Here is a 230686-nt window from a genome sequence, read left to right on the forward strand (position 1 = left end):
GAATCAGATCGTCTGCACGATCGATTCGGTCCTGCTCGGCTACAACATCGGCCGGGGGAGTCCCTTTGCCGCGGAACAGGTTCACATCGGCTTCGGCGAATCGGGGATCGAAATTCTCGGCATGTAGGTCCGCGAAGTCGACGTCGCCGCCCAGGTCGCGGATCGCGTCGGCGGTAGAACGGGCGACATGCTGGGTAAGTGACTGGGGATCGGAGTGGGAGACTACGACGAGTGTGGTCATGAGCGTCCTTCGGTAGATGGTGCGCTTATGTACTAAGAGTAGGTTACTATTGGTATATAACGCAAGGAGGTGTCCGATGGCACGTACGAGACTGTCGCGAGCCGGCAGGTACGAACAACTCGTGGAGGTGTCGTGGGCGTTGGTGCGAGAGGAGGGTGCGGACGCGCTGACCCTTGGTCGGTTGGCTGAACGTGCCGGCGTTGCAAAGCCAGTTGTGTACAGCCATTTCGCCTCTCGCGCCGCGTTGTTGGCAGCGCTCTTCAAGGAATTCGACGATCGTCAGACGGTGATGCTCGAGGAGTATCTCGATGCCGCGGATGAGTCTCTGAACGGACGCGCGAATGCCATCGCCGACTCCTACGTCGGATGTTCGCTGGCGCAGGGGCGTGAACTGACGGGTGTGCTTGCAGCGCTGGAGGGTTCGCCCGAGCTGGAGCGGGTCAAGCGTGAATCGGAACACGCCTATTCCGAACGATGTCGGGAGGTGCTGACTCCCTTTGGTGCGGGCGGAGGACTTGCGCAACCTTCGATGACCGCAATATTCGGTGCTGCAGAGGCACTCTCGCATGCGGCGGTAGCGGGAGCGCTCTCGCCCGACGATGCTCGAAGCGAACTTGCCGCACTGATAGTCGCGGTGGTCGGCCGGACCTGAGGTCACCGGTTATCTTGGTGCCCATCCAATTCGACGCGCTCACGCATGGATTCGGATATCGCTGTCAGAGTTCTGACGAACGCGTCGATCGCGGGAGCAAGTGGAGGTTTGCCGTAGGTTGCGACGGAGACAGTGCGTCGCTCGCCGGGAATGCGGTGTGCGCGGATACTCGGGTTCTGATGTGCCTGGAGGGCGAGGGCCGGAAGTGTGCTTACCCCGCTTCCGGAGGCGACCAGGGCTTGGACGGCGACGTAGTCGTCGGTCTCGAACTCGATCCGCGGAATGAATCCAGCTCGATTGCAAGCGGTGAGGAGGTGGGCTCGGCAGCTCGGGCAGCCGGCAATCCAGGTCTCACCGGCGTAGTCCGTGATCTCGTTGGCGGCATCTGCATTCCGCGCAGAGGTGATCAGGTACAACGGATCTTCCAGTAAAGCCGTCTGCGCGACATGCTTGAGCCCGACTTCAGGGGTGTCCTCGTGCGCGAAGACAACAGCTACGTCGACATCGTTGTTACGAAGCAGTGCAAGTGCTTTGGGTGGTTCTGCATCAACGAGGCTGATGGACACATCGGGGTACTGGGACGTGAACGCTGCCATCGCCTGCGGAATCAAACTCGCCAGGGCTGACGGGAATGCGGCCAGTCGTACCCGCCCGGCCCTCAGTCCTGCGTACGTCTGGACTTCGGCTACCGCTGCGTCGACGTGGCCGAGGATCTCGGTGGCTCGCCGAACCAGCACTGCGCCGGCGTCCGTCAGGCGCAGTCCACGACCCGCTCGCTGGAACAGTGGAACCCCGACTTCCGATTCGAGCTGTCGAAGGTGGTGACTGATGGAGGGCTGCGCGTAACCGAGAGAATCGGCGGCGGCTGTCACCGATCCTTCCTGTGCAACAGCTACCAGGACCCTCAGCCGAATTAGATCGAGCATGCCAAAATCATAGAAGATTTCGATGCTTTGGACGAAAACACGTATTGGACCTATGAATCGGTGTTTGGCAGGGTGAATCACATGGCACCGGCATCTGATCTCACGGCATCAAACCAGCTACATCCACCCGTATGGGCAGACATCGAGCGTGCCAGTCAGGTCGTCCGACGGCATCTACCGGTCACGCCCCTGATATCGCACCCGACGTTGGGTGCGGGCTCGTGCAGCCAATTGTTCGTCAAACACGAGAATGTGCACCCCACGGGTGCGTTCAAGGTTCGCGGCGGACTGAACCTGGTGGCAGGACTGGATGAGGCGACGCGGGCGCGGGGGATTGTCGGCTACTCGACCGGAAACCATGCTCAATCCTTGGCGTATGCCGCGGCGGGTGCGGGCGTGCGGTGTGTGATCGTCATGCCGGTTGGGGCGAATCCAGTCAAGGCTCACGCTGTCCGCATGCTCGGAGCCGAGCTCATCGAGCACGGTGTGAACTTCGACGAGGCACGTGCTCATGCCGATTTCATCAGCGAACGTGACGGCCTGCGTCTCGTGAGCGCCGCCAATGAGCCGGCAATCCTCGCCGGTGTTGCAACGGCCTACGTCGAACTCCTCGAACAACAACCTGATCTGGACGCGGTGGTGGTCCCAGTCGGTGGCGGCAGCGGTGCGGCGGCGGCGTGTCTCGTCGCCAGTGCGCTTGCACCGCACCTCGAGGTGTTCGCAGTGCAGTCTGAGGCCGCACGAGCCGCACATGACTCGTGGAGTTCCGGCACGTGCGTCGAGCGCCCGAACACCACCCGTGTCGAAGGGCTTGCGACCGGTGCCGGGTTCGCACTCACTCAACGTGTCTTGCGTGAACGCCTCGGGGGATTCCTGCTCGTCACGGACGACGACATCACCCTCGCGCAGCGGGCGTTGCTCTACGACGCTCACACTTTGAGCGAAGGCGCCGGTGCGGCCGCACTTGCTGCGGTCTATGCGCATCCGAACACCTTCGCTGGCGAGCGCGTTGCTGTTGTCTGCACGGGCGCCAATGCCTCCGAGAATGAGATCCGCAGGGTCGTCGGCTGACCGATGGCATGATCGGAACCATGGGCCAGTTTGGTAGGGCGGCACCAATTTTGCATCGCGTATGTGTGTCTGGAACAAGATTTCGCTTCCACGATTCAGCAAAGTGAACAGGGTCGCATCTCGCGACAGCAAGGCCACCGTGGAGGAGACGTGATGCTGCCGACAATCGTCGTTCGGGACGGGACTGTGCTCGATGGTAGAGGGAGCCCGCCCAGGAAAGCGGATGTTGCGATCTCCGGTGACACGATCGTGGAAGTCGGAACGATCGGTGCTGTGCCGGGGGCGATCGACATCGATGCTCGCGGTTGCATGGTGGCTCCCGGTTTTGTGAATGTGCTCAGCCATAGTTACCTCACGCTGCAGCAAGACCCACGAGGATTGTCGGACTTGTATCAGGGGGTCACAACCCAGGTCTTCGGTGAAGGCGTGTCTCTCGGACCGGTCACGGGTTCGATGACTCCGGCGATGCTCGGATTGGGCGCGATTCCAACTGGGGTGCAATCACATTGGCCGAGGTTGCATGATTTTCTCGAATCCTTGGAGACGAACGGCGTCGGTTTCAACGTGGCGAGCTTCGTCGGCGCGGCGAATCTGCGCATGGTGGTTGCGGGTGTGGACAATCGCCTGTTGAGTGAACAAGAGCTGGCCGAAGCGTGTGCCCTGCTCGACGAGGAGCTTGAAAATGGAGCTCTCGGAGTGGGTTCGGCTCTGATCTATCCACCCGGAAGCTATGCGGATTCCGGCGAGTTGCGAGCATTTTCGCAGGTGCTCGCCAGACACGATGCCGTCCATATCTGCCATCTCCGAAGCGAAGGGCAGAGGTTTCTCGAAAGCATCGAGGAACTGGTCGATATCGCTCGAACGACAGGAGCGCGCGGGGAGATCTACCACCTCAAGGTTGCTGGTAAGTCGCACTGGCACAAAATGTCCGAGGCCTTGCAATTGGTTGAGTCGGCTCGCGAGGACGGTGTGCGAATCACCGCGGACGTATATCCGTACGAGGCGGGGAACACGCTGCTCAGTGCCGCGTTGCCACCGGAGTTTCGGTGTCGTGACACGACGGCCGGGCGCACGCACCTGAACTCGACCGGTGTCCGAGAGCAGATCCGCGAGAGGATCCATCGTGAGGACGAGGACTGGGAGAATCTCTACGCTGCGTCCGGAGGCGCCGATGGGGTGACGATCTTGTCCGAGGTACCGGCACTCGGGATCCGAGCGGGGGAAGCTCTGGGATCTATTGCTCGGAGGATGGGGCATCACGACCCGGTAGACACCATACTGGCTGTTCTCGACGCTCTCCCCACAGCCGAGGCTGCCTATTTCATTGCGTCGGAGGACAACACGCGAACTGCCTTCGAGCGTCCCTGGGTTTCGGTTGGTTCCGATGCCGATGCTCAAAGCACGGAGACCCTTTTCGCGGGGCAACCCGTCCACCCCCGTTCATTCGGAACTTTCGCCCGTATTCTGAGCCGCTACACCCGCGGCATTGGCGGGCAATCAGTCGAGGAATGCGTTCGCCGAATGACCAGCCTTCCTGCTGAAAACTTCGGTTTGGCGAAGCGGGGCTACATTGCGCCAGGGGGATACGCCGATCTGGCGATCTTCGACCCCTCGCAGGTAGAGGATCTCGCGACATACGACAACCCAAGAGTGTATGCGACCGGAATGCGGCACGTTGTGGTCAATGGGCAACCGGCACTGTCGGACGGGGTGCCGACGGGGATGCTTGCAGGGCGCGCACTTCGGCGCTCGCGCAACGGGTTCGATGCAGTGAGGTGACGAGCTGGCACCGGGGTCAGCTCCGGATCGGCGAAGCGGCCACTGCCGGGAACGACCCTTCAGCGGCCACTTCGCCGGACCACCTGAGAGCCCTCAGAATTTCGCCGGGGTTTGCGGAACGATCATGGCCACCAGAGCCGCCGCAGCCGTCGCGCCGACCAGGACTCCGAACGCGGCCATGTACGAGAACTGGTCCACCATCCATCCCATCACGAGGGGGGTGATGAAACCGGCGAGCTGTCCACAACCGTTGATCAAACCCATTCCGGAACCGAGGAATTCGGCAGGCAATGCCCGCAACGGGAGGGCGAAGATCGACATCGAGCACAGTCCGCTGACGCCCATCGCGAGGGTTTGATAGAACGTGAACATCGCGACGGTATCGGTGGTAGTCATCAAGAACAGCAGAATGGCGGAGGTGGCCATGCACGGAACGAGCAGAATGCGCGCGCTGTCGTGAAAGTACTTGTCCACCAGACGTCCACCGACGACGATGGCCAATGCCGTGACGATGAACGGGATCGCCGCGAAGATTCCCGTATCGATCAGCGAGAGCCCCTTTTCGTTGAGGAGGTAGCTCGGCACCCAGGTCAACAGCCCATATCCGGCCATGTTAGCCAGGCAGAACAGAAGTGCGAACTTCCAGACCGAAACGGACTTGAATACCGCGGCGCGTGAGTGTTCACGGGCGAGCGGTTGCAGTGCGGCCTCCGGATCTTCCGTGATCTCTGTGTCCAGCGGCGCCGGGAGCACCAACCAGACGACTGTGCCGATCACGGCGCCGACTATGGCCACCAGCCAAAATGCGTCCCGCCAACCGACGGCCATGAGAACTGGGGCGATGATCAATGGTGCGATGCCGGGGCCCAGGTTGTTTGCACCGATCATGAAGACCATGGCCGTGGCGCGAGTTTTCGGACGGGTTCGCTCAGCCAGAGCTTTGAACGACGCTGCTGGGAAGAGACCCTGGCTGAGCCCGAACATCGCACGCATGACCATCAGCGAGACGAGTCCCCAGGCGAATCCTGTCAGTGCGGTGAACGCCGACCACAGGATCAACGCAACGATCAACAGTGGCCGGGGTCCGAATCGGTCGGCCAGCATGCCGCCGGGGACCTGCCCGAGCATGTAAAAGATGGCGAAGATCGACACGACTCCGCCCAATTGCGTATTACTGAGGGAGAATTCGTCTCCGATCATCGGCAGTGCAAGCCCGATCATCACGCGATCTATCATGTCGATCATCCAGATCGTACTGAGCAGCCCAACAGTCATAGTCGCTGTTCGACGAATTGACTTGTTGTCCAATATGTTTTGTATCGACTTGCCGCCGCTATGCGAGGGTTCCTCAACTGTGGCGCGTTCCGACTTCATCATGCCTCCTGAATTGCGTTGTGCCGCATGGACTGATGAAGTGTGGCAGCGGACACGTAGGCCGCATTGGTCCGTTCGGCCAATAACCGACCGAATGTTTCGTCGGGCGGTACAGCGTCACTCGGGTGAGATTCCGGGTGACGCTGTCACCAGAGCTTTAACTGCACAAAGCTCTGTCCACGGTGTCTGCGACGTGTTGCGTGGCGGACGCAGTCGTGGGAAGAGCAGTCACCGCAAGGTTTACGGCGCGCCCGTTGTCGGTGATGCCGCCGCGGGTCTCGTAACCGACTATGTCGCCGCCATGGCCCCAGTAGACCCCGCCGCACGAGAGAGTCCTGCTGGTGAGGCCGAGGCCGTACTCGAGTCCGGTGGGCCCGCCGACGTGGACGGTGGTACGCATCTGGTCGAGTTCGGCTGCGGGGAGCAGTCGTCCGTCGAGTAGCGCGTAGAGGAACTGGTTGAGGTCCGAGGTGGTGGAGATCAGCTGCCCTGCGGCCCATCCCCACGACGGGTCCATCTCTGTGACGTCACTCAGTGGGCTGTCTGGTGCGGTGCGGTGGTATCCCTTGGGATGGGGACCCCGGATGGTCATGTCTCCCGGGGGTGGGAAGTAGGTGTCGCGCAGGCCGATCGGCGCGAAGATACGTCGATTCATCTCCTCGGCGAGGGGTTTTTCAGTGATCTTCTGTACGAGTAGGCCGGCCAGAATGTAGTTGGTGTTGCTGTACCCCCAACTCGTTCCGGGCGGTGCGTCGGCGGGGTGTTGGAACGCGACGTCGAGCAAATCGTGGGGGTCGGCGTAGCGGTATCTGATCTCTTCGTCATTGACGTGTATTCCGTAATCGGGGAGTCCGCTGGTGTGTTGGAGGAGTTGGCGGATGGTGATGTTGTGGCCGTCGATCCCGTCTCCGCGGACGAGTCCGGGTAGGTAGGTCTCGATGGGGGTGTCGAGTTCGATCTTTCCTTCGGCGACCAGTTGCAGGACCACTACTGCGGTGAAGGTTTTGGTGTTGCTGCCGATTCGTATCTGGCCGTTGGGGGGTACCTCTGATCCGGTGGTCAGGTCACCGACTCCTGCGGTGTAGTTGTGGGAGTTGCCGTTTCGGTCTTGGATGCTTGCGAGGGCGGCGGGTAGTCCGTCCTCGCTCACCAGCGCGTCGAGGGAGCGTTGAACCGCGTCGGACTCGGTGGAGGAAGAACCGACGGTATCGGGACTGAGGGCGGATGACGGCGAGCAGGACGCCAGCGTCATGGCACCGAGGGCCGCCGCGGCAACGACCGAAAAGGTCCGGTGCCGTTTGCGGTCCTGCCGGCGATCTGAGGAAGGGAAGCCCTTTCGAATATTGTTACGCATCAGTAGAACTCCTGAGGATTGGTAGGTTCGGGACATCGTTCGCTCGGGAAGAATTGTTGTTCGATGTTGCGTGCGAAGTCGTGCACGAACATGTTTCCTTCACTTCTCGCACATCGCTGCGTCGACAACTCGCTGTGCTGCTACGAAGGCGTCCTCGCTCATCGGGATGTGATTGAGGGTGAGAGTCACAGCGCGTCCTGTGGTATCGACTCCGCCCGAGGTGCCGAAGCCGGGAATTCCGCCGCCGTGACCCCAGATCTCCTTCCCGCAGGAGCTGTTCACGCGGACTAGTCCGAGTCCGTAGCTGTCCTGCGGGCTCCTGTCGAACGGCACGGTGTGTTTCATCTCGGCGAGCCTGTCATTCGAGACGAGATCGCCGCGTAGCAAAGCCGTGAAGAAAGTGTTGAGGTCGGCGCCCGTTGCGACCATCGCACCTGCGGTGTCGGCCCACGACACGTCGCCATCGGTGACATCGACCTGAATGCCGTCAATCGGGTGATAGCCCTGTGCATGAGAACCGCGGATCTGTGTCTCGCGGGAGGCGGGAAAATAGGTGTCCATCAGTCCGAGCGGATCGATTATGCGGGTGGTGATCTCCTGCGCGGCAGGGCGTCCTGTGACCTTCTCGATGAGCATCCCGAGCAGAATGTAGTTCGTGTTCGAATAGACAGCCTTGTCTTTGGCTGCCGGGCCGGGTGGAAGAGACATCGCGATATCGACCAGTTCAGTGGGGGAGAAGTGCTCCGGTGGTTGTGCGCTTGTCCCCACCAGCAGCTGGCCGGGCTTGATGTCTTCCGGCCGTGCTCCGCCGGCGGCGAGGTAGTCCGTCAGTCCACTGGTGTGCTGCAAGAGATCTCGAATGGTGACTCGGTTGCCGTCGTTCCCGTTGCCTACGACCGTTCCGGGCAGGTAGTGCTCGATGCTCATATCGAGGTCGAGCAGTCCGTCGTCGACGAGTTGCATGACGACGGTCGAGACGAAGGCCTTTGTGTTGCTGCCGATTCGGACCCGCGCATCATCGGGGATAGGCTCGCCGGTGGCGGTGTTTCCCATTCCTGCACGAATGATGCGAGTGCCCCGCGACGGGTCGGAGATCACGAGTTGTGCGCCGGGGATCCCCTGCTCGATGACGCCGTCGAGCGCCTGTTGCACGGCAGCGTCGCTTTGCCGAGTGGAATCAGTGGAGTCAGTGGTGTCACCACATCCGCTCACGCCCAATATGAGGGCTGCAGCGGTGACTGCCGGAAGCACGGTGAGCAGGGGGCGACGTCGAAGGGTGGTCATTGGTTGTGGTCTCCTGTTCGTCGAATCTCGTGGTGAGTTCCACATGCAGAGAACAGTATTGACGTGCATACGCGTCCTCCATGGTGCGAAGTGCAGTCTCTCGGTGGTGCGTGCCGGAGCGTACGGGGTGTAACTGGCTGCACCTCGGAGTCCCGCGTCTCGCGGCCGATACTGTCGGTTTGACGAGCTATTTCGGAGTAGGCGCCCTTTGGTGATTGACAGGAGGCCTCAGCGACAAAGGGCGATATCCACCGCGTGTTCGAGTTTTCTCCGGGTGGCGTCGTCGACTACTTGCATGCTGACCGCGATGTTCGCTTCGCGTCCGTCGTCGGTAGCGCCCCCGCGTGTCTCGTATCCAGGGAAACTGCCGCCGTGGCTCCAGGACAGGCCGCCACACGGTAGCGGACGGCTGACCAATCCAAGTCCGTAGCGGGCATCGGGTCCGAAGGTTTCCTCCGCGTGGACGGTTGTGCGCATCTGGTCGAGTTGGGCTGCGGGGAGCAGTCGTCCGTCGAGGAGTGCGTGGAGAAACTGGTTGAGGTCCGAGGTGGTGGAGATCAATTGCCCTGCGGCCCATCCCCACGAGGGGTCTATCTCTGTGATGTCGACGGGAGGCGCGTCCGATGACTCCCGGTAGTAGCCGCGGGGGTGAAGTTCCGAGATCTTCTCGTCGTATGGTTCAGGAAAGTATGTGTGCTGCAGATCGATCGGCGCGAAGATTCGCCGGTTCATCTCCTCGGCGAGGGGTTTTTCAGTGATCTTCTGTACGAGTAGGCCGGCGAGGACGTAGTTGGTGTTGCTGTACTTCCAACTCGTTCCGGGGGCGAAGTCGGCAGGATGTTCGAGCGCGATGTCGAGAAGTTCGCGTGGGTCGTAATATCGGACTTCGTCTTCCAGGTAGTTGCTGTAGTTGGGGAGTCCGCTGGTGTGTTGGAGGAGTTGGCGGATGGTGATGTTGTGGCCGTCGATCCCGTCTCCGCGGACGAGTCCGGGTAGGTAGGTCTCGATGGGGGTGTCGAGTTCGATCTTTCCTTCGGCGACCAGTTGCAGGACCACTACTGCGGTGAAGGTTTTGGTGTTGCTGCCGATCCGTATCTGGCCGTTGTGCGGTACCTCTGATCCGGTGGTCAGGTCACCGACTCCTGCGGTGTAGTTGTGGGAGTTGCCGTTTCGGTCTTGGATGCTTGCGAGGGCGGCGGGTAGTCCGTCCTCGCTCACCAGTGCGTCGAGTGAGTGTTGAACCGCATCGTGCCGCGCAGCGACGGTATCGGCGGACGACGAGCACGCACCGAGGGTGACCACGCTGAGAGTCATTGCGACGGAACAGAGGGCGCGGTGCCGTTTCCGGCTTTGTCTTTGGGGTGAGGGAGGTTGGCCCTGTCGACTGTGGCGGCGCATCAGTAGAACTCCTTGGAGAGATTGATCGGTCTGGACACGATCCTGTCTGCTGGAGGATTGGTCGCGCATCGCTCCGACGCGGGAAAACCATCTCCCTCGATCGGGGGAGGCCATCGCCGAGCGGCCCAGTCATACTTGTCGAATCATGATCACAGGACTACGACCGCTGATGCGAGGCTCTACATACTCAGCTGTACTTTTCGCCTTTTGTGGTGTGTTGGCAAGCCTGCCACTTCTGGTGGTTGCGATGTTGCCTGCTCTCGCGTGGCAATCCGCACCCGAGTTCGTCCGGGTGCTTTCGGTCCTGCTCATATGGGTGACTTTGGTAGGAGCACTCGGCCTGGTGCATCCTGTGCGACGCGCGCTCATCGTTTCTGCCCGCCGACTGCTGCAGGTGTCGCTGCCGAGTCCAGCGCTCGGACACCGTACTCCTAACCTCTCGGACATTGATCGCTGGCGGGCCCCGCTCTGGATTGTCCTGCATGTCATGGTGGGTTGGCTGGCGGCGCTCGCGACCAGCGTCCTTTTCATCATGGGTATTTCGCTCCCGGGGAACTGGCTCGGCGGCACGGCGCGAATCAGTCTGTTCGATACGTCGGTTGACGTGACGGGTGGATGGACCTGGGTCGTGGCGGCCGGCTGCCTCCTGCTTGCGGTAGGAATTTGTGTCCTGGTGGCAACACTGCTGAGATGGCTGGCGCCACGACTGTTGGGGCCGTCCACGGCCGAACGGCTCGCGCTGGCGGAAGAACGTGAACTGCAACTGGCCGAACGTAATCGGGTCGCTCACGAGTTGCACGACTCGATCGGACACACGCTCACCGCCGCCACGATCCAGGCGGCGGTGGCCGGCGAGGTGCTTGCCTCCGATCCTGCCGCAGCGAGGGCCGCCATGCGTAGCATCGAGGAGTCGACACGGGCAGCGCTCGAGGACCTGGACTACGTACTGGGTGTACTTCGCGAGGAGAGGCCTGGGGCTGTACCTTCTCGGACGCTGTCGGACTTGCCTGCGTTAATTGATCGGTTGCGGCATGCGGGGGCGGTTGTGGAGGTGAACCTGTCGGGAGACCTTTCACAGATCCAGGGGACACTCTCTCGCGCGGCGTACCGGATCCTGCAAGAGGGGACGACCAATGCTCTGCGGCACGGGGACAGCGGGCCGATCGAAATCACGGTGGCAGTCGGCTCGGAGAGCGTCGAGCTCAGAGTGGTCAACAGCATCGGGGCAGTGACCGGGGGAAAGGCAGACGTAGTTCGAAGATCAGGGCGCGGCCTGGCAGGTTTGGCCGAGCGCGTGCGACTCTTGAACGGTGAGTTCAAGGCTGGACCGGACGGAGCCCAGGGCTGGCGATTGAGTGTTCAGTTGCCGGTACGGGTGGCACGATGACCGAAGCCAATTGGAGTGAGGACGCCGCCAACCCTGCAAGCATGCCAGTCACCCTGCTGATTGCGGATGACGACGACGTTACCCGCAGCGGCCTGCGTATGCTGCTCGCAGCTCAGCCCGGGATTGTGGTCGTCGGCGAGGCTTCCGACGGTATCGAAGCAGTGGAGCTTTCGCGGCAACTTCGTCCGGATGTGGTGCTGATGGACGTGCGGATGCCGCTGCGCAACGGAATAGAGGCAACTCGGCACCTCCAGGCCGAGTGCACCGAACCGCCGAAAGTCTTGGTAATCACCACTTTCGAAAACGATGGCTACGTCACGGCCGCACTCAGTGCGGGCGCGAGTGGCTTCGTGCTGAAGCGGCTCCCAGTCCCGCAGATCGCAGCGGCAGTACGTGTGGTGGCGGCGGGCGAAGTGATCCTGTTCCCTGCCGCGCTACGCCGGATGGTTACGCCCCGCCCGTTGGTCTCCGCTGAGGCGTTCCCGAATGCAGCGCTGACAGCAAAGGAGGAAGAGGTATTGCGGTTGATGGCCACCGGGCTGTCCAACTCGGATATTGCTCAGGTTCTGGTTGTGAGCCTGGAGACAGTGAAAACGCATGTCGGGAACGTGCTGGCAAAGCTCGGTGCTCAGAATCGGACGCACGCTGTCGTCATCGCCTACGAGTCTGGTCTGGTGGTCCCGGGGTCAGGCACCGATACGGAACCCTGTGCAACTGGCGGTTGATTGATTTTGTCAGCGTGACCCGGTGAGGATTCGCCGACTGAACCTACAGATCCGTTCCTCTTGCCGAAACGCTCCGAGACGAAGTCACACCACCGGTCACCAGTGCGTACCCGGAACGAGTCGGGCGGCACGACGGCCGAGTTTGCGGATGCGCGAGCGCGAGTGGTGCTGTCGCGTCGGTGTTGCCGGAGCGTCTGCCGGAGTTTCCTTGTCTACCTGACCCTTTGCCGCCGGAGAATCGGGGAAGGCCTGGTACATCTGGTTGAGAATTCGGTCCTTGGTGTGCGGTGCGAACAGGGTTCCCAGATCACCCAGGGTTCCCAGTGGTACGTCGATGCGTTTGGGGCGGTCGATCAGCGCGCGGATCACCATTGCCGCAGCCTTTTCCGGGCTGGTGATCGGGCCGTTGTTGTATTCGCCGGTCGGAGCGATCATCGGTGTTTCGACCAGCGGCATGTGGATGGTCGTGAAAGTGATTCCGTCCGCCAGGGTTTCAGAGGCGGCTACGTCCGAGAAACCGTCGAGGGCGGCCTTGCTCGCCACGTAGGCCGAGAATCTAGGCGTTGCCGCCTGGACTCCCGCGCTGCTGATGTTCACGATGTGGCCGAAGCGGCGAGAACGCATGGTCGGTAACAAGGCGAGCACCAATCGCACAGCGCCGAAGTAGTTCACGGCCATCGTTCGTTCGTAGTCGTGGAAACGATCAGTGGAGTGGTAAATGCCGCGCCGGATGGATCGGCCGGCGTTGTTTACCAACATGTCTACGTGATCGTGTTCTGTCAGAATGCTTTTGATCGTGTGCTGGACCGACTCGTCGTCGGTGATGTCGCAGGGGTAACCGAACGCCTTGCCTCCGGCTGATCGAATCTGCTGTACTGCGGCATCGAGTTCGTCGGTGCGGCGTGCGATCAGGAGAACGGTGGCGCCCTTCTGAGCGGCGGCAATGGCCGATGCCTTGCCGATTCCGGAAGAGCCTCCGGTGATCAGAACGATCCGACCCACGAGTGGTCCTTCGGGACTGTTACGTCGTGCGCGATTGGGATCGAGGTTTGCGCGCCAGTACTTCCACAACACAGTGGAGTACGACCCGAACTCGGGGACCGCCAGTCCTGATCCGGCCAGGGCGGCAACGGTTCTCGCGGAGGTGAAGGTCGGCGCCATCGTCATGTTGTCGAGTAATGCTGCAGGCATGCCGATGCGATCGAGGAAGACCTTCCGCGCCGATTCTGCCGAATCCATCGGCAATGGCGAGACAAAGGGTTTGGCGATCACGCCCGGCAGGCTGAGTGCGGGCCGGGGCGCTCCGGCGGCCTTGGCGAGTCCGGCATAGATTTCGCGTACCGGTTGAGGTTTCGGATTCACGAGATGGAATGCTTCGCCGTCATGGCCGGGCACATGCATCAATTCGACGAGGGCGGCGGCCACATAATCGACGGGCACCACGTTGGTTGCGCCGAGGTTGGGGATCGGGACGGGGAGTGCTGCAGGTAATTTCGCGAGTAGCGCCAGTCCTGGGAACAAGTAGTACGGACCGTCGATCTTGTCCATCTCGCCGGTGACGGAGTTACCGACCACGGCAGACGGCCGATAAACACGCCAGGTGAGGCCTTCTCGTTCTCGAACGATTTTCTCCGCCTCGAACTTGGTTCGGTGGTACGGAGTGGGAAAGCCTTGACCGCAATCGAAATCGGTTTCGCTGAAGGTTCCCGGGTAGTCGCCCGCAACTGCGACTGATGACACGTGATGAAGGGTGGCTCCCAGCTGTGCGGCAAGGTCGGCCACGGAGCGTGTGCCCTCGACATTCGTCGAAGCCTGCTCGTCTCCGGCGGTGATGTCGTAGATCGCGCCGAGGTGAAGGACGTGGTCGGCAGGCGGGGGAGAGTCGATGCCCAGTCCCGGCTCGGTCAGATCTCCAATGAGTGGATGCACGCGATCGCCGCCGGGAATTGCCGACACCTGTTCTTCGAGTTTGGCTACAGAACCGGCTCTGACCAGCACATGGATCTGAGCAGTTTGATCACGCTCGAGCAGGAGTGGCAGTGCAGCTCGTCCGAGGAATCCGCTACCGCCAGTGACGATGTAAGTGGCCATAGTCCGTAACTTACTCCAAAGTAAGATCAGCGGCTAGAGGGAAACGAACATCAGTGCGTCATGACACCGTCCTCGGCGTCGAAGTCGATGCCCGCGGAGATGATTCCGGAGAACAAGAACGCGACGGCAAGCGCAAGAGCGGGGATTGCAAGGATCCATTCGAAAATTGTCATGCTCCAAGTCTGACGAAATCAGCTACGGAGAACATCGCCCTGCGGAGCGATTTAGACGATCGGGCAGTCATCCTCGAGGACGACTGCCCGATCAGGGAAATCCACTAGGTCTGTTGCTGAAGAGTTTCGGGCGCAGTGGGGTGCGCGCTCGTCCTTGCGTCGCGTGACGTGATTTCGGATGAGATGTGGGCGGCCGTTGTTCCGAGGGTGTGAAGGCCATGCGCCGTCCGCCAGTAGACCGGCGCACCATCGTCGAGGCGATGGCGTGGACAGGCCGGCAAACCCTAGGCCGGTTCAGCGCCCGACAAGTCCTCGACCGCATACGGAGTCGTTCCTTCGAACAGAACACCGATCCCGAAAGGATCGGCCATCTCGAGCTTTGACTCAGCGAACCGCAGCAGCCAGGTTCCGTCAGCCCAGATCACCGCCTCAGGTTCGCCGAACAGTGACTCCGTGGCGTCCAACTCCACGAGTTCGGAGTGGCGGAGGCCGAACTGTGGCCCACGCAGCTGTTGACGCAGGTAATCGGCGGCGACTTCGGCAAACTCACCGAACCGGGCCATCACGGTCGCAGCGAGCTCACACACCGCAGACTCCGGCACGGTGGCCGGCTCGATAACCAGACTCACCGGCCTGGAGTCACCGACCCCCTGGACATCGATGATCGATGTCCAGCACGCCAACGAATCGTCCGAGTCGACACGCGAAAACACTGCCGAGCCGACCACAACACTCTCAGGTAAGTCATCCACGACCCCTAGTCAAACACGGCTCTCCGCAGGATCCCAGGGACTCTTCAGCGACATGATCCAGTCGCGATCAGTGGCCGATGCCGACCTTCGCGTGAACCTTTTTCATCCACACAGGAGCCCACCAGTTCGCTTCGCCCATCAACTTCACGAGCGAGGGCACGAGCAACATGCGGATGATGGTCGCGTCGACGATCAGCGCGACGATCATGCCGACGCCCAGGAACTTCATCACTGACAGCCCTGACATTGCGAAGGCCCCCGTCACCACTATCAGGAGTAAGGCGGCAGCCGTCACGATGCGGCCGGTGCGCTCGGTTCCGAACTTGACCGCTTCCTCTGTCGTCGCTCCCGCGTTCTTGGCCTCGACCATCCGTGACATCAGGAAAACCTCGTAGTCCGTGGACAATCCGAAGACCACCGCCAGGATGAGCACGACGAACGTCGCCTCCAGCGGAGTTTGACTGACCCCGAGGAGTTCGACGCCGTGTCCGTCCTGGAAGACGAAGGTGAGGACACCGAAGGTGGTCGCGAGACTCAGGGCTGCCATCAGCACCGCCTTGATCGGCAGCACCACCGAACCGAACGCGAGGAACAACAGGATCAGGGTGGATCCGACCATGATGAGGATCATCACCGGTAGCCAGTGCAGGACGGCGTTGTTGCCGTCGTCGACCATGGCTTGACCGCCGCCGACAAGCAGCACCGTTCCGTCGGGAGCGGAGATCGCACGCAGATCTGTCACTGCGGCGCTCTGTGATTGGGGTGTAGAGCCCTCGCTGTAGAGAGCCTGAACCGCGACGAGTTGATTGGTGCTCGCGACGACGGTCGCCTGACCGATGCCCTCGACTTGACCGGCGGACTCGGCGATCGCTGCACCTTCGGCCGGGGTGAGAGTGTTCCCGTCCTCGGCCTGAAGGATCATCGTTGCGCCGTTTCCGGTTTGCGGGAAGTCGTTGACCAACGTGTCCATTGCAACGCGAGCGGGGTCGTTGTCCGGTAGTGCGGTGTACGAGAGTTCTCCCAGCCGGGCGCCGAGCAGCGGCGAGGCCATCACGAGCAGCACGGCCACGATCGTCACCGAGACTGCGACCGGACGCTTCATCACCCACGTGACGACGCGGCCCCAGAACTTGCGCGAGCGTTCCTCGCCGCGTTGCGCCGCATCCTTGCGCCACGTCAGGGCGTTGATGCGATGCCCCAGAATGGCAAGCAGCGCAGGCACAGCGGTCAGCGACAGGACGGCCGCGCTCAATACCGCAGCGATCGCGCCGAAGCCCAGAGACCGGATGACGGCCTGGGGGAATACGAGCATGCCGCTGAACGCACAGATCAGCAGTAGACCCGAGAACATGACGGTGCGACCCGCCGTCAGAACTGTCCGCTGAGCAGCCGCTCCCGGGTCCGAGCCCGAATTCAGTTCTTCACGGAACCGACCGACCACGAACAGTCCGTAGTCGATGGCCAGTCCCAACCCGAGAAGAGAAGCGACGTTGATCGAGAACGAGGACACATCGGTGATCAGCGTGAGGATTCGCAGAACCGCCAAAGCGCTCAGGACACTGAGTACACCCACGAACACGGGCACGGCAGCAGCGACGATGCCGCCGAAGATGAAGACCAACAGCACCAGAGTGATCGGAATGGCGATGGCTTCGGCGACCACCAGGTCCTTCTCGAGCTTGGTGTTGAATGCGACGCCGACGACGGTGTTACCCGCGAATTGTGCCTCGGCACCTTCGACTTCGAGCTTCGGCAGGAGATCGGCGAAAGTGGCCGGTGTGACGCCCGAGTCCGGTGCCAACGTGATCGCAACGGCCGCCATGGATCCGTCGTTCGAGAGCAGGCTGGCCTTGGCCGCGGCGTCTGTTCCCCAATACGACTTCACCGACGCGGTCGGCACTTCCGTTTTGAACTGGTCGACGGCGGCCGTTACTGCCGGCCCGATGTCGTCGAGGGTCTTACCGTCGGTGGGTGAGTAGATCGCGATGATGTCCGGGGTCTGCGGTCCGAGATTGTCTTCGATGATGTCGGCGACCTTCGCGGAGTCGCTGCCCGGATCTATGAAGCCGCCCTGGCTGAGCTTGCCGAACACTCCGAGTCCCCACACCCCACCGATGAGAACTATCAGAACCGCGAGGCTCAGTACCCACCATTTCCGGGCGACGACGGTTTGGGCCCAGCGTGTCATGTATCAACTCCGGTGTGTGGGGGCGTCTGGCCAGATCGACTGTAGTGGGCGTTTGGTCTTGAATCGGAAACGTCATGCATACTGCTCGAAGCACTTGCAAGCCACGCGTGTGGGGGAAGCCGGTCCGAATCCGGCGCTGACCCGCAACGGTAGGTCGATTCTCGGTAGTCACCGAGTGTCGGCAAGCCCGATTACCCGCCGCGCGGTGTGCGACATCCATTCGTCGTGGTCTACGAAAAGGAAGTCCAGCAGGAGCTCTGGCCGAGGATCAGCGTGCGGGCGGAGTTGTCTGTCGGATTCTCATTCGTGGCTCAGAGCCCTTACGAGGTCCCCGTGTCACTTCAGTTCTCCCCGTCCCGCGCCGCCGCTGTTCTCATCGCGGTCGCCTTGGTTTCGGCAGGTTGTTCCAAAGGTCAGGAATCAGAGTCGGCGTCTGCTGCGGAATCCTTCGCACAGCCGGTGTCCGTGACCAACTGCGATCGCGAGATGACCTTCGATTCGCCGCCGCAGCGCATCGTGTCTTTGAACGGACACGTCACCGAAGCCCTCATCGAGATCGGCGCGGGTGATCGGATTGTCGGGCGGGCGTACAGCGACAACCCGCCAACTGCCGAGACCGCCGATGTATTCAACAAGATTCCCAGCCTTTCCGATACGTTCCCCAGCATGGAGCAGGTCCTCGACGTCGATCCGGACTTCGTGGTCGGAGGAATGACCAGTGCCTTCAACGAGAAGCAGGGCCGTTCCCGAGACGCCTTCGGCGAGCGCGGAATCAACACCTTCTTGTTCTCCGAATACTGTGGCACCGGTTTCCCCGACATCGGATTGCTCGAGAACGACTACACGCAACTCGGTCGAGTCCTGGGCGTCGAAGATTCCGCCCGCGAGGTCGCAGAGGAGATCAGCGATGGTCTCGATTCCGTCCGCGCTTCGGTCGGAGACGCGGCGCCGGTACCGACCTTCTTCTACGACAGCGGTGACCAGGTTCCGACGACCATCGGCGGAGTCGGCGTCGGTCAATTGGTCGCGGAATACTCCGGCGTCTCGAACATCTTCGCCGAAGGGACAAAGCCCTACATCGACGCATCGTGGGAAGCTGTTGCCGAGCGTGCACCCCAGGCGATCGTGGTCATCGACTACGGCGACAAGACAGCCGAGCAGAAGATCGACTTCCTCCGTGCCCAGCCGTTGATGGCGACCACCCCTGCTGTGCAGCAGAACCGGTTCGTCGTGGTTCCTCTCGCTGACCTGTTCGAGAGTTCACGGTTGGTGCGTTCGGCACAGACCATCGCAACAGCCTTCCATTCAGGCGCTGACGCGGCGAAGTGACCCGCACGCGTTACGGGTACGGCGCCCTGCTTGTCGGCTTGGCGGTCGCCTTGGCGATCGTCCTGGGGTTGGCCGTCTCCTTGGGATCGGTTCGCATTCCCGTCGGTGACGTCTGGGCGATAGTCGGAGCCCGTTTGGCGCCAGGGACTTTCGAGACGTGGTGGACCGCGGCGCGGGAGTCGATCGTGATCGACTCCCGCCTGCCACGTGCACTCACTGCCGCGGTGGTGGGTGCTTCGTTGGCGATGTCGGGTGCTGTTGCTCAGGCTGTCACACGGAATCCTCTTGCCGACCCGTATCTGCTCGGAGTCTCGTCGGGCGCGGGATTCATGGTGGTGCTCGTGTCGGTGCTGGGTTTCGGCGCCGGCCTCCTCGGGGTTTTCACGATTCCGGTCGCAGCATTCGTCGGGGCGATGATCCCGTTGTTTCTCGCACTGCTGATCGGCGGCCGGTATCCGCAGCCGACCGCGATCATTTTGGTGGGTGTCGCGCTCGCCCAGATATTCTCGGCGCTCATCACCTTTTGCATCCTGGTATTGGCCGATGATCGGCACGTGACGTCGGTGATGCACTGGATTGCCGGCGGATTCGGTGATGCACGATGGTCGACGCTGATCTTCCCGACGATCACACTGGCCGTCGTCGGCACAGCCCTTCTGTTCAGTTCGCGATGGATGGACGTTTTGCAGACCGGTGACGACGGGGCTGCTGCACTCGGTATGAACGTCCGACGGTTCCGTGTGTTGTCCTTGCTCGCGGTCTCCGTACTGGCGGGCGCAGCAGTCAGCGTTGCCGGTGGAATCGGTTTCATCGGTCTGCTGATCCCGCATCTGGCCGGCTTCATCGTCGGCACCAGAGCAATTCGACTGCTCCCTGCTGCAGCCCTGCTGGGCGCCGTCGCGATGGTTGCCGCGGATACCGCTGCGCGCTCGGTGGCACAATCCACTGAAGTTCCGGTCGGAGTGATCACGGCCCTCGTGGGTGCACCGATCTTCGTCTGGATGCTCTACCGGCAGTATCGGAGGCTCGAACAGTGACACAGGCCAGAACAGTGACACAGGCCAGAACAGTGACACTCCCGAAAGACTCCGAAACTGCGCCCCTGCTCGAACTCGTCGAGACCCGGGCGCGGCTCGGAAATCGCGAAGTGTTGCGCGGCATCACTTTCGCAGTCAAGTCCGGTGAAATATTGGGCTTGGTCGGGCCGAACGGGAGTGGCAAGACGACGGCGCTGCGCTGCTGCTACAACGCTTTGACGCCGACAGGTGGCGCAGTTCTGATCGATCAAGTCGACTCGACGACGCTCTCGCGTAAGGACATCGCCCGAACTGTCTCGGCAAGTGTCCAAGAACCCACTGTCTCGGCAGGACTTTCGGTTCGTGAATCGATCGCGCTCGGACGAACTCCGCACCGCAGCTGGTTGGACCGAAGCACGGAGCGCGATACCACCATCGTGGACCGGTGCATCGAGCAGGTCGGTTTGGTCGAGCTTGCCGGACGAGACGTATCGACCCTGTCGGGTGGTGAGCGGCAACGTGTCTCGATAACTCGCGCATTGGCTCAGGAGCCCAAGGTTCTGTTGTTGGACGAGCCGACCAATCATCTCGATCTTCGTCACCAGTTGATCGTGATGGAACTGCTTACCGAACTTGCGTCGGCGGGGCTCGCAGTTGTGGTCACGATGCACGATCTACGGTTGGCAGTCGAGTACTGCGACAACCTTGCCGTGCTCACCGAAGGTGAACTCCGCGCGTGTGGGTCTACGGTCGAGGTGTTGGACGAGCCGTTGTTGGCCGAGGTTTTCGGCATCAGGGCGCGAGTCGAACGCGGAGTACGTCCGCGGATGGAGATATTGGGGCTGGCATGACGGAATCGGTGGCCGGGATCTACGCCCGTATGGCAGTAGCTGTGCCGTTCTTCGACAACCTGAGCGCGTATCCGGATACGGTGCCCGCGGTGTTGATGACCGACCCCCAGTGGTTGGCAGCACGTGTCGCCGATACGGCAGAGCGATGGGGGAGTGCGGACAGTCGAGTGAACGGCACGTTGTGGTGGTACTCGGCCAGCTCGACGCTGACCGGCATTCCGATCGGAACCGGGATGGTCACCGGGTTCGCGGCCGATCCATCGTTGGACGGTGGGCGGATCTTCTTGCGTGACAACGGCTATCTGGGCGGTTTTGCTGCCGGATCGGTCATTCCGATCTCGCGGAGTGTGGCGGAGTTGGGCCACGCGATGTTCCGCTCGCTCAATCCCGTGATCGAGGTACTCGCCGAGGTGTCCGGCGTTCGGCAGCAGGCGCTGTGGGCGATCACGACGGACTCCATCGCCAATCGCAGCCTCGATGCCGCCGGTAATGCGCGGGAGCGCGGAAGTGCATTTGCGGCTGGCCTGATCGAAGTTCTCCGCGGTGAGAACCCGGGCATTCCGGTCCCGCGTTTCGTGGACGTGGATCGCAGAGAATCTGCTGTGCGCGTGGGTAATCCATTGACGCCGGTGGCATTCGGGCGACGCAGATTCACGCAGCGGGCGTCGTGCTGCCTGATCTACGAGGTACCCGGTGAAGGCAAATGCACCAGTTGCCCGAAGCGCGCACCCGAAGATCGGGTGCGCGCCTTGGCCGCTCTGGTGTGACTGTGGGTGGGCGGATTCAGGTGTTATCGGATCAGTGAGCTGCGACCTTGGAACGGTCGAGTCCCAGCGCGTCGGTCATCGTGAAGAACAGGTCCGTCTGGTCCGTGAGACCGCTGACGTTGGCCGCATGCGGGCCGAAAGCTGCTACGCGCAACTGAGTTCCGGTGTGTCCTTCGGACTCGACGGCCGGATCCTCGGACGTTCCGTAGCTGATCGTCATCTCCGAGCCGTCCTTCGTGGTCAGCTTGCGGGTCAGTCCGGGGTAGACGATTTCCTGGGCGCGCTCGACCGGGATGTTCTGGTCCTTGGCGATGGTGGCGATGTCGTCGGCGCTGACATTGGTGACGATCTGGCTGGTGTGAGCGTGGTCGGCTGTGACGATGACCAGGGTTTCTCCGTCGGTCTTCGCAAATTCGAGTGCCTTCTGCACAGCTTCGTCGAGGTCGACGGTTTCACCGATCTGACCGCATGCGTTGGCTGCGTGATCCTGCTTGTCGATCGAGGCACCTTCGACCTGGAGGAAGAATCCGTTGTCGTTGACCTTCAGTAGGTCGATGGCCTTCTGAGTCATGTCCGCGAGCTTGGGCACGTCGGAGGTTCGCTTGGGGTTGTCGACGCAGGTTTCGGCGGGCTGCAGGTAACCGTCGCGGGTGGCGACGGATCCTTCCCAGCGGACGGGCATGTTGCCGTCGGCGAACAAGCCGAGCACGGGTGCATCCTGATCGGCCTTGCCGACCTCGTTCATCTCGGCGGCGTTCTTCACCAGCTGGTAGCCACGGGCGGCGGCCTGCTCATTGAGTGTCTTGCCCTGCCAGTCACCGGCTTTCGCGGTCTCAGCGAAGGACTTGGCGCCGCCGGCGAAGGTGACGTCGGCGCGGGTGTCGAGGAGTTGTTCGCTGATCGACCCTTTGCCGCCGTTCTCGAGGGCGTTCTCCGGGCAGGACTTGGACGTTGCCTCCGGTCCGTAGCACTTGCGGCCACTGACGTGCGCGACCTGCACTGCGGGGGTGGCGTCCTGCACCTCGGCGGTGGAGACGTTGCCGGTGGCCTTGCCGTTCGCCTTGGCGATCTCGAGGACGGTCGACTGGGCCTGACCCTTGATGTCGACGGAAATCGCGCCGTTGTAGGTCTTGGTGCCGGTGGACCATGCCGATCCGCTGGCTGCGGAGTCGGTGACGTAGTCGGGCTTGCCGTCCTTGGTCAGTGCGTAGTGCGTGTACTGGCCGGTGATCGGCAGGGCGTCGAGGCCGGGGAAGCTGCCCGCAGCGCCTTCGGCGTAGTTGCGTGCGGCGGTGATCTCCGAGTCGCCCATGCCGTCCCCGATCAGGAGGATGACGTTCTTCGCGCCGGAGGCATTGACGGCGTCGCGCACTGCGGCCGACTGATCACCGTCGATGCGACGAGCGCCACCGTTCGAGGACAGTTCGCCGGTCGCGGCGCGATCGACGGTCGCGCCGTTCGAGCCGGTGGCCTCGTCGGCGCTGCTGCTGCAGCCGGCAGCGGCCAGAACGGCGACGGCGCCGGCGACGGCCGTCAACCTACGTGTGTTGCGCGAGAACGACATACGAGTAGTACTCCTGGAAACAGTATGGATGGAGATTATGAACGCCGCTAATGATCTGGGGCGAAAGTGAACGGAGTGCAGACATGCGTACATCTGAATGTGACGAGACGGTGAGGGTTGAGATTCGCTCTGTTGACTGTGGGTGAGTGACCTGTCAGACTGAATCTGCATCGAACATCAGTTCGATGCATGTGGTGCGTCTTCCCTTTCGGCATCCTCGAGCAGTCGGTCGTCCCTGACGGCCGACTCGATCAGGTGCGAGGTCAGTGTGGGTTGGGGAAATGGGCCGCCGACGTGGTCCGAGATGGAACGGGTGCTTTCCGGACGACCCGGCCGTGTGGAACATGAGGATTTGTTTCCGGGCGATGGAAGCGACAGCCCCGCCTGGTCAAGAAAGCGCGGCGAGTACCACGCGGGCGAGCTCACCCGTGGTGCCGGTGTAGTTCCTTACGCAGAACTGCACGCTCACTCGGCCTTCAGTTTCCTCGACGGTGCATCGCCGCCGGAAGAGCTGGTCGAGGAAGCAGTGCGTCTCGGGCTCGAAGCTATCGCCGTCACCGATCACGACGGCTTCTACGGCGTGGTGAGGTTTGCGGAAGCCGCACGTGAATGGGGAATGCGCACCGTGTTCGGGGCCGAGTTGTCTCTGGATTCGGTACCCAGAACCGGCACGGCAGATCCCGGTGGAACACACCTCCTGGTGCTTGCCCGTGGGCAGGAAGGGTATCGCCGGCTTTCGCGGGAGATCGCTGCCGCGCATCTGGCGGGCGGCGAGAAGGGCAAACTGCAGTACGACTACGACGTGCTGACCGAAGCGGCCGGTGGGCACTGGCAGATCCTGACCGGGTGCCGGAAAGGTCATGTGCGGCAAGCCTTGACGTCGGGTGGTCGCGAAGCAGCGGCGGATGCCTTGGGGGATCTGGTCGAGCGTTTCGGGGCGGAGCGAGTGTCGGTGGAACTCACTCATCATGGGTTGGCGGAGGACGACGAGCGCAATGCCGTTCTGGCCGAATTGGCGAGAGAGCATGGACTACGTACGGTGGCGACCACCGCCGCGCACTTCGCCGCTCCTCCGCGTCGACGCCTCGCCATGGCAATGGCGGCTGTGCGGTCGCGTCAAAGCTTGGACGAGGCAGCAGGATGGCTGGCCCCTACCGGCGGAGCGCACCTGCGGTCCGGCGCGGAGATGGCGGCACTGTTCTCGCTCTATCCCGAGGCTGTCAGTGGTGCCGCCGATCTTGGTCGTGAGTGCGCTTTCGATCTCAAGCTCATCGCGCCCAAATTGCCACCGTTCGACGTTCCCGCCGGGCATACCGAGGCGTCGTGGTTGCGTGAGCTCACCATGGTGGGGGCGCTGGAACGCTACGGACCGCCGGAAGGTGCACCGAAGGCATACAAACAGCTCGAACATGAACTTGCCATCATCGAGGGATTGAACTTTCCCGGATATTTCCTGGTGGTGCATGACATCGTGTCGTTCTGCAAGAACAACGACATCCTCTGTCAGGGAAGAGGTTCCGCTGCGAACTCGGCGGTGTGTTACGCGATCGGCATCACCAATGTCGATCCGGTTCGCAACAAACTGCTGTTCGAGAGGTTTCTTGCGCCTGAACGTGACGGCCCGCCGGACATCGACGTGGACATCGAGTCCGACCGCCGGGAAGAGGCGATCCAGCACGTGTACGCGAAGTACGGGCGTACGTATGCCGCGCAGGTAGCCAATGTCATCACCTATCGAGGAAAGTCGTCGGTGCGGGACATGGCTCGGGCGCTGGGCTTTTCGCAGGGCCAGCAAGATGCGTGGAGTAAGCAGGTCGGCCGGTGGGGCGGTATCGACAAGAATGCGGATACCGATATTCCGCGTCCGGTACTCGAACTGGCGGCGCAGATCGAAGGCTATCCGCGGCACCTCGGTATCCACTCGGGCGGCATGGTCATCTGCGATCGTCCCATCGCCGACGTCTGTCCGGTGGAGTGGGCGCGAATGGCCAATCGTAGTGTCCTGCAGTGGGACAAGGACGACTGTGCTGCCGCTGGGCTGGTCAAATTCGACCTGCTCGGCCTCGGCATGCTTTCTGCTTTGCACTACATGATGGATCTGGTGGCCGAACACAAAGGCATCACAGTCGATCTGGCGCAACTCGATCTGTCGGAAACGGCGGTGTACGAGATGCTGCAGCGGGCAGATTCGGTGGGGGTGTTCCAAGTGGAATCACGTGCGCAGATGGCGACACTGCCGCGTCTGAAGCCTCGAAACTTCTACGACCTGGTAGTCGAGGTCGCGCTCATCCGTCCGGGGCCGATTCAAGGCGGATCAGTGCATCCGTACATTCGTCGGCGCAACAAACTCGAACCTGTGTCCTACGACCATCCGTCGCTCGAGAAGGCACTCGAACGCACGTTGGGGGTTCCGCTGTTCCAGGAACAGTTGATGCAGATGGCCGTCGACGTTGCGGGCTTCACGCCGTCCGAGGCCGATCAATTGCGTCGGGCAATGGGATCGAAACGCTCCACCGAGAAGATGGAACAACTGCGCGCGAGGTTCTATCAGGGCATGCGAGACCTACACGGCATCGGTGACGAGGTTGCCGACCGGATCTACGAAAAGCTGTATGCATTCGCTAATTTCGGTTTCCCGGAAAGCCATTCACAGAGTTTTGCCGCGCTGGTCTTCTACTCCTCGTGGTTCAAACTTCATCATCCCGCTGCGTTCTGCGCCGGACTTCTGCGCGCGCAGCCCATGGGTTTCTACTCGCCGCAGTCCTTGGTTGCCGATGCGCGCCGGCACGGAGTGCAGGTACACGGTGCAGACATCAATGTCAGCCTCGCGCATGCCACCGTCGAGGCAGGTGGATTCGAGGTTCGGCTGGGGCTGGGGGAAGTGCGCAACATCGGCGATGCACTCGCCGAGAAAATTGTCGAACAGCGCGACCTCGGTGGACCGTTCACGTCGTTTCTCGATCTGACCGGGCGGGTGGAACTGACTACCGCACAAGCTGAATCGCTGGCGACCGCCGGTGCGCTAGCCAGCTTCGGTATCTCGCGTAGAGAAGCGCTGTGGGCAGCGGGCGCTGCGGCGGGGGAGCGCCCCGACCGCTTGCCCGGTATCGGTGCGTCGGTCACAGCTCCCACCCTGCCCGGCATGAGCGACGTCGAATTGGCGGCGGCGGATGTCTGGGCGACAGGAGTATCTCCCGACACGTACCCGACACAATTCCTCCGCCCACAGCTCGACGCGCTCGGCGTGGTGCCGGCGTCGAGACTTCTCGACATCCCGGACGGTGACCGTGTGCTGGTGGGGGGAGCAGTCACACACCGGCAGCGTCCGGCCACAGCTGCGGGCGTCACGTTCATCAACCTCGAGGACGAAACCGGCATGGTCAACGTCGTGTGTTCGGTGGGGTTGTGGGCAAAGTACCGAAAATTGGCAAATACGGCGCCGGCGTTGCTTATTCGAGGGAAGGTGCAGAATGCAGAAGGCGCTGTCACCGTCGTGGCAGACCGGATGCAGCTGATGGATCTGCGAGTCACGGCCAAATCGCGAGACTTCCGTTAACGCCTGATTCTGGCCACCGTGTTAGTACCGAGAGACAGTTTTGTGCCGAGAGGACAAATGTGGAGCTCAACTCTGACCTCCGAGCATATGGTGCGGGTCACATTTGCTCCCTAGGGTTGTCGCTTGAGCGCGATCGATTCACCACACGCAGCCGCGGTCAGTTGCCTTGCGCGTGAATATCGTCGCCTTCCAAACGCGCTGAACCAAAAGCACTTCGAGTCGAAGAGGAACTTCATGAGCACAGCGATTCTCGTCGCACACGTACACCCCGCCGATCCGTCTTCGGAGGATGCGTTCAACCGCTGGTACGACGACGTGCATATTCCGCAGGTCGTCGAACGAGTGCCCGGAGTTGTCTCCGCCTCCAGATTCTTCCTGGCGGATGTGCAGTTGCTGCCCGAGGATGCATTGCCCGCGCGCCGCTACCTGAGCATCTATCAACTCGACACGGAAGATCTCGCGGGCACCGCGCAGGCGTTGGGAAGTGCTTTGGGCGACGGAACTCTCGACATGTCCGAGGCCATCGCGACCACCGGCGACACCGGACCCGAATTGCTTTTCTACGTCCCGACCGAGAACTGAAGGGGAACGCTGACATGTCCGATCTTCTCGCGAACAAAGTTGCAATTGTCACCGGCGCAGGTGCCGGAATCGGCGCCGCCATTGCCCAGGCATTCGGGGCGGAGGGCGCGAGGGTCGTGGTCTCCGACATCAACGGTGGCGCAGCACAGGCAGTGGCGGACTCGATCGACGGAGCCATTGCTGTCACCACTGATGTCACCGACGAACAGCAGGTCAAGGATCTCGTCGCCAGAGCGGTCGAAGAGTTCGGCGGACTGAACGTCGTAGTACCCAACGCCGGTATCGCCACCACGACCCCGCTGATCGAGACCTCGTTCGAGGACTGGCGGAAAGTCATGTCGGTCAACCTCGATGGAGTGTTCTTGACAGTGCGTCATTCGCTGCCCGCTCTCGTCGCATCCGGTGGCGGTTCGATCGTGAACATCTCGTCGATCTCGTCGACCACCGGCTCGCCTTTGATCGGCAGCTATGCCGCCGCCAAAGCAGCAGTCCGCAATCTCACCGAAACCCTGTCAGCCGAACTTCGCTTCCATGGAATCCGCGCGAATGCATTGCTGCCCGGATTCATCGACACAGACCTGGTCAAGAGTCACCAGCAGGATTTCGAGAATGCCCTCGGCCTCGAGTCCGGGGGATTCGACGACCTGATGGTCACTAAGCAGACGCGCTACGGCCGGACCGAGGAAGTTGCCGCCGCCGCAGTGTTCTTTGCGAGCGACCAGTCGTCGTGGTGCAACGGCAGCAGCCTGGTTCTCGACGGAGGGTTCACCGCTTCTCTCCTCTGAGCAGCAGAACCCTTTCCGAACGTCACCCGATCACCATTCGTGCGAGGATCCACAACATGACCAACCGCGCCGTGTACGTACTCCCGCCTGGAGGATTGAACAACCTCGAATCGAGGACGATCGAGACCCCGGGCCCGGGTGCGGGTGAGGTGACGATCGCGATCCACGCTAATTCGCTCAACCACCATGACTACCTCGTGGCGACCGGAGAGATAGCAACCGACGGTCCGCGGATCCTGTTGTCCGATGCTGCCGGGGAGGTCGTTGCGGTCGGAGACGGCGTAACGCAGTTCAGCGTCGGAGATCGCGTGATGAACACCTATTTGCCGCATTGGCGGAGCGGCACACCGGATTTCGACGGATTCGGAAATTCGCCGGGTGACGGTGTCGACGGGTTCGCCCGCGACACCGTCACCGTGCCGGTATCTGCTGTGACAGTGATGCCGCGAAACTACACCTACGAGGAAGCCGCTACCTTGCCCACCGCAGGTTTGTCAGCGTGGCGCGCACTATTTGCCGGAGTCCCGATCATCCCAGGGTCGTCGGTGTTGATCCCTGGGACCAGCACGGTAGCGTTGTTTGCCGTCCAGCTGGCCAAAGCTGTTGGAGCCCAGGTGATCGCAACCTCGTCGGCCCCCGACAAGATGGCTCGATTGACCGAACTCGGTGCCGATCACGTGGTCAACTACCGCGAGCGCCCGGACTGGGGATCGGAGGCGATGCGGCTCAGCGGCGGAATCGATCTCGTCCTCGACGTCGGCGGGCCTTCCACGCTCGGTCAATCTCTCGCGGCAGTCCGACCCGGCGGGCGGATCTGTGCGCTGGGAATCATGAACGGCCCGTCGTCGTCGATCGACCTGACTTCGCTACTGACCAAACAGGTCACCATCGAAGGTGTTCTGGTGGGCAGTCGTGCACATCAGGAGGAGATGGTCGCCGGGCTGGAGAGCCTGGCGCTTCGTCCCGTCATAGATTCTTCCTACAGCCTCGACCACCTCGCTGACGCTTTCGAGCAGCAGAAATCCGGGCAGGCCTACGGCAAGATCGTCATCACAAACCCTTGATCGCTTGCCGGTCCCAACGGGGATCGGTGAGGATTTCCGCCGAGTCGCCGACAAATGCACGTGCGGCAGTCTGGTCGCCGCTGAGGGTGAATCTCAGCCATGCGGTGAGGTAGCCCCGGAATCCTTCGCCATCTGCGGCCCAATTGTGGCCGACGCCAAGCAGTCTGCCGCGGACCGCCGGTCCGGCGGTTTTGTCGAAGTACTCAGCTTGCGGATCGGCGGTGGAGACCGGGTCGTCGGCGCCGGTCATGAAGAACGTCGGTCCGGTCAACTGGGCCACGTCGATCACGTCGACAGGTCGCGAGGCCCACCACGGGTCCGGCAAATCGAGCACCGCTGTGGCGGTGATCAGATTCGCCGACTGAGTTGCAGCGTTGATCGCGCCGCCTGCCCCCTGGGAGTGGCCGACCGAGGCAATGTTTTCGGTGTCGATCCTCTGGTGAAAAATGCTGTCAGCGTTGGTGTTCTGATCGACGATGTAATGGGCGGCACCCAGAATCTCGGTACCGTCGCCGGTCACGCTGCTGTCGGCCACCACCACGACAAAACCCCAAGAAGCGAGATGTTGCAGGAGCGCTTCGTACTCCTCGTAAGTCGCGTAGCTGCCGTTGCCGAAGGTGATGACGGGATGCCGATTGCCATCAGACGACAAGTCGGCTGGGTAGAACAGTTGGTACCCGGGAACTGAATCGGCAGCCACTTCGTGCGCGCCCTGGGCTGCATAAAGATCGCTGTTCGATTCCGACGCGATGGATTCGGTGGTCGCGACTTCGGGAGTTGTCGGAACCCCCGCGGTGGCATGGGTGACGGCACCGGAGAGTGCCAGCACACACGATGCAGTCACGACGGCGAACGAGTACTTGGTTCGAGAAGGCATGGGCACAAGTATGTCTTGTACGGTCGCGGTCGGTCAGGCCGAGACGGGTGTGTGCCGTTCTTCGCCGATTCGATCTCGGATGAGGAAGACGGCGATCACCCCGAAGACGACCAAGAGGACCGTCAGTAGAGAGGTGATGGCGGCGGCGCCGCTCACTTCCGTGGTCACCGAAGTGTCCAGCCCGCCGGTCGAGAGAATTGTGGTGGGGTCGGTGAGGCCGTGTAACACGATTGCGGCCCAGATCGTGCCCGTCACACGCATTGTCAGGTACATGCACATACCGAAACCGAAGGTGTAGACCACGGTGACAAGGACGGTCGACGGCTTCATCCCGGCGATCAGGTTGACCGTGTGCATGAGTGCAAACACCAGGGAAGACACGACGGCGACAAAGCGCTCGCGGTGGCCGGCGTCGCGCAGCATCTTCACTGCCAGGCCACGGGTGGCCAATTCCTCGGTCAGGCCGACGCACGCACCGAGCACCAGCAGGGCGATTACCTCGCCGGTGGTCCAGGCGCTCCAATCGGTTCCCGCCAGATGCGCAACAATGGCGGCGACCACGATGATCGGACCGATCCACATCCAACCGCGCCCACGAATGGGTTGTGGGCCGAAGACGCCGCGCAGCCAGCCGACCTTTGTCGTGAAAACCAGCAGGGCGATCCCGCCGATCGCGATGGGCAATGCGACGCCGAGGAGGATGCTGGAGGCGCTTGCCACGACATTGTCCGTGTCGATCTGGTCTGCAAAAACCCTGGAGGTAACCTGCCCGACAGCAAGATAGAACGCCAGGTAGACGACGATCAGCAGGAGCACTTTCCATACGGTGGGGCGACTCCAAAAACCGGACTTTTCGGGAACCGTATTGGTCATTGTCAGATCGTAAAGGGAGCTGCACGAAAACGCGCGGGTACCGTCTATTCGGACAGCAGCGAACACGAAGGCAGGCGCAGAAGAAATGTTGGAAGTCGATTTGAATGCACTGGACACGGCTTTGGCAGCGGGTGAGCCGTTGATCGACGTCCGTGAGGCCGACGAGTTCGCTCAGGTCCGAGTTCCCGGTGCGACGCTCATTCCGCTCAGCGAATTCGTCTCTCGCGTGGGTGAAATTCCGGACGCGGAAACGGTGTACATCATCTGCGCCGTCGGTGGTCGGAGCTTGCAAGCCGCTGAGTATCTGCAGGCTCGCGGCATCAATGCCGTTTCGGTGGCCGGTGGAACGATGGCGTGGTACCAGTCGGGGCGCCAGGTCGAGACCGGCGAATAGTGCGTAACTGTTGGGGCAGCTCCCGTTTACGGAGCTGCCCCAACACGTCACTTCCGCCAGAACAGGTGGTGCGTCACGCCGCTCGGGCTCGGCACAACGTCGAGGTTGAAGCGGTCGAGTAACTCGTCAGGTGTCTCCCACAGTCGTAGACCGGATCCGAATTCGATCGGGGAGACAGCGATGTGCATCGTGTCGACCAGATCGGCGTCGAGGAATTCACGGATAGTGCTGACTCCGCCGCCGAGTCGAACGTCCTTGCCCTGCGCTGCCTCACGTGCCTGCGCGAGGGCCGTCGCGGGGTCGGCGTCGACGAAGTGGAATGTCGTGTCCGATAGCGTGAACGACGGCCGCACGTGGTGGGTCAAGACAAAAACCGGGGTGTGGAACGGTGGCTCGTCGCCCCACCAGCCCTGCCACTCGAGATTCTCCCAAGGGCCGCGGTAGGGTGAGAATTTGTTGCGGCCCATGATTTCGGCGCCGATGTTGTTGGAGAAGTCCCGCGTGAAATAGTCGTCGAGGCCTCGGCTGCCGCCGGGATCGGTGCGATTGGGCCAGCTGGCCGTAGCTCCTGCCCACGCAAACATTTCACCGTGGTCCAGGCCGAACGGGCTCTCGAAGCTCTGGTCCGGACCGCAGGCTATTCCGTCACTCGAAACGCCGAAATTCTGCACTCGCAATAACTGACTCACCGTGTACTCCTGCTCTCGACAATGGTCTACGTGAGTACAGACCGTACGGCGAGCCAAAACTCATCGGTGCGAATTCATGCAGCCGCCGGTAGAACTCCACTGCGGATCGACCGGACGGTCCTGACCGCGACGGTTGCCCAGATGGGGATCAGTACGGTCAGCAGGGCAAGTGCGATTCCCAGGATCAGGGTGGAACCGGTGGCGACTCCGAAGGCATTCGCTCCGACGGCACATGCTCCGATGGGGAAGGTGAAGCTCCACCAGCCGAGCGAGAAGTCCAAGCCGCGGCGCAGTGCGTGGATGGTGACGACGGTGACGGTGACAAACGCGATCACGCCGATGATTCCGACGACGGTTCCGTAGGCGATCCCGAATTCGTGCAGGGTGTCGGCATGCTCGGGGCTGAGTGCATGCCGTGAGGCGGCGGCCAACAGGTTGGATGCCGCGATCGACTGTCCGATCACGCCCAACGGAATCCACAGTGAGGGAATGGCATTGAACGGGATCACGTCGACGCCGGCCGAACGGTTGCGTGCGAACTGCCTGGCGACGGCTACCAGAATGCCGATGGCGGCGGTCAGCGCCAGAGCGAACAGGATGTAGCAGAAAACCAGTACCGCGATGCGTGGAGCGCCTTCGGGCATGTGGGTGCTGACCGCTGCGCCGGTGGTGGCCGAGACCATCGGAGGTACGACGGGCATGAGCCAGAACGGCATTGCCGTCGCCATCCCGGCATCTCGAACGAGTCGAATCATCATCACGACGTAGGTGACCAGGCCGAGTGCCGTGCCGAGTGTCCACAGTGTCAGCGACACGGTGATCGCCACGTCGTGGCCGAGGAAGTCCGGGCCGGTGATGCCGGTTGCGGATCCCACGGTCAGCAGTGCCATTGCGACGGCGCCGTAGAAGGGGAACATCGCGGGGCTGTGCAGGTAGGCGAGGGCCTGACATCGATGTTGTGACCAATGGGTGGCAAATGCTCCGATCAAGGCGCACAGTACGAGAACCGCCAGAACCCAGAAGATCTCGGAGACCAGTTTCAAGCCCTCGATCTCCGGTTCGAGCGAAGCGGCGGCCACCGACACGATTCCCGTTCCCATCGCTGCCGCGAACCAGTTCGGAGTGATGTGGGCGAAGGTGGAACTCGTTGTGGTGGTCATGTATTTCACTGTCGTCTCATCCGGTCCGTACCGGTAGACCGGTTGTTCTTGAATGCCCACAAACTCGCCTTGTGGGTCTAATCTTGGGACTATGTCGTTGTCTCCTCGGGTGCCGGAACTCAGTGCCCTCGACGTCCTCCTTTCCGTAGGGCGTCTGGGCAGCATGGGTGCTGCCGGCCGGGAGCACGGACTCAGTCAGCAGGCGGTCAGCGCCCGGGTGCGTTCGGTCGAACGCCAACTCGGAATCAAGGTGTTCGATCGAGCGGCGACCGGTGTTCGTCCCACCGCCGAGGGCGGTCTGATTCTCGAGTGGGCAAGTCACATCCTCGTCAGTGCCGAGGAAATGGCATCGGGAGTTGCCGCACTTCGCGGTGAACGCGATGCTGCCGTCACGGTTGCCGCCAGCATGACCATCGCCGAGTATCTGGTTCCCGGATGGACGGTCGCGATGCGGCACAAGTTCCCCAACGTCGTGGCGTCGGTGAGCTTGCACAATTCCTCGGACGTCTCTGCTCAAGTTCAGGCCGGCCAGGCCGATATCGGATTTGTCGAAGGGCCGGATGTGCCGTCGGCGCTCGCGTCGTGCGAAGTAGCGCGTGATCACCTCGTCGTGGTTGTGCCGCCGGGACACGACTGGGCGAATGGTGTGCCCGTTCCGGTCGAGGAACTCGCACGCACACCGCTGATTCAGCGCGAGTCAGGGTCCGGTACGCGCCTGACGCTCGAGAATGCTGTTCCCGATTGTGTGCCGCCGCTGCTCGAGCTCACCTCGTGTACCGCTGTCAAGGCTGCGGTGGTGGCAGGCAACGCCCCGGCTGTTCTGTCGTCGCTGGCAGTTGCCGCCGACCTGACGGACGGCCGACTGGTCGCGGTCAACGTCGACGGCTTGCGGATGCCGCGTCGACTCCAAGCCGTCTGGGATCCCGATCGCGGATTGCGCGGTGCGGCAAGAGATTTCCTCGACATAGCGCTCGGATCCAACACTGCTGTTCATTCACGCTGACGGCTACGGCCGCTATCGGACGGTGTCGATCCCCGCGAGGATGAGCTCGATGCCTGCCAGAAACTGTTCTCGGTCGTCGTGGTCGCGCAACTGCGCCGTCACCTGATTGAGGAACGGGTACTTCGCAGAGTCGAGTTCTTCCCATCGCGTGGCGACGCCCGCGAGGAAAGCGGACCGATCTGTCTCACGGGGGAGCAGACGGGCGCCCGCGGCGTACTGTCCGGCGAGACCGAGCACGTAGTTCAGGAGCGCGGACGCGCAGTCGAACTGTGCCGATTCGGGAACGCCGAGCGCCTGGAGTTGCTCGCCGAGACTTTCGAAGATCTGCATCACCGCTGATTGCCATGGCTCGCGAGAGAGTTGGGTGCCGACCCACGGGTGCGCGTCGATCGCGTCGAACACGCCGAGGGTGATGGTCCGGATCGCCTCCCGTGGGGCTGCGCCTTCGGTTGCACCGGTTGTCACGCGGGCGATGACGTCGTCGGTCGCCGCGGCGAGCAGTTCGCTCTTGTTGGCAACGTGCCAGTAAATCGCCCCGCTACCTGTTGCCAGGCGTGCGGAGAGTGCGCGAAATGTCAGCGCGGCTTCGCCCTCGTCGTCGAGGATCTCGATCGCAGCCTCGACGATTCGCTCCTTCGAGAGCGCATCCGTACGTCGTTCGGTCCGCTGATTCCTGGTCGCCATGCGAACCATCTTGACATATCTGGAACGCCGTTCCAAGATGTCATTGGAACGACGTTCCAATTGAAGCCTGAAAGGAAACAAACATGAGCAACTCGATAACGATCATCGGGGCGGGCCTCGGCGGTCTGACCTTCGCACGTGTCCTTCACGTTCATGGAATTCGGTCGAAGATCTACGAGGCGGAACTGTCGGCAGAAGCTCGCACGCAGGGCGGTCAACTCGACATCCACGAACACAACGGTCAGGCCGCGCTCGACGCCGCCGGCCTCACCGACGAGTTCCGCGCGATCATCCACGCGGGCGGCGCCGCGTCGCGCGTACTCGATCAACACGCCGCCGTGCTCCTCGACGAACCCGACGACGGCACGGGAACACGTCCCGAGGTGCTGCGCGGCGACCTCCGTCGAATCCTGATTGATTCCCTTCCGGACTACACGATCGAATGGGGACGCAAAGTCGACACTGTGCGCTCGCTCGGAGATGATCGCCACGAGTTGACCTTCGTCGACGGTTCGACAGTGACCACCGACCTTCTCGTCGGTGCAGACGGTGCCTGGTCGAAGATCCGGCCGCTGCTCTCCGATGCGAAGCCGGAATACGTCGGCACCACGTTCGTCGAGACCTACCTCTACGACGTCGACGAGAAGCATTCGGCTGCAGCCGAAGCCGTCGGGGACGGGGCGATGTACGCGCCCGCACCAGGAAAAGCGATCGCCGCGCATCGAGAGGCGGGAGACATCGTGCACACCTACGTTCAGCTGAACCGTCCGGCGGAGTGGTTTGCCGGTATCGATTTCACCGACGCCGCCGCTGCGACAGCGCGGGTCGCGGCCGAGTTCGACTGTTGGGCACCGGAACTCACGGCGCTGATCACCGATGGCGAAACCGCTCCGATTCCGCGCGCGATCCATGCACTTCCCGACGAGCACCGATGGGATCGAGTGCCTGGGGTGACGCTCCTCGGTGACGCGGCGCACCTGATGGCCCCGTCCGGTCAGGGTGCGAACTTGGCCATGTTCGACGGCGCCGAACTGGGAAAGGCGATCGCCGCGCACCCCGACGACATCGAAGGGGCACTCGCCGAGTACGAAGAAGCGATGTTCGTGCGCAGCGCATCCGAGTCCGCGGACTCGCACGTGATCCTTGATCTCTGCCTCGGTGAAGGCGCACCGTATTCACTGGTCGATTTCTTCACCGGCGCTGCTTCCATATCCGGATAATGGGCGAATGCCTGTTGATTCCACTCCTTGGTCTGCCGCGATTGCGCACGTGAGCGGTCTCTCGAAGGGCGGCCCGTTGGATCGAAATCACCGGGTGACGTTGCACTTTCATCCGGACCTCCCGTCTGAACGTGGTCTGACACTGGCCTCGATCGCACGTCAAGGCACCTATGTGACCCAGTTCGAGACTCGAACGAGCAACGGCGGACTGACGGCGCATCACGGCGGCGATCGTTGGCGTTGGGAGAGTCGGATATTCGGCGGAGCTTACGACGAGCGAGAGCCCTCGGAACGGCCGAAGTACGGATCGTTGAACTTCTCCGCCGATCCCTACGGGGCATCCCCTCGGTTCGGCTCGTCCTACTTCCGGCTTGCCGAGCACACGCTCGACCGCACCACTTTCTGCTTTCCCGACAGCGTCTTCGAGCCTGATCATTTCGGAACGGCCGAAGCGATGAGCTTGGTCGGCGCCGCACGGGCTGCCGAGCTCGACGATCCGCTCGACCACTACATCGAGGCGCACGTTCACGGCGTCGTCGACATCGGGACGGACGTCGAGGCGCTCGTTCTGGATCCGAGTTACCGGGGCACACGGATCGAAGAGATCGCCCACTCGCTCACGTGCCCGGTGCTGTGGCACGAGGGATACGCGGTCGATGTCGACGAGATAGCCGAACATCCCGAATACCGGGGAGCGGCCGTGATCGACCTTGCCCGAGAAATTGCGCACGGCAGGCGGCTGACGCCTGCCGTCCTGGGGCTCGCACGGGGTGCATCCTTCGATCCGCAGGACGTCAAGAAGGTTTGGCACTACATCGCTCGATTCGGCGGCAGAGCGTAGAACTGGGCATTCGCGTACAGCTGCACGTCGACGACCGCTGGTCCCGGGACCGCACATCGGTCCGAAGGTCGCGGTGAGGAAAGAGTGATTGATACGCAACATCGGGCATGAACTCCCGAAACAACTGCATCCGAAGATAGAAGTCGACCTTGATCCTCGGTCGAAGGGATGCATGAATCGATGGGCGCTCAACTCACCACCACCAGTGTCGACACACTCTGCGCATACTGCGGGGTGGGCTGTGGTCTTGTCCTCGACATCATCACCGATCCCGAGACGGGGTGTCGGAAGGCTGCGAAGTCTTCCGGTCTGAAGACACATCCCACCAACTTCGGGCGTCTGTGCACCAAAGGCACCACGACCGCAGACATGCTCGCCGGCCCGGGGCGCATGGAATCTGCATATCGCCGTCCGCGCCGAGGTGATGCGATCGAAGCGGCGGACATGGCCGCAGTCATCACTGACACCGCCCAGCGCCTGCGGGCAATAATCGACGAGCACGGTCCCGACGCGTTTGCGTTGTACGTGTCCGGGCAGATGTCACTCGAAGCTCAGTACCTGTCGAACAAACTGGCCAAGGGCTTCATCGGGACCAATCAGATCGAATCGAATTCCCGACTGTGCATGGCAAGTGCCGGCACCGGATACAAGCAATCGCTCGGGGCCGACGGACCGCCCGGTTCCTATCAGGACTTCGAACATGCCGACGTGTTCTTCGTGACCGGCGCGAACATGGCGGACTGCCATCCGATCCTCTTCCTTCGAATGCAGGAGCGGGTCAAGGCGGGCGCGAAGTTGATCGTCGTCGATCCTCGACGCACCGCCACCGCCGACAAGGCGAACTTGTTCCTGCAGATCGCTCCCGGCACCGATCTCGCGCTACTCAACGGACTACTCCACCTGCTCGTCGTGAACGGCCACACAGATCCGGACTTCATCGCCGACTTCACCGAAGGCTGGGAGGTGATGCCCAGTTTCCTCGCGGAGTACACGCCTGCGAAGGTCAGCGAGATCACCGGTATCCCCGAGGCCGACATCCACACTGCAGCGCAGTGGATCGGTGAGGCTGCAAACTGGATGAGCTGTTGGACAATGGGTTTGAACCAGAGCACCCACGGCACGTGGAACACCAACGCCATCTGCAACCTTCACCTTGCGACCGGTGCGATCTGCAAGCCCGGCAGCGGTCCGTTCTCGTTGACCGGTCAGCCGAACGCCATGGGTGGGCGTGAAATGGGCTACATGGGGCCAGGTTTGCCAGGTCAGCGCGCCGTGATGGTCGACGCCGATCGCGACTTCGCCGAGGAGCGATGGGGGATCCCGCAGGGCTCGCTGCGCACCGACATCGGCGGTGGCACCATCGACATGTTCTCCCGAATGGCAGCGGGCGACATCAAAGCGTGCTGGATCATCTGCACCAATCCCGTTGCGACGGTAGCCAACCGCAAGACCGTCATCGACGGCTTGGAGAAGGCCCACCTCGTCATCACCCAGGATGCTTTCCTGGGCACCGAGACCAACGAATACGCCGATGTTCTGCTGCCCGCGTCGCTGTGGACAGAGTCCGACGGAGTGATGATCAATTCCGAACGCAACCTGACGCTCTTTCAGCAGGCACTGGATCCGGTTGGGCAGGCGCTGCCTGATTGGCAGATCATCGCCCGGATCGCCTGCGAGATGGGGTACGCCGAAGCGTTCACCTACACCTGTGCCGAAGAGGTGTTCGAAGAGATCAAGCAGTTCTGGAATCCGAAGACCGGCTACGACTTACGCGGCGTCACCTACGAGCGCCTCCGCAAGACATCGATTCAGTGGCCATGCCCGCCAGACAGTGATCAGGACCGTCATCCCATCCGATACGTCAATGACGGTGTCAGTCAAAGGCTCCTGATCCGCGAGGACGGCAGCACTCCGCGGCTCGCATTTCCCACCGCCACTGGCCGTGCGATGTTCTTCGCACGGCCGCACATGCTTCCCGCCGAAATGCCCGACGACGACTACCCCTTCCTGCTCAACACCGGTCGTCTCGCGCACCAGTGGCACACCATGACCAAGACCGGCAAGGTGGCCAAGTTGAACAAGCTCAACCCAGGTCCCTTCGTCGAGATCCATCCCGACGACGCCGCCAGGCTCGGTATCGTCGACCAGGATGCGATCGAGGTTGCCTCACGCCGCGGTCGCGCTGTGCTTCCGGCTGTTGTCACCGACCGAGTGCGTCCGGGGAACTGCTTTGCCCCATTTCACTGGAACGACGCCTTCGGTGAATATCTGTCCATCAACGCCGTCACCAACGACGCCATCGACCCTGCCTCGCAGCAACCGGAGTTCAAAGCCTGCGCTGTCACGATGACGAAGGTCGCCGTGAACACACCTGAAACAGTGCTCGCCGAGGCGGCGCTGGAGGCTCCCGCGCCAGCTGATCAGGCTTTGTCGCGAACCGATGTCCTCGCGGATGTCCTCGGTCAAACAGGAACACCTGCAGTGGTATTCGATGCGCTCCAGCAGAGCTACCTGGCCGGCCTTCTCGCTGCGTTGCGTGCGGACGCCGATCGCACTGCCGGGGTACCTACCTTGCCGTCGACGGCACCCTTCGATGCCGAAAAGCGGATGTGGGTCGACGGTGTTCTGGCCGGCCTGTACTCGCGGATCTCACTTCCTGACACCGACGGGCCTGCGTTGTCATCGAGTCCGAGTATTGGATCCGAGCGCGCGCCGATCGTGGTGCTCTGGGCATCGCAGACCGGAAACGCGGAAGAATTCGCTGCTGAGTGCGCCACTCGTCTCGGGGGAATCGGCTTGCCCGTCGTGATGCACGCGATGGACGAATTCCCGGCCGCCGACCTGGCAGCTACCAGAGAGGTCCTGCTGATCACCAGTACCTCCGGTGACGGCGAATCCCCGGACAACGGCAGCGGTTTCTGGGATGCGTTGTCTGCTGACACGGCGCCCCGCATGTCCGAGACACGTTATGCAGTCATCGCTTTCGGCGACTCGAACTATGCCGACTTCTGTGGACACGGACGAAAGCTCGACGCCCGCCTTGCCGAACTGGGAGCCAGTCGTATCGTCGATCGCGCCGACTGCGAGCCCGATTTCGAGGACACCGCTGCTGGATGGCTGGAGGCGGTCACGGCTGAGCTTCGGAGCTCGGTGGCCGGCGAGACGACCGACGTCCTCGTTGCAAAGAAGAATTCTGGGACAACCGTTGCAGCCGCGCCGATTTCACCGGCGATGTCGCCGCCGCTGCGATACAACAAGAAGGCGCCGCTGACCACAGCCTTGACGCGCAATGTCGTGCTCAACCGTCCGGGTTCTTCCAAAGACGTGCGGCAGTTGGGCTTTCACCTTCCAGGTGACACGGTCAGTTACGAAGCCGGTGACGCTCTCGGAGTCTGGCCCCGAAACAGCTCTCCGTTTGTCGACGAGTGGCTCACCCTTACCGGCCTCGACGGTGACGAGACCGTCGAACTGGGGCAGTACGGGGAAATGACGCTGCGTACCGCGCTCACCGAGCGCTTGGAGATCACTCGAATCTCGACCGACATGATTCGATTCGTGCATCAACGAACCCGCGATTCGGACCTGGCCGAGTTGTTGAAGCCGGAGAATGTCTCCACGTTCAAAGACTGGTCGTGGGGACGACAGTCCGTCGACATTCTCGCACAGTCGCCCGTTCGTGCCTCGACAGACGAATGGCTCTCGCTGCTCAAACCGCTTCAGCCGCGGCTGTATTCGATATCTTCCAGTCCGAAAGAGAACCCGCGCGAAGTGCAGTTGACGGTGTCCGCGGTGCGCTACAACGTTGCGGGTGTCCCACGGCGTGGAGTGTGCTCGACTTACCTCGCCGACCACGCTCACGATGACGACATCGGCATCTACGTGCAGAAGTCGACCCACTTCCGGCCACCTTCCGATCCCGAGACCCCGATGATCATGGTCGGTCCGGGGACCGGCATTGCACCGTTCCGTGCCTTCCTGCATGAGCGGCGGGCATTGGGGCACACGGGTCCGAACTGGCTGTTCTTCGGAGAACAACACGCCGCGACCGACTTCTACTACCGCGAAGAAATCGAAGAATTGCGGAAAGACGGATTCCTCACCGAACTCGACCTCGCGTTTTCCCGGGATCAAGCCGACAAGGTCTACGTGCAGGACCGGATGCGTGAGCGGGGTGCACTGCTGTGGGAGTGGTTGCAGAAGGGAGCGCACTTCTACGTCTGCGGCGATGCCAACCGGATGGCCAAGGACGTCGACAGTGCCCTCAACGGGGTGGTCGCTCAGCACGGAAAACTGGCACCTCGCAGTGCCGAGGCGTACGTGAAGGCTCTTTCGGCGGAGAAGCGCTATGTCCGGGACGTCTACTGACGTCGATCAGACAGCGCCCTTGAACCCGTGCTGACGCCAGGCCTCGTACGTCACGAGGGCGGCAGCGTTGGACAGGTTGAGGGACCGGCGTCCGGGCAGCATCGGGATACGCAGGCGCTCGGTGACGTGTTCATCCGCCAATACTTCTTCGGACAGTCCGGTGGGTTCGGGCCCGAACAGCAGGACGTCGCCGGGTTGGTAGGCGATATCGGCATACGACGTGGTCGCGTGCGCGGTGAAGGCGAACACGCGAGCGGGGGTGACGGCTTCCCAGGCAGCGGTCAGGTTTTCGTGGACCGTGACAGTCGCCAGGTCGTGGTAGTCCAAGCCTGCGCGCTTGAGCTTCGGCTCCGACAAGTCGAACCCGAGAGGGCCGACCAGGTGGAGTTCGCAACCGGTGCCTGCGACCATGCGGATCGCGTTTCCGGTGTTGGGTGGGATGCGGGGCTCGTGGAACATCACTCGGAACACTCGAGGAACTGTACCGGGCGGCATATCGGTGCCCGCGTCTGCGAGAAGAGCGGTGGAGAAGTGTGGGCGAATTGGTAACAAACCGGCCAGTCCGTGCGAACCTATTTCCGGCACTCTTCTCAGAACGGACATTTCATGAACCCTCCCGCCGGTTGGAACCCCGACCCCTTCGACCCCACGATCGACCGTTACTGGGACGGTCAGCAGTGGACCGCGCAGACACGGCCCAAGGGCGTCGACGCACCCACTCAGGCTTTCGGCACTCCCACGCAGGTCTTCGGCGCACCCGGATCGGCGGTGCCGGACACTAACGCCGAGGAAGGCAAGACGCGGCGTAAGTGGCCGTGGATCGCCGGCGCGGCAGTCGTGGGGCTGGTTGCCATCGCCGCGGCGACGGGAGCGGGCAAGTCGGAAGAATCGACGACGCCTGCTGCGACCTCTTCGACGACAGCTGCAGCGACGACAACCAAGAGCACTGTCCCGTCGACGACAAAGACCACGACTTCGTCCCTCTTGCCGACGACGACAACGATCGTGCCGCCACCGACGACAACCACCGTGGCAATAGTGCCGCTGGTTCCGCAGGTCCCGGAGACCACGACTACGCCGTATGTTCCGCCCGCTCCGGCGTACACACCGCCGAAGACAACGGAACCGGCGTACGTTCCGCCGCCGGCCAAGGTGCCTGACGCGGGGGTGTATTACGCCAACTGTGCAGCCGTGCGAGCGGCCGGTGCTGCCCCGATCTACCGCGGCGATCCCGGCTATTCGTCCAAGCTTGATCGTGACGGTGACGGCGTGGCCTGCGAGACCTAGGCGATCGAACCGGTGTCGGTGCGGCGGGGCAGTATGGACGGCATGCTCCCCGAAGAATCCGACGATGTCGTCGGCGAAGATTATTCAGACGCGCGGCTGGCCGGGCAGAAGTGGCGTCAGCGCACTTTCACCAATTGCAATTTCCGAGATGCCGATCTCACGGGACTCACGACGGAGTCGGTGGTGTTCACGGACTGTGATTTCACCGGCACCGATCTGGGGGAGTCCGTGCACACGGGAACTGCGTTCCGCTCGTGCAATTTTGCCCGGACCAGCCTGTGGCACAGCACGTTCCGAAACTGCAGTCTGCTCGGGTCGACGTTCGACGGTTGCCGCATCCGGCCGTTGACGCTCGACGAAGTCGACTTCTCGTTGACCTCACTCGGTGGGGCGGACCTGAGGAAGATCGACTTCACCTCATGCCGATTCCGTGAAGCGAACCTGGTTCGGGCCGACATGCGGGGCGCGGTGCTGGCGTCGGCGGATCTGTCCGGTGCTCGTACGGGTGGACTCAAACTCGAAGGTGCAGATCTGCGCGGTGCGCGGATCGATCCGAGCCTGTGGACGTCCGCGTCCGTCGGAAACGCGCAGATCGAGTTGATGCAGGCGGTGGCGTACGCGTCGGCGCACGGTCTTGTCGTCGACATGAAGTAGCAGCGCCTAGCTCTCCAAGCGCTCCTCGAGGCGCACCGTCACCAGCTCGCCGGTCTCCTTGCCGATGGCTTTGCGAAGATCGGCTTTGACCGGCAGCTTGTGGTTACCGTCTCCCAACGCCATGAACGAACTCTGGAACGGATGTCCGTCGATCGTCCCGCGTACCTTGACCAGGCCGCGGGTGCCGAAGAACTCGGCGGACTCCGGCCAGATCACATAAGTCCACCCGCCCTTGGCGTCGCTCTTCTGCAGGGTGGCCGTGAATTCCTTGTCCAGCAACATGATGTCGGTCCTTTCGAACTCGTCCCAGTCGATCAGCGGATGAATTCCCGTGCGAGCAGATCCATCAGCAGTCCGTCCTTCCACACACCATGGCGATCTCGCGAATACTCGCGCATCACCCCGACGTCTTTGAACCCCACCGATCGGTAGCACGCGATGGCGACGGAGTTGTCGACCTCCGGGTCGATGACCAGACGGTGGAATGCGAGGTCGTCGATCAGGTGGGCACACAGCACGCGAATCGATTCGCGACCGAACCCTCGGCCGTGGAAGTCGGGATCGAGGAACAAGTCGAGCCCGGCGTGGCGGAAGTCGGGGTTGTCCTCCGCCTCATACCACTGGATGAAGCCGATCAGGTGGTCGCCGTGGAAGATGCTGTAGCGCGTGGTGCCAGCCTCCGGCGCTGCAGGCCAGTCGTCGTCGGGATTTTGCCACCAGTGCACGACGTCCGGGTGCAGGTGAATTGCCCGCAGACGGGCGTGATGATCGGGCGCGACGGGGGAGAGGAGCACCCTCGGGCCGCGTAGTTCCGGAGCCGTTGTCACTCATCGACCCTAACCTGGAACAATGGTCGCCGTGACTGCAACGATCCTCGACGGCAAAGCTACCCGCGACGAAATCTTCGAAGACCTGAAGGTGCGGGTGAGCGCTCTGAAGGCAGAGGGCATCACACCCGGCTTGGGCACCATCCTGGTGGGCGACGACCCCGGATCCGCGGCTTACGTGCGCGGCAAGCACAACGACTGCGCCAAGGTCGGTATCAATTCTTTGCGACGCGACCTGCCTGCCGACATCACGCAGGAGCAGCTCAACGCGACGATCGACGAGCTCAATGCCAATCCCGAGTGCACCGGCTACATCGTGCAGTTGCCGCTTCCCAAGCACCTTGACGAGAACGCAGCCCTCGAGCGCATCGACCCCGACAAGGACGCCGACGGCTTGCACCCGGTCAACCTCGGTCGACTGGTGTTGGGCAAGGAAGCCCCGCTGCCGTGCACCCCGCGTGGAATCCTGCATCTCCTGCGCCGCTACGAGGTCCCTATTGCAGGCGCACACGTGGTGGTAGTCGGACGAGGCGTCACAGTCGGTCGCCCGATCGGATTGCTGCTGACGCGTCGTAGCGAGAACGCGACGGTCACGCTCTGCCACACCGGTACCCGCGATCTCGCGGCCGAGGTTCGCCGCGCCGACATCATCGTCGCTGCCGCAGGCGTTCCCGGCCTCATCACCGCAGACATGGTCAAGCCCGGGGCAGCGGTCCTCGACGTCGGCGTCAGTCGCACCGACGACGGCCTGCGCGGCGACGTCGCAGCCGACGTCAACGGTGCCGCCGGCTTCGTCTCACCCAATCCCGGTGGTGTCGGACCGCTGACCCGCGCGTTCCTGATCACCAACGTGGTCGAGCGCGCCGAGCGGGTTCTGGCCGGAGTCTGAGTCCGATGTCCTCACTGGTCGGCCTCGCGAAGAAGAATCTGCCCATGCTCGCGGTCCTCGCCGTGATTGCGGCGGCCGTGGTTCTCGTGCTGGCCGACCGGTGGCGTCGCGGCGCCCTCGTCTTCGGTGTTGCCGTCATCATCGGAGCTGCCGCTCGGTGGTTCGTTCCCGAGAACCGTGTGGGGTTGCTCGCGGTGCGTGGAAGGGTCTTCGACACCGCGGCGATGGGCGTTATGGGTGTGCTGATCGCGACGCTCGCCCTGACCATCGATCCGCTCGGTACCGACTGAGAAGATCAGCCCCCGTAGAACGAGCGAATATCGATATCACTCAAAGGGATCCACTCCGGTGAATGTGCGGATGTCGACTTCTTTCCAGCCTTGACCGGTGCACTCCGTAACGTCACCGCAAGTGCAGGTTCCTCGTCGATTCGCCCGGCGAGGGCGTAGATCGCGGCGAGATGGTGAACGCACGGCGAGCGTCTACCTGAGCAGTCGCAGCTGGCAGTGCACTCCGAAAGATCAACGGCTACTGCGATATTTCGAGCCTGCAGTTCGGTGACGATGCTGTCCGGCAGTTCGCCGGTGGAGACGGATCTGTTCGCCTTTCCAGCCGAACGGAGAAGGCTCTTCACTGCAGCGATCTCGGATTTGGTCCAGAGCGGGACACCAATCGTCACTGACGAAGTTTTTGCCTTGGTGCTCACCTCGGCGACGACGGTCCCCGACGAGACGACGGAGAACTCCACGGAACCGTTGCGTGCCAGGGTGCGAGCCGTCGGCAGGGACGGGTTCGGACCGGACGCCGCGGTCCGCTCCACCGTGCGCAGCCACGCTCGACCCCAAGCGGTGACGCCGAATTCGTTGGCCATCAGATGATCACCGCGCCGTCGAGTTCGAGAAGTTCACGCAGTTCGGTGTCGGGGAGATCGGCCAGCGCGGCCTCGACGTTCCCGGAGACAGCATCGGCCACAACTCGTTTGGACTCGTGCATCGCTGCTATGTGATCCTCCACGGTACCGCCCGTCACCAAGGTGTGGACGTTGACGGTGCGTTTCTGGCCGATGCGGTGTGCCCGGTCGGTTGCTTGATCCTCGACGGCTGGGTTCCACCACCGGTCGTAGTGCACGACATGACTTGCGCGCGTGAGGTTGAGGCCGAAGCCGGCGGCGCGCAAGCTCAGAATCAGAACCGGTGGTGAATCCGTCTCGTTCTGGAACGCGTCGACCATCGCGTCTCGTTTGTCGGTGTTCAGGCCGCCGTGGAGGAAAGGCACGGCGCCGATTCCCAGTTCGGCTCCCAGGTGTCGCGAGAGCATCTCGCCCATCGTCCGGTATTGCGTGAATATCAGCGCGCGATCGCCGTCGTCGACGATCTCGGCGATCATTTCCGTTGCGCGGTCGAGCTTTCCGGATCTTCCGTAGAGGTCGTCCGTATCGCCGGTGACCTGCGCCGGGTGATTGCATACCTGCTTGAGAGTGGTCAGAAGCGCAAGGATGTTGCCACGCCGGGCAATTCCCGTGCCCAATCCGGAGTCGAACGCATCGGCAACTGCCGACCGGTAGATGCGCGCCTGTTCCGACGTCAGAGTGCACGAGACCGTGGAGAACTGTTTGGGCGGAAGATCCTTGGCCACTATGTCTTTGGTTCTGCGCAGAATGAAAGGATCGATCACCGCGGCAAGTCTGGTCGCCGCGGTGGCCGATCGACCGGATTCGATCGGGACGGCAAAGCGTTGACGAAACCGTGCGCGAGTTCCGAGGACGTCGGGGTTGGCGACGCGAAAGAGTGACCACAATTCTTCGAGGCGGTTCTCCACCGGCGTGCCGGTCATCGCTACCTTGACGTCCGCCGACAACTGCATTGCTGCTTTCGCGGCGAGGGAAGCGGGGTTCTTGATCTGTTGCGCCTCGTCGAAGACCACTGAACTCCAATGAACCGGGGCCAATTGGGCTGCGTCGGAACGCAAGACGCTGTAGCTGGTCAGAACCGTAGTGCCGGCGGGGATACGAGTGGGAAGTGCACGGGCGGCCCCGTGATGAACGTGCAGTGGCAGATGCGGAGCGAATCGCTCGATCTCGCGGCGCCAGTTTCCTATCACCGAGGTGGGACACACAACCAGATGCGGACCGTCGTCGGCGCGGATCGCGATCATCGAAATCGCTTGCAGTGTCTTACCCAAACCCATCTCGTCGGCCAAGATCCCACCGCCCGAACCCGACAGAGCCGTCAGCCAGGCAACTCCCTGCATTTGATACGGGCGCAGAGTCGCCTGAATCTTTGCTCGGCGAAGACTCTCGATGGCCGCGCGCGCTTCCGTGAACAACCGCACCGTGGACGCGGCGCTTCGGATCTTCGTGTCGTCGCGATCGATCGCGGCATGCGCTGCGGTCGGAATGTCATGTGCGCCGGTGTCGATGACGCGCTTCCATGCGAGCAGCGACGATCCGAGGTCGCCGCGACCAGCATCGAGGTTGTGGAAGGCGTCGATCGCGGTGGTGAGGTCGAGCAGTTGCGCTTCGACGTCGGTTGCTGTGATCGACTCGTCGACCGGGATCGCAAGCCTGCACACGCCCGGCGACCCGGTCGGCATCCCCAGTGCCGACAGCCGCGTTGCCGGGTCTGCGTCACCCCAGAACGCGAAGGACATGTGCTCGGGAATGTACGTAGCCTGCAGGCGCGTCGAGCATGGCTGATTCACGTTCGCCGATGCTAGCCGCGCCGGCTCACGTTCGCCAATGAGAATGTCGGGAAAACCCGCAGATCAGCTGTGGTTTTCCCGACATTGACGAATCCTGAAAACGTGGCTCTGTGCCGAATCAGCGAGCCGTACGCGCGAACTCCATCGTTCGGCGAAGCAGTCCGGCGACGGCGTCCGCCTCCGTCAGGAAGCCGTCGTGGCCGTCCTTGGACTTGAGAATCTCGAGGCCGCTGCACGTGGAAATTCCGTCGGCGATCTCCTCCTGCAAGCGAAGGGGATACAGCCGATCCGAGTCGACGCCGCCCACCACGACCGGTGCCGTGATCGATGCCAACGCCGCCGCAACACCGCCGCGTCCACGACCGATGTCGTGCCGGTTCATGGCCTCGGTCAGGAGGACGTACGTGCTCGGGTCGAAGCGGTCGACCAGCTTGTCTGCCTGATGTTCCAGGTAACTCTGTACGGCGTATCGTCCACCGTTCCAAGGATTTTCGTCGTTCTGAGCGGAGTTCTCGAAGCGTGCGTCAAGTTCGGCCTCGGTGCGGTACGTGAGGTGCGCGATGCGACGGGCGATGCCGAGTCCGGCGCGAGGTGCCCGCCCCGTTCCGTGGTAGTCACCGCCCTGCCAATCCGGATCGGAGACGATGGCAGCGATCTGCGTCGTCTGGGTGCCGATCTGATCTGCAGTGGCCCGTGAACCGGTTGCGAGAACCAACGCGGAGCGAATGCCGTCCGGGTAGGTAACTGCCCATTCGAGGGTGCGCATGCCCCCCATGGATCCGCCGACTACCGAGGCCAACTGGTCGATCCCGAGGAGATCGACGAGCTTCTTCTCCGCCGCGATCTGATCCCGGATGGAGATCTCCGGGAACCTGCTGCCCCACGGCTTGCCGTCGTCGGCCGGCGAACTGGGACCGGTCGTGCCGCGACAACCACCGAGGACATTGGTTGCGATGACGCACCATTCGCCGGTGTCGATCGGTTCGCCGGGGCCGACCATCCCGTTCCACCAGCCGGGGGAGGGCTGATTCGCGGAGATCGGTCCGGTGACGTGTGAGTCTCCGGTCAGTGCGTGCTCGACGAGTACGACGTTGTCGCGGTTCGGGGAAAGCTCACCCCACCGCTGAACGGCGAGCGAAACCGATGGGATTGCCGCGCCGCTCTCGAGTTCCAAGGCACCGATGTCGACGAACCCCACCTGGCCGTCGGGTGGGGGCAGGAGGTCGATCCTGGGCTCCAATTCGTTCACGGTCACGAGTTTGCCACCGCTGCCAGGCCGACGGTGAGATCGGCGAGGATGTCGTCGATTCCTTCGATGCCGACCGCGAGGCGGACGAGCCCGGGGGTGACACCGGAGGCGAGCTGCTCTTCGGGGGTGAGCTGCGAGTGTGTCGTCGAGGCGGGGTGGATGACGAGTGAGCGAACGTCACCGATGTTGGCGACGTGGCTGTGCAGCGTCAGGGCGTTGACGAACGTCTTGCCCGCATCGATACCGCCGGGCAGCTCGAAGGTGACGATTGCGCCGGTTCCCTTGGGCGTCAGCTGCTTTCCACGTTCGAACCATGGCGAGGAGGGAAGTCCCGCGTAGGAAACGGAGGCGACCTCGACGTGACCGTCGAGGAATTCGGCGACCTTCTGTGCATTGGATACGTGGCGCTCGATGCGCAGGCTCAAGGTTTCGATACCCTGCGCGATGAGGAACGCGTTGAACGGCGCCACGGCGGAACCGAGATCGCGCAGCAGTTGGACGCGGGCCTTGAGTGCGAACGCCGGCGCGCCGAGGTCCGCGAAGGTGACGCCGTGGTAGCTGGGATCAGGCGTCGTGAAGTTCGTGTGGCGACCCTGCGTCCAGTCGAAAGTGCCACCGTCGACGATGACGCCGGCGATCGCGGTGCCGTGTCCACCAAGGTATTTGGTGGCGGAGTGAACGACGATGTCGGCGCCGTGTTCGAGTGGGCGAAGCAGGTACGGCGTCGCGACTGTGTTGTCCACGATCAACGGAAGACCGTTCTCGTGGGCCAGTGACGAGATACCGGGTAGGTCGAGGATGTGGTTCTTCGGATTGGCGATCGTTTCGCCGTAGAACGCCTTCGTGTTCGGGCGAATGGCTTCGCGCCACTGCTCGAGATTGTCGGGATCCTCGACGAACGTGACTTCGATGCCCAGCTTACGAAGGGTGTAATGCAGGAGGTTGTACGTGCCGCCGTACAGGTACGGGCTGGAGACGATGTGGTCGCCGGCCTCGGCGATGTTGAGGATCGCGATGGTCTCGGCGGCCTGACCCGAGGAGAGGAGGAGTGCGGCGACTCCGCCTTCGAGGGCAGCGATGCGCTGCTCGACGGCGTCCTGTGTGGGATTCATGATCCGCGTGTAGATGTTGCCCGGCTCGGCGAGGCCGAACAGTGCCGCAGCGTGATCGGTGCTGTCGAAGACGTAGCTGGTGGTCTGGTAGATCGGCAGAGCGCGCGCGTTGGTGGCGGTGTCCGCTGTTTGTCCGGCGTGCACCTGCTTGGTCTCGAACGACCAGTTCGCGGTCGGATCCGAAGTTGCTGCGGCGTCGGCTGTGTTGTCGGTCATGATTTGTTCACTCCAGTGGTCTGACGGATAGATGTCGGACGGGGGCGAATGATCGCCGCCCCGTGCTGGGGTCTATCTACAAGTGCGACACATACTGAAATACCTCCGTGGGGCTCGGCCCGGTCTGGGGTCCGTCCCTGTCGGACCCGCGCTTGTCACCCGAATTGCGGTGGAACTGCGCGAGCAGATCCACGTCGGGAAACCTGGTCATCACCCGGGGCACCCCACCGCGGTTGGAGGGTTGCCGTCCAGCGAGCCGGGGCTTGACGCTGGCACTCATGACCAAGTCGGATTCTACCGGGAAGTGAGCGCAGTCCTGACACGGGGCGAAATGTGAGCCGCAACCGCACGCGAGGCAGGGCGACGCAGCCCACTAGCAGGCAAAAGTTACTCGCGAGTAGAGACCGATGAGTGGACCTGCCGGTTGCGGCCTCACGGGTTAGCAGTACGCTTGTCTTGTTTGGGACTCATCTCCCGAGATCAGTCCACACCGTCTAGGTTTGATAATCGAACCGTTCGCGGACCCACTCACAAAGTGTGACCGCAACCGTGTAACCAGGGAAACTTCCTAGGAGGACGCGAAGCACCCATGTCCAAAATCAAGGTTGAGGGCACCGTCGTCGAACTCGACGGCGATGAGATGACGCGCATTATCTGGCAGTTCATCAAAGACAAGTTGATCCATCCGTATCTCGATGTGAACCTCGAGTACTACGACCTCGGTATCGAGTACCGCGACGAGACCGACGACCAGGTCACCATCGACGCAGCGCACGCGATCCAGAAGCACGGCGTCGGCGTCAAATGCGCCACGATCACGCCGGACGAGGCACGTGTCGAGGAATTCGGTCTCAAGAAGATGTGGCGTTCCCCGAACGGAACGATCCGCAACATTCTCGGCGGCACGATCTTCCGCGCACCGATCATCATCTCCAACGTTCCGCGACTCGTTCCGGGCTGGACCAAGCCGATCATCATCGGCCGTCACGCATTCGGCGACCAGTACCGCGCCACAGACTTCAAGGTCCCCGGCCCCGGCAAGGTGATGATCACCTACACGCCTGAGGACGGCAGCGCACCGATCGAGCACGAACTGGTCAACTTCCCCGAAGAGGGCGGCGTCGTCCAGGGGCAGTACAACTTCACCACGTCCATCCGTGACTTCGCTCGCGCGTCGCTCACCTACGGACTGCAGCAGAACTACCCGGTGTACCTGTCCACCAAGAACACCATTCTCAAGGCGTACGACGGTGCCTTCAAGGACATCTTCCAGCACGTCTACGAGACCGAGTTCAAGGCTGAGTTCGATGCTGCAGGTCTGACCTACGAGCACCGCCTCATCGACGACATGGTCGCTTCCGCACTCAAGTGGGAGGGCGGATACGTCTGGGCATGCAAGAACTACGACGGCGACGTCCAGTCCGACACCGTGGCCCAGGGCTTCGGCTCGCTCGGCCTCATGACGTCGGTTCTGCTGACACCGGACGGAAAGACCTGTGAGGCAGAGGCTGCTCACGGCACCGTGACGCGTCACTACCGTCAGCACCAGCAGGGCAAGCCCACCTCGACCAACCCGATCGCGTCCATCTTCGCGTGGACCCGCGGGCTCGAGCATCGTGGCAAGCTCGACAGCACCCCTGAGGTCATCGGCTTCGCGCAGGCGCTCGAAGACGTTGTCATCAAGACCGTCGAAAGCGGCCAGATGACCAAGGACCTCTCGATGCTGGTCGGCGGCGATCAGGGCTACCTGACCACCGAGGAGTTCCTCGGCGCGCTCGACGTGAACCTGCAGAAGGCCATGGCCGCGAAGTAGATTCACCGCTTCACCTGTCAAATGGGACGTCTGGGAAACCGGGCGTCCCATTTGTGTTCGCGGTCTCACGTGAGTGAACTCACCCGCTCTCACTTGGAAGTTCAACCAGGTGTGAGACCACAATTGATCAGTGACTTCGTCTACCCTCTCCCGTTCTGACACCTCGACACCCGGGGTTCGTTCCGCCAGAGGTCCGGCGATGCTCGCTCTCGCTCTCGGCGGTTTCGGTATCGGCACAACCGAGTTCGTCGCCATGGGGTTGCTCCCGGAAATGGCATCCGGACTCGGCGTCTCGGAACCCGTCGCGGGTCACGTGATCTCGGCGTACGCGCTCGGGGTTGTCGTCGGCGCTCCGCTGATCGCTGCACTCACCGCACGAGTACCGCGCCGCACCCTGTTGATCGCACTCATGGTCGCGTTCACCGTCGGCAATGCCGCCTCGGTTTTCGCGCCCTCGTACACGACGCTGATGATGGCCCGCTTCGTCGCCGGATTGCCGCACGGCGCGTATTTCGGAGTCGCCGCTCTGGTCGCAGCTCACCTGGCCGAACCGGGAAAACGCGCGAAGGCCGTCGCCATGGTGATGATGGGTCTTTCCGTGGCCAACGTGATCGGGGTACCGGTCGCGGCCTGGATCGGCCAGGCACTCGGCTGGCGCAGCGCCTTCGCCTTGGTTGCGGTGATCGGAGTGGCAACCGTTGCTTCGCTCTTCGTCTGGATTCCGCGTTTGGACGGCATGCCGGTGACGAATCCGATCACCGAACTCGGGGCGCTGGGCCGCGTTCAGGTGTGGATGACCCTGATCGTGGGCATGGTCGGATTCGGCGGGATGTTTGCCGTCTACACCTACATCAGTACGACTCTCACCGACGTGTCCGGGCTTGGCGCTTCGTTCATTCCCCTCGCACTCATGCTGTACGGACTGGGCATGGTGGCCGGCAACTTCGTCGGTGGATACCTCGCGGATCGCGCACTGATGAAGGGCTTGTTCCTGTCGATGGGATCCCTCGTGGTCATCCTCGCGGTCTTCGTGATCGCCGTGCGCAATCCGTACACGGCGCTCGTCTTCGTCTTCCTCATCGGGCTCGCCGGGTCGTCGATGGTGCCTGGCCTCCAGACACGGTTGATGGATGTCGCCGAGGATGCTCAGACCTTGGCCGCGTCTCTCAATCACGCCGCACTCAACATCGCCAACGCCTTCGGAGCGTGGATCGGCGGCGTCGTCATCGCAGCCGGTTACGGGTACACCGCGCCGGCAGCGGTGGGGTCGTTGCTGGCCGTCGCGGGTCTCGTCGTGCTGGCGGTAGCGGTGATTCTGCAGCGTAGGGCCGCGCGCTGACCTGGGCGCCCATCCGCGTCGGTGGAATCGGCTACGGTGCTTGCCGTGCCACAAACTGCTGACTCCCACATTCTTGCGCCCCACACCATCACGTCCGTGAACGTCAACGGCGTTCGCGCAGCTGCCCGCAAGGGCATGCTCGACTGGCTGGAGAAGACGTCGGCGGATTTCATCTGCCTTCAGGAAACGCGTGCGTCGGACGATCAGCTTCGCGAGACTCTCGAGCCGGCACTCGGCAACGGATGGTTCCTGGTCTCCGCCGAGCCGTCCGCGAAGGGACGCAACGGAGTCGCGGTGCTCTCACGCACGGAACCGGACGCGGTGCGGATCGGTCACGGGGACGACGAGTTTCTCGACGCCGGTCGATACATCGAAGCCGACTTCGCGGATCTGACCGTCGCGAGCCTGTACCTGCCCTCCGGTGAGGCGCTCACGCCGAAGCAGGAGGAGAAGGAGCGGTTCATGGCATCCTTCGCAGTTCACCTCGCTACCACCGCTGCGGCGGCCGAGGCTGCCGATCGTCACGTGGTGGTCAGCGGCGATTGGAACATCGCGCACACCGAACTCGACCTCAAGAACTGGAAGACCAACAAGAAGTCTTCGGGATTCCTCCCCGAGGAGCGCGCCTGGATGGATCTGCTGTTCGCCGAAGATTCCGCGTGGGTGGACGTCTTCCGCACCCTCCATCCGGGTGTCGAGGGCCCGTACTCGTGGTGGTCGTACCGCGGAAAGGCATTCGACAACGATTCGGGTTGGCGTATCGATTACCAGGTTGCCACTCGCGGATACGCCGAGCGGGCCAAGGTCGCGCTCGTGGAACGCGCTGAGTCCTACGACCTCCGTTGGTCGGATCATGCGCCTGTCACCGTCTCGTACCGATAGAGACGCGTATGTCTGAAGGTCTGAAAATGCCGAGCGCAAAGACGCGCAACGCCATCATCACCGTCGTGGTGGCGGTGGTTGCGCTCGTACTGGCGGTCACCCTTTCTTCACGTGACTCCGACAGTTCGGCGTCGTCGGTGACGAAGTCCTCGAGTGCCCAGTCCTCGACTGTTCAAGCCAAGCCGGGTGCTACCACCAAGGCTGCGCCGTCGAGTTCCGTGCCCTCGAGCTCCGCTGTCAAGACAACGCAGCAGACGAACAGCGATGTGCCGGCGCGGGTTCTCGCCACGCTGGTGGAGATCGACGCCGGGCGGTGGCCGGATTCCGCCAATGCGCCGGGCACCAAGGGCGGCATCACCTTCCGCAACAGCGAAGGCCGTCTGCCCGCTGTCGGTGCCGGTGGCGGACGTGTCGTCTATCAGGAATGGGACGTCAACGCGAAGAAGAACGGCCAAGGACGCGACGCCGAGCGAATCGTCACCGGCAACGACGGTTCGGCGTGGTACACCCTCGATCACTACGACACGTTTGTGAGGATTCGCTGATGTCCGATTCGTCTACGGTCAGCGTGGCGCAGTGGCTGGATCCGTCTTCGGATGTGGTTTCGGTGGCGCTGCAGAGCGACCCGGCCGTTGCAGATGATCTTGCACGTCAACTCCGTGCCGAGAATTTTATCGTTCGGGTGGTTCGCGGAGAGAACATGCGGACAACGGCGCAGGTCTTCGACGAGTTTGCGGCAGCCTTCCAGTTTCCGTCCCACTTCGGGCGAAACAAAGACGCTTTCGACGATGTCATGCGCGATCTCGACGACGTCCTCGGACTCGGCGCCGGATATGTAGTTGTGGTCCGAGGTGCGGGTTCTCTACTGTCCGAGCAACAGGATCAGTTGGAGTGGTTCCGCGAAACGATGGACTTCTACGCCGAAGAATGGGAACCCGTCGTTTTCCGGACCGTCTACCAGTTCGGTGCGGAGGACCTCACCGCCCACGGTGAAGACCTCGTCGAACTCGACTACCCGGGCACCACGCCACTGCACTGATTTCCACTCGTGAAAAGATCGGAACCATGTCGACCCCTGCAGAACAGAAGCCCACCGCAAAGCCTCGCGTGCTTTCCGGAATCCAGCCGACGTCGGATTCTTTCCACCTCGGCAACTACCTGGGTGCGCTGCAGCAGTGGGTTCCGTTGCAGGACGATTTCGACGCTTTCTACTTCATTCCGGATCTTCACGCCATCACGGTGACGCAGGACCCGAAGGAATTGCGTCGTCGCACCAAGGTTGCGGTGGCTCAGCTCCTTGCGGTGGGGATCGATCCGGATCGGGCGACGCTGTTCGTACAGAGTCAGGTTCCCGAGCACGCACAGTTGGCGTGGGTCCTGAACTGCATCACCGGTTTCGGTGAAGCCAGCCGTATGACGCAGTTCAAGGACAAGTCCGCCAAGCAAGGCAGCGACAACGCCAGTGTCGGTTTGTTCACGTATCCGGTTCTGATGGCCGCGGACATCCTTCTGTACCGCCCGCAGCGCGTCCCCGTGGGTGAGGATCAGCGTCAGCACCTCGAACTCGCACGCGATCTGGCCGGCCGGTTCAACACCCGCTACGGCAAGGCGTTCGTCGTTCCCGAGCCGCAGATCATCAAGGGCACGGCAAAGATCTACGACCTGCAGGATCCGACCGCCAAGATGAGCAAGTCCGCCGCCAGTGCGGCCGGACTGATCAATCTGCTCGACGATCCGAAGGTGTCGGCAAAAAAGATCAAGTCGGCCGTCACCGACAACGAGCGCGAGATTCGTTTCGACCCGCAGGCCAAGCCGGGCGTCAGCAACCTGCTCACCATTCAGTCGGCTCTCTCGGGAGTACCGATCGAGACTCTGGTGGCCGGTTACGAGGGCAAGGGGTACGGCGACCTCAAGACCGATACCGCTGACGTGCTGACCGAGTTCGTCACCCCACTCAAGGCGAAGGTCGACGGTTACCTTGCCGACGAGGCAGAGCTGGATCGCATCATCGCGGCCGGAGCGCACCGCGCCCGTGAGGTGTCTTCACGCACTCTCGCCGCCGTCTATGACAAGGTCGGATTCCTGGCACCAAAGGGCTGACATACGCGAATTCGGACTCACGACGCCTGACCGAACATGAGGGGGACGGCAATGGCTGACACGGACGACGACGCACCGAGCTTTCTCGAGAAGCAACGGGCAGCGCGACCCTGGCTCGATCATCTGGTTCGCGCGGCCGGACGGTTTCAAGAGCAAAAAGGCGACTATTACGCTGCTGGTATCACGTACTTCAGCGTTCTCGCGTTGATTCCGATCATGATGGTCGCGTTTGCAGTGGCCGGTTTCGTATTGGCCGGGCATCCCGAGTACCTGGAGTCGATTCAGGAGCAGATCACCAAGAGCATTCCGGGCAGCTTGGGTGACACCATCAACACGCTGATCGATTCGGCCATCGACTCGCGCGCGAGCGTCGGAATCTTCGGCCTCCTGGGTGCTGCGTACGCGGGTCTCGGTTGGATGGCAAATGTTCGCGACGCGCTGACGGCGATGTGGGAGAGCAAGCGCGAGCCCAAGGGGTTCGTACGTACCAAACTTGGTGACGCAGGGGCCCTCGTCGGTCTGGCTCTCGCCATGGTCGTCTCACTGGGAATGTCGGCGCTGAGCAGTGGGCCGGTTGCGACTCAGATCGTGAAATGGCTCAACCTCGAGAACATCACCGGTGTCGGCGTGGGGCTCAGAGTTGTTTCACTGTTGCTCTCACTCCTGGCGACGTGGGCGGTGTTCCTGTGGGTGATCGCCCGGCTGCCGCGCGAGCCTGTCACGCTGCGTAGCGCTGCGCAGGCAGCGGTTATCGCCGCGATTGTGTTCGAGATCTTCAAGCAGGTGGGTGCGATCTACCTCGCTGCCGTCACCAACGGACCAGCGGGCGTGGCATTCGGTCCGATCATCGGTTTGCTCGTGTTCGTGTTCACGGCGTCACGGATGCTGCTGTTCTGCACGGCGTGGGCGGCGACGACCAAGGAAAGTATGGCCCTGGCGTTCGTTCCGCCGCCGGATCCCGCAGTGATCTCGCCGCGAATCGTTGTCAGTGACGGTGCTTCACCGTCTCGCGTGGCTGCGCTGATCGCCACGGGTGCGGTTGCCGGCCTGGGTCTTTCGGGCTTCATGCGTCGTCGGCCGCGCTAGCGCCTCCGACGGTTGAGGGCAACGGCTCCCGCCACCAGCGCGATCACCACTACTCCACCGACAGCACCGATGAGTATGCGGTCAGTGGTGTCGGATTCGGCGTCGGTAGCGGTGGGTGCAGCCGAGATCGAGCCTGGTGCAGCGGCAGACGGTGTGCGAGTGACATCGGGCGAGGCATCGTCGGTGGATCGGTCCGTCAACGAGCCGACGGTTGTGCTCGCGGGGAGTGCATATCCGTAGTCGAGTAGACGGGCAGCTTGTTCCCACGGACGGATCGGCTTGGCTTCGCCGCCCATCAATGTCACCAGTAGTTTCCGGCCGTTACGCTCCGCGCCACCCACATACGTGTGGCGGGCGTCGTCGGTGAAGCCGGTCTTGCCGCCCAATGCGCCGTCGTAGTTGTAGAGCAGTTGATTGTCGTTGGCGAGAGTGAATCCGGGGCGGTCCTGATCGTCGGGAATCGTCGGATCTTTGGGGAAGCCGGGAAATTCGACGGTCTCGGTATGGATCAGACCGGCAAACGTCGGATTCTGCAGGGCGGTATGGAAAATCACGGCCAGGTCGTACGGCGAGCTGCTCATCCCCGGGCCGTCGAGTCCGGATGGAGTTGCCGTGCGGGTGTCGAGGGCGCCGAGTTCGGCCGCGAGCGCGTTCATTTTCGACACGGCTGCAGCGTCACCGCCGAGTTGGCGGGCAAGAGCGTGCGCGGCATCATTTCCCGATGCCATGACCAGGCCCTGCATCAGTTGCCGGTTGGTGTACTTGCCGCCCTTGCCGATGCCGACAGCGCTACCTTCAGCGTCCGCGTCTTCGGCCGTTGCGGTGATTTCGGTGTCGAGATCGAGTTCGTCGAGCGCGACAAGAGCCAAGAGCATCTTGATGGTGCTGGCCGGTCGGTAGCGACCGTGCGGATCTTTCGCGGCGAGGACCTCACCGGTTTCGGCGTCCGCGAGTACCCATCCGGATGCCGCGATATCCGCCGGGAGCGGGGGAGCGCCGTCAGGGAGTACAACACCGCACTCGCCGAGCTTGTCTCCACCGACAGGGCTTTCCGGAATCGGGACAGCAGTCGGGGCCGTAGATCCGGGCGCGGGTGCTTCGGAGAGATCGATCGCCGGTGCCGGGCTACTCGTGAAAGGGCAGCTGTCGGTGTTGGGTGTTGTGAACGGCGCTTCGGTGGTGGTGGGCGGCGGGGCCGGTTGGGCGCCGGCCACTCCCGAGGTCCCTACGACACCGGTAAACGCAATGCTCCCTGAGAGCACTGTTCCGGCTACTGCCACTGCACACTTTCGACGCCACATCATCGATATACGAGGGTATGCGAACGTGAGGGAACGTCCGAATCGCCACGCAAGCAGAGGGATCGAAAACAGGCGATTCGGTTTGTACATCGGTCATAGTGGACGATCGCCGCCGATGAGTTCCACCACCACGCAGAGTCTGTAACAGTGGGGTAGTCGGCTACTCGAATGGCGCACACGCACTGACGACAGGGGATCGGTATGGGCAAGATCGTGGTGACAGAATTCGTGTCCTTGGACATGGTGATGGAAGCTCCCGGTGGCGAACCGGGTTATGCGCACACTGGATGGGTCTTTCCGTACCAGGAGGGCGATCAGATGAAGTTCAAACTCGACGAAACCCTCGCCGCGGACGTCCTTCTGCTCGGGCGGCGGACCTACGAGAGCTTCGCCGGTGCCTGGCCCGAGCGCGAGGACGACCAAGGCTTTGCGGACAAGATGAACGAGATGCCCAAGTACGTCGTCACGAGTTCGACCGAACCGCTCGAATGGAACAACTCGACGGCGCTCGACGGTCCCATCGAGGAATCTGTCCCGAAGCTCAAGGAGCAGATCGACGGCGAGATCCTGGTCGCGGGAAGTCGGACGCTCGTCCACGCGTTGTTGCTGGCCGGTCTGGTCGACGAGTTGCGCCTGATGGTCTTCCCGGTCATTCTCGGGTCCGGCGGGAGAGTGTTCCCCGAATCGGCCGACAAGATCGTCCTCGAGTTGAAGGACGATCGTCGGTACGAATCCGGAGTTCAAGTACTGACGTACCACCCCACGGTCACGTAGACCTTTCGAAAACATCTGTGGCCGAGACTCTTCGAGAGTCTCGGCCACAGATGTCTTGCCGGCTAACTGTTCTCGGGGAAGCCGAGGTTGATTCCGCCGTGGCTGGGGTCGAGCCAGCGACTGGTGACGGCTTTACCTCGCGTGAAGAAATGAACACCTTCTGTCCCGTGAGCGTGGGTGTCACCGAAGAGGCTGTTCTTCCAGCCGCCGAAGCTGTAGTAGGCCATGGGAACCGGGATGGGGACGTTGATGCCGATCATTCCGACCTCCACCTCGTTCTGGAAGCGTCGGGCAGCGCCGCCGTCGTTGGTGAAGATGGCGGTGCCGTTTCCGTACGGGTTGTTGTTGATCAGTTCGAGGGCTTGGTCGTAGGTATCGACACGCACGACGGACAGGACAGGTCCGAAGATTTCGTCGGTGTAGATCGACATGTCGGTGGTGACGTGGTCGATGAGGGTGGGCCCGAGCCAGAAGCCGTCCGGTCCACCATCGGCCTGAACTGTGCGTCCGTCGACCACGATCGTGGCACCGTCCTTCTCGCCGGCATCGACATAGGACGCGACCTTGTCGCGATGGGCCTTGGTGACGAGCGGACCCATGTCGGAGTTCTTGGTGCCGTCACCGGTGACGAGGGGAGTGGTGCGTTCGACGATCTTGGCAACCAGTTCGTCGGCGATGTCGCCGACTGCAACCAGGGCGGAGATCGCCATGCATCGTTCACCCGCGGAGCCGAATCCCGCGTTGACCATTGCGTCGGCGGCGAGGTCGAGGTCGGCGTCCGGCAGAACGATGGCGTGGTTCTTGGCGCCGCCGAGTGCTTGCACGCGTTTGCCGTTGGCGGTGCCGGTGGCATAGACGTATTGGGCGATGGGGGTGGATCCGACAAACGAAATCGCTTTGACTGCTTTGTTTTCCAGGAGTTCGTCGACGGCGAGCTTGTCACCTTGGAGGACGTTGAAGACACCAGGAGGCAGACCGGCTTCGGCCCAGAGTTCGGCGAGCCAGATCGCGGCGGTGGGGTCCTTCTCCGAGGGCTTGAGAATCACGGTGTTCCCGGCGGCAATGGCGACCGGGAAGAACCACATCGGGACCATCGCGGGAAAGTTGAAGGGGGAGATGATGCCGACGGGGCCGAGGGGTTGGCGGATGGAGTAGACGTCGACCTTGGTCGATGCATTCTCGGTGTATCCGCCCTTGAGGAGATGCGGTATTCCGCAAGCGAATTCGACAACTTCCTGCCCGCGGCTGATTTCGCCGAGGGCGTCGGAGAGAACCTTGCCGTGCTCGGCTGTGATGATCTCGGCGAGTTCACCTTTGCGAGCATTGAGGAGTTCGCGGAAGCTGAACAGTACCTGTGTGCGCCGGGCCAGTGAGGTGTCACGCCAGGCGGGGAAGGCCGCCGCAGCCGCGTCGATGACAGCGCGGGCGTCCTCGAGGTTCGCCAGGGCCAGTCGGCCGGTGATCTGTCCGGTGGCGGGGTTGGTGACGGGGGCGGTGTCCTCGGACGTTCCGGCGAACGGCTTGCCGTCCAGCCAGTGCGCGATGACACGAGTATCAGTGCTGGTCATGGTATTTCCTAGTGGTCTGGTGACTCAGGAGTTCGGGGAGGTGTACTTGGCGACGTAGTCGTTCATCGTCTCGCGCTGGTACCGGGAAACCTCGTGCGCGTTTTCGTTCTCGGCGAAGACGCTCGACACCATCACGGTGTTCTCACGTTCGTAGAAGCCGAGTTTGCCGAGACCGCCGAAGAATTCGTCCCAGTTGACGTCTCCGTCACCGATTTTGAGATGCTGATGCACTCGAACGGCATTGCCTGGCGGGTTGGTGATGTAGCGCAGTCCGTGGGAACGGTGATGATCCATGGTGTCCGCCACGTGAACGAGTCGGACCATGTCGCCGGCGGCCTCCATGATGGCGGGAAGGTCCCCACCCATGTGGAATTGGTGGCACGCCACGATCACCATGCCGAGGTTCTTGGAGTTCACACCACGGATCGTGCGGATCGCGGCTAGTCCGTCTTCGACAAAATCGTCCGGGTGGGGGTCGATCAGGACGTCGATTCCCTCGCGTTCGATGATCGGAACCAGTTCCTCCATCGAACGATAGAACGCACGCTCGGACTCTTCGGCCTTTTCGGGGCGGCCGGAGAATTCGGTGTTCATGACGTTGACACCGAGATCGACCGTGATCTGGATGGCCCGCTTCCAGTAACGCACGGCTGCTTCGCGGGCGTCCTCGTCCGGGCCGGACCAGCGAAGGACCGGGAGTACCGACGCGATGCCGACTCCAGCACTCGCGCAAGCTTTCCGAAATTTGGCGACGAGCGCGTCGTCGGCTTTCGGGTGATTGAAGAACGGGATCATGTCGACGTGCGGTGTGAGCTGCAGGTACTCGTACCCGAGATCGGCAACAACCTGAGGAAGCTCGAGTAGTGAGTAATCGTGATGGAAAGGTGTGGGGTCGAGTGCGACCTTCATCGCTAAGCTCCGGCCACAGAGTCGCGCGCAACCATGTCCACGGCGACGCGCTGACCCGTCTCCAGAGACATCACGCCGGCGGCGCAGACAGCGGCCGCGGCGTACCCGTCCCAGGCACCTGGTCCGTCGATGTAGTTGCCGGTGCCGGCGCCCGTCTTCACTGCCTTGATCCACCGGGCGAACTCGGTGTCGTAGGCCTGCCCGAAGCGTTCGCGGAATCCTGGGGTGATCTGCCCACCCCAGTTGCCGGGCTTGGTCTTTCGGATCAGTCCCACGTCGAGTCCGATCATCGCGCTTCCGAGTTCGCCGACAACTTCGGTGCGCACCTCGTAGGCAACTCCGGTGGTGACAAATACCTCGGCGTCGACGTGTCTACCGGACTCGGTCTCGAATATTGCGATCTGTGGGTCTTGAATGCCCTCGGGAGCAAGCGAATTCGCGGCCGGTCGGATGATCTGCACCGAGGTGATCTCTTCGTCGAGCAGGAATCGTGTCACGTCGACCTCGTGGACGAGTGAGTCCTTGACGATCATCGCGCTGTCGAAGCCGTTCGGAACCGCAGGATTGCGGTGCGCGCAGTGCACAACGAGAGGGCGACCGAGATCGCCGCTGTCGATCAAATCCTTGAGCTGGGTGTATTCGTGGTCGAACCGGCGCATGAAACCAACCTGGATCAGTCTTTTTCCCAGCGCTGCTTCGGCTTTGACGATCGTGAGCGAACTGTCCGCGTCGGTGGTCAGCGGCTTTTCGCAGAGAACAGGCTTGCCCGCTTCGAGGCAGGCAAGAACCTGCTTCTCATGGGTCGGGCCCGGGGTTGCGAGAACAACGGCGTCGACGTCCTCGGCTGCGATGGCATCGAACGGATCGACGACGACGCGCGCCCCTGGCGTCAGTGCTGCGATTTCCTCGGCGCGGGCGAGAGAGTAGTCGTTGACGACGGTGACGCGGGCACCGCCGATTTTGTTGGTGATGCGGTCGACGTGATCGGCCCCCATGATGCCGACGCCGAGCACTGCGATCCGGAGATCCTGGTTGTCAGACATGCGGTGGTACTCCTCGATTGTGTTGCTCAGTTGAAACGGACGGCGGGGACGCCACAGGTGGACAGGTATTTCTGAGTGCGCGCTGCGATGGGCAGCGGTGTGTCGGGATGGCAGGGATACATGTCCTGCTCGACGATCGCGAACACGTCGATGCCGAGCTTCTCGATGGCCTCCAGAAGCGGCGGCATGTCGGGGATTCCGCGCGGCGGTTCGATCATGGCACCGAGTTTGACGGCCTCACCGAACGGCAGGTCCTCCGCCTCAACCTTGGCGACTATCGCCGGATCCACCTGTTTGAGGTGTAGGTACCCGATGCGCTCCGGATGTTTGTTGATAATTGCGAGATTGTCGCCGCCGCAGTAGCTGATGTGGCCGGTGTCGAGACACAGATTCACGAAACGCTCGTCGGTCCCTTCGAGGAACTTGTAGACGTTGTCTTCGATGTCGACGTGACTGTCGGCATGAGGATGGTACTGCGCCATGACGCCGTACTCCTCGAGCATTGCCTTCCCGAGAGCGTTCATGCCGTCGGTTTTCTTACGCCACTGCTCGGGCGTCAGATTGCGGTCTTCGAGTACCGCTCCGGTGGAAGGGTCGCGCCACATCTCAGGGATGACCACCACGTGCTTGCCGCCGACGGCTGCGGTCAACTTGGCGACGTCCTTGATCTGATTCCAGACGGCATCCCAGGAATCGTCCTGGTGCAGGTGTTCGAAAACGGTACCGGCCGAAAGCTTCAGGCCGCGGGCGCCGAGTTCGTCCGTCAACTTGGCTGGATCGGTCGGAAGGTATCCGAACGGGCCGAGTTCGATCCATTCGTATCCCGACGCGGATACCTCGTCGAGGAATCGTGTGTAAGGGGTCTGCTGTGGATCGTCCGGAAACCACACGCCCCAGGAGTCGGGGGCTGATCCGACGCGAATCGCGCTCATGTCTAGATTCCTTTCGCGGGCAAGCTTTATGGGGTGTGGTTGTGCGGAATTTTCATTCGGATGGACGGAGGTACGGTCGCTGGATCTTCTTCCAGGACTCGTAAGTTGTCCGTGCCTTCTTGGTGGACTCCAGTTCGGAGGTGGCCGATACCGGTACATCCCACCAGGATTCGCTGTCCGGGGCGCCGATCAGCGGATCGGTTTCGACGTGGATGACGGTGCTGGTGTCGCTTGCTTTGGCAACCTTGATCGCGTCGGCGAACTCGGCAGCGGTGTTGGCGCGGATGACGTCGACACCGAGGCTGGCAGCGTTCGCGGCCAGATCGACCGGGAGAACCCCTCCGTCGAGACGTCCGTCATTCGAGCGGTAGCGGTACTGCGTGCCGAAGCGCTGGGAACCCAGCGACTCGGACAGTGAACCGATGGAGGCAAATCCGTGATTCTGCACCAGGACGACGATGACCTTGAGGCGTTCCTGTACGGCGGTGACCAATTCGGTGGCCATCATCAGATAGGAACCGTCGCCGACCATCACGAACACGTCGCGATCGGGGCACGCCATGCGGACGCCTAGACCGCCGGCAACTTCGTATCCCATGCACGAGTACCCGTATTCGACGTGATACCCCTTGGAATCACGGGTTCGCCACAGCTTGTGGAGGTCACCCGGCATGGACCCGGCAGCGCACACCACGACGTCACGTGGATCGGACAGTGTGTTGACCAGGCCGATCACCTGATTCTGATTCAGTGACCCGTCGGCAGCGGGTTCGGCTGGGTTGTAGACGGATTCGACGATCGCATCCCAATCGCGAGCGAGGTCACCGATCCTGGACGCGTATTCGTCGTCCACCCGGTAGTCGTTCAGTGCAAGTGCCAGCGCGTCGAGTGCCTCACGTGCGTCGGCGACAACGCTGACTCCGCCCTGCTTCACGGAGTCCAGTGATGCGACGTTGATGTTGACGAAGCGAACGTCGGGATTGGTGAACGCGGTGCGGGACGCGCTCGTGAAATCGCTGTACCGCGTGCCGATACCGATGACGACGTCAGCCTCGGTGGCCAGTGCGTTTGCAGCCGTAGTGCCGGTGGACCCCACCGCCCCGACGGATTGTGGATGGTCGTAGACCAATGAACCCTTCCCCGCCTGGCTCTGCCCCACGGGGATTCCGGTTTGCGCACAGAACGCTGATAGAGAGTCGCTGGCCTGGCTGTAGATCACGCCGCCGCCGGCGACGATCAGTGGCTTGCGAGCCGAGCGGATGATCGCGGCGGCGCGTTCGATCACCGATCGTTCGGGGAGCGGGCGGGCCACGTGCCAGACTCGCTCGGCGAAGAAGGACTCGGGCCAGTCGAAAGCCTCGGCCTGCACGTCCTGCGGGATGGCGATGGTGACTGCGCCGGTCTCGACGGGATCAGTGAGAACGCGCATCCCGGCGAGCAGAGCGCTCGGCAACTGCTCCGGGCGCCATACCCGATCGAAGTATCGTGAGACCGGTTTGAAAGCGTCGTTGACTGTGACGTCGCCGCTCGACGGGAGTTCGAGTTCCTGTAAGACGGGGGCGCTGGCGCGGGTCGCGAAAGTGTCTGCGGGAAGGAGTAATACAGGTAGACGATTGATGGTGGCCAGTGCCGCGCCGGTGATCATATTGGTGGCACCGGGGCCGACGCTGGACGAGACCGCCCACGTCTGCAGGCGGTCCTTCATGCGGGCGTGCGCGACAGCCGAGTGCACCATCGCCTGTTCATTGCGGCCGAGCACGTAGGGGAGTGTCGGCTCACGGCCGGCGTCGAGATCCTGGATCTCGGCCTGCAAGAGTGCCTGTCCCAGTCCGGCGACGTTGCCGTGCCCGAAGATTCCGAAGCAGCCGGCGAACAGCTTGGTGCGCTGGCCGTCGCGTTCGGTGTACTGGTTGGCGAGGAAGCGGACGACAGCTTGAGAAACAGTGAGGTATACGGTCGGCTCGTCGCGAGGTGGACGATTGCCGGTTGCGTTGTTGGTGGGTGCCACAGCTTTCACTTCCGTCAGTTGTGGGACTGCAACGGCAGTCGAGGGTCGATGTCCTGGTGATCCCAGCTTCCACGTAGCCAGGTGTGTTGCGGATCGTCACAGATGTTCCACGCCCGGATCTCGCCCGAACCTGCCATGACATTGAGGTAGTACATGTGGTGGCCCGGCGCTGCGATGGACGGGCCGTGATAGCCGTGCGGCACGAGGACGACGTCGCCCGAGCGGACTTCCTCGAGCACCTCGATAGGTCTCTCGGCGGTTCCGTACACGCGGTGGTAGCCGAAACCTTCGGTCCCGGTGGGGCTTCTGTCGATCTCGAAGTAGTAGATCTCTTCCAGGGCCGATTCGACGTCGCTGTTCTCGTCGTGTTTGTGGCTGGGATACGACGACCAGTTCCCGCCGGGGGTGATGACCTCACACGCGATGATGGAGTCGGCCTCGAAGGTGTCTGCAGTGGCGAAGTTGTGAACCTGTCGGCTGCAGTTCCCGGCACCGCGGAGCTCGACCGCAACTCCTGAAGCCGGACCGTAGCGATGGGGGAGCTTTGCGCCGGCGCGTGCTCCGCACAGAGCGAAGCGGCCCCAGTCAGCGCTGCTGACCGAGTAGTCGGCGTCGCGTCCTACGTACGCGAAATCGCTCGGGCCGTCGAAAACCGATGCGCGGCCGGTCAGGGGAATCTCCGTCCCCTCGGCAACAACCACGGCCGAACCCGCCAGTGGAACGACGATGATCTCGTTCTCGCCGGACCGCAGGTGGACGTTCGCACCCGGGGCGAGTTCGAGTATCCACAAGCTGGATTCGGTCCACCCGGCAGACTCCGGCGTGACCACTGTCGTGAAATCACCGTCGGAGGACGATCCGGCGGGGACGTAGTACTTGCTGAACATCTTGCTCCTGCCAGGTCGGTTCTAGTGGACGAGCTTGACTGCGGTGTCGACGGCCGCGGTCACGTCGCCGTCGGGTGGGTAGAGCAGCGCGCGCCCGACTATCAATCCGCGCACGGACGGCAACTGAAGGGCGGCATCCCACTTTGCGTACGTCTCTTCCGGCGCGATCTGCGGATCGCCGCCCAGGAGGAGCGTCGGGAGAGTCGTCGCATCCATGACCCGTTCCATCTCGTCGACGACTGGCAACTTCATCCACGTATACGCCGAGGTGGAGCCGAGGCCCTGGGAGATGTGGATGGACTTGATGACGGCGTCGGGGCTGAGATCGTTGACCACCTTGCCGTTTACGCGACTGGAGAGGAACGGCTCGAGCATCGCGATCAGTCCGGCCGCGGCCAGTTCGTCCACGGCTTCCGCACATGCCGTCATGGTGGGCAGAGTGCCCGCGTCGTCGAGTGCGATGCGCAGCAGCATCTTTCCGCCGTTCATACCGAACTTTGCGGTACCGGCCGCGGTGTAACCCGTCATGCGGTCGTCGAGTTCGAAGCTGGCGCCTGCCAGGCCGCCGCGGTTCATCGACGAGAAGACGACCTTGTCGTCGAGGGCGCCGAGGAGGAGCAGATCGTCGAGAATGTCCGCAGTACCGAGAACGCCGTCGACTCCGGGATTGTCGAGAGCAGTGCGCAACCGGTCCAGCAGATCGGTACGACTGTTCATCGCTGTCGGCTTGCCGCCGACAGACAGCGCCCCACGCGCCGGATGATCGGCCGCGACGATCATGAGCCGGCCATTGCCTCGAACAGTGGCGCGAGGAGTTCGCGCTGCCCAGGCCTTTTCGATGATCTGCGGATCGCTCGCACGCAGTTCCGTCACTTCGGCGTAGGTGGTGGCGAGGGGGCGGGCGGCGAGCTTGTCAGACATTGACTGCCTCCGTGGCTGTGGCTTCGGCGAGATCGTGGACTTCTTCGGCGGTCGGCATCGCAGTGGAGCATTCGAGCCGAGATGCGACTATCGCGCCGGCCGCGTTGGCGTAGCGCAGTACCTTCTCCAGCGGCCACCCGGCCAACAGTCCGTGGCACAGTGATCCGCCGAAGCTGTCGCCTGCTCCCAGCCCGTTGACCACGTCGACGGTGTTGGGAGGCACGGTGATCGACTGCTTTCGCGTTTTACCGAGTACACCCTTCGGGCCCTGCTTCACGATGGCCAGTTCGACTCCGAGGTCGAGAAGCGCGTCCGCGGCCTTGTTCGGGTTGGTCTCACCGACAGCGATTTCGCACTCTTCACGATTCCCCACGGCTACCGTCACGTGTGCGAGGGCGCGCTGTACCTGCGTGGTCGCGTCCTGCGGCGTCGACCAGAACATCGGGCGGTAGTCCAGGTCTAGAACGGTCAGCGGGCGGCGTTCGCGGGCTTCCCAAGCGGCGAAGTGTGCCCTGCGGCTCGGTTCTTCGGACAGCCCCGTCACAGTCGACCAGTAGAGGGACGATGTTCGAACGGCGTCGAGGTCGATGTCTTGGGGGGTGATCCGAAGATCAGGCGCATGCGGCTTGCGATAGAAGTACAGAGGAAAGTCGTCCGGGGGGAAGATCTCGCAGAACGTCACCGGTGTCGGATACTCCGAATTGGTCACGACAAACCTGTTGTCGACCCCGAGACGTGCCAATTCGCGTGTGACGAACTTCCCGAAGGGATCGTTGCCGACGCCGGAGATCAGTGCTGCTCGCCGACCGAGGCGCGCGGCCGCCACCGAGACATTGGCTGCGCTGCCGCCGAGGAACTTGCCGAACGTCTCGACGTCCTCGAGTCCGACACCGGTCTGAAGTGGGTAGATGTCCACACCCGATCGGCCGATGGCAAGCACGTCGAAGGGTGTGTCAGGGATGTGTGACCCGCTCTGGTGAGTGTTGATGCTTGTCAAAACTGACTCCCGAGAGTTCGTGGTGGGTTGCCCACGCAGGGCACCGATGTATGACTGAAACTGTGCGCCGCGACACAGCGATTGTCAATAGTTTGTCTGGACATTATGACTTGCGGTCAAGTGAATGTTAGTGTTCGCATACACTGCCGAGAGAAGTAGCGTCGATACGGCGCCTTCCCAAGACAGATCGGAGTTGGCCGTGGTCGCAGCACTCGCCGTCGAGTTGGACCGCTCGAGCCCGGTGCCGCTGTATTTTCAGCTGGCACAGGCAATCGAGGGCGCTATTCTCGGTGGCGAACTTGCCCCAGGTGATCGCTTCGAGAATGAACTGGCGTTGGCCAAACGGCTCAATCTCTCACGACCGACCACTCGACGCGCGATCCAGGAGCTGGTGGACAAGGGACTACTTGTTCGTAAGCGGGGAGTCGGAACTCAGGTGGTGCAAAGTCCGGTGCACCGCCCGGTCGAGCTCACCAGCCTGTTCGACGACCTTGCGAGGGCCGGCCAGGCGCCGACGACCAAGCTGCTCGAGTTCACGGTGGGAGTTCCCGCCGAGGACGTTGCCGCGGAACTCAACCTCGAACCTGACGCCGAAGTGGCCACCATCAGGCGTCTGCGAAGCACCAACGGCGAACCGCTTGCCGTGATGACCAATTACATTCCGGTGGACATCGCACCCGATCCCGAGGAGTTGGAGACGCAGGGGCTGTACCAAACCTTGCGAACTCGCGGCGTTCACATCCGTGTGGCGCGGCAGCGAATCGGCGCTCGGGCGGCGACTCGCGAAGAAGCAGGATTGCTCGACGAGAAAGTGGGTGCTGCCCTCTTGACCATGAGCCGCACTGCATTTGACGATTCAGGTAGCGCCGTCGAGTACGGCAGCCACTGCTACCGAGCGTCGCGTTACTACTTCGACACCACCGTGGTCGACCGCTAGATCTCGATCCCGGTGACACGAGTACCCGCCTGACCGAGTCAGTGGGGGTGATTTGTGATCCCAGCATTTCTGCGATCCTTCGATCATTTGACCCGAACGGAGCCTCATGACAGGCATTTCAGTAGCAGTTGCCGGATTCGGATGGATGGGCCGCGTCCACACGCAGGCGTATCTGCGTCTGCGGCAGCACTATCCGCAGCTTCCCGTGATCCGCCTGGCCGCCGTCGCCGACGAGGTGCCTGGCAGAGGGGAGGAAGCAGCGGACCAGTTCGGTTTCGAAGCTTTCACCCAGGATTGGCGCGATATCGCAGCCGATCCGGCCATCGACGCGGTGAGCATCACGGCCCCGAACTTCTTGCACCGTGAAATCGGCGTCGCAATGGCAGAGGCCGGCAAACACATCTGGATCGAGAAGCCCGTCGGCTTGTCCACGGAAGACGCCAAAGCTGTTGCCGTAGCAGTCTCGAAGGCCGGTGTGCAGTCGACCGTCGGCTTCAACTACCGAAACGCGCCGGCTGTGGCCCTGGCAAAGAGCCTGATCGACTCAGGGGAGTTGGGCACGATCACGCACTCGCGTTTTCGTTTCCTCAGCGACTATGCGGCCCACCCTGAAGGTGCTTTGAGTTGGCGATACGAGCGTGAGCGCGGCGGCGCCGGCGTCCTGGGCGACTTGGCTTCGCACGGCATCGATCTGATTCGTCATCTTCTCGGTGACGTCGACGCTCTCGTTGCGGATACTGCGATCTTCATCCCGGAGCGTGCGCGTCCGTCCGCCGCTACCAGTGGACATGCGCGGGCCAGCGGTGGGGAGATGGGGGCTGTCGAGAACGAAGACTTCGTCAGCGCACTGCTGCGCCTCGGGTCGGGTGGCCGGTGCACCCTCGAAGCATGCCGCGTCGCCGTGGGAGAGCAGAACAATTACGGATTCGAGATTCACGGCACGAAAGGTGCCGTGTTCTGGGACTACCGCCGGATGGGTGAACTGGGCACCAGCCTCGGCTCGAAGTACCAGGACCAATCCGTCACGACGGTTCTGGTCGGCCCCGAGTCCGGTGAGTTCGGCCGCTTCCAGCCTGGCGCGGCCAACGCGATGGGCTACGACGACCTGAAAGTGATCGAGGCCCGCAATTTCATCGCCTCGATCGTGGACGGAGCGCCGCAGGGCGCGACCATCGCTGATGCAGTCGCGTCCGCACAGGCTCTGGACGCGATGGTCGCCTCGGTGACCTCCGGCAGCTGGATTTCTCTCGGCTGATCGACAGCTCCTCCGAAAGGCTCTGGTGCAGTGACATTTCCCCGCGGACTGGCGCTGCTCGTGGCAGCAGCGCTGTTCATGGAGATGCTGGACGCGACGATTCTCGCAACGGCACTGCCGTCGATCGCCCAATCTTTCGGAGTTGATGCCGTCGACGTCAATGTCGCCGTTTCTTCGTACCTCCTGGTGTTGGCCGTCCTGATCCCGGCGAGCGGATGGATAGCCGGCAGATTTGGAACGCGACGTGTCTTCATCTCTGCCATAGCCGTTTTCACGGTGGCGTCGGTGGGATGTGCACTGAGCACCTCCCTCCCGATGCTGGTGGGAATGCGCGCACTACAAGGGGTAGGCGGCGCCATGATGGTGCCGGTAGGGCGGCTCGCAGTATTGCGGGTGACGTCGAAGGCGGAACTCGTACGGGCTATCGCTTACTTGACGTGGCCGGCGCTCACAGCGCCGGTTCTTGCGCCCGCTGTGGGTGGAGCCATCGTGTCGATCGCTTCGTGGCGCTGGATCTTTCTGATCAACGTTCCGATCGGGATCGTCGGGTTTCTGCTGGCATTGCGCACGGTGCCCGACATTCGGCAAACGCAGAAACGGAGCCTCGACTGGCTGGGATTGGTGGTGATCGGAGCAGGCGTCACAGTGCTTGTCGTGGCGCTCGACAGCGTGCACGGTGCCGGAACCGACTGGCTACGAGTGGGCCTCGGGATCGTTGCGGCTCTGATCTTGTTGAGCTTGGCCGTCATTCACCTCATCCGGTCGGATCACCCGCTCATCGCGCTCGGCGTCCTCCGACTTCGATCGTTTCGGGTCGTCGCGTCGAGCGGCTCGCTGTACCGGCTCGTGATCATGGGCATGCCGTTTGTGCTGCCGTTGTTGTTCCAAGTGGGATTCGAAATGTCGGCGTTCAAGGCCGGTCTGCTGGTGATGGCTCTGTTCGCGGGGAATATCGCGATCAAACCGCTCACCACTCCGCTCATGCGCAGGTTCGGGATCAGACTAGTTCTGGTGGGAAACGGAGTTCTGTCGGTGGTGTGCTTCGGTGCGCTGGTACTGATCTCGTCGACGACACCGGACGTCGTAATCGCTGTCGCACTGTTTGTCAGTGGCGCGTTGCGATCCATCGGGTTCACCGCGTACAACAGCTTGGCGTTCGCCGAAGTCGACTCGGGTGAGCTGACCGATGCCAATACTCTGCATGCAACGCTGCAAGAGTTGGCATCCGGTCTGGGTATTGCACTGTCCGCGTTGGTGATCACGCTCTGCACACCGTTGGCGGAGTCGGGGGATCTGAGCGGCGGAGTGCCGTTTTCTCTGACGCTGGGTGTTCTCGGGGCCATGCTGGTGCCGACGGTGATCGAGAGTTGGCGGCTCCCACGCGATGCAGGTGCTGTGGTGTTGGTGCGCCGATGATGAAGCGTCTTCCGCCACCTTCATCATAACGCGGGACCCGGGGCTTGCGGCAAGGCCCCGGTGATGGTGCACACTCGTCTGCTGCGAGCAAGCAAAAGCCTTGCCCGAAGGAGGGGATCGCATGAGTGACGTCATCATTGTCGGTGCTGGACCAACTGGATTGATGCTGGCAGGTGAGCTCCGGCTGCAGGGCGTCGATGTCGTCGTCGTGGACAAGGACGAGGAGCCGACCCAGTTCGTCCGTGCCCTCGGCATCCATGTGCGCAGCATCGAAATCATGGAGCAGCGCGGGTTGCTGGACAAGTTCCTCGCGCACGGCCGCAAGTATCCGCTCGGTGGATTCTTCGCGGGGATCAGCAAACCGGCACCCGCGCACCTCGATACTGCGCACGGGTACGTACTGGGCATATCTCAGCCCGAGATCGACAGGATTCTTGCCGAACATGCCACCGAAGTCGGCGCGGACATTCAGCGAGGGAAGCGCGTCGTCGCGATCCGTCAAGATACCGATAGCGTCACAGCGGAATTGTCCGACGGCACAACACTTCACGCGCGTTATCTCGTGGGCTGCGACGGCGGCCGCAGCACTGTTCGGAAGCTGATCGACGTCGGGTTTCCCGGCGAGCCGTCGAGCGCCGACACGTTGATCGGCGAAATGGACGTGACCATGCCGGCTGATGAACTGGCCGTCGTTGTCGCCGAAATCCGGGAAACGCACAAACGATTCGGAGTCGGTCCCGCCGGCAACGGTGCTTTTCGTGTCGTGGTCCCTGCGGCCGAAGTTGCCGACGGTCGCGCAACACCGACCACCCTCGACGACATCAAACAACAGCTTCTGGCCATTGCGGGTACCGACTTCGGTGTGCACTCACCGCGGTGGCTATCGCGCTTCGGCGACGCCACCCGTCTGGCGGAGCACTACCGGCGTGACCGGGTGTTCCTCGCCGGCGATGCCGCACACATCCACCCACCGATGGGCGGTCAAGGTCTCAATCTCGGTGTGCAAGATGCCTTCAACCTCGGCTGGAAGCTCGCCGCCGAGATCAACGGCTGGGCACCGGACGGCCTGCTCGACACGTACGAATTGGAACGGCGTCCGGTGGCTGCCGACGTTCTCGACAACACGCGCGCGCAGGCGGAGCTGATCTCCACCGCTGCCGGTCCACAAGCCGTGCGGCGCTTGATCTCCGAGCTGATGGAATTCGAAGACGTCAAGCGCTATCTGACCGAGAAGATCACTGCGATCTCGATTCGCTACGATTTCGGCGAAGGCGACGACTTACTCGGTCGGCGGCTGCGGAACATCGCGTTGACGCGCGGCAACCTGTACGACCTGATGCGATCCGGCCGCGGACTTCTTCTCGACCAGGGTAGCCAACTGGCGGTAGATGGTTGGAGCGATCGAGTCGACCACGTAGTCGACACCAGCACCGAATTGGACTCACCGGCTGTCCTGCTTCGACCGGACGGTCACGTGGCATGGGTGGGGGATTCGCAGGCGGAGTTGGATACTCAGCTGTCCACATGGTTCGGCCGGTCGGCGAGGGACCGCGCGTGACGCTTCGATTTCGGTAACCGAGCACCGTGACACCTCGGGTGCACTACCGTTGCCGTTTATGGGACAAGGATTGGGGCAGATCGCGCCCGCGGCCTTGATCGCCGTCGGAGTGCTGATACTCACGGGCTGCACGACCAATGTCGATGTGCCGAAGACATTTGCTGCCACATTGACGGTGACCGGTCAGGCAGAGCAAGTCGAGGCCGGCTCTGGAGAGTGCGTGATCGACTCGATCCGTGTCGCTCCGAACGACCAGATTCAAATTTTCGGGGGCAGTGGCGCTGCGTCCGTCAGGTCGACCCTCGAGGTCGAGGCAATCGATCAACTTCCTGACGGAATGAGCACGTGCTCCTACACCGCACATTTTGATACCGTCCCCGCAAACCAGAAAAACTACGAGGTGAGCTTGGGCCGCTTTTCCCCGAAGTCGTTCAGCTCGGACGAGTTGGAAAACGGTGTCACCTATCAACTGCGCCGGCCCTGACCGAACCAGTTCTCCCTCACCCGAATTCTCGAACAGTAGCGATCCCTGTACTGCACGTCGAAAAAACCCCATACAGAATGTTGGATCTGGTGCAACTTTCAGTCAGCCCGCTTGGCGGTCCCTTCGCCTCCACGCTGTCGAGCCTTACCGGGATTGATGTGGAGCCGAACGCCCTCATAGGTGACTGTGTACGGCACATCGTCATCGTTGTCCGGGTCGCCGGAGTCCGCAGGATCCGGCAGTTCCGCGATCTGTTCGATGACCGTCTGTGCTCGCGCCGCACCAGGATCGAACATTTCCTGAAACGGCCCACGAACGAGCCACCGAGTCCGCGGCGCTTCGCCCGAACAGCCGCCCACCCGAACGTCGCCAACGGGCCGATCATGGCGAACAGCACTAACAAGTCCCACCCCATGCTTCGAGCGTACCGACCGATCGGCATTAAGCGGCCCAAGTCTCTTCAGTGCTGCCGTCCCTCAGCTCATTCGTCTCGCTGACTGTGCCTTCAGTAGATCGGCCAGTCGATCAGGTGAAATCCGCTCACGAACTGCCTCCGTCACAAGTTCGGCCTGCGTCTGAGGCGCGAGGCCGTCGATCGGTTGGTCTCGGTCCAGATTGGTCGGGAAGGCGTAGCCCTCGGCCGAGGCGGCGACGGCACACCGAACTGCCTCGTCGGACCCCGCCTCGCTGAGAGCGAGCAGTGCCGGATAGATCGTGTTGACGAGTGCCTCCCGGTCGATGGTTCCGAGGGCTCGACCGAAGGCCGACGACACCTGGAGAAGATTTGCCATACGCAGGACGTCGGCGGACTTGTTGTGGCCTGCCGCGTGGAACAGCGCTGGGTTGAAGAAGACGGCATCTCCCTTCTTCAAAGGTAATTGGACGTAGTTGGCTTCGAAGAACTCCTTGAACTCGGGACGCTCGAACGCGAGGTATCCGGATTCGAATTGCTGGGAGTACGGCAGATACTTGGTCGGGCCCGTCTCGGCCGGCATATCCACGTGGGCGACCGCACCTTGCAAGGTGAGGGCAGGGGTCAAGCGGTGAACATGCGCCCGAAACTTCGCGGCTACGTCGCTCGACATGAAGCCGAGGTGGTAGTCGCGATGTGGATTCTGTGCGGCGCCACCGGGATTGACGACGTTGACGTCCGACGTCACCTGATACATGGGGCCGAGCCACGCTTCCGAAGCCAAAGCGACAATGCTGTTTGCGTAGTAGTCGACGTAAGCCTTGGGATCTTCGAGCGCCAACTTCAGTTGTGCGCCCCAGATTCGGTCATTGGCACCAGGTTTGGCGAAGTGATCTCCGGACGCTGCACCGGATTCGTGTTGGCGTGCAATGAGTTCACGGAAGACCGCGCTGGCGCGATCCAGTATCTCCGCGTCGAACGCGCCTTGAAAGACTGTGATGCCGGGGCCGGTGAGTAACGCCCGGGCGATCTCGTCTTGGATCTCGGCCCGGGTTTCAGGATTCGACGATTGCTCTACCAATGCTTCGGAGCGGTACAGAAGAACCCCGTCGGCCACTGAATCGGCGTACGGGTAATCGGCAAGGTCGGTGTCGTGCGCGACCAAAGCGGCGAAGTCGTCGATGTTGCAGTCCTCTCGGTGCAACCTACCTGCGGACGGCACGGTGTGGTTGGTCAGTGATGGAGTCATTCGGGGCCTTTCCTGCGGTGTTCAAGATGCGCTGTACCTCAAAGACTGCCAAGGAGAACCCATCGAAACTACCCCTGAAATCCATCAAAAAGACCTCAGAAACTTTCCCCCACGGGCTCGACCGAGACAGTTGTCCCCGCGGAGTGCATCGACTTGATCACGGCAGCTGCCACGAGATTTGCCCGCAGGCCGTCCGCGGCTGTGGCCAAGGTCGACGGTCTTCCGGTGCTCAATGCGTCGATCCACTCTTGAAATTGGCGCCGATACGACTCGGCAAAACGCGGAATCCAATCCGCCGCATAGCCGTACGAGTGGGATCGATCCGCGTCGGTGTGGATGACCACCGGTTCGGCGAGACGAGCGGCGCCGATTTCGCCCACGACCTCGCACCGAGTGTCGTAGCCGTACCGCGCGTTGAGAAAGACCTCGACCGTGGTGAGAACGCCGTCGGCGGTGCGCAGCATGATTATCTGCGGATCCTGGCGATCGGTCACCAGCGAACTCGAGCGCCCGCAGTGCCAGCTGGCTGCGACGACGGGAGAGTTCAAGATCCACGGCACGATGTCGAGTTCGTGAATCGCGGAGTTGGTCACCGTGGATTCCGAGCTGCCACCCGGGTAGGCGCTGACAGTGCGACTCGAGCAGTGCACGATCAGTGGGTCACCGATACGACCGGAATGTGTTTCGGCCTTCAGCGCCACGTATCCCGGATCGAAGCGGCGCATGAATCCGACGCTCACAAGGGGGCTTTCGGGGTTCTCGGCCGCAGCGACGCGTCGGCAGTCCTCTGCTGTCACTGCGAGGGGCTTTTCACACAGAACCGGTTTTCCGGCTTCGACAGCAGCAAGCGTGAGGTCGGCATGCGTTGAATCATGGGAAGCGATGACTACGGCGTCCACACCGGCGTCGTTGATCAGTTTCAACGGATCGGTCACCCACCGTGCGCCGACTGCTGACGCTACGGACTTTGCTCGCTCTTGATCGAGGTCTGCAACCACAGAGACCGTTGCCCCGGAGACCGTGGAGTGGAGATTGCGGACGTGGTCGGCGCCCATGACGCCGGTTCCGATCACACCGACACGAATCGACATGAGGTTCCTACTTCCAGAGGATTGAAATGGACAACCTAATGTCCTTACATAATTCGAGGTTCGACTCTACAGTTCGAGGCATGACATCTTCTACAGTTCTGGAACTCCCTCGCACCCGGGTCCCTGATCCGGTCGACGCTCCGACTTTGCGCTGGGGGATCCTCGGGCCTGGCTGGATCGCACAGCGCTTCGTGGAGTCACTCCAGAGTAATACAGCGCAGGAAGTCACGGCCGTCGCTTCGCGCGGACTCACCCGCGCTCAGGCCTTCGCGGACAATTGGGGGATCCGACGCGCTCACGGTAGCTACGACGCTTTGCTTGCCTCCGAGGATGTGGACGTCGTCTATGTCGCAACACCGCACACTGCTCATTTCGATTGCGCGATGGCGGCATTGGATCACGGCAAGCATGTCGTGATCGAAAAGCCGCTGGCTTTGAACGGAGCGCAGGGACGGGCGATTCAGGAGCGGGCGGCTGCGCTCGGACTGTTTTGCATGGAGGCGATGTGGACGTCGTTCCTGCCCAAGTTCGACGTGATCGACCAGATCCTCGAGGCTGGACTGCTGGGAACCATACGTACGGTTCTGGCCGATCACGGCGAACGGTTCGAGACCGATCATCGTATCTACGATCCAGCGCTGGCGGGCGGGCCACTTCTCGACCTCGGGACCTATCCGGTCAGTCTGGCGCACCGGCTACTAGGTGTTCCGAGTACGGTGGTCGCGCTCGGTCAACCGGCGAATGACATGGTGAACGGCCAGATCTCAGCGGTTCTGTCCTGGGCAGGCATTGCTCAGGCCAGTCTGAACACCACGATCCTTGCTGACACGCCCAACATGGCCTCGATCTGCGGCGACAAGGGGATGATCGTTCTGGACTCGACGTTCTACCGGCCCGGGGCCTTCACTGTTCGGCTAGGTGACGGAAGATCTGCGCGCTACGACGATCCGGTCGACGGATACGTCGGAGGTCTCGCGTTCGAGGCAGCCGAGGCGGCGCGGCGGATCACCGCCGGGGATATCGAGTCGCCGGTCCATCCGCTCGGCGCGGCCATTGCGACGCTCGACATCCTCGACGAGATCCGCCGTCAGGTGGGGATCACGTTCCCGGGTGAGGGCTAGAGCGTGAAGGCCTTCCGGAAAGCAGTGAGTGCGGTGTCACTGTCTCCGGATGCCCAGCCCTCCAAACCGATCGTGCCGGTGTAACCCTGCTCGGCGAGAACGCGTGCGATGGCTGGGTAGTTGATCTCGCCGGTTCCGGGTTCGCATCGACCGGGTACGTCGGCCACCTGAATCTCGCCGATGTTGTCACCACAACGCCGCACGAGTTCGATGAGGTTTCCCTCGCCGATCTGTGCGTGGTAGAGGTCGAGCATCATCTTGAGGTTGGGGTGTGAGACGGATTCCACCAGTGCCAGAGTGTCTTTGGCGCGGGCCATCGGTACGCCAGGGTGATCGACTATCGTATTGAGATTCTCGAGGCAGAAGACGACTCCGGCGTCTTCACCCAGTCGCGCGATCTTCTCGAGAGCGCGTTGGGCCGTCAGCCACATCGCTCCCGTAGTTCGATACTGCGGGCGCGCGGCCTGTCCGTCGATCAGCTCGCCGGTATGGAAGTTCAGCCGAGGAACGCCGAGTTTCGCTGCCGGCGCGAGGCATAGCGCCGCTGTACGTACCAGTTCGGCGCTGCCCGCTTCGTCGAACAAATCGCCGTGAAGATAGCCGGTCATCGAGGAGAACCGAGCCCCGGTGGCGACCAGAGCATCGAGGTCTTTGTCTTGCCAACTCCAGATCTCAGCTGCGAACCCCGCCTCCGAGATCCGCCGAACGCGCTCGACGACAGGGAGTTCGGTGAACGTCATCTCGGAAGAGACCGCCAAATCGAAGGGGCTCACTGCGGCACCGCCAGCAACGAGACGGGCAGTCCGGTTTCCACGGATTCTTTTGCAGCCAGTGCGATTTCCAGGGCGTTGCGAGCATCGAGACCGTCGACCGACGGCGCGCTGCCGGAGCGGATGCAGTCTGCGAAGTGCGCCAGCTGGGCAACATAGGCGTCGTGAAACAGTTCGATGTTCACCCGAGGTGTGTCGGCCAGAACGCCCGGTGAGCTGTAATGACGCATCGCGGTCCGCGTGACCTCGCCTGCACTCACCATTCCACCGGAACCGAAAACCTCGCCGCGAACGTCGTAACCGTAGGTGGCCTGGAAGTTGGCCTCGGCCGACGCGAAGGCGCCGTTGTCGAACCGCAACTGAACCATCGACGTATCGAGGTACCCCTGCTCCTTGTACTGCGGATGGACGAGAGCATCGGCCTGCGCGAACACCTCGACGACGCGTGCCCCCGGGTTGAGCCATAGCAGAGCGTCGAAGTCGTGAATCAGCGTCTCGTTGAAGATGGTCCACGGCTTGACCCGAGCAGCGACGTCGGCGGTGATGCCCGGATCGCGGGTCAGGGAACGCAGTAGCTGTGGGGTCCCGATCCCGCCGGTGGCGATCACGTCGTGGGCTGCCGCGAAATCAGCGGCGAAGCGCCGATTGAAACCGACCTGCAGCGCAACGTTGTTCGCAGCGCACGCGCCGATTGCGCGATCGGCGTCTTCGAGCGTCAAGGCCATCGGCTTTTCACAGAAGACATGTTTGCCGGCCTCCGCTGCGGCCACCACGAGATCGGTGTGAGTTGATGCGGGCGTACTGATGAGCACCGCTTCGACGGTCGGATCGGCAATCAGCTCAAGGGCGTCGGTGTACGCGCGGGCGTCGGGACTGACACGTTCGATCAACGACGCCGCAGCGCCGGGCGCAGGATCGGCGACGGCGACGAGACGGGTGCCGGGGATACGCAGCGCGACGGACTCGCCGTGGAAGCGGCCGATCCATCCGGCGCCGATGAGACCGACTGCAACAGAGGCAGACATGGGGGCTCCGTTCGGAGTGAGAATGAGGAACTAGATCGTTCTAGTCCATGCCAGTAAAGCGCCGGATGCGGCGCGCGTCAATGCTTCGGTGCTTATTCGCTGGAACGATCTAGTCTGTGGAGGTGAACAGTCGACGCCCCACCTTGCAAGACGTAGCAGACCTGGCCGGAGTGTCACGCGCTCTGGTGTCCATCGTCATTCGTGATGTCCCAGGTGCCAGCGATGCGACGCGGGTACGGGTCAAGGCGGCCGCGGACGAACTCGGCTATCGACCCGACAACGCGGCGCGACTGCTGCGCCAACATCGCAGCCGCCTGATCGGTGTCAGTTACGTTGCGGCGCAAACATTTCACGCGGAGCTGCTCGACGAAATCTATGTGGCCGCCGAACGGTCGCGCTACGACGTCGTCCTCAGTGCGGTCTCGGAGCGACGGCCGGATTCTCGTGCAACGCGGACCCTGCTCGACGACCGGTGTGAGGCGATCTTGCTGTTGGGTTCACAGGCGCCGGAAGCAGAGATCGTCGACCTGGCCGACAAGGTTCCCGTTGTCGTAATCGCGCGGAAGATGTCGTCAGTGCACGTGGATGTTGTCCGAACAGATGACGAGGCGGGCGCGGTGATGGCCGTGAATCACCTTGTCGAACTCGGGCACCGCTCGATCGCCCACGTCGACGGCGGGCGAGGCCCGGGCGCCCAGGAACGGCGTCAGGGCTACCGCAAGGCCATGCGAGCGGCAGGTCTGAAGCCGAGAATTCTTCCCGGCGGTCTCACGGAGGAGTTCGGCGCAGCTGCCGCCAGGTCGATGGTCGAGGGTGGGTTACCCGGGGCGGTCTTCGCTTTCAACGATCGCTGCGCGCTCGGAGTTCTCGACGTCTTCCTGCGTGCCGGGATCTCGGTGCCTGGCGACGTTTCCGTGATCGGATTCGACAACAGTGCATTGGCAGGTTTGGCGCACATCGATCTGACCAGTGTCGGGCAGGACACGACGTTTCTGGGCGGCGCCGCGGTGGAGCGGATCTCCGAACGCCTCGACGGCGGAAGTGGACTCTTGGGCAAGGACATAGTCGCGCAGCCACAACTAGTAGTTCGAGGTTCAACTGGACCTTCAGCGCGTTGACCTGGCGTTTCCACGGGACCCGGTTCGTCCCGTCTTTGATAAGCAGTCCTAATGTCAGAACAAACTATTGACATTCGACTGTGACGGGTATTACATCTTTCACATACAACCGAGCACCATCCGTTCGCGGGCCGTTGGTTGATGTCGAGAGGGAGTTCACATGTCGTTTCTCACGGGGCGCAAGAGCGTTGCCGTACTGGCCGGAGCCTCAGTCGTGGTCTTGGGTCTGGCCGCCTGTTCCAGCACCGGCGGTAAGCCGGATTCATCCGGATCCGGAATGGGCGCGGGTACGGCGGACACGCCCCGCGCCACCATTGCGATGATCACCCACGAAGTTCCCGGTGACACGTTCTGGGATCTGGTGCGCAAGGGAGCCGAAACCGCAGCGGCGAAGGACAACATCGAACTTCGGTACTCCGCCGATCCCGAGGCACCGAATCAGGCCAACTTGGTTCAGAGCGCGATCGACAGCAAGGTCGACGGGATTGCCGTTACCCTCGCGAAGCCCGACGCCATGGTTGCCGCGGTCCAAAGTGCCACCGCCGCGGGCATTCCGGTGGTCGCCCTCAACTCGGGCCTCGAAACTTGGAAGGACATGGGCGTCAAGGAGTACTTCGGTCAGGACGAGTCGATTGCCGGTGAAGCTGCCGGCGAGCGACTCAACACCGAAGGTGCGACCAAGGTGCTGTGCGTGATTCAGGAGCAGGGCAACGTGAGCCTCGAATCACGGTGCGCCGGTGTGAAGAAGTCGTTCAAGGGAACGACGGAGATTCTCAACGTCAACGGCAAGGACATGCCGTCGGTGGAGTCGACCATCACCGCGAAACTTCAACAGGACCCGGCAATCGATCGAGTTCTCGCGCTCGGTGCGCCGTTTGCATTGACGTCCGTGACGTCGGTCGGCAATGCGGGCAGCAAGGCGAAGGTCGTCACCTTCGACACCAACGCGGCGCTCGTCGACGCCATCAAATCCGGTGACGTGCAGTGGGCAGTGGACCAGCAACCCTTCCTGCAGGGCTACCTCGCCATCGATTCGCTGTGGCTTTACCTCAACAACGGCAACGTGATCGGTGGTGGCTTGCCCACCCTGACCGGACCCGCGTTCATCGACAACACCAACATCGACTCGGTCGCCGAGTACGCCAAGAACGGAACTCGCTGATCCGGGCGCGCGGAGGGCTGAGAGTCCGCCCTCCGTGCGCCTGTCCAGCACGGAAGGGAAATCATGTCCACTCAGGCAGATCTCGACCTTGCCGCCCATAAAGTCGTGACCGATGAACGGGTGAAGGAGCAAAAGCGCATTCAGCGTCTGCTGCTCCGCCCGGAGATGGGTTCACTTGTCGGCGCCATCGCCATCTTCATCTTCTTCTGTATCGTCGCGGCACCGTTCCGTACGCCGGAAGCGCTTGCGACAGTGCTCTACTCCAGCTCCACGATCGGCATCATGGCTTGCGCGGTCGCCCTGCTCATGATCGGCGGCGAGTTCGACCTCTCCGCCGGCGTCGCAGTCACCACGTCCTCTCTCGCCGCGTCGATGATCGCCTACAACCTGCACCTCAACCTGTGGGTGGGCGCGATTCTGGCGCTGGTCGTCTCGCTCGCCGTCGGATTCTTCAACGGCTACCTCGTCATGAAGACGAAGATTCCCAGCTTTCTCATCACCTTGAGTTCTTTCCTGATGTTGACCGGTATCAACCTGGCCGTCACCAAGCTCGTGAGTGGTCAGGTGGCCACACCCAGCGTCTCCGACATGGCTGGATTCGATTCCGCCAAAAAGGTATTCGCGTCGTCGTTCTCGGTCTTCGGGGTGTCCGTCAAGATCACGGTCGTGTGGTGGCTGCTGTTCACCGCGATTGCAACATTTGTTTTGTTCAAGACCAAGATCGGCAACTGGATCTTCGCGGTCGGCGGCAATCAGGACAGTGCCCGCGCGATCGGTGTGCCCGTGACCGCAGTCAAGATCGGCTTGTTCATGACCGTCGGCTTTGCTGCCTGGTTCGTGGGCATGCATCTGCTGTTCTCGTTCAACACCGTTCAGTCCGGTCAGGGTGTCGGTAACGAGTTCCTGTACATCATCGCCGCAGTCATCGGCGGTTGCCTGCTCACCGGTGGTTACGGAACCGCGATCGGCGCTGCGATCGGTGCATTCATCTTCGGTATGACCAACCAGGGCATCGTCTACGCAGGCTGGAACCCGGACTGGTTCAAGTTCTTCCTCGGCGCCATGCTGCTCTTCGCGGTCATCGCCAACAACGCATTCCGCAACTACGCTGCGAAAAGGTGACACATGAGTACCACAGCTGAAGTTCCCGCTCTCTCGAACTCGGGCGGCAACGTGCCACTGATCGAGCTCAAGGACGTCGGTAAGCAATACGGAAACATCATCGCGCTCAAGGGAATCAACCTGCGCGTCGGTGCGGGTGAAGTAACAGGCGTGCTCGGTGACAACGGCGCAGGCAAGTCCACGCTGATCAAGATCATCGCCGGTCTGCACCAACAGAGCGAAGGTGAACTACTCGTCGACGGTGAACCGACAACGTTCCACTCGCCGAAAGAAGCTCTCGGCAAAGGCATCGCGACGGTCTATCAGGACCTCGCCGTCGTTGCGTTGATGCCGGTGTGGCGCAACTTCTTCCTCGGGCAGGAACTGCGCAAGGGCGGTCTGATCAAGTCGCTCGACGCCAACGCCATGCGCGCGACGACTCTTTCGGAACTGTCGAAGATGGGCATCGAACTACCTGACGTCGACGCACCGATCGGTAGTCTCTCGGGCGGTCAGCGTCAGTGTGTTGCCATCGCCCGCGCCATCTTCTTCGGCGCGCGCGTGCTGATTCTCGACGAGCCGACAGCAGCGCTCGGCGTCAAGCAGTCGGGAATGGTGTTGCGCTACATCACCGCTGCCAAGGAACAGGGATTCGGCGTCATCTTCATCACGCACAATCCGCACCACGCGTACATGGTCGGCGATCACTTCGTGCTCCTCAACCGAGGCAGGCAGAAGCTCGACGCCAAGTACGACGACATCTCACTCGAAGAACTGACCAAGGAGATGGCGGGCGGTGACGAGCTCGAGACGCTGACCCACGAGCTTCGCCGCTAGATCAAAACCTCGCGACTACAGCCTCGGTTCGAATCGAACCGAGGCTGTAGTCGTTTCGTCACAGGATGGTCGTCGGCCGAACCCCGAGGCCGGAATGCATGTACGCCTCGTCGATCATCGTCATGTTGGCTACCGCGTCGCCCGGCCCGATCGGCAGCGCCGAGACCCCGGACAGATGATCGGCGAACGCTTCGAGTTGATAGGTGTACGACGACTTCGTGCCCAGATGCTCGACGCTCGTGCGCCCACCGGCCGTGACGGAGACACGGTCGTCGATGTCCGGCTGCAGGAAGTTGTGTACCAGGACGTCTCCTTCAGTGCCGAATACTCGGAAGGTGAAGTGATACCGCTCGTCCAACATCGTGGTCACCACGGATGCCGTGGCGCCGCTGGGGTATTCGAGTTCGATGTCGAACCACGAATCAACCCTCGGAGCATATTCCTCGTGGCGGGTCTCGGTCACCACTGGCGCACCACCACAGACGTCACTCAGCGTCCGGGAAGCATGTAACCCGTAGCAGCCCAGGTCCATCAGTGACCCGCCTGCCAAGGCGAGCTCCCACCGCGGGTCGTTCTCGGATGGTGTGGGCATCCGCAGTACGGTTTCCACCCGAGTGACCGCGCCGACGGCGCCGCTTCGAACCAGATCCAGCAGGCGCCGGTTCACCGGATGAAAGAGGTAGTGGAACCCCTCGAGCAGCGTCACGCCGCTCACGCGTGCTGCCTCGGCTACAGCACGCGCTTCCACCGCGTTGCTCGAAAACGGTTTCTCCGTCAGCACGTGCTTGCCGGCCTGAACGGCGGCGAGATTCCACGGTCCGTGCAGGCTGTTGGGCAGCGCGTTGTAGACGACCTCCACCTCCGGATCCGAGATCAGCTCGGCGTACGAACCGACCACCCGTTCGATCCCATGCTGGGCCGCATAGGCTCTGGCCCGCTCGGGGTCGCGTGCGGCAACGGCCACCAGGCGGTGCCCGGTGGCCGTTGCAGGTTTGATCATCGCGTTCTCGGCGATGCGTGAGGCTCCCAGAATGCCTATCCGCAGCGGGGTAGGAGGTGTCACAGAACCGACCGCAGATACTCGACGCTCGCTCGCACATCGCGCACCGGTCCCTCGTCCGACGGCGCTTCGGCCAGAATGGTGTCCTGCTCGAGCACGTACCACCCGTCGAAACCGTGGCGCTGCAATATGGCTGTGACACCGGCGATGTCGACGTCGCCGCCACCGAGTGGACGGTACATTCCCGCCTTCACGCCGTCGGTGTAGGTGAGCTCACCTCTGCGAACGCGTGATGCGAGGGCATCGTCGACGTCCTTGAGATGCACGTGGGTGATGCGCTCGGGAGCTTGACGCGCCAGGTCGACCGGATCGGTGCCGCCGATCAACAGGTGGCCGGTGTCCAGGCACAGGGGGATGGCCGAGCCGTCGAGCACTCGCAGGACCTCGTCGCGCTGCTCGATCATCGTTCCGACGTGAGGGTGGACAACTGCCCTGATTCCGCGCTCGGCCGCGGCGTCGGTGAGGCGATCGAGATTGTGCAGCAGGGTTTTCCAACTCTGCTCGTCCAGTTCCGGGCGTGAATCGTAGCCGTCGGAACCCGTCGCGGCGGCCAGGACCAAAACCTCGGCACCCGAGGCGACGAAACCGTCGAGGATGGGGGAGATGCCGGGAACCGGATCATGATCGCGATCATGCAGCAGTACCGGTGCGAACCCGCCGACTGCGCTCAGATCGTGATCCGCGAGCACCTTGGCCATTTCGGCGGGTGCAGTCGGCAGAAAGCCCTCCGGTCCGATTTCCGTTGCCGCCAGACCGACTTCGCGCATTTCCCGGAGGACTTGCGCAGGGTCGAGCTGGTAGCCCCAGCCCGGGACTTCGCACACGCCCCAGGAGATCGGTGCGCCGGCGATGCGAGGAGTGCTCATGTGTGTGCCTCATTCTTGTCGTGAAGGAACAGATCTTTGACTTCGGTGATCGTGACGGGCCGACCCTCGCGCAGAGAGTGCGTTGCAGCTTCGGAGATCCAGGCCGACTCGACCGCATCTGCGGGCGTGCACGGTGATTCCCGACGCCCGGCGACAACGCCGAGGAATGCTTCGAGTTCCGCACGGTAGGCGGACGTGAAGCGGTCCATGAAGAACGTGTACGGCTCCTTCGAGGGGAACGATGTTTCGGGGTCGAGGGAGCGGAGTGGCAAGCGGTCGTCCAGCCCGGCAACGACGGAGTCCGCCGAGCCGAGTACCTCGAGTCGGCAGTCGTAGCCGCGGCCGTTGTAGCGGGTATTCGACACGACCGCGATGGTTCCGCCTTCGAAAGTGAGAACCGTTGCGGCGGTGTCGACGTCACCGGCATCGGCGATCCCGCGATCACCCTGATTCGAGCCGGTGGCAAAAACAGTGGTGACTTCGCGGCCGCTGATCCACCGTACGATGTCGAAGTCGTGGATCGAGCAGTCGCGGAAGATGCCGCCTGAGTGTTCGATGTACGAGATCGGCGGGGGAGCGGGATCGAGGGTGGTCGATCGGAGAGTGTGGATCCAACCGAGTTCTCCAGATCGAACCGCGTCGTACGCCGCCACAAATGACGGGTCGAATCGGCGCTGAAATCCGATCTGGACTGGTACCGACGTCTGCTCGGCAGTCGCGAGTACACGAACGGAGGATTCGATGGAGTCGGCTACCGGCTTTTCGCAGAACGTCGGGATGTCTAGGCGAACAGCGGCTTCGATCAATTCGGCATGTGAACTCGACGGCGCGGCGATCAGAACGCCGTCGATGCCTGACGCTAGAAGCGCGTCGGGATCGGCAGCGGACTCCACGTCGAGTTCGCTTGCCACGTCCGAGGTTCGACGTGCGTCGACATCGGTGACAACCAGTGCGTCGACGCCGTTTAGCGTCAGTAGATTTCGGGCGTGGTAGCTGCCGATTCGTCCGAGGCCGACGACTCCGATGCGAGCGCCCATCAGTCCAGCCCTCCGAAGACGTTCTGGTCCCAGTCGATGATCGAACCCGTCACGACTCCGCTGCGATCGGAGAGCAGGAAGACGACGAAGTCGGCGATTTCGTCGACCTGTCCGAGCTTGCCCATGGGGAGGGTGCTGCCCGCGCGTTCCTGCCAGTCGTCACCGGCGTCGTGAAAAGCTCTCTGCGTGAGGTCTTCTCCCTCGGTCTGTGTCCACCCGATGTCGAGACCGTTGATCCGGATACGATCCCAGCGATGCGCATGGGCGGCGTTGCGGGTCAGACCCGCCAGCCCGGCCTTCGCTGCCACGTACGGCGCGAGATACGGCTGCCCGCCGAGTTCGGACGTGGAGATGATGTTGACGATGGACCCGGGGACCGCACGCTCGCGCATGTCTTTGACTGCTGCCTGCATCGTGAAGAACGGACCGCGAAGGTTCACCGCGATGTGCTGGTCGAAGAGTTCTTCGGTGGTGTCGAGCAGCGTGCCGCGCGAGGTGAGCCCGGCAGAATTGACGAGGGCATCCACGCGGCCGAAATGTGAGATCGTCTCGGCAACGCTGGCGAGTGCGGAATCCGTCTGTGCCACATCGGCTTCGATGAAGTGAGTTCCCGGAAGTTCTGCCTCGAGAGTCTTTCCGACGTCAGGGCGTCGGCCGGTGAAAGCCACCTGCGCGCCCTCACGGACAGCGGCACGTACGACGCCGGCGCCGACGCCTTGCGAGCCACCACTGACCAGTACGACAGTGTCGGCTAGGAGTGCGGGCCTGATTACGCCCGGCGGAGAAGTCATGGGTTTAGTCTGGCTGTGACGAAGACCTCGAGCAACAGCAAAAAACCATCAAATATCCATCATTGTGAGGTAGTTGTGGCGCATCGATTCAAAGTGCGGGAGATCGCCCAACAGTCGGGCTTGAGTGAGGCCACCGTCGACCGGGTGCTCAACGACCGTCCTGGAGTTCGCGACGGCACACGATCGGAGGTTCGCCAGGCGATCACGGACCTGGAACGTCAACGCTCGCAACTGAAACTGGTCGGTCGAACATTCATCGTCGACGTCGTGTTGCAAACTCCCGCACGGTTTTCCGACGCCGTCCGCGATGCGCTCGAGGCCGAACTGCCGACCCTTGCGCCCGCTGTGGTGCGGTCCCGGTTTCACTTTCGTGAAACCGGTTCGGTAGAAGCGATGACATCGACGCTCGACAAGATTCGCCGACGCGGGTCCCACGGTGTCATCGTCAAGGCTCCCGACACTGCGGAAGTCGTGGCGGCGATCGATCGGCTCGTGGCGGCAAAGATTCCGGTCGTCACGTTGGTGACCGACGTTGCCGGCAGCAGGCGAGCCGCTTACATCGGCATCGACAACCGAGCCGCCGGAGCCACCGCCGCGTATTTGATCGATCAGTGGCTGGGGGATCGGGACGGCAACGTGCTGGTCAGCATGAGCAGCGGGTTCTTCCGCGGGGAGGAAGAACGGGAGATGGGCTTTCGCTCCGCCATGCGAGTCTCGGCTCCGCATCGACGGTTGATCGACATTCCGAACAGTGACGGTCTGGATCAGACGAGTAGGAAACTGGTGCGAGCGGCACTCGAATCCGATCCGCAGATCCGTGCCGTGTATTCGATCGGTGGTGGCAACCTGGCCACGGTCGACGCGTTCGAAGAACTGAACCGGGAGTGCAGTGTCTTCATCGCCCACGATCTCGACGGTGACAATCGAAAGTTGCTGGGGGAGAGGCGAATATCAGCGGTGCTCCACCACGATCTGCGTGCGGATGTTCGCACTGCCTGTCAGGTGGTCATGAAGGAACACGGCGCCATGGGCGCTCACTTCGGCTTTACGACGTCACCGGTTCAAGTTGTGACACCGCTCAACATGCCCCCGACATAGCTGTGCGCGGTCAAGGAGTCCGGAGACTCCCTAACCGCGCACAGGGTCGAAGGCCTGACTATCGAGCGAAGAGCAGTGCTCGCTTGACTTCCTGAATAGCCTTTGTCACCTGGATGCCGCGGGGGCACGCGTCGGTGCAGTTGAACGTGGTGCGGCAACGCCACACGCCGTCCTTGTCGTTCAGGATGTCGAGACGCTCGGAAGCGGCCTCGTCACGGCTGTCGAAGATGAACCGGTGTGCGTTGACGATGGCAGCGGGACCGAAGTAGCTGCCGTCGCTCCAGTACACGGGGCACGACGTGGTGCAGCATGCGCAGAGGATGCACTTCGTCGTGTCGTCGAAACGAGCACGGTCGTGCTGGCTCTGGATGCGCTCACGAGTGGGCTCGTTGCCACTGGTGATGAGGAACGGCTTCACGGCGCGGAATGCGTCGAAGAAGGGTTCCATGTCGACAACCAGGTCCTTCTCGACGGGCAGGCCCTTGATGGGCTCGACCGTGATGGTGACCGGCTTGCCGTCCTTGGGCAGCATGTCCTTCATCAGCAGCTTGCAGGCCAGACGGTTCACACCGTTGATCCGCATGGCGTCCGATCCACAGACACCGTGTGCGCAGCTGCGACGGAACGTGAGGGTGCCGTCGAGGTAACCCTTTACGTACAGCAGCAGGTTGAGCAGACGGTCGGTGGGCAGTGCCGGGACCTGGAAACTGTCCCAGTGCTGGCCCTCGCCCGATTCGGGGTTCATCCGCGCGATCTTGAGAGTGACCATGACGGCCCCCTCGGGAACAGCGGGGAGTTTGGGTGCATCTACAGCAGGCGCAGACATCAGTACTTACGCTCCATCGGCTCGTAGCGGGTCTGGATCACCGGCTTGTAGTCCAGACGGATGTCGGAGAGCAGGCCGTCACCCTCCTTGTACGCCATCGTGTGCTTCATGTACTCGGCGTCGTTGCGATCCGGGAAGTCCTCGCGAGCGTGGCCGCCACGCGATTCCTTGCGGTTGAGGGCGCCGACGACGGTGACCTCTGCCATTTCGAGGAGGAAGCCCAGCTCGATGGCCTCGAGCAGGTCGCTGTTGTAGCGCTTGCCCTTGTCCTGGACCGTGATGTGGTTGTAGCGCTCCTTGAGAGCACGCACATCCTTGAGTGCCTGGGTGAGGCGCTCTTCGGTGCGGAAGACGGAGGCGTTGTTGTCCATCGACTGCTGAAGCTCGGTGCGGATGTCCGCAACGCGCTCGTGGCCGTGATCGGACAGGATGACGCCGACCCAGTCTTCGACCATCGCGGCCGGGGTTTCCGGCATGTCGACGAACTCGGTGGAGTTCGCGTACTCGGCGGCAGCGATGCCGGCGCGACGGCCGAACACGTTGATGTCGAGGAGCGAGTTGGTACCGAGACGGTTTGCACCGTGTACGGATACACAGGCGCATTCGCCGGCCGCGTACAGACCCTTGACGATCTCGTCGTTGTTGCGCAGCACCTCACCGTTGATCTTGGTGGGGATACCGCCCATGACGTAGTGGCACGTCGGGTAGACGGGCACGGGCTCCTTGACGGGGTCCACGCCGAGGTAGGTGCGCGAGAACTCCATGATGTCGGGGAGCTTCTCGTCGAGAACTTCCTCGGGGATGTGCGTCACGTCGATGTAGACGTAGTCCTTGTTCGGGCCGGCGCCGCGGCCTTCGAGAACCTCGAGGACCATCGAACGCGCCACGATGTCACGAGGAGCGAGGTCCTTGATGGTGGGTGCGTAACGCTCCATGAAGCGTTCACCGTCGGCATTACGGAGAATGCCACCTTCACCGCGGACGGCTTCCGAGATCAGGATGCCGAGACCGGCGAGTCCTGTCGGGTGGAACTGGTGGAACTCCATGTCCTCGAGGGGCAGGCCCTTGCGGAAGATGATGCCCATGCCGTCACCGGTGAGGGTGTGCGCGTTGGACGTCGTCTTGTACATGCGTCCCGAGCCGCCGGTCGCGAAGACGATCGACTTGGCGTGGAAGATGTGCAGCTCGCCGGTCGAGAGCTCGTAGCAGATGACACCGGTGGCAACCGGGCCGTCCTCGGTCTCGGTGATGGCGATGTCGAGCGCGTAGAACTCGTTGAAGAACTCGACGTCGTGCTTGACGCAGTTCTGGTAGAGCGTCTGCAGGATCATGTGACCGGTGCGGTCGGCGGCGTAACACGCACGGCGGACGGGTGCCTTGCCATGGTCGCGTGTGTGGCCACCGAATCGACGCTGGTCGATCTTGCCTTCGGGCGTGCGGTTGAACGGCAGACCCATCTTCTCGAGGTCGAGCACCGCATCGATGGCCTCCTTGGCCATGATCTCGACGGCGTCCTGGTCGGCGAGGTAGTCGCCGCCCTTGACGGTGTCGAAGGTGTGCCACTCCCAGTTGTCTTCCTCCACGTTCGCCAGTGCGGCACACATGCCGCCCTGGGCCGCGCCGGTGTGGCTGCGGGTGGGGTAGAGCTTGGTCAGTACGGCCGTGCGGGCGCGGGGGCCAGCTTCGATTGCCGCACGCATGCCTGCGCCACCGGCGCCGACGATGACCACGTCATAACGATGTTCCTGCATGAAGTCTGTGCTCCCCTAGCTCGCCGAGATATTGGGGTCGAAGGTGAAGATGACGTACGTGCCCAGGCCCATGATCAGGATCATCGAGAGAACGAGGATCGTGGTCAGCCAGAAGCGCGTGGAGTCCTTGCGGGAGTAGTCCGCGATGACCGTGCGCAGACCGTTACCGCCGTGCAGCTGTGCCAGCCACAACATCGTCAGATCCCAGAACTGCCAGAACGGGCTGGACCAGCGACCTGCGACGAACGCGAAGTTCAAACGGTGAACGCCACCGTCGAGCATCAGCATGATGAACATGTGGCCCAGGACCAGAACGATCAGGGCGACGCCGGAGAAGCGCATGAACAGCCATGCGTACAACTCGAAATTGTTCCGAGCCTTCGCGCGCGGGGACCGCGGGTTGTCCAGGCTTGCGGGACGGTCGTATGAGGTGCCCAGGCTCTTGGCTTCGGGTCCGTGAGTAGTCGCCATGTCAGTGCTCCGCAAACATGTTGATGAGGATGCGTCCGGCGCCTGGGATCATCACCAGGAACCAGATCGTCAGAATGGTCCAGAGCATGACGCGCTGGTACTTCGGGCCCTTCGACCAGAAGTCCACCAACATCACGCGCACGCCGTTGAGGGCGTGGTAGAGGACTACGCCGACGAGGCCGATCTCCATGAGGCCGACGAGGGGGTTCTTGTACGTGTCGATGACGGCGTCGTACGTATCGGGATTGACCCGAACGAGTGCCGTATCGAGAACGTGTACGAATAGGAAGAAGAAAGTAGCGACGCCCGTGATCCGGTGTAGAACCCAGGACCACATTCCGGGGTCGCCCCGGTAAAGCGACCTCGTGCGCTCCTTCTGAGGAGCGGCTTCAGTCGTAGTACTCATCGAGTGCTGTGCCTCCAACGTCATTGGTGGACGCGTCGAGCCTGCAGAGAGCTTCGATGTACCTCAGCCCGGGCTCGACGGGATCCTGAACCGACTTGACTCAGACTCTAAACCTATGTGAAACCGGGAACTAATCAGATGCGGGATTCGTACGCGTACCAAACTCTTTGTAAGGTTTGCCTTTCCAATCTCGCCGAGACGGTTTCGGCGTGGTTTCTGCATCCATTCAGTCGGCGTGATTGGATAACGAACCATGGGTGACATCGACTGGAAGTTGTTGCGGCACAACGCGCAAGTGGTCATGCGGCACGCCTATGCGCCGTACTCGGGGTACGCGGTGGGTGCAGCGGCCCTGGTAGACGATGGTCGGATCGTCTCAGGATGCAATGTGGAAAATGTCTCATACGGTTTGAGCCTGTGTGCCGAATGTGGACTCGTCGGTAACTTGGCCGCCACCGGGGGTGGCCGGCTGCTTGCCTTCACGTGCTGTGACGCGAAGGGCTCGATTCTGATGCCGTGCGGCCGGTGCAGACAGCTTCTCCTCGAGCACGGCGGGGGTGAGATGCTTGTCGACACGAGCAGTGGGTTCAAGCCGCTGAGCGAGCTGTTGCCTGATGCTTTCGGGCCGGAACAAGCAGAGGGGCTCCGCCATGTTTGACGCAGTTTCCATCATCGGCGCCAAGCGTGACGGCCGCGAGCTGTCGGGAACCGAGATCGACTGGATAGTTCAGGCGTTCACACAGGGGGTCGTCGGCGACGAGCAGATGTCGGCGCTCGCGATGGCGATCTATTTCCGAGGAATGTCGCGAGCAGAGACCGGCCGATGGACCGAGGCGATGATCGAATCCGGCGGGAGGATGGACTTTTCGGACTTGCCGCTGCCCACCGTCGACAAGCATTCGACCGGTGGAGTGGGGGACAAGATCACCCTTCCGCTTGCACCCCTCGTCGCTGCCTGTGGTCTTGCAGTCCCGCAGTTGTCGGGCCGCGGACTCGGCCACACCGGTGGAACTCTCGACAAGCTCGAGGCCATTCCAGGTTGGCGAGCCGAGCTCACGGGGACGGAGATGGTCGACATTCTCTCGGACCCGAAAATCGGCGCGGTGATCTGCGCTGCCGGAGCGAATCTGGCCCCCGCGGACAAGAAGCTCTACGCGCTGCGCGACGTGACCGGAACGGTGGAATCCATTCCGCTGATCGCAAGTTCGATCATGAGCAAGAAGATTGCCGAGGGAACCGGCGCCCTGGTGCTCGACGTCAAGGTCGGTTCCGGAGCGTTCATGAAGGACCTCGGCGACGCGCGAGAGTTGGCACGCACGATGGTCGAGCTCGGCAACGACGCCGGCGTGCGTACAAGCGCTCTCATCACCGGGATGGACACCCCGCTCGGATTGACGGCGGGCAACGCCCTCGAGGTACGTGAATCCGTCGAGGTGCTGGCAGGAGGCGGGCCGTCGGACGTCGTCGAGCTGACCCTGGTCCTGGCTCGGGAGATGCTGTCCGCGGCTGGGATCGACGGTATCGACCCCGCAGACAAACTGTCCGACGGCACAGCCATGGACCGGTGGCGCGCGATGATCGCCGCCCAAGGTGGGGACCCACACGCGACGCTGCCGACAGCTCGGCACAGCGACGTCGTCACCGCGGACCGAGACGGCGTACTGACCCGACTCGACGCCATGGCGGTGGGCATCGCGGCCTGGAAACTGGGAGCCGGACGCGAACGGCAGGGCGAAGCCGTTCAGGCCGGTGCCGGCATCGAGATGCATGCAAAGCCTGGCGACGTGGTCCGTGCCGGGCAGAAGCTGATGACACTGCACACCGACACTCCCGAGAGATTTGATGCAGCGCGACGAAGCCTCGGCGGTGGATGGTCGATCGGGACCGATTCCGACACCGTTTCGCGACCGTTGCTCATCGAGCGAATTGTGGGTGATTCGCGTTAGCGTTGGCGAATGAACGCACCGGAGTTGACCACGATCCGCAGCGCACCCAAAGTTCTTCTCCACGATCATCTCGACGGAGGACTCCGACCCGAGACCGTTCTCGAACTGGCCGAGCAATGTGGCTACGACGAGCTGCCGGCGAATACGGCATCCGAACTGGCGCAATGGTTCCGAACTGCCGCTGACAGTGGATCGCTCGAGCTCTACCTCGAAACGTTCGCGCACACAGTCGCCGTGATGCAGACCCCCGAAGGGCTTGCACGGGTGGCACGTGAGTGTGCCGAGGATCTGGCCGACGACAACGTCGTCTATGCCGAGGTCCGTTTTGCGCCCGAGCAGCACTTGGAACAAGGCCTGAGTTTGGACGAGGTCGTCGAGCACGTTCTCGAAGGTTTCCGGGCCGGCGAATCCGCTGCCAGGGTCGCGGGACGGGAGATCCGCATCGGCTGTCTTCTCACGGCGATGAGGCATGCCGCGCGGTCGCGGGAGATCGCCGAACTCGCGGTGCGATTCCGGGACCGCGGGGTTGTCGGGTTCGACATCGCCGGTGCCGAGGCCGGTAACCCACCGAGCCGGCACCTCGATGCTTTCGAGTACATGCGTGATGCGAACGCTCACTTCACGATTCACGCGGGTGAGGCTTTCGGGTTGCCGTCGATCCACGAAGCCATCGCCTTCTGCGGAGCGGATCGGTTGGGCCACGGCGTGCGGATCGTGGACGACATCGACGTAGGAGTGCAAGGTGGGGCAGAGTTGGGTCGGCTCGCGAACTACGTCCGTGACATGCGCATTCCCCTGGAACTGTGCCCGAGTTCGAACGTGCAGACCGGAGCCGTAGCCGCCCTGGCGGACCATCCGTTCGGACTCTTGGCGGACTTGCGCTTCCGAGTGACCGTCAACACCGACAACAGGCTGATGAGCGACACCACCATGAGCCGGGAAATGGCCGCGTTGGTCGAGACCTTCGGTTACGGATGGACCGATCTCGAACGCTTCACCATCAACGCGATGAAGTCGGCCTTCATCCCGTTCGACGAGCGCCTCGCGTTGATCGACGACGTCATCAAGCCGGGCTACGCCGTGCTCATCGGCTAGATGACGTGCGCCCGACTACTCAGATCGAAGCCGGGCCTCGAACTCGCGTTCGAGTTCGCGCCAGGCCTCGGATTCCTTGGTGAACGGCGCACTCGGAGCCATCCGCGACGGATCGGGGTTGAGGAGGTACGAGACGTACCAACCCAGCTCGTTCGACGCGGACAGAGCCTCCTCGGTGGAGTCGTCGTCGGCGAAATCTGCTGCATCGGTGAACAATTCGACTGCGAGTTCCAGCTGCTCGGCATCTACGACGTCCGGGCCCTGGGCGAGGTCGTCGGCGATACCGGGCAGAACGTAGACGTTCTCGTCCGTGACCTCGATTTCGAGTGAACCGTCGACGGCCGCATTCTGAATTTCGCCGTACGTACTGACCTGCGAGAGATCGTGTTCGTGGTTGTCGGCGAGGTAGCGAGCGAGTGCGCGCTCGCTACGGAAGACGGTGATCAGTCCGTCCTTGCCGAGGAAGATCGCCTGATCTCCCATGTAGCAGCGCAGAGTGTAGAACGTCTCGGCCGAGGTGATGATGCGGATCGGGTCGACACCGACCTCGCCCCAGAAGGTCTCGACTTCGTCTTCGTCCTCTTCGAGGTCGTCTTCGTCGAATTCCTCGTCCTCGCCCTCCTCGGCGACATCGTCGGCGTCGACGGTGTTCTCGGCGGCAGCGAGCAGTTCAGCTTCGGCGACCGCGACGGCGGCTGCATCGACCTTCGGGGAGGTGACCACCTTGTCGATGGCGTCGAGAACGGCGTCCCAGTCCTTGACGATCGCAGCGCCGACCTGGTCCCACAGCTCCAGGCCTTCGCGGCCTTCGAAGGTGCCGGCGCCGGTGGCAAGCGCGCCGAGTACCGGATGGCCGCTGAAGAAGCGGATGACCGCGTCGAGTTCGCACACCTCACCGATGTTGCGAGCCATGTTCAGGGTGTCTTCGAGTTCCGAGACCACCAGTGCCTCAGGGTCACCTGCGGCCAGTTCCGGCACGCCGACGAAGTCGAACGTGAAGTTCTCTTCCGGTTCCAACTCGGCTGCCGACAGTCCGGAGACGACGGCCCACGCCGGATGCTCGACCAGGTCGTTGTCGGAGTCCGTTCGGATGAAGGCCGCGAGTTCCGCGACGGAGGAGAACCCGTAGAGGTCTTCCTCATGGCCGAGAAACGCTTCCCACTCGTCGTCGCCCTCGCGCCAGCGAGGTGCCCACAAAGTGACGAGGTCTCCGTCGGTGAGTCCGATTTCGATAGGGACGATGTCTCCAGCCATGGGCGGAAGCCTATCCACCGCAGCGCGAAAGGCATAGCGGGGGTTCGTCACGTTTGTTTCAGGGCTACTCGGAGCTCACTGACCAGTCGCTCGCGTTCGTCGTTGGACTGTTGAACTGCCTGGTGAATCGTGGCCACCGTCAATGCGGCCACCGTCTGAGAATTCATCGCGGTGATTGCGTCGGTGATCCGTAGGTCGACCAGAGCGCCCAGCCCGTCGACAGTCGCCGTGACTATCCCACCCTCGCTCGAGACGACTACCCGAAGAGCGCCGACCCCGTCGACGGCGTCCTGCAAGAGTCCCGTCCGGTGTTTCGCCAGCTCCATGATTCGATCAATCTCGCTCATATCGAACGCATCCAGCTCGACGGAAGGTTCTGGCCCTCGGCGGCGTCGACATCGGCCAGTTCGTCTCGGGTCGGTAGACCGAGCCGATCGAGGATCGCTGCCGGGACTCCGGTCTCCTCGAGCTCCACACGATGGCGGGCGCCGGCTTCGATTGCTGCATGTGAGCACAGCGTGAGTATCTGCTGCGCCAACCGCTGCCCGCCGTACCGCAGTTCGTCCTGGCTGATCCGCAGGTCCACGGGCACGGCGTGCTCCGTGGCGCGGACCGCGATGGTTCTGGCGCGGTTGACGGCTACGGCTGTGATGATCGGCGGTGATTCGCGCTTGTTCTCGGGCATGATTTCCTGTCATTCCGTCGGACGGTAGAAGCCGTGAAAGCCCATGCCGCTGTTCGTGGTTCGGATGGCGCTGATCTCGACAGGATCGCCGGCTTCGACCATCTGACCGTTGCCGATCACCATGGCGACGTGTCCGTCCCAGACCGCGAGGTCGCCCGGCATCAGATTGTTCTGATCGACCTGGTTCCCGATTCCCTGTTCCTGAGCCAACCTCGGAATATCGACTCCGGCCTGGCCGTACGCCCATTGAGTCAGCCCGCTGCAGTCCAGACCGACTCCCGGCGTCGTGCCTCCCCAGGCGTACGGGACACCCTGTTGAGTGAGCGCGTTGCGTACGGCAGCAGCGGCCTCGGCGTTCGGTGCGGTGGCAATCGAGCCGTCGGGAAGTTCGACCTCAACGCCACCGACGGAACCGGAACCACTTGCGGAACCGGAACCACCCGCCGACTCGGAGACCCCAGGTGCGGGATCGGGTATCGGGACGGACGGGACGAGTGCGGACATCTTGTCGGTCGACCCGGCCAACTCACCGCGTACCCGCTCGATAACCGATACCGCGCGTCCGAGGTGCTCCAACGCGGCCGACAACAACATCAATTGGCCCGTCGGTGTCATCAGCGTCGGCCCGGCCTTGATCGCGAGTGTCAGAAAGGACTGGAGAATCTCACCGAGTTCGGTCATTCCCGCGTACACGGACGTTGTCGCTTCGTCCACGACGCCGGCGATGTCGTTTCCGCGATCGGCGAGGTTTCGCGTCGACGTCTGCGTCTGCTCGGTTTTGGTCACCGCAGCGGTGAGTGCCGTGGACGAGCTCTGAGAGGACGCCAGTTCGCTCAGAGCAGCGCTTCCCAGTTGGTAGGCGATCTCGAGGGCGTCCGTGGCGATTCGGATGCCGACGTCAGGTCCATTTGTGCTGGGGACACCAGTCCCGACAGTGTCGACCAGGTCGATGATCGGTCGTGCGAGTGCGAGTGCGTCGACGTCGATCATGAGCGTGCGGCTTCAGCGAGAGTCCTTCTTACAGATTCCTCGGAGTCGAGATAGACGGCGTGAGCGTCGCGGGTGGCTGACTGGACGCTGGAGATCACAGCGGACAGTCGATCGATGTCGTCGATGTGCGCTTGCTGTGCTCGGCTCGCGACATCGACGAAGTCGCCGCCGATCAGCCCCAGCACAGTGGACAGAGCCAAGTGATCGCCACCCGCCGCGTCCTGTCGAGCTTGCGCGACGTTGTCGGCAACAGTGCCCAACCGCGTGGCGAACTCCGCGATGCTTTCAGTGTCCAGATCCAGATTTGTCAACTTGTCTTCCCCCCGTTGCGCTTACTCCTTCTTGGACGCCGCGCGGGGTGCTCCGGTTCCCGAGGAACTATTCTGATGGTCATGCAAACGCACGTAGTCGACCATCCGCTCGCGGCGGCCCTCTTGACGACAATGCGTGACGCACGCAGTGAGAACGCGACTTTTCGTTCCGCACTTCGCAGGCTCACGCACATGCTGGTCTACGAGGCCATGCGTGACGCGGAGGTCGAGGAATTTCCGGTCGACACCCCGGTAGCAGCGACGACGGGCATCCGGCTCGCGAAGCCGCCGTTGTTGGTACCGGTGCTGCGGGCCGGTCTGGGCATGGTCGAACAGGCGAGTGCGCTGATTCCGTCGGCCGGCGTCGGCTTTGTCGGAATGGCACGTGACGAAGAGACTCATCAGCCGGTTCCGTACCTCGAATCCCTGCCGGCGGATCTGTCCGGGATCCCGGTGTTCGTGCTCGATCCGATGCTCGCCACCGGTGGTTCGATGGTGCACACCATCGACTTGCTGGTTGCGCGTGGCGCGACGGATGTCACGGCAGTGTGCGTCGTGGCCGCTCCGGCCGGCGTCGACGCGCTGGCAGCGTCCGGCCACCCGGTTCGTCTGGTCATCGCGAGCATCGACGACGGACTCGACGAGAACGCTTTCATCGTCCCCGGTCTCGGTGACGCCGGCGATCGGCAGTTCGGACCCCGCTAGAGCGAAAGGGCGAAGGTTCGGAGTTCGGCCAGCCGGGCCTTCGCCTGCTCTACTGCGTTCGCGAGGTCGGCGCGGTTCGCCACCGGGACGACAACTTCGAGATAGCACTTGAGCTTGGGCTCGGTTCCGGACGGTCGCACCACCACGCGGATCGACGGCCCGTCGAATATCACTGCGTCAGTGCGCATACCACCGCGAACCAGGGACAAGTCCTCGGTCGTGACCGGCTCACCCGCGAGTTGGCCAGGCGGATCGGCGCGTAGCCGTTTCATCATTTCCGCGATGTCACTCGAGTCCTCGACGCGGCGGGATACTTGGTCCCCGCGGTGCAGTCCGAATTCGACGGCATAGTCGCCTAGAACGTCCAACAGGGTTCTGTTGCTGCCCGCGAGGGTGGCAGCCAAGTCGGCCACCAGAACGGCAGCTGAGATTCCGTCCTTGTCCCGCACCACATCCGGATCGACGCAGTGCCCGATCGCTTCCTCGTAGGCGTAGACGAGTCCGTCGCCGGCGCGCGTGAGCCACTTGAATCCGGTGAGTGTCTGCGCAAACCTGGCTCCGCGGGCTTTCGCCAACTTCGAGAGCAGGGTCGAGGAGACGATCGTCGTCGCCACCAACGAATCTTCGGGCGCCGTGCTCAGTACGTGGTCGGCCAGGAGCACCCCGGTTTCGTCGCCGCGCAACATGCGCCACTGATCACCGTCGCGAACTCCGACGGCGCAGCGGTCGGCATCCGGGTCGAGTGCGATCGCCAGATCCGCGTCGACACGTCGGGCAAGGGCGAGCAGGCGGTCTGCGGCGCCGGGCTCTTCGGGATTGGGGAACTCGACGGTCGGAAACGTGGGGTCGGGATCGAACTGCTCCGCCACGACGTGCAGGTCCTCGAATCCTGCTGCTCGCAGAGCCGCGGTCGCAGTCTCACCCCCGACGCCGTGCATTGCCGTGAGCGCAATCCGGATCGAGCGGGCGTCGCCGTGCGGGAGGGTCGCGATGCGGGCGAGGTACTCCTCGACCAGAGAATCGTCGGCCGGAATCACCGATGCTCGCGCGACGTCGGCGGCACTACCGATGCGAGCGATCTCGCTCTCGATTTCACGATCGGCGGGGGAGACGAGTTGCGCTCCGCCCGAGAGATACACCTTGTAACCGTTGTCGGCGGCAGGATTGTGGGAGGCGGTGATCTGGATACCTGCCGCTGCCCCGAGCCTGCGCGCCGCGAACGCCACCAGCGGTGTCGGCAGTGGACGGGGGAGCAGGGTCACCTCGAACCCGGCCGCTGCCATGACCTCGGCGGCGGCGAGAGCAAATGCCTCTGAACCGAGCCGGGCGTCGCGGCCGACCACAACGCGGGACCCGCCCTGGCAGCGAGCTGTCAGCCAGGCCGCCAGACCGGCGGTGGTCCGGATGACGACCGCGAGGTTCATGCCGTTGGGTCCACCGCGCACCGGCCCGCGAAGCCCAGCAGTGCCGAACGTCAGTGGTGCGGAAAAGCGTTCGGTCAGTTCATGTTCGGAAAGGGCGGCTAATTCTGCGCGGGTAACTGGGTCCGGATCGGCGTCGATCCACTCGGTGACGTTCAGTGGTGTCACAGCTGCTCGACCAGTTGACGCAGCAGCACTCCCATCCGGGCCGCCGAGGCTTTGCCTGCCGCCAGCACTTCCTGATGGTCGAGCGGGGCGCCCGTGATTCCGGCGGCCAGATTGGTGACCATGGAGATGCCGAGAACGCGAGCGCCGAGCGCGCGAGCCGCGATGGTCTCGTGAACCGTCGACATGCCGACCAGATCGGCGCCGAGTGTACGAAGCATTCGAATCTCGGCTGGAGTCTCGTAGTGCGGACCGGGAAGCCCGGCGTAAACACCCTCGGCAAGGTCCGGGTCGATCGAGCGAGCCAGCGCACGCAGTTCCGGCGAGTAGGCGTCGACCAGGTCGACGAACTCTGCGCCGACGAGGGGAGAGCGGGCCGTGAGGTTCAGGTGGTCACTGATCAGCACCGGTTGACCGACTGTGTAGTTTTCAGCAATACCGCCGGCCGCGTTGGTGAGGATGACGGTGTCGGCGCCGGCAGCGATGGCCGTCCGGACCGGGTGGACGACGGTGGCGAGATCGTGGCCCTCGTACGCATGCGCGCGCCCGAGCAGCAGCAGGACTTCGGTATTCCCGACGCGCACCGAACGAATGGTGCCCGCGTGCCCGAGCGCCGACGGTGGGGCGAAGCCAGGAAGATCCGCCATCGAGACTTCGGCTGTCACGTCCGCACCGGCGTCGCCGAACACGTCTGCGGCATCGGTCCACCCCGACCCGAGCACGATGGCGACTGACGGTGACGAAGAGCCAGTCATGGCGGACAGAGCAGCGGCGGCGGCCTCGGCGATCGTTCCCATGTGAGCAACCCTACTGAGGAGTCGGGTCGGTTCGCCGGGTGAGTTGGCGGGCGTTACTCTCCCATCCATGCCTTATCTCGAACGCGACGGCGACGTATTCATCCTGTACCTCGGCAACGAGGGCGAAACGGACAACGAGAACCGCTTCGGCCCTGAGTGGATCGACGCTGTTCACAGCAAGTTGGACGAGATCGAAGCGCACGAGGGGCCCGCAGCCCTGGTGACGACGGCGACGGGCAAGTTCTACACGAACGGCCTGGACACGACGTGGATCTTCGGCAATCTCGACGGTCTGCCCGGCTACCTGGACAAGGTCCACACCATCTACAGCCGTTTGCTGACCTTCCCGATGGCCACGGTCGCGGCCGTGCAGGGGCACGCGTTCGGCGCCGGCGCCATGCTCGCGTCCTCGCACGATTTCCAGATCATGCGCGCGGACCGCGGCTTCTACTGCCTGCCCGAGGTGGGACTGAACATGCCGTTCACTGTCGGGATGTCTGCACTGCTGAACAGTCGTCTGCCCAAGCAGACGGCAGTCGATGCCATGACGACGGGGCGTCGCTTCGGCGGTGCCGACGCACTTGCTGCGGGCATCGTGCAGGAAACGGTCGACGGAGACGGAGTGCTCGCCGCTGCTGTGGCCAAGGCGTCGGCACTGACGTCGACTCACGGCAAGAACTTGGCGGGAATCAAGGCAGGCATCCACCGCGATGCTCTTGCAGACCTCGCTCAGGTGACTGACAAGAGCAACTTCTCCTTCGGGTGAGACAATGATCGCGTGAACCAGAATGTCGACAGCGCAGTCAGGTCCGTAGAGGCCGATCTGATTGCGCTGTCGCATTCGATTCACAGCGACCCGGAACTCGCCTTCGAGGAGTTCCGCAGCGCTGCCAAAGTGTCGGACCTGCTGGCGCAGCACGGTTTCGCGGTCACTCACGGGATCGTCGATCTGCCGACGGCCTTCGATGCCACCTACGGCAGCGGAGAGTTGGTCATCGCGATCTGCGCCGAGTACGACGCGTTGCCCGAGATCGGTCATGCCTGTGGGCACAACATCATTGCCGCCGCCGCGGTCGGGGCCGGCATCGCGTTGGCTACCGTGGCCGACGAACTGGGGATCACCGTCCGAGTGATCGGTACTCCGGCGGAGGAAACCGGTGGCGGCAAGGTCCTGATGCTCGAGCGTGGTGCCTTCGACGGCGTCGGCGCTGCCATGATGGTTCATCCAGGGCCGATCGACATCATCGGTGCGACCTCGCTGGCCTTGGCGGACATCGCCGTGAGTTATCACGGTCGCGAGGCGCATGCGTCTGCTGCGCCGGAGTTCGGTCGTAACGCCGCCGACGCAGCGACGCTCGCTCAGGTGGCGGTCGGACTGTTGCGTCAGCACCTGCAGCCAGGTCAGCAGATTCACGGAATCGTCAGTGACGGCGGCACGGCTCCCAACATCGTTCCGGCTCGGTCCGAATTGCTCTACTACCTGCGTGCCGAAACGGCCGCGTCGTTGGCCAATCTGTCCGAGCGTGCCGACGCGTGCTTCGCCTCGGGTGCACTCGGCACCGGGTGCACCCACGAAATCCGCACGGTATCGCCTACTTACACCGAGCTGACCCCCGATCCGTGGCTGGCGGCGGCGTACCGTGAACAGATCGTCGATCTCGGGCGGGTGCCACTGGCAGCGGAATGGGAGCGCTCCCGTCCACTGGGTAGTACGGATATGGGTAATGTGACCAATGTGATTCCGGGAATTCACCCGGTCATAGGCTTGGATTCATCGGGGGCAGTGACACATCAGCCGGAGTTCGCGGCTGCGTGTATCACCACCTCCGCAGATCGAGCGGTAGTCGACGGTGCAATTGCGTTGGCCCGCACTGCTGTCCGGGTAGCGTCCGATCCAGAACAACGCGCCCGTCTGTTGGAAGGGGTAGATCGCCGGTGAACGCGGCAATCGACACGTGGATTCACGCGCACACCGACGACCTCGTCGCGTGGCGTCGACACATCCATGCCAACCCGGAGTTGGCTCGCCGCGAATACGCGACCACCGAATTCGTCGCCACCCGCCTCACTGCCGCTGGATTGTCGCCGAAGATCCTTCCCGGTGGCACCGGTCTCACGTGCGATATCGGACCGGAGGGTCCACGAATCGCACTGCGCGCCGACATGGACGCTTTGCCGATGCAGGAGGCGACCGGAGCGACGTACTCGTCCACAGTCCCCGGTGTGTCCCATGCGTGCGGGCACGACGCCCACACCACCATCTTGCTCGGCGCCGGACTGGCTCTGGCCACGCTGCCCGAACTTCCCGTCGGGGTTCGGCTGATATTCCAGCCCGCCGAGGAAGTCATGCCTGGCGGAGCACTCGACGTCATCGCCGCGGGCGCGCTCGACGGTGTGTCCAGAATCTTTGCTCTGCACTGCGATCCGCGACTCGAGGCAGGCCAGGTGGGAATGCGCCTGGGTGCGATCACCTCTGCTGCCGACACGATCGAGGTCGTCCTCGACTCTCCGGGTGGGCACACGTCGCGGCCGCATTTGACCACGGATCTGATCTACGCGCTCGGCACCGTCGTGACCGGGCTGCCGGGAATGCTCAGCCGTCGTATCGATCCGCGTACCGGAACCGTCATGGTGTGGGGCGCGGTCAGTGCAGGTCAGGCGCCCAACGCGATTCCGCAGACCGGCATGATGACGGGCACGGTACGTACCGGCGATCACGACACCTGGGAGTTGCTCGAACCGCTCGTGGAAGAAATCGTCCACGGACTGCTCGCACCCACCGGAGTTCGCTACCAACTCAACTATCGTCGCGGAGTGCCTCCGGTCGTCAACGACGAGGTGTCCACTCGGATGTTCGAGGACGCCATCGCGACCGTCGGACAAGATGCTTTGGCGGACACCCCGCAATCCGGTGGTGGCGAAGACTTTTCGTGGTACCTCGAAACCGTGCCGGGTGCCATGGCGCGGCTCGGCGTGTGGTCGGGTGAGGGCGATCAGCTCGACATCCACCAACCCACTTTCGATCTCGACGAGCGAGCACTCGGCGTCGGTGTGAAGGTTCTCACGAGCCTGGTTCTGGGATAGTTCCGGTTCCCGTCGGGGGTACCGTTTTTCGTTCGTTCGAGTGAAGGTACGGGCATGTCCATAGGTGTGGGAGTGCGAATCGGCACATTGGTGTCGACGGCTGTCGTTGCGTCGAACGATCCAGGTTCGGCTGATCCGGTGGTATTGGTCAGGGACACGATCCTCAATCAACGCAAGGACGGAACGACGGTGCTCGGTGGCACCGAGCAACTGGGTGCCGGCCGTGAGTTCGCCGAGAGCTGGTCGGGCTTTGTCGGTCGCGTCGGGGACCCGAGTGGCGTCGCAGGAACGGCCGATACTCGTTACCGCGCCGAGGATTTGGTGGCGACCTCGATTCGCTGTCTGTTGCAGGAATGCGAGCCGCTGCCCGATCGTGGTGGTCGAAGCGGGGGAGCGCCCGACATCGTCGCGACCTACCCGTCACGCTGGGACTCGTCGACAGCGGCCCTCATGCAGGATTCGCTGGTCTACGCGGGCCTCGAACGGGTCACACTCGTCTCGGATGCCGAGGCCGTGTCGGCGTGGTTCGAGTCGGAAATCGCGGCACTCGCCGGCACGCTCATCGGCATCTATCACGTGGACGACACCGGGGCAGCGGTCACCCTCGTGCGTTCTGGTGTCGCGGCCGGCCGTGCATTCGGCTTTGCCGGCGACGGGAGTTCGCCGAGTTCACGCCTCGCGACGGCTCTGGGTGCGTTCGGTTGGATGCCGGAGAACTTGGACGCCGTAGTCGTCACCGGTGACGGCGAACCGGCGACAGACAAAGCGGCCATGATGTCCATAGCGGCCGGGATTGCCGAAAAGCTCGGTGTCAGATGTGAACTCGGTCCCGGGCCTGAGCAGTCGGCTGCGCTGGGAGCCGCAATTCTGGCTGCCGGATTCACCTCGACGTCGCACACTATCGTGCCGATCGGATTGCCGCCTTCACACGACGTGACCGAGGTGTTCGACACCCTGGGACGCGAGAAGGTGGCGGCAGAAACCGCTGCCGGGGTGGCGACCGCCGAGCCGGAAACTGCAGTTGTCGCAGGCGAATCGGAGTCGCGCGGTTCCAAGCGTGTGCTCATCGGCGTGACGGTTGTGGTGGTGCTCGCAGCACTGGCAGTGCTCGCGTATTTCCTGCTGCTTTGAGCAGGACAGCTATCTAATCGGTAACACCGTTACCCGGACCGACATTGCGGCTGTTTCTCGTCCGCAACTCTCGTACGTACTCGGCCGGCGCTCCGGCAATCTCGGCGGCGTCGGCCATCACGCCGATGTAGCGGGCCGACGGCAGTCCGCCTTCGTACGCATCCATGACGTAGAGCCACGCAAGTACCGCGTCGCCGGCGGTGTCGACCCGCACGCGGATCTTGCGGTGCAGACCCAGTTCGGCACCTTCCCAGCGGTCCAGACTCACTTCGTCCTCTTCCGGGACGTCGTAGAGCACCACGAAAACACTGGAATCGGGATCTTCGACCACGGTGGCGAGAGCACCCTCCCAGCCGAGGTCCTCGCCGCTGAAGGTCAGGCGCCAGCCTCGCAGCCACCCTGTCCCGGACATGGGGGAGTGTGGGCAGCGCAACAACATCTGCTCGGGATGCATGTTGGAACCGTAGGCGGCATAAATCGACACGGGCGCAAGCCTAAACCGTGGTCCGAGGGTGTGGCGAAGCGGACCACCGGACGCAAGTAATCTGGTACAAGCACTGCGCGACACGTGGTGCTCGAATAGCGTGACACTGGTCGACGGGAGACCCCTGCCGGCCACGCGAGGACTTGGAGGACACATGACCCGGATCGTGATCATCGGTGGCGGACCCGCCGGCTACGAGGCGGCACTGGTAGCCGCGCAGCACGGGGCCACGGTCACCCTGGTCGATTCGGACGGTGTCGGCGGTGCGTGTGTGCTGTTCGACTGTGTCCCGTCGAAGACGTTCATCGCGTCCACCGGGATCCGCACCGACATGCGTCGTGCATCCGACCTCGGCATCACTCTGGATCCGGAGCAGGCTTCGGTGTCACTGCCGAAGATCCACTCCCGAGTCAAGAGTCTCGCGTTGTCCCAGTCCTCGGACATTCGCGCACGGTTGCAGACGGTAGGCGTCGAGGTTCTCTCCGGCACCGCCGAACTGACCGATCCGCTCCTCGGCATGGCAGCACACCAGGTTCGCGCGACGCTCGGAAGCGGCGAGCAGAAGACCATCGACGCAGACGTCGTGTTGATCGCCACCGGCGCCAGCCCCCGCATCATCCCGGGAGCCGAGCCCGACGGTGAGCGAATCATGACGTGGCGCCAGCTCTACGACTTGGACGAGCTTCCCGAGCACCTGGTCGTGGTCGGTTCCGGTGTCACCGGTGCCGAGTTCGTCTCCGCGTACACCGAGATGGGCGTCAAGGTCACGCTCGTGTCCAGTCGCGACCGTGTTCTGCCCGGCGAGGATGCCGATGCGGCGCTCGTGCTCGAGGACGCCCTCGCCGAGCGCGGTGTCACCCTCGTCAAGCACGCCCGCGCGGACGCCGTCGAGCGCACCGAGAAGGGCATCGTCGTCAAGCTCTCCGATGGCCGCACGGTCGAAGGAAGCCACGCTCTGATGACCGTCGGTTCCGTCCCCAACACCAACGGTCTCGGCCTGGAGCGGGTCGGCATCGAGTTGGACAAGGGTGGATACCTGCGTGTCGACCGGGTCTCGCGCACCACGGTTTCCGGTATCTACGCCGCCGGTGACTGCACCGGACTGCTCCCGCTCGCGTCGGTGGCTGCGATGCAGGGACGTATCGCGATGTACCACGCACTGGGTGAAGGCGTCAGCCCGATCAAGCTGAAGACCGTCGCGTCGGCCGTCTTCACACGCCCCGAAATTGCAACGGTGGGTGTTTCGCAGGCAGCGATCGACAACGGAGAGGTGCCTGCGCGCACCGTCATGTTGCCGCTCAACACCAACCCGCGCGCCAAGATGTCCGGTTTGCGTCGCGGATTCGTGAAGATTTTCTGCCGCCCGGCTACCGGCGTGGTCATCGGCGGTGTTGTGGTCGCACCCACTGCTTCGGAACTGATCCTGCCGATCGCGATCGCCGTACAGAACAACCTGACGGTCAACGACCTGGCGCAGACGTTCTCGGTGTACCCGTCGCTGACCGGATCGATCACCGAGGCTGCTCGTCAGCTCATGCGTCACGACGACCTGGACTGACAACCGACCAGAGTCTTCTTACAATGTGGGAACTCTGTTTCACATACTGAAGTATTGGTGGGATAGTCGAGATACCGACCGAATCAAGGGTCGGTATCTCGGCGCTCTCCCGCCCCGTTGACCCAGGACGGCTCAGGGTGTTTTCCTCTGACCTTCATTCTGCGTGCCTGGGAGCTTCATATGACACACGCCGCGCTGTCCGCTCGCATGGACGGACTCCGTAGTTCTGCAATTCGCGATCTGCTCACCCTGACTGCCCGGCCCGACGTCATCAGCTTGGCCGGCGGACTGCCCGATCCCGATTTCATTCCGCGGGAGCGAATCTCGAAGGCAGCCCACGACGCACTCGGTGACCCCTCGTCCGTTCAGTACGGCGAGACGTCAGGCCTGCGGCGCCTCCGTGAGGTGATCGCCGAGCGCGAATCATCCAAGATCGGGCGGACACTCGACGTGTCCGAAGTCGTGATCACCCACGGTTCTCAGCAAGGTTTGAGCTTGCTCGCGCAGGTCCTCCTCGACGCCGGTGACGTCGTGGTCGTGGAGGAACCGGCATATACCGGTGCGCTGCAGGTCTTTCGAACGGCGCAGGCCCGTCTCGTTCCGGTCCAGCTGGACGAGGACGGAATGGATACCGACGCGCTCGAGACGGAACTCGCCGCCGGTCTTCGGCCCAAAGTTGTTCACACCGTGAGCAATTTCCACAACCCGCGCGGCGCGGTGCTTTCGGCGCAGCGGCGAGCGCACTTGGCGGCACTGGCGGACCGATACGGGTTCTGGGTGCTCGAGGACGACCCGTACGGCGAACTGTACTTCGGCGAGAAACCGCCAGCACCGCTGGCGGCGTTGTCGGACAGTGTGATTCGGCTGTCCAGTGCTTCCAAAGTGTTGGCACCGGCGCTGCGCGTCGGCTGGCTGCACGGCGACCGAAAGGTCTGCGAGGCGGTCGAACTGATCAAGCAAGGCGCTGACCTGTGCGGGTCTTCGCTCACCCAGCAGATCGCCGCAGACCTCTTCTCCGACGTCGAATGGTTCGACGCGCATCTCGACGTGCTTCGAGCGGGGTACGGCGCGAGGGCGAAGGCGTTGGTCACGGCCGCCGAGACGGAATTGAGTGGGCGTGCACGCTTTTCCGAGGTCCGCGGCGGGATGTTCTGTTGGATGGATTTCCTCGACGACGTCGACACCACCGAATTCCTGGGTGCCGCGCTCGCGCATGGCGTGGCATTTGTCCCAGGTTCGGCCTTCGCGGTCGAAGCGGACCTTGGTCGAAGCGCTCGACTGTGTTTCGCGACGTATCCCGAAGCGGTGCTGGTCGACGCCGTCGGCAGGCTCCGGGACAGTGTCACCGCAGGTACAGCCTGACTTTGTCGATAGTGTTGCGGAGCAGATCGATCTCCGTACCGGACGGTGGGGTGGTGACGGTGACGTGGTCGGCGACGGCCAGATCCCATCCCGTCGCCTCTCGCACCTGATCGACCGAGATGCCTTCGTGGACACTGGTCAGCTCCAACTCGCCGCCGGGGCCCTGGTGTGTCAGGACACCGAGGTTGGTGAACACCTTTGTCACTCCTGCACCTGCCGGCATGATGCCCTTTCCGCTGGCGTGGGCGCGGGCGGGGCTGGGTGAGGTGCAGAAGTCGAGCGCGGCCGGAAAGGAACTGAGGTCGTGGCGACGCATCACGACGAAGATCTCGGCCGCGTTCGCGATGATCTCGACGGCCCCGCCTGCTCCGGGCAGTCTGACCGTCGGGTTCTTCCAGTCACCGATGAAACTTGTGTTCAGGCTTCCCGTTCGATCGATTTGAGCGGCCCCGAGAAAACCGACGTCGACGTTGCCACCTTGCAGGACATAACCGAAGAGTGCGGCCATACTGAGCACGGATTCGGCGCCGGAGACCACGACGGAGTCGGCGATACCTTCGGCCATCGCCGACGGATGCGCGCCGCACACTCCGGATTCGTAGATCAGTTCTACGTCCGGATTCGACGTGTGGCGCGCGAGATCGACTGCGAGCGTGGGGAGCCCGACTCCGGCGAAGACCCGGCGCTTACCTGCCAACTCGCGTGCCGCGACGGCGACGATCGTTTCGGTGGAGGTGGTGTTACCGCTGACAATCGTGGTGGTCACAGTCTGCTCCCGTAGTCGACAGGTGTGGAGAGTTTTGATCCGACCTCGAGATCCGACCAGTAGTCGGCTCCGAGCTTGGCGAGATATTCGTCGTGATCGCCGAGTGTGTACACCCATTCGTCGAGCCAATTTCTCAGCAACGAAGGGTCTTTGGAAATCTCGGTCCAGCGTCGGTAGAAGCCGCAATCGCGGTCGTAGTATCCCTGTGCGTACGACGGGTGCGCGCCGCGCGGGCAGACGACAACCGCGTCGACGGCGTGCGAGGGAATCAGAGTTCGGCTCGGATCTGACCTGATGACCTCGTCGTCGACAAGCTCTTCCACAACGACGATCGCCTTCTTCGCGGCGTAAACGGCTTCTTGCTGCACCCCGGCGATGCCCCAGATCTGTGCGTTCCCGGACGTGTCCGCTCGCTGTGCGCCGATGATCGTCACATCCGGATTCAACGGCGGCACAACGTAGACGCTCCCGCCTCCGTACGGATCCTCGACGAGTCTCAGTTGTGGGTTGAGTGCGGGTAGATCACTACCGGCGTACGACCGCAGCGGGAAGAAGGGAAGTCTGGCCGCTCCCGCCTGATACCGGCACACCATGCCGTAATGGCTGTATTCCTCGACTTCGAGGGGGAGCGGGTCCTGGTTCTCGATGCGTCTGCGTAACTCGTACAGAGAACCTGCGGAGCCACTGGCGAAGAACGAGGCAACCAGCTTTCGGACGCAGCCGGCGGCGACGAGTTGATCGGAAACGATGTCCGGCGTCATCCGGCAGAGGGTGAGGTCCTTTCTGCCCTGCCGGATGATCTCGTGTGCCGCGGCAAAAGGAATGAGATGCGAAAATCCCTCCAGCGCAACGGTCATCCCGTCTTCGACGTATCGGCCGACGGCCTCTTTCATCGAGAGGGTCTTGTCCACGTCTGTACCTCTTCTTGTTCTTTCGCGCACTCGGTCGGTTTCGGAACTTGACATGTTCGGCCGGTGTGGCGCAACAATGTCGGGTGGAAATTCATCAGATCAACGCATTTCTCGCGGTGGCTGAGGAGCTACATTTCGGCCGTGCGGCGCAGCGGCTTCGGATTGCGCAACCGCCGCTGAGTCGAACGATCAGGCAATTCGAGAAACAGCTCGGTTCGCCGTTGTTCGATCGGAGCACTCGAACTGTGCGGCTCACTGCTGCCGGTGAAGCGCTGCTGCTTCCGGCGCGCGAGATTCTGGACGCGTGCCGGATGGCCGAGATCGCGGTGTCTGCGGCAGGCAAGGGAACGACAGGTCGCGTTCGCCTGGGTTTCGCGGGGACTTCTTCGCATCTGCTCGTCGGGAGGTGGGCGAAATTGGTGAGAAAGACCAATCCCGGTATCGAATTCGTGCTCGACAGTTCTGCTTTCGCGAACGAGGCGTTGTTGATGCTGCTCGATCGACGACTCGACATCGGGATGGTGCGGTGGACCGTACCGCCGCTCGGGATCACGTCGAGATTGATCGCCGAGGAGAACTTTCTGGTGGCCATGTCCAAAGACCACCCGTTGGCGTCGAGGGACTCGGTTCGGTTGATCGAATTGGAGTCCGAGAATTGGGTGACGCTTCCGGCGGAGCCAGGTTCGATTCTGCGGGAGTCTCTGCTCACTGCCTCGAAGAACGCAGGGTTCCTGGCTCGCATCGTGCAGACGGCACCGGATTCGATGTCGTTGATCGCGCTGGTGTCCGCGGAAATCGGATGCTCGTTGACCATTTCCTCGGTGGCCCAGAGCATCGTGAATCCTGATGTTGTCTTTGTTCCGGTCATGGACCCACCTCCTCCTCTTCAACTGCGTATCGCCTGGCGAGAGGGAGACGACAGACCTGCTCTTCTCGAAGTGTTGAAATTGTCCGAGCAGGCGCTGCCGTCCCTGGCCTAGACGGTTGCCCGACCGGTAGGAATCTCACCCGCTTCGGACTTCGGTGAGTTCGCAGTATTGACAAGAGTGTTTTCGAGTTCGAGTTCGTCGTAGTCCGCTTGTTCGGCCGTCGAGAGTTCGCCCGCGTTGTAGCCGGTACGTCGGAGCAGGAGCAGGGTGCAGATCAGCGAGACAAGGGCGTACAGCCCGGATACGATCGCGACCCCGACGATATTGCCTGACGTGTTGAGCATCCACTGCGCCAGTACGGGAGTTCCGCCGCCGACGACAAGGGAACACAATTGGTACGCCGTCGACAGACCGGTATAACGGATGTTGGCGGGGAAGGCACGAGCGAGAACGCCGGCGATGGCGCCGTAGAACATCGAGTGCGGGATCGTGGCCAGACACATCGCGACGACTGCGATGGTGAAGTTCCCGGTTCGGATCGCGAAGAACATGGCGGGCATGAGGACGAACTCCGGTATCACCATCAGGCACATGGCTTTTCGCATGTCGATCTTGGAGACCAGGACGGCACCGAAAGGTTGGACGATGAACTGCACGACGAGCGCGATCGCGATGGCGGCCAGGAAGGTTCCTCGATCGTATCCGAGTTCTTTTGTAGCCCAGGACAATGCGAAGGTGTTCTTGAAATAGGTGACCTGGGCGAGGGGAAGTGCGCCGGCGCCGAGGAGAACCAGTACCCAATGCTTGCGCAAGACTTCGGCGAGCGGAAGCTTGACGACCTTCTTGCGCGCGAGAACGGCCTTCATCTCGTCCGACTCTTCGAGTTTGAGGCGAATGATCATCCCGAGAATGACCAGCACCGCCGAGATGATGAACGGGATGCGCCATCCGTACAGGAGGAACGACGGCGTCGGCATCGAGGACAGAAGGAAGAACGCGATGGTGGCCAACAGATTTCCGGCGGGTGAGCCCTGTTGGGCGAACGCGGAGTAGAGGATGCTCTTGCCCTTCGGTGCATTTTCGCTGGCAATGAGCACTGCGCCGCCCCACTCGCCACCGACCGCGACTCCTTGGATGACGCGAAGGGTGACCAGACCGATCGGCGCCCAGATCCCGACCTGTGCGTAGGTGGGGAGGAGTCCGATGCCGACCGTGGCGACACCCATCATCATCAAGGTGATGACGAGAGTGTTCTTGCGTCCGATCCGGTCGCCGAGGTGTCCGAAGATGATCCCGCCGATCGGCCTGGCGAGGAAGCCTGCCCAGAGCGTGATGAAGGCGAGGAGAGTTCCGACTCCGTTCGGGAGAGTGTCGGAGAAGAAGATGTCGCCGAATACCAGGGCAGCGGCAGTGCCGTAGATGTAGAAGTCGTACCACTCGATAGTGGTTCCGATGAACGAAGCGATACCGGCTCTTCGCGCCTTGGCGTTGATCTCCTCGGAACTGCGAGTGGGTGAACTCATGCGTGGCGACCTTTCTCTGCAACATTCGCGGCGCCGAAACGTGGCGTGCCTGAATGAGATTCGCAGAGTGGTGTAGGTCACGTCCAATACCAACTTGGTCGCCTATTGATACCTCAGGAGTATCAATAGGCGACCATGATCAGCTCTTCCGGTATGGAAGGATCGGGGTGATTACTCGGACCAGTTGTACGTCCGCTCGACGGCCTTGTTCCACTCCGCGTACAGCCGTGACCTTTCGGACTCGTCCATCGCCGGTTCCCACGTCTTGCCGACGGCCCAGTTGTTGCGGATGTCTTCGGTATCGGCCCAATAACCGATGGCGAGGCCCGCTGCGTATGCAGCACCGAGAGCTGTCGTTTCGTTGACCACCGGACGGATGACGGGAACTCCGAGGATGTCCGACTGGAACTGCATCAGGGTTTCGTTGACCACCATGCCGCCGTCGACCTTCAGTGCGGACAGTTCGACTCCCGAATCCGCTCGCATGGCGTCGATGACCTCGCGGGTCTGGTATGCCGTCGCCTCGAGCGCTGCGCGGGCCAGGTGTCCCTTGTTGACGAAGCGCGTCAGGCCGACGATGACACCCCGGGCATCCGGTCGCCACCGAGGTGCGAACAGCCCGGAGAACGCGGGCACGAAGTAGGCGCCGCCGTTGTCATCGACACTTGCGGCGAGCGGCTCGATGTCCTTGGCGTTCTGAATGATTCCGAGATTGTCTCGAAGCCACTGGACCAAGGAACCCGTCACGGCGACGGAACCTTCGAGTGCGTACACGGCAGGGGCTTCGCCGAGTTTGTAGCAGACGGTCGTCAGTAGTCCGTGCTTGCTGTGCACCGGCTTCGTGCCCGTATTGAGAAGCATGAAATTGCCGGTGCCGTAGGTGTTCTTGGCTTCACCCTCGGAGAGGCAGGCCTGGCCGAATGTGGCTGCCTGCTGGTCACCGAGGATTCCGGCGACCGGCACACCGGCGAGATTGCCGCGTGGACGTCCTGTGCCGTAGACCTCTGAGGAACTACGGATTTCCGGGAGCATCGACATCGGGATTCCGAAATCCGCACAGATCGATTCGTCCCACTGGAGGGTCTCGAGATCCATCAGCATCGTGCGTGACGCATTGGTGACATCTGTCACGTGGACGCCCTCGGTCAGGTTCCACACGATCCACGTGTCGACAGTGCCGAAGCACAATTCGCCGGCCTCCGCTTTTGCTTTCGCACCGTCGACGTTGTCGAGAATCCAGCGGATCTTCGGCCCGGCGAAGTAGGTCGAGAGTGGTAGTCCGGTCTTGTCTCGATACTTGTCCGGACCCTCGTCGCCGCCCAGTTCGACACACAGTTGATCCGTGCGCGTGTCCTGCCACACGATCGCGTTGTAGATCGGCTTACCCGTCGAACGTTCCCAAACGACGGTCGTCTCACGCTGATTCGTGATTCCGACGGCAGCGATGTCGGCCCGCGTGAGATCGACCTTCGCGAGAGCGCCGGCCACCACCTCCCGAGTGTTGATCCACAGCGCCACCGGATCGTGCTCGACCCAACCTGCTCGCGGGAAAATCTGCTCGTGTTCTTTCTGCGCAACGCTCACCACGGCGCCGTCGTGATCGAAGATCATGCAGCGGCTCGACGTCGTGCCTTGGTCGATGGCGGCGATGTATTGATTCACTGTGCTCCTAGGTTCGGGCGTGTTCGCAGTAATCCGTGCGCTGTCGCAGTATGTGGATCAAGCTACTAGCCTGTAAACGGATTCGTCGTCGACTTACAGGAGACCGGGTTGAGTAAGCAGCAAGGTGCGCAGTTTCTCGGCCCGCAGCAGCGCGAAGCTGCTTGGGAACAACTTCAGACCGAGCAATTCGACGTCGTCGTGGTGGGCGGTGGTGTCGTCGGTGTCGGAGCGGCCCTCGATGCGGCCACCCGCGGGCTGAAGGTTGCGTTGGTCGAGGCCCGTGACTACGCATCCGGTACGTCCAGTCGCTCGTCGAAGATGTTCCACGGCGGTCTCCGCTATCTCGAGCAACTCGAATTCGGCCTCGTTCGTGAAGCATTGCGTGAGCGCGAGCTCTCGCTGACCACGCTCGCTCCGCACCTGGTCAAGCCGCTGAAGTTCCTGTTCCCTCTGGCTCACCGCGTGTGGGAACGCCCGTACATGGCCGCGGGAATCTTCCTCTACGACCGGATGGGCGGCGCCAAATCGGTCCCCTCCCAGAAACACTTGACGCGGGCGGGCGCACTGCGCATGTCGCCGAGCCTCAAGCGCAGTTCACTGACCGGTGGCATCCAGTACTACGACACCGTCGTCGACGACGCTCGGCACACCATGACCGTTGCACGGACCGCCGCCCACTACGGCGCGGTCGTCCGAACGTCGACGCAGGTCGTGGGATTTCTGCGTGAAGCGGACCGGGTCTCGGGAGTTCGTGTTCGCGACTGCGAAGACGGCCGTACCGCGGAGGTCAAGGGTCACGTCGTCATCAATGCAACCGGTGTCTGGACGGACGAAATCCAGGCCCTCTCACGTCAGCGCGGACGGTTCCGGGTGCGAGCGTCGAAGGGCGTACACATCGTCGTCCCGCGCGATCGCATCGTCAGTGAAGCCGCCATCATCCTGCGTACCGAGAAATCGGTGCTGTTCGTCATTCCGTGGGGCAGTCACTGGATCATCGGCACCACCGACACCGACTGGAACTTGGATCTCGCTCACCCAGCGGCAACCAAAGCAGATATCGACTACATCCTCGGCCACGTGAACTCCGTCCTGGTCACGCCGCTGACGCACGCCGACATCGACGGTGTGTACGCAGGCCTGCGTCCGCTGCTTGCCGGTGAGAGCGACGAGACGTCGAAGCTCTCGCGCGAGCACGCCGTTGCCCGTGTGGCTCCAGGCCTGGTCGCCATCGCCGGTGGAAAGTACACGACGTATCGGGTCATGGCGGAAGACGCCGTCGATGTCGCAGCAGAAGACATTCCGGCGCGGGTGGCGTCGTCGATCACGGAGAAGGTGCCGCTCGTCGGCGCCGACGGATACTTCGCGTTGATCAATCAGACTGTGCAACTGGGCGAGCAGTACGGCTTGCATCCGTATCGCGTCAAGCACTTGCTCGACCGCTACGGTTCACTCATCACGGAGGTCCTCGAACTCGGCCGACAGACGCCGGAGTTGTTGCAGCCCATCACAGATGCCCCCGATTACCTTCAGGTCGAGGCTGTGTACGCCGCCGCGGCCGAGGGTGCATTGCACCTCGACGACATCCTGGCTCGTCGCATGCGCATCGCAATCGAGTACCCGCATCGTGGTGTCAACTGTGCGCAACAGGTTGCCGGATTGGTTGCTCCGATTCTCGGTTGGGATGCCGCCACCGTCGAGCGCGAGGTCGACACGTACCGAGCGCGCGTCGAAGCGGAGATCGAGTCGCAGACCCAGCCGGACGACGAGTCGGCCGACGCCTTGCGCGCCGCAGCGCCGGAGTCTCGGGCCGAGATCCTCGAACCCGTCGTCGTGGTGCCGGATCGGGTCTGAGTCGCCCGTCGTTTGTTCTCGGTCTGTCGCGGGTAGGCGGATGTCGAATCACCACCCGTGTCAGCACAGACCGGTCGAGCGTCGCCCAGGAGGATCCCAATGTTCGGTAGTCGGTCGAGATCTGCTGAGGAACACATAGCCACCGCTTATCTGGTCACTCACCTGTGCGGAGCGATGGTAGGGCTGCAACTCTCGCGGTCACTCTCGGACTCGTACGGCGCGTGGGCCGACGGTGAGCTGGACTCGTTGCCGGGTGAGCTCGAGTACGAGATCGAGCAGCTGCTGCAACTGATCGAGGACACCCAGGGCATATCTCTGCCGCGGTACTCCAAGATCGACGCGACGGTCAATCGGATCAGGCGCCTCGTCCATGTCGACGCCATCTGGCGCAACCGTCTCGTGAAGCTGGCAACTCTCGAGATCATGCGGACCGCTCTGTGCGGCAAGAGTGCGATGTGGGAGGTCCTGAGAGACATTCCGGCCGGGGAGACGGAGGAGCAGTACCGCGAGCTCAACGACCTGGTGTCCAAGCAGATCACCACCGTCACGGCTCTGCATCACCGCGCGGCCACGGAAGCTTTTCAGGGGACGGACGGGCGGGAATCGGCGAGCGGCGGCGACCCCATCCGCTCGAGTAAGTAAGGTTTGTACCGTTCGGTGAAGAATTCGATGAACGGTAGACCCCGAGGTGTATGGAGATGGCTGAGCGCGACCAAGCACTGACAGAACCCACGGCAGTGTTCGCGGCGTTGGCGGAGATCCTCTACTCCGCCGCAGACAGCGCCGAGGTGTACTCCGCGATCTGTTCGGCGGCTGTCGAGTTGATTCCCGGTTGCGATCACGCAAGCCTGATGCTGCGACGGGGAAACACCAACGTCACGGTAGCGGCAAGCGACGAGATCGCCGAGCATGCAGACGATCTCGAACGTGCGACTGGTGAGGGGCCGTGCATCGACGCCCTCGACACGGAGGCGCCGCAGCTCGAGTCAGATCTTCGCACTCCGAATCAGTGGCCCGAGTTCGCTCGGAAAGTAGTGGCAGAGACACCCATTCGTGGCTCGATGGGGTTCCGACTGATGGTCGATCGTCAGAAGTTCGGTGCCCTCAACCTCTTCTCCGACACTCCGGGAGCATTCACGGAAACTGTTGCCGACCACGCGATCATGTTGGCATCGTTTGCATCCGTGGCCGTCACCGCGCTGAACCGAGGAGAGGATGCCGACTCGCTGCGGCGAGGCCTGGCGAGCAGTCGCGAAATCGGTCAGGCCGTCGGTCTGCTGATGGCATTGCATCGGGTGTCCGACGACGAGGCCTTCGACATTCTGGTGCGAACCTCGCAGAACATGAACGTCAAGATCGCCGAGTTGGCGCGCAAGGTCATCGTCCAGCATCGTTCGACACTGGACTGAGCGCTTCGTTCGCCCCGGGAGAGCCGAGGAGTTGAGATCGCTTGCGATCCACCGTCTCTCGAAGAGCTGTCACCACCGCTGCGACTTCCGGGCGGCGCAAGGATTCAGAACGAGCCACCAACCAGTACGAAAGTCTGACTTCGATGTGAGCGGGCAACACGCGAATCAGATCGTCGTGCTGCTCAGCCATGAAGCAGGGGAGCAGGCCGATGCCGGCACCCGCGCGCGTTGCCTCGATGTGGACGAACACGTTGGTGGACGTGACGGCCTCGCGCATGGAAACCGTGAGCTTGCGGGCCAGATCGAGTTCGTCGACCTGCAGCATCGAGTCGATGAAATACACGAGCGAGTGTTCGGCCAGATCTTCGGCACTTTCGGGAACTGCATTCTGACGTAGATACTCTCGGGAGGCGTACAAACCCAGCGCGTAGTCGGCCAGATGGACGGCCTCGGCGCGGTGAACTTGAGGTTTGCCGACAACAACCTCGATGTCGAGCCCCGAGCGTATCTGCGACGCCTTTCTGGTCGCGACGACTATCTCCACGCTCACGCGAGGATGGCGTCTGCGAACCGCTGCGCCGGCGGGGGCCGCGATGTATGCGCTGAAGCCGTCGGTGGCCGAGACCCGCACGACGCCGTCGAGTTGCTGCTGACCGGTGGAGTCGAGCGCCAGTTCGTTCACCGCGGCCTCGATGCGCTCGGCCGCGCTGAGGGCTTGTCTGCCCAGGTCGGTCAACTCCCAGCCGCCGGACGAGCGAACCAGCACACGGCCGCCGAGGCTCTTCTCGAGCGAGGCGATGCGGCGCGAAATGGTGGTGTGGTTGAGGCCCAGGTCGTCGGCGGCGGTGTTGAAGCGGCCGGTGCGACCGACCGCGAGAAGCACCAGTAGGTCGTCCGGGCTCAGTCCGAGTGTCATATCTGCATTTTTGCACCTGCATGGTGCGAGATTTGTCATTGTCGTGCCAAGAATCTGCACCGATACTCATCGAGTCACAAAAAAATGTGCGAGCGGTCACATTCCTGATCGTGAAGAGCAGGCGAATCGCGAACTGAAGACGAGGGAGTCCACGATGAGCGTCGACAACATGCCGAAACCCGAGAGCCAAGCCCCACCATCGGGGCTGAAGAAGGTGGTCGGCGCCTCGATGGCGGGCACCGTGGTCGAGTGGTACGAGTTCTTTCTGTACGGCACGGCGGCCACGCTGGTCTTCAGCAAAGTCTTCTTTCCTGGCGGCGGCAACGAGCTGGATGCGATCATCGCGGCTTTCATCACCTACGCCGTCGGATTCGCCGCCCGGCCACTCGGCGGAATCGTCTTCGGATATTTCGGAGACAAGTTCGGCCGGAAGCAATTGTTGCAGTTCAGTTTGCTGCTGGTCGGTGCCGCGACCTTCCTGATGGGCTGCCTACCGACCTACGGTCAGATCGGCTACTGGGCGCCGGCACTGCTGGTCACGCTGCGCTTCATCCAAGGATTTGCTGTCGGCGGCGAATGGGGTGGGGCGGTACTCCTTGTCGCCGAGCACAGCCCGAATCGATCTCGCGGGTTCTGGTCGTCCTGGCCTCAGGCCGGCGTGCCGATGGGCAACCTGGTGGCCACTGTCGTGCTGTTGATCCTGACGTCGACGCTCTCGGACGAATCCTTCATGAGTTGGGGCTGGCGCGTTGCCTTCTGGCTCTCCGCGGTGATCGTTCTGGTCGGGTACTACGTTCGGACCAAGGTCACCGACGCTCCCATTTTCGTTGCGGCGCAGAAGGAAGCAGAACTGGTCAAGGCAACCTCGTACAGCGTTTTCGAGGTGGTCAAGCGTTACCCGCGCGGAGTGTTGACCGCGATGGGCCTGCGTTTCGCCGAAAACGTCATGTACTACCTCGTGGTGACCTTCTCGATCACCTACCTCAAGGTCGTCGTTCATGCGGACACGGCGCACATCCTCTGGTGGATGCTGATGGCACATGCCGTGCACTTCGCAGTGATTCCGTTGGTGGGCAAACTGTCCGACACGATCGGTCGACGCCCGGTGTACATGATCGGCGCCGTCACCGCCGGAACATGGGGATTCTTCGCCTTTCCGATGATGAACAGCGGGCACAATGCTGTCATCTTGTCGGCAATCATCATCGGGCTTGTGTTCCACGCGTTCATGTACGCCGGCCAACCCGCGATCATGGCCGAGATGTTCCCGACCCGGATGCGCTATTCCGGTGTCTCCCTGGGATATCAGGTCACGTCGATCGTGGCAGGTTCACTGGCTCCGATCATCGCGACCGGACTGCTGAGCAAGTTCGACTCCTCGGTCCCCATCGCGATCTATCTCCTGTTGGCATCTCTGGTCACCATCGTCGCAGTCGTTTTCGCGCGGGAGACCAAGGGAATCTCGCTCGAGTCCGTCGATGCCGCCGACGCACGAGTGCTCGCCGACGAGCGGGCCGGTGTTTCCGCATGACGCTCTCCGGCAAAACGGCACTGGTCACCGGTGGTGCCAGCGGTATCGGCGAGGCGTGTGCTCGACTCCTTGCCGCCCGCGGCGCCCACGTCACCGTCGCTGATCTCGACGACGTCGCCGCGAAGGCGCTGGCCGACGAGATTGACGGCACTGCGTGGGCCGTCGATCTCCTCGACACCGACCAACTCGTGGATCTGGCACTCGAGACGGACATACTTGTCAACAACGCCGGCATTCAACGGGTCAGTCCCATCGAGGATTTCGACGTCGAGGACTTCCGGAAGATTCAACGCCTCATGGTCGAAGCGCCGTTCCTCCTGGTCAGAGCGGCCCTGCCGTACATGTACCGCAAAGGATTCGGGCGCATCGTCAACATTTCCTCGGTCCACGGGCTCCGCGCTTCGGCATTCAAGAGTGCGTACGTCACGGCAAAGCACGGACTCGAAGGCCTGTCGAAAGTTGTTGCGCTCGAGGGTGCCCCACACGGTGTCACCAGTAACTGCGTCAATCCGGGCTACGTCCTGACGCCACTCGTGCGATCCCAGATCTCCGACCAGGCAAAGGTTCACGGAATCAGTGAATCCGAGGTTGTCGAGAAGGTGATGCTCACTGAGAGCGCGATCAAACGGATGGTCGAGCCCGCGGAAGTGGCATCGCTGGTGGGGTGGCTGGCATCGCCCGAGGCTTCGATGGTGACGGGGGCTTCGTACACCATCGACGGCGGGTGGAGCGCCAGCTAGATCACTGGGGCTGCTGTGTTGTTCAAGCTGCCGGGTTCAGGCTTCGGGAATCTCGATTCCGAACTTCTCGCGGGTGATGACCTCGGGTTCGGGACCGCCGCGAACTCCGGTGTCGAGTGCGTCGATTGCGGAGAGTTCTTCGGCGGTGAGTTCGAAGTCGAACACGTCGAAGTTCTCCGCGATCCGCGAGGGAGTCACCGACTTGGGGATCACCTGGCGGCCCTGCTGGAGGTGCCAGCGCAGCATCACCTGTGCAGGCGACTTGCCGTGAGCGGTCGCGATGGCGCCGATGGTGGCGTCCTCGAGGGTCGAGCCGTGGGAGCCGTCGCGGTAGAACGTGATTCCGCCGATCGGTGACCATGCCTGAGACAGAATCCCGTGATCGGCGTCGGCCTCGAGCAAAGTCGACTGCCTGAAGTACGGATGAACCTCGATCTGGTTGACCGCCGGCACCACGGACGTTGCGTCCAGGAGTCGGGTGAGGTGATCCGGCATGAAGTTACTGACTCCGATGGCGCGGACCTTGCCGTCGGCCAGAAGCGTTTCCAACGCCCTGTACGCGTCGATCGTGCGCTCGAACTCGCTCGGCAACGCCTGATGGAGGATCAGGAGGTCGAGTTGTTCGACACCGAGTTTGCCTGCGCTCTTGTCGAAGGCATGCAGAGTCTCGTCGTATCCGTAGTCGGTGATCCAGACCTTCGACTCGACGAAGATGTCCGCGCGATCGAGTCCGGATTGCCGGATCGCCTCACCGACGCCCTTCTCGTTGCCGTAGGCCGCCGCAGTGTCGATATGGCGATAACCCGTCGACAGCGCGGACTCGACGGCGGCGACTGTTTCGTCCGGCGGCGTCTGGTACACGCCGAAACCCAGCGCGGGGATGTCGACGCCGTTGTTCAGTTTCAGACTCGGGATGCTCATGTCGTCCACGGTAGCGGCGGCCGGGGGTTCGGCGGGAGTGACTGCTCAGCCGGGTAACGGCAGTACCTCCCTCGACCGGCAGTACTTCAGCTCGGTTGGCAGGTGCCGCCGATGGGTAAAGCCTGCGCTCGTTCGCCTACCCAGCGGCCGATGTCGCTGAGCATCGCAGTACCGTCGGCGAAAGTGCCCGAGTCCGGCTTGGCTGCGATGGCGACAGCGAGTTGTCCGGTGCCGCTGCTGATGATCCCGAATTGGCGGACCAGATAGCCGCCGTCGTCGTCCGGCCCCCACCCACCTTTGAATCGAGCGGCTGGGATCACTCCCAGGCCCCACTGTTGGTCGGGGCTGATGCTGCCCATGAGCCCGAAGACTTCGGTGGCGTCGCTCCGGCATGGCAGGGTGGCGGCGAATTGCGCTTGGACGGCAAGTGGCCATTGTGTTTGACCGAACGAGCTGAATTCTGGTCGTAGCGTGCGTGATTCCACGGTGGTGGACATATCGCCGGAGGCCACGAGGACTGACTCGACCTTCGCTGCGGCAGTGGTCGGATCGCCGAGGCCTCGCCACAGTTCTTCGGCTGATTCGTTGTCGGAGGTGGTGATCGCCTGCTTGACCGTTGTGAGTTCTGTGTTGTCGGGTTCGTGGAGGGCTGCGATGGACAGTGGGACTTTGATGGTGGACCAGGCGACTCCGTTCTGCCACTCGCCGGCAACGAGTGACTGACCTCCGCCGACGGGCACGAGTGCGATACCCACGGCGCCGCCGAGGGTGTTGCCCAGGGCCTCGAATCCGGCGAGCGGGCCGACACCGTTGCCCGGGGCGGCAGGAGTCTCTGTCGGCTCCGGTGGAACGACGACGATCTCGGTGATCGTCTCGACCTTCTCCGACGACTCGTCTCGCGTCGGAATCGTGCAGCCCGCGAGGGCTGCTGCAGAAGCAGTGGCGAGTGCAACCGCCAGGAGCCGTCGGCGCGTCCCGCTACGAGCCTCGACGCACTGCTCAATAGACATAGACCACCGCGTTGTTTCCGCCGGTACACGTGACGACTTTGTTGCCGGCGCAGTTCATCGAGTACCGAGTTCCCGTGACCGGACTGACCGCGCTGATGGAGACCGGGCCGCCGCGTCGACCCTGGCTCACGTACTGGTAGCGCACTTCTTCGGCGAACTCACAAGACGTCACGCTGGTGCCGACGGCGGACGTCGTGAATTCGTTGTTCGAGAACACCGATCCACAACGCGCTGCGCTGGCAGGGACCGACTCGTTGGGCGCGGGTGTGACGACGCCGTTCTGCGGCGCGGCCGCAGGTGAGGTGATCACCACGGTTTCCGTGCGTGCGGTGTTCTCGTCGGAATTGTCGTTCAAGACGAGAGGGAGAACCCATACGTAGACCACGACGGCGACGAGTGCGACTGTGACAACTCCCAGTAGGACCCACAGCCATGCATACGATTTCGGTGGGCGGGGAGGCATCGGCGAATATCCAGTGCCTTGACCGTATGGGGGCCGGGGCGGGGTGTAAGCAGGCTGATGTCCCGAGTACGGAGCCTGACCGGGTGTGATGCCCGGCGGCGGAGGAGGGGGCGGAGGGAGAGGTGTCGTGTTGTTGGGGTCGTTGTTCCAGGGGTACGGCGACTGTGGTGTTGTCATTGCGGGCTGCTCCTCTGCCTACTTGATAGAAGTGGGCCGAGTTAGTCGTCGATCACCGCACATCGAAATTACCGATTGTTAGGTTTCTGCGAATTGCCCGTCTTAGTTATATACGACCGGTCTGACTTCTTTTGCACTTGTGGCTCGTCAATGAGTGAGCACTATCTTCAACCCGACTATGAGGGTGGCGACGGCGGCGAGGCCGAAGGCTGCCAGATGGGTGTTCGTACTGACTTTCTCGCCGTGCAGTCGGCTGATCACGTAACTGGTGGAACCGATCCGCAGGATCAAGACGATTTCCGCGATCAACTGCGCCGTCCGTGGTTCCAGGAAGTTGAACCACGCCGTCGCGAGAATGACGACAGGAACAACCGCAGAGGTGAGGATCGGGACGGAATCGCGAAGCGAGTCGATTCTCTCCGCGGTCGTCAGTCGGCGATCGTTGCGAATGCTCTCGCCGACACCCTCGGCAAATGTGTGGGCGATGTATGTCGACAATGCCGTGCCGACCACAATCGCGGCGCCGAGCGATTCCTGAGATTTCGTCACCGGTATGAGTGCGGCGAGGACAAGAATGTTGCCGTAGATGTACGCGGTGGTCCTCGCCGCCACACGTTCTTGTCCCAGCGGCGCACCGTGAGACGTGATCGGACGGTTCAGCAGGGTTCGCAGGTCCCACTCCATGTTCAGAGCATGGCAGATCAGACCCTGGGGCTGTAGTGCATCGGGTTATCTCGCTGCTCGAGCGGGGGCAGGTTGCGCGCCGGTGTGTGGACCAGTGGTGCATCGGCGGGGATTCGGCCGTCAGCTCGATCCCATCCCGCGCGAGCACGTGGCTGATACCGGTATCGCCACGGCACCAGACGGAAGACGGCGTTGACGGTGCGGCCGACAGCGTTGTGAATTTTCTGATCGCGACTGGTCCACGAGTAGCCGAGTAGGTCTCGAACCGGTTGGTCGTACATTCCGACCGTCAGCCACACGAATCCGCGGGCGAGGGGGATTCGGGCGAGCCGCCACAACGGATCGGGTAGCCACGTCATGTACGGGGGCTTGCCGAGTCCCGACAGGTCGAGGACGTCGCGGGTCGCCTTGTTGTCTTCGAGTACGTTGCGGCACATGTGGTCCCAGTACTCCTGAAATGCTTCCCAGGTCTCGGGAACAGGGCGCATGCTCATCCCGTACAGGCGGTACCACTGAATGTGCTCGGTGAAGAGCTGACGTTTCTGGGCCTCGGTCAAGCCACCGGAGAAGTTCTCGGCAGTGACGATGGTGCCCATGAAGAATGTTGCGTGCGCCCAGTAGAAAGTGTCGGGATCAAGTGCGTGATACCGACGCCCCAACTTGTCGACGCCCTTGATTCGTGTGTGATAGCCGCGGACTTCTTCGGCTGTCTGCTGCGCGCGATCGCCGTCGAAGACCACGCCTGCAATGGGATACAGCGAGCGGTACAGCCGTTCCCAGCGCTCGTCGAAGAACTGCGAGTGCTCCTCGACCCCGGCGCCGAGACCAGGGTGCATGTTTTGCATCGAACCTGCCCAGACACCTTGGAGCATCCCGCGCCAGTCGCCGAAATACTTCCAGGTCAGGGAATCCGGACCGAGGGGAACCGGGGTGCTGCTGTCGTCAAGTTGACTACGCATGTTGTCAGATTAGGATCGACAACAGCGGTAGTCAAGGATCGAATACCGGGTGCATTGAAGAACAAGTGTCGGCGAAGTGGGGAAGTTGTGAGCATCGAAGAACGCAGGGCCACTCGAAAGGCGACGTTGTTCGACGTCGGAGTGACACTGCTCGGTGCCGTCGACGGTCCGTCCGTCAATGTGCGTGCGGTCTGCAAGGCCGCCGGTTTGACCGAGCGGTACTTCTACGAAAGCTTCACCGATCGCGATCAGTACGTTGTCGCGGTCCACACGTTTGTCGCCGAGCGTGCGCAGTCGGCGCTTGCGTCGGCAGTGGAGTCGGAGACGACATCCGAGGCCGTCGCCACCGCTGCGGTCGACGCTTTCGTCAAGCTGATGGTCGACGATCCGGCGATGGGGAGAGTGCTCCTGATCGCCCCGCTCTCGGAACCCGTCCTGAGCGGCCGCGGTATCGAATCGATGCCGGCGTTCGTGGACCTCGTGTACGACCAGTTGTCCGAGATCGCTGATCCCGTGGACAAGCAACTGGTGGCAGTCGGACTGGTCGGGGCGTTGTTCACACTGTTCATCGGTTATCTGGACGGCACGATCGTCGTGGACCGTGATCGATTTGTCCGCCACTGCGTCAGGCTGCTGATCAACGCCAATCAGGCGTGAAGGGCTGGCAGGCCGGGCAGAAGAAGATATTTCGCTCGGTGAGCTGATCCGGTCCGAGGGTGTCTTCTCTGATGCGGGTTCCGCATCGGCGGCACGGTTTTCCGCGCCTGCCGTAAACCCATGTCTGCCTACCTGGACGGGTGTCGCCGGTCGTGACCCGGATGCGACGCGACTTGTTGACGTTGATGGTGCGAAAAGACAGATCCACTATCGCGTCGAGATTCCCCGCGAGATGTGTCGGCGTTTTCGGGTGAATACCTCGTAGGAAGCAGATCTCGTTTCGGTACACGTTGCCCAGTCCGGCCATCACGCGCTGATCCAGGAGCGCGATTCCGATCGGTACGGAGTCGGCGGCCCGAAGATTTCGGGCGGCCACGGAACTGTCCCAATCGGTCCCGAGCAGATCCGGTCCGAGATGTCCGACGGCCTCCTGTTCCTGCCCGAGTTCGAGGATCTCGGTGATTCCCAGTGAAAAGCCAACTGCTACAGAGTCTTCGGTGGCCAAGATGATGCGCGCTTGATGGGCGGGTCGGCGCCAGCGCTCGCCGGGGCGATAAATCTGCCACTGACCTTCCATCTTCAGATGCGTGTGAATGGACGCTTCGCCCACTCGGATCAGGAGATGTTTTCCGCGGCTGGCGACGGAATCCACGCGATGGCCCGACAGATCAACCGTGGCGTAACGAGGAACGCGGACGTCGCAGGTGGTGAGTACCTTCTCGGCCAGGGCAGCGCGCAGTTCATTGGCGGCCCGCCACACGGTATCGCCCTCAGGCATGGTCGCCGCACCCACACTTCAGGATCTCAACTTCCACGATCTCAATCATCATGACCCCAATCCTCATGACCGCAACCGGAATCCGCGAGGGGTGGCCGCGAAGCCGGCTTCGACCAGGACCGGAGCAAAATCGTTGCCGTGGATGGTCTCTCCGTCGACCTTCTCAACTACCAACTTGTCGATGGCGCGAGAAGTCACCTTCTGAGCAAGTGACAGTGCTGCCAGGCGCAACGTTCCGCCGTCGTCGGTGAATGTCAGGATCGTGCGACCGCCGCGCTCGACGAACAGAACCAACTCACCCTCCACCAGAACTACCAGTGCGCCGGCTTTTCGCCCGGGTCGGTGTCCTGGTGACTCTTCGCCCCCCGACGCCGGCCACGGCAGCGCCGCGCCGTACGGGTTTGCCGGGTCGCACGCCGCGAGAGTGACTGCAGCCGAGGAGGTGTGGCGCCCCTCGATGGAATCGCCGAACGTCCGCAAGCGGTCCACCACGGGAGGCGTGGAGAATTGAGCGCCGCCCAGGGTGTCCACGAAGTATCCGCGTCGAGCGCGCCCATTGTCCTCGAACGTGCTCAGTACCTTGTAGATCAACGCGAAACCGCCCGGCACGTTCTCGCTCATCACCGAACCGCGGGTGACGACGCCGTATCGTTCGAGCAGCAGATCAGCCGTGGCGTGCGCCCGGATAGTGGGGTCAGGTTCGATACCTGGCAGCTGGAACCACCGACCGGAGGCGGTTGCCGGTCCCGTGCGCGCGGGCGTGGAAGCGCGGGCCATTCCGCGGTACGGACGGGCCCGCGGAACACGGCGAGGTGATCGGTGACTGGTTGTTGTTCTGGTGGTGTCGGAGAGAAGTGCGCGCAGCGGTGCAACGGTGTCGTTACCGATGTGTCCGAGCCACACCAACTCCCACAGCGCCGTCGTCACCGCACTGTCGACCGTGTCCGCAGCCGACTCCGTAGTTCGCAACGCGTCGACCAACTGGCGGAAGAAGTAGGCACCGCCGCCGGACAGCAGGTCGAGGATGCGCTTCTGCAGTTCCGAGACGTCGGTGTCGGCGGGTGAATTGAGCGTGATCGGTGCCAGGTCGGCGGGGTGCAGCACTACCCACCCGTCCTTGCCCGAGATAGCTCCCGATCCGGACCACAGGACTTCACCCGTCGACGTGAGTTCGTCCAACATCGCGGGAGAGTAGTCGGCAACTCGGCTCGGCAGGATCAACGATTCGAGAGCGGACGCCGGAATCGGGACGCCGGCAAGTTGATCGACCACCGTTGCAACACCGTCGATTCCTCGCAGCGTGCCGCCCACGTGCTGCCAACTGGGAAGGAATCGCCCGAGGGTCGCGGTGCTGACCGGCTCGACCTCCTGCCGTGCCGCGGCGAGCGAGCGTCGCCGCAAGCGACGCAGGACCTCGGCGTCGCACCATTCGCTCCCGGTTGCAGACGGGCGGAATTCACCTTCCAGGACCCGCTTTTCGAGCGCGAGCCGACCGAGAACGTCACGCGCGACTGATACTCCGAGACCGAAGCGTGCAGCCGCGTCGGCGAGAGTGAAGGGACCGTGGGTGCGGGCGTACCGGCTCAGGAGGTCGTCGAGTGGTTGATCGACCGGCTCGATGAACGCGGCCGGAACGCCGATGGGTAGGGGAACGCCGAGTCCATCGCGAAGCCGCGCTGCATCTTCGACGACGGTCCACCAGCTCTCGCCCGCATACGAGACGTGGAGGGCGCGTTTGTCCGTAACCAACTTCTCGAGCCATGAGACCGGGTCCTCGAGACAGCGTTCGGTGACTTCTTCGGTGGTCAGCGGGCCGAGCATGCGGAGGAGGTCGGCAACACCCTCGAGGTCCTTGGCCTTTCGGTCAGGGACGAGCCGTTGCAGTTCACGTTCGGCCTGCTCGATCACTCCGGCGTCGAGGAGCTCGCGTAGTTCGACGCGGCCGAGGAGTTCGGCCAACAGCGTGGAGTCCAAGGACAAAGCGGCGGCGCGTCGCTCGGCGAGGGGGCTGTCGCCCTCGTACATGAACGCACCCACGTAGTTGAACAGGAGCGCACTGGCGAACGGAGACGGAGAGGCCGTCTCCACCTCGACGATTCGAATCTGCCTTTTCTCGATCTTGCCGAACAATTCCTTCAGTGCAGGCAGGTCGTAAACGTCCTGCAAGCACTCGCGTACGGTCTCGAGCAGGATCGGGAAGGTCGGGAACTTGCGGGCGACGTCCAGCAGTTGCGCCGACCGCTGACGCTGCTGCCACAGTGGTGCACGTTTTCCGGGATTGCGGCGGGGGAGAAGCAGTGCGCGGGCGGCACATTCGCGGAATCGGGAAGCGAAGAGCGCGGAGCCGCCCACCTCTTGGGTGACCAGATCTTCGATGTCCTCGACGTCGAAGGTGAACAGTTCGGCGCCGGGAGGTTCGTTCTCGGTGTCGGGGAGACGGATGATGATGCCGTCGTCGGAGGCCGTCGGGCTGGAATCGACGCCGTATCGTTCCTGCAGGCGCGCCCCGATGGCGAGGGCCCACGGTGCGTGAACCCGTTGGCCGTACGGGGAATGCAGCACCAGACGCCAGTCACCGAGTTCGTCGCGGAAGCGTTCGACCACCAGGGTTCGATCCGACGGCACCTGCCCGGTGGCATTTTTCTGCTCACCGACGAGTTGGATCAGATTGGTTGTGGCGTTGTGATCGAGCCCGCCCACGCGACAACGCTCGACGACGTCGGCTTCGTTACCCAGCGCGGTCTCTCGAACGAATTGTCCCAACGCCTGTCCGAGTTCGGCGGGGCGACCGAGTCCGTCGCCATGCCAGAAGGGCAAACGACCCGGCATGCCGTAGGCGGGGCTGACCAGAACCCGATCGAAGGTGATCTCCTCGATCCGCCAACTGGTGGCGCCGAGCGCAAAGACGTCGCCGACCCGGGATTCGTAGACCATTTCCTCGTCGAGTTCGCCGACGCGGGAAGCTTTCTCGCCAACCATGTAGACGGTGAAGAGGCCGCGGTCGGGGATTGCGCCGCCGGAAGTGACGGCCAAACGCTGCGAACCCGGGCGGCCCGTGAGCGTGTTGGACTCACGATCCCAGACAAGGCGAGGACGTAATTCGGCGAACTCGTCCGAGGGGTACCGCCCCGCCAGCAAGTCCAGAGTCGATTCGTACGCCGAACGGGGAAGCGTTGCAAAGGAACCGCTTCGGCGCACCGTCTCGAACCAGTCGTCGACGTCGATCGGTTCGAGAGCGGTGGCCGCAACAGTTTGCTGAGCGAGGATGTCGAGGGGATTGGCCGGAACGGCCATCGCTTCGATCTTGCCTTCGACCATGCGCTCGACCGTCACCGCGCAATGAATCAGGTCGGTGCGATGCTTGGGGAAGACGACGCCTCGCGATATCTCACCGACCTGGTGGCCGGCGCGGCCGACACGTTGCAGGCCGCTGGCAACCGAAGGCGGTGCCTCCACCTGGATGACCAAGTCGACGGCGCCCATGTCGATTCCGAGTTCGAGGCTGCTGGTGGCGACGACGCATCGCAATCGACCCGATTTGAGGTCGTCTTCGATGAGGGCTCGCTGGTCTTTGCTGACCGATCCGTGGTGGGCGCGAGCAAGGAGGGGTTCTGCGCCGTAGTTGACCTCGGTGGGAGCCCCGATCTGCGCGGGCGGGCGAGATGTTTTCTCGACGGCCAGACCGATGCGTTCTGCATGAATCTCGTTGAGCCTGGCTGTCAATCGTTCGGCGAGGCGGCGAGAGTTGGCGAACACGATGGACGATCGGTGGTCGAGAACGAGGTCGACGATCTGTTCCTCGACGTGGGGCCAGATCGAACCGGCTTGCGGGGTGGGAGATTCGGAACCGTCGTCCGGCGTCGCGATCCCCAGTTCGGTCATGTCCTCGACGGGAACACGGACCGTGAGGTCGAAGGTCTTGGCGGCAGGCGGTGCCACGATCCGGATGGGTGCCGAACCGGCGAGGAACCGCCCGATCTCCTCGTGCGGACGGACAGTGGCCGACAATCCGATGCGTTGCGCCGGACGCTCGAGCAAGCCGTCCAGGCGTTCCAGTGAGAGCGCGAGGTGAGAGCCGCGCTTGGTGCCCGCCACCGCGTGAACCTCGTCGACGATCACGGTGTCGACACCGACCAGTGTTTCCCGGGCAGCGGAGGTGAGCATCAGGAACAACGACTCAGGCGTGGTGATCAGGATGTCCGGGGGTCGTTTGATCAACGAGCGCCGATCGGCCTGGGACGTATCACCGGAACGGACACCGACGGTGATCTCGGGCGGAGTGAGGCCTAGACGCTTCGCCGTCTGCGTGATGCCGACCAGCGGCGCGCGAAGGTTCCGCTCGACGTCCACACCCAGCGCTTTGAGCGGCGAAATGTAGAGGACTTTGGTGGCGCGTTCGCCTTCGTCCTTGGCGGCGAGTTGATCGAGGGCCCACAGGAACGCCGACAACGTCTTGCCGGAGCCGGTGGGTGCGACGACAAGTGTGTGAGAGCCACTCGCGATGGATTCCCAGGCGCCGAGCTGCGCAGCCGTCGGAGCGCTGAAAGCGCCGCCGAACCACTCGCGTGTGGCGGGCGAGAACCTACCGAGGACGTTGGTCACGACCACCATATTGCCCCTTCCCACCGACAGCGTGTTCGTGCCTGCAGCCGAAGTGCAGAGCATACTATTTGCCCTGTTATAGCGATTCTCTTGTTATCGAGAAGGCGAGTGCCTGATGGAAGCAGTCAAGATTGTCCTCGAGCTGGCGGTAGTGCTCGGGGCGATTGTCATGGGTACCAGATCGAGCGGTGTCGCTCTCGGTCTGTGGGGCGGCGCAGGTGTTGCCGTCCTCGTGTTCGTCTTCGGAGAGGACGTCGGCAGTCCTCCGGTCGACGCTCTCCTCATCGTCCTGTCCGTCGTCCTCGCGTCGTCGATGATGCAGGCGGCCGGTGGTATCGACTGGATGGTCACCATCGCGGCCAAGTTGATCGAATCTCGCCCGAAACAGATCACGCTGATCGCGCCGTTGGTGTCATTCCTGTTCTCGGTCGGTGCCGGCACGTCCAACATCCTCTACCCACTGCTCCCCGTCATCTACGACGTCTCGTACAAGAACGGTGTGCGGCCGTCACGACCGCTGTCGCTGTCAGTTGTCTCGACCGGTGTGGCGCTCGCGTGTAGTCCGGTGTCCGCGGCAATGGCGGCAATGGTCACGCTGACCGACGTGCCGCCCTACGATTTCGAACTCATCGACATCATCAAGATCACCTTCCCGGCCGCTGTTGTCGGCATCGTCCTTTCCTCCATCGCGGTCAACCGACTCGGCAAAGATCTCGACGACGACCCGGAGATACAGGCGAAGATGAAGTCGGGCGAATTGGCCGGACCTGGTGCAGCCTCCAAGACCGAACTCGTCTCGACGAAGACCGGACGAAACGCGGCACTGATCTTCCTCGCCGGCGTCCTGGCTATCGTGATCTTCGGCCTGTTCAAGGGGATTCGTCCCGAAGCTGCCGACGGTACTCCGATGGGGATGACACCGATCATCGAAATGCTGATGTTCGTCGTGGGTACGTTGATCCTGCTGGTGTGCCGCCCGAATGTCGCCGACGTGCCGTCGTCGACGGTGTTCCGTGCCGGTATGGTCTCGGCCATCGCGCTGTTCGGTCTGGCATGGCTGACGGACACGTTCATCAGCGCCCATTCCGAGCTGATCACGAGCACCGTCGGCGACTGGGTCAACGCCGCGCCGTGGATCTTCGCGCTCGGTGTCTTCCTGGTCTGTGTACTGACGACCAGTCAGTCGACCGCTACGAGGACCATCGTGCCGATCGGTCTCGCTGCCGGGATTGCACCCGGTCTGGTGAGCGGAATGTGGGCCGGAGCGTTTGCCGGCGTCTATCTGTTGCCGACAAACGGTTCGCAGATCGCGGCTGCGAACTTCGACCTCTCGGGCAGCACGAAGCTCGGTTCCAAGCTCGTCGACCACTCGTTCTTCCTGCCGACCATCATCTTGGCCGTCACGACGATTGCGGCCGGCGCGTTGTTCGGAGTGGTGCTCGGTTGAGTATTGCGACTGAGTCAGCCCTGAGTGACAGCGCTGAGTCAGCTGTTGCGGTAGTGGTCCCAGCTCGCCTTGCACGCGTGGGCGAGCTGGTCCACCCGTTCGGCGTCGGGTGTAGGCCAGTCGACGCCGGGTTCCATGATGTAGGCGGCCAGTTCGTCTCCCAGTAGGAATTCTCGTTTGAATTCGGCCTGAACCGCGCTCAACGTGATCCCGGCTTCGGCGGCGCGGGCGCTCAATTCGGCGAATCTGGCTCCGGCTCGAATGATTTCGAAACTGCCGAGGTACGGCTGATTGAGAGCGACGGCATCCGGATCGTCGACCTGAAATCCCTTGCGATGTGAGATCGCAAGTGTGCGAATGAGCTCCGGATCCATCGTCACGGGATTGTCGCCGCGTCGATTGCCGTCGTGGTCGCCACGATTGGAGAGCGCGACGACGTCGGGGAGCCGATCTGCTTCCGGCCGTTCGACATTGACGGCGCCGTCCTGCCGGGTGGTGTGGTTCATCGTGTCGTGGAACGACAAGGTCGTGAACGATCGACCGAGTTCGAAGCTCTTCGCCACCATGGCTTCGATCAGTGCGTCGCGAGTTCTCTCGTAGACGCCCAAACCGTGTTCAGCTGTCTCGGTGAAGGTCTCGGCGAGGTCCTTCCAACCCGCGTCGTCGGTCGGCTCGAGCAGCAGGGGGTAGAACGAGAAGGTGACAGGGCGAACTGCGTCGACGCCGGTGAGGTCTGCTTTGTTGCCTGCACCGGCCTTGTGGACGCGGGCGAATGCTTCGCGCAGTGACGCTTCCAGGTTTTCGGGCTTCGCACGGTTGGGATCGCGAATCATGCGAGGGTGCGGATTCTCCACGTATACGATGCGCGAATCGATTTCGGCCCAACGGCGCACGATGGGACTGGTGGACATGTCGGTGAAGTCGAATTGCAGCCGCTGTGTGAACTCGGGTGCGAGAAAACGTGAGAGTTCTGCTGGAATCGCGGAACCCGAGTGTGGGCAACTGACAAGAAGGTCGGCTTCGGCGATGGCGTCGTCGAGACTGCGGGAGTCGCGATCGGCATAGAACGTCAGGTCCTCCGGCGTGAACACGGTTCCGGCCGGGATGAGTACTGGTTCTCCACTGGTCATGAGCCCCAGCGTAATCGAGTACAACCGTGCGTACTCAGTATCCGCTGAGTCGTTCCACGAGAGCTGTTTTGATCTCCGGGCGACCAGCCGCGACAAGAGTGAAGGTGGCTTCACGCATGAGCCGCTCGGGGGTGTTGCTGCCGACCAGAGCGCGGCTTCCGGTCGCAGTCACGAGTCCGGCCGACGCGCGTATCGCAAGTTCCGACGCTCGGGCGCGGGCGGCCGACATGTCGCCGCCGCCGCGCAGTGCTGCATCGAGATCGGCGCGCGCCCGGGTGGCTTGTTCCTTGAACGCGTCGGTGTCGACTCCCAGATCCGCGAGTTCGGTGACAGCGCGGCGGGTGATGCCCATGGCCATCGCGCCGTTGAGCCACAAGCCGGGGAGCTGGGTGCTCTGGAATTGTTCGTCGCTGACGACAGCACAGACGTCGGTATCGGGAATTTCGAAAGCGTCGAACACGATTCGGACGGTGTTGCTCCCGCGCGCCGCGATCAGTGGAAGCTCCTCGATCGTCAGACCCGGGGCCTCGCCTACCGGTACGACGGAATGAACGATGGAATTGTCGAACTCGTCGCGCGCCGACACCAAGAGAACATCGACGATGCCCCAACCGGTGACGAAGGGTGCGATCCCGTCGAGGACGTAGCCGTCGTTCACCCGCTTCGCCCACAGGAGCGGTGGGCGGGGGATGGCGCCGGCATAGGCAACCCCACCGCGAATCGTGCCGGAAACCAGACCGTCCCAGTATTGTTCGCGCAGAGGTGCATTGGGACTCGCCGCCAGGGCTCCGACGACGCCGTGATGCTGCATCCAGGTGAACGTCGTCGCGAGGCAACCGCCGCACAAGGTTTCGAGGACCTCGACCAGTTCTTCGCTGCTGGGGCCACCCTCACCGAGGGCGGCGATGCCGTAGAAGCCGTCGGCGGCGAGCGCGTCGAAATGGCTGCTGGGGATTTCTCCGTCGGCGTCGACGCTGTCGGCGACGGGAAACAGAACGGTATCGGCGATTTCGCGCGCAAGTTCCGGCCACATGGTCACGCTGTCAGGGTAAGCCGTGAGCCGGTGGTTGTGGTGTGGAACTACAGCCGCGCATCTAGAACGAGGGCGGCGAACTCACGATGAGGAACCTCGCGACCGCATCGGTGCGATTGAACCACCGGTGCGGGATGGTCGAGGTGTAGAGGAGGGTGTCGCCAACGTGAAGAACGTGATGCTCGTCCAGTCCCACCTCGACCTCGACAGATCCTTCGAGAACATGAATGAACTCTTCGCCGGCGTGCTCGGTGTGCTCACCTGCCTCGGAATGAGGTGCTGCCGTGATCTCGTTGGGTTCCATGGTCCGTGAGCCGGTGGAGCAGAATCGAATCACCGAATCGTGTGCCAGTTCGAAGGTTCGCCCCTCGCCGGCGCGGACGAGGCTGGACGGAGTTCGCTCACCCTGTGCCAAGAGTGCGTGCGCCGTGGTGCCGAGCGATTGCGCGAGGCGATGAAGGTTCATGACACTGGGTACTGCGTGGCCGTTTTCGGTCTGGCTCAGGAAGGGCTGCGACAAGCCCGACTTCACGGCAACCTCGCGCAACGTCAGTCCGGCTTCTTTTCGCGCCGTCCGCACGGCAGCCCCGATTGCGGTCGCTATCGCCTTCTGGTCGTCGTCCATGTGCCGAAGATAGCAGTGCTCTGGTGAAAGTTTTGATTACACAGACGAAACAAATTCGACCACGGTAAGAAATTATCGACGTGCTGAATAGTCCCGTACACGAAACACTTCCAGCTTCGGACGGAGATCGGCGCATGGCCATCCATCCTGTCGACCAGCGGCTCCCATTTGCCCGCCAGTCTGCTTTTGCTCTTCAGCACGTCCTCATCATGTACACCGGCTGCATCACGGTCCCGCTGGTTTTCGGTGCCGCCGTAGGGCTGGACCGCAGCACAGTCGCGATGCTGATCAGCGCGGACTTGCTCGTTGCAGGCATCATCACGATCATTCAGAGCCTGGGCGTCGGGAAGGTCGCCGGTGTCCGGCTGCCGATCGTCTGCGGGGCGACCTTCGCCGGGCTGACGCCGATGATTCTGATCGCCAAGGAGTACGGCCTGCAGGCGGTGTACGGGTCCATGCTGGTCGGTGGCGTAGTCGGCATTGCCTTGGCCGTGCCGTTCGCCAAGATCGTCCGATACTTCCCACCCCTGGTTACCGGCGTCGTCCTCACAGTCATCGGCATCTCGTTGATCGGTGTCGCAGGAGGACTGATCGTCGGAAACGACCCCACCTCCCCGTCGTTCGCCGACCCGAAGAATCTGGCGCTGGCTGCCGCAGTCGTTGTGGTCGCGGTGGCCTTCATCTGCCTCGGCCGCGGGATGTGGACGCAGCTTGGTGTACTGATGGCGCTGGTGATCGGCACCGTGATCGCCATCCCGATGGGCCTGATCGATCTGAGTGGCGTCGGCGGCTCGGCCTGGGTGGGCTTCCCGATGCCGTTCCACTTCGGCGCTCCGGAGTTTCCCGTCACCGCCGTGGTGGCGATGAGTATCGTCATGGCAGTCGTCTTCGCAGAATCGACGGCGAGCATGCTGGCGGTCAGCGAGATCACCGGAAAGCCTTTGAAGAAAGCAGATCTCGCACGAGGGCTGGTGGCCGACGGGATGTCGGGAGTTCTGGGCGGAATCTTCACTGCCTTTGTCGACACCGTTTTCTCGCAGAATGTCGGCGCCGTTGCCACGACCCGGGTGTACAGCCGGTACGTGACCGCTACCAGCGGTGCCATTCTGATCGTCCTCGGCCTCATCCCGCGAATGGGTGAAGTGGTTGCAGCCCTGCCTGATCCGGTGGTCGGCGGCGTCGGAATCATCTTGTTCTCCACTGTCGCCGTGGTCGGAATCAACACGCTGCGCAAGGTCGATCTCAGCGACCCGATCAACACCACGATCGCCGCTGTATCGGTGGGGATCGGTATTCTTCCGGAATTTGCGGAAGGGATGTTCGAGCGATTCCCCTCCTCGGCTCAGATCCTCCTCGGTAGCGGCATCACCTTGGCTGCGGCCTCGGCCTTTTCGCTCAATCTGCTGTTCAATCACACCCGACTCGGTGAACTCGCGAGGCGATCGCGAGAGAGCCTCCATGCCACTGCAAAATCTGAACCCGCCACCAGCTCTGCAGGAGACGCCAGTGTCACAGTCCCAGTCTGATCCCTTCGAAGTGCCCGTCGTCGACATCTCGCCTTACGTGCTCGGTGGTGCCGACCAGGACAAGGCGCGAGTGGCTGCCGAAGTCGACCATGCTTGTCGGACTGTAGGTTTCATGCAGATTCGGGGCCACGGTGTTCCGGCCGCTGTTTCTTCCGGCCTCGCCGAAGCGATGGACGACTTCTTCGGGCTGCCGATGGAGACGAAGTCGGGCTACCGAATCGAGGGCGCGAATCGTGGGTACAGCCCGCCCAAGAGTGAGTCGCTGAGCCTGAGCCTCGGCGTCGAATCCGCGACCAGAATGAACGACTTTTTCGAGGCCTTCAACGTCGGAACCGAAGCCCGATCATTCACCGAACTCGAACTGTCGGAGGACGATTACGGAATCAACCTGTGGCCCGCAGTGTCTGGTTTCACGGCGCGGGTGGAGAATTACTACGCCCATGGCGAGCGGGTGGCACGCACACTGACCACCATTTTCGAAGACGCGCTCGGGCTGACCCCAGGATTCTTCGAGTCGATCACCGACCACTCCATCGACGTACTGCGGATGAACAACTACGCGTTACCCGAAGGGACGGTGACGTTGGACGGTGAGTTGAAGGGGATGGGCGAACATACCGATTTCGGGCTGGTCACCGTGCTGTGGGCGGATCAGGTCGAAGGTTTGCAAGTACTCGGGAGCGACCGACGCTGGCACGATGTCTGGCCGCACGACGGCGCGCTACTGGTCAACCTCGGGGATCTCACCGCGCGACTGACCAACGACAGGTGGATGTCCACGCTGCACCGAGTCGCGCCTCCGGTGGTGAACGGCACCATCAAGCGCCGGCGATCGGCGGCCTTCTTCCATGACGGAAACGTCGACGCGGTGATTGCGACCTTGCCGAGTTTTCAGGACGACTCCGGCTTGGAGTACGAACCCATTACCGTTCGCGATCACATCAAGGCCAAATTGGCCGGGTCGAGGCAGGGGAAGTCCAACGCCGCCGCAGGTCGTGAGGCGGCTCGGGTACTTTCGGCTGCAGAGCTCGAGGTCAAGCAGTGAGTGCACGGAACATCGTCCTGATCCACGGAGCGTGGGCCGGCGGGTGGGTCTGGGATCGTGTGTGTGGCCCACTGAAATCGGCCGGCTTCAATCCCGTTGTGGTGGAGCTTCCCGGCTCGGGAAGTTGGAACCCAGACGACGTGATCGATCTCGATGTCGTTGCCGAACATGTTGTGGCAGTTGTCGAGTCCTTGGACGGACAGTGCGCCCTCGTCGGTCACTCCGGCGGTGGCATCGTGGCCTCACAGGTGGCTGAGTTGCTGCCTTCGCGGGTAACGGGTCTTGTGTACGTCGCAGGGATGATGCTTCCATCGCAGACGGACTTCGGGATGCTCTGCATCGAACTCGGTCTGGAAAGTCCGGTCGGGATCTCACGTTGGTTGGTCCCCGCCGACGACGGGGATGCGACGGCTGTTCCGCCCGAAGCCGGTGCCGCTGTGTTCTTCCACGAAGCGCCGGTGGCTGATGCGATCTTCGCCGCGCGCATGCTCGTTCCACAACTGGAGTCAGCCCGCCTGATGGCACCGGTCTGGACGGAAGAGCGATTCGGAACCGTGCCGAGGTTGTATGTCGAATGCACGCTGGATCGAACCGTGCCGATCGAGGCTCAACGCGCCATGCAGAGACTTGTCCCCGGTGCCCAGGTGGTCAGCCTGGGCACCGACCATGCACCGCAGTTGTCGGCGCTCCCGGAGTTGATCGACGCGATCACCGATTTCGCCCGGCAGGTGTTCAGCCGAACTCGACCCCTTGAGCCAGCGGAAGCTGGTCCGAGTAATTGACGGTATTGGTGGCTCGGCGCATGTATGCCTTCCACGAATCCGAACCCGATTCGCGTCCGCCGCCAGTCTCCTTCTCCCCGCCGAATGCGCCGCCGATCTCCGCACCGGACGTTCCGATGTTCACGTTCGCGATGCCGCAATCGGAGCCGTCGGCGGCGAGGAAGCGCTCTGCTTCTCGCTGATCGAGTGTGAAGATCGAGGACGAAAGCCCTTGAGGCACGCCGTTGTGCAGCGCAATGGCGTCGTCGAAGTCGGTGTATGTCAAGACGTAGAGGATGGGTGCAAAAGTCTCCGCCCGCACCACCTCGGTCTGTGCGGGCATACGAACGAGAGCGGGCGTCACGTAGAACCCGGAATCGCCGACGCGGTCGCCGCCGCACACCACGGTGCCGCCGTCGGCGCGCGCGGCCGAGAGGGACTTCTGCATCGCTTCGAATGCAGCCTCGTTGATCAGCGGCCCGACCAGAACACCGGAATCGAAGGGGCTACCGACCTGGAGTTGCGCGTACGCGGACGCAACGCGGTCGACGACGTTGTCGGCGATCGACTCGTGAACGATGAGCCGGCGCAGTGAGGTGCACCGCTGCCCCGCAGTTCCGGCGGCGGAGAACACGATTCCGCGTACGGCAAGCTCGAGATCCGCCGACGGCGTGACGACTGCGGCGTTGTTTCCACCCAGCTCCAGGAGACTTCGTCCGAAGCGCTCGGCGACCCGCGGAGCCACGGCGCGGCCCATCCTCACGGAACCGGTGGCGCTGACCAAGGCCACGAGTGGGTTGTCCACGAGAGCCTCACCGACGCCACGTCCGCCGACGACCAACTGGTGAACGTCGATCGGTGCATCACAGTCGGCGAGGGCGCGTCGGAGGAGGGCGTCACATGCCAGTGCAGTCAGCGGCGTGGTCTCCGAAGGCTTCCAGACGACGGCGTCGCCGCACACGAGAGCGATGGCGGTATTCCACGACCACACCGCGACGGGAAAGTTGAACGCGGAGATGACCCCGACAACGCCGAGAGGGTGCCACGTTTCCGTCAACCGGTGTCCGGGACGCTCGGACGGCATGGTGTGTCCGTAGAGCTGCCGGGAGAGACCGACGGCGAACTCGCAGATGTCGATCATCTCCTGTACCTCGCCGAGAGCCTCCGAGGTGACCTTCCCGGCCTCCAACGTCACGATTTCCGCGAGGTCATCCTTGTGCTCGGTCAGTAAGCTGCCCAGCCGGCGTACGACCGCGCCGCGCGCCGGAGCGGGAACGGTTCGCCAGGTGAGGAACGCACGATGAGCCGCCTCGACGGCGTCGTCGACCTCTCGGCCGGAGTGCTGCCGAACGGTACGCAGTTGTGTACCGGTGATGGGGGTTCGTGCGCTCAGGTCGCCGGCGGGCCACTCGACACCGCACGCGGCAAGGGCGCTTTCGGCGCGATCGGCGAGGCTCGAAGAATCAGGCAGGTTCACTGGGGAGTCCTCTGTTGTTGTGGGCGGGAGGCAGCACCGCACGTGACGCCTCTTGTTGTGCGCGGTACAGCTCGAACGGATCTTCGATGGTGCGGTCGACGGCACCCTCCAATCGATCCTGCCCGTATTCGGCGCCGGGCGCATCGGAAACGAATCCGGTCACGGAATCGAGATTGGATGCGAAGATCCCGGCCGCGGAGGCAGGTAGGAAGTCCTCGTAGACGATCGGGTCGCGGACGACAACAGTTCCTTCGGTTCGGAACGTGAAGTACGCCAACCCCGCGGCATCGAGTTCGCTTTCGGAGTGCGGAAATTCGCTGTCCCAATCGGCGTCCTCGGGCGTGGCGATCAGTCGGTCGTAGATCGCTCGCCCGCTGCGGGTCAACGCGATTCCGCGTGCCTCCACCTCGCCGAATCTGACGCGGACGGGCTCAGTGGTGACCGATCCGTCGTGCTGACGGAAGAGTCTGTCTTCGGCCAATGCACGAAACGACGTCTGCCGCAGAAGTAGTGGTGGTCCGCTCCATCTCGGCGGGCCTTGGATGCGGTCGATCATGGTGATACCGCGCTCGGTCATGCGGCGGTACAACTCGTCGATGTCGAGCACTCGCGGGGTGAGGTGATTGACGTGGGTCGAGCCCTGCCCCGCAATGTCTGCAGCGACAGGCGAGATTGCGGCGAGTTCGCGGTACCAGCCCGCGTCGATGGGATCGGTGCCGAGCCGAAACGCCGAGGTCGCTGCATCGACGAACTGTGTCGCCTCGGGTTCCGTCAGGCCGCCCTCGCGACTCGATTGCCGTGCCCACTGCAGAAGTTCGGGAGAGAACAGGGTCCGGCGACGCAGGAACCTGGTGATCCGACGCTCGAGGTCGGTGTCGAAGAACCTGGAATCGGAACTGGTCAGCACCGAGGTGAAAACGCGGAACGGGTTCCGGGCGAGTTCGGCGGGATCGGTGGGGCGAAATGCCGTCGACACAACGGGAATGGGGGAGTCGGTGAGCCGGAGGTCGTAATAGCCGACCGGAAACATACCGAATCCGCCGAAGACGGTGGCTACGTCACGTAGTTCGTCGAGAGTCCCCAGTCTGATGGCGCCGTGACGCTCGGTGCTGACTCTCGCCAGGCTGCCCAGGCGCTCCGCAGAATCCGGATGTTCGGCGGCAAAATCACGGTTCACCTGCATCGTTACATCTACCAAGGTGTTGTAAGCGGGGACCTCGTCGCCATACATCTTGGCGAGGGCCGCTGCGAACCGTGCACGTAGCTCCCAGGTTTCAACCATACGAATGTCCGATTGCGTTAGCCTGCGCAGGTGCGAGAAACAGAAACCAGTGACGTTGCCGGTGTTCCGGTCGACGAAACCGATCGACTCTTGATGCGTGAATTGGTCTTGGACGGCCGTGCCACTCTCGCGAGTCTTGCTGAGAAGGCTGGACTCTCGATCTCCGCAGTCCAATCGCGAGTGCGTCGTTTGGAATCTCGCAAGGTGATCCGTGGGTACTCCGCGAAGATCGATCCGGAGGCACTCGGTCACAATCTGTCCGCATTTGTCGCCATCACTCCTCTCGATCCCTCGCAGCCCGACGATGCGCCTGCCCGCTTGCGTCATCTGCCGGCGGTCGTCTCGTGCCACTCGGTAGCCGGGAGCGAAAGCTACGTCCTCCTGGTCCGGGTGGCGTCACCTCGGGCGTTGGAGCGATTGCTGCAGGAGATCCGTACGGAAGCCAACGTCAACACACGAAGCACCATCATCCTACAAACTTTTTACGATGAATGACGCTTGTTCAATAACTTTTACGGTCCTCTATCGACACTCCCGGAAAATTGACATAACCTTCGCGTATGAGTACTGCGATGCGAGACTTCGGTGACAGTGCGCTCTTTCCGGTCTACGACGTGTTGAAGGCCAGCATCCTCGTCGACGGATTCGATCTGATTCTCGACGTCGAAGGGTCGCGGGGTTCCTATCTCCGTGACCTGCGAGACGGAACCGAGTATCTGGACATGTTCGGTTTCTTCGGCTCTTCGGCCCTGGGTATGAATCACCCTGCGATCACAGGCGACGAGGAGTTTCAACAGGAGTTGGCTGTCGTGGCCTCCAACAAGCCGAGTAACTCCGACATCTACACCGAACCCATGGCGCGCTTCGTTGCGGCTTTCGCTCGGGTACTGGGGGATTCGGCACTCCCACACTTGTTCTTCGTCGACGGCGGAGCCCTGGCGGTGGAAAATGCACTCAAGGTTGCCTTCGACTGGAAGAGTCGGTGGAACGAAAGCCGTGGGTTGTCAGCAGATCTGGGGACAAAGGTCCTGCACCTGACCGAGGCTTTTCACGGCCGCAGTGGCTACACGATGTCGCTCACCAACACCGAACCGGGCAAGGTCGCGCGATTCCCCAAGTTCGACTGGCCACGTATCGACTCGCCGTACCTGGCAGACGGCCGCGATGTCGAAGCTGCGGAGAGGCAAGCTCTCGATCAAGCGCGCCGAGCTTTCGCCGACAACCCCGACGACATTGCCTGTTTCATCGCCGAGCCGATCCAGGGCGAGGGCGGCGACCATCACCTCAGGCCGGAATTTCTGCAGGCGATGCAGGAGTTGTGCCACGAAAACGACGCCCTCTTCATTCTCGACGAAGTACAGACCGGTTGCGGAATCACCGGAACTGCCTGGGCCTACCAACAATTGGGTCTCAGTCCGGATGTGGTGGCGTTCGGCAAGAAAACGCAGGTGTGCGGAATCATGGCCGGCGGGCGCGTGGATGAAGTGCATGACAACGTGTTTCACGTCAGTTCTCGGATCAATTCGACGTGGGGTGGCAACCTCACCGACATGGTTCGTGCCCGGCGGATACTCGAAGTCGTCGAGCAGGACCGACTGATCGACCGCGTGCGATTCACGGGTGCGCATCTCCTTGCCCGGTTGACCGAAGTCTGCGGGCGGTACGCGGCGGCAACCGAGCCGCGCGGTCGTGGCCTCATGTGCGCGATCACTCTGGAAGACAGTGACCTTCGCGATCGCGTCGTACAGCGACTGCGTGAAGACGAGCACGTGATGATACTGCCTACCGGGAAGAGGGGAATCAGATTCCGGCCCGCGCTGACGGTGACCACCAGTGAGCTGGACGACGCGGTCGACGCGGTCGAGCGCGTGCTCGCACGCGAGACCTAGGGCCTCTGTAGCTGTTCCCACACTCGATCCGGTGTCATCGGTGTGGAGTACATACGCACTCCACACGCGTTGGCAATCGCGTTTGCCAACGCCGGTGCTACAGGATTGAAGGGGGCCTCACTCATCGATTTCGCGCCGAAAGGCCCGAGCTTGTCGTACGTGTCGGCAAACAGTACTTCGGTGATCGGCAGATCCCCGATCTGGGGAACGTGATAATTGCGCAACTGCGGATTGATCACCCGACCTTCTTCGATGACGATCTCCTCCGACAGCGCAGCGCCGAGCGCTTGTCCCACACCGCCTTCCACCTGCCCTCGCAGTTGTGCCGGGTTCATGACGGTGCCGGCATCGGCGGCCTGAACCGACTGCAGGATCTTCACCCGGCCGGTGTTCGTGTCGACGGCAACGCGAAAACCGTGAACGTTGAACGAGACCGAGCGCGGTGTCCCGTCGTGGCGACCGTCAGCGGCGAGCGGGCCACCTTCGAGTAGCGTCGCGAAATCGAGGCAACCGTGGGACGTTTCGACACCGTCCGGCGAAAGGTCGTCGATCTGCGCGCCGCGACCGCTCGATCGCACCGCACGGGTCAGTATCCGCTCGCGAAGGCGCTCGCAGGCGATCAGGAGCGCCTTTCCGGCGACCACCGTTCCTGTCGACCCGAATGCTCCGGTGTCGTATCCGCCGGCATCGGTGTCGGATTGAACAATCGTGATGCGATCGACTGTCGTCCGCAATTCGGTGGCCGCGATCTGTTGGTGAATCGTAGTGGTTCCGTTGCCGAACTCAGCGGTGCCGATGTTCACGACGTACCGACCGTCGGCCTCGAGTGCGACGGTGGTGTCGGAGAAGTGACCACGCGGCGGGATCGTCGCGATCATGGCAATGGCCATGCCCCGACCGATCTGCCAACGCGACCCAGCCGGTGCAGCCTCTCCGCGCCCGCTCGACAGTGCACTGTCGACGAGGTCGATGCACTGGTCCAGTCCGTAGCTGCCGAATTCGAGATCACCGTCTTCGACGTGCCAGTCGACAAAATCGTCTCCGGGAACGACGACGTTGCGCCGCCGAAACTCGAAGGGGTCCATGCCGAGACGATCCGCGAGCTGATCCATGGCCGACTCGACGGCGAAGATGATCTGGCCGAGCCCGTAACCACGAAAGGCCCCGGAGGGAACGTTGTTCGTGTAGACCGCTTCGGCGTCGACGCGTTTGGTCGCAGCGCGATAGACCGCCATGGATTCGGCGCACCCATGGAACATGACTCCGATCGAATGGTTCCCGTACGCCCCCGCGTCGGAAAGGACGTCGATAGCGAGCGCAGTGAGAGTTCCGTCGGCGTCGGCGCCCGCACGCACCGATACTCGCATCGGATGCCGTGACGGTGCGATGGTGAACTGATCGCTTCGGCTGAACTCGTAGGCTACGGGCTTGCCGGTCTTCAAGACGGCCAGTGCGACCAGATCCTCGGTGAGTAGTTCCTGCTTCCCGCCGAAACCCCCGCCTACCCGTTTTGCGAACACCCGGATTCGGCTGCGATCGAGATCGAAGATGTGGGCCAATTCGTCCCGAACCAGAAACGGCACCTGTGTGCTGCTTCTGATGACGAGACGGCCCTCCTCGTCGAGCCACCCCACTGCGCCGTGAGTTTCCAAGGCCACGTGCTGGACTCGCGCAGTTTTCCACGTACCTTCGACGACTGCAGTCGCATCCGCGAGCGCACGGTCCAGATCGCCGACGCCATCGTGAAGCGCGGCAACCACGTTGCGAGGGGCCTCGGCGATCCGCGAGCTCTCGTCCTTGTCGCCGTGCAGGAGTGGAGCGCCGGGGGAACGCGCCAGATCTGGTTCGAATACCGCGTCGCGTACCTCGTAGTCGACTTCGATCAGCGAGAGTGCACGTTCCGCCTGCGTCGGGGATTCGGCGATGACCGCGGCTACGCGCTGGCCGCGGAAACGGAGGGTGCTGTCGAACACGCGCGTGTCGTCCGGATCGTCGTTGCGGTCCTCGTGCCGGGCGGTCGAGAACAGCACGTCCGGACTGTCATGAAAAGTGAGGACCGCGGCGACGCCCGGCGCCGCTTCGGCTGCTGCCGTGTCTATCCGCGTTATGTGTGCGTGTGCGTGCGGACTGCCGAGTACTGCGACGTGAAGCAGGTCGACCGGCTTCTCACCCGGGGAGAAGTCCATGGTGTACTGCTCGGTTCCCGTGACGATGCGCGCGGACGCCGGTGCTGCGATCGAACGCCCTTGTGCCCTGCCTATTTTGGCAGTCTCCGTATTGGATGTACCGGCGAGAGCGTCACGAATGGACCGATAACCGGTGCAGCGGCACAGGTTACCTTTCATCGAGCACGCGAGATCGGATTTTTGCTCGACCGACAACGCTGATGCGGTGACTACCATTCCCGCTGTACAGAAACCACATTGGAATCCGCCCGCGTCCACGAATGCCTGTTGAATGGGGTGAAGTTTCTCCGGTGTTCCGAGACCCGAGGCGGTGACGACGTCGCGGCCGTCGATGCGATGGGCGGGAAATATGCACGAATGGGTGGGGTGTCCGTCGACCAGCACCGAGCAGGCGCCGCAGTCTCCGGCATCGCACCCCTTCTTGACGGAGTTCGCTCCGTGCTCGCGGAGGAAAGTTCGCAGGCACTGTCCTGGGCGGGGCTGGTCGTCGCGCGGAACTCCGTCCACCGAGTACTTCATTCCAGTTCACCTCGGATTTCTTCGGCAAGAAGCTCGGTCATCGCCTTCCGCCACGGCGCAGTTCCATGGACATCGGTGAAGTAGGCGTCTTCCGGAATCCTGCTGCGCAACGCATCCGCAAGTGATGTGGCGTCGGGGAGTTCGTCGAATTTGAGAGCGTACGGACGGCGGGTCGCGGCGGTGATCGCCAGCGTGAAACCGTCGGCGCCGCAGCGTCCGGCCACGGCTACGGCCGATCGCCCGAGTGACGTCTGAGCCAGCTTTCGCATCGCGGTACGTGCAGTCAATGCATGCACGGGAATCCGGATACTGCGGATGATCTCGCCGGACCTGAGTACGTTTCGAGAATCGTCGATAACGAAATCGACTACGGGGAACGAATATTCGGTACCGTCCGGACGCCAGATCGTCAGTTCGGCATCGAGAGCGGTACACAGAGTCGTCATCGCTCCGGCCGGGAAGGAGAGCGCGATGTTGCCGCCGACTGTCGCGTATCGCAACACCTTCCACGATGCGAGCAGTGCGTCAGCGCAGTGTTGGAACAGCGCTGCGGCGCGCCAGGATGCGGGAAGTTCGGCGCGGCACAGTTCCTCGATGGTGCAGGTGGCCGCGATCTCGAGACCGAGATCGCCGACCGCCACAGCTTCCCAGTCGAAGCCCGCAAGGTCGACAAGGGTGGTCAGGTGCGGCTGCGGTTCCGAGTACAGCCAGGTGCCGCCACCGATGAACCCGATGCCGGGTGACGCACAGGGGAGTTCGGCGCGGGTCCGCGGCACCAGAACTTCGTCGACGCTGTGCAGGTCCATCGCGACCTCAAGCCTTTCCGAGTAGATCGCGGTGTGCGCGTGCGACATCCGAGGCCACGACGTCCTCGTCGACGGTGGTGACTCGTCCGTCGGCAACTACGATTCGCCCGTTGACGAGCAGTAGCTTCAGCGGGGGAGTCGAGCCGAGTACGAGCGCCGCCACCGGATCGGTGATGCCGGCATGCGCGACGGTGTCGAGTTTCCACACCGCCAGGTCGGCAAGTTTTCCGACCTCGATCGATCCGATTTCGCCCTCGCGGCCCAGAACTCGTGCGCCGGCGATCGTTCCCAATTCCAAGGCTTTTCGCACCGTCATCGTCTGCGGTCCGCCCTTCGCGCGAGCAAACAGAAGTGCATGACGAGACTCCTCGATCAGGCTGCAAGCTTCATTGCTCGCCGCGCCGTCCACGCCGAGCCCCACGGTGACCCCGCCGTTCACCAGATCGGCGGCACGGGCGATACCGGCTCCCAGGCGCGCATTGGAGGTCGGGCAGTGCGCCGCCGCAGTTCCGATTCGCGCCATCGTCTCGATACCGGCGTCGTCGAGATGGACTGCGTGGGCGTACCAGACGTCCGGGCCCACCCAGCCGACTCGTTCCATGTATTCGACCGGCGTGCAACCGAAATGCTCGCGGCAGAATCTCTCCTCGTCCAGTGTCTCGGCCAGATGCGTGTGCATACGCACGCCGTTTTCGCGGGCCAGCGTCGCGGACTCGCGGAGCAATGCCTCCGTCACCGAGAAGGGTGAGCAGGGAGCTACCGCGATCTGCAGCATCGATCCGGGATTCGGGTCGTGCCAACGGTCGATCACCGACTGCGTGCCGGTCAGGATGTCATCGAGTTTTTCAACGACGTGATCCGGTGGCAGGCCGCCGGAACTCTGGCCGAGATCCATCGACCCACGGCACGGGTGGAATCGAAGGCCGACCTGCGCAGCCGCGGTGATCTCGGCCTCGAAAACGTCGCCGGCGTCGCGGGGAACGACGTAGTGGTGGTCGGTGGTGGTCGTACATCCGGTTTTCGCCAACCACGTGAGGCCGCCGGTGGCCGCCACGTGGACGGCGTCGGCGTCGATACCCGCCCAGACGGGGTACAGGGTGGTCAGCCACTCGAAAAGCGTCGAGTCCGCGGCCAGGCCTCGGGTGATCCATTGGTAGAGATGATGATGTGTGTTGACCAGACCCGGCGTGATCAGGCAACCACTCCCGTCGATCACTTGCGCACCCGGGTATTCGTGTGGCGTTCCGGCGCCGACGTCGACGATCTTGTTGCCCGAGATCACCACATAGCCGTCTGAGTACTCGGAGCGGTCGCCGTCCATCGTGACCACATGAGCGCCCGCCACGACGAGTGTTGCCCCGAGAGCTGATTCGGTCACGACAACCAACCGGCGTAGGTGGTCCACGACGGTCCCGCGTCTGGTGCGTCGGATCGGCTGACCGCAGCTTGGATCAGGCCGTACGGACGATCCGCAGCGTGGAACACCTCGTTGTCGTTCTCCACTCCGAAGCGGCCGAGTGCATATTCGAAATGATGCTTGTTGGGTGCGGACAGTCGAACCTCCGCGATGATCGGGAATTCCTCGAGGATTGCCTTGCCGATGTGGAAGAGCGTCTGCTGCAGGGCAAGTGAATGTACCTGTGCGAACTGCTTGACGATCTGTGCCTTGATGCCCGCGTAGACCGATTCCCAGTCGACGTCGGTGGTGACGAATCGCCACTGGGCGACCAACGTCGTCGCCATGACGCGGTCGTCGGTCGGCTCGAGAACGGTGTACGGATCTTCGAGAAAACCCGAGAACTCACTACCGGTCGATTTGAGGATCACCAGGTCCTTCAGGCCGCCGATCACCCATGTCCCGGTATCGGAGATGGTGATCGACGCCGTCCGAACTTCCTGACCCTTCCGAATCCAGGTGTAGTCGTGCTCGCTGCCGTCGACAATCGCACGCTCCCAGGCGTATTCCTCGATCTCGATCCGCGCGCCACTGACCGGTTCGATGTCGTCGACGAAATGACGGGCGAGTTCGAGTCCGTACGTCTCGATCGAGATCAGACCCTTTTCCTTGGCGTAGGAGTAGGCCGTTTGTTTCTGCGTGTCGGTCGGCAGAACCTTCGATTGATCACCGGTGAGGTATGCGTCGGCGAAATCTCCACGCAGGCAGGTGGAGACGTTGATGTCGTGAATTTCGTGACGGGGGGTGTCTCGATAGATTCGGACTACTCGATTTTCCGCTTTGCCGTACTGGTGACCCGATAGTTCGATCGATCCGCTCAACCGTTCGGTGTTCGTACTGCCGGTTGTGATGTTGCCGGTCGTGATGTTTTCGGTAGTCACGTGTTCAGCTCCCGCGATAGGTGGAATAAGCAAAGGGCGACAGCAACAGTGGGACGTGATAGCCCCGTGCCGTGTCGTCCACCCGGAAGGTCACTGTCACTTCCGGGTAGAAGTTTTCTTGTCCGTTGGTCTCGAAATACGTTCCGGTGTCGAAAGTCAGGGTGTAGTGACCGGCGGTCAGGCCACCGGGAGCAAGTTCGGGGATGCGGCCGTCGGAGTCGGTCTCCGCAGTGGTGACGGAGGCGCCGTCTCGATCACGAAGTTCGACGCGAATCCCCGCCGCGGGGTTGCCCGTCGTCGCGTCGAGAACGTGCGTGCTGAGGGTCTTGCTCATGCTGTGCCTCCGGCGAGTGCATCGATCAGACGGGCGAGTCTGATCCGATTGATGGCGGCCAATTCGGTTCGAAGCACGGAACGCTCGGTCGCCGGGTCGTTTCGGAGACGACCTCGAAGGATGTCGAGGAGCTCCGTTCCAGATTTCCCCGACGCGCAGACCAGGTAAACATGGCCGAATGTCTCTTCGTACTCGGCGTTCTTCCGTCGAAGTTCCGCGAGTACGTCTTCTGTCGCCGACGAGACTCCCGACTGTTCACGGGTAGAGGCCGCGCTCTCGCTTCGCTCACCGATTCGTGGGTGGCCGGAGAGAGCGTCGTCGATCTCGGACTCGGGAAGCTCGGCCAGCACCGCATCTGCTTTGTCGAACAGAGCTTCCAGATCGGCGAACGGGCGAGACGAGGCGATTTCCTGTGCCCACACGGCGGAATGGCAACACTCGAGCAGCGCCGCGACTGCCTGGTGGTCACCGAGCGCATCGAAGGCTCCGAGACCACTGGAATTCGTTGTAGGCATGTCCACAGGATTACTTGAGCATGTTACGGATCTGTAGCGCAGCAATTACGGGAGATGATGTGTCTCGATCTTATTTCTCCGGCTGCTCTTCCCCGATCACGGTTTCTCGGCGACCGATACATTCTCAGGTATGACCGATACTCCGAAGCTGTCTTCCGTCGTACCGTCCCTGGCGAACCTCCGAGACATCGGTGGCCCCGAATCGAGCTTCGGTGGCACCGTCCGCACCGGGAGCGTGTTTCGTTCCACCGATCTGGCATCGCTCAGTGCGGACGGCGCACAGACCCTCGCCGATCTGGGCATCGTCACGATCTACGATCTGCGCACCGAATCCGAACGCGAGACGGCACCGGATCTGACGCCGGACGGTATCCGAGAAATCGGCCTGGACGTATTGGCGGACAAGCAGTATCGCGCCATTCCGGCTCAGATGCAGCAGATGATCGCCGACCCGGCGTTTGCTGCCGAAGCGTTGGGCAGCGGCCAGGCGCTCGAGTACTTTCAGGGAAGTTACCGCGATTTCGTGACCTTGCCGAGTGCGGTCGCGTCGTACCGGCAACTGTTCGTCGACTTGGCGCAGCCGCCCAGCTCGCCGGCACTCATTCACTGCACCACGGGCAAGGATCGCACGGGTTGGGCAGCGGCCGCGTTACTGCTGTTCCTGGGTGCCTCCGAGGACGCGGTCTTCGCGGACTACCTCGAAACCAACAAGATTTTGTTGCCGATGTTCGCGCCGCTCCTCGAGCGATTCGAGGCCAAGGGGATCGACCCGACCCTGCTCGAGGGTGTCCTCGGTGTCAGGCGCGAGTACCTGGAGGCGTCGATGGCAGAGCTCGCGCAGGTACACGGATCCATCGAGGCCTACTTCACCGACGGCTTGAAGATCGACGCGTCGACCCAGGACCAATTGCGGAGCAACCTGCTCAGCTGATCAGGACCTGCTCGGCTCGTCTCGGCGGGAAGTTCGTCGCCTCGTCACGAGGCTGACGATACCGATCCCGATGGCGATGCCGAGCAGGTCGGCGCTGCCGTCCCAGATCGAACCGGAACGCGAAATGGGCAGCGCTGCTTGAAGAACCTCGGACGTCGCGGCAAAGATCAACAACCACACAGCCGTGAGCCACACCGGGATCCGCGCGTGCAACGAGGTGATCGCCAATACCGCGAACATCAGCGTGTGAGTGATCTTGTCGGTGTTCTCCGGGCTCGAGGGCACGGTGGAACCCGGGGAGAAGAGCATGATCAGGGCAATGACCACGGCGATCGCCAACGGCCAGTATCGGTTGTTCTTCAATTCGTCTGCCCCTCGACGACGACGAGTCCGAGTGCACCTTCGGCGAACCTGGTGACGGCGTCGGCGGCCGTCGTGAGCGCCTCGGTGTGCCCGTCGCGGGCCCAGCCGGTGAGCAGGGCGGTGGAGTCGAGAGGCGTCAGAACGACCTCGGCGAGAAGCTCACCGGTGTTGGGTTGGCACACTGCCCAGGAGTAGACGCTGTTTTCGTGCCACTGAGCGCTTCGCTGACTCACGTAATCGGGGTCGGTGATACCACCATCGGCAAGGGCGGGGCGGTCGTCCACACGCTCGTCTGCGCGTAGTGCGCGTAGATACCAGCCGCCTGCGTTGATCTCGATCGGCTCCATCAGTCGGAGTCCCGCTCGCGGCGGCGCTTGGCTTTGCGTTCCCGGTCGGTACCGAACAGCAGTGCACCGGCCAGGGGAATCGCGAGGAACCACAACCAGGTACCGGTGACGAAGAACAGGATCACCGCGAGAATCGGGACGACGGCCATGACGCGACCGGACCAGTCGGGGTTGAAGCCTCGCTCCGCCGGTGCGTCGGGAGGCGTCACCATCGACAGGGGAGCGGTGCCGGGGGCTTGGTAGTTGCCCGGAAGATCGGCGAACACCGGAACGAGTTCACTGCGAGTTGTTGCGGCACTGACGATTCCGCTTCTCTCGTCGAACTCGGTGACGGTGAGGCGGCCTGCGGCGAAGTGCTCGCTCAGGAGATCGAGTGCCTGCTCGCGTTCTGCAGTGCCGATGCGAATGTCGGGGACGTCAGCCATCGTTACAGCCTACTCAAACGACTGTGCGCCTTTCCGGTAGTGGGGACTACCGGAAAGGCGCACGGGGCCGGAGGCCCTACTTCAGTTCTGCGAGAACCGTTCCCTGCGTGATTGCTGCACCCGGCTCGACGGACAGTCCGGTGACGACACCGGCCTTGTGCGCGTTGACGGGGTTTTCCATCTTCATGGCTTCGAGAACGGCGATCAGATCGCCTTCTGCGACTTCCTGGCCTTCGGTCACTGCAACCTTGACGACGGTGCCCTGCATCGGAGCCGTGACAGCGTCACCTGATGCTGCACCTCCGCCGGCGCCGCCGCGCTTGCGCGCCTTCGGCTTCTTGCGGATCGCACCGGAGGCAGCGCCGCCGCCGTTGCCGAGCGAGAACTGGCCCGGGAGGGAAACCTCGACGCGACGTCCACCGACCTCGACGACGACGTTCTGACGCGGCAGAGCCTCGTCCTCGTCGTCTACGGGAGCACCGGCGCCTGCGTACGGCTCGATGGGGTTGACCCAGTCGGTTTCGATCCACTTGGTGTAGATGTCGAACTTCTCGCCGTCACCGATGAACGCCGGGTTCTCGACGATGTGGCGGTGGAACGGGAGAACGGTCGCGAGGCCGTCGATCTCGAACTCGGCCAGAGCGCGCGATGCCCGCTGGAGGGCTTCTTCGCGGGTGGCGCCGGTGACGATGAGCTTGGCGAGCATGGAGTCGAACTGTCCGCCGATGACGTCGCCGGCAACGACACCGGAATCGACGCGAACGCCGGGGCCCGTGGGCTCACGGTAGACGGAGACCGGGCCGGGGGCAGGCATGAAGCCGCGGCCGGCGTCTTCGCCGTTGATGCGGAACTCGAAGGAGTGTCCACGCGGGGTGGGATCTTCCTTGATGGAGAGTTCTTCGCCGTTGGCGATGAGGAACTGCTGACGCACGAGGTCGATGCCCGCGGTCTCTTCCGTGACGGGGTGCTCGACCTGCAGGCGGGTGTTGACCTCGAGGAAGGAGATGGTGTCGCCCTGAACCAGGTACTCGACCGTTCCGGCGCCGTAGTAGCCGGCTTCCTTGCAGATGGCCTTGGCGGATGCGTGGATGCGTGCGCGCTGGTCGTCCGTCAGGAAGGGAGCGGGAGCCTCTTCGACGAGCTTCTGGAAGCGACGCTGCAGCGAGCAGTCGCGGGTACCGGCGACGACGACGTTGCCGTGCTGGTCGGCGATGACCTGAGCCTCGACGTGGCGGGCCTTGTCCAGGTACTGCTCGACGAAGCACTCGCCGCGACCGAAGGCTGCTATGGCCTCACGGGTGGCCGACTCGAACAGCTCGGGGATTTCCTCGATAGTCTGGGCGACCTTCATGCCGCGTCCACCGCCACCGAAGGCAGCCTTGATCGCAACCGGGACGCCGTATTCCTTGGCGAATGCGACGACCTCGTCGGCGCCCTTGACGGGATCCTTGGTGCCTGCTGCCATCGGTGCCTTCGCGCGTTCTGCGATATGGCGTGCCGTGACCTTGTCGCCGAGGTCGCGGATGGACTGCGGTGACGGACCGATCCAGATGAGGTTCGCGTCGATGACGGCCTGGGCGAAGTCGGCGTTCTCGGAGAGGAAACCGTAGCCGGGGTGGATGGCGTCGGCGCCGGACTTCTTGGCTGCGTCGAGGATCTTGTCGAACACGAGGTAGGACTCGGCGGACGTCTGTCCACCGAGGGCAAATGCCTCGTCTGCGAGCTTCACGAACTGCGCGTCTGCATCGGGCTCGGCGTAAACGGCAACGCTGCCGTAGCCGGCATCCTTGGCCGCCCGGATGACCCGTACCGCGATTTCACCGCGGTTCGCGACAAGCACCTTCGTAATGTGCGCGCTGGCATGACTGGGCACTGAGCCTCCTGTGGTTCGCATAGTCTGTCTCCGCGGTGTATTCCTCTGGGATTTCACCATCGGGGGATTGGCATCACTTCGGAGTGTATGCATCGCTTTGGCGCTGGTTGTAACCGGATCGCTAAAGCCCACTCCGGCTTAGGAAACGGTTTCGAAAACTACCGATGAGTAGCTGTCGGAGGTGGCGGCGTCCGGTTCGGTGACGATTTCTTCGATGGTCCGGCGCAGTGCGGCCACGTAGGCGTGAACCGCGGCGTTCGCCGTCTCGTTGCCCGGGTACCTGACCGCGAGGTTGAGTCCCTGGGGTGTGCGGTTGATCCAGATGTAGACGTCGTGCGTATAGGCCTTGCTTCGAAGTGCTCTGGCGTTCCATTCGGGCCACTGTGCGGCTTCGGGCACGAAGCGAACGTCCATGTAGGACACGACGAATCGCGGTCGGATCGGGGTTTCGAGGTGCTCACCGATCCGATCGAACGGGACAGCTGCGGCAGGCTTGACCGAAGCGATGGATTCGGCGGCGCGTGTCGCGAGGTCGCCGAACGAACAGTCCGATCCAACGGCGAACTCGACCGGGCACAGTCCGACGAACCAGCCGAGCGCGCCCGCCCACTCCTGAGCGCTGCGGGTGTGAACCGGCGTCACGACCTCGAATCGATCGGATCCCGCGACTTCGCGACCTACAGCGGCAAGTCCGCCGAGAAGTCCGGCGAAGTACCCCACGCCGGTGGCTGCACACGTCGAACTGAAGGCCTTGGACTGGTCGGCGTCGAGCAGCCAGGTCGACAGGCCGTTCTGAGAATCGGTTCCACGGTCACCGATCGGTAGCGGGAACTGGGGTAGACCGTCCGTGCCGAGAGCCTTTCGCCAGATCTCGACCGCAGCCTTCTCGGCTTCCATGTCGGCCATCTGCTCGCGTTCGACGGCACCGAAATCGACGTAGCTGCCCACCGGAAACAGATTTGCAGCACTACCGGTCGAGGCCTCGCGGTAGAGAGCTGCGATCTCGTGAGCGACCAGCACGATCGAGAACCCGTCGATGATCGAGTGGTCCGCCGCGAAGAACACGGTGAACGGACCGTCGCCACCGCGGGGCGTCAACGTCGCGAAGACGTACGACGGCCAACTGTGCGGGGACGCGTAATCGTCGAACAGGCGGTGAAGGTGGTCGAAGTTGTCCTGGCTGGACGCGTCGTAGCCGTGGCTGACGACCCCGATGTCGATTCCGCCGAGCGGGACCGTGTGCCGGGTGATCTCGCCGCTCGAGGGTTCGAGGACGGTATGCGAGCGCAGAACTTCGTGACGGTCGATCCACCGGCCGAGAGCGACTCGGAACGCATCGACGTCGAGCGGGCCGGAAATCTCGAAAGCTGTTCCCAGCCAAGACTTGTCGCCTGCGCCTGCAGCGGAACGGTTGAGATGTGCCTCGTGAATGTAGGAGACGGGCCGCGGATCCGGAACCCAGGGCCCGGTTGCGCACGGCAACCATTCGACGAGTGCGCCGGCCGGAATCGCATAGTCGGCCAGTTCGGTGAACTCCATGTTTTCAGCCCCGCAAGTGCCGCTTGATGCGCGCGAGCATGGCCGACATTCCGCGCAGACGGAGCGGGCTCACGGCTTCTGCGAGACCGAGCGCCGAATAGAAGTCGTCGGGTACACCGAGGATCTCGTCGGCGCTGTGGCCGTCGAGCCCCTGCGCGAGGATCGATGCGAAACCACGCGTCGTGGGAGCCTCGGGGGGAGCGCTGAAGTACAGACGGACGTTGTCGCGATCCGAATCGTCGACCGAGAGGAAGAGCGGCGACTGACATTCGGGGACCGGCTCCATCGCGCTCTGCTCGAGCTCCGCCGGCAACGGCGGCAGCTCTCGGCTGAACTCGAGAAGAAGGGTGAGCTTGTCCGAGGCGCCGACGGCCGCGAAGTCGTCGACGATCTCGGCCAGAGCCGAAGGAAGAGCGCTCATGACGCCGATACAGAGGACGGAACGGCGCCGGGCTCTTCGCCCTGGACGATCGGGACGCGCACGGCATTGCCCCACTCGGTCCACGAACCGTCGTAGTTACGAACGTTCGGGTAGCCGAGAAGATGAGTCAACACGAACCAGGTGTGACTGGAACGCTCACCGATGCGGCAGTACGCGACGATGTTGTCGTCGGCCGACAGGTCGCCGTAGATCTCGCCGAGTTCGGTACGGGTGCGGAAGCGGCTGTCCGGTGCCGCTGCCTTCGCCCACGGGATGCTGAGCGCGCTGGGAATGTGTCCACCACGCAACGCACCCTCTTCGGGGTAGTCGGGCATGTGGGTGCGTTCGCCGGTGTACTCCTGCGGAGATCGCACGTCGATGAGCGGCCCGTCGCCCAAGTGCGCGAGAACGTCGTCCTTGAATGCGCGAATGGGAGCGTCGTTGCGCTCGACGACCGGGTAATCCGTTGACGTGATGTCGGGAACGTCGAAAGCGGTGTCGCGGTTCTCGGCGATCCACGCATCGCGGCCACCGTCGAGAAGACGGACGTCCTCGTGGCCGAACAGAGTGAAGACCCACAGTGCGTAGGCCGCCCACCAGTTGCTCTTGTCGCCGTAGATGACCACGGTGTCGTCGCGGCCGATGCCCTTGCGGTTCATCAACTCTGCGAACTTCGCACCGTCGATGTAGTCGCGGGTGACCGGATCGTTGAGGTCGAGATGCCAGTCGATCTTCACGGCTCCGGGGATGTGGCCGACGTCGTACAACAACACGTCTTCGTCGGATTCGACAACCTTGAGGCCCGGCGCACCGAGATTCGCCGAGAGCCATTCCGTCGAGACCAACCGGTCGGGATGCGCGAACTCGGCAAACGCGGTTGAGGGATCGGGGGCAACGGGCACGGGCGTACTCCTGAAGACGAATCGTTCGGTTCGAACACGGACTTGATCGATTCTATGCGCTGTGCGCAAGGTGAGACGCCCGGAAGCAGGTTCTGCCTGCTCGTGCCCGTTGCCGACCCTAAATCCTCGGTGTTCCTGCTCCGACGCTCGAATCTCTCAATTGTTCGGTGACACTTCCGATCGGCGTCACGCCCCGGGCGCAGACTTCTCTCAGAATCCGGTCGAGTTCGGTGAGGAAATTCACCATGGTTTCGTTTGCCGTCTCGGTATCGGGAAAGCGTGAACGCAGCGAGAGACCACGGTTCGTTCGCGAAATCCAGAACTGGGCATCGTCGGCGACCGTCACATTGCTGATGTGATGGGCGTTGAGGAGATCATGATCGTCTGTGCCGGGTAGTTTGCGGTAATCGATGTACGACACCATGAAGACGTCGGTGCGCGTGCGTCGAATCTTGTCGCCCAAAGCATCTCGAACCTGGGCCATGGTGACGCCCTCGAGCGTCAACGCAACTCGGAACGACGCGTGCGTATGTGCAAGGGATGCACCGAAATCCGCGTCGGGAGTGATCTGGACCGTGATCGGCGCGCTGGTGGTGAGCCAGCCGATCGCGTCGGCCCACCGCGGATCTTTGCGAATGTGAAGCGGAAATTGCAGCGGAAGCGTCGACTGGCCGGTGTACGAGTGGACGGAAAGTCCCATCGCAGTGAGGATTCCGGTGAACACGCTACCGCCGGCGGATAGGCAGATCTCGTCGAACGTCGCAGTCAATTCCTCGTCGAGCAGCACGCGCACATCGGCGCCCTGCGGCGCGGGCTTTCCGCCCTCGACGCCGAGATCCAAGGGGAAACTCGGTGATGTGCCACCGCAGATCTCGTAGAACCTTGCCCACTCTCGGATTCGAGGGTCGTTGTCGACGGGAAGCAGAGCGTCTGCCTCCAGTTCGCAGTACCGCACGAAACTTCCCGGGTCACCCAGTCGGCTCATCACTGCGTCGATGGCCTCGTGGTCGGTCAGGTCGGGTAGGGCGATCAGTCCCTCGTAGATCTGTCGCAGTTCCCCGAGAGCGATGACCAACGAGTAGCCGTCGACGAGTGTGTGATCGAACGCGCTCAGGACCGTGTAATGCTCTTCGCGTTCGACCGTGGCAAACGTGTATGCAGGGAAGGTCAGTGGATCGCATACCGTCGTGAATCGCTTCTTGAGATGCGCTCGGAGGTCTTCGGTCGAATCGAATTTCAGAGGTTCCGAAGTCTCGATGTGTGTGCCGTCTGGATCGAGTCCCATTCGGGTGGTGGTGAACTCGCCCACCTCGAATCCTGTGTGCAGAGTGTCATGGCGACTGATGAACAGGCGCAGCGCGAGGTCGAGTGCAGGCCGATTCAGTTCTCCGGGAAGGTCGAATGCGGCTGCCATCCACACACTCCGGCCCATGCCGTGTGTTCGCGCAGTCTCGAGGTGAAAATGCTGGTTGTACGACGGTGGTACTTCCGACTCGGTGACGGCGCCGTCCGCGGGCTGAAGCGACCATTCGGTGACGATTCCGGGGTCGAGTCCGTATCGATCGATCGAGGTGACATGCATCAGGCCACTCCCTCTGGTGCCACGAACGAGTAGTCGCCTTGAGCTGCAACAGTTTTGATGATCTTCGAGACATGCTCGGCGAAGCGGGTGGCCGATTCGTGGGCAATGGGGGTGTCGGGGTGAGACACGGCGATCCAGGTTCCGGTGTGCATCCGGTTGATCCACATCGACGCGATCTGAGTCTCTTTGCCGCCGACGATTCCCGTTGCCTTCGTCTCGGCGTAACTGTATGGATCCGGCATGCGTCGGCCGTCGATGTACGAGACGATCGGCGGCGGGGTGAGCGTCTTCGACAGTCCGCCGGGTGCGGAATCCGACTCGGCCAAGCTCGACAGAACCAGATCGATGACCTGCTGCACAGAGACATCAAGGAGTGCCTTGCCGTCGTGGTACCCCTGCTGCCCGAGCTTTGCCAACTCGGTGAAGCGTCGCTTGTCGTCGACGTCGATGCCGACCGGGATCAGGTTGATGTACCAGCCCTGCGCAAACGAGTCGGCCTCGGTTCGTGTGCTGACCGGCGAGAGGGCGATGTACTTGTCGCGTCCGGCGAGTTCGAATTCCGCAATCGCGAGCGCGGTAAACATTCCGCCGATGAAGTTGGCGCCGTTGGCTTTACAAACCGCACCGAACTTCTCGCACTCGATGTCGTCGGCCAGGTCGAAGCGTGAACCGATAGCCGGTTTGGGCGCGTCCTCGGCCCCGAGCGGGAGCGGAAATCCGGGGAACGAGCCGCCGCTGCGCATGAGGTAACCGAGCCACTGGTGCACTTCGGGTGACTGCATCGTCAGTTCGGTTGTTCGCTCGCGTTCGACGCGACCGAACTGTGCGTAACTTCCGGCCGGCCCGAGCTCGGGATGCGATCCGGTCGTTTCCGCGGCGTAGAGCTGACGCAATTCTGCGTACATCAGCACCATCGAGTTCATGTCCGAATGGGCGTGGTCGACTGCATGGAACAGGGTGAAGCTCGGATCGGCTTCGAGGTCGGCATGGTGGTGCTCGACGGCACCGAACACGAAGGCCGGCCACTGCAGCGCGCTGGTTTCGGTGGCGAACTTGGTCGCGACGAGCGCGCGGATCGCCTCGGATTCGGAGACGTCGTCGCCGACGCGGTACTCGAGTTCGATGCTTTCGACCGGCACCACGTGTCGACGGACCTCGAACGAGGTGTCCGCAGCGTCGGTGGTTGCTTCGTCGAACGAGAACCAGCTGTGCAGCGTGTCGTGGCGACGGATGTAGCGCTGAAGGGCTCGCGTCATGGCGTCGCGGTCCAGTGTTCCTGCGAAATCGAAGGCGATACCGATCCACGGAGACTGCGGATCGCCCTTCTCTGCGGTGACGCGGGCGCGTCGCAGGTGGCGATCCTGCATCGTGGTCGGGGGTAGTTCTCGGTCGATCTCGGCTTCGGCGGCTCGTTGAGCGGAAGCATGCGTGACGCCCCATTCGATTACCCGCCCAGGAAGCGGGTGCCAATGGGTGATCAAGTTCAGATCCATCGAGTAGAACTCCTGCGTGTGTCGTCGAGAAGCCTGCTCTGAAAATGGGCAGACGACGAACTATCCCATCTGGGGGACTGAATTGTCCGAAATACTACAATCTAAACAAGAACAGGTTCTAGAAGCGTTGTATTCGATTAGGATCATTCGGTGCTTCCGGACCCTTTAGGTGACGCTGTCGGCGCCGACCACAAGGGCGGGCGGCGAGCTGGTTCTCTGACGCCCTGGCTCGGGTTGGCGACGAGTCTGGCGGCGGCATTCATGCAATTGCTCGACGCGACAATCGTCAACGTCGCGCTTCCGAGTATCGCCGTCGATCTTCAAGCAGGCGTATCGGCGCAGTTGCTCATGGTCAGCGTGTACATCCTGGCTTTCGCGTGTTCGTTGATCACTGCAGCGCGGCTGGGGGACCTGTTCGGCCGTAGGGTTGTTTTTCTGACCGCCCTGTCCGTATTCGTCGTTGCCTCGTTGCTGTGCGGGCTCGCGCAGAGCGCGACGATGTTGATCGTCTTCCGGGGTCTGCAAGGATTGGCGGCCGGTTCGATGTCAGCCCAGACGTTTGCCATCATCTCGGGTCTGTTTCCGAAGGCCAGGCATCCGCGAGCCTTCGGGATCTACGGTGCGACCATCGGGCTCGCAACAGTCAGTGGGCCTCTGATCGGTGGGCTGCTGATCGAGTGGAATCTGTTCGACTGGGGCTGGCGCCTGATCTTCTTCGTCAACATCCCGATCGGCATCGCCGCCTTGATTCTCGGATATTTCCATCTCGTCGATGCTCGCGCTGAGCATGTGCGCTCACTGGACCTCATCGGCGCCGCACTGTCATCACTGGCGTTGTTCCTGCTGATCCTTCCCCTGGCCGAGGGAAGGGCGCGCGGATGGCCCACAGGTCTTGTCGTAATGCTCGCGATGTCGGCGCCGGTGGCAGTGGCGTTTGTGCTCTACGAATCGCGTTTGGCGAAACGAGGCGGCGATCCGGTCCTTCGTCTCGAGCTTTTCCGCGACCGAGCCTTCACAATCGGCGCGGTTCTTGCGTTCGTTTTCTTCGGAACCCTGACTTCCTTGATCTTCACCATCAGTCTCACCCTTCAGTTCGGCTTCGGGTTCTCCGCATTGCGAGCGGGCGTCATGACGCTGCCGTGGGCCGTCGGAATGGGCGTGGCGGCGGTTCTCTCATCGGCGGTGTACCGGATGCTCGGAAACCGTGTTCTGATCCTGGGGATGGTCGTCTTTGCCGGCTCGCTGATCGCGCTGTCGATCATCCTCGAACGCGAAGGAACCGATCCACGCTGGCTCGCGCTCGCCGGTCCGCTGCTTCTCGGTGGCGCAGGTCTCGGACTGTTCGTGGCACCACTGCAAACCGCGATCCTTGCGACGGTCGAACCCGCGCACGCGGGTTCGGTGTCGGGACTGCTTCCTACCGTTCAGCAGGTTGGCAGCTCCATCGGACTGGCCTTGATCGGAGTGGTGTTCTTCTCGCTCGTCGCGGGGCAAGCTCCGCAAGCAGTGCAGGGGGAGCGGCCCGAGTACGTTGCGAACCTTGAAGCTGCCGGCGTTGGTCCCGGCCTGATCGACATCGCCGAAAAGGCCTTTGTCGATTGCGCAACAAGCCAATTGGCATCCGGAACACCGATGGAGGTGGCGCCGGAATGTCGCCGGGACGGCTCCGCCGGTGCCGGGGGTCAATCCGTTCAGGTGGCAGTTGATGCCGCGTACGCATCGACTCGCGCGGCGGCCGGCGAAGCATTTCTCGAAGCGCAGCGCCGTGTGCTCGCGATCATCGCAGCAATTGCGCTCGGTATCGGATTGGCATCGACTGCTCTGCCGCGGGTCAATTCGCCGGTCTGAAAATTGCCCTTGACTCGAACAGGTGTTCGAGTACCCTGTGTGCAGGGGATCGGGGGATTCAATGAGTGTCTTGTTGTCGGACGTGGTGTCTGGTTCTGCGGTGGGGTTACGCGGACGCCTGTGGCGGTTGTCTTCTGCCGAGTTGCGTGCTGCTGCTGTCGAGGCGAGTGCGGAGATTCTGCGGCTGGAAGCGGTGCGGGTGGCGGTGGTGGACGAACTGTCGATGCGCCCGGATGATCAGGTGATTGCCAGCCGTGGAGTCGGGTCATGGTTGGCGGCGAACACGATGCTGCAGGTTCGGGACGGGAAGAAGATCGCCGCCCTGGGTGCGGCTTTGCGGCCGTTTCCGGCGGTGGCTGCTCGGTTCGATGGCGGGGATTGCTCGTTCGATCATGCTGTGTTGATCGTGGCGTTCTGTGAGTCACCGCCGAAGGGCATGCCGGAGGAGGCGCTCCCTCGCTGTATCGATTTGTTGTTGGCTGCTGCGTCGGGGGTGGAGGCGACGACGACGAAGGTGCGGAACGTGATCGCGACGTTGGAGCGGTTGTTCGAATCGGATGAGATCCCGCCCGCCGAGGATGTCGATCTCAATGAGTTGCGGATCGCGTCGACGCTCAATGGTCGGGTGGTGGTGCGTGGTGATTTCGATGCCCTCACCGGGGAAATGTTGTTGTCGGCGTTGTCGAATCTGACGATGCCGACCCCGGCACCGGATGGGACGCCGGATGCTCGGTCGGCGGCAAAACGCACGGCCGACGGGTTCACCGAACTGATCCGCCGCTATCTCGATTGCGCCAAGACCGGAACCGATGGTGGTCAGCGTCCGCACGTGAATGTGCACATCAATGCTCGTGATTTGGCTGAGCATCGGGATTGTGCCGCACAGTCTTCGGATTCGGGTGATGACGGCTCACTGGAGCTGTCCGATCTTGATGTCGGGCACATGCCCTGGCTGGGACCGCTGTCGGTGTCGCAGACCAGGCTTCTCGGGTGTGATTGTTTCCTCTCCACCGTGCTGCTCGACGATCACGGCGCGCCGCTCGATGCGAAACCAGGGAAGAGGTTGGTCACCGCCGAACAACGGACTGCGTTGATTGCCCGAGACAGAGGCTGCGCGTTCCCCGGTTGCACATGTGTGCCCGCGTGGACCGATGCGCACCATATCCGGCACTGGGCGAACGGCGGCCCGACGGTGATGAACAACCTGGTCCTGCTGTGCCGTTCGCACCACCGGTTGATGCACCGGAAATCAGGGTTCGTCGGGAAATGGGATATCCGGATCGGTGTCGACAACAAACCGTGGTTCATCCCGCCACCCTCGATCGACCCGCAGCAGCACCCGCGGCCGGCGAACACCACCTTCAAAACCTGAAGGGTCAAACCTTTTCGGTGACAACAAAAACGACCAGCTTCGCATCGGCATGGACCCGATGCGGGGCTGGTCAGTGGTGCTTGGAGAAAACGTGCTTGGAGAAAACGTGCTTGGAGAAAACGCGTCAGAAGATGCTCTGCGTGCGCCAGAGATCCGAGACGGAAACCCCGACACGCTCGAGAAGTGTTCGTACCAAAGGTAATCCGATACCGATGACACTCGAGGGATCACCCTCGATTCTCTCCACGAACCAGCCGCCGAGACTGTCGAGCGTGAATGCTCCGGCGACTTGGAGCGGCTCGCCCGTTGCCAGGTATGCCTCGAGATCCTCGGTGGACGGTTGCGCGAAATGAACCACTGTTGCGCTGTGATCCGAGGCCATGCGGACGATGCGGCCGTCGGCGACGCGTAGGACACAGTGCCCGGTCAAGAGAGTGGCGCTGCGTCCGGCCATTGCGGCCCATCGCTTACGGGCGATATCGACGCTGCCCGGCTTGCCTTGAAGTTGCCCGTCGATCAGGAGCATCGAATCGCACCCGACAACGACTACGTCGGTGAGATTGTCGGCGGCAAGACCGGGAACGATCTCGGCGGCCTTGGCCTCCGCCAGTACCGTCACGACTTTTTCGGGGGCGGCGTCGGGTCCGAGGTTGTCGGCGATCTTGTCCTCGTCGACGCCGGAGACACGCACAAGCGGCGAAACCCCGGCCGCCCGCAGAACTGCGAGGCGAGCCGGGGACGCTGAAGCTAGAACCAGTTGAGTCACGTCAGCAGAGTGATCGTCAGCTGCGACGGATCGCGGGGTTCAGGTACGCGTACGGCGAGAACGGCGCACGCGTGCGGTGGAACTGAGTCGGATCGCCCCAGGTCTCCGCGGGAACGTTCGACTCGGGAGCTTGACCGCTGCCGGCAGCCGCAGCAAGCACGCTGACCAGTGCCGCGATCTCGACGTCCGTGGGCGAACCCTTGACGATCTTGATGACCGACGCGTCGGAGGTCGACGTCTCGGTCAGCTCCGTGAGCGAAGCATCCGTCGCGGTTCCCTCGACGACCGCACCGTTGGTCGGTGCGGTCTCCGCCAGTGCGACATCTTCGCTGAGAATGTCCTCGGTGGTTGCGGTCATAGGGGAATGTTCCCATGCTTCTTGGGCGGAAGGGAAACGGCCTTGCGCTCTAGCAGTCGCAATGCGGAAACGATTTGTCCGCGGGTGTGCGACGGAGGAATGACAGCGTCGACGTATCCGCGCTCAGCGGCGACGTACGGGTTGACGAGTGTGTCCTCGTACTCGTTCTGCAGCTTGAGGCGCAGTGCATCGACGTCTTCGCCGTTCTTCGCGGCTTCGAGAAGCTGCTTGCGGTAGACGAATCCGACAGCTCCGGATGCACCCATGACGGCGATCTGAGCGGTCGGCCATGCCAGGTTCACGTCGGCGCCCATGTGCTTGGAGCCCATGACGTCGTACGCTCCGCCGTAAGCCTTGCGGGTGATGACCGTGATCTTGCCGACCGTTGCTTCTCCGTATGCGTAGAGGAGCTTCGCGCCGCGGCGGATGATGCCGTTGTATTCCTGCTCGGTTCCGGGGAGGAAGCCGGGAACGTCGACGAGCGTGATGATCGGGACGTTGAACGCGTCGCAGGTACGCACGAAGCGAGCGGCCTTCTCCGAGGCGTCGATGTCGAGGCAGCCCGCGAACTGGGTGGGCTGGTTGGCGACGATGCCGACCGAGCGTCCGTCGACGCGACCGAAACCGACGATGATGTTCATCGCGCGCTCGGCCTGGACCTCGAGGAACTCGTCGTCGTCGAGGATGCGACGAATGACCTCGTGCATGTCGTACGGCTGGTTGGCCGAGTCCGGGATGAGGGTGTCGAGTTCGATGTCCTCGGCGGTCAGGCTGTCTTCGATCGAACCGACGATGGGGTCGGTGATCTCGCCGCGGGGAGCCGCTGCCTGGTTGTTGGACGGCAGGTAGCTGAGCAGGTCCTTGACGTAGTCGAGTGCGTCCTGCTCGCCGGAAGCGACGTAGTGGGCGACGCCGGACTTGACCATGTGGGTGCGAGCACCGCCGAGGTCTTCCATCGTGACGTCTTCACCGGTGACCGTCTTGATGACGTCGGGGCCGGTGACGAACATCTGGGAGGTCTCGTCGACCATCACGACGAAGTCGGTCAGTGCGGGGGAGTACACGTGGCCGCCGGCGGCGGGTCCCATGATCAGTGAGATCTGGGGGATGACACCCGAGGCCTGGACGTTGCGGTGGAAGATCTCGCCGTAGAGGCCGAGCGAGACGACGCCTTCCTGAATGCGCGCGCCTGCACCTTCGTTGATGCCGACGAGGGGCCGTCCGGTGCGGATCGCGAGGTCCATGACCTTGACGATCTTCTCACCGTAGATTTCGCCGAGCGATCCGCCGAAAACGGTGGCGTCCTGTGAGAAGACACAGACGTCGCGGCCGTCGATGGTGCCGTAACCGGTGACGACGCCGTCGCCGACCGGGCGGTTGTCAGCGAGACCGAAGTTCACACTTCGGTGCCGTGCCAGTGCGTCGAGTTCGACGAAGGAGCCCTCGTCGAGGAGGGCGGTGATGCGCTCGCGGGCGGTCAGCTTGCCTTTGGCGTGCACCTTGTCGATGGCGGCTTCGCCGCTCGGTGCCTGCGCCTGGGCTTGGCGATTCCGCAGGTCCGCGAGCTTTCCCGCGGTCGTGTGGATATCGGGTGCGGCCGCCGCCTCCGGCGCGTTCGGCTCTTGGACAGTGGTCATGGACGTGAGCTTAACGAGAGTGCGTGGGGGGCTTCGAAGGCAGGTCCGATTGTCGCTGTCTTGCAGGCTCAAGCTACTGACCAGTACATTCTCGCTGTCGTCATAGGCTGGGGCTATGTGGACCGACTTGAACCGACCGCCCCTCGACGGCAATGCCCTACGACGCGCACTGGTGCGCAGTGACAACGACGACGCGCGCGTTTTCTGGAACCGCCTCGACGTTGTCGAGGAGACCGGTTCGACGAACGCGGATCTCCTTGCGCGAGCGGCAGATCCGGATGCCGACCGTCACGTTCTGATCGCCGAATATCAGGCGAGTGCACGTGGCCGTCATTCGCGCACGTGGGTGAGTCCGCCGCAAGCGCAGATCTCGATGTCGGTTCTGCTGTCGATGCCCGGAATGAATCTCGCGGACATGGGTTGGCTCCCGCTACTGTCGGGAATCGCGGTCGTCGACGCGCTGCGCAACGTGGCCGAAGTACCCGCAGAACTCAAGTGGCCGAACGACGTTCTCATCGGTGACAAGAAGGTCGCCGGCATTCTGGCCGAGGTGGCGAGGACGGCGCCCGATCCCGCGGTGGTGGTGGGGATCGGGCTGAACGTGAGCCTCGGCGTCGAGGAGCTGCCCGTCCCGACCGCTACGTCACTGCTGATCGAAGAAGCATCGACTGTCGACCGCGACACTCTCGTTCGCGCAATCGCCCGTGAATTGGCAACGCAATTCCGTGCTTGGGAATCGTCGAAATGGGATACATCTGTGTTGGCTGCCGAATACCGGCAGCGCTGCGGGACGCTGGGCAAACGAGTCCGCGCGGTCTTGCCGGGCGACAAGGAGGTGTTCGGTATCGCGACCGACGTCGACACTTCCGGACGCGTCGTCATCGAAATCGAGGGAACAGATGGGGAGACCTTTGCGGTCGCAGCAGGTGATATCACGCACCTTCGCGCCGCCCCGGTCACCGAATCGTGAACGTTGCCGGATTTTCTGGCACCAAAGTGCTAATTTTTGGCCCGGACCGGTTTTCGAACCAACCGTCCGTCCTTCATTTCACTCAACTGCGGGATTTACCGAGCTGCCTAGGGGCGTCATGACCACACCGATCGTTGTTCCGACCGAAGCCGAGACGGCCGAGAGCGCTCGCCGCGTACTCACCGGCGTGACGGTGCTGCTCGGTGTCCTCACATTGGGCCTGGGTATCGCGGTACTCGCGTGGCCGGATGCCACCCTGTTCGTGGTCGCGGTTGTCATTGCGATCCAGCTGTTCGGATTCGGAATCGTTCAGATCATCCGTTCGTTCGCGGACGTGACGGCTTCGGGTGGAACTCGCACGCTCGTCGCGATCTCCGGCGCGTTGGCAGTGCTCCTCGGATTCTTGGTTCTCCGTAGCCCTTTGCAGACGGTGGTTCTGATCGCGTTGGTGATCGGTGCCTGGTGGGTATTCCGTGGCGTTCTCGATCTGGTCGACGCGGCGTCCGGGCACACCGTCGATCGCGGTCTGTCGATCGTGCTCGGAGTCATCAGCATCGTCGCGGGTGCAATCGTCCTTCTGCAGCCCGAACTCTCGCTCGACGTCTTCCGCATCGTGGTCGGCGTGTGGATGGTGCTGTACGGCATCATCATCGTCGTGACCCCGTTGGTGCTGCGAAAGATCGCGCAGCCCTGAGCGTTGTGCCTGAAAGTCGGTGCGGGGTGGCAGACTTCCCGTCATGGGATATCCCGAAGACGCCCTCGCTCAGGACGAGGAACTGATACTGCATCGCCATCCTCATTGGAAGATGTTGGTGCTTCCGGCGCTGACGTTCGTACTTGCGACGGCTGTCGCCGGGTTCTTGTTGGGCCTCGCACAGACGAGATTGGACGGCACGGCTCGCACCGTGTCGTCCATTGCCGTCGGAATCATCTGGCTCGGTGTCGTGGCCTGGCGGTCGGTTGCGCCCTTCACGGTTTGGAAGTTCACGCATTTCATCGTCACCGATCGGCGAGTGCTCATCCGCCACGGAGTGCTCACGCACACGGGTATCGACATTCCCATGGGGCGGATCAGCAATGTTCAGTTCCGTCACGGCCTGATCGATCGAATGCTCAAGACCGGAACTCTGGTCATCGCATCTGCCAGTGACGATCCGCTCGAGTTCGACGACATTCCTGACGTCGAGCACGTTCACGCCCTGCTGTATCACCAGGTTTTCGATTCCATGCAGCAGCCACCATCGCAGGCACCGCAGTGGCCGTCAGGTGAAAACGACGACCCGAATGATCGAAATGGCTGGTAATCAACGTGCAAAGGCGTGTTGTCCGTAGTCTGTTCGTGTGACTGCCGTATTGCTAGCCGAAGACGACGAGGCCATTGCTGCACCCCTTTCCCGCGCCTTGGGGCGTGAAGGGTATTCGGTGACGGTCGAACCGACCGGACCCGCTGCGTTGCAGCAGGCGCTCGAAGGTGATTTCGACCTGTTGATTCTCGATCTCGGCCTTCCGGGCATGGACGGCCTCGAGGTCTGCCGACAGATTCGTGCGCATCGCACCTCGCTCGCCGTGCTGATGTTGACCGCCAGGACCGACGAAGTCGACTTCGTGGTCGGGTTGGACGCGGGCGCCGACGACTACGTCAGCAAGCCGTTTCGTCTCGCCGAGTTGATGGCACGTGTGCGAGCACTCCTGCGTCGCCACGGTGGCCGCGAGGACACGATCGTCGAGGTCGGTGGCATCAGGCTCGAGCCCGCGGCACGACGCGTACTCGTCAACGGCTCCGAAATCGCCTTGGCCAACAAGGAATACGAGCTTCTGCGGGTCCTCCTCGAGCACGCCGGGGAAGTGGTCTCGCGCGATACGATCCTTCGTGAGGTGTGGGGCGACGTCGAGCTTCGTGGATCGAAGACGCTCGACATGCACATGTCGTGGCTGCGCCGCAAGATCGGCGACGAGGGCCCCGCCGTGGAACGCAGGATTGCCACCGTCCGCGGTGTCGGTTTCCGAATCAACACCGACTAACTTCTCGAGAATCAGGAACTGCCGGCATGCGGCGTCGCATATTGCAGTCGATTCTCGCTGTCGTGATCATGACGGCGTTGCTGCTGGGGGTTCCGCTGATCTACACGGCGTGGCTCTGGGTGGAGGACGTGACGCGAAGTGATCTCCGGGTGCGCCTCGACCGGATGGCCGCTGAGGTCATCGCGCAAGAGGGGACGAACGGACTCGTCGAAGGTGCGTTGAACACCGATTCGCTCAAGGTTCTCACCCCGAACGACGGGCGCCTCGTCGTCGTGTATCCGACCGTCGTCGACGGCGCCGCACGCGTCGACGTCGGTGAGGCGACGGTCAAGAACGCACTCGTCGAATCGCTCGCGATGGGAACGTCCGGCTCGTTGCGTCTCGAGGTGCCGTCGGAGAACCTGCGCACCCAGCAGAAGCAGGCGGTGATGGCTGTCGGCGTGCTCGTGCTTCTGTCCATCACGGCAGGCACCGTGGTTGCTGTGGTCACTGCGCGTCGGCTTGCCGATCCGCTGCAGGATGTGGCCGACCGGGCGGCGCGCCTCGCCGAAGGCGACTTCCGGCCGGATCCTCGTCGGCACGACATCCCCGAACTCGACCGCGTGTCCGACGTCCTCGATGCGGCAACCGTGGAGATTTCGGTGCGGCTGCAACGAGAGCGCGCGCTGGTTGCGGATGTCTCGCATCAATTGCGCAGTCGACTGACTGCAGTGCGGCTGCGCCTGGACGAGTTGTCCGTTCACGAAGATCCTGACGTCGTGAACGAGGCCGAGGAAGCCATGGCGCAAGTGGACAGGCTCACCGACGGAATCGACGACCTGATTCGCTCGTCGCGCACCAGTGGGTCATCGGCGAGTCTGGTGTCGGTAGTCGGCGAGCTGGAACAGGTGACTCGCGACTGGCAGGCTCAGTTCGACGGAGAGGGACGCAGGCTGCGCCTACGTGGCGATCGCACGGTGATGGCTGCGACCACAGGTTCGCGTCTGCGTGAAGCTGTTTCCGTTCTGGTCGACAATTCGTTCGAACACGGTGAAGGCACGTGCACGGTGTCGGTGCGATTGATCGACGGTACGGGTCGCAGTTCGTCTCGCCGTGACTCGATGGTGTGCGTCGAGGTCACCGACGAAGGCTCCGGTGTGGAGAACGATCTGGCGCCGCACATCTTCGACAGAGGATTTTCGGGGGCGGGGTCCACCGGCGTCGGGTTGGCGCTCGCACGTGCACTGATCGAAGCCGACGGGGGCCGCCTGGAACTGCAGAGGCGTAAGCCTGCCTTGTTCGCCGTCTTCCTGCCGGTGGCCAACACGGCGCCGACCGCGGACGTCGTTCCGCGCCGCGAACCGCGCTGACCGAAAGGCCGGCGCAGACGGAAAACTCAGGAGTGCCCGAGCTCTTCTTCGGCGTCAGGAATTACCGGCTCAGGCGCTGTGGTTTCGGATAACGCTGTGGTTCCGGATAACGCTGTGGTTTCGGGCAACCCTGTGGTGTCGGACAGTTCGAGCGGTTCCGGATTCTCGTCGGGAAACACGAACTTGCGGAAGGCCCAGAATCGGAACGCCATCTGCAGCAGGTTGCCGATGACATATGCACTGATGAAGTCGGCGATGTTCTCCGTCGCCAGGCTGACTTCGGGTACGCGCAGGTTGAAGACGTAACTGGAGATGTACAGCGGGATGAAGCTGATGACGACACCGATGGCGCTGATGATGAAGAACAGCGCAGCTTCGTGCGCTGGTTCACGGCCACCACGGTTCTTGAACGACCACTCGCGGTTGAGAATGTACGACGCGATCACCGCGACGACGCCGGCGATGATCTTGGCCGTGATCGGCTTGGATTCGAGGATCGACAGCTTGAGTGTGTAGAAGATGCCCGAGTCGATGAGGAAGGTCGTTCCGCCGACGATCGCGAATTTGATCAGCTCGCTGTGACGCAGAGCGATGTCACGAAACGGTTGGGGTATGCGGGCAATGACCCCGTCGACAAATGGCACAACAGATGAGTTTACGAAACGAAACCGCGTTACCACCAATTTGCCGCGGATTCATCAGCAGAATCACAGATTGGGAACGCTGAATGAACGGGCGAACGCGGCACATGACAACATAGAGAGCCGTGACCGGCAAAAACGATCCCGCGCAGATCCCCGCCCGCCCGACCACCCCTCGACCGGCAAAAGCATCCATGCCCGTCGTCACCATGATCGGTGGCGGACAGTTGGCCAGGATGACTCACCAGGCGGCGGTGGCCCTGGGCCAGACGCTCCGAGTGCTCTCCGGGACTTCGGACGAGCCGGCAGCTCAGGTCAGCCCCGACGTCGTGCTCGGCAGCCACACCGACCTCGATGCTCTCCGCCGTGCAGCGGTCGGTTCCAATGCACTGACCTTCGACCACGAGCACGTGCCGACCGAGCACCTCGAGGTTCTTGTTGCCGAAGGCGTGAACGTTCAGCCGCCGCCGCAGGCTCTGATCTTCGCTCAGGACAAACTGCTCATGCGTCGCAAACTTGCCGAACTGGGCGCACCCGTACCCGCGTACGCCGAAGTGACGTGGGCGGAAGACGTCGTGCGTTTCGGCTCCGAACACGGTTGGCCGCTCGTCATCAAGGCAACACGCGGAGGCTACGACGGCCGCGGCGTCTGGATCACCGACGATCAGGACGAAGCAGAAGCCATCGTCACCGAGCAGCTGAACAAGGGTGTTCCGCTGATCGTCGAGGAAATGGTCTCGATGCGTCGGGAGCTGTCCGCCATGGTGGCGCGGTCGCCGTTCGGACAGGGCGCTACTTGGCCGGTCGTGGAAACGGTTCAGCGCAACGGCCAGTGTGCCGTCGTGATCGCACCTGCCCCCGAGCTTTCGAGTGCCGTTGCCGAGGAAGCTGAACAGTTGGCGCTGCGCATCGCGTCGGAGCTCGGTGTGGTCGGCTCCATGGCCGTCGAACTGTTCGAGACGACCGACGGCACTCTCGTGGTCAACGAGTTGGCGATGCGCCCGCACAACTCCGGTCACTGGACGATGGACGGCGCCCGCACCTCTCAGTTCGAGCAGCACCTGCGCGCGGTTCTCGACTACCCGCTCGGAGATACGTCGCCGATCGCGCCGGTCACCGTGATGGCCAACGTTCTCGGTGCGCCGGAAGCTCCCGAGATGACGATGGACGAGCGCGTCCATCACCTGTTCGCGCGGATGCCTGACGCGAAGATCCACCTGTACGGCAAGGGTGAGCGCAAGGATCGCAAGATCGGACACGTCAACATCGTGGGCGTCGCCGGATCCATCGACGATCCGAATTACGTTGCCGCAGTTCGGGAACGCGCCGAGCGCGCAGCACATTGGCTTTCGTACGCAGTTTGGACCGACGGATGGGATGTACACGGTGAGTGAGAGCGCGCAGGTCGGCCTGATCATGGGCAGCGATTCGGATTGGCCGACCATGGAAGCTGCAGCCGAAGCTTTGGCCGAGTTCGGTATCCGCTTCGAGGTCGGTGTCGTCTCGGCGCACCGCACGCCTCAGCGGATGCTCGACTACGCCAAGGAAGCTTCCGGCCGCGGAATCAAGGTCATCATCGCCGGTGCCGGTGGCGCCGCGCATCTTCCGGGCATGGTTGCCTCGGCTACGCCGTTGCCCGTCATCGGTGTTCCGGTGCCGCTCAAGTACCTCGACGGTATGGATTCGCTGCTTTCGATCGTCCAGATGCCGGCCGGCGTCCCGGTGGCGACAGTGTCGATCGGCGGCGCTCGCAACGCCGGTCTGCTGGCTGCTCGGATTCTCGGTGCTTCGGATCCCGCACTGCAGCAGCGGATGGTGGCGTTCCAGGAGAGCCTCGAGTCGATGGTGCTCGACAAGGACAAGGCGCTCCGCGAAAAACTGCTGGGCTGATCTTCTCGTGTGTGCACGACGCGGGCTGCCGCTGATCCGAGCGAGTCGGGGCAGCGCGCAGTCCGCGTTCGTCACCCGCGTCGCCCTGTTCTACGCCGGGATTCTCGGCGCGGACATCCGCTTCGACGACGAGTCCGGGATCTTCGTCGCTTCCGGGCTGCGCAGCGGGTTCGCCAGAGGGGGAACAACTCTCGGTGGTGTGTATCTTACGCGGCGAAACACGACGCGACCCGTCCTTCGTCACGAGGCCGTTCATGCAGACCAATGGGCCAGGTACGGAATCATATTCGGGTTGTTGTACCTGCGTGAGGAACTGCGTCATCGCGGGCCGCGCAACCGCTTCGAAATCGAGGCCGGTCTCGAAGACGGCGGTTACCGCACCTGAGTGAAAGCTCGTCAGTAAAAGCTACTCTTGGCGGCATGGCTCGTTTTCCGACTAGTGAACGCTTCGTCCGCTGGAGCGCGGAACATGCTCGCGGTGTGGACATCTGCATTGCGACGGTTGCCGCACTGTTCAGCGTTGTCGTTGCGGTCGAGGCGAGTCCGCTGGCGGTGTTCATCTCGCTGGGTATGACCGTTCCGTTGGTTTGGCGACGCTCGCGCCCCGAACTCTCCGGCATGGTGATCGCAGGGTTCGCAGTTCTACACGTGATCTTCATCGGCAACACACTGCTCGCATCGGCCGTTGTCGTACCCATCTCCCTGTACGCGCTGGCCGCTTACGGCGCTCGGTGGAGTTCACTCACCGGGCTGGTGCTCGCGTTGCTCGGCTCGATTGCCGGAACTGTTCGATACTTCGGCTACGACGGAATCCCGGTGTCCTCCCAGGTCATGCAGTCCGTGGCCGTCATGATCTTCATGCTCGCGGTCTGGGCGTTCGGTGACCTGCGTCGAGTCCGCACCAAACAATTGGAAGGCCTGACCGAGCGCGCACGGTTGCTCGAACTCGAGCGTGCGCAGGAAGCGGAAATCGCGACGATCAGCGAACGCTCGAGGATTGCGCGCGAGATGCACGACATCGTTGCTCATTCGTTGACCGTTGTCATCGCTCAGGCCGACGGCGGACGCTACAGCGCGGCCAAGGATCCTCAGGCTGCAATTCAGGCACTCGAAACAATTGCCTCCACCGGCCGCCAGGCGTTGACCGACATGCGATCGCTGCTGTCCGTCCTGCGTGAGGACACGCCCCGTGATTTCTCGGTGATCCCGGGCGCCGGCGACATCGACAGTCTCTTCCACGAGTTACGCAGCAGCGGACTCGACATCGCCGTCAGCGTGACCGGGGAACCACGCGAACTCTCTGCGGGTGCGGGGTTGACGGCGTATCGCATCGTGCAGGAATCGCTGACGAACGTTCTCAAACATGCGGGGCCTGGAGCACAGGCGAGCGTCGAGATGACGTGGGCTGAAACCGAACTCGTTCTCGGTATCACCGACGACGGACGAGGCGGCAGCGCCGCGCTGGTCGAATCGTCACCAGGCGGACAGGGACTGATCGGAATGGCCGAGCGAGCCAAGCTGCACGGAGGCAAAGTGACCGCCGGACCGAAATCAGGCGGCGGATACAGCGTCCGGGCCGTCTTGCCGTACGAACGAACGTCTGGGTAGGTCTAGAAACGTCCGAAGGTCTTAAGGTGAGTGGCATGGACGAACACGTGGCTCCGATCGCAGTGGCACTGATCGACGATCAGCAGCTGGTCCGCGCAGGTTTTCGAATGGTCATCGACTCACAGCCGGATCTGTCGGTGGTTGTCGAGGCTTCGGACGGTCAGCAGGCGTTGACCGAGTTGGCCGCCCGTCATGTCGACGTCGTTCTGATGGATGTCCAGATGCCGAAGATGGACGGCATCGAGGCGACTCGTCGGCTCCTGGCCGACCCCGATGCGCCGAAGGTCGTGGTGCTCACCACCTTCGACAACGACGAGTACGTGATGTCGGCTATCCGGGCGGGCGCCAGTGGTTTCCTGCTCAAGGACGTGCCACCGGAGCAGTTGCTCGACGCCATCCGCACCGTGCACCGCGGGGACGCGGTGATCGAAGCCCGGGCCACTCGGCGACTGCTTCAGCACGTCGGGCCACTCCTGGAAGGCTCGGCGCCCGAAGCGCAGTTGCCCGAAGAGTTGACGCCGCGCGAGGTCGAGGTGCTCGAAGCCATGGCGTACGGGCTGTCGAATTCGGAGATCGCTGCGAAATTCCACGTCTCCGAGACGACAGTGAAAACCCATGTCGGACGGGTTCTTTCGAAGACTCATTCTCGTGATCGTGTACAGGCAGTCGTCTTCGCCTTCCAGATCGGACTCGTCCGGCGCGCAGATCTCCTCGGCACCGAGGGCTGACACGCCGCCCTGTCCAGTCCTACCCCGGGATGACACCGGGCTGTCCAAGATCGCCCCGCACTCCGACGCGGAGACCACTTGCGCTGCAATAACGTCGATTCCGTCATAGCGAGAAGCTTTACGGAGGGCAAAAAATGCATGCGCACACCACGACGGAACCAGCCGCAGTGCCGGCGATCACTGCCCGCGGTGTCACCAAGGTGTACGGCACCGGTGAGACCACGGTTCACGCGCTCGGCGGAGTCGACGTGGACTTCGGTCGCGAGCGGTTCACCGCGATCATGGGCCCGTCCGGCTCCGGAAAGTCGACGCTCATGCACTGCCTGGCCGGACTCGACACGGTCTCGGGTGGGCAGGTTTTCCTGGGCGACACCGAAGTCACGAAACTCGGCGACACGGAGCTCACCGAACTGCGACGCGAGCGAATCGGATTCGTCTTCCAAGCGTTCAACCTGCTACCGGTGCTCACTGCTCGGGAGAACATGGTGCTGCCGATGAAGCTGGCAGGTAGTGAACCCTCGCCCGAGTGGATGGACGAGGTGATCGGCAAGCTGGGCCTGTCGCAGCGTCTCGATCACCTGCCGCACGAATTGTCGGGCGGTCAGCAGCAACGTGTAGCCGTCGCCCGCGCACTACTGCCCCAGCCCGACGTGATCTTTGCCGACGAGCCCACCGGCAACCTGGATTCCCGTTCCGGGACAGAGGTTCTGGGACTCTTGCGGACCAGTGTCCGGGAGACCGGTCAGACCGTCGTCATGGTGACGCACGATCCGGTGGCGGCGTCGTACGCGGATCGAGTCGTGTTGATCGCGGACGGGCGTATTGCCGGAGAGATCGACCATCCCACCGTCGACTCGGTGATCGGTGCCATGCGAGCTCTCGGTGCCGACGACCTGGCCGATGTTCCTGCAGTTTCGGGTGCACTGCGATGAGAGGTCTGGCTTTTGCGCAGGCGCGGGCACATGCCGGGCGCTATGTGGCGTCGATACTCGCGGTGGTGATCGCCGTCGGATACATCGTCGCGACTTTGACCTTGAGCTCGACGGTCGACGCGAGTGTGAACAAATCACTTGCGACGCAATACGAAACCACAGATGTCGTCGCGTCCGGTCCAGGCGTGACAGAAGCACAGCTGAGCGCGGTTCCGGGCGTCTCGGCGGTGGCCGACGACGTGTCGACGTATGTTCGTGTCGACTCCGAGGCAAAGGGTGCGTCCTACGGGGATGCGCTCTCGATTGCCGACAATCCCGAATTGCGTTGGGAGAAGGTGTCGGAGGGATCGATTCCGGCCGGTCTGGGGCAGGTGTTGGTGAGCGCGGACTCCGGGATACCGATCGGTGCCCGAATCACAGTCACGGCACGGGATTCGACGGTCGGTGCCGCCGCACCCACCGCGGAGGTAGTCGGACTGGTCGACCTCTCCGGTTCGGCGCAACGACTGGGCGGGATCAAGATATTCACCACCGCCGAGCAGGTGAGCGCGTGGGCCGGTGACAGTGCCGAACGTGAGTTCCGTGTCGCCGGTGACGGTTCACGCTCTCAGCAAGAACTCGTGGATTCGATCTCGAGCGCGTTGCCCGCGGACTCCACCGTGCTGACCGGCGACGAAGCCACAGACAACGCCGCAGCCGAATACATGGGCGGCACCAAGATCCTCAGCACGGTGTTGCTCGCCTTCGGCGCCATCGCCGTTGTTGTTGCCGCGCTGGTGATCGCCAATACATTTGCCGTGCTGCTCGCGGCGCGCACTCAGGAACTCGCGTTGCTGCGATGCGTCGGCGCCACGGCCAAACAGGTTCGCCGGAGCATTCGCAGTGAAGCCGCGGCGGTCGGCGTGATCGCCTCGGTGATCGGCGTCGGACTCGGTGTCGGACTTGCGTGGGCGATCGGTCGGGTAGCAACGGCCGCAGATGTGCCGGTTCCTCTTTCGTCACTGAGCGTCACCCCGGTGACCGTGCTCGTCGGTCTTGCCGTCGGCATCGTGATGACGATGCTCGCTGCATCTGCGCCCGGGCGGGCGGCAACGAGGCTCTCCCCGCTGGCGGCACTGCAGCCGATGGAGTCCAAGCCTGAGAGCGTTCAGGTATCGGTGGTGCGCCGGGTTCTCGGCGTCGTGACCCTGCTCGCGGGCATCGCGATGACCGTCCTGGGAGTGACGAATCAGCAGGTGCCGGCGGCAACCGCCGGTGGACTGTTCTCGTTCCTGGGGATCGCGGCACTGTCCGGTCGAATCGTGCCTGCACTGATCAATGCGGCCGGCGGAGTGTTGGCGAGACTGATTGGTCCGGTGGGAAGCCTGGCAGCAGGCAACGCCGGTCGGAACCCACGCCGCACGTCGGCGACGGCCACCGCATTGTTGATCGGTGTGGCCTTGACGAGCACGCTCGTCGTGGGAATCGCGACGGTCAAGGAAGCCGCACCCGCGGCGATGGACAGTCAATTCCCCGTCGACGTCATGGTGAGCGGTTCCGGTTCGGCACCGCTTCCCGCAGGGTTGGGCACAGACATCGCCGCGGTCAACGGTGTCGGCGCGGTGAGCGGTCTGGACAAGGCCGAACTGACGATCGACGGGCGCGGTTCGTTGGCCGGATTCGGCGTCGACGCTGCGCGGGTGAAAGATGTTCTGCGTACCGAGATCTCGGTACCCGCGGCCGGTCAGTTGGTGCTCTCGCCCGCTGACCTGACCGAATACAAGCTTTCGGCGGGCGATACGGCGACGGTGCGTGGGGATCGCGGCGTCGTGAACGTCAGCGTGGTCGAGGGCGTGAAAGGTCAACCAGCACTACTGGATCGAGGCGATCTCGGTGCAGCGGCCACCGCGCCGACCACCGATTCGTACTGGGTAAGGCTGGGGACGGATACTGACGAACAGGCTTTGGCCGCCACCGACCGCATCACGGAACTGGCACGCCAGGAAGCGCCGGGCAGCGATGTTCAGGGCATGACCGAGATGCGTTCAGCTCTCGATTCGATCCTCGACACCATGCTCATGGTGGTTGCCGGATTGCTGTCGGTAGCGGTGTTGATTGCTTTGATCGGCGTCGGAAACACCATGGCACTGTCCGTTCTCGAACGGCGCCGCGAATCCGGACTGCTTCGCGCACTCGGACTGACCAAGAAGGGAATTCGAGCCATGTTGATCTGGGAAGCGCTGCTCGTGGCAGGAGTCGCATCGGTGATCGGAGTGCTGTTCGGGATGGTGTTCGGTGTAGCCGGTACCGCATCGGTATTCGGGATCGAGGACGTCGCCCTCAGCGCAGTGCCGTGGGTGCAGTTGGTAGCCATCGTGTTGATCGGCGGAATCTGCGGTGTGATCGCGTCACTGCTTCCCGCTAGGCGGGCGGGGCTGGTGTCACCGGTGACAGCTCTCGCGAGCTAGCGTTCAGAACTGTTTCGTGACCTTCTCGGTGCCCACTCGGCGCGCGGTAGCTTCCGCGTCCGGGTGGGCCACCTGCACGAGTGAGGCGCCCGCGGCGAGAACTGCCAGAAGCCCGTCGATCAATTCGTCTGCCGTGTCCCACGTGCGACTGGAGAGGACACGATCCGTCGACACCAATTCGACGTTCTTCGCCGATGCCCGTGCCGCGTCGATCGTGTCCGCTACGGACCGGCCTTCGAGCGCCGAACCGGCTCCGGCGCTACGGAACTGGTCGCCGTGCACACGGATGGAGGTTGCGTAGTCGGCGACGCCGAGCGGAAGATCGCTCAAACCTTTGCCGAACGCGTCGAGTGAGAGTGCGGATACCTCCGGTACGTCCGCAACATCGTCCAGTCGGTCGGCAGTGACAAAAGCCAGTTCGGCGTCGGCGTCGGGGGAGAGGACCACCTCACCGCCTGCCCACCACACACCCAGCAAGACGGCGACGCTCTGCCAGTGCGCGGGAAGCAGCACGGCAACTTTGCCGCCGGGCTCGAGAGCGAACTCGTCGCGGACCATATTCGCTGTCTTTGCCGCCCAGTTGGCCAGAGTGCTCGCAGACAATTCGATGCGCTCGCCGGTGGCGTCGTCGTAGTAGGTCACGCGAGGGCCGGCCGGGTCGGCAGCCAGGATCGGTCCGAGGAGGGCGTCGGTCAGGTTGTCTACAGGCGAAGGCACCTAATCAGCTTACGCAGCGGTTCAGTTGACACAGCGCGGGCCGTTGGAGGCCGCGTCGATCGGCGGACCGGGAGGGGCGGGAGTGGGGCTGGTCTCGGTGGTGCTCGACGATTCAGTCGTGCTTGTCGCTCCTTCGGACGGGGATACCGCGTCCGCGGACTGCGGGCCGCTGTAGTCCTCGGCAATGACAACCCGAACCTTGCCCGAGGACAATGACGAATCCTCCTTGACCGTCAGACCGCCGAGTGCCTCGGCCACCGCGAGTGCTGCGTCGTCGTCCGCGGACTTTGCGAACACCGTCGATTCGGTGACGTCGGAGCCGGTGTTGTTGCCGACCTGACCCTGCTTGTACCCGAGGGCACTCAACGCTTCGGAAACACCGCTGGCCAACCCTGCGACGTCACTGGCGTTTGCGACGTCGACCGTGATCGAGGACGCATTCACCGTGGTCGGTGCTTCGGAGGTCTCCTCCGAGTCCTCGCTGTCGGCGCCGACCAATCCGGCGATGTACTTCTTGACGGCCTTGGGATCGACCTTGACGATGGACTCGCCGTAATCGGTCATGCCGTTGATGTCGAGAACGGGAATGGTCTCGAATTGCACCTTGCCGCCGGCCAGATTCTGCAACTGCTTGGCGAATTCGATGATGTCCCAGTCGTCGTCGATCACGACGGAACGCTGGACAGCCGAGGTCAGCTGGCTGAGCTTGCCGGGGTCACTGAGGGTTTTTGCGCTGAGTACCTTGCTGACGAGAGAAGCCATGAACACCTGCTGGCGAACGATCCGGTCCAGGTCGCCGCGAGGAAGATCGTGTCGTTGTCGCACGAAGCTCAGCGCGTCGGCACCGTCGAGTGTCTGTTTCCCGGCCGCGAAATTGGCTCCGGACATCGGTTCGTCTACCGGCGCGTTGAGGCACACGTCGACTCCGCCCACTGCGTTGGTCAGCAGGACGAATCCGAGTAGTCCGACTTCGGCGTAGTGATCGACGGTGATGCCGGTCAGATTCGCCACCGCTCCGATGAGCGCGGTCCGGCCGGCTTCCGTCGACTTCTTGTCTGCGTCGCTGTCGGACGACCCGTTGTTGACCAACTTCAGCCGTTCGGTTTCCTTGGTGGCACCGAACGCGGCGTTGATCTTCGACATACCGATACCCGGGACGTTGACGTACGCGTCGCGGGGAATCGAGATCGCGGTCGCGGAACTCCCGTCGTTGGGGACGCGGATCAAGATGATGGTGTCGGTATTGGACGCAACTTCCTCACCTGCGCGCAACGAGTCGAGCTCGCTTTGTGAGAGCGGGTTGCCGTGCGCGTCCGTTCGACTGTCCGTTCCCACCATCAGAATGTCGATGGCGCCGTCCTTGCCGCCACCGAGGCCGAGTCCGCTGGCAGTGGCAAGGCTGTTTCTCAACGAGTCCACACCCCGCCATGCGAACCCGGTGACCAGCAGTACGAGCACGGACAGCACCGCGACCGCTATGCGAGCCGGGCTCGTCTTGGTCCGAATCGGCGCAGGTCGTGGACGCGCGCGGCGCTGCGGTTGCTGGTGGGACACCCCTTCAGGTTACTGGTCCGATGCTCGGCCGCGGGTACCTCGACGCGGCGTGCCAGACTCAACCGTGTGACGAATATCCTGCTCACCGGCGCCCGAGGGCAGCTCGGAACACGTATCGATGCTCTCGCAACGTCGGCGGGTCACACTGTGACGGCCGTCGGTTCCCGCGAGCTCGACATCACCGACAGCCGCGCGGTTGACGACTTCGTCTCGCCTGATTCGGTGCTGATCAACTGCGCTGCGTACACGGCCGTCGATGCTGCCGAGACCGACCAGGAGGCGGCGAGGGCGGTCAACGAGATCGGACCGCGGAATCTCGCGCAAGCCTGTGCGCGGGCGGCTTCGCGGTTGATCCACGTTTCGACGGACTACGTCTTTCCGGGCGATGCAAGCTCGCCATACGACGTCGATGCACCGACCGGTCCCGCGACGGTCTACGGCCGAACCAAACTGGACGGCGAGATCGCTGTTCGAGAGTCGGGGGCTGACGCGGCCGTTGTCCGCACCGCGTGGGTGTATTCCGGTGTCGGCACGGATTTTGTCGCCACGATGAGAAGGCTCGAAGCCGAACGCGAATTCGTGAACGTCGTGGACGACCAGATCGGGTCACCCACGTACAGCGTCGATCTGGCCGGCGGCATCGTCGAACTCGCGCTGCTGGACTTCACGGGTGCGTCGACATTCCACGTGACGAACGGCGGGCAAGCAAGTTGGTACGAGTTGGCGCGAGCTGTTTTCGAGGAGATCGGAGCAGACCCTGCTCGGGTGCGCCCGTGCAGTAGTGCGGAGTTCGTACGCCCTGCCCCGCGCCCGGCATATTCGGTCTTGTCCGAGCACGCGTGGGTTACCGCGGGAATGACGCCGCTGCGTCCGTGGCGAGAGGCTCTGCACGCCGCTCTGGCGTGAGCATTGTTCGGGACAGTGGCCGCGGACGGCTAGGCTGACCGGCGTGAGTCCCAAGCTGGCCGTGGTAACGGTGACCTACTCGCCAGGCGAGCATCTCGAGAATTTCTTGAGCACGCTCGCTGTGGCGACGACAGAAAAACCCCAGGTCATCATGGCCGACAATGGGTCGACCGATGGTGCCCCCGAGGCCGCCGATGCCAAGTACGAGCATGTCCGTCTGCTTCGAACCGGCGGAAACATCGGGTACGGGGGAGCGATAAATCGGGCTGTAGCGGAGATCGATTCGTCGATCGAATTCGTCGTGATTTCCAACCCGGACGTCCAATGGGCACCCGGTTCACTCGACGAATTGGTGGCTGCGGCAAATCGGTGGCCAAGGGCCGGTGCACTGGGGCCGAAGGTCCTCGAACCGGACGGCAGTGTCTATCCGTCGGCGCGAACGGTGCCCGACATCACCTCGGGCGTCGGGCACGCGTTGCTCGGTACCGTATGGCCGAAGAACCCGTGGACTGCTCGTTACCGTCAGGAGAACGAGGCCGTCACCGAGCGTGCAGTGGGGTGGCTTTCCGGGTCGTGCCTGCTGGTGCGACGCGACGCCTTCGACACCATCTCAGGTTTCGACTCTCGTTACTTCATGTACATGGAGGACGTGGACTTCGGTGACCGCCTCGGAAAAGCCGGGTGGCTCAACGTATTCGTCCCCTCGGCCGTCGTCACCCATGCCAAAGGCCATGCGGCAGGACGTCATCCGGAACTGATGTTGCCTGCCCATCATCGCAGTGCGTACCAGTTCCAGGCTGATCGCCATCCGCACTGGTGGCAGGCTCCGCTACGACTTGCCTTGCGCGGTGGCCTCGCGGTGCGATCCAAGATCGCCGTAGCTTCTGCAGTTCGCGAGCGCGCTCGCACCGACAACTCGACCGACAACCCATCAGTTTCGAACCACGGGGGAAAATGATGTCCGATCCGAATCCGACCGACGCCGTAATCCTGGTAGGCGGCAAAGGCACTCGGCTGCGTCCGCTGACGCTGTCGGCACCCAAGCCGATGCTTCCGACCGCCGGCCTGCCGTTCCTGACGCACCTGCTCGCCCGCATCGAGGCAGCCGGAATCAAGCACGTCGTGCTCGGAACGTCCTTCAAGGCAGAGGTATTCGAGGACTACTTCGGCGACGGCTCCAAGATGGGCCTCGAGATCGACTACGTCTTCGAGACCGAACCGCTGGGCACCGGTGGCGGAATCCGCAACGTTCTGCCGAAGTTGCGCGGTGACAACGTCATGGTGTTCAACGGCGACGTGCTCGGTGGCACCGATCTGAACGGCATTCTCGAGACCCACGAGAAGACGGACGCCGACGTGACCCTGCATCTGGTTCGTGTGGGAGACCCGCGAGCATTCGGTTGTGTTCCGACCGACGAGGACGGACGAGTCTCGGCATTCCTGGAGAAGACCCAGGATCCGCCGACGGATCAGATCAACGCCGGCTGCTACGTCTTCAAGCGCGAAATCATCGAACAGATCCCCGAAGGACGACCGGTGTCGGTCGAGCGCGAGGTGTTCCCGAATCTGCTGGCCGAGGGCAAGCGGGTGTTCGGCCACGTCGACTCGTCGTACTGGCGTGACATGGGAACCCCCGAGGACTTCGTTCGCGGTTCCGCCGACCTGGTGCGAGGTATCGCACCTTCGCCGGCTCTCGAAGGTCCGCGCGGCGAGTCGCTGGTTCACCCCGGAGCCGGAATCGCGCCGGGCGCTGTCCTGATCGGCGGCACGGTTGTCGGTCGGGGCGCAGAAGTCGGCGCAGGCGCTCGCCTCGACGGTGCAATTCTCTTCGACGGCGCCGTTGTGGAAGCCGGCGCGGTGGTCGAACGATCGATCCTCGGATTCGGCGTCCGTATCGGACCCCGAGCGCTGGTCCGCGACGCTGTCATCGGCGACGGCGCGGACATCGGTGCGCGGTGCGAATTGTTGCGCGGCGCACGCGTGTGGCCGGGGGTGACGCTGCCGGACGGTGGCGTGCGCTTCAGCACAGATGTGTGATCGTTAGCTGACCTACTGGAATACTGGCGGGTATGACTTCTCTTCCGAGCCGTTACGTTGCCCTCGGTGACTCGTTCACCGAGGGCGTCGGCGACGCCGACGAACGATTCCCCAACGGTCTGCGCGGGTGGGCAGACCGAGTGGCCGAGCAGCTGGCGGTGAACAATCCCGACTTCCGCTACGCCAACCTGGCGATTCGTGGTCGCCTACTCGGACCGATCATCGACGAGCAGTTGGAACCCGCTCTGGCGTTGAAGCCCGATCTGGTGACCATCTACGCCGGCGGAAACGACATGATGCGTCCGAAGCTCGACATCGATGCGATGGTCGCCCGCTACGATTCGGCAATCGGTCAGCTCACTGCATCCGGCGCTCGGGTTCTGATGTTCACCGCGTACGACACCGGATGGTCCGCCTTCTTCGGCAAGCTCCGCGGACGTCTGGCGATCTACAACGAGCTTGTTCGCGAGGTGGCCGACCGCCACGACGCGACCCTCGTCGACTTCTGGCGATTCTCCGAATATCAGGACCTTCGGATGTGGGACTGGGATCGCCTCCACATGTCGCCCTCCGGGCACGAGAACATGGCGACGCGTGTGCTCGACGTGCTCGGCGTCGAACACGGATTGACCCCGCCCGATCTCGGGCCTGCGCCGGTTCTCACGAAAGCCGAAACTCGTCGCGAGGATCGTCAATGGGCGCGAGAGTTCTTGGTGCCGTGGGTAGCTCGGCGCGTGAAGGGAACATCTTCGGGCGACGGCGTGAGCGCCAAGCAGCCCCAGCTTTCTCCGATTCAGTCCTGATTCTTGCGCTGACGGGCGAGCGCGACCAGGTGGTCGATGGTCTCGCGTTCCGCTGTAGGTGGGAGCGCGTCCACCGGCCACCATCTGAGGTCGGTGGACTCTGCGCTGCGGACGATATGTGAATTGTCCGGCGCCACAACAAGAAACCGTAGATCGAGATGGCGAGTCGGTACTCCGAGTGAGCACGTGATCGGATGCGTGTGGGCGGAGAGTAGGTCCGCGTCTATCCGAACGTCGTGAATTCCGGACTCCTCGCGAGCTTCCCGCAATGCCGCATCTACCACCGTCTCGTCGTCGGGCTCGCAGTGGCCGCCGAGCTGAATCCACCTGCCCACCTTGGGATGCAGGGTCAGCAAGACGTGGCAGCCACTCTCGTCGAGAACGAGAGACGACGCGGTGATGTGTCCCGGTGCGTGGCGACGAAGGCAGCCGTCCGGAGCCGAATCGAGGAACGCGAGCATCGTGTGCCGCAATGATTCGTCCGCTTCGGAGGACGTCTCCCAGCCCTCCAGGACGCCCTTGGCGGAGGCGTGCAGCGATTCGGCTGACATGGACCTACAGCTCCACCAACGCGTCCCCGGGGGCGGAGACAGAGCGCGGAGTCAGTGGTTCGAGGGGGTGCCCGATTGCGATGGCACCGAGTGGCTGCCAATCCGCCGGGAGATCGAGTTGTTCGCGTACGAGATCGGCGGCGAAGATCGTCGATCCGATCCAGCAGCTTCCCACGCCGCGGGTGGCCAACGAGACCAGCAGTCCCTGCACTGCCGCGCCGGCGGCGACCGTGAACATCGTCGACTCCGCCGCGGTTCGTCCGGCATCCGGATAACTGTGTGCGCCATCGGGCACGCAGAAGGGAATGACGACCTCGGGGGCGTCGAACAGGATGTTTCCGCGGGCAACCCGGGCCTCGACGGATTCGTCACTGCGACCGTCGGCGCGAAGATCGGCGGCCCACTTCTCGCGCATCTGCTCGAGAAGAGCCGTGCGGACCGACTCCGTGCGTAGCCACACGAATCGAACCGGTCTCGTGTGGTGCGGTGCGGGAGCGGTGAGTGCCTCGGCGATCGAGCTGCGAATGATCTCCGCGTCGACGGGATCACTTGCGAACTGTCGAACCGATCGACGCAACAGCAGCGCCTGGCCACGGCCCATCGCCGTAGCTTCCTCGGTGCCCAGCCAGAACAGATCGTCCGGGCCGCGGCGAATCAGATCCTGGCCACTCGAACCGTCGTCCTCGAACCGAAGCCCACGAACGACGGCGACGGGAACGCCGCCCAGCTTGCCCTTGACCAAGTCGCCCGCAGCGGCGATTTCGTCCGCGATCGCGATCTCGGTGACGATCAGATCGTTGCCCTGACTGTCCTGTGCTCCGAGGTAGCCGTGCAGGACCGGAATGCCGGACGAACCGATTGCGGCGTCGGTCTGCCCGTTGCGCCACGCACGACCCATCGTGTCGGTGACGACGACGGCGACGGACTTGCCCGTGCTCTCGAGAATTCGGGCGCGCAGACCCGCAGCGCTCGCATCCGGATCCACGGGGAGTAGCGCCAATTCGGCACCGTCGACGTTGGAGCCGTCGATGCCCGATGCGGCCTGCACGATTCCGAGTTTGTTCTCGGTGATCAGAGTGCGGCCCTTGCGTGCCACGACGCGGACGGCTTCCTGATCCACCAGGAGGCGTCGTGCCGCGTCGCGCTCTTCCGGATCGGTCGGTGAGGAAACGACGCGACCCTCGACTTTGGAGAACACCTTGCTCGTGACGACAACGACGTCGCCGCTTTCGAGCCACGGCGTCGCGTCGACGACAGCTGTGGCCAAGTCGTCTCCGGGCCGGAACTCGGGAAGCCCGAGCACGGGAATGACTTCGATTGCGGCGCCGGGGGAGTGATCACCGGGAGAGTGATTTCTGTCGCGGCTTGCTTCGGTTCCGGGCTCGGTCACAGTTCGACTCCGGCGATCTCGAAAGCCGTGCGAACCATTTTGGCGGTCTCTTCGGGGGACGTCATCAAAAGTGGGATGCTTCGCACGTCCACCCCGTCGATGTCGGCCGTGTCACCTTCGTCGACGAGCCAGCCGTCGAGAATACCGTTGATCGAACGAGCTCCGTAGTGGCGACCGATCGCCTCCGAAGTCGTCTCGACCCCGATCACCTCGAGGCACTCGTCAGCCATGCCGCGCAACGGTTTTCCGCCGATGACGGGGGAGAGGCCGACAACCTTGGCCGCGGTTGTTCGCAGGGCACCGCGAATGCCGGGCACCGCGAGGATCGCGCCGACGCTCACGACGGGATTGGACGGTGCGATCAGCACGATGTCGGCACCGTCGATCGCCTCGACTACCCCTGGCGCAGGCTTGGCCTGCTCGGCGCCGACGTGAGCGAAGCTGTGCGTTTCCACCTGTGCCCGATGGCGTACCCACCACTCCTGGAAATGAATCGCCTTCTGCTCACCGTCTTCCGGATCGGTGATCACGACGTGTGTTTCGCTGCGGTCGTCGCTCACGGGAAGCAGTGCGACACCGGGATTCCAGCGATTGCACAACGCTTCGGTGATCGCGGACAACGGATATCCCGTGCGGAGCATCTGGCTGCGAATCAAATGCGTTGCGATATCGCGATCTCCGAGGCCGAACCAGTCCGGCTTCGCGCCGTACGCGGCGAGTTCTTCTTTCGCATTCCAGGTTTCGCCGGCGTGCCCCCACCCGCGTTCGGTGTCGATGCCGCCGCCGAGTGTGTACATACAAGTGTCCAGATCGGGGCAGATGCGCAGACCGTGCATCCACACGTCGTCCCCGACGTTGACGACGGCCGTGATGCGATGTGGGCCTTCGTATTTCTCGAGGGATTCACCACCGGCGATTCCGAGCGCGTTTTGAACACCTTGAAGGAAACGGGCCCCGCCGACGCCGCCAACCAATACAGTCACGTTCACGACAACAGAGCCTAGGCGGTCGGCGCGTCGTCGTGTCTGGCGGGCAGAAGGTCCCGTCAATTGAGGGCCGGAATACTAATGGATTCATCTCGTTTAGCTTGACCGCGACACGCTGGACGTGTGTAATCTCAAATGTGTCATTCCAACCGCTACTTGTGAGTTCACTTGCAGCGGGGCCGGTTTCGAACACAGTTTCGAACGGTCGACGGGGTGGGGTTGAAGATGGAGTGAAAATTCTGCGCTATTACAGGTGAGGAGGCGGAACGATGCCCAATGAAAATGTCGAGATCAGTTCTCTCGCAATGACAGTAAGCGACGAACCGCAGACCGATTCCCGAGCAGGCGCAGCAGAAGGTGCCTGCAGCAGTGAGTTCGACGGTATGAGTACTCGGCCAGTGCTGAGTCTCGTCACCGGCTTCGAAGAATTGTTCGACACCATCGAGGATCAGTGGCAGGAGCGTGCTCTCTGCGCGCAGACCGATCCCGAAGCGTTCTTTCCTGAAAAGGGAGGATCGACGAGGGAAGCAAAACGGATCTGCCTCGGTTGTGAAGTTCGTGACGAGTGCCTCGAGTACGCGCTCGCGAACGACGAACGGTTCGGAATCTGGGGAGGGTTGTCCGAGCGCGAGCGTCGGCGACTCAAGCGGGGGATCATCTGATCTGCTGCTGAATCGGTTCTGTCAGCGTCGGGGCTGACGGGCGGTCTTCGAAAGTCTGACCTGCAACGGGGAATTGCAGGTCAAGCAACGACTGTTTTGTTCTTCGTGTGGATTTACTTCTTCGTGTGACATCAGTTTTTTCGTCTGACAGTGCGTCAGTCCTCGTCGGGCAGTATCAGTCCTCGTCGGGCAGTATCAGTCCTCGTCGGGCAGTGTGGGGTCGATGACCTGTGGGTCGACGCCCAGATACGTCCCGACTTGATGGACCAACACGTCGTGCACCAGATCCGTGAGTTCTTCCGGATCCTTCGCTCGCTGCTCCAATGGGCGGCGAAACAGCACAATTCTTGCGCGAGTCGTATTTCCGTGACGGTCGATTCCGGCCGGAATCAGTCGTGACAGTGGAACCGGGCCGTCTGCGATGACCTCCGGCGGCCATGTGACGGACTCCGGATCGTGCGCGTGAATCTTCGGAACTTCGTCCACTGCGATGTCGAGTTTCGTCAGCCGGTCGTGCCATGCGAGGTCGACGGGAGAGAAGGCGTCGAGCACCAGGAGATCGAACTTCTCCGCGCGGGTACGCCTGGCGGGCACCTCCGGGGGAAGTAGCGGTCCGCGCAGGCCACGGCCGTGTCGCTCGATGGAACGAGTAGTGACCGAGCGTCGGCGGCGGGCTTGTGGCATGGCGCCAGATTACGACAGGAGAAACTGCTCGGTGTGTCCGAGTAGGTTCCGGACGTGGGGAGGGCTAGGCTCCGTACCTGTGAGATCTCTGCGTCGCTGCTGCCGCCCCGGGTGCAAGAACCCCGCCGTCGCGACGCTTACGTATGTCTACTCGGACTCCACTGCGGTTGTCGGGCCGCTGGCAACCGTCGCCGAGCCCCATTCATGGGATTTGTGTGACACTCACGGCTCTCGAATCACCGCCCCCAAGGGGTGGGAACTCGTCCGCCACGAAGGCGGATTCGCGTCGAGTACTCCCGACGAAGACGATCTGACCGCTTTGGCTGAAGCTGTACGTGAGGCCGGTCTCGGAGATCGCAGCAAGTCCAACGTCGATGCAGATGAGGACATACGTCCCGCAGCTCCGAGTACTGCCCGTACAGGGCGTCGTGGACACCTACGCGTTCTGCCCGACCCGTCCAACTGACGCGAGATTCGTCGCCGTAGACGCTAGGCTCGACCGAGTACTTCCACACCCGAGTACTGCGAATCTCCGGACGCCATGCGCCCGGACGTTCCCGTCTGTGAGGGTGCATGCACAAGGAGAGTTTTCAGTGGGGCGAACAGCCGAGTCGGTTGCTGCAATCATCAAGGCGTACGACGTACGCGGTGTGGTCGGTGAGCAGATCGACGAAGATTTTGTCCGCGACGTCGGTGCGTCGTTCGCCCGCCTGGTCCGCGACGAGGCCGGCGCCGCCACGACGGTTGTGATCGGCTACGACATGCGCGCATCGTCGCCCACACTGTCTTCGGCTTTCGGTGACGGCGTGCTTGCTCAAGGGCTCGACGTCGTCTACATCGGATTGGCGTCGACCGACGAGCTCTACTTTGCATCCGGTTTGCTGAACTGCCCGGGCGCGATGTTCACGGCGAGCCACAATCCCGCCAAGTACAACGGCATCAAGATGTGTCGGGCCGGCGCCAAGCCGGTCGGTCAGGACACCGGCCTCGCAGTCATCTCCGCCGAGGTCGTCTCGGGTGTTCCCGCGTACGACGGACCGGCAGGCACCGCCAGCACCAAGGACGTCCTCGAGGAATACGCGAGCTACCTCCGCGGATTGGTCGACCTGGCTGCGTTGCGCCCGCTGAAGGTCGCAGTCGATGCAGGCAACGGTATGGGCGGCCATACCGCGCCGGCCGTATTCGGGCCGATGCCCCTCGACGTCCTGCCGCTCTACTTCGAGCTCGACGGCACGTTCCCCAACCACGAAGCCAATCCGCTCGATCCGGCCAACCTCGTCGACCTGCAGGCCTACGTGCGCGAAACCGGAGCGGACATCGGCTTGGCGTTCGACGGTGACGCGGACCGTTGCTTCGTCGTAGACGAGAAGGGCGACCCGGTCTCGCCGTCCGCGGTGACGGCACTTGTCGCCAAGCGCGAACTCGCGAAGGAACCGGGCGCGTCGATCATCCACAACCTGATCACGTCACGGGCAGTGCCCGAACTGGTCGAAGAACTCGGCGGCGTCGCTATTCGTACCCGAGTCGGCCACTCGTTCATCAAGCAGGAGATGGCCGAGACCGGTGCGGTGTTCGGCGGCGAGCACTCCGCTCACTACTACTTCCGCGACTTCTGGGGCGCCGACTCCGGCATGCTCGCGGCGCTGCACGTACTCGCCGCACTGGGCGAGCAGGATCGTCCGCTCTCCGAGTTGATGGCGGAGTACACCCGCTACGCGGCCTCGGGCGAGATCAACTCCACCGTGGCTGACGCGGCAGATCGTACGGCCGCTGTACTGGCGGCATTTGCCGACCGCACCGAGTCGGTGGATCGCCTCGACGGTGTCACGGTCAGCCTCGAGGGAAATGCCTGGTTCAACTTGCGCGCGTCCAACACCGAACCACTGCTGCGACTCAACGTCGAAGCACCCACGTCCGCCGATGTCGACGCATTGGTGAACGAAATTCTGGCGATCGTCCGGGCTTGAATCCGAGTCTGATCGGTTTGTCGGTGAGCCGAAGCCCTGGGATAGTTGGGGGACCATCTCAGGAACGACGGCCTCGGGAACGAGGGCTTTGCCACCACGGACCGCGTGGAGCTGGAATGCTGGATGGTGCGGGAACTGCTAACGGAGAAGGGGGTGCGGTGAGATGACAGCGCCGATGCCGCTTCTCGACCTCGACGACAGCGAGGGTTTGTCAGCTGCCGATTCGGAAGGGCTACTGCGGTCTGTAGCCATGGGCGGCGCACAGATTCGGGCCACCGCGTCGGCCGTCGGTGAGGGTGTGATCTCCCGATTGGCCGGTCTGCGTCCGCGCAGCGTCGTACTCATCGCCGGCGCGGGTGGCGCCCGGCACGGAGCCAGGATCGCGCTTGCTCTCGTCGGAGATTCGGTCGGTTGCCCGCTCCTCGTTCTCGACCGGACGCCGTCGTGGGCCGGGCCGTTGGACGTGATCGTCGTCGCCGGTGACGATGCCGGTGATCCACGCCTCGTCGAATCCGTTGACAGTGCCGTACGCCGCGGCGCCGAGGTTGTTGTCGCCGTTCCCGACGAGGGGCCCATGCGAGCCGTGGCGGCCGGGCGCACCATGCCCTTGCCACCGCGGCTCTACGCCTCGCCCCGGCACACTATGACGCGGTTCCTCGCCGTCTTCCTCGCGGTTGCCGCCGAAATCGAGGGCAAGGGATCGATCGAGGACCGTTCGGCGGTGCTCGGTCGAATCGCCGACGCAGTTGATGCGGAGGCGCTGCGGGACGGACCGGCCAACGAGGTATTCCACAACCCGGCCAAGTCGTTGGCCACCAGGATGAGCGGCCGGCGAGTCGTTCTGTGTGGAAGTGGTTCCGTGACAACAGCACTCGCAGAGTTCGCGAGCGTTGCGCTGATGAGCTCCGGCCTGAACGCCGCTGCCGCCGAGATGTCCGAGGTGATTCGTTCGGCGCGGGCACTGTTCGCGCCGGACGCAGCTTCACGTGATTCGGTGTTCCACGACCCCTTCTTTCACGATCCGCAACTCGACGGCGCGCTGCCGACCCCGCCGGTGCGGGCGTTCGTCTTCGCGACCGAATCCACGCGCGGGGAGGCGAGGCGCCGGATGGACGCACTGGCTGACGCCGACCTGGTGGTTGCGGCAGACGAAGACCAGACCAACGTGGTCATATCGGAGATGGAGCAGGTATTCGTGTTGGCGTCTCGAGTAGACATGGCCGCGGCGTACGTGCAGTTGACGGGCGGTGCGAAGTAAGTGCGTGAACTCGAAGGTGCACTTCGTTCTTACGCGTGGGGCTCGCGAACGGCAATTGCCGAACTACGCGGTCTTTCGACTCCGTCGAATCATCCCGAAGCGGAATTGTGGTTGGGCGCGCACCCGGGTGACCCGGCGCGCGTGATCACCGAATCCGGAAGCGAGTCGTTGCTCGAGGTTCTGCACCGCGAACCCGAACGCGAACTCGGCCGCGAGAACCTCGAGACATTCGGTGAGCGACTCCCATTCCTGCTCAAGCTGCTTGCGGCGGAAGAACCGCTGTCGCTTCAAGCGCATCCCAGCGCCGTTCAAGCCGACGAGGGTTTTCGTCGTGAGAACGCACTCGGCGTTCCCATGGAATCGCCGATTCGCAACTACAAGGACGGCAGCCACAAGCCCGAACTCGTTGTCGCGCTGAGCAGATTCGAAGCGCTTGCCGGATTCCGCGAGCCGACGCGGACTGTCAAACTGCTGCGCGCTCTGGCCGTCGACGAGTTGGAGCCGTACATCGGTCTGCTCGAAGGGCAACCCGATTCCGACGGACTGCGGGCGTTGTTCACGACGTGGATCACGCTGCCGTCCACGGTGCTCGGGACCTTGCTCCCTGCCGTACTTGCCGGGTGCATCACCTACGTCGCGCACCACGACGCCGAATTCGTGACCGAGATCCGCACCGCGCTGGAATTGAGCGAGGCGTACCCCGGCGACGCCGGTGTTCTGGCGGCACTGCTGCTCAACCGCGTCACCCTCGAGCCCGGCCAAGGACTGTTTCTCGCTGCCGGCAATCTCCACGCGTATCTCCATGGACTCGCGGTCGAGATCATGGCCAACTCCGACAACGTGCTGCGCGGTGGGCTGACACCGAAGCACGTCGACGTGCCCGAATTGCTGAGGGTTCTGGACTTCGTCGGGGCCGATATCGAAGTGCTCGATCCGGCCCCGTCATCTGGATCAGGTCAGTCAGGATCAGGTAGATACGAGTACGTCACGCCGGCGCCCGAATTTCGTTTGACGCGTCTGGAGTTCGACGCGAATTCCACGGACATCGTCGTCGACGCTTCAGGCCCGCGGATTCTGATCTGCACCGACGGCGCGGTCACTGCGACGTGCGGCGCCGACACTCTCGACCTCGATCGAGGCCGAGCGGCGTGGATCGCTGCCGACGAGCCCGCGATACACCTGAGCACACGGACCCCGACTGCGCAGGTTTTCAGTGCCGTAGTCGGAAACTAGGAGACATTGTGTCGGCTCATGGTGGCAAGAAGGCAATTCTGGCGGCCCTCGGAGCCAATGCCGGAATTGCCGTAGCCAAGTTCGCCGGATTCTTGATCACCGGATCGTCGTCGATGCTCGCCGAATCGGTGCACTCGGTGGCCGACACGTCCAATCAGGGTTTGCTGCTCCTGGGGCAGAAGAAGGCAGAACGTGACGCGGATCAACTGCACCCGTTCGGCTACGGGCGCAACCGATACTTCTATTCGTTCGTCGTTGCACTGGTGCTCTTCACCCTCGGTTCGCTGTTCGCGATTTACGAGGGTATTCACAAGATTCAACATCCGGAAGAACTCAATTCGGCTTTCGTGGCAATCGCGATTCTTGTCATAGCGATTTGTCTGGAGGGCTACAGCTTCCGGACCGCAGCGAAGGAATCACGACCGCTCAAGGGAAATGCGTCGTGGTGGAACTTCATCCGAACCTCTCGTAGCCCGGAACTCCCGGTTGTGCTGCTCGAGGACACCGGCGCATTGATCGGTCTCGTCCTTGCACTCGGCGGCGTCGGCCTCACGATGGTGACCGGAAATCCGGTCTTCGACGGCATCGGAACTCTGTGCATCGGTGTCCTGCTCGGCATCATCGCGATCATTCTGATCATCGAAATGCAGTCGCTGCTGATCGGTGAGGGCGCAACGGCGGTGGAGACCGAACTGATCCTCAACGCCCTGGTCGACGGAACTCGTATCGAACGCGTCATTCATTGCAAGACGCAGTACCTCGGTCCCGAGGAGATCCTTGTTGCTGCCAAGGTTGCGGTGCCGATCGGATCGACGATCTCGGACGTGGCGACGGCGATCGACGAGGCCGAGTCTCGCGTGCGCGCTGCAGTGCCTGCGGCGCGGGTGATCTACCTCGAGCCGGACCTGGATCGTCTCAGCGCAGGAGATCGCCCTGAAACAGATCTACAGGCTCCCGACAAACCCTGAACAAAGCTGCGCCTGCGGGCTTAGGCTGATGCCATCTCTCTACTTGCCCATGGTGGGACCTGCTGGTCCCCAGCAAGGAGGCGGCAATGGCTGTCAAGGACGAGCAGGCCGGATCTGGACGGTCGAAGCTGTTTCGAACCAAATCGATCGAGCAGTCCATCAAGGACACTGACGAGCCGGAAACCAAACTCCGGAAAGAACTGAACTCGTGGGATCTCACGGTGTTCGGTGTCGCAGTCGTCATCGGTGCGGGCATCTTCACACTCACGGCTCGGACGGCGGGAAATGTCGCCGGGCCGTCGGTCTCGCTCGCGTTCGTCATTGCCGCCATCGCCTGCGGACTGGCAGCGCTGTGTTACGCCGAATTCGCGTCGACGGTCCCGGTTGCCGGTAGCGCGTACACGTTCTCGTACGCGACATTCGGCGAATTCGTCGCCTGGATCATCGGCTGGGATCTCATCCTCGAATTCGCCTTGGCGTCTTCGGTGGTCGCCAAGGGCTGGTCGCTGTACCTCGGCGAAGTGATGGGCTCACGCAGCCCGATCGTCGAATTGGGGCCGATCTCGTTCGACTGGGGTGCGGTGCTGGTGATCGCTGTCATCACGATCCTGCTCGCGACCGGCACAAAACTCTCGTCGAGGGTGTCGCTGGTGATCACGGCGATCAAGGTCGCGGTGGTGTTGCTGGTGATCGTCGTCGGCCTCTTCTACATCGACACCGACAACTACTCGCCGTACATTCCGCCGTCGGAGCCGGGCTCGACGGGAGAGGGCATCCACCAGTCGTTGTTCTCGTACGTGACCGGGGCCGGTGGCAGCACCTTCGGGTGGTACGGATTGCTCGCGGCAGCCAGTCTGGTGTTCTTCGCGTTCATCGGCTTCGACGTCGTCGCCACGACGGCGGAGGAGGCGAAGGAGCCGCAGAAGGCGCTGCCACGCGGCATCCTGGGTTCGCTCTTGATCGTCACGGTTCTGTACGTGGCGGTGACACTGGTGCTGACCGGGATGGTGAAATACACCGAGCTCGAGGGCGATACCTCCAACCTGGCAACGGCATTCGCCTTCCACGACATCACGTGGGCGAAAAACGTCATCTCGTTCGGTGCGTTGGCCGGTCTCACGACAGTGGTGATGGTGTTGATGCTCGGGCAGACCAGGGTGCTCTTCGCGATGGCACGCGACGGTCTGATGCCACGACGCCTGGCACCGACCGGCAAGCACGGAACCCCTGTGCGGATCACGATCTTGGTCGGCGTCGTGGTCGCGGTGCTCGCCGGCGTTTTTCCGATCGGCACCCTCGAGGAAATGGTCAACATCGGCACACTGTTCGCTTTTGTTCTCGTCTCGATCGGGGTTCTCGTGCTCCGTCGGACGCGTCCCGACCTACCTCGCGGATTCAGGGTGCCGCTGGTCCCGCTGGTCCCGATTCTGGCCGTCCTCGCGTGTCTGTGGCTGATGTTCAACCTGTCGGTGGAGACCTGGATGAGGTTCGTGGTCTGGATGGCCCTCGGCGTTGTCATCTATTTCGCCTACAGCAGGCAGCATTCGATGATCGGGAAGCGTGAACGCGGCGAAATCGAGTAAATGTACAAAGATTGTAATTTGTCTATCAATTGTACAAAATCAGTAGTACTGTCTACCTCATAGTGAACTGACTCACAGTTTTCGGGTCGGTCCGAATCGAGGAGGTAGACCGTGTCGACGCACGTGGACTCGCAATCCGGCCAGACGCTCCCGCCCGAGCAGTGGCGTGACAAGAAGAGATACCTCTGGCTGCTCGGCCTCGTGCCGCCGACGACGGTCTTCATTGCCGTCGGATTGGTCGCGTTGTTCAACAGTCTCGGATGGAATGCGGTCTCGCCGGTGTGGTGGTGGATCGGGCCGCTGCTCGTCTACATCCTGCTCCCGATCCTCGACATCTTCTTCGGCCCGGACGGCGAGAATCCGCCGGACGAAGTGATGGAGCGCCTCGAGAACGACAAGTACTACCGGTATTGCACCTACATCTACATACCGTTCCAGTTGGTCAGCCTGGTCCTGGCCTGCTACCTCTGGTCGGCGACCGATCTGTCCTGGCTCGGAATCGACGGGGGACTTGGGCTGATCTCCAAGATCGGTCTGGCGATCAGTATCGGTTGTGTCGCAGGAATCGGGATCAACACCGCACACGAGCTCGGTCACAAGAAGGACGATCTCGAACGCTGGTTGTCGAAGATCACTCTGGCGCAGTCGTTTTACGGCCACTTCTACATCGAGCACAATCGTGGACACCACGTGCGCGTCGCCACGCCCGAGGATCCGGCGTCGTCTCGCTTCGGTGAGAGCTTCTGGACCTTCCTGCCGCGCAGTGTGTGGGGATCTCTGCGCTCGTCGTGGTCCCTGGAAAAGGCCAGACTCGATCGACTGGGTAAGAAGCCGTGGACAATTCGCAACGACGTCCTGCATTCGTGGTTGATGTCCGTCGTACTGTTCGGTGTCCTCGTCGCCGTCTTCGGCCTCTCGGTACTGCCGTTCCTGGTGCTGCAGGCCGTGTTCGGATTCTGTCTGCTCGAAACCGTCAACTACCTCGAACATTACGGACTGAAGCGTCGTCGTCTGGACAGCGGGCGGTACGAGCGTGCAGCACCGGAGCACAGTTGGAACAGTGATCACATCTGCACCAACATCTTCCTGTATCACCTCCAGCGTCACAGCGATCATCACGCGAACCCGACGCGTCGTTATCAGACGCTTCGAAGCATGGACGGTGCGCCCAACCTGCCCAGTGGGTACGCGAGCATGATCATCCTCGCCTACGTTCCACCGCTGTGGCGAAAAGTGATGGATCCCAAAGTCCTTGCGCACTACGGCGGCGACATCACCCGCGTCAACGTTCAGCCGTCCAAGCGTGATCGCATCCTTGCTCGGTACGGAGCAGCGTGATGAGCAGCTATCGATGCCCGGTGTGTGAATACGTCTACGACGAATCGAAGGGTGCACCACGAGAAGGGTTTCCGGCGGGCACGCCGTGGGATGCCGTGCCGGACGACTGGTGCTGTCCGGACTGCGGCGTGAGGGAAAAGCTGGACTTCGAGCCGATGCCGGCAACGGCGGGGAGTGAATCATGAACGACTACAAGCTGTATCAGTGCGCGCAATGCGGCTTCGAGTACGACGAGGCGGTCGGCTGGCCGGAGGACGGTATCGAACCGGGCACTCGCTGGGACGACATTCCCGAAGACTGGAGTTGCCCGGACTGCGGGGCGGCGAAGAGCGACTTCTTCATGGTTGAGGTCGAACGACGGTGAGATGCGTCGGCGTCGAACGGACCTAGGTGCGGCGGTAGTGTCGTCACCATGACTTCGACGCCCACTCGTCTGCCGCAGAAAGAAGCGTCGCGCCTGCTGCTGCGTACGTCGGTGCTCGATTCGATGCGTGAGTTGTTGACCGAGCGCGACTGGTCCGAGGTGACGCTGACGGTTCTGGCCAAGCATGCCGGTGTGAGTCGTCAGACGCTCTACAACGAGTTCGGCTCGAGGCAAGGGCTTGCCGAGGCGTACGCGCTTCGCCTTGCTGACGGCTTCGTCGACGCGGTGGACGAGGCCATGGTGGCGAACGACGGACGTGCAGTCGAGGCGTTGACGGCGGGTTTCGGATCGTTTTTCGCCTCCAGTGCAACCGACCCGTTGGTGATCTCTCTGCTCACCGGTGAGGCCAAGCCGGACCTGCTTCGCCTGATCACCACCGACAGTGCGGTCATCATCGAGCGCGCGTCGTCGCGGCTTGCGGAGAGTTTCCAGCGAGGGTGGATTCAGGCGTCACCCGCCGACGCCGGAATTCTGGCCAGGGCGATTGCGCGTCTCGGGCTGAGCTACATTTCGATGCCGCCGGAGTCCGAGGCTTCGGTGGCGGAGGATCTGGGCATACTGCTCGGGCCGTTCATCGACGTGGCGCGCGAGGGCCGCGCAGTAGAGGGGCGGGCGGGAGAGGGCGTCTAACCGATAGCCTGGTACACCGATAGGCTTGTGCAGAGTATGCACGTCAACCAGGAGAGGCAGATGACGACCTCAGTTTCAACAACGCCCGTGGCCGAGAGCCGTAACGGCATCGACTTCAAAGTTGCAGATCTTTCGCTCGCGGAGTTCGGTCGCAAGGAAATCCGTCTGGCAGAGCACGAGATGCCCGGCCTCATGGCGCTTCGTCGCGAATACGCAGAGGTGTTGCCGCTCAAGGGCGCTCGCGTTTCCGGCTCGCTGCACATGACCATTCAGACCGCGGTGCTGATCGAGACGCTGACCGCGCTCGGCGCCGAGGTCCGCTGGGCTTCATGCAACATCTTCTCCACGCAGGATCACGCTGCCGCCGCCATCGTCGTCGGTCCGCACGGCACCCCGGAAGAGCCCAAGGGCGTTCCGGTTTTCGCCTGGAAGGGTGAAACCCTCGAAGAGTACTGGTGGGCAGCCGAGCAGATGCTGACCTGGCCGGGTGAGCCTGCCAACATGATTCTCGACGATGGCGGCGACGCCACCATGCTGGTGCTCAAGGGCGCACAGTTCGAGAAGGCCGGCGTCGTCCCGCCGACGGACGACGACCAGGATTCCGACGAGTACAAGGTCTTCCTTGCACTTCTGCGTCAGTCCCTCGAGTCCGACAAGGGCAAGTGGACGGCAATCGCCGAGTCCGTCCAGGGCGTCACCGAGGAGACCACCACGGGCGTTCTGCGCCTGTACCAGGTTGCCGCTGCCGGTGAACTCACGTTCCCCGCTATCAACGTCAACGACTCGGTCACCAAGAGCAAGTTCGACAACAAGTACGGCACGCGCCACTCGCTGCTCGACGGCATCAACCGCGGCACCGACGTTCTGATCGGCGGCAAGGCTGCGCTGGTCTGCGGTTACGGAGACGTCGGCAAGGGTTGTGCCGAGGCACTTCGCGGCCAGGGCGCTCGCGTCGCGGTCACCGAGGTCGACCCCATCAACGCCCTGCAGGCGCTCATGGACGGCTTCGAGGTCAAGACAGTCGAGCAGGCCATCGGCTGGGCCGACATCGTGATCACGTCCACCGGTAACAAGGACATCATCACGTTCGAGCACATGAAGGCCATGAAGCATCAGGCCATCCTGGGCAACATCGGTCACTTCGACAACGAGATCGACATGGCCGGCCTCGAGAAGTCCGGCGACGTCACGCGGATCAACATCAAGCCGCAGGTCGACGAGTTCACGTTCGCCGACGGCCACTCGATCATCGTGCTGTCCGAAGGCCGCCTGCTCAACCTCGGCAACGCGACGGGCCACCCGTCGTTCGTGATGAGCAACAGCTTCTCCAACCAGGTCATCGCGCAGATCGAACTGTGGACGAAGCCGGACGAGTACGACAACGAGGTCTACCGCCTCCCGAAGCACCTCGACGAGAAGGTCGCCAAGATCCACGTCGAGGCACTCGGTGGCACGCTGACCAAGCTCACGAAGGATCAGGCAGAGTACATCGGCGTCGACGTCGAAGGCCCGTACAAGCCCGAGCACTACCGCTACTGACCCGGTGATTCGTCGCTGAGGATGTAGTGGCCGCCGTCCCCCGGTCTGCGCAAGCAGGCCGGGGGATAGGCTTGTCCGCCGTGGGAACACTGGTGGCATTGGAAGGCCTCGACGGCGCTGGAAAGCGAACGTTGATCGGCAAAGTGGAGAGCGAACTCCGCCGCGGCGGCACGTCGATCGCGACTCTGGATTTTCCGCGGTACGGGAAGTCGATCCACGCGGATCTTGCTGCCGAGGCACTCAAAGGATCGCACGGAGACCTGGCTGAATCCGTGAACGCGATGGCAGTCCTGTTCGCCCTGGACCGCGCGGGTGCGGCGGATCGGATCTCGGACCTGTTGTCCGCCAACGATATTGTTCTCCTCGACCGCTACGTGGCGTCCAACGCCGCCTACAACGCGGCGCGCGCGCATCAGGGCGTGGACGGCGAGATGGTCGCCTGGGTCCGTGAATTGGAGTTGGGTCGACTCGCTCTTCCCGCTCCCGATCTGCAGTTGTACCTCGACGTGCCGGTAGCTCTGGCCGAGCAGCGTGCCCGCTCGCGTGAGGCCGAGGACGCGTCGCGTCAGCTCGACGCCTACGAGCGCGACGGTGGCCTGCAGGCCAGAACCGGTGAGCTCTACAAGCAGTTGGCAGCGACGGACTGGGTCTCGCCCTGGTGGATCGTGGGGCCGGAGACGGACCCGGGCGAACTGGCGCGCAGGCTCGCGGATTTCGCGTGATCGGTCACCCTTGCGGCCGGGATTCGAACTTTCCGGCACAGTAGAGGGAAAGACGCGGCACGCCGCACGGCCTCGTAACGGTCTGATTCATCGCTCCGAGATGCAACGATAGGGATATGAAACCAAGGATTCTGGTTGTCGACGACGACACGGCACTCGCCGAGATGCTCACGATCGTGCTGCGTGGTGAGGGTTTCGATCCCTACGTGGTAGGCGACGGAACCCTGGCGCTCGCGGCAGTGCGTGAGACCCGGCCCGACCTCGTCCTGCTCGATCTCATGCTTCCCGGAATGAACGGGATCGACGTATGCCGAGTTCTGCGTGCGGATTCCGGCGTGCCCATCGTGATGTTGACGGCCAAGACCGACACCGTCGACGTCGTGCTCGGCCTCGAATCCGGTGCGGACGACTACATCATGAAGCCGTTCAAGCCGAAGGAGCTGGTGGCGCGGGTGCGTGCTCGCCTGCGCCGTACGGAAGAGGAGCCGGCCGAACTGCTGAGCATCGCCGACATCGTGATCGACGTTCCGGCACACAAGGTCAGCCGCGGCAGCGAGCAGATCTCGCTCACACCACTCGAATTCGACCTGCTGGTCGCATTGGCGCGCAAGCCGCGCCAGGTGTTCACCCGTGAAGTCCTCCTCGAGCAGGTGTGGGGATACCGCCACGCCGCCGACACCCGCCTGGTGAACGTGCACGTTCAGCGTTTGCGCGCCAAGGTCGAAACTGATCCCGAGAATCCCGAAGTGGTTCTGACGGTCAGGGGGGTCGGCTACAAGGCCGGACCGCCGTGAGCGGAGTTTCCAGGTGGCGTCGTCGTCTCAACCGACGGCTGACGCCATTTCTGCGGTGGTCTCACTCGATGAGCAACACCCTCGCGCACACGTGGCGACGTTCGCTCCAATTGCGAGTGGTCGTCTCGACTTTGACGTTGTCCTTGATCGTCATCGTCATTCTCGGTGTCGTGCTGACCAGCCAGATCACCGATCGGCTGTTGGAAACGAAGATCACCGCGGCGACCGAGGAAATGGACCGAGCCCGCGGCATCGTCGAAGACCAACTGGCGGGCGTCGACGATTCGACGGCGCTCAACGTTCAATTGGAAAGCGCTGCATCCGGACTGACGAGCCGTCGAAACCAGACCTCGGGCCAGGCCTCCGGGTCGGCCGGCACCTTCGACCCGGTGCTCATCGTGCCAGGGGACGGGCCGCGCCAGCCGACGAGTTCGGGACCGGTCGATCAGATCCCCGACAACCTTCGCGAGTTCGTCAAACGCGGCCAGATCAGTTACCAATTCGCGACGGTGTCCAACCCGAACGGTTACTCCGGACCGGCGCTGATCATCGGTAGCCCCACCGCGTCGTCGATATCGGGACTCGAGCTGTATCTGATCTTCCCGCTCGCCAGCGAAGACCGAAGTCTGTCTCTTGTTCGAAGCACCCTGCTGATCGGTGGAGCCGTGTTGCTGGTGCTCTTGGCGGCGATTTCGCTGTTGGTTGCCAGACAGGTCGTGCTTCCCATCCGATCGGCCTCGCGAATCGCGGTGCGTTTCGCAGACGGCCGACTCAAGGAACGAATGCCGGTCCGCGGCGAGGACGACATGGCGCGCCTGGCCATGTCCTTCAACGAGATGGCCGAGAGTCTGTCCAAACAGATCACCCAGCTGGAGGAGTTCGGCAGCCTCCAGAAGCGCTTCACCTCCGATGTCAGCCATGAACTGCGCACACCACTGACCACGGTCCGGATGGCAGCCGACCTGATCTACGACGGCAGCGAGAACCTCGACCCCATGCTGCGTCGGTCGTCGGAACTGCTTGTCGCCGAACTGGACAGGTTCGAAGGGCTACTGGCGGACCTCCTCGAGATCTCCCGTCACGACGCCGGTGTCGCGGAACTTGCGTCCGAACAACTCGACGTCCGTATGTGTGCGCGAGCGGCCGTTTCCACGGTTCGCCATCTCGCCCGCGAATCCGGCACCGAACTGATCGTGGACATGCCCGACGAGCCGGTCATGGCAGATGTCGATCCGCGCCGCGTCGAACGCATCCTGCGAAATCTCCTTGCCAACGCCATCGACCACGGTGAGGGGAAGCCGATTCTGCTTCGCCTTCGCGCCGATGACAATGCCCTCGCCTTCATCGTCCGCGACAGTGGCGTCGGGTTGCGTCCGGGCGAGGAGAAGTTGGTCTTCAACCGGTTCTGGCGATCGGACCCGTCCCGCGTGCGCCGCAGTGGCGGCACCGGACTCGGCCTCGCGATCAGTGTCGAAGACGCGAATCTGCACGACGGCAAGCTCGAGGCCTGGGGCGAACCGGGAGTCGGAGCCTGCTTCCGGCTGACGCTCTCGCGCACCCGTGGCAAGAAAGTCGTGTCGAGTCCGCTGCCACTCAAGCCGACGACCACCAAATTCGTCCGCACGCCGAGCGAAGCCGACATCGTCGCCGATACCGTCGGCGAGGTCACATCGTCCTTGCCGACTCCGCGCGAAACTGACTCACGGAACGAGTCCAACGGTGGGGATCGATCATGATCGGAACCCGCCGTCGTCTGGGACTTCTCGCAACAACCCTGAGCGTTCTGTTGCTGACCGGTGCATGCGCGAGTTTGCCGGAGTCCTCGTCGCCACAAGCAATCGGAACTCTGGCGACAGCCGTGCCCGGAACCTCCGTCGAATCACCGGCATCGGGGCGAGAGCCGGACCTGCTGGTACGTGACTTCGTCAAGGCGAGTACCGACCCGTCCAACCGGCATGCCGCAGCCCGTCAGTACCTCACCAAGGACGCGTCGGCGCGTTGGGACGATGCGGCAAGTGCTGTCATCGTCGACAAGGTCGATGTGCTCTCGGTTTCTCGAACCAGCACCGAAGCCGTCTACACGATTCGTGTGAACAAGGTCGGTCGCCTCGACCCGGGAGGACTGTACGTTCCCGAAGAGGGCAGCTTCGAAGCGAGGATGACCCTGGCGTTGACCGACGGCGAATGGCGGATCAGTGATCTGCCTCCCGGCGTGATCATGGAGCGTCCGCAGTTCCTCGGCGCTTACCAGCGGAAGTCGTTGTTCTTCCTCGACCCCACCAGCCAGACGGTCGTCCCCGATCTTCGCTGGATCTCCGGCGGGCAGGACCAGGTGGCGGCTCAGCTGATCGGTCTGATGATCGACGGACCGAAGGCAGCGCTGGCGCCGGCTGTGCGAAACGAACTGGGCAATGGCGTGTCGGTGATCGGTCCGATCACCAAGGCCGACGGTAAGCCGGGACAGGTCGGAGTCGGTCTCGGTGGTGTGCGCATCAACTTCCGCCTTGACAACCCGATGGATGCTGCTACTCGCGGTTTGTTTGCAGCACAGGTCATTTGGACGCTCGCCAACGCCGATGTGGCAGGGCCGTACGTTCTGGAGATCGACGGCGAACCGCTGGACGCGGCTCATGCCGACGGCTGGACCACCGCCGACGTCGCATCCACCAACCCACTGGCCACCACGAGTGCAACCGTCGGACTGCATGCACTGCGCAACGGTTCACTGGTGAGTGTCACCGAGCAAGAGGCGACTCCGGTGCCCGGTTTCGCGGGCAATGCGGGCAACCTCACGGCGGCTGCTCTCTCACGGGACGGCAAGTTGGTGGCAGCCGTCGCGGACACCGCTCGGCCGGATCCCAGCACAAGATTCGACTTGTCGCTCGGGACATACGGCGAAGGGTCCGTTCCGGTACTCGAAGGCAGCGCCATCACCAGGCCTTCGTGGGAGTTGGACAACAACGCGGTCTGGACGGCTGTGAACGGCAATACCGTCGTTCGGGTCGTCCGTGAACCAGGCACCGGCCGGGTGTCGGTCACCAACGTCGACGTCGGGGCCCTGACGTCGGTCGGTTCCACGATCTCGGAACTGCGTCTGTCGCGGGACGGCGTGCGAGCGGCGATGATCATCGACGGCAAGGTCTACCTGGCTGTGGTCGTGCGCACCGCCAGCGGGGTCTACGCCCTGACGAGTCCACGCGCAGTGGCCTCCGGCTTGGGCAGTACCGCGCTCTCACTCGACTGGAGCAACAGCGACACCATCGTGATCGCGCGCAGTGGAGCCGACATACCGGTCGTCCAGGTCGCGATCGACGGCTCACGGATGGACGCGCTGCCGAGTGGAAACCTGACCGCTCCCGTCACCTCCGTGGATGCATCGCCGACCACCGAGTACGTCGCCGACGCGCGTGCGGTGTTCCAACTGAACAACAACGACCCCGCCGGGGATCGCCGCTGGCGTGAGGTGACCGTGCTGACCGGACAGAAGGCGATTCCGGTTCTGCCTGGCTGACGTCTCTGCGCTCTGGTGAATGTCTGCGCTCTGATGCATGTCGGTGCTCAGGTTCATGATTCGGCCATGGGGGACAAGAAATTCGGTGCCGGTCTGCTCGACCTGCTGTTGCCACGCGAGTGTGGTGGGTGTGGCCGCTCGGGGACTCTGTGGTGCGGTGAGTGCGCGGAACTGCTGCGCGATCATCCGCTTCAACTGAGTCCGCGCGTGGATCCGGGCGTGCCCGTCTGGGCACTCGGCCGCTACGACGGCCCCAGGCGACGCAGTGTGATCGAGATGAAGGAACGGGGTCGTCGGGACCTCGCGATGCCTCTGGGGATCGCTGTGGCCGACGCGTTGGCCACTCTGGAACGGTGGGGCGAGCTCGGCAGCGGGGGTCGTCCGCCGATCGTGCTGGTGCCGGCTCCCACGCGCGCCCGAGCGGCGCGATCTCGCGGGGGTGATCCGGTTCGCCGGATAGCCGAAAGTATGCGCGGAAAGCGGGAAATTGGTTCTGTCGCGGGTCGTCCGGTACGTGTCTGTCCGATTCTCCGGATGACGCGAGGTGTACGTGACTCGGTGGGACTGTCCGCGGCCGACCGGGTGACCAACGTGAACGGTCATGTGTCTCTCGACACCACTGCGATCTCTGCGATTGCCGGGGACAGTGACATCGTCCTGCTCGACGACGTCCTCACCACGGGAGCGACTGCGGCAGAGTCGGTTCGGGCCCTCTCGCTCAGTGGGATTCGGACAACTCTCGTGCTTGTCCTTGCAGGGGCTTAGATGAATTTCGTTGGAACAGTGGCACTCGCGCGCGTTACGTACTAGCGTCGGCGGCACACCCGAAAATACTGGTAGGAGGTGGTACTTCGATACTGGTGCCGGGCGGATCCCCTCTCGGTACTTGCAGAATTTGCCGCCGCCCACCGTGGGGCGGGGCCGTAATTGGGAGGTACGAGTGACGACCCCTTCGCAAGCCTCGTTTTTCATCGAGGACGCCACCATCGAGCGTTCCGAGAATGCCGCAGCTCCGAGATCCGACGTCGTAGTCAAGGGACGAAATGTCGAGATCCCCGATCACTTCCGAATCTACGTTTCGGAAAAGCTGGCGCGACTCGAACACTTCGACCCCTCCATATTCCACTTCGACGTGGAACTGCAACATGAACGCAACCGACGACAGGCCAAGAGTTGCCAGCGCGTCGAGATCACCGCTCGAGGTAAAGGCCCGGTGGCCCGAGCCGAAGCGTCCGCAGACAGCTTCTACGCCGCCTTCGAATCGGTGATCGACAAGCTCGAGAGTCGCCTCCGTCGAACCAAGGACCGCAAGAAGGTCCATTACGGCGACAAGCGACCGGTGTCCGTCGCGGAGGCAACCGCCTCCCTCGTCGACGCAGACTCACTCGGAGTCACACCGGACATTTCGCTGAACGGTCAAGAGCCGGACGAGTACGACGGCCCGGGACGCGTGGTCCGCACGAAGGATCACCCGGCCGAGCCGATGACCATCGACGACGCTCTCTACGAGATGGAACTGGTCGGACACGACTTCTTTCTCTTCCATGACAAGGAGTCGGACAAGCCGTCCGTCGTCTACCGTCGTCACGCTTTCGACTACGGATTGATCCGCCTGACATGACCCAATCGGTGGTGGGTTTGCTCGCTCGCCGCCGGTAGCGCCTACCATGGAATCCGGCCGGAGTTTTCGGACCCCGGCCGGATTTTCAGTGTGTGACCCCCTGTCGCCGAAGATTGAGGACGAAGAAGACTGTGCCGTCGCTGTCGCTATCGAAGCTGCTCCGTGTTGGTGAAGGTCGCATGGTCAAGCGGCTCAAGCACATCGCCGAGCATGTGGAATCTCTGTCGCCCGATGTCGAAGGCCTGACAGACGAGCAACTCAAAGCCAAGACCACCGAGTTCCGTGAGCGCTATGCCGCCGGGGAAACTCTCGACGAGTTGCTGCCCGAGGCTTTCTCCGTGGCCCGTGAGACATCGTGGCGCGTGATCAATCAGAAGCACTTCCACGTGCAGATCATGGGTGGCGCGGCCCTGCACTTCGGCAACGTCGCCGAGATGAAGACCGGTGAGGGCAAGACTCTGACGTCGGTTCTTCCGGCTTATCTCAACGCGATCGCGGGTGACGGCGTCCACGTGGTCACCACCAACGACTACCTTGCCAAGCGCGACTCCGAGTGGATGGGCCGCGTTCACCGCGCCCTCGGCCTCGAGACCAGTGTGATTCTCTCGGGCATGACGCCGGCCGAGCGCCGCGTCGCCTACGCAGCCGACATCACGTACGGCACCAACAACGAGTTCGGCTTCGACTACCTGCGCGACAACATGACGCACTCGCTGGACGACCTGGTCCAGCGTGGCCATGCGTTTGCCATCGTGGACGAGGTCGACTCGATCCTCATCGACGAAGCCCGAACCCCGCTCATCATCTCGGGCCCGGCCGACGGCTCCAGCAAGTGGTACAGCGAGTTCGCGCGCATCGCGCCGCTGCTGAAGAAGGACGTTCACTACGAGGTCGACATCCGCAAGCGCACCATCGGTGTGCACGAGGCGGGCGTCGAACTGGTCGAGGACCAGCTCGGTATCGACAACCTGTACGAAGCCGCGAATTCGCCGCTGGTGAGCTACTTGAACAACGCGATCAAGGCCAAGGAGCTCTACACCAAGGACAAGGACTACATCGTCCGCGACGGTGAGGTCATCATCGTCGACGAGTTCACCGGCCGCGTGCTGGTCGGCCGCCGCTACAACGAGGGCATGCACCAGGCGATCGAGGCCAAGGAGAAGGTGGAGATCAAGGCGGAGAACCAGACCCTTGCCACCATCACCCTGCAGAACTACTTCCGTCTGTACGACAAGTTGTCGGGCATGACGGGTACCGCCGAGACGGAAGCTGCCGAGCTTCACCAGACTTACACGCTCGGTGTGATCCCGATCCCGACCAACCGTCCGATGGTCCGAGTCGACAACGGTGACCTCATCTACAAGACCGAGGAAGCCAAGTTCGACGCGGTGGTCGACGACGTCGTCGAGCGCCACGAGAACGGCCAGCCCGTCCTGATCGGTACCACCAGCGTCGAGCGCTCGGAGTACCTGTCCAAGCAGTTCACCAAGCGCGGCGTTGCCCACAACGTCCTCAACGCCAAGTTCCACGAGAAGGAAGCGACCATCATCGCCGAGGCCGGTCGCTCCGGCGCGGTCACCGTCGCGACCAACATGGCCGGCCGCGGTACCGACGTCGTGCTCGGTGGTAACCCGGACATCATCGCGGACATCGCGCTGCGCAAGAAGGGCCTCGACCCGGTCACGACGCCGGACGAGTACGAGGCAGCTTGGGACGCAGTCCTGGACGAGGTCAAGGCTGAGGTCAAGGCAGACGCCGAGAAGGTCCGCGATGCCGGCGGCCTGTACGTCCTGGGCACCGAGCGTCACGAATCGCGCCGAATCGACAACCAGTTGCGTGGTCGTTCCGGACGTCAGGGTGATCCCGGCGAATCGCGGTTCTACCTCTCGCTCGGTGACGAGCTCATGCGCCGTTTCAACGGTTCGGCACTCGAGTCGATCATGACGCGCCTGAACCTGCCCGACGACGTCCCGATCGAAGCCAAAATGGTCTCGAAGGCCATCAAGAGCGCTCAGACCCAGGTGGAGCAGCAGAACTTCGAAATTCGCAAGAATGTCCTCAAGTACGACGAGGTCATGAACCAGCAGCGAACGGTCATCTACAAGGAGCGCCGCCAGATCCTCGAGGGTGAGGACATGGAAGGCCAGGTCGAGCAGATGATCACTGACGTGGTCACCGCCTACGTCGACGGTGCCACCGCCGAGGGATACGTCGAGGACTGGGATCTCGAGCAGCTGTGGACTGCGCTGAAGACGCTGTACCCGGTCGGCATCGATCACAAGACGTTGGCAGGGGAGGACGGCGCAGGCATCAACAGTGACCTGAGCCGTGACGACCTGCGAACCGCTTTGCTCGAAGACGCCCACGCGGCGTACAAGAAGCGCGAAGCCGAGATCGATGCGATCGCCGGCGAAAACGGTATGCGTGAACTCGAGCGTCGTGTCTTCCTCTCGGTCCTGGACCGTAAGTGGCGTGAGCATCTCTACGAGATGGATTACCTCAAGGAGGGAATCGGTCTGCGTGCGATGGCCCAGCGCGATCCGCTGGTCGAGTACCAGCGCGAGGGTTACGACATGTTCATCGGCATGCTCGACGGATTGAAGGAAGAGTCCGTCGGATTCCTCTTCAACCTGCAGGTCGAGGCAGCTCCGGCACAGCCCGCAAGTGGAATTTCCGTCACCGCGGGCTCTGCCGCCGCGGCGTCCGCCACGGCGCCCAAGCCGCTCCCCACGCAGGAGGCTGCGGCCAGGACAGCCGGAACTGCCGCCCCGACGGCGTTGCGCGCCAAGGGACTTGACGACGAAGGTCCGTCGCGTCTGACGTACACCGGCCCGGACGAGGACGGCAAGGCAAAGGCAACACGTGACTCGGCTGCCGACACCGGCGACGGTGCCGCCTCTCGTCGCGAACGTCGTGAAGCCGCACGGACGCAGTCGAAGAGCAATCGAGCTCCGAAGTCCAAGCGCAAGCGCTGAGGTATTAGCGCAGTCAGTACTCGGCAGGCTGGACGGTCACACCACGTGTAGTGCGGTGACCGTCCAGCCTGTTTCGTCTGTGTGGTCGATCCGGCCTGCGACGGCAAAAGTCTGCGTGCCTCGTGTGTACGTCGCACAGACTTCGGCGGTACTCTCCGACACTGCTTGAACGTGGGTGCGGTGAACGGCCGCGCCGCCCAGCTTCCGGGCCGAGAAATCCGAAGTGTAAAGTCTCGCAACAACTTCCAGGGCGGACGGCGTCAACACACCTTTGAGCTGCCGTGGATTTCGTCGTCGGTCGACGGTTTCGAGAACCAGACGTAGTGATCGGTTCCAGAAGATGTCGGCACCTACCAGTCGCGGTTCCGGAGCGTGAGTGAACCCGGTACTGGGCGACGTTCCGTTGTGTGGCGTCTTTCGCGGGCGACGCAGCATCCGGTCCGTTCGGCACTGCGTTCGGTCTGGCCGGCACTGTGGCCGCGACAGCACGACGGTATGCGGGTGAGGCTCGAATTGCGGCGCCGGCTCGAGAACGATCTTGTAGTCCTGCTCCATGACATCCCCCCGGATGATCCTGCGTCCGAGACAGCTGTCTCGGACTTCGCTCCCCCGAGCGATGGTGAGAAGCATGACACGAATCGCTCGAGATGTCGCCGTGATCACCATCGCGACTTAGGGTGATGGCGTGCGGGGACTTCTGTTGGATGTCGGTGGCGTGCTGTTCGGTCCGGGATCGGATCTCGACGGCTTGAGCGCGGTCGTGCGCGCGGTGAAGGCCCGCGGAATCGTGACGGGAATCGTCAGCAACGATCCCGGCGGCGCCAGTGCTCAGTGGTTGCGGGATCTCGGCGACGGGGTCTTGGTCGACGACGTGATCTTGTCCGGTGATGTCGAGATGGCAAAGCCCGACGCCGAGATCTATCTGTTGGCAGCGAGTCGTTTGGGCGTCGAGCCGGAGGATTTCGTTTTCGTGGATGATCTCGAGATCAACGTCCGGGCGGCGGTGGCCGTCGGGATGGTCGGGGTCCATCACGTCGGCTCGGAATCGACCATCGAGGAGTTGTCGATTCTGTTCGATCTCGGCGAAGGAGGGGACACGAAGCCATGGTGAACAGACTGACGACTCAGGATGCCGCTTTCTACTTCCTCGAAGCCGGGACGACGCCGATGCATGTCGGCTCGTTGGGGATCTTCAGGCAACTGCGAAACGGGATCGATCACGAGGAGTTGCTTCGACTTGTCGAAGAGCGGCTCGGATCGGTTCCGCGGTACCGACAGAGAGTTCGCGAGGTGGCGTTCGGTCTGGCCCGCCCCGTCTGGGTGGACGACTCGGATTTCGACATCACCTATCACGTTCGCCGATCGGCTCTGCCCAAACCGGGTTCCGACGAACAGCTGATGGATCTGATCGCGCGGCTGACGTCGAGACCACTCGACAGCACGAGGCCGTTGTGGGAGATGTACCTGGTCGAGGGGCTGACCAGAAACAGATTTGCCATCTTCACGAAGTCTCATTCGTCGTTGGTGGACGGCGAGGCGGCTCCCGAGATCAGTCAGGTGATCTTCGATCCGGAGAAGAATCGAGCGCCAGGCCCCGAAGAATTGTGGATGCCCGCCAGGCCGCCGAGCGACACCAGCTTGTTGGTCAGTGCACTGGCAGATCTCGTGACGAGCCCGGGGGAGGGGATCGCACGGGCGCGTGCAGCGTTCAACGACGTGACCACGTCCGTCACCGAGGCTGTGAGTGCACTCGGGAAACTCGCGGAAGTGGTTCGAACGGCGACGCAGGTAGCCCCGTCGAGCCCGCTCAACGCCACCATTTCGCGCAATCGACGCCTTGCGGTGGCCAAGACGTCTCTGGAGGACTATCGACGTATTCGTGCGCGGTACGGGTGCGAGATCAACGACGTGATTCTGACCGTCATCGCAGGTGCGATGCGGAACTGGTTGCTCTCGCGCGGTGAACCGGTGACCGAGGCGACCATCGTGCGAGCGATGGTGCCCATGTCGGTCTACACCGACGGCCCGGAGAGTCCTGACGTCGACGATCCGCAAGCGCCCGGACATGTTTCCTCGTTCCTCATCGACCTGCCTGTCGGTGAACCCAACGCGGTGGTTCGGCTCTCGCACGTGGCCCATGCGACGGAGGCATTCGCGCGTCAGGGTCGGCGGGTCACCGCGCAGACGATGGTGCGAATGTCCGGGTTTGCGCCGGCGACGCTGCATGCGATGAGCTCCCGCGCGGCCAGTAGTCTGTCGCAGCGAATGTTCAACTTGATGATCACCAATGCGCCAGGGCCGCAATTTCCGCTTTACCTCGGTGGTGCTCGGATGCTCGAGATGTATCCCGTGTCGCCACTGCTCAAGAATCAGACACTCAGCATCGCCCTGACGTCGTACGACGGAAATGTCTACTACGGTTTGAATGCCGACCGTGACGCGATGTCGGACGTCGACGTCGTTCGTTCGCTGATCTTCGAGTCACTCGAGGAATTGACGGATGCGAGTCGGTGACGAACGAGCATGAAGGTGGTCTCATGAGGGTGTACGTACCGGCGACGGTCGAGATTTTGCAGCAGTTGGTCGCAGATCAGGAGTTCGACCCGATGAGCCGGACGGCTTTTGCGGTCACCCCGACTCTGCGTGAGTCGTACGCGACGGGGGACGACGACGAGTTGGCCGAGGTCGCCATGGGTGAGGCTGCGCGTGCGTCGCTGCGACTGATCGCCGGAACCGAGGGTGACGTCACCTTCCGGCGTGCTGTCGTTGCCGCCGACGTCGACGATGCCGATGTGAAGTTACGGCCCGATCTCGACGATTCGGTAGTCCGATTGGCGGGTCCTGTCACGATGGCTCAGGTTGCATCTGTGCATGTCGACCTCGAACAGGCAGAATCGGACATCGAGCGCGCTGCTGGCATAGTCGACGCGGCGGATCTCGGTGACGCCGATGCCGAGTTCACGCTGGGTGACGCGGAGGACCACGAGTTGGCGTGGTACGCCGCGCAGGAGTTGCCGTTCTTGCTCGACCTGCTGTGAATGTGCTTACCGTGAAGTAACCTACGGTACCGTAACCTGATAACCTACGGTACCGTAGGCAGTGGGTTCGGAAGGTGAGAGGTGGAGGTCTGATGGGTCTGAAGGACTGGATCGAGGCACCGGCAGCGTCGGTAGTTCCGGCAGCGCGGTCGAAGCTCAATCTGCTTCGCGGTGCGGCGGCTCGGCTGACCACACCATTGCTTCCCGACGACTATCTTCACCTCGCGAATCCGTTGTGGTCCGCGCGCGAGCTGCGTGGTCAGATCGTCGAAGTCCGGCCCGAGACCACGGACTCGGCGACCATCGTCATCAAGCCGGGTTGGGGATTCGACTTCAACTACCAGCCGGGGCAGTACATCGGCATCGGTCTGCATATCGACGGCCGTTGGCATTGGCGGTCGTACTCACTTACCTCGCCTCCCAACTGGGAGAACAAGCGCATTTCCATCGCGGTCAAGGCCATGCCCGAGGGCTTTCTCTCGAGCCACCTCGTCAGCGGGGCCGTGCCGTCGGGAACCATCGTTCGACTGGCCACGCCTTCGGGCAACTTCGCGTTGCCGGATCCGCCACCGGAGAAGATCCTGTTCATCACCGCCGGCAGTGGCATCACTCCGGTCATGGGCATGTTGCGGACGATGAACCGGCGCGGTCAATTGCCCGACGTCATGCACATCCACTCGGCTCCGACGGAATCCGACGTCATGTTCGCCGACGAACTCACAGCACTGCACGCCGAGCACGAGGACTTCGTGAGTCACGTTCAACTCACGCGCCGTGACGGAAAGTTCAAACTCAGTTCTCTCGACACGGTCTGCCCCGACTGGCGTGAGCGCCACACCTGGGCGTGCGGGCCCCTCCCGTTGCTCGACGAGCTCGAAGACGTCTGGAAGGCGGAAGGCATCGAGGATCGACTCCACATGGAGCGGTTCGCCGTATCGCGCATCGACGCTTCGGCCGACGGTGGCACGGTCACGTTCGAGAAGTCGGGTAAGACGATCACCGTCGACGGTGCGACAACGCTTCTGGAGGCAGGCGAGCAGTCCGGTGCCTTGATGCCGTTCGGTTGCCGCATGGGCATCTGCCAGACGTGTGTCGTACCTCTCGTTGCCGGCCACGCGATCGATCTACGCTCGGGGAAACAGCACGCGGAGGGCGAGCGCATCCAGACGTGCATCTCCGCCGCCGCCGGCGACTGTACGCTGGACGCATAGCTTCTAGGCACACGGAGGACCACGGTGGCCATCACCGATATCAAAGAGTTTTCGCACCTCACCGAGGCCGATGTCGAAGCTCTCGGACGTGAACTCGATCAGATTCGACTCGACATCGAAGACTCTCGTGGGATCCGGGACGCCCGCTACATTCGTCGCGTCATTCGCGTCCAGCGGGCGTTGGAGCTCGGCGGGCGTATCGCATTGTTCGGCAGTCGGTACCGACCGGCATGGTTGGTCGGCACGACCCTGCTGAGCCTGTCGAAGATCATCGAGAACATGGAGCTCGGGCATAACGTCATGCACGGGCAATGGGACTGGATGAACGATCCCGAGATTCACTCCGTCTCGTGGGAGTGGGATCAGACCGGTCCTTCCGAGCATTGGAAGCGCGCCCACAACTACCAGCACCACACGTACACCAACGTCGTCGGTATGGACGAGGATCTCGGTTTCGGGATTCTGCGTATGACTCGTGACGAGCCGTGGAAGCCGATCAACCTCTTCCAGCCGATCGCCAACGTGATCTTGGCGGCCACGTTCGAGTGGGGCATCGCGCTGCACGACCTCACGGCGGCAGCCGAGTTGGAGGGCGCGGAAAAGGGGCAGCTGAACTCGCAGGCGAACAAAGACTTCGCGCGCAAGATCTTTCGTCAGGTGGGCAAGGACTTCATCTTGTTCCCGGCGCTGACGGGGCCGGCGTGGAAGTCGACCATGTCGGCCAATGCGACCGCGAACCTCGTGCGCAACCTGTGGGCGTACGTCGTCATCTTCTGTGGCCACTTCCCGGACGGTGCCGAGAAGTTCACGGTTGCCGAATTCGAGCAGGAGACTCGTCACGAGTGGTACCTGCGCCAGATGCTCGGTAGTGCGAACTTCAATTCCGGCAAGCTCATGGGACTCATGAGCGGCAATCTGAGCTACCAGATCGAGCACCACGTGTTTCCCGATCTGCCGAGCAACCGCTATCCCGAAATCGCTGTGAAGATGCGTGCATTGTGCGAGAAGTTCGATCTCCCGTACACCACCGGTTCGCTCTTCAAGCAGTATCTTCTGGCTCTGCGCACCATCCACAAGTTGGCTTTGCCGGACAAGTGGCTGACCGCAACCTCGGACAATGCTCCGGAAACGTCTTCGGAACTGCGGTTCCGCGACTCGGGATTCCGGGACGCAGCCATGGCGATGGTCGAGGACCTTCGCACCGATCCGATCACCGGTAAGCGTCTCGGTTTGTTGACCGCACTCAAGTCGCAGGCCCGTTCCCGCATGCCGAAGCGCCGGAAGTGATATAGGTTACATCGGGAAAAACCTAACCTACGGTGCCGTAAGTTACGCTACAGTAGGTGCAGTTGATCTGAACGATTCGAATCGATGATCGTTCTGCACTTACTACTTTGCGCCTAACTCACTGCTAGGAGGCTTTCCATGGCGATTGCAGATGTCAAGGAATACGCACATCTCACGGACGCCGACATCGAAGCGCTCGGCCGCGAACTCGACGCGATTCGTCGCGACATCGAGGAGTCGCGCGGCGAGAAGGATGCGCGATACGTGCGCAACGTCATTCGTCTGCAGCGTTCGCTCGAAATCGGCGGCCGCGCAGTGCTTTTCGCCAGCCGTCGTCGTCCGGCGTGGCTCGCCGGAGTTGGCCTGCTGACGCTCTCGAAGATCATCGAGAACATGGAACTCGGGCACAACGTGATGCACGGGCAGTGGGACTGGATGAACGACCCGGAGATCCACTCCACCTCGTGGGAGTGGGACGTCACCGGCCCGTCTGCGCACTGGAAGCAGACCCACAACTACCTGCATCACAAGTACACCAACGTCCTCGGAATGGACGACGACGTCGGATACGGACTCCTCCGCGTCACCCGCGATCAGCGCTGGAAGCCCTTCAACGCCGGCAACCTGGTCTACAACACGCTGCTCGCGCTGTTCTTCGAGTACGGCATCGCCGCTCAGCACCTCGAGCTCGGCAAGGTGGCCAAGGGCCGCGCCGACAAGGAAGAGACGCAGCGCAAGCTCCGTGAGGTCGGCGAGAAGATCGGCAAGCAGGTCCTGCGCGACTACGTCATCTACCCGGCCATCACCGGCCCGGCGTGGAAGAGCACATTGTCGGCCAACTTCACCGCCAACACTCTGCGGAACGTGTGGACCAACGCGGTCATCTTCTGCGGCCACTTCCCGGACGGTGCCGAGAAGTTCACCAAGGAAGACATCGACAAGGAAACGCAGGCTCAGTGGTACCTGCGTCAGATGCTCGGCAGCGCCAACATCGAGGGCAGCGCGCTCATGGACTTCATGACGGGCAACCTGAGCTACCAGATCGAGCACCACCTGTTCCCCGATCTGCCCAGCAACCGCTACAAGGACATCGCGGTCACGGTGCGTCAGCTCGCGGACAAGTACGACTTGCCGTACACGACGGGCCCGCTTGCCGTGCAGTACGCCAAGTCCTGGCGAACCATCGCCAAGCTGTCGCTGCCCAACAAGTACCTCAAGGACACCGTCGACAATGCGCCCGAGACGGCGTCGGAGCGGATGTTCGACGGCGAACTGACCTCGACTGTCGATCCCGTGACCGGGCGTCGCAGTGGCCTCAAGAGCGCCATCGCACGTAAGCGCAAGAGCGGAAAGCTGCGCAGCCTCCTCGGCCTGCGCTGATCGTCGACTGCGCTGACCGTAGACAGCATGCGGCCCGACACCATTCGATGGTGTCGGGCCGCTTTGCTGTTCTCGCCCGGAACGTCGCTCGGGGGCGCTCAGTACTGATCGTTGGACTTGATCGCTTCCAGCAGTTGTCGCACAGCGACGACGCGTCGAGCTGATTTGCCCTCCAACAGGTCGAGCTTGCATTCGGGATCTGCGGGCGGTCCGAGGTGCGTGCATCCACGCGGGCAATCCTCGATCGCCGCAGCGAGATCCGAGAATGCCGCCACCACGTTCTCGGGCGAGATGTGCGCCAGACCGAACGAACGGATGCCCGGGGTGTCGATCACCCAGCCGCCACCGGCGAGAGGGAGCGCCACCGATTGCGTCGACGTGTGCCGGCCCTTGCCGACGCCGGATACGATGCCGACCGCTCGATTGGCATCGGGGACAAGGCGATTGACCAGTGTCGACTTTCCGACGCCGGAATGTCCGATCAGGGCGGTCAACTTGTGCTCGAGGATCTGCGTCAGTTCGTCCAGGGGATCGTCGCGACCGGCGACGACCACTTGGATGTCGAGGTCGGCGAACGTGCTCGCGAATTCCTCCGGCGGTTCGAGGTCGCTCTTGGTCAGGCAGACGATCGGCGTCAGGCCACCCACGTAGGCGGCGACCAGTGCGCGCTCGACGAAGCCGGTGCGCGGTGGGGGGTCGGCGAGTGCCACGACGATGAGAAGCTGCTCCGCGTTCGCGACGACGATACGTTCGAAGGGATCGGTGTCGTCGGCGGTCCGTCGCAGAACCGTCGAACGCTCGGAGACCCGGACGATGCGCGCCAGGGTGTCGGTTTTGCCCGACAGATCGCCGACTATGTCCACCTGATCGCCGACGACGATGGGGGTTCGGCCAAGTTCGCGGGCGCGCATCGTGACGATCAGCCGGTCGGGATCGCCGCCGAGGACGCAACCCCAACGGCCACGATCCTTCGACACCACCATCCCCGATTCGGCCGAGAGATGTTCGGGCCGAGTCTTCGTACGGGGGCGGGATCCGCGCCCGGGGCGTACCCGGACGTCGGACTCGTCGTACTGCCGCGGACTCAGAAGCTTGCCTTCGGTGTCGCCGGCGAACTCTCGAGCATGTCGATCCACATGTTCTCGAAGCCCGGCAGTGTCTTGGCTGTGGTTCCGACATCGTCGACCTCGACACCGTCGACGACCAGGCCGATGATGGCGCCGGCTGTTGCCATGCGGTGGTCGGCATACGAGAGCCATTGTCCGCCATGGAGTTCCGCGGGAACGATCGTCAGGCCGTCATCGGTTTCGGTGACGGAGCCGCCGAGTTTGTTGATCTCGTCGGCGAGGGCGGCGAGACGGTCTGTCTCGTGCCCGCGCAGGTGCGCGATTCCTCGTAGATGCGAGGTGCCCTCGGCGAGAGCGGCCAGGGCCGCCACGGTGGGGGTCAGCTCTCCCACGTCGTGGAGGTCGATGTCGATGCCGCGCAGTTTCTCCGGGCCGCGGACGGTCAGGACACCATCGGCGAGAGTGACGTCGGCCCCCATCGAGGCGAGGATCCCGCGGATCGCGTCGCCGGGTTGCGTCGTCGACGACGGCCACATCGGGACGCTGACGGTTCCGCCGGTCACTGCGGCAGCGGCCAGGAACGGTGTGGCGTTGGAGAGATCGGGTTCGATCACCCAGTCCACGGCGCGCACCGGCCCCGGTGCCACACGCCAGGTGTCCGCGTCACCGCCCGTGGCTGGCGTCGTCACGGAAACTCCGGCCTCGCGGAGCATCTCGACGGTCATGTCGATGTGTGGCATGGACGGGACGGGCTTGCCGTCGTGATGGACGGTGACACCCTCTTCGAACGCAGCAGCCGAGAGCAGGAGACCGGAGACGAACTGCGACGAACCGGATGCGTCGATGGTGACCGTCCCGCCGCGTAGGGACCCGGTTCCGGTGACGGTGAACGGGAGTGCGTCACCCTCGATCCGAGCGCCGAGACCGCGCAGTGCTTCCAAGATGGTGCCGAGCGGTCGTGTGCGTGCTTGCTCGTCGCCGTCGAAGTGGACGATGCCGTCGGCCATCGCGGCGAGTGGCGGCAGGAAGCGCATCACGGTGCCGGCCAGGCCGCAGTCGACCTCGCCGCCGCGCAGGGGTCCAGGGGTGATGCGAAGCGTGGTCGCATCACCGGCTTCCTCGACGCCGATGCCGAGGTCACGCAGAGCTGCGATCATCAGGTCGGCGTCACGGCTGCGGAGTGCACCGGTGATCGTGGACGGGCCATCCGCAAGTGCGGCCAGAATCAGAGCTCGATTGGTGATGGACTTGGATCCGGGCAGCGTCACCACTGCATCGACGGGTGCTTGGGCCCTCGGGGCGCTCCACAGACTCAGACTCACATGGTCCATCTTCTCTCATCGGTGGGGGAATGGTCGAAACCGTGCCACCCTGGGTGTCATGTGCGGAAGGTATGCGACCACAGCGGACCCGGCCACCCTGGCGGTGGAACTCGATGCGCTCGACGAGACCGACCACTCGGCGCCCGTCGAAGCCGACTACAACGTGGCCCCCACGACCGAGGTGTTGACCGTCGTCGAACGCCACGATCGGGAGAACCCCGACAGCGATCCGACCAAGAGGATTCGGCGGATGCGGTGGGGATTGGTGCCGTCGTGGACCAAGGAACTGGGCAAAGGCCCGGTCCTGTTCAACGCCCGCGCCGACTCGCTGGCGGAGAAGCCGGCGTTTCGGACCGCCTTCAAGTTCAAGCGTTGCCTGGTCCCCATGGACGGGTGGTACGAGTGGCAGACCGAGGCCACCGGCGGGAAAAAGGCAGCGAAGATTCCTTACTACATGCACCCCGACGACGGATCACGGCTGTTCATGGCGGGCGTGTGGTCTGCTTGGCGGGACCCGAGGGTCGAGAACGCGAGCCCCGTCCTGAGCTGCTCGATCGTCACGGTCGACTCTCTCGGTCACCTCGAGCAGGTTCACGACCGCATGCCCCTCGCCCTGCCTCGTGACCGCTGGGAGGCGTGGCTCGATCCCGACAACACCGTCGATTCGGCCCTGCTCGAGCCGGTACCGGACCTCTTCGAGCGGATCGACGTCGATCGAGTCCGGCCGCTGGTCAACAGTGTCAAGAACAACGGACACGAGTTGATCGAGCCGGACGTCGACCGTGCCGGCGAGCAGATCAGCCTGCTCTAGTGGTCAGCCGAGAGCCCAGGTAACGGTCACCTCGAACGAGACCTGCTGGGTTCCCGGGGCGAGAACCATGTCGGACATCGAGGCGTCGGGAGCGCGCATGGTCTGACCGCCACTCGTGTCGTGTGCCTCGGTGATGGTCACGACGTTCTCGAGCGACGTCCCGGACAGATCCGCGTACTGCTCGGCACGGTTCTTCGCGTCCTCGAAGGCCCGGGTGCGAGCGTCGGCCAGAAGCTGAGAGTCGTCGTCGATGGCGAAGGCGACGTTGCCGAGCCGTGCCGCGTTTCCGCCCGCCGCGATGCCGGCGTCCAGGACAGAAGAGGCTTTGTCGAGATCGCGGACGACGATTCGTACCGAGTTGGTCGCCCGGTAGCCGGTCACGTTGCCGCCGACGAACGGTCCACCACTGGCGTCGTACTGCGGCTGGACGGACAGATCGCTTGTCTGCACGTCCTCGGGGGCAACCCCGGCGGCGACTATCGCGTCGATCATCTGACGGGCCTTGTCATTCGCCTCCGAGACCGCTCCCGATACATCCGGGGCAACCACCTCGATGCCGATGTCGGCATTGAGGATGTCCGGCGCCCCGCGGACCTGCCCTGATCCGACTACCGTGACTTCCTTGGCGGCATTGTCCGAACTCCCGCAGGCCGTCAGCGAGACGGTGAGGGCTGCCGCTGCAGCGGTCAGTGCAAGAGTTTTCAGGTGTGGTCGCATGGTGAGACCGTAGCGACCGGATACTCAGCCCGCCGTGATTTGCGCCGTGACCGCGCCACTGAGCTGCGTGAGGTCCGTCGGAGCCAGCTCGATTTCGAGCCCGCGTCGGCCGGCGCTGCAGAGAATGCGGTCCCAGTCGAGCGCCGACGCATCGATCACTGTCGGCAGTTTCTTGCGCTGGCCGAGCGGTGAGATACCGCCGAAGACGTAGCCGCTCGAGCGCTCGGCTTCGGCGCGATCGGCCATGACGGCTTTGCTCGCACCGAGGGCAGCGGCTGCAGCCTTGAGGGAGAGCTTGTCCGGAACCGGCAGGACCGCGACGGCGAGCTTGCCGGTGTCGAGTTTGACGACCAAGGTCTTGAAGATCTGGGCGGCCTCGACGCCTGTCGACTCTGCCAGTGCAGTGACCGCCTCGTCGCCGAAAGATTCGGCGCGAGGATCGTGGTCGTAGCTGTGGACGCGGTGCGGTGTCTTCGACTTGTCGAGAAGTACGGTCGCAGGGGTCGCTGTTCCGGCCATGAGGAACACCCTATGCGGATCGCCGACAGGTGCATCCGACCAGGCCGGGAACAGAGTCGCTGACTCCCGTGTTGGTACCAGTTGATGAAACTTGTCCCGAGAAGCGAAGGAGCGACCGTGCTGGCTGTGTGTGAGCCACCACCGGCCCGTGGGTCGGATCTTCAGTTGGCGGTAACCTTGATCCCTACGGCTAGTGAAGGGATCAGAGTGCTGGAACACGACCGGCCCAAGGACGAACCGTCAGAGGTAGCTGAACCTATCGACGGCGCAGTGTCCGAAACGCCCGAAACTGCGGATGAGTTGATTGCCCGGTTCGAGCGCGACGCGCTCCCGCTGCTCGACCAGTTGTACGGCGCTGCCCTGCGCATGACGCGGAATCCCGCTGATGCCGAGGATCTCGTGCAGGAGACGTACGTCAAGGCGTACACCGCTTTCCGCTCGTTCCGTGCCGGTACCAACCTGAAAGCCTGGCTGTACCGGATTCTCACGAACACCTACATCAACTCGTACCGCAAGAAGCAGCGCCAACCCGCGCAGTATCCGACGGACGAGATCACCGACTGGCAGTTGGCCGCCACCGCCGAGCACACTTCGACGGGGCTGCGATCGGCCGAGGTGGAGGCGCTCGACGCGTTGCCTGACGACGACATCAAGGCGGCGCTGCAGTCGCTTCCCGAGGAATTCCGTATGGCCGTGTACTACGCCGATGTCGAAGGATTCCCGTACAAGGAGATCGCGGAGATCATGGGCACACCCATCGGAACGGTGATGTCGCGACTGCACCGTGGTCGCAAGCAATTGCGTGGTCTTTTGGCCGATGTCGCAAAAGACCGGGGATTCAATCGGGACGGCGCGGTCGACACAGCCACAGTCGCAGCCACCGAGACGGAAGGTGTCACACGATGAGTGAGCAGGACGAATTCGAAAGGCTCGACTGCTCGGCAGTCATCGCCGACGTCTGGTTGATGCTCGACGGTGAATGCGACGATTCAAGTCGTGCTCGCCTGCAGCGTCATATCGACGATTGTGGATCGTGCCTCGAGGCCTACGGGATCGAAGAGAAGGTCAAGAGCCTGATCAACCGTAAGTGCGGCGGAGACCATGCGCCGGAAAGCCTGCGTCAGAGGCTCACCGTCGAGTTGCGTCGGACCATCGTCATAACGACTACCGAAACCGACAGCTAGCCCGTCAGCGAAGATCTGAGCGGCAGCAGTCGGAAGGCAGTAACGCCGAGGGGCGGGGAAGCAATGCTTCCCCGCCCCTCGGACGTTTTGTTGCGCTACATGTCAGGCGTTTGGACGCTTGCCATGGTTAGCGGCGTTGCCCTTACGGCTGCGCTTCTTACGACCACGCTTACCCATGATTGGTCTCCCTTCTGTTTCTTTCGCGTCATTGTTTCACGCCGATGCCGGTGTGGTTCCATTGGCAGGTCGATCGAGTGATCCGTCGACGTATTTTCGTGGTCAGAGTGCAGTTCCGACAGAAGTGAGGTTCACGATGGCAGAAGACGTGCGCGCCGAGATGGTTTCGACGGTCTACCAGGTCGTCGTGAGCGAGGGAGACGTCGTTGCGGACGGCGACACCCTGGTCATCCTCGAATCCATGAAGATGGAGATTCCCGTCCTGGCCGAGGTTCCGGGAACGGTGACGACGGTGGGCGTCAAGGTCGGCGACGTGATTCAGCAAGGCGATCTGATCGCCGTGATCTCCTAAGCCGGACGATGTCCACTCTCAGTGACCTCCTCGCCGAACACACCGATCTTCCCGGTGCGGCGGTCGACCATCTCCAGCGCGTCGTGGGGGAGTGGCAACTGCTCGCCGACCTCTCCTTTGCCGACGTTCTCTTGTGGGTGGGCACCGAATCGGAGAAGAACCGATCCGAGGGGACGGTCATCTGCGTCGCGCATTGCCGGCCGACAACGGCATCGACGGCTTTTCCGGAGGATGCGGTCGGAACGGTCGTTTCCGAGTCCGAGCACCCGCAGGTTCTTCGCGCTCTCGTGGAGGGCCGCGTCGTGCGCGGGGAAGACGAGACGTGGCGTGAAGGAATGCCGCCGCGTCGGGAAGCCGTTCCGGTGCGTCTGGACGGGCGAGTCATCGCTGTTCTGAGCCGCGACACCAACCTGTCGCACCAGCGAGCGCAGAGTCCGCTCGAACTCGCGTATCTCGATTGCGCCGAAGACCTGTGTCAGATGATCAGCGACGGAACCTTCCCGATCCGAGAATCGCGCTCCGACACGAACTCGAGCCCACGTGCGGGCGACGGCTTCATCCGTCTCGATACCGAAGGCACAGTCGTCTATGCCAGCCCGAACGCGCTCTCGGCCTATCACCGGATGGGTCTGAGTTCGGATCTGGTGGGCCAAGACCTCGCAGCGCTGACCCGTTCGTTGGTCACCGACCCGTTCGAGTCTCAGGAAGCTGCGGGATACATCCGAGATACGTTGGCGGACAAGCCCGGTCGCCGTATGGAGATCGAGGCGCGCGGGGCGACCGTTCTGCTGCGGGCCCTGGTTCTCAAGCCTGGCGGCCGGCATGTCGGTGCTGCGGTCGTCGTCCGCGACGTCACCGAGGTCAAGCGTCGTGATCGCGCTCTGCTGAGCAAGGACGCAACCATCCGCGAGATTCACCATCGAGTGAAGAACAATCTGCAAACCGTCGCGGCGCTTCTGCGTCTACAGGCCAGGCGAACCGGCAACGACGAAGCGCGACAAGCGTTGACAGAGTCGGTGAGACGCGTGACGTCCATCGCCCTCGTTCACGACACCTTGTCGATGTCGGTGGACGAAGAGGTGGATCTCGACGAGGTGATCGACCGGTTGGTTCCCATGCTCTCCGATGTCGCGGGAGTAGGTGTGCCGGTGACGATTCGGCGTGAGGGCAGTTTCGGAGTGTTCTCCGCCGAGCGCGCCACCCCGCTGGTCATGGTGCTGACGGAGTTGGTGCAGAACGCGATCGAGCACGCTTTCGATCCGGGTGTGACCGGCACGGTCACACTCAGTGCCGAGCGTTCTGCACGCTGGTTGGACGTGATCATCCACGACAACGGGCGCGGCCTGCCGGAGAACTTCGACCTCGAGAAATCCGATCGCCTCGGACTCCAGATCGTGCGGACCTTGCTGGGCGCCGAACTCGGTGGCTCGCTCGGACTGCACCCGGGAAGCGGAGGCGGTACCGACGCGGTTCTGCGTGTGCCGCTCGGTAGACGTTCTGCGCGTTACTGATTCGAGCCGCGTTAGCGATTCGAGCAGACAAAAAGCCCGGCACCATGTGGTGCCGGGCTGTCGTCTTCGACTGTGCAGAGGGGCTGTTCTCCGCCGCGAGTCGAACGTCTCGGTTCTACCTAGACGGAAGTGCGTGCACGGGTACGTGCGTTGCGACGCTTGAGTGCGCGACGCTCGTCTTCGCTCATTCCGCCCCAGACGCCTGCATCCTGGCCGGACTCGAGAGCCCACGACAGGCACTCGGCGGTGACGGGGCAGCGGTTGCAGACAACCTTGGCATCAGCGATCTGAGCGAGGGCCGGTCCACTGTTTCCCACAGGGAAGAACAGTTCGGGATCCTCGTCGCGACAGATTGCGTTGTGGCGCCAGTCCATCTTTTTTCGCTCCTTAATTGGGTGTGTATTCACACCATTTGGTACCAATGAGTTTGTGTGTGCGTCATCAATGTTTCCGCACTGTTACTTGTGAATGCTTTCACGAACTCGCGGTATGTCAATAGGTTTGAACGGGTTCGTGGGCCAACTCACTAATTTGTGACACACCTGACGGCCACCTGGGCGTCACCGGCATTTTACCCGATTTCGACCTTTTGGCACCAGAGTTTTTGCAGGTCAAACGTGTTGCCTGACTCACGTCGTAATCGGTGCGAACACTTCCAGTGCATCCGGGACCGAGGTGAATTCGACCTTTTCACGAAGTCCGATGTAGTCGCCGTCCATCTGGAGTCCGATCGGTCGCGACGATTCGATGGTGATTGTCGGGACGTCGTCGGTGCGTAAGAGGACCTTCGATTTCGGCTCCGCGCCGCGTGCGAGTAGTTGCCGCACAACCCGCAGGGACGGCAGAACTTTGGTGCTCGTCATGGCGAAGATGCCGAGTCCACTGTCGAAGGTCGTTCCCGGATTGGTGTGGACGGGACGCTCTTCCAGATATGTCCACGGGCTCGAGTTCGAGACGAATGCGTAGTGGACTCCGGAGACGGGATCCTGATCGGGAAGGTGGACGGTCAGCGCTGGTTCGGCTCGCTTGGCACGGAAGAACGCCGCGATCGCGGTTCGGACATACCGGGCGGGTGTGGCGGCGTCACCGTTCTTACGGCTGGCGTCGACGGCCTCGCACACATCGGCGTCGAGGCCCATTCCGGCGTTGAACGTGAACCAACGGTTGTCGCAGTGTGCGAGCCCGATTCGGCGCCTGGTCCGTTCGGAGAGGAGGTCGACGAGTTGGTTCGTGGCGTCGATCGGGTCGGCGGCAATACCGAGTGAGCGCGCGAAAACGTTTGCCGAGCCGCCTGGGACGACAGCGATCGTCGGGATCGGACCGACCGGAACCGATTTCATCGACGCGGGATGCGGTGACCCGAGCAGTCCGTTGACCACTTCGTTGACCGTTCCGTCGCCACCGTGGACGATCACCGAGCCGAAGCCGTCTTCGTGGGCTTCGCGCGCCAGTTCGGCAGCATGACCCCGATGTGTGGTGTGCGCCACAGTAAGTCGCACCCGACTCTCGAGGGCGTGTGCCAACAGGTCACGACCGGCAGCGGTGGTGGAGGTGGCATTGGGGTTGACGATCAGCAGTGCGCGCACGGGGCATGAGCCTATCCGGTGTCGTGTTCTAGGCTGGCCTCGTGCCGAATACCGCCAGTCCGAACGCCCTGCCCAAGACAGTCACATGGGCGGGTGCCCTCGTGACGCTTCAAGGGCTGGTTGCCGCCGGGTTCGCGATCGTCGCAGTGATTCGCGGTGCAACCGGCCACGATCAGAGCGTCACCAACGGATACGGATTTGCCGCCTGGGTCGCGATCCTCGGCGGCGCGGTGTTGGCTGCCGGTATCGCTTTGCTGACGGGCCGCCGGTGGGGCCGGGCAATCGCCGTCGTCGCACAGTTGCTGCTCCTGCCGGTCGCCTGGTCGCTCCTGACCGATTCGCATCAGGTGCCGCTCGGCATCGTTCTGGGTGTCGTCGTTCTCGGCGCTCTGGGCTGCCTGTTCTCGGCTCCGACGTCTCGATGGATGGCAGCGGAGTACGGAGCGTACGCAGACGAGGTGTCGCCGGAAGAGGGACGCCCGGACGAGACCGACGAGCCGCGGGACAAGTAGGACGGAACGCCTACCCTGCTTCGGTCCTACTCAGCTTCCGCTCTACTCAGCTTCGGCGGCGAGAGCTCCGAGGTGAGTACCGGTCAGGCGATACGTGGTCCACTCCGTCTTCGCGTCGGCGCCGAGTGACTCGTAGAACTTGATCGAGGGGGTGTTCCAGTTGAGCACCGACCAGGACAGCCGGGTGTAGTCGTTGTCGGTGCACTCCTTGGCGAGTGCGGCCAGAAGAGCCTTCCCGTGGCCTGATCCGCGCTGACTGGGCTTGACGTAGAGGTCTTCGAGGTAGATACCGTGGGCGCCGTCCCACGTCGAGAAATTGCGAAACCACAACGCCATGCCGACGACGTCGTCGGCCGAATTCACAGCGACGTGCGCGAAGGCCGTCGCGGCCGGCCCGAACAAAGCCTCGCCGATCTGTTCCGCCTTCACGGTGCACTCGTCGAGGGCCTTCTGGTAGTCGGCCAACTCGTAGATCATGTCTGTGATCGGCTGGACGTCTGCGGGCGTGGCGCGTCGGATCATAGGGAGAATCTTAGGCCTCAAGCCTCGACGAGCGGCGGCACGTTGTGATGGACGAGGTGGGTGGCGCCGTGCTCGTAACCGAGAACCGAGTAAGCGCCGGGGGACAAGGCGAAACGCTTTCCTTCCGTCACCGGGAGCTCGAGCCAGCGGGCGATGAGTGCGCGTGAGAAGTGGCCGTGCCCGATCAGGATCACGTCGCGTTCGGGTAGTTGCGAACGCACCATCGACAGCACCATGTCGGTCCGGGCGTGGATCTGATCGGCCTGCTCGCCGCCGGGGCACGGGTGCGTCCAGACGGTCCAATCGGGCACCGTTGCGCGGATCTCGGGCGTCGTGAGGCCTTCGTAATCGCCGTAGTCCCATTCGGACAGTGCATCCCAGGTTCGCTCTTCCGGCAGGCCGGCGAGATCACCCGTCAACTGTGCGCGCAGCCGCGGACTCGTCAGAATCATGGGGTTCCGGAGGTCGAGGGTTCGCAAGCGATTTCCGGTCGCGGTTGCCTGCATCTCGCCGAGCGGAGTCAGCGGAACCTCGGTCCGGCCCGTGTGTTTCCCGGTGCGTGCCCACTCGGTTTCACCGTGGCGCATGAGTACGACGCGAGCACCGAGGGGGATCGACGAGGGGGCGGACTGGGAGGTCATGTCGACCATCATTGCAGGCTGCCTCGCGTGTGTAGCTCGCCTCCTGGCGCGAAGTGCGCAAGGATCTACGTGTGACGACGGTTCTCGCAGTGGCGAATCAAAAGGGCGGCGTGGCTAAAACCACTACCGTCGCTTCTCTCGGTGCGGCTTTGTCCGCGCTCGGACAACGAGTCTTGGTGGTGGATCTCGACCCGCAGGGCTGCCTGACGTTCTCGCTCGGACACAACCCGGATCGCCTCGAGCGTTCGGTCAACGAGGTCCTGGCGGGTGATCTCGACGCGGTCGACGCCGTGCTGAAGACGGACGACGGTATGGATCTCCTGCCGGCCACGATCGATCTCGCGGGCGCCGAAGCGCTGCTCCTGATGCGACCCGGTCGAGAGTTCGCGCTCAAGCGGGCGCTGTCTCCGCTCCTGGGCTCTTACGACGTCATCATCATCGACTGCCCACCGTCGTTGGGTGTGCTCACACTCAACGGATTGACTGCGGCGCAGTCGGTTCTGGTTCCACTGCAATGCGAAACCCTCGCACACCGCGGCGTCGGACAGCTGCTGCGTACGGTTCGTGAAGTCCAAGCCATCACCAACCCGGATCTTGTTCTGCTCGGCGCACTTCCGACTCTGTACGACGCTCGAACCACGCACAGTCGCGACGTGCTCGCCGACGTCAGCGACCGCTACTCCCTGGCCGTTCTGGCGCCTCCGATCCCACGCACCGTCAAGTTCGCCGAGGCGTCCGCGTCGGGTGCGACGGTCCTCGCCGGACGAAAGAACAAGGGTGCGGATGCCTATCGTGAACTCGCGGACAATCTCGTAAAGCATTGGGCTGGAAACGAAGTCGTGACTTTCGCGCCGGAGCTGGCGATCTGAGGAAGGTGAGCTTCTAGCGCAGCGCGAACAAGGTATCGCCGCGCTGTTCCAGAATCGTCTCGCCCGCACTGGCGAGCACGATCGGTGTCGCCGTCTCGCCGCGGTCGACTGCGATCATGCGCTGCACCGCTCCGTCCGACGGACTGACGGCTGCAATGCCGCCCGGAACGGGGATGAGCATCTGACCGGCAACCATGCTTCCGGGTCCGGACGTTCCGTTGACGATCCACGTCGGAGCCAGATCGCTCAGGCGCAGGTTGACGGTCTGCGAGCCGGTCCACCACGTGATCGAAGCCTTGTCGGCGTGGGTGCGGGCGCCTTCGGTCACCGTTCCCTCGATCGGATAGTCGACGATCGGATTGCCGGATCCGTCGAAAATAGTGATGCGAGAAACGGTTCCGTTGGCGGCAGGGAGGTAGACGGCCGTCTTTTCGCCGGCCACGGCAAGCAGGCGGGCGCCCTCGGAGTCGAGGAGAATCGCGGATCCGTACTCTTCGGGTTCCTGGGCGTCCTTCGGTGCGGGATTCATCACCGTCAACCTGTTGGAGGCTTCACCGGGGCAGCGCTCGAGTACCGAGACTCGGTTGGCGCTCGACGCAGCGTCGAGCAGCGTGCATCCGGTGCGAGGTTGCTTGTTGGGGTTCACCTTCGCGTCGACCCGGCCGTACTCGAGGGTTCGGACGAGGTCCGAGCGCCACAGCTCCATTCGCTCACTGCCGCGCGAAATCAGGTAGGTGCCGTCCGCTGAAAGGCTGACCGCGGAATCGGCGTCGCTGTTGCGCTGGTCCTTTCGGGCGCCGGTGTCGGCGACCAGTGACGTGACCTGAGAGCAACCGCGATCATCCTGATAGACGCTGACGACGCGATCCCACGAACCGATCGCGCCGCACAGCGGAATGTTGCGCGCGTATCGCCACACTTCTTCGCCCGTTGCCGGATCGCGGCCGATCACCTCGGAGCCGTCGGCGGTGACGACGGCATTTCCGACGGTGATCGGTGCCGTCGAGTCGGCACTCGGAGATTCCCACGTCTGTTTCAGGATGTCGGGTAACAACACCGACGTCGACAGAGGTGGGAGTGGAGATTCAGCGGTGACCGAGGTGGTTCCGCGCGCATCACTGCGCAACCACACAACGGTCACCGCCACGATTACGGCCAGCGCGATTGCCAGCGCACCGATCACATCTGAGCGAGTACGCCTTTCGGGAGCCAGCACATCGGCAGCTTACTCTGCGGCGCCTGCCGTCGCGGAAGCCGCGGGGCGACGACGCCGACGGCGACGCGGCTTGGCCGCTCCGTCTTCGTCCGAGTTCTCGGCAGCGGTTGCCGCGGGTGCCGAAGGGGGAGCTGTGGTGGCGCCGGCGGTGGTGGACGTCGGGGCGTCGGTCGAAGCGCCGGCGCGGGTGCGGCGACGGGTCCGGTTGCGGCGGGGAGCGGCCTTCTCTTCGTTGCCGTCCGAGTCGGTCGACTTCGGCGCGTCTGCTTTTTCCGTTGCTGCTTTTTCCGTTGCTGCCTTCTCAGGTGCGGCCTTGGCCTTGCGAACAGTGCCCTTGGCATCGGCCGGAATGGACAACTCTTCGTAGAGGTGCGGCGAGCTGGAGTAGGTCTCGACCGGGTCGGGGATTCCGAGGCTCAGTGCCTTGTCGATGAGCTGCCAGCGAGGGATGTCGTCCCAGTCGACCAGCGTGACGGCGATGCCGGTGCGTCCGGCGCGGCCGGTACGACCGATGCGGTGGACGTAGGTCTTCTCGTCCTCGGGGCACTGGTAGTTGATGACGTGGGTGACGTCGTCGATGTCGATACCGCGGGCAGCGACGTCGGTGGCGACCAGAACGTCGACCTTGCCGTTACGGAAGCCCTTCAGCGCCTTTTCACGGGCGATCTGTCCGAGGTCACCGTGGACGGCACCGACGGAGAAGCCGCGTTCCGCGAGATCGTCGGCCACCTTCTGGGCTGTGCGCTTGGTGCGGGTGAAGATCATCGTCGCGCCGCGGCCTTCGGCC

Annotated in this window: 221 protein-coding genes and 2 riboswitches (2 of these 223 only partly in view); of the genes, 115 read left to right on the top strand and 106 right to left on the bottom strand. The window is 62.9% G+C overall.

Annotated elements, in window-relative coordinates:
• On the bottom strand, positions 1-241 hold the 5' end (the start) of the coding sequence (locus G9U53_RS00595; RefSeq protein WP_054826214.1) for an NAD(P)H-dependent oxidoreductase. 374 nt of this gene lie to the left of the window's left edge; 241 of the gene's 615 nt are visible here — the first part of the coding sequence; its start codon is at positions 239-241; the stop codon falls past the left edge of the window.
• A 76-nt stretch (positions 242-317) separates the two neighbouring features.
• On the opposite strand from G9U53_RS00595, the gene G9U53_RS00600 reads away from it, so the two are divergent.
• On the top strand, positions 318-893 hold the full coding sequence (locus G9U53_RS00600) for a TetR/AcrR family transcriptional regulator (protein WP_042449699.1): 576 nt from the start codon (positions 318-320) through the stop codon (positions 891-893).
• A gap of 2 nt (positions 894-895) precedes the next feature.
• On the opposite strand, the gene G9U53_RS00605 is transcribed toward G9U53_RS00600, so the two are convergent.
• Positions 896-1819, bottom strand: a complete 924-nt coding sequence (locus tag G9U53_RS00605) for a LysR family transcriptional regulator (protein ID WP_058039038.1) — start codon at positions 1817-1819, stop codon at positions 896-898.
• An 81-nt stretch (positions 1820-1900) separates the two neighbouring features.
• Here G9U53_RS00605 and G9U53_RS00610 point away from each other — a divergent pair, with 81 nt between their 5' ends.
• A complete protein-coding gene (locus G9U53_RS00610) occupies positions 1901-2890 on the top strand; it encodes a pyridoxal-phosphate dependent enzyme (RefSeq protein ID WP_165638205.1) in 990 nt (329 codons plus the stop codon).
• A 153-nt stretch (positions 2891-3043) separates the two neighbouring features.
• The gene (locus G9U53_RS00615) at positions 3044-4669 is read left to right on the top strand and encodes a D-aminoacylase (protein WP_007727452.1); all 1626 of its coding nucleotides are present in this window, start codon (positions 3044-3046) and stop codon (positions 4667-4669) included.
• A 93-nt stretch (positions 4670-4762) separates the two neighbouring features.
• Here G9U53_RS00615 and G9U53_RS00620 read toward each other — a convergent pair whose 3' ends face one another.
• The 4 genes from G9U53_RS00620 to G9U53_RS00635 form a co-directional block, all read right to left on the bottom strand.
• Positions 4763-5914, bottom strand: coding sequence for an MFS transporter (locus tag G9U53_RS00620; RefSeq protein ID WP_242692383.1), 1152 nt, complete (start codon positions 5912-5914; stop codon positions 4763-4765).
• 286 nt (positions 5915-6200) lie between these two features.
• Complete coding sequence (locus tag G9U53_RS00625; RefSeq protein WP_242692384.1) at positions 6201-7397, bottom strand: serine hydrolase domain-containing protein; 1197 nt, start codon at positions 7395-7397, stop codon at positions 6201-6203.
• A 99-nt stretch (positions 7398-7496) separates the two neighbouring features.
• Positions 7497-8681, bottom strand: coding sequence for a serine hydrolase domain-containing protein (locus tag G9U53_RS00630; protein ID WP_007733647.1), 1185 nt, complete (start codon positions 8679-8681; stop codon positions 7497-7499).
• A 228-nt stretch (positions 8682-8909) separates the two neighbouring features.
• Positions 8910-9995 carry a serine hydrolase domain-containing protein gene (locus tag G9U53_RS00635; protein ID WP_207623841.1) on the bottom strand — a complete coding sequence of 362 codons (1086 nt, stop codon included), beginning with the start codon at positions 9993-9995 and terminating at the stop codon, positions 8910-8912.
• 229 nt (positions 9996-10224) lie between these two features.
• Between G9U53_RS00635 and G9U53_RS00640 the strand changes: the two genes are divergently transcribed.
• Positions 10225-11466: a histidine kinase gene (locus G9U53_RS00640; RefSeq protein WP_047271820.1), complete on the top strand. Its 1242-nt coding sequence runs from the start codon at positions 10225-10227 to the stop codon at positions 11464-11466.
• A complete protein-coding gene (locus G9U53_RS00645; RefSeq protein WP_054826543.1) occupies positions 11463-12191 on the top strand; it encodes a response regulator transcription factor in 729 nt (242 codons plus the stop codon). The genes G9U53_RS00640 and G9U53_RS00645 overlap by 4 nt, the downstream gene beginning before the upstream one ends.
• A 96-nt stretch (positions 12192-12287) precedes the next feature.
• Here G9U53_RS00645 and G9U53_RS00650 read toward each other — a convergent pair whose 3' ends face one another.
• The 4 genes from G9U53_RS00650 to G9U53_RS00660 all read right to left on the bottom strand — a co-directional run bounded on the left by G9U53_RS00650 (position 12288) and on the right by G9U53_RS00660 (position 17395).
• Positions 12288-14282 carry an SDR family oxidoreductase gene (locus G9U53_RS00650; protein ID WP_165638207.1) on the bottom strand — a complete coding sequence of 665 codons (1995 nt, stop codon included), beginning with the start codon at positions 14280-14282 and terminating at the stop codon, positions 12288-12290.
• A 50-nt stretch (positions 14283-14332) separates the two neighbouring features.
• The gene (locus G9U53_RS33860; protein ID WP_003940840.1) at positions 14333-14455 is read right to left on the bottom strand and encodes a hypothetical protein; all 123 of its coding nucleotides are present in this window, start codon (positions 14453-14455) and stop codon (positions 14333-14335) included.
• Between the two features lie 284 nt (positions 14456-14739).
• Positions 14740-15207 (bottom strand): hypothetical protein, encoded by a 468-nt coding sequence (locus G9U53_RS00655; protein ID WP_223304434.1) that lies wholly within the window; start codon positions 15205-15207, stop codon positions 14740-14742.
• 67 nt (positions 15208-15274) lie between these two features.
• Complete coding sequence (locus tag G9U53_RS00660; protein WP_165638208.1) at positions 15275-17395, bottom strand: MMPL family transporter; 2121 nt, start codon at positions 17393-17395, stop codon at positions 15275-15277.
• A gap of 71 nt (positions 17396-17466) precedes the next feature.
• A riboswitch (cobalamin riboswitch) is annotated at positions 17467-17613 on the top strand.
• A gap of 115 nt (positions 17614-17728) precedes the next feature.
• Between G9U53_RS00660 and G9U53_RS00665 the strand changes: the two genes are divergently transcribed.
• Genes G9U53_RS00665 through G9U53_RS00680 form a run of 4 tightly spaced genes read left to right on the top strand, consistent with a single transcriptional unit; the run spans position 17729 to position 21358 of the window.
• Positions 17729-18724: an ABC transporter substrate-binding protein gene (locus tag G9U53_RS00665; protein WP_042449828.1), complete on the top strand. Its 996-nt coding sequence runs from the start codon at positions 17729-17731 to the stop codon at positions 18722-18724.
• Complete coding sequence (locus G9U53_RS00670; protein WP_050654847.1) at positions 18721-19761, top strand: iron ABC transporter permease; 1041 nt, start codon at positions 18721-18723, stop codon at positions 19759-19761. The genes G9U53_RS00665 and G9U53_RS00670 overlap by 4 nt, the downstream gene beginning before the upstream one ends.
• A gap of 32 nt (positions 19762-19793) precedes the next feature.
• Positions 19794-20591 (top strand): ABC transporter ATP-binding protein, encoded by a 798-nt coding sequence (locus G9U53_RS00675; protein ID WP_165638209.1) that lies wholly within the window; start codon positions 19794-19796, stop codon positions 20589-20591.
• Positions 20588-21358, top strand: coding sequence for a (2Fe-2S)-binding protein (locus G9U53_RS00680; protein ID WP_165638210.1), 771 nt, complete (start codon positions 20588-20590; stop codon positions 21356-21358). The genes G9U53_RS00675 and G9U53_RS00680 overlap by 4 nt, the downstream gene beginning before the upstream one ends.
• A 31-nt stretch (positions 21359-21389) precedes the next feature.
• Here the strand turns inward: G9U53_RS00680 and phoA are convergent, their stop codons facing one another.
• The gene (gene phoA / locus G9U53_RS00685) at positions 21390-22922 is read right to left on the bottom strand and encodes an alkaline phosphatase (protein ID WP_003940796.1); all 1533 of its coding nucleotides are present in this window, start codon (positions 22920-22922) and stop codon (positions 21390-21392) included.
• 268 nt (positions 22923-23190) lie between these two features.
• On the opposite strand from phoA, the gene G9U53_RS00690 reads away from it, so the two are divergent.
• The 4 genes from G9U53_RS00690 to G9U53_RS00705 all read left to right on the top strand — a co-directional run bounded on the left by G9U53_RS00690 (position 23191) and on the right by G9U53_RS00705 (position 28909).
• On the top strand, positions 23191-26478 hold the full coding sequence (locus tag G9U53_RS00690) for an error-prone DNA polymerase (protein ID WP_037129108.1): 3288 nt from the start codon (positions 23191-23193) through the stop codon (positions 26476-26478).
• Positions 26479-26712: 234 nt separating this feature from the next.
• On the top strand, positions 26713-27060 hold the full coding sequence (locus tag G9U53_RS00695; RefSeq protein ID WP_007727425.1) for a hypothetical protein: 348 nt from the start codon (positions 26713-26715) through the stop codon (positions 27058-27060).
• Between the two features lie 14 nt (positions 27061-27074).
• Complete coding sequence (locus G9U53_RS00700; RefSeq protein WP_165638211.1) at positions 27075-27845, top strand: glucose 1-dehydrogenase; 771 nt, start codon at positions 27075-27077, stop codon at positions 27843-27845.
• Positions 27846-27901: 56 nt separating this feature from the next.
• Positions 27902-28909, top strand: coding sequence for an NAD(P)-dependent alcohol dehydrogenase (locus tag G9U53_RS00705; protein WP_165638212.1), 1008 nt, complete (start codon positions 27902-27904; stop codon positions 28907-28909).
• Here G9U53_RS00705 and G9U53_RS00710 read toward each other — a convergent pair.
• Positions 28896-29786: an alpha/beta hydrolase gene (locus G9U53_RS00710; RefSeq protein WP_165638213.1), complete on the bottom strand. Its 891-nt coding sequence runs from the start codon at positions 29784-29786 to the stop codon at positions 28896-28898. The two genes, G9U53_RS00705 and G9U53_RS00710, sit on opposite strands and share 14 nt — an antisense overlap.
• A 33-nt stretch (positions 29787-29819) precedes the next feature.
• Complete coding sequence (locus G9U53_RS00715) at positions 29820-30659, bottom strand: CPBP family intramembrane glutamic endopeptidase (protein ID WP_003941033.1); 840 nt, start codon at positions 30657-30659, stop codon at positions 29820-29822.
• An 85-nt stretch (positions 30660-30744) separates the two neighbouring features.
• On the opposite strand from G9U53_RS00715, the gene G9U53_RS00720 reads away from it, so the two are divergent.
• Positions 30745-31053: a rhodanese-like domain-containing protein gene (locus tag G9U53_RS00720; RefSeq protein ID WP_003940684.1), complete on the top strand. Its 309-nt coding sequence runs from the start codon at positions 30745-30747 to the stop codon at positions 31051-31053.
• Positions 31054-31100: 47 nt separating this feature from the next.
• On the opposite strand, the gene G9U53_RS00725 is transcribed toward G9U53_RS00720, so the two are convergent.
• Together G9U53_RS00725 and G9U53_RS00730 are read right to left on the bottom strand one after the other, a co-directional pair.
• Complete coding sequence (locus tag G9U53_RS00725; protein ID WP_003940771.1) at positions 31101-31742, bottom strand: dihydrofolate reductase family protein; 642 nt, start codon at positions 31740-31742, stop codon at positions 31101-31103.
• Positions 31743-31816: 74 nt separating this feature from the next.
• Positions 31817-32902 (bottom strand): TDT family transporter, encoded by a 1086-nt coding sequence (locus tag G9U53_RS00730; RefSeq protein ID WP_042449826.1) that lies wholly within the window; start codon positions 32900-32902, stop codon positions 31817-31819.
• Between the two features lie 91 nt (positions 32903-32993).
• Here G9U53_RS00730 and G9U53_RS00735 point away from each other — a divergent pair, with 91 nt between their 5' ends.
• Positions 32994-33905 (top strand): LysR family transcriptional regulator, encoded by a 912-nt coding sequence (locus G9U53_RS00735; protein WP_030535095.1) that lies wholly within the window; start codon positions 32994-32996, stop codon positions 33903-33905.
• 12 nt (positions 33906-33917) lie between these two features.
• On the opposite strand, the gene G9U53_RS00740 is transcribed toward G9U53_RS00735, so the two are convergent.
• Positions 33918-34598 carry a TetR/AcrR family transcriptional regulator C-terminal domain-containing protein gene (locus G9U53_RS00740; protein ID WP_007727412.1) on the bottom strand — a complete coding sequence of 227 codons (681 nt, stop codon included), beginning with the start codon at positions 34596-34598 and terminating at the stop codon, positions 33918-33920.
• 74 nt (positions 34599-34672) lie between these two features.
• On the opposite strand from G9U53_RS00740, the gene G9U53_RS00745 reads away from it, so the two are divergent.
• From G9U53_RS00745 to G9U53_RS00755, 3 genes are all read left to right on the top strand, one after another.
• The gene (locus tag G9U53_RS00745) at positions 34673-35809 is read left to right on the top strand and encodes an NAD(P)/FAD-dependent oxidoreductase (protein WP_165638214.1); all 1137 of its coding nucleotides are present in this window, start codon (positions 34673-34675) and stop codon (positions 35807-35809) included.
• A 7-nt stretch (positions 35810-35816) separates the two neighbouring features.
• The gene (locus G9U53_RS00750) at positions 35817-36650 is read left to right on the top strand and encodes a DUF3626 domain-containing protein (protein ID WP_165638215.1); all 834 of its coding nucleotides are present in this window, start codon (positions 35817-35819) and stop codon (positions 36648-36650) included.
• Positions 36651-36830: 180 nt separating this feature from the next.
• Complete coding sequence (locus G9U53_RS00755) at positions 36831-41015, top strand: bifunctional nitrate reductase/sulfite reductase flavoprotein subunit alpha (RefSeq protein WP_165638216.1); 4185 nt, start codon at positions 36831-36833, stop codon at positions 41013-41015.
• A gap of 6 nt (positions 41016-41021) precedes the next feature.
• Here the strand turns inward: G9U53_RS00755 and G9U53_RS00760 are convergent, their stop codons facing one another.
• Positions 41022-41486 carry a tRNA (cytidine(34)-2'-O)-methyltransferase gene (locus G9U53_RS00760; RefSeq protein ID WP_007727408.1) on the bottom strand — a complete coding sequence of 155 codons (465 nt, stop codon included), beginning with the start codon at positions 41484-41486 and terminating at the stop codon, positions 41022-41024.
• A 135-nt stretch (positions 41487-41621) separates the two neighbouring features.
• On the opposite strand from G9U53_RS00760, the gene G9U53_RS00765 reads away from it, so the two are divergent.
• Entirely contained in the window at positions 41622-42302 is a 681-nt protein-coding gene (locus tag G9U53_RS00765; protein ID WP_042923481.1) for an excalibur calcium-binding domain-containing protein, read from the top strand.
• 33 nt (positions 42303-42335) lie between these two features.
• Complete coding sequence (locus tag G9U53_RS00770) at positions 42336-42956, top strand: pentapeptide repeat-containing protein (RefSeq protein ID WP_003940770.1); 621 nt, start codon at positions 42336-42338, stop codon at positions 42954-42956.
• A 6-nt stretch (positions 42957-42962) separates the two neighbouring features.
• On the opposite strand, the gene G9U53_RS00775 is transcribed toward G9U53_RS00770, so the two are convergent.
• Positions 42963-43238, bottom strand: a complete 276-nt coding sequence (locus G9U53_RS00775; RefSeq protein WP_007727403.1) for a DUF1905 domain-containing protein — start codon at positions 43236-43238, stop codon at positions 42963-42965.
• Positions 43239-43270: 32 nt separating this feature from the next.
• Positions 43271-43783: a GNAT family protein gene (locus G9U53_RS00780; RefSeq protein WP_063836256.1), complete on the bottom strand. Its 513-nt coding sequence runs from the start codon at positions 43781-43783 to the stop codon at positions 43271-43273.
• Between the two features lie 31 nt (positions 43784-43814).
• Here G9U53_RS00780 and G9U53_RS00785 point away from each other — a divergent pair, with 31 nt between their 5' ends.
• Positions 43815-44672 (top strand): bifunctional methylenetetrahydrofolate dehydrogenase/methenyltetrahydrofolate cyclohydrolase, encoded by an 858-nt coding sequence (locus tag G9U53_RS00785; protein ID WP_209448532.1) that lies wholly within the window; start codon positions 43815-43817, stop codon positions 44670-44672.
• 5 nt (positions 44673-44677) lie between these two features.
• The gene (locus G9U53_RS00790; RefSeq protein WP_003940740.1) at positions 44678-44962 is read left to right on the top strand and encodes a DUF3017 domain-containing protein; all 285 of its coding nucleotides are present in this window, start codon (positions 44678-44680) and stop codon (positions 44960-44962) included.
• A gap of 5 nt (positions 44963-44967) precedes the next feature.
• On the opposite strand, the gene G9U53_RS00795 is transcribed toward G9U53_RS00790, so the two are convergent.
• From G9U53_RS00795 to G9U53_RS00810, 4 genes are all read right to left on the bottom strand, one after another.
• Complete coding sequence (locus tag G9U53_RS00795) at positions 44968-45543, bottom strand: hypothetical protein (protein WP_165638218.1); 576 nt, start codon at positions 45541-45543, stop codon at positions 44968-44970.
• Positions 45543-47372: a DEAD/DEAH box helicase gene (locus G9U53_RS00800; protein WP_257232991.1), complete on the bottom strand. Its 1830-nt coding sequence runs from the start codon at positions 47370-47372 to the stop codon at positions 45543-45545. The genes G9U53_RS00795 and G9U53_RS00800 overlap by 1 nt, the downstream gene beginning before the upstream one ends.
• A gap of 118 nt (positions 47373-47490) precedes the next feature.
• A complete protein-coding gene (locus G9U53_RS00805; RefSeq protein ID WP_083057711.1) occupies positions 47491-48627 on the bottom strand; it encodes a homoserine O-acetyltransferase in 1137 nt (378 codons plus the stop codon).
• A complete protein-coding gene (locus G9U53_RS00810; protein WP_007727392.1) occupies positions 48624-49949 on the bottom strand; it encodes a bifunctional o-acetylhomoserine/o-acetylserine sulfhydrylase in 1326 nt (441 codons plus the stop codon). The genes G9U53_RS00805 and G9U53_RS00810 overlap by 4 nt, the downstream gene beginning before the upstream one ends.
• Positions 49950-50092: 143 nt before the next feature.
• Positions 50093-50233: riboswitch (SAM riboswitch) on the bottom strand.
• A 305-nt stretch (positions 50234-50538) separates the two neighbouring features.
• On the opposite strand from G9U53_RS00810, the gene G9U53_RS00815 reads away from it, so the two are divergent.
• The 7 genes from G9U53_RS00815 (at position 50539) to yhjD (ending at position 57169) form a co-directional block, all read left to right on the top strand.
• On the top strand, positions 50539-51762 hold the full coding sequence (locus G9U53_RS00815) for an NADP-dependent isocitrate dehydrogenase (protein ID WP_003940772.1): 1224 nt from the start codon (positions 50539-50541) through the stop codon (positions 51760-51762).
• Between the two features lie 199 nt (positions 51763-51961).
• Entirely contained in the window at positions 51962-53101 is a 1140-nt protein-coding gene (locus G9U53_RS00820; protein WP_165638363.1) for an MFS transporter, read from the top strand.
• A gap of 36 nt (positions 53102-53137) precedes the next feature.
• Positions 53138-53983 (top strand): exodeoxyribonuclease III, encoded by an 846-nt coding sequence (locus tag G9U53_RS00825; RefSeq protein ID WP_082931376.1) that lies wholly within the window; start codon positions 53138-53140, stop codon positions 53981-53983.
• Positions 53984-54009: 26 nt separating this feature from the next.
• Positions 54010-54528: a ribonuclease domain-containing protein gene (locus tag G9U53_RS00830; RefSeq protein ID WP_058226543.1), complete on the top strand. Its 519-nt coding sequence runs from the start codon at positions 54010-54012 to the stop codon at positions 54526-54528.
• On the top strand, positions 54528-55022 hold the full coding sequence (locus G9U53_RS00835) for a barstar family protein (RefSeq protein ID WP_047271784.1): 495 nt from the start codon (positions 54528-54530) through the stop codon (positions 55020-55022). The genes G9U53_RS00830 and G9U53_RS00835 overlap by 1 nt, the downstream gene beginning before the upstream one ends.
• A 26-nt stretch (positions 55023-55048) precedes the next feature.
• Positions 55049-56083, top strand: coding sequence for a tryptophan--tRNA ligase (trpS, locus tag G9U53_RS00840; protein WP_003941025.1), 1035 nt, complete (start codon positions 55049-55051; stop codon positions 56081-56083).
• Between the two features lie 51 nt (positions 56084-56134).
• A complete protein-coding gene (gene yhjD, locus G9U53_RS00845) occupies positions 56135-57169 on the top strand; it encodes an inner membrane protein YhjD (RefSeq protein ID WP_007727380.1) in 1035 nt (344 codons plus the stop codon).
• Here yhjD and G9U53_RS00850 read toward each other — a convergent pair.
• A complete protein-coding gene (locus G9U53_RS00850; RefSeq protein ID WP_139799822.1) occupies positions 57166-58473 on the bottom strand; it encodes a serine hydrolase in 1308 nt (435 codons plus the stop codon). The genes yhjD and G9U53_RS00850 overlap by 4 nt on opposite strands.
• 198 nt (positions 58474-58671) lie before the next feature.
• On the opposite strand from G9U53_RS00850, the gene G9U53_RS00855 reads away from it, so the two are divergent.
• A complete protein-coding gene (locus G9U53_RS00855) occupies positions 58672-59244 on the top strand; it encodes a dihydrofolate reductase family protein (RefSeq protein WP_003940686.1) in 573 nt (190 codons plus the stop codon).
• Positions 59245-59306: 62 nt separating this feature from the next.
• On the opposite strand, the gene G9U53_RS00860 is transcribed toward G9U53_RS00855, so the two are convergent.
• The 8 genes from G9U53_RS00860 to iolC are packed head-to-tail and all read right to left on the bottom strand — an operon-like array spanning position 59307 to position 68509.
• Positions 59307-60812 (bottom strand): CoA-acylating methylmalonate-semialdehyde dehydrogenase, encoded by a 1506-nt coding sequence (locus tag G9U53_RS00860; RefSeq protein WP_050654861.1) that lies wholly within the window; start codon positions 60810-60812, stop codon positions 59307-59309.
• 24 nt (positions 60813-60836) lie between these two features.
• Positions 60837-61721, bottom strand: coding sequence for a sugar phosphate isomerase/epimerase family protein (locus tag G9U53_RS00865; RefSeq protein WP_063316670.1), 885 nt, complete (start codon positions 61719-61721; stop codon positions 60837-60839).
• Positions 61722-61723: 2 nt separating this feature from the next.
• The gene (locus G9U53_RS00870; RefSeq protein ID WP_058039052.1) at positions 61724-62764 is read right to left on the bottom strand and encodes a Gfo/Idh/MocA family oxidoreductase; all 1041 of its coding nucleotides are present in this window, start codon (positions 62762-62764) and stop codon (positions 61724-61726) included.
• Between the two features lie 26 nt (positions 62765-62790).
• Positions 62791-63696, bottom strand: coding sequence for a sugar phosphate isomerase/epimerase (locus tag G9U53_RS00875; RefSeq protein ID WP_007727370.1), 906 nt, complete (start codon positions 63694-63696; stop codon positions 62791-62793).
• 52 nt (positions 63697-63748) lie between these two features.
• Positions 63749-65704, bottom strand: a complete 1956-nt coding sequence (gene iolD, locus G9U53_RS00880) for a 3D-(3,5/4)-trihydroxycyclohexane-1,2-dione acylhydrolase (decyclizing) (RefSeq protein ID WP_064074955.1) — start codon at positions 65702-65704, stop codon at positions 63749-63751.
• 14 nt (positions 65705-65718) lie between these two features.
• On the bottom strand, positions 65719-66591 hold the full coding sequence (gene iolB / locus G9U53_RS00885; protein WP_165638219.1) for a 5-deoxy-glucuronate isomerase: 873 nt from the start codon (positions 66589-66591) through the stop codon (positions 65719-65721).
• Positions 66592-66612: 21 nt separating this feature from the next.
• Positions 66613-67512 (bottom strand): hypothetical protein, encoded by a 900-nt coding sequence (locus tag G9U53_RS00890; protein ID WP_021332504.1) that lies wholly within the window; start codon positions 67510-67512, stop codon positions 66613-66615.
• A complete protein-coding gene (gene iolC, locus G9U53_RS00895) occupies positions 67505-68509 on the bottom strand; it encodes a 5-dehydro-2-deoxygluconokinase (protein WP_172403467.1) in 1005 nt (334 codons plus the stop codon). The genes G9U53_RS00890 and iolC overlap by 8 nt, the downstream gene beginning before the upstream one ends.
• A gap of 199 nt (positions 68510-68708) precedes the next feature.
• On the opposite strand from iolC, the gene G9U53_RS00900 reads away from it, so the two are divergent.
• From G9U53_RS00900 to G9U53_RS00920, 5 genes are all read left to right on the top strand, one after another.
• A complete protein-coding gene (locus G9U53_RS00900; protein ID WP_003941006.1) occupies positions 68709-69446 on the top strand; it encodes a GntR family transcriptional regulator in 738 nt (245 codons plus the stop codon).
• Between the two features lie 106 nt (positions 69447-69552).
• Positions 69553-70701 (top strand): Gfo/Idh/MocA family oxidoreductase, encoded by a 1149-nt coding sequence (locus G9U53_RS00905; RefSeq protein WP_021332507.1) that lies wholly within the window; start codon positions 69553-69555, stop codon positions 70699-70701.
• 30 nt (positions 70702-70731) lie between these two features.
• Positions 70732-72117, top strand: a complete 1386-nt coding sequence (locus G9U53_RS00910) for an MFS transporter (RefSeq protein ID WP_165638220.1) — start codon at positions 70732-70734, stop codon at positions 72115-72117.
• Between the two features lie 121 nt (positions 72118-72238).
• Complete coding sequence (gene iri, locus G9U53_RS00915) at positions 72239-73675, top strand: rifampin monooxygenase Iri (protein WP_165638221.1); 1437 nt, start codon at positions 72239-72241, stop codon at positions 73673-73675.
• 58 nt (positions 73676-73733) lie between these two features.
• Entirely contained in the window at positions 73734-74159 is a 426-nt protein-coding gene (locus G9U53_RS00920; RefSeq protein WP_165638222.1) for a hypothetical protein, read from the top strand.
• A gap of 98 nt (positions 74160-74257) precedes the next feature.
• Here G9U53_RS00920 and G9U53_RS33410 read toward each other — a convergent pair whose 3' ends face one another.
• The 3 genes from G9U53_RS33410 to G9U53_RS00935 form a co-directional block, all read right to left on the bottom strand.
• Positions 74258-74455 (bottom strand): hypothetical protein, encoded by a 198-nt coding sequence (locus G9U53_RS33410; protein WP_242692385.1) that lies wholly within the window; start codon positions 74453-74455, stop codon positions 74258-74260.
• A gap of 180 nt (positions 74456-74635) precedes the next feature.
• Positions 74636-75820, bottom strand: coding sequence for a phytanoyl-CoA dioxygenase family protein (locus G9U53_RS00930; RefSeq protein WP_165638223.1), 1185 nt, complete (start codon positions 75818-75820; stop codon positions 74636-74638).
• Positions 75821-75915: 95 nt separating this feature from the next.
• Positions 75916-76911: a Gfo/Idh/MocA family oxidoreductase gene (locus G9U53_RS00935; RefSeq protein WP_003940729.1), complete on the bottom strand. Its 996-nt coding sequence runs from the start codon at positions 76909-76911 to the stop codon at positions 75916-75918.
• Positions 76912-76991: 80 nt separating this feature from the next.
• Here G9U53_RS00935 and G9U53_RS00940 point away from each other — a divergent pair, with 80 nt between their 5' ends.
• Complete coding sequence (locus G9U53_RS00940; RefSeq protein ID WP_165638224.1) at positions 76992-78032, top strand: Gfo/Idh/MocA family oxidoreductase; 1041 nt, start codon at positions 76992-76994, stop codon at positions 78030-78032.
• Here G9U53_RS00940 and G9U53_RS00945 read toward each other — a convergent pair.
• Positions 78029-78805 carry a TIM barrel protein gene (locus tag G9U53_RS00945; protein ID WP_204855643.1) on the bottom strand — a complete coding sequence of 259 codons (777 nt, stop codon included), beginning with the start codon at positions 78803-78805 and terminating at the stop codon, positions 78029-78031. The genes G9U53_RS00940 and G9U53_RS00945 overlap by 4 nt on opposite strands.
• Positions 78802-79827 carry a Gfo/Idh/MocA family oxidoreductase gene (locus G9U53_RS00950; protein WP_165638225.1) on the bottom strand — a complete coding sequence of 342 codons (1026 nt, stop codon included), beginning with the start codon at positions 79825-79827 and terminating at the stop codon, positions 78802-78804. The genes G9U53_RS00945 and G9U53_RS00950 overlap by 4 nt, the downstream gene beginning before the upstream one ends.
• 116 nt (positions 79828-79943) lie before the next feature.
• Between G9U53_RS00950 and G9U53_RS00955 the strand changes: the two genes are divergently transcribed.
• The 4 genes from G9U53_RS00955 (at position 79944) to G9U53_RS00970 (ending at position 84045) form a co-directional block, all read left to right on the top strand.
• Positions 79944-80945 carry a LacI family DNA-binding transcriptional regulator gene (locus G9U53_RS00955; protein ID WP_165638226.1) on the top strand — a complete coding sequence of 334 codons (1002 nt, stop codon included), beginning with the start codon at positions 79944-79946 and terminating at the stop codon, positions 80943-80945.
• 160 nt (positions 80946-81105) lie between these two features.
• A complete protein-coding gene (locus tag G9U53_RS00960; protein WP_007727338.1) occupies positions 81106-82107 on the top strand; it encodes a substrate-binding domain-containing protein in 1002 nt (333 codons plus the stop codon).
• A gap of 63 nt (positions 82108-82170) precedes the next feature.
• Positions 82171-83229, top strand: a complete 1059-nt coding sequence (locus G9U53_RS00965; protein WP_003940759.1) for an ABC transporter permease — start codon at positions 82171-82173, stop codon at positions 83227-83229.
• Between the two features lie 3 nt (positions 83230-83232).
• Positions 83233-84045, top strand: coding sequence for an ATP-binding cassette domain-containing protein (locus G9U53_RS00970; RefSeq protein ID WP_007727336.1), 813 nt, complete (start codon positions 83233-83235; stop codon positions 84043-84045).
• Between the two features lie 58 nt (positions 84046-84103).
• On the opposite strand, the gene G9U53_RS00975 is transcribed toward G9U53_RS00970, so the two are convergent.
• Genes G9U53_RS00975 through G9U53_RS00990 form a run of 4 tightly spaced genes read right to left on the bottom strand, consistent with a single transcriptional unit; the run spans position 84104 to position 87799 of the window.
• Entirely contained in the window at positions 84104-85108 is a 1005-nt protein-coding gene (locus G9U53_RS00975; RefSeq protein ID WP_075832798.1) for a Gfo/Idh/MocA family oxidoreductase, read from the bottom strand.
• Positions 85105-85971 (bottom strand): TIM barrel protein, encoded by an 867-nt coding sequence (locus G9U53_RS00980; RefSeq protein ID WP_007727332.1) that lies wholly within the window; start codon positions 85969-85971, stop codon positions 85105-85107. The genes G9U53_RS00975 and G9U53_RS00980 overlap by 4 nt, the downstream gene beginning before the upstream one ends.
• Positions 85968-87008, bottom strand: coding sequence for a Gfo/Idh/MocA family oxidoreductase (locus G9U53_RS00985; RefSeq protein ID WP_042449644.1), 1041 nt, complete (start codon positions 87006-87008; stop codon positions 85968-85970). Before G9U53_RS00985 ends, G9U53_RS00980 begins: the two co-directional genes overlap by 4 nt.
• Positions 87008-87799, bottom strand: a complete 792-nt coding sequence (locus G9U53_RS00990; protein ID WP_075832802.1) for an SDR family oxidoreductase — start codon at positions 87797-87799, stop codon at positions 87008-87010. The genes G9U53_RS00985 and G9U53_RS00990 overlap by 1 nt, the downstream gene beginning before the upstream one ends.
• A 75-nt stretch (positions 87800-87874) precedes the next feature.
• Between G9U53_RS00990 and G9U53_RS00995 the strand changes: the two genes are divergently transcribed.
• On the top strand, positions 87875-88897 hold the full coding sequence (locus G9U53_RS00995) for a LacI family DNA-binding transcriptional regulator (protein ID WP_075832804.1): 1023 nt from the start codon (positions 87875-87877) through the stop codon (positions 88895-88897).
• Between the two features lie 58 nt (positions 88898-88955).
• On the opposite strand, the gene G9U53_RS01000 is transcribed toward G9U53_RS00995, so the two are convergent.
• The 4 genes from G9U53_RS01000 to sdhC are packed head-to-tail and all read right to left on the bottom strand — an operon-like array spanning position 88956 to position 92351.
• A complete protein-coding gene (locus tag G9U53_RS01000; protein ID WP_003940925.1) occupies positions 88956-89723 on the bottom strand; it encodes a succinate dehydrogenase iron-sulfur subunit in 768 nt (255 codons plus the stop codon).
• Positions 89723-91474, bottom strand: a complete 1752-nt coding sequence (sdhA, locus tag G9U53_RS01005; protein ID WP_003941011.1) for a succinate dehydrogenase flavoprotein subunit — start codon at positions 91472-91474, stop codon at positions 89723-89725. The genes G9U53_RS01000 and sdhA overlap by 1 nt, the downstream gene beginning before the upstream one ends.
• Positions 91475-91489: 15 nt before the next feature.
• Complete coding sequence (locus G9U53_RS01010) at positions 91490-91945, bottom strand: succinate dehydrogenase hydrophobic membrane anchor subunit (RefSeq protein WP_003940699.1); 456 nt, start codon at positions 91943-91945, stop codon at positions 91490-91492.
• 1 nt (position 91946) lies between these two features.
• The gene (gene sdhC, locus G9U53_RS01015) at positions 91947-92351 is read right to left on the bottom strand and encodes a succinate dehydrogenase, cytochrome b556 subunit (RefSeq protein WP_020969155.1); all 405 of its coding nucleotides are present in this window, start codon (positions 92349-92351) and stop codon (positions 91947-91949) included.
• Between the two features lie 253 nt (positions 92352-92604).
• On the opposite strand from sdhC, the gene G9U53_RS01020 reads away from it, so the two are divergent.
• The 3 genes from G9U53_RS01020 to G9U53_RS01030 are packed head-to-tail and all read left to right on the top strand — an operon-like array spanning position 92605 to position 95392.
• Entirely contained in the window at positions 92605-93009 is a 405-nt protein-coding gene (locus G9U53_RS01020) for a cytidine deaminase (protein ID WP_042923516.1), read from the top strand.
• Positions 93002-94297 carry a thymidine phosphorylase gene (locus G9U53_RS01025; RefSeq protein ID WP_075832808.1) on the top strand — a complete coding sequence of 432 codons (1296 nt, stop codon included), beginning with the start codon at positions 93002-93004 and terminating at the stop codon, positions 94295-94297. Before G9U53_RS01020 ends, G9U53_RS01025 begins: the two co-directional genes overlap by 8 nt.
• A gap of 9 nt (positions 94298-94306) precedes the next feature.
• Positions 94307-95392, top strand: coding sequence for an adenosine deaminase (locus tag G9U53_RS01030; RefSeq protein ID WP_050654872.1), 1086 nt, complete (start codon positions 94307-94309; stop codon positions 95390-95392).
• Positions 95393-95407: 15 nt separating this feature from the next.
• Here the strand turns inward: G9U53_RS01030 and G9U53_RS01035 are convergent, their stop codons facing one another.
• The 5 genes from G9U53_RS01035 to G9U53_RS01055 are packed head-to-tail and all read right to left on the bottom strand — an operon-like array spanning position 95408 to position 98632.
• Positions 95408-96646, bottom strand: coding sequence for a hypothetical protein (locus G9U53_RS01035; RefSeq protein WP_003940713.1), 1239 nt, complete (start codon positions 96644-96646; stop codon positions 95408-95410).
• A 47-nt stretch (positions 96647-96693) separates the two neighbouring features.
• Positions 96694-96993, bottom strand: coding sequence for a YbaB/EbfC family nucleoid-associated protein (locus tag G9U53_RS01040; RefSeq protein ID WP_007727324.1), 300 nt, complete (start codon positions 96991-96993; stop codon positions 96694-96696).
• Positions 96990-97331, bottom strand: a complete 342-nt coding sequence (locus G9U53_RS01045; RefSeq protein ID WP_065352208.1) for a hypothetical protein — start codon at positions 97329-97331, stop codon at positions 96990-96992. The genes G9U53_RS01040 and G9U53_RS01045 overlap by 4 nt, the downstream gene beginning before the upstream one ends.
• Before the next feature lie 9 nt (positions 97332-97340).
• Complete coding sequence (locus G9U53_RS01050) at positions 97341-98321, bottom strand: C40 family peptidase (RefSeq protein WP_083057778.1); 981 nt, start codon at positions 98319-98321, stop codon at positions 97341-97343.
• Positions 98318-98632, bottom strand: a complete 315-nt coding sequence (locus G9U53_RS01055) for a type VII secretion target (protein ID WP_007727320.1) — start codon at positions 98630-98632, stop codon at positions 98318-98320. Before G9U53_RS01055 ends, G9U53_RS01050 begins: the two co-directional genes overlap by 4 nt.
• Positions 98633-98713: 81 nt before the next feature.
• On the opposite strand from G9U53_RS01055, the gene upp reads away from it, so the two are divergent.
• A complete protein-coding gene (gene upp, locus G9U53_RS01060) occupies positions 98714-99337 on the top strand; it encodes a uracil phosphoribosyltransferase (protein WP_007727319.1) in 624 nt (207 codons plus the stop codon).
• On the opposite strand, the gene G9U53_RS01065 is transcribed toward upp, so the two are convergent.
• Together G9U53_RS01065 and G9U53_RS01070 are read right to left on the bottom strand one after the other, a co-directional pair.
• Positions 99334-100926 carry a phospho-sugar mutase gene (locus tag G9U53_RS01065; protein WP_075832812.1) on the bottom strand — a complete coding sequence of 531 codons (1593 nt, stop codon included), beginning with the start codon at positions 100924-100926 and terminating at the stop codon, positions 99334-99336. The two genes, upp and G9U53_RS01065, sit on opposite strands and share 4 nt — an antisense overlap.
• On the bottom strand, positions 100923-101720 hold the full coding sequence (locus G9U53_RS01070; RefSeq protein WP_047271756.1) for a purine-nucleoside phosphorylase: 798 nt from the start codon (positions 101718-101720) through the stop codon (positions 100923-100925). The genes G9U53_RS01065 and G9U53_RS01070 overlap by 4 nt, the downstream gene beginning before the upstream one ends.
• Positions 101721-101787: 67 nt before the next feature.
• Here G9U53_RS01070 and G9U53_RS01075 point away from each other — a divergent pair, with 67 nt between their 5' ends.
• The 4 genes from G9U53_RS01075 to G9U53_RS01090 are packed head-to-tail and all read left to right on the top strand — an operon-like array spanning position 101788 to position 105935.
• Positions 101788-102486, top strand: coding sequence for an enoyl-CoA hydratase-related protein (locus G9U53_RS01075; RefSeq protein WP_047271754.1), 699 nt, complete (start codon positions 101788-101790; stop codon positions 102484-102486).
• A 12-nt stretch (positions 102487-102498) separates the two neighbouring features.
• Positions 102499-103659, top strand: a complete 1161-nt coding sequence (locus G9U53_RS01080; RefSeq protein ID WP_003940688.1) for a M20 family metallopeptidase — start codon at positions 102499-102501, stop codon at positions 103657-103659.
• A complete protein-coding gene (locus G9U53_RS01085) occupies positions 103656-104804 on the top strand; it encodes a M20 family metallopeptidase (RefSeq protein WP_003940741.1) in 1149 nt (382 codons plus the stop codon). The genes G9U53_RS01080 and G9U53_RS01085 overlap by 4 nt, the downstream gene beginning before the upstream one ends.
• A 54-nt stretch (positions 104805-104858) precedes the next feature.
• Complete coding sequence (locus G9U53_RS01090; RefSeq protein ID WP_030535059.1) at positions 104859-105935, top strand: hypothetical protein; 1077 nt, start codon at positions 104859-104861, stop codon at positions 105933-105935.
• 13 nt (positions 105936-105948) lie between these two features.
• On the opposite strand, the gene G9U53_RS01095 is transcribed toward G9U53_RS01090, so the two are convergent.
• A complete protein-coding gene (locus G9U53_RS01095; RefSeq protein ID WP_003940753.1) occupies positions 105949-106419 on the bottom strand; it encodes a gamma-glutamylcyclotransferase in 471 nt (156 codons plus the stop codon).
• A gap of 154 nt (positions 106420-106573) precedes the next feature.
• Here G9U53_RS01095 and G9U53_RS01100 point away from each other — a divergent pair, with 154 nt between their 5' ends.
• Positions 106574-107977 (top strand): NAD(P)H-quinone dehydrogenase, encoded by a 1404-nt coding sequence (locus G9U53_RS01100; RefSeq protein ID WP_003940987.1) that lies wholly within the window; start codon positions 106574-106576, stop codon positions 107975-107977.
• A gap of 180 nt (positions 107978-108157) precedes the next feature.
• On the top strand, positions 108158-109339 hold the full coding sequence (locus G9U53_RS01105) for a PLP-dependent aminotransferase family protein (protein ID WP_165638227.1): 1182 nt from the start codon (positions 108158-108160) through the stop codon (positions 109337-109339).
• Here the strand turns inward: G9U53_RS01105 and G9U53_RS01110 are convergent.
• Positions 109320-110105 carry a 3-oxoadipate--succinyl-CoA transferase subunit B gene (locus G9U53_RS01110; RefSeq protein ID WP_003940707.1) on the bottom strand — a complete coding sequence of 262 codons (786 nt, stop codon included), beginning with the start codon at positions 110103-110105 and terminating at the stop codon, positions 109320-109322. The two genes, G9U53_RS01105 and G9U53_RS01110, sit on opposite strands and share 20 nt — an antisense overlap.
• A complete protein-coding gene (locus tag G9U53_RS01115) occupies positions 110102-111016 on the bottom strand; it encodes a CoA-transferase (RefSeq protein WP_003940930.1) in 915 nt (304 codons plus the stop codon). Before G9U53_RS01115 ends, G9U53_RS01110 begins: the two co-directional genes overlap by 4 nt.
• An 83-nt stretch (positions 111017-111099) precedes the next feature.
• Between G9U53_RS01115 and G9U53_RS01120 the strand changes: the two genes are divergently transcribed.
• Positions 111100-111996 (top strand): LysR substrate-binding domain-containing protein, encoded by an 897-nt coding sequence (locus G9U53_RS01120; protein ID WP_030535055.1) that lies wholly within the window; start codon positions 111100-111102, stop codon positions 111994-111996.
• Here the strand turns inward: G9U53_RS01120 and G9U53_RS01125 are convergent.
• Both G9U53_RS01125 and glpK read right to left on the bottom strand, forming a co-directional pair.
• Positions 111993-113408, bottom strand: a complete 1416-nt coding sequence (locus G9U53_RS01125) for an MFS transporter (protein WP_064443409.1) — start codon at positions 113406-113408, stop codon at positions 111993-111995. The genes G9U53_RS01120 and G9U53_RS01125 overlap by 4 nt on opposite strands.
• 171 nt (positions 113409-113579) lie before the next feature.
• Positions 113580-115070, bottom strand: a complete 1491-nt coding sequence (glpK, locus tag G9U53_RS01130) for a glycerol kinase GlpK (RefSeq protein WP_007727296.1) — start codon at positions 115068-115070, stop codon at positions 113580-113582.
• Positions 115071-115178: 108 nt separating this feature from the next.
• Between glpK and G9U53_RS01135 the strand changes: the two genes are divergently transcribed.
• From G9U53_RS01135 to G9U53_RS01145, 3 genes are all read left to right on the top strand, one after another.
• A complete protein-coding gene (locus G9U53_RS01135; RefSeq protein WP_003940825.1) occupies positions 115179-116921 on the top strand; it encodes a glycerol-3-phosphate dehydrogenase/oxidase in 1743 nt (580 codons plus the stop codon).
• A 99-nt stretch (positions 116922-117020) separates the two neighbouring features.
• Positions 117021-117563, top strand: coding sequence for a hypothetical protein (locus tag G9U53_RS01140; protein ID WP_003940921.1), 543 nt, complete (start codon positions 117021-117023; stop codon positions 117561-117563).
• A 50-nt stretch (positions 117564-117613) separates the two neighbouring features.
• Positions 117614-118330 (top strand): GAF and ANTAR domain-containing protein, encoded by a 717-nt coding sequence (locus G9U53_RS01145; RefSeq protein WP_003940742.1) that lies wholly within the window; start codon positions 117614-117616, stop codon positions 118328-118330.
• Here G9U53_RS01145 and G9U53_RS01150 read toward each other — a convergent pair.
• Positions 118299-119246, bottom strand: coding sequence for a LysR family transcriptional regulator (locus tag G9U53_RS01150; protein ID WP_165638228.1), 948 nt, complete (start codon positions 119244-119246; stop codon positions 118299-118301). The two genes, G9U53_RS01145 and G9U53_RS01150, sit on opposite strands and share 32 nt — an antisense overlap.
• A gap of 154 nt (positions 119247-119400) precedes the next feature.
• Here G9U53_RS01150 and G9U53_RS01155 point away from each other — a divergent pair, with 154 nt between their 5' ends.
• Both G9U53_RS01155 and G9U53_RS01160 read left to right on the top strand, forming a co-directional pair.
• Positions 119401-120777 carry an MFS transporter gene (locus G9U53_RS01155; protein WP_064112821.1) on the top strand — a complete coding sequence of 459 codons (1377 nt, stop codon included), beginning with the start codon at positions 119401-119403 and terminating at the stop codon, positions 120775-120777.
• Positions 120774-121517 (top strand): 3-hydroxybutyrate dehydrogenase, encoded by a 744-nt coding sequence (locus G9U53_RS01160; protein ID WP_165638229.1) that lies wholly within the window; start codon positions 120774-120776, stop codon positions 121515-121517. Before G9U53_RS01155 ends, G9U53_RS01160 begins: the two co-directional genes overlap by 4 nt.
• A gap of 36 nt (positions 121518-121553) precedes the next feature.
• Here the strand turns inward: G9U53_RS01160 and G9U53_RS01165 are convergent, their stop codons facing one another.
• From G9U53_RS01165 to G9U53_RS01185, 5 genes are all read right to left on the bottom strand, one after another.
• Positions 121554-122438, bottom strand: coding sequence for an aldo/keto reductase (locus G9U53_RS01165; RefSeq protein ID WP_165638230.1), 885 nt, complete (start codon positions 122436-122438; stop codon positions 121554-121556).
• A gap of 86 nt (positions 122439-122524) precedes the next feature.
• Positions 122525-123448, bottom strand: coding sequence for a hypothetical protein (locus G9U53_RS01170; protein ID WP_030535049.1), 924 nt, complete (start codon positions 123446-123448; stop codon positions 122525-122527).
• Complete coding sequence (locus G9U53_RS01175; protein WP_225320334.1) at positions 123438-124088, bottom strand: serine/threonine protein kinase; 651 nt, start codon at positions 124086-124088, stop codon at positions 123438-123440. Before G9U53_RS01175 ends, G9U53_RS01170 begins: the two co-directional genes overlap by 11 nt.
• A gap of 147 nt (positions 124089-124235) precedes the next feature.
• Positions 124236-124772 carry a hypothetical protein gene (locus tag G9U53_RS01180; protein WP_003940745.1) on the bottom strand — a complete coding sequence of 179 codons (537 nt, stop codon included), beginning with the start codon at positions 124770-124772 and terminating at the stop codon, positions 124236-124238.
• A gap of 17 nt (positions 124773-124789) precedes the next feature.
• Positions 124790-125731, bottom strand: coding sequence for an oxygenase MpaB family protein (locus G9U53_RS01185; RefSeq protein WP_042449607.1), 942 nt, complete (start codon positions 125729-125731; stop codon positions 124790-124792).
• A gap of 87 nt (positions 125732-125818) precedes the next feature.
• On the opposite strand from G9U53_RS01185, the gene G9U53_RS01190 reads away from it, so the two are divergent.
• Positions 125819-126388 carry a TetR/AcrR family transcriptional regulator gene (locus G9U53_RS01190; RefSeq protein ID WP_064074929.1) on the top strand — a complete coding sequence of 190 codons (570 nt, stop codon included), beginning with the start codon at positions 125819-125821 and terminating at the stop codon, positions 126386-126388.
• Here the strand turns inward: G9U53_RS01190 and G9U53_RS01195 are convergent.
• Together G9U53_RS01195 and G9U53_RS01200 are read right to left on the bottom strand one after the other, a co-directional pair.
• A complete protein-coding gene (locus G9U53_RS01195) occupies positions 126369-127166 on the bottom strand; it encodes a DNA-formamidopyrimidine glycosylase family protein (RefSeq protein WP_064074959.1) in 798 nt (265 codons plus the stop codon). The genes G9U53_RS01190 and G9U53_RS01195 overlap by 20 nt on opposite strands.
• A gap of 63 nt (positions 127167-127229) precedes the next feature.
• Entirely contained in the window at positions 127230-131777 is a 4548-nt protein-coding gene (locus G9U53_RS01200) for an ATP-dependent helicase (protein ID WP_042449813.1), read from the bottom strand.
• A gap of 106 nt (positions 131778-131883) precedes the next feature.
• On the opposite strand from G9U53_RS01200, the gene G9U53_RS01205 reads away from it, so the two are divergent.
• Positions 131884-133215 carry an anaerobic C4-dicarboxylate transporter family protein gene (locus G9U53_RS01205; RefSeq protein ID WP_003940851.1) on the top strand — a complete coding sequence of 444 codons (1332 nt, stop codon included), beginning with the start codon at positions 131884-131886 and terminating at the stop codon, positions 133213-133215.
• Between the two features lie 38 nt (positions 133216-133253).
• On the opposite strand, the gene G9U53_RS01210 is transcribed toward G9U53_RS01205, so the two are convergent.
• Genes G9U53_RS01210 through G9U53_RS01220 form a run of 3 tightly spaced genes read right to left on the bottom strand, consistent with a single transcriptional unit; the run spans position 133254 to position 136003 of the window.
• Positions 133254-134345: an N-formylglutamate amidohydrolase gene (locus G9U53_RS01210; RefSeq protein ID WP_125050576.1), complete on the bottom strand. Its 1092-nt coding sequence runs from the start codon at positions 134343-134345 to the stop codon at positions 133254-133256.
• Positions 134346-134379: 34 nt separating this feature from the next.
• Complete coding sequence (locus G9U53_RS01215; RefSeq protein ID WP_081305324.1) at positions 134380-135384, bottom strand: acyl-CoA dehydrogenase family protein; 1005 nt, start codon at positions 135382-135384, stop codon at positions 134380-134382.
• A gap of 55 nt (positions 135385-135439) precedes the next feature.
• Positions 135440-136003, bottom strand: coding sequence for a cupin domain-containing protein (locus tag G9U53_RS01220; RefSeq protein ID WP_007727247.1), 564 nt, complete (start codon positions 136001-136003; stop codon positions 135440-135442).
• Positions 136004-136137: 134 nt separating this feature from the next.
• Here G9U53_RS01220 and G9U53_RS01225 point away from each other — a divergent pair, with 134 nt between their 5' ends.
• The 3 genes from G9U53_RS01225 to G9U53_RS01235 are packed head-to-tail and all read left to right on the top strand — an operon-like array spanning position 136138 to position 139356.
• Positions 136138-137529, top strand: coding sequence for a nucleobase:cation symporter-2 family protein (locus G9U53_RS01225; RefSeq protein WP_165638231.1), 1392 nt, complete (start codon positions 136138-136140; stop codon positions 137527-137529).
• Positions 137510-138574: a 2-oxoglutarate and iron-dependent oxygenase domain-containing protein gene (locus G9U53_RS01230; protein WP_065352214.1), complete on the top strand. Its 1065-nt coding sequence runs from the start codon at positions 137510-137512 to the stop codon at positions 138572-138574. The genes G9U53_RS01225 and G9U53_RS01230 overlap by 20 nt, the downstream gene beginning before the upstream one ends.
• Complete coding sequence (locus tag G9U53_RS01235; RefSeq protein WP_058039073.1) at positions 138571-139356, top strand: alpha/beta fold hydrolase; 786 nt, start codon at positions 138571-138573, stop codon at positions 139354-139356. The genes G9U53_RS01230 and G9U53_RS01235 overlap by 4 nt, the downstream gene beginning before the upstream one ends.
• Here the strand turns inward: G9U53_RS01235 and G9U53_RS01240 are convergent.
• Together G9U53_RS01240 and G9U53_RS01245 are read right to left on the bottom strand one after the other, a co-directional pair.
• On the bottom strand, positions 139307-140812 hold the full coding sequence (locus G9U53_RS01240; protein WP_165638232.1) for an aldehyde dehydrogenase family protein: 1506 nt from the start codon (positions 140810-140812) through the stop codon (positions 139307-139309). The genes G9U53_RS01235 and G9U53_RS01240 overlap by 50 nt on opposite strands.
• A complete protein-coding gene (locus tag G9U53_RS01245; protein WP_165638233.1) occupies positions 140799-142094 on the bottom strand; it encodes a VOC family protein in 1296 nt (431 codons plus the stop codon). The genes G9U53_RS01240 and G9U53_RS01245 overlap by 14 nt, the downstream gene beginning before the upstream one ends.
• 30 nt (positions 142095-142124) lie before the next feature.
• On the opposite strand from G9U53_RS01245, the gene G9U53_RS01250 reads away from it, so the two are divergent.
• Both G9U53_RS01250 and lat read left to right on the top strand, forming a co-directional pair.
• Positions 142125-142589: an Lrp/AsnC family transcriptional regulator gene (locus G9U53_RS01250; RefSeq protein ID WP_165638234.1), complete on the top strand. Its 465-nt coding sequence runs from the start codon at positions 142125-142127 to the stop codon at positions 142587-142589.
• Between the two features lie 65 nt (positions 142590-142654).
• On the top strand, positions 142655-143983 hold the full coding sequence (gene lat / locus G9U53_RS01255) for an L-lysine 6-transaminase (protein WP_042922145.1): 1329 nt from the start codon (positions 142655-142657) through the stop codon (positions 143981-143983).
• Here the strand turns inward: lat and G9U53_RS01260 are convergent.
• The 6 genes from G9U53_RS01260 to uraD all read right to left on the bottom strand — a co-directional run bounded on the left by G9U53_RS01260 (position 143980) and on the right by uraD (position 150680).
• Positions 143980-146688, bottom strand: coding sequence for a molybdopterin cofactor-binding domain-containing protein (locus tag G9U53_RS01260; RefSeq protein WP_165638235.1), 2709 nt, complete (start codon positions 146686-146688; stop codon positions 143980-143982). The genes lat and G9U53_RS01260 overlap by 4 nt on opposite strands.
• Positions 146685-147494, bottom strand: coding sequence for an FAD binding domain-containing protein (locus G9U53_RS01265; RefSeq protein WP_165638236.1), 810 nt, complete (start codon positions 147492-147494; stop codon positions 146685-146687). Before G9U53_RS01265 ends, G9U53_RS01260 begins: the two co-directional genes overlap by 4 nt.
• Positions 147495-147501: 7 nt before the next feature.
• On the bottom strand, positions 147502-148815 hold the full coding sequence (locus G9U53_RS01270; protein ID WP_242692404.1) for an 8-oxoguanine deaminase: 1314 nt from the start codon (positions 148813-148815) through the stop codon (positions 147502-147504).
• A gap of 53 nt (positions 148816-148868) precedes the next feature.
• Positions 148869-149771 carry a factor-independent urate hydroxylase gene (gene pucL / locus G9U53_RS01275; protein ID WP_037129153.1) on the bottom strand — a complete coding sequence of 301 codons (903 nt, stop codon included), beginning with the start codon at positions 149769-149771 and terminating at the stop codon, positions 148869-148871.
• 64 nt (positions 149772-149835) lie between these two features.
• Positions 149836-150165 carry a hydroxyisourate hydrolase gene (uraH, locus tag G9U53_RS01280; protein WP_007727227.1) on the bottom strand — a complete coding sequence of 110 codons (330 nt, stop codon included), beginning with the start codon at positions 150163-150165 and terminating at the stop codon, positions 149836-149838.
• Positions 150162-150680 (bottom strand): 2-oxo-4-hydroxy-4-carboxy-5-ureidoimidazoline decarboxylase, encoded by a 519-nt coding sequence (uraD, locus tag G9U53_RS01285; RefSeq protein WP_030535033.1) that lies wholly within the window; start codon positions 150678-150680, stop codon positions 150162-150164. The genes uraH and uraD overlap by 4 nt, the downstream gene beginning before the upstream one ends.
• A 130-nt stretch (positions 150681-150810) precedes the next feature.
• Here uraD and G9U53_RS01290 point away from each other — a divergent pair, with 130 nt between their 5' ends.
• A complete protein-coding gene (locus tag G9U53_RS01290; RefSeq protein ID WP_007727222.1) occupies positions 150811-151611 on the top strand; it encodes a tyrosine-protein phosphatase in 801 nt (266 codons plus the stop codon).
• Here the strand turns inward: G9U53_RS01290 and G9U53_RS01295 are convergent, their stop codons facing one another.
• The 9 genes from G9U53_RS01295 to G9U53_RS01335 form a co-directional block, all read right to left on the bottom strand.
• A complete protein-coding gene (locus tag G9U53_RS01295; RefSeq protein WP_042922147.1) occupies positions 151612-151974 on the bottom strand; it encodes a VanZ family protein in 363 nt (120 codons plus the stop codon). It abuts the gene before it with no gap.
• Positions 151971-152321, bottom strand: coding sequence for a hypothetical protein (locus G9U53_RS01300; RefSeq protein WP_003940792.1), 351 nt, complete (start codon positions 152319-152321; stop codon positions 151971-151973). Before G9U53_RS01300 ends, G9U53_RS01295 begins: the two co-directional genes overlap by 4 nt.
• Positions 152321-152746 (bottom strand): DUF1707 domain-containing protein, encoded by a 426-nt coding sequence (locus G9U53_RS01305; protein WP_003940708.1) that lies wholly within the window; start codon positions 152744-152746, stop codon positions 152321-152323. The genes G9U53_RS01300 and G9U53_RS01305 overlap by 1 nt, the downstream gene beginning before the upstream one ends.
• Positions 152747-152822: 76 nt before the next feature.
• Positions 152823-154619: an acetyl/propionyl/methylcrotonyl-CoA carboxylase subunit alpha gene (locus G9U53_RS01310; protein ID WP_030535031.1), complete on the bottom strand. Its 1797-nt coding sequence runs from the start codon at positions 154617-154619 to the stop codon at positions 152823-152825.
• A 138-nt stretch (positions 154620-154757) separates the two neighbouring features.
• Complete coding sequence (locus G9U53_RS01315) at positions 154758-156158, bottom strand: condensation domain-containing protein (protein WP_003940858.1); 1401 nt, start codon at positions 156156-156158, stop codon at positions 154758-154760.
• 4 nt (positions 156159-156162) lie between these two features.
• The gene (locus G9U53_RS01320) at positions 156163-156579 is read right to left on the bottom strand and encodes a SufE family protein (protein ID WP_003940804.1); all 417 of its coding nucleotides are present in this window, start codon (positions 156577-156579) and stop codon (positions 156163-156165) included.
• Positions 156576-157481, bottom strand: coding sequence for a sulfurtransferase (locus tag G9U53_RS01325; protein ID WP_003940962.1), 906 nt, complete (start codon positions 157479-157481; stop codon positions 156576-156578). Before G9U53_RS01325 ends, G9U53_RS01320 begins: the two co-directional genes overlap by 4 nt.
• Positions 157482-157599: 118 nt before the next feature.
• A complete protein-coding gene (locus G9U53_RS01330; RefSeq protein ID WP_165638238.1) occupies positions 157600-159063 on the bottom strand; it encodes a condensation domain-containing protein in 1464 nt (487 codons plus the stop codon).
• Positions 159063-160556 carry a condensation domain-containing protein gene (locus G9U53_RS01335; RefSeq protein ID WP_042449584.1) on the bottom strand — a complete coding sequence of 498 codons (1494 nt, stop codon included), beginning with the start codon at positions 160554-160556 and terminating at the stop codon, positions 159063-159065. The genes G9U53_RS01330 and G9U53_RS01335 overlap by 1 nt, the downstream gene beginning before the upstream one ends.
• 150 nt (positions 160557-160706) lie before the next feature.
• Here G9U53_RS01335 and G9U53_RS01340 point away from each other — a divergent pair, with 150 nt between their 5' ends.
• Positions 160707-162404, top strand: coding sequence for an MFS transporter (locus G9U53_RS01340; protein ID WP_165638239.1), 1698 nt, complete (start codon positions 160707-160709; stop codon positions 162402-162404).
• 61 nt (positions 162405-162465) lie between these two features.
• On the top strand, positions 162466-163776 hold the full coding sequence (locus G9U53_RS01345; protein ID WP_165638240.1) for an HNH endonuclease signature motif containing protein: 1311 nt from the start codon (positions 162466-162468) through the stop codon (positions 163774-163776).
• A 124-nt stretch (positions 163777-163900) separates the two neighbouring features.
• Here G9U53_RS01345 and G9U53_RS01350 read toward each other — a convergent pair whose 3' ends face one another.
• Genes G9U53_RS01350 through G9U53_RS01360 form a run of 3 tightly spaced genes read right to left on the bottom strand, consistent with a single transcriptional unit; the run spans position 163901 to position 166537 of the window.
• On the bottom strand, positions 163901-164542 hold the full coding sequence (locus G9U53_RS01350; protein ID WP_007731146.1) for a nucleoside triphosphate pyrophosphatase: 642 nt from the start codon (positions 164540-164542) through the stop codon (positions 163901-163903).
• A gap of 16 nt (positions 164543-164558) precedes the next feature.
• Positions 164559-164900: an acyl-CoA carboxylase epsilon subunit gene (locus G9U53_RS01355; protein WP_007731147.1), complete on the bottom strand. Its 342-nt coding sequence runs from the start codon at positions 164898-164900 to the stop codon at positions 164559-164561.
• A complete protein-coding gene (locus G9U53_RS01360) occupies positions 164897-166537 on the bottom strand; it encodes an acyl-CoA carboxylase subunit beta (RefSeq protein WP_003940853.1) in 1641 nt (546 codons plus the stop codon). The genes G9U53_RS01355 and G9U53_RS01360 overlap by 4 nt, the downstream gene beginning before the upstream one ends.
• A 115-nt stretch (positions 166538-166652) precedes the next feature.
• On the opposite strand from G9U53_RS01360, the gene G9U53_RS01365 reads away from it, so the two are divergent.
• The 5 genes from G9U53_RS01365 (at position 166653) to G9U53_RS01385 (ending at position 170878) form a co-directional block, all read left to right on the top strand.
• A complete protein-coding gene (locus tag G9U53_RS01365; protein WP_003940755.1) occupies positions 166653-167507 on the top strand; it encodes a biotin--[acetyl-CoA-carboxylase] ligase in 855 nt (284 codons plus the stop codon).
• Positions 167508-167625: 118 nt separating this feature from the next.
• Positions 167626-168201 (top strand): DUF308 domain-containing protein, encoded by a 576-nt coding sequence (locus tag G9U53_RS01370; RefSeq protein WP_003941007.1) that lies wholly within the window; start codon positions 167626-167628, stop codon positions 168199-168201.
• Positions 168202-168244: 43 nt separating this feature from the next.
• Positions 168245-168811: a PH domain-containing protein gene (locus G9U53_RS01375; RefSeq protein WP_003941034.1), complete on the top strand. Its 567-nt coding sequence runs from the start codon at positions 168245-168247 to the stop codon at positions 168809-168811.
• 37 nt (positions 168812-168848) lie between these two features.
• On the top strand, positions 168849-169529 hold the full coding sequence (locus G9U53_RS01380; protein WP_003940916.1) for a response regulator transcription factor: 681 nt from the start codon (positions 168849-168851) through the stop codon (positions 169527-169529).
• 26 nt (positions 169530-169555) lie between these two features.
• Positions 169556-170878, top strand: coding sequence for a HAMP domain-containing sensor histidine kinase (locus G9U53_RS01385; protein WP_003940828.1), 1323 nt, complete (start codon positions 169556-169558; stop codon positions 170876-170878).
• Between the two features lie 26 nt (positions 170879-170904).
• On the opposite strand, the gene G9U53_RS01390 is transcribed toward G9U53_RS01385, so the two are convergent.
• The gene (locus G9U53_RS01390; RefSeq protein ID WP_165638241.1) at positions 170905-171522 is read right to left on the bottom strand and encodes a GtrA family protein; all 618 of its coding nucleotides are present in this window, start codon (positions 171520-171522) and stop codon (positions 170905-170907) included.
• 191 nt (positions 171523-171713) lie between these two features.
• Here G9U53_RS01390 and G9U53_RS01395 point away from each other — a divergent pair, with 191 nt between their 5' ends.
• From G9U53_RS01395 to G9U53_RS01425, 7 genes are all read left to right on the top strand, one after another.
• Positions 171714-172913: a 5-(carboxyamino)imidazole ribonucleotide synthase gene (locus tag G9U53_RS01395; RefSeq protein WP_207623930.1), complete on the top strand. Its 1200-nt coding sequence runs from the start codon at positions 171714-171716 to the stop codon at positions 172911-172913.
• Positions 172897-173409: a 5-(carboxyamino)imidazole ribonucleotide mutase gene (purE, locus tag G9U53_RS01400; RefSeq protein ID WP_039973205.1), complete on the top strand. Its 513-nt coding sequence runs from the start codon at positions 172897-172899 to the stop codon at positions 173407-173409. The genes G9U53_RS01395 and purE overlap by 17 nt, the downstream gene beginning before the upstream one ends.
• A gap of 7 nt (positions 173410-173416) precedes the next feature.
• Positions 173417-173794 (top strand): hypothetical protein, encoded by a 378-nt coding sequence (locus tag G9U53_RS01405; protein WP_165638243.1) that lies wholly within the window; start codon positions 173417-173419, stop codon positions 173792-173794.
• 35 nt (positions 173795-173829) lie between these two features.
• Positions 173830-175017, top strand: coding sequence for a sensor histidine kinase (locus G9U53_RS01410; RefSeq protein WP_165638244.1), 1188 nt, complete (start codon positions 173830-173832; stop codon positions 175015-175017).
• 35 nt (positions 175018-175052) lie between these two features.
• Positions 175053-175745, top strand: coding sequence for a response regulator transcription factor (locus tag G9U53_RS01415; RefSeq protein WP_003940960.1), 693 nt, complete (start codon positions 175053-175055; stop codon positions 175743-175745).
• 134 nt (positions 175746-175879) lie between these two features.
• Complete coding sequence (locus tag G9U53_RS01420) at positions 175880-176677, top strand: ABC transporter ATP-binding protein (protein ID WP_165638245.1); 798 nt, start codon at positions 175880-175882, stop codon at positions 176675-176677.
• Positions 176674-179124, top strand: coding sequence for an FtsX family ABC transporter permease (locus G9U53_RS01425; protein WP_165638246.1), 2451 nt, complete (start codon positions 176674-176676; stop codon positions 179122-179124). The genes G9U53_RS01420 and G9U53_RS01425 overlap by 4 nt, the downstream gene beginning before the upstream one ends.
• 3 nt (positions 179125-179127) lie before the next feature.
• Here the strand turns inward: G9U53_RS01425 and G9U53_RS01430 are convergent, their stop codons facing one another.
• Positions 179128-179841 carry a TIGR03089 family protein gene (locus G9U53_RS01430; protein ID WP_058039084.1) on the bottom strand — a complete coding sequence of 238 codons (714 nt, stop codon included), beginning with the start codon at positions 179839-179841 and terminating at the stop codon, positions 179128-179130.
• Positions 179842-179862: 21 nt separating this feature from the next.
• Entirely contained in the window at positions 179863-181347 is a 1485-nt protein-coding gene (locus G9U53_RS01435) for an LCP family protein (protein ID WP_042922195.1), read from the bottom strand.
• Between the two features lie 114 nt (positions 181348-181461).
• Between G9U53_RS01435 and rfbD the strand changes: the two genes are divergently transcribed.
• From rfbD to G9U53_RS01455, 4 genes are read left to right on the top strand one after another with little or no spacing between them, the layout of a single operon-like run.
• A complete protein-coding gene (rfbD, locus tag G9U53_RS01440; RefSeq protein WP_165638247.1) occupies positions 181462-182301 on the top strand; it encodes a dTDP-4-dehydrorhamnose reductase in 840 nt (279 codons plus the stop codon).
• Positions 182302-182344: 43 nt separating this feature from the next.
• On the top strand, positions 182345-183259 hold the full coding sequence (locus tag G9U53_RS01445; RefSeq protein ID WP_003940999.1) for a glycosyltransferase family 2 protein: 915 nt from the start codon (positions 182345-182347) through the stop codon (positions 183257-183259).
• Complete coding sequence (locus G9U53_RS01450; RefSeq protein WP_037125580.1) at positions 183256-184338, top strand: NDP-sugar synthase; 1083 nt, start codon at positions 183256-183258, stop codon at positions 184336-184338. The genes G9U53_RS01445 and G9U53_RS01450 overlap by 4 nt, the downstream gene beginning before the upstream one ends.
• Positions 184339-184370: 32 nt before the next feature.
• Positions 184371-185141: an SGNH/GDSL hydrolase family protein gene (locus tag G9U53_RS01455; protein WP_003940765.1), complete on the top strand. Its 771-nt coding sequence runs from the start codon at positions 184371-184373 to the stop codon at positions 185139-185141.
• Here G9U53_RS01455 and G9U53_RS01460 read toward each other — a convergent pair.
• Genes G9U53_RS01460 through cofD form a run of 3 tightly spaced genes read right to left on the bottom strand, consistent with a single transcriptional unit; the run spans position 185132 to position 188071 of the window.
• Entirely contained in the window at positions 185132-185692 is a 561-nt protein-coding gene (locus G9U53_RS01460) for an NUDIX domain-containing protein (RefSeq protein WP_003940680.1), read from the bottom strand. The genes G9U53_RS01455 and G9U53_RS01460 overlap by 10 nt on opposite strands.
• 4 nt (positions 185693-185696) lie before the next feature.
• Positions 185697-187082, bottom strand: a complete 1386-nt coding sequence (locus G9U53_RS01465; protein ID WP_042450117.1) for a coenzyme F420-0:L-glutamate ligase — start codon at positions 187080-187082, stop codon at positions 185697-185699.
• Positions 187079-188071: a 2-phospho-L-lactate transferase gene (gene cofD, locus G9U53_RS01470; RefSeq protein WP_003940958.1), complete on the bottom strand. Its 993-nt coding sequence runs from the start codon at positions 188069-188071 to the stop codon at positions 187079-187081. Before cofD ends, G9U53_RS01465 begins: the two co-directional genes overlap by 4 nt.
• A 380-nt stretch (positions 188072-188451) precedes the next feature.
• Here cofD and G9U53_RS01475 point away from each other — a divergent pair, with 380 nt between their 5' ends.
• A complete protein-coding gene (locus G9U53_RS01475; protein ID WP_020907098.1) occupies positions 188452-188730 on the top strand; it encodes a WhiB family transcriptional regulator in 279 nt (92 codons plus the stop codon).
• Between the two features lie 195 nt (positions 188731-188925).
• On the opposite strand, the gene G9U53_RS01480 is transcribed toward G9U53_RS01475, so the two are convergent.
• The gene (locus G9U53_RS01480; RefSeq protein WP_003940797.1) at positions 188926-189414 is read right to left on the bottom strand and encodes a metallopeptidase family protein; all 489 of its coding nucleotides are present in this window, start codon (positions 189412-189414) and stop codon (positions 188926-188928) included.
• Positions 189415-189493: 79 nt separating this feature from the next.
• Between G9U53_RS01480 and G9U53_RS01485 the strand changes: the two genes are divergently transcribed.
• The 18 genes from G9U53_RS01485 (at position 189494) to secA (ending at position 209977) form a co-directional block, all read left to right on the top strand.
• The gene (locus G9U53_RS01485; protein WP_007731177.1) at positions 189494-189880 is read left to right on the top strand and encodes a DUF3499 domain-containing protein; all 387 of its coding nucleotides are present in this window, start codon (positions 189494-189496) and stop codon (positions 189878-189880) included.
• Positions 189881-190007: 127 nt separating this feature from the next.
• Positions 190008-191381, top strand: a complete 1374-nt coding sequence (locus G9U53_RS01490; RefSeq protein WP_003941022.1) for a phosphomannomutase/phosphoglucomutase — start codon at positions 190008-190010, stop codon at positions 191379-191381.
• 163 nt (positions 191382-191544) lie between these two features.
• Positions 191545-192639 carry a tobH protein gene (locus tag G9U53_RS01495; RefSeq protein ID WP_165638248.1) on the top strand — a complete coding sequence of 365 codons (1095 nt, stop codon included), beginning with the start codon at positions 191545-191547 and terminating at the stop codon, positions 192637-192639.
• The gene (manA, locus tag G9U53_RS01500; RefSeq protein ID WP_007731182.1) at positions 192640-193872 is read left to right on the top strand and encodes a mannose-6-phosphate isomerase, class I; all 1233 of its coding nucleotides are present in this window, start codon (positions 192640-192642) and stop codon (positions 193870-193872) included.
• 8 nt (positions 193873-193880) lie between these two features.
• Positions 193881-194840, top strand: a complete 960-nt coding sequence (locus G9U53_RS01505) for a cation diffusion facilitator family transporter (protein WP_042450115.1) — start codon at positions 193881-193883, stop codon at positions 194838-194840.
• Between the two features lie 86 nt (positions 194841-194926).
• A complete protein-coding gene (locus G9U53_RS01510) occupies positions 194927-196423 on the top strand; it encodes an amino acid permease (RefSeq protein ID WP_007731185.1) in 1497 nt (498 codons plus the stop codon).
• A 111-nt stretch (positions 196424-196534) separates the two neighbouring features.
• Entirely contained in the window at positions 196535-197761 is a 1227-nt protein-coding gene (locus G9U53_RS01515; protein ID WP_165638249.1) for an alkane 1-monooxygenase, read from the top strand.
• On the top strand, positions 197761-197946 hold the full coding sequence (locus tag G9U53_RS01520; RefSeq protein ID WP_003940827.1) for a rubredoxin: 186 nt from the start codon (positions 197761-197763) through the stop codon (positions 197944-197946). Before G9U53_RS01515 ends, G9U53_RS01520 begins: the two co-directional genes overlap by 1 nt.
• The gene (locus tag G9U53_RS01525) at positions 197943-198125 is read left to right on the top strand and encodes a rubredoxin (protein ID WP_003940894.1); all 183 of its coding nucleotides are present in this window, start codon (positions 197943-197945) and stop codon (positions 198123-198125) included. The genes G9U53_RS01520 and G9U53_RS01525 overlap by 4 nt, the downstream gene beginning before the upstream one ends.
• 48 nt (positions 198126-198173) lie before the next feature.
• Complete coding sequence (locus tag G9U53_RS01530) at positions 198174-198815, top strand: TetR family transcriptional regulator (RefSeq protein WP_003941024.1); 642 nt, start codon at positions 198174-198176, stop codon at positions 198813-198815.
• Positions 198816-198875: 60 nt separating this feature from the next.
• Entirely contained in the window at positions 198876-200354 is a 1479-nt protein-coding gene (gene ahcY, locus G9U53_RS01535; RefSeq protein ID WP_003940766.1) for an adenosylhomocysteinase, read from the top strand.
• A gap of 80 nt (positions 200355-200434) precedes the next feature.
• Positions 200435-201076, top strand: coding sequence for a dTMP kinase (locus tag G9U53_RS01540; RefSeq protein WP_007731190.1), 642 nt, complete (start codon positions 200435-200437; stop codon positions 201074-201076).
• Between the two features lie 116 nt (positions 201077-201192).
• Entirely contained in the window at positions 201193-201870 is a 678-nt protein-coding gene (mtrA, locus tag G9U53_RS01545; protein WP_003941013.1) for an MtrAB system response regulator MtrA, read from the top strand.
• Entirely contained in the window at positions 201867-203606 is a 1740-nt protein-coding gene (gene mtrB, locus G9U53_RS01550; RefSeq protein ID WP_165638250.1) for an MtrAB system histidine kinase MtrB, read from the top strand. Before mtrA ends, mtrB begins: the two co-directional genes overlap by 4 nt.
• On the top strand, positions 203603-205381 hold the full coding sequence (gene lpqB / locus G9U53_RS01555; RefSeq protein ID WP_165638251.1) for an MtrAB system accessory lipoprotein LpqB: 1779 nt from the start codon (positions 203603-203605) through the stop codon (positions 205379-205381). The genes mtrB and lpqB overlap by 4 nt, the downstream gene beginning before the upstream one ends.
• A gap of 33 nt (positions 205382-205414) precedes the next feature.
• Positions 205415-206146 carry a ComF family protein gene (locus tag G9U53_RS01560; protein ID WP_165638252.1) on the top strand — a complete coding sequence of 244 codons (732 nt, stop codon included), beginning with the start codon at positions 205415-205417 and terminating at the stop codon, positions 206144-206146.
• 175 nt (positions 206147-206321) lie between these two features.
• Positions 206322-207002 (top strand): ribosome-associated translation inhibitor RaiA, encoded by a 681-nt coding sequence (gene raiA / locus G9U53_RS01565; protein ID WP_003940893.1) that lies wholly within the window; start codon positions 206322-206324, stop codon positions 207000-207002.
• Between the two features lie 131 nt (positions 207003-207133).
• Entirely contained in the window at positions 207134-209977 is a 2844-nt protein-coding gene (secA, locus tag G9U53_RS01570; RefSeq protein WP_050654900.1) for a preprotein translocase subunit SecA, read from the top strand.
• 36 nt (positions 209978-210013) lie between these two features.
• Here secA and G9U53_RS01575 read toward each other — a convergent pair whose 3' ends face one another.
• Positions 210014-210532: an Rv3235 family protein gene (locus G9U53_RS01575; RefSeq protein ID WP_242692387.1), complete on the bottom strand. Its 519-nt coding sequence runs from the start codon at positions 210530-210532 to the stop codon at positions 210014-210016.
• Between the two features lie 130 nt (positions 210533-210662).
• Here G9U53_RS01575 and G9U53_RS01580 point away from each other — a divergent pair, with 130 nt between their 5' ends.
• The 6 genes from G9U53_RS01580 to G9U53_RS01605 all read left to right on the top strand — a co-directional run bounded on the left by G9U53_RS01580 (position 210663) and on the right by G9U53_RS01605 (position 216893).
• Positions 210663-211088 carry an HAD-IA family hydrolase gene (locus tag G9U53_RS01580; RefSeq protein WP_003940859.1) on the top strand — a complete coding sequence of 142 codons (426 nt, stop codon included), beginning with the start codon at positions 210663-210665 and terminating at the stop codon, positions 211086-211088.
• On the top strand, positions 211082-212491 hold the full coding sequence (locus tag G9U53_RS01585; protein ID WP_007731194.1) for a wax ester/triacylglycerol synthase family O-acyltransferase: 1410 nt from the start codon (positions 211082-211084) through the stop codon (positions 212489-212491). Before G9U53_RS01580 ends, G9U53_RS01585 begins: the two co-directional genes overlap by 7 nt.
• 23 nt (positions 212492-212514) lie before the next feature.
• Entirely contained in the window at positions 212515-213015 is a 501-nt protein-coding gene (locus G9U53_RS01590; RefSeq protein ID WP_165638254.1) for a hypothetical protein, read from the top strand.
• 92 nt (positions 213016-213107) lie between these two features.
• On the top strand, positions 213108-214226 hold the full coding sequence (locus tag G9U53_RS01595; protein ID WP_003940928.1) for a ferredoxin reductase: 1119 nt from the start codon (positions 213108-213110) through the stop codon (positions 214224-214226).
• 24 nt (positions 214227-214250) lie between these two features.
• Entirely contained in the window at positions 214251-215513 is a 1263-nt protein-coding gene (locus tag G9U53_RS01600; RefSeq protein ID WP_003940901.1) for an acyl-CoA desaturase, read from the top strand.
• 138 nt (positions 215514-215651) lie between these two features.
• Positions 215652-216893: a fatty acid desaturase gene (locus G9U53_RS01605; RefSeq protein WP_003940700.1), complete on the top strand. Its 1242-nt coding sequence runs from the start codon at positions 215652-215654 to the stop codon at positions 216891-216893.
• A 98-nt stretch (positions 216894-216991) separates the two neighbouring features.
• Here the strand turns inward: G9U53_RS01605 and rsgA are convergent, their stop codons facing one another.
• The gene (gene rsgA / locus G9U53_RS01610) at positions 216992-218029 is read right to left on the bottom strand and encodes a ribosome small subunit-dependent GTPase A (protein WP_007731200.1); all 1038 of its coding nucleotides are present in this window, start codon (positions 218027-218029) and stop codon (positions 216992-216994) included.
• A complete protein-coding gene (gene aroA / locus G9U53_RS01615) occupies positions 217978-219291 on the bottom strand; it encodes a 3-phosphoshikimate 1-carboxyvinyltransferase (protein WP_165638255.1) in 1314 nt (437 codons plus the stop codon). The genes rsgA and aroA overlap by 52 nt, the downstream gene beginning before the upstream one ends.
• Positions 219292-219340: 49 nt before the next feature.
• Between aroA and G9U53_RS01620 the strand changes: the two genes are divergently transcribed.
• Positions 219341-220093, top strand: coding sequence for an SOS response-associated peptidase (locus G9U53_RS01620; protein ID WP_020969226.1), 753 nt, complete (start codon positions 219341-219343; stop codon positions 220091-220093).
• Positions 220094-220096: 3 nt separating this feature from the next.
• Here G9U53_RS01620 and G9U53_RS01625 read toward each other — a convergent pair whose 3' ends face one another.
• Positions 220097-220810 (bottom strand): SIMPL domain-containing protein, encoded by a 714-nt coding sequence (locus G9U53_RS01625; protein ID WP_021332569.1) that lies wholly within the window; start codon positions 220808-220810, stop codon positions 220097-220099.
• A gap of 24 nt (positions 220811-220834) precedes the next feature.
• Complete coding sequence (gene ybaK, locus G9U53_RS01630; RefSeq protein WP_047271686.1) at positions 220835-221329, bottom strand: Cys-tRNA(Pro) deacylase; 495 nt, start codon at positions 221327-221329, stop codon at positions 220835-220837.
• A 258-nt stretch (positions 221330-221587) separates the two neighbouring features.
• Here ybaK and G9U53_RS01635 point away from each other — a divergent pair, with 258 nt between their 5' ends.
• The 4 genes from G9U53_RS01635 to G9U53_RS01650 all read left to right on the top strand — a co-directional run bounded on the left by G9U53_RS01635 (position 221588) and on the right by G9U53_RS01650 (position 224553).
• Positions 221588-222235 carry a sigma-70 family RNA polymerase sigma factor gene (locus G9U53_RS01635; protein ID WP_085989606.1) on the top strand — a complete coding sequence of 216 codons (648 nt, stop codon included), beginning with the start codon at positions 221588-221590 and terminating at the stop codon, positions 222233-222235.
• Positions 222232-222513 carry a mycothiol system anti-sigma-R factor gene (gene rsrA / locus G9U53_RS01640; protein ID WP_003940722.1) on the top strand — a complete coding sequence of 94 codons (282 nt, stop codon included), beginning with the start codon at positions 222232-222234 and terminating at the stop codon, positions 222511-222513. Before G9U53_RS01635 ends, rsrA begins: the two co-directional genes overlap by 4 nt.
• 313 nt (positions 222514-222826) lie before the next feature.
• The gene (locus G9U53_RS01645) at positions 222827-223042 is read left to right on the top strand and encodes a biotin/lipoyl-binding carrier protein (protein ID WP_007731208.1); all 216 of its coding nucleotides are present in this window, start codon (positions 222827-222829) and stop codon (positions 223040-223042) included.
• A gap of 8 nt (positions 223043-223050) precedes the next feature.
• Positions 223051-224553, top strand: a complete 1503-nt coding sequence (locus G9U53_RS01650; RefSeq protein ID WP_003940890.1) for a histidine kinase N-terminal domain-containing protein — start codon at positions 223051-223053, stop codon at positions 224551-224553.
• A 119-nt stretch (positions 224554-224672) separates the two neighbouring features.
• Here G9U53_RS01650 and G9U53_RS01655 read toward each other — a convergent pair whose 3' ends face one another.
• Together G9U53_RS01655 and G9U53_RS01660 are read right to left on the bottom strand one after the other, a co-directional pair.
• On the bottom strand, positions 224673-224927 hold the full coding sequence (locus G9U53_RS01655) for a WhiB family transcriptional regulator (RefSeq protein WP_003940950.1): 255 nt from the start codon (positions 224925-224927) through the stop codon (positions 224673-224675).
• Positions 224928-225182: 255 nt separating this feature from the next.
• Positions 225183-226139, bottom strand: coding sequence for a diacylglycerol kinase family protein (locus tag G9U53_RS01660; RefSeq protein WP_007731209.1), 957 nt, complete (start codon positions 226137-226139; stop codon positions 225183-225185).
• A gap of 41 nt (positions 226140-226180) precedes the next feature.
• Between G9U53_RS01660 and G9U53_RS01665 the strand changes: the two genes are divergently transcribed.
• The gene (locus tag G9U53_RS01665; RefSeq protein WP_007731217.1) at positions 226181-226651 is read left to right on the top strand and encodes a hypothetical protein; all 471 of its coding nucleotides are present in this window, start codon (positions 226181-226183) and stop codon (positions 226649-226651) included.
• Between the two features lie 42 nt (positions 226652-226693).
• Here G9U53_RS01665 and G9U53_RS01670 read toward each other — a convergent pair whose 3' ends face one another.
• Both G9U53_RS01670 and G9U53_RS01675 read right to left on the bottom strand, forming a co-directional pair.
• Positions 226694-227173, bottom strand: a complete 480-nt coding sequence (locus G9U53_RS01670; RefSeq protein ID WP_003940724.1) for a GNAT family N-acetyltransferase — start codon at positions 227171-227173, stop codon at positions 226694-226696.
• Between the two features lie 17 nt (positions 227174-227190).
• Complete coding sequence (locus tag G9U53_RS01675; RefSeq protein ID WP_080552758.1) at positions 227191-227814, bottom strand: acid phosphatase; 624 nt, start codon at positions 227812-227814, stop codon at positions 227191-227193.
• Positions 227815-227885: 71 nt separating this feature from the next.
• Here G9U53_RS01675 and G9U53_RS01680 point away from each other — a divergent pair, with 71 nt between their 5' ends.
• The gene (locus G9U53_RS01680; protein ID WP_030535000.1) at positions 227886-228683 is read left to right on the top strand and encodes an AAA family ATPase; all 798 of its coding nucleotides are present in this window, start codon (positions 227886-227888) and stop codon (positions 228681-228683) included.
• A 13-nt stretch (positions 228684-228696) separates the two neighbouring features.
• Here the strand turns inward: G9U53_RS01680 and G9U53_RS01685 are convergent, their stop codons facing one another.
• Positions 228697-229899, bottom strand: coding sequence for a PQQ-binding-like beta-propeller repeat protein (locus tag G9U53_RS01685; RefSeq protein ID WP_030534999.1), 1203 nt, complete (start codon positions 229897-229899; stop codon positions 228697-228699).
• 9 nt (positions 229900-229908) lie between these two features.
• Positions 229909-230686 carry the 3' end of a DEAD/DEAH box helicase gene (locus G9U53_RS01690; protein WP_165638366.1) on the bottom strand. 827 nt of this gene lie beyond the right edge of the window, so only the last 778 of its 1605 coding nucleotides appear in the window; its start codon lies off the right edge, out of view — the gene reads right to left on this strand; the stop codon is at positions 229909-229911.

This window comes from Rhodococcus sp. D-46 (assembly GCF_011290655.1).
Lineage (GTDB): Bacteria > Actinomycetota > Actinomycetes > Mycobacteriales > Mycobacteriaceae > Rhodococcus_F > Rhodococcus_F qingshengii.

Coding starts and splice junctions, on each gene's coding strand:
- G9U53_RS00980 (WP_007727332.1), bottom strand. CDS start 85,971: ATGAGCACTCCTCGCATCGCCGGCGCACCGATCTCCTGGGGCGTGTGC.
- G9U53_RS01475 (WP_020907098.1), top strand. CDS start 188,452: ATGAGTACTCGGCCAGTGCTGAGTCTCGTCACCGGCTTCGAAGAATTG.
- G9U53_RS01010 (WP_003940699.1), bottom strand. CDS start 91,945: ATGGCGACTACTCACGGACCCGAAGCCAAGAGCCTGGGCACCTCATAC.
- G9U53_RS00820 (WP_165638363.1), top strand. CDS start 51,962: ATGCTCGCTCTCGCTCTCGGCGGTTTCGGTATCGGCACAACCGAGTTC.
- G9U53_RS01040 (WP_007727324.1), bottom strand. CDS start 96,993: ATGAGCGAGATTGATCGAATCATGGAGCTGGCGAAACACCGGACGGGA.
- G9U53_RS01210 (WP_125050576.1), bottom strand. CDS start 134,345: ATGACCAGTGGAGAACCAGTACTCATCCCGGCCGGAACCGTGTTCACG.
- G9U53_RS01225 (WP_165638231.1), top strand. CDS start 136,138: ATGGCCATCCATCCTGTCGACCAGCGGCTCCCATTTGCCCGCCAGTCT.
- G9U53_RS00605 (WP_058039038.1), bottom strand. CDS start 1,819: ATGCTCGATCTAATTCGGCTGAGGGTCCTGGTAGCTGTTGCACAGGAA.
- G9U53_RS01045 (WP_065352208.1), bottom strand. CDS start 97,331: ATGCCCGAGAACAAGCGCGAATCACCGCCGATCATCACAGCCGTAGCC.
- G9U53_RS01180 (WP_003940745.1), bottom strand. CDS start 124,772: ATGGAGTGGGACCTGCGAACCCTGCTGAACCGTCCGATCACGTCTCAC.
- sdhA (WP_003941011.1), bottom strand. CDS start 91,474: ATGCAGGAACATCGTTATGACGTGGTCATCGTCGGCGCCGGTGGCGCA.
- G9U53_RS01025 (WP_075832808.1), top strand. CDS start 93,002: ATGTTTGACGCAGTTTCCATCATCGGCGCCAAGCGTGACGGCCGCGAG.
- G9U53_RS00765 (WP_042923481.1), top strand. CDS start 41,622: ATGAACCCTCCCGCCGGTTGGAACCCCGACCCCTTCGACCCCACGATC.
- G9U53_RS00990 (WP_075832802.1), bottom strand. CDS start 87,799: ATGACTTCTCCGCCGGGCGTAATCAGGCCCGCACTCCTAGCCGACACT.
- G9U53_RS01320 (WP_003940804.1), bottom strand. CDS start 156,579: ATGAGCGCTCTTCCTTCGGCTCTGGCCGAGATCGTCGACGACTTCGCG.
- G9U53_RS00625 (WP_242692384.1), bottom strand. CDS start 7,397: ATGCGTAACAATATTCGAAAGGGCTTCCCTTCCTCAGATCGCCGGCAG.
- G9U53_RS01000 (WP_003940925.1), bottom strand. CDS start 89,723: ATGTCTGCGCCTGCTGTAGATGCACCCAAACTCCCCGCTGTTCCCGAG.
- G9U53_RS01125 (WP_064443409.1), bottom strand. CDS start 113,408: ATGAGTTCACCCACTCGCAGTTCCGAGGAGATCAACGCCAAGGCGCGA.
- G9U53_RS01645 (WP_007731208.1), top strand. CDS start 222,827: ATGGCAGAAGACGTGCGCGCCGAGATGGTTTCGACGGTCTACCAGGTC.
- G9U53_RS00705 (WP_165638212.1), top strand. CDS start 27,902: ATGACCAACCGCGCCGTGTACGTACTCCCGCCTGGAGGATTGAACAAC.
- G9U53_RS01450 (WP_037125580.1), top strand. CDS start 183,256: ATGATGTCCGATCCGAATCCGACCGACGCCGTAATCCTGGTAGGCGGC.
- G9U53_RS00710 (WP_165638213.1), bottom strand. CDS start 29,786: ATGCCTTCTCGAACCAAGTACTCGTTCGCCGTCGTGACTGCATCGTGT.
- G9U53_RS00635 (WP_207623841.1), bottom strand. CDS start 9,995: ATGACTCTCAGCGTGGTCACCCTCGGTGCGTGCTCGTCGTCCGCCGAT.
- aroA (WP_165638255.1), bottom strand. CDS start 219,291: ATGGACCATGTGAGTCTGAGTCTGTGGAGCGCCCCGAGGGCCCAAGCA.
- G9U53_RS01620 (WP_020969226.1), top strand. CDS start 219,341: ATGTGCGGAAGGTATGCGACCACAGCGGACCCGGCCACCCTGGCGGTG.
- G9U53_RS00965 (WP_003940759.1), top strand. CDS start 82,171: ATGTCCACTCAGGCAGATCTCGACCTTGCCGCCCATAAAGTCGTGACC.
- G9U53_RS33410 (WP_242692385.1), bottom strand. CDS start 74,455: ATGTTCGATCCTGGTGCGGCGCGAGCACAGACGGTCATCGAACAGATC.
- G9U53_RS00890 (WP_021332504.1), bottom strand. CDS start 67,512: ATGTCTGACAAGCTCGCCGCCCGCCCCCTCGCCACCACCTACGCCGAA.
- G9U53_RS01375 (WP_003941034.1), top strand. CDS start 168,245: ATGGGATATCCCGAAGACGCCCTCGCTCAGGACGAGGAACTGATACTG.
- G9U53_RS00810 (WP_007727392.1), bottom strand. CDS start 49,949: ATGACCGACAACACAGCCGACGCCGCAGCAACTTCGGATCCGACCGCG.
- ybaK (WP_047271686.1), bottom strand. CDS start 221,329: ATGGCCGGAACAGCGACCCCTGCGACCGTACTTCTCGACAAGTCGAAG.
- G9U53_RS00905 (WP_021332507.1), top strand. CDS start 69,553: ATGACAGGCATTTCAGTAGCAGTTGCCGGATTCGGATGGATGGGCCGC.
- G9U53_RS01575 (WP_242692387.1), bottom strand. CDS start 210,532: ATGGAGCAGGACTACAAGATCGTTCTCGAGCCGGCGCCGCAATTCGAG.
- G9U53_RS01395 (WP_207623930.1), top strand. CDS start 171,714: ATGCCCGTCGTCACCATGATCGGTGGCGGACAGTTGGCCAGGATGACT.
- G9U53_RS01595 (WP_003940928.1), top strand. CDS start 213,108: ATGGGTCTGAAGGACTGGATCGAGGCACCGGCAGCGTCGGTAGTTCCG.
- uraH (WP_007727227.1), bottom strand. CDS start 150,165: ATGAGCAAGACCCTCAGCACGCACGTTCTCGACGCGACGACGGGCAAC.
- G9U53_RS01670 (WP_003940724.1), bottom strand. CDS start 227,173: ATGATCCGACGCGCCACGCCCGCAGACGTCCAGCCGATCACAGACATG.
- G9U53_RS01155 (WP_064112821.1), top strand. CDS start 119,401: ATGAGCGTCGACAACATGCCGAAACCCGAGAGCCAAGCCCCACCATCG.
- G9U53_RS00615 (WP_007727452.1), top strand. CDS start 3,044: ATGCTGCCGACAATCGTCGTTCGGGACGGGACTGTGCTCGATGGTAGA.
- G9U53_RS00795 (WP_165638218.1), bottom strand. CDS start 45,543: ATGGCCAACGAATTCGGCGTCACCGCTTGGGGTCGAGCGTGGCTGCGC.
- G9U53_RS01165 (WP_165638230.1), bottom strand. CDS start 122,438: ATGAGCATCCCGAGTCTGAAACTGAACAACGGCGTCGACATCCCCGCG.
- G9U53_RS01420 (WP_165638245.1), top strand. CDS start 175,880: ATGCATGCGCACACCACGACGGAACCAGCCGCAGTGCCGGCGATCACT.
- G9U53_RS01335 (WP_042449584.1), bottom strand. CDS start 160,556: ATGGATCTGAACTTGATCACCCATTGGCACCCGCTTCCTGGGCGGGTA.
- G9U53_RS00850 (WP_139799822.1), bottom strand. CDS start 58,473: ATGATGTGGCGTCGAAAGTGTGCAGTGGCAGTAGCCGGAACAGTGCTC.
- G9U53_RS00630 (WP_007733647.1), bottom strand. CDS start 8,681: ATGACCACCCTTCGACGTCGCCCCCTGCTCACCGTGCTTCCGGCAGTC.
- G9U53_RS01650 (WP_003940890.1), top strand. CDS start 223,051: ATGTCCACTCTCAGTGACCTCCTCGCCGAACACACCGATCTTCCCGGT.
- G9U53_RS00640 (WP_047271820.1), top strand. CDS start 10,225: ATGATCACAGGACTACGACCGCTGATGCGAGGCTCTACATACTCAGCT.
- G9U53_RS01425 (WP_165638246.1), top strand. CDS start 176,674: ATGAGAGGTCTGGCTTTTGCGCAGGCGCGGGCACATGCCGGGCGCTAT.
- G9U53_RS00680 (WP_165638210.1), top strand. CDS start 20,588: ATGACGGAATCGGTGGCCGGGATCTACGCCCGTATGGCAGTAGCTGTG.
- G9U53_RS00930 (WP_165638223.1), bottom strand. CDS start 75,820: ATGACTCCATCACTGACCAACCACACCGTGCCGTCCGCAGGTAGGTTG.
- G9U53_RS01265 (WP_165638236.1), bottom strand. CDS start 147,494: ATGGACCTGCACAGCGTCGACGAAGTTCTGGTGCCGCGGACCCGCGCC.
- G9U53_RS01260 (WP_165638235.1), bottom strand. CDS start 146,688: ATGAAGTACTCGGTGGACGGAGTTCCGCGCGACGACCAGCCCCGCCCA.
- G9U53_RS00775 (WP_007727403.1), bottom strand. CDS start 43,238: ATGTTGCTGGACAAGGAATTCACGGCCACCCTGCAGAAGAGCGACGCC.
- G9U53_RS00645 (WP_054826543.1), top strand. CDS start 11,463: ATGACCGAAGCCAATTGGAGTGAGGACGCCGCCAACCCTGCAAGCATG.
- G9U53_RS01655 (WP_003940950.1), bottom strand. CDS start 224,927: ATGGACTGGCGCCACAACGCAATCTGTCGCGACGAGGATCCCGAACTG.
- G9U53_RS00940 (WP_165638224.1), top strand. CDS start 76,992: ATGACATCTTCTACAGTTCTGGAACTCCCTCGCACCCGGGTCCCTGAT.
- G9U53_RS00935 (WP_003940729.1), bottom strand. CDS start 76,911: ATGTCGATTCGTGTCGGTGTGATCGGAACCGGCGTCATGGGCGCCGAC.
- G9U53_RS01675 (WP_080552758.1), bottom strand. CDS start 227,814: ATGACCTCCCAGTCCGCCCCCTCGTCGATCCCCCTCGGTGCTCGCGTC.
- G9U53_RS01360 (WP_003940853.1), bottom strand. CDS start 166,537: ATGACCACTGTCCAAGAGCCGAACGCGCCGGAGGCGGCGGCCGCACCC.
- G9U53_RS01050 (WP_083057778.1), bottom strand. CDS start 98,321: ATGATCGACGTCGACGCACTCGCACTCGCACGACCGATCATCGACCTG.
- G9U53_RS01460 (WP_003940680.1), bottom strand. CDS start 185,692: ATGTCAGCCGAATCGCTGCACGCCTCCGCCAAGGGCGTCCTGGAGGGC.
- G9U53_RS00920 (WP_165638222.1), top strand. CDS start 73,734: ATGGGACAAGGATTGGGGCAGATCGCGCCCGCGGCCTTGATCGCCGTC.
- G9U53_RS01305 (WP_003940708.1), bottom strand. CDS start 152,746: ATGGCTGACGTCCCCGACATTCGCATCGGCACTGCAGAACGCGAGCAG.
- G9U53_RS01355 (WP_007731147.1), bottom strand. CDS start 164,900: ATGACCGCAACCACCGAGGACATTCTCAGCGAAGATGTCGCACTGGCG.
- G9U53_RS01090 (WP_030535059.1), top strand. CDS start 104,859: ATGTCCATAGGTGTGGGAGTGCGAATCGGCACATTGGTGTCGACGGCT.
- G9U53_RS01150 (WP_165638228.1), bottom strand. CDS start 119,246: ATGACACTCGGACTGAGCCCGGACGACCTACTGGTGCTTCTCGCGGTC.
- G9U53_RS00740 (WP_007727412.1), bottom strand. CDS start 34,598: ATGGTTCGCATGGCGACCAGGAATCAGCGGACCGAACGACGTACGGAT.
- lat (WP_042922145.1), top strand. CDS start 142,655: ATGAGTACTGCGATGCGAGACTTCGGTGACAGTGCGCTCTTTCCGGTC.
- G9U53_RS00950 (WP_165638225.1), bottom strand. CDS start 79,827: ATGTCTGCCTCTGTTGCAGTCGGTCTCATCGGCGCCGGATGGATCGGC.
- G9U53_RS01140 (WP_003940921.1), top strand. CDS start 117,021: ATGTTCGGTAGTCGGTCGAGATCTGCTGAGGAACACATAGCCACCGCT.
- G9U53_RS00610 (WP_165638205.1), top strand. CDS start 1,901: ATGGCACCGGCATCTGATCTCACGGCATCAAACCAGCTACATCCACCC.
- G9U53_RS01330 (WP_165638238.1), bottom strand. CDS start 159,063: ATGCATGTCACCTCGATCGATCGATACGGACTCGACCCCGGAATCGTC.
- G9U53_RS01200 (WP_042449813.1), bottom strand. CDS start 131,777: ATGGTGGTCGTGACCAACGTCCTCGGTAGGTTCTCGCCCGCCACACGC.
- G9U53_RS00960 (WP_007727338.1), top strand. CDS start 81,106: ATGTCGTTTCTCACGGGGCGCAAGAGCGTTGCCGTACTGGCCGGAGCC.
- G9U53_RS01510 (WP_007731185.1), top strand. CDS start 194,927: ATGGCTGTCAAGGACGAGCAGGCCGGATCTGGACGGTCGAAGCTGTTT.
- G9U53_RS00715 (WP_003941033.1), bottom strand. CDS start 30,659: ATGACCAATACGGTTCCCGAAAAGTCCGGTTTTTGGAGTCGCCCCACC.
- G9U53_RS01345 (WP_165638240.1), top strand. CDS start 162,466: ATGAGTGTCTTGTTGTCGGACGTGGTGTCTGGTTCTGCGGTGGGGTTA.
- G9U53_RS00735 (WP_030535095.1), top strand. CDS start 32,994: ATGTCGTTGTCTCCTCGGGTGCCGGAACTCAGTGCCCTCGACGTCCTC.
- G9U53_RS01100 (WP_003940987.1), top strand. CDS start 106,574: ATGACCCGGATCGTGATCATCGGTGGCGGACCCGCCGGCTACGAGGCG.
- G9U53_RS01075 (WP_047271754.1), top strand. CDS start 101,788: ATGCCTTATCTCGAACGCGACGGCGACGTATTCATCCTGTACCTCGGC.
- G9U53_RS01020 (WP_042923516.1), top strand. CDS start 92,605: ATGGGTGACATCGACTGGAAGTTGTTGCGGCACAACGCGCAAGTGGTC.
- G9U53_RS01175 (WP_225320334.1), bottom strand. CDS start 124,088: ATGACAACACCACAGTCGCCGTACCCCTGGAACAACGACCCCAACAAC.
- G9U53_RS01415 (WP_003940960.1), top strand. CDS start 175,053: ATGGACGAACACGTGGCTCCGATCGCAGTGGCACTGATCGACGATCAG.
- G9U53_RS01410 (WP_165638244.1), top strand. CDS start 173,830: ATGGCTCGTTTTCCGACTAGTGAACGCTTCGTCCGCTGGAGCGCGGAA.
- lpqB (WP_165638251.1), top strand. CDS start 203,603: ATGATCGGAACCCGCCGTCGTCTGGGACTTCTCGCAACAACCCTGAGC.
- G9U53_RS00750 (WP_165638215.1), top strand. CDS start 35,817: ATGCCTGTTGATTCCACTCCTTGGTCTGCCGCGATTGCGCACGTGAGC.
- G9U53_RS00650 (WP_165638207.1), bottom strand. CDS start 14,282: ATGGCCACTTACATCGTCACTGGCGGTAGCGGATTCCTCGGACGAGCT.
- G9U53_RS01160 (WP_165638229.1), top strand. CDS start 120,774: ATGACGCTCTCCGGCAAAACGGCACTGGTCACCGGTGGTGCCAGCGGT.
- G9U53_RS01525 (WP_003940894.1), top strand. CDS start 197,943: ATGAACGACTACAAGCTGTATCAGTGCGCGCAATGCGGCTTCGAGTAC.
- G9U53_RS01605 (WP_003940700.1), top strand. CDS start 215,652: ATGGCGATTGCAGATGTCAAGGAATACGCACATCTCACGGACGCCGAC.
- mtrA (WP_003941013.1), top strand. CDS start 201,193: ATGAAACCAAGGATTCTGGTTGTCGACGACGACACGGCACTCGCCGAG.
- G9U53_RS00855 (WP_003940686.1), top strand. CDS start 58,672: ATGGGCAAGATCGTGGTGACAGAATTCGTGTCCTTGGACATGGTGATG.
- G9U53_RS00720 (WP_003940684.1), top strand. CDS start 30,745: ATGTTGGAAGTCGATTTGAATGCACTGGACACGGCTTTGGCAGCGGGT.
- G9U53_RS01455 (WP_003940765.1), top strand. CDS start 184,371: ATGACTTCTCTTCCGAGCCGTTACGTTGCCCTCGGTGACTCGTTCACC.
- G9U53_RS01590 (WP_165638254.1), top strand. CDS start 212,515: ATGAGGGTGTACGTACCGGCGACGGTCGAGATTTTGCAGCAGTTGGTC.
- G9U53_RS01385 (WP_003940828.1), top strand. CDS start 169,556: ATGCGGCGTCGCATATTGCAGTCGATTCTCGCTGTCGTGATCATGACG.
- rsrA (WP_003940722.1), top strand. CDS start 222,232: ATGAGTGAGCAGGACGAATTCGAAAGGCTCGACTGCTCGGCAGTCATC.
- G9U53_RS00860 (WP_050654861.1), bottom strand. CDS start 60,812: ATGACCAGCACTGATACTCGTGTCATCGCGCACTGGCTGGACGGCAAG.
- G9U53_RS00660 (WP_165638208.1), bottom strand. CDS start 17,395: ATGACACGCTGGGCCCAAACCGTCGTCGCCCGGAAATGGTGGGTACTG.
- G9U53_RS01495 (WP_165638248.1), top strand. CDS start 191,545: ATGACAGCGCCGATGCCGCTTCTCGACCTCGACGACAGCGAGGGTTTG.
- G9U53_RS01170 (WP_030535049.1), bottom strand. CDS start 123,448: ATGTCTATTGAGCAGTGCGTCGAGGCTCGTAGCGGGACGCGCCGACGG.
- G9U53_RS00745 (WP_165638214.1), top strand. CDS start 34,673: ATGAGCAACTCGATAACGATCATCGGGGCGGGCCTCGGCGGTCTGACC.
- G9U53_RS33860 (WP_003940840.1), bottom strand. CDS start 14,455: ATGACAATTTTCGAATGGATCCTTGCAATCCCCGCTCTTGCGCTTGCC.
- G9U53_RS01185 (WP_042449607.1), bottom strand. CDS start 125,731: ATGCGTAGTCAACTTGACGACAGCAGCACCCCGGTTCCCCTCGGTCCG.
- G9U53_RS01030 (WP_050654872.1), top strand. CDS start 94,307: ATGAACGCACCGGAGTTGACCACGATCCGCAGCGCACCCAAAGTTCTT.
- G9U53_RS00620 (WP_242692383.1), bottom strand. CDS start 5,914: ATGATCGACATGATAGATCGCGTGATGATCGGGCTTGCACTGCCGATG.
- G9U53_RS01105 (WP_165638227.1), top strand. CDS start 108,158: ATGACACACGCCGCGCTGTCCGCTCGCATGGACGGACTCCGTAGTTCT.
- G9U53_RS01585 (WP_007731194.1), top strand. CDS start 211,082: ATGGTGAACAGACTGACGACTCAGGATGCCGCTTTCTACTTCCTCGAA.
- G9U53_RS01245 (WP_165638233.1), bottom strand. CDS start 142,094: ATGGTTGAAACCTGGGAGCTACGTGCACGGTTCGCAGCGGCCCTCGCC.
- G9U53_RS00695 (WP_007727425.1), top strand. CDS start 26,713: ATGAGCACAGCGATTCTCGTCGCACACGTACACCCCGCCGATCCGTCT.
- G9U53_RS01520 (WP_003940827.1), top strand. CDS start 197,761: ATGAGCAGCTATCGATGCCCGGTGTGTGAATACGTCTACGACGAATCG.
- G9U53_RS00815 (WP_003940772.1), top strand. CDS start 50,539: ATGTCCAAAATCAAGGTTGAGGGCACCGTCGTCGAACTCGACGGCGAT.
- G9U53_RS00830 (WP_058226543.1), top strand. CDS start 54,010: ATGCCGAGCGCAAAGACGCGCAACGCCATCATCACCGTCGTGGTGGCG.
- G9U53_RS01270 (WP_242692404.1), bottom strand. CDS start 148,815: ATGGACGGCGACCGCTCCGAGTACTCAGACGGCTATGTGGTGATCTCG.
- G9U53_RS01195 (WP_064074959.1), bottom strand. CDS start 127,166: ATGCCTGAGGGCGATACCGTGTGGCGGGCCGCCAATGAACTGCGCGCT.
- G9U53_RS00835 (WP_047271784.1), top strand. CDS start 54,528: ATGTCCGATTCGTCTACGGTCAGCGTGGCGCAGTGGCTGGATCCGTCT.
- upp (WP_007727319.1), top strand. CDS start 98,714: ATGCAAACGCACGTAGTCGACCATCCGCTCGCGGCGGCCCTCTTGACG.
- G9U53_RS00730 (WP_042449826.1), bottom strand. CDS start 32,902: ATGACCACCACAACGAGTTCCACCTTCGCCCACATCACTCCGAACTGG.
- G9U53_RS01560 (WP_165638252.1), top strand. CDS start 205,415: ATGCATGTCGGTGCTCAGGTTCATGATTCGGCCATGGGGGACAAGAAA.
- iolB (WP_165638219.1), bottom strand. CDS start 66,591: ATGTTCAGCAAGTACTACGTCCCCGCCGGATCGTCCTCCGACGGTGAT.
- G9U53_RS01370 (WP_003941007.1), top strand. CDS start 167,626: ATGACCACACCGATCGTTGTTCCGACCGAAGCCGAGACGGCCGAGAGC.
- uraD (WP_030535033.1), bottom strand. CDS start 150,680: ATGCCTACAACGAATTCCAGTGGTCTCGGAGCCTTCGATGCGCTCGGT.
- G9U53_RS00875 (WP_007727370.1), bottom strand. CDS start 63,696: ATGAGCGCGATTCGCGTCGGATCAGCCCCCGACTCCTGGGGCGTGTGG.
- G9U53_RS01365 (WP_003940755.1), top strand. CDS start 166,653: ATGTGGACCGACTTGAACCGACCGCCCCTCGACGGCAATGCCCTACGA.
- G9U53_RS00755 (WP_165638216.1), top strand. CDS start 36,831: ATGGGCGCTCAACTCACCACCACCAGTGTCGACACACTCTGCGCATAC.
- trpS (WP_003941025.1), top strand. CDS start 55,049: ATGTCGACCCCTGCAGAACAGAAGCCCACCGCAAAGCCTCGCGTGCTT.
- G9U53_RS00700 (WP_165638211.1), top strand. CDS start 27,075: ATGTCCGATCTTCTCGCGAACAAAGTTGCAATTGTCACCGGCGCAGGT.
- G9U53_RS01300 (WP_003940792.1), bottom strand. CDS start 152,321: ATGGAGCCGATCGAGATCAACGCAGGCGGCTGGTATCTACGCGCACTA.
- G9U53_RS00970 (WP_007727336.1), top strand. CDS start 83,233: ATGAGTACCACAGCTGAAGTTCCCGCTCTCTCGAACTCGGGCGGCAAC.
- G9U53_RS01315 (WP_003940858.1), bottom strand. CDS start 156,158: ATGGAGTTCACCGAACTGGCCGACTATGCGATTCCGGCCGGCGCACTC.
- G9U53_RS00790 (WP_003940740.1), top strand. CDS start 44,678: ATGTCCTCACTGGTCGGCCTCGCGAAGAAGAATCTGCCCATGCTCGCG.
- G9U53_RS01205 (WP_003940851.1), top strand. CDS start 131,884: ATGGAAGCAGTCAAGATTGTCCTCGAGCTGGCGGTAGTGCTCGGGGCG.
- purE (WP_039973205.1), top strand. CDS start 172,897: ATGTACACGGTGAGTGAGAGCGCGCAGGTCGGCCTGATCATGGGCAGC.
- G9U53_RS01290 (WP_007727222.1), top strand. CDS start 150,811: ATGACCGATACTCCGAAGCTGTCTTCCGTCGTACCGTCCCTGGCGAAC.
- G9U53_RS00770 (WP_003940770.1), top strand. CDS start 42,336: ATGGACGGCATGCTCCCCGAAGAATCCGACGATGTCGTCGGCGAAGAT.
- yhjD (WP_007727380.1), top strand. CDS start 56,135: ATGGCTGACACGGACGACGACGCACCGAGCTTTCTCGAGAAGCAACGG.
- G9U53_RS01530 (WP_003941024.1), top strand. CDS start 198,174: ATGACTTCGACGCCCACTCGTCTGCCGCAGAAAGAAGCGTCGCGCCTG.
- G9U53_RS01070 (WP_047271756.1), bottom strand. CDS start 101,720: ATGGGAACGATCGCCGAGGCCGCCGCCGCTGCTCTGTCCGCCATGACT.
- sdhC (WP_020969155.1), bottom strand. CDS start 92,351: ATGAGTACTACGACTGAAGCCGCTCCTCAGAAGGAGCGCACGAGGTCG.
- G9U53_RS01480 (WP_003940797.1), bottom strand. CDS start 189,414: ATGCCACAAGCCCGCCGCCGACGCTCGGTCACTACTCGTTCCATCGAG.
- G9U53_RS01625 (WP_021332569.1), bottom strand. CDS start 220,810: ATGCGACCACACCTGAAAACTCTTGCACTGACCGCTGCAGCGGCAGCC.
- phoA (WP_003940796.1), bottom strand. CDS start 22,922: ATGTCGTTCTCGCGCAACACACGTAGGTTGACGGCCGTCGCCGGCGCC.
- G9U53_RS00985 (WP_042449644.1), bottom strand. CDS start 87,008: ATGGGCGCTCGCATCGGAGTCGTCGGCCTCGGACGAATCGGCAGCTAC.
- ahcY (WP_003940766.1), top strand. CDS start 198,876: ATGACGACCTCAGTTTCAACAACGCCCGTGGCCGAGAGCCGTAACGGC.
- G9U53_RS01035 (WP_003940713.1), bottom strand. CDS start 96,646: ATGGCTGGAGACATCGTCCCTATCGAAATCGGACTCACCGACGGAGAC.
- G9U53_RS01220 (WP_007727247.1), bottom strand. CDS start 136,003: ATGGACGACGACCAGAAGGCGATAGCGACCGCAATCGGGGCTGCCGTG.
- iri (WP_165638221.1), top strand. CDS start 72,239: ATGAGTGACGTCATCATTGTCGGTGCTGGACCAACTGGATTGATGCTG.
- G9U53_RS00600 (WP_042449699.1), top strand. CDS start 318: ATGGCACGTACGAGACTGTCGCGAGCCGGCAGGTACGAACAACTCGTG.
- G9U53_RS01145 (WP_003940742.1), top strand. CDS start 117,614: ATGGAGATGGCTGAGCGCGACCAAGCACTGACAGAACCCACGGCAGTG.
- G9U53_RS00870 (WP_058039052.1), bottom strand. CDS start 62,764: ATGTCTGACAACCAGGATCTCCGGATCGCAGTGCTCGGCGTCGGCATC.
- G9U53_RS00865 (WP_063316670.1), bottom strand. CDS start 61,721: ATGAAGGTCGCACTCGACCCCACACCTTTCCATCACGATTACTCACTA.